At 38.6% G+C, this 194,829-nt stretch carries 182 protein-coding genes, 1 rRNA gene, 1 other RNA gene, 1 riboswitch and 1 other annotated feature (1 of these 186 cut by a window edge); of the genes, 38 read left to right on the top strand and 146 right to left on the bottom strand.

Going from position 1 to position 194,829, the window contains the following annotated elements:
• Positions 1-16 precede the first annotated feature (16 nt).
• The 3 genes from IGI79_RS03555 to IGI79_RS03545 form a co-directional block, all read right to left on the bottom strand.
• A 16S ribosomal RNA gene (locus tag IGI79_RS03555) occupies positions 17-1,577 on the bottom strand.
• 810 nt (positions 1,578-2,387) lie between these two features.
• Entirely contained in the window at positions 2,388-2,750 is a 363-nt protein-coding gene (locus IGI79_RS03550; RefSeq protein WP_019724011.1) for a hypothetical protein, read from the bottom strand.
• A gap of 71 nt (positions 2,751-2,821) precedes the next feature.
• Entirely contained in the window at positions 2,822-3,202 is a 381-nt protein-coding gene (locus IGI79_RS03545; RefSeq protein ID WP_019724010.1) for a CvfD/Ygs/GSP13 family RNA-binding post-transcriptional regulator, read from the bottom strand.
• A 90-nt stretch (positions 3,203-3,292) separates the two neighbouring features.
• Here IGI79_RS03545 and IGI79_RS03540 point away from each other — a divergent pair, with 90 nt between their 5' ends.
• The gene (locus IGI79_RS03540; RefSeq protein ID WP_065096163.1) at positions 3,293-4,459 is read left to right on the top strand and encodes a MalY/PatB family protein; all 1,167 of its coding nucleotides are present in this window, start codon (positions 3,293-3,295) and stop codon (positions 4,457-4,459) included.
• A 147-nt stretch (positions 4,460-4,606) separates the two neighbouring features.
• Here IGI79_RS03540 and IGI79_RS03535 read toward each other — a convergent pair whose 3' ends face one another.
• Positions 4,607-5,191, bottom strand: coding sequence for a peptidylprolyl isomerase (locus IGI79_RS03535; RefSeq protein ID WP_010736096.1), 585 nt, complete (start codon positions 5,189-5,191; stop codon positions 4,607-4,609).
• Between the two features lie 50 nt (positions 5,192-5,241).
• On the bottom strand, positions 5,242-6,354 hold the full coding sequence (locus IGI79_RS03530) for an SLC13 family permease (RefSeq protein ID WP_065096162.1): 1,113 nt from the start codon (positions 6,352-6,354) through the stop codon (positions 5,242-5,244).
• A gap of 189 nt (positions 6,355-6,543) precedes the next feature.
• Between IGI79_RS03530 and IGI79_RS03525 the strand changes: the two genes are divergently transcribed.
• Both IGI79_RS03525 and IGI79_RS03520 read left to right on the top strand, forming a co-directional pair.
• Positions 6,544-7,542 carry an NAD(P)/FAD-dependent oxidoreductase gene (locus IGI79_RS03525; protein WP_335884855.1) on the top strand — a complete coding sequence of 333 codons (999 nt, stop codon included), beginning with the start codon at positions 6,544-6,546 and terminating at the stop codon, positions 7,540-7,542.
• A 92-nt stretch (positions 7,543-7,634) separates the two neighbouring features.
• Positions 7,635-8,144 (top strand): phosphatidylglycerophosphatase A family protein, encoded by a 510-nt coding sequence (locus tag IGI79_RS03520; RefSeq protein ID WP_010736099.1) that lies wholly within the window; start codon positions 7,635-7,637, stop codon positions 8,142-8,144.
• Positions 8,145-8,250: 106 nt separating this feature from the next.
• On the opposite strand, the gene IGI79_RS03515 is transcribed toward IGI79_RS03520, so the two are convergent.
• The 6 genes from IGI79_RS03515 to tadA form a co-directional block, all read right to left on the bottom strand.
• On the bottom strand, positions 8,251-8,898 hold the full coding sequence (locus tag IGI79_RS03515) for a TIGR01906 family membrane protein (protein WP_019723197.1): 648 nt from the start codon (positions 8,896-8,898) through the stop codon (positions 8,251-8,253).
• A 4-nt stretch (positions 8,899-8,902) separates the two neighbouring features.
• Positions 8,903-9,667: a TIGR01457 family HAD-type hydrolase gene (locus tag IGI79_RS03510; protein WP_335884544.1), complete on the bottom strand. Its 765-nt coding sequence runs from the start codon at positions 9,665-9,667 to the stop codon at positions 8,903-8,905.
• A 4-nt stretch (positions 9,668-9,671) separates the two neighbouring features.
• Positions 9,672-10,355 (bottom strand): YutD family protein, encoded by a 684-nt coding sequence (locus tag IGI79_RS03505; protein ID WP_335884543.1) that lies wholly within the window; start codon positions 10,353-10,355, stop codon positions 9,672-9,674.
• A gap of 11 nt (positions 10,356-10,366) precedes the next feature.
• The gene (locus IGI79_RS03500) at positions 10,367-11,773 is read right to left on the bottom strand and encodes a bifunctional metallophosphatase/5'-nucleotidase (RefSeq protein WP_335884545.1); all 1,407 of its coding nucleotides are present in this window, start codon (positions 11,771-11,773) and stop codon (positions 10,367-10,369) included.
• A gap of 157 nt (positions 11,774-11,930) precedes the next feature.
• Positions 11,931-12,015: signal recognition particle sRNA small type (ffs, locus tag IGI79_RS03495), an RNA gene on the bottom strand.
• Positions 12,016-12,055: 40 nt separating this feature from the next.
• Positions 12,056-12,550, bottom strand: coding sequence for a tRNA adenosine(34) deaminase TadA (gene tadA / locus IGI79_RS03490; protein ID WP_010736104.1), 495 nt, complete (start codon positions 12,548-12,550; stop codon positions 12,056-12,058).
• A gap of 131 nt (positions 12,551-12,681) precedes the next feature.
• Between tadA and IGI79_RS03485 the strand changes: the two genes are divergently transcribed.
• Positions 12,682-13,533 carry a helix-turn-helix domain-containing protein gene (locus tag IGI79_RS03485; protein ID WP_207463673.1) on the top strand — a complete coding sequence of 284 codons (852 nt, stop codon included), beginning with the start codon at positions 12,682-12,684 and terminating at the stop codon, positions 13,531-13,533.
• 70 nt (positions 13,534-13,603) lie between these two features.
• On the opposite strand, the gene IGI79_RS03480 is transcribed toward IGI79_RS03485, so the two are convergent.
• Complete coding sequence (locus IGI79_RS03480) at positions 13,604-13,939, bottom strand: hypothetical protein (protein WP_019723191.1); 336 nt, start codon at positions 13,937-13,939, stop codon at positions 13,604-13,606.
• A 266-nt stretch (positions 13,940-14,205) separates the two neighbouring features.
• Positions 14,206-14,751, bottom strand: coding sequence for a hypothetical protein (locus tag IGI79_RS03475; protein WP_019723190.1), 546 nt, complete (start codon positions 14,749-14,751; stop codon positions 14,206-14,208).
• Between the two features lie 468 nt (positions 14,752-15,219).
• On the opposite strand from IGI79_RS03475, the gene IGI79_RS03470 reads away from it, so the two are divergent.
• Positions 15,220-16,695 (top strand): helix-turn-helix domain-containing protein, encoded by a 1,476-nt coding sequence (locus IGI79_RS03470; RefSeq protein ID WP_207463675.1) that lies wholly within the window; start codon positions 15,220-15,222, stop codon positions 16,693-16,695.
• Positions 16,696-16,824: 129 nt separating this feature from the next.
• Here IGI79_RS03470 and IGI79_RS03465 read toward each other — a convergent pair whose 3' ends face one another.
• The 7 genes from IGI79_RS03465 to IGI79_RS03435 all read right to left on the bottom strand — a co-directional run bounded on the left by IGI79_RS03465 (position 16,825) and on the right by IGI79_RS03435 (position 24,129).
• The gene (locus IGI79_RS03465; RefSeq protein WP_010736109.1) at positions 16,825-17,529 is read right to left on the bottom strand and encodes a zinc metallopeptidase; all 705 of its coding nucleotides are present in this window, start codon (positions 17,527-17,529) and stop codon (positions 16,825-16,827) included.
• 77 nt (positions 17,530-17,606) lie between these two features.
• On the bottom strand, positions 17,607-17,945 hold the full coding sequence (locus tag IGI79_RS03460) for a zinc ribbon domain-containing protein YjdM (protein WP_086334394.1): 339 nt from the start codon (positions 17,943-17,945) through the stop codon (positions 17,607-17,609).
• A gap of 300 nt (positions 17,946-18,245) precedes the next feature.
• Positions 18,246-19,196 carry a DHH family phosphoesterase gene (locus tag IGI79_RS03455; RefSeq protein ID WP_207463676.1) on the bottom strand — a complete coding sequence of 317 codons (951 nt, stop codon included), beginning with the start codon at positions 19,194-19,196 and terminating at the stop codon, positions 18,246-18,248.
• A 15-nt stretch (positions 19,197-19,211) separates the two neighbouring features.
• Positions 19,212-20,543, bottom strand: a complete 1,332-nt coding sequence (locus tag IGI79_RS03450; protein ID WP_019723185.1) for a DRTGG domain-containing protein — start codon at positions 20,541-20,543, stop codon at positions 19,212-19,214.
• Positions 20,544-20,552: 9 nt separating this feature from the next.
• Complete coding sequence (locus IGI79_RS03445; protein ID WP_207463677.1) at positions 20,553-21,233, bottom strand: metal-dependent hydrolase; 681 nt, start codon at positions 21,231-21,233, stop codon at positions 20,553-20,555.
• 753 nt (positions 21,234-21,986) lie between these two features.
• Positions 21,987-22,337, bottom strand: coding sequence for a PTS sugar transporter subunit IIB (locus IGI79_RS03440; protein WP_335884542.1), 351 nt, complete (start codon positions 22,335-22,337; stop codon positions 21,987-21,989).
• Between the two features lie 112 nt (positions 22,338-22,449).
• Positions 22,450-24,129: a ribonuclease J gene (locus IGI79_RS03435; protein ID WP_335884541.1), complete on the bottom strand. Its 1,680-nt coding sequence runs from the start codon at positions 24,127-24,129 to the stop codon at positions 22,450-22,452.
• A gap of 473 nt (positions 24,130-24,602) precedes the next feature.
• Here IGI79_RS03435 and IGI79_RS03430 point away from each other — a divergent pair, with 473 nt between their 5' ends.
• Together IGI79_RS03430 and IGI79_RS03425 are read left to right on the top strand one after the other, a co-directional pair.
• Entirely contained in the window at positions 24,603-26,111 is a 1,509-nt protein-coding gene (locus tag IGI79_RS03430) for an ABC transporter permease (protein WP_335884540.1), read from the top strand.
• Between the two features lie 12 nt (positions 26,112-26,123).
• The gene (locus IGI79_RS03425; protein WP_010736117.1) at positions 26,124-26,789 is read left to right on the top strand and encodes an ABC transporter ATP-binding protein; all 666 of its coding nucleotides are present in this window, start codon (positions 26,124-26,126) and stop codon (positions 26,787-26,789) included.
• Positions 26,790-26,850: 61 nt separating this feature from the next.
• Here IGI79_RS03425 and IGI79_RS03420 read toward each other — a convergent pair whose 3' ends face one another.
• From IGI79_RS03420 to IGI79_RS03365, 12 genes are all read right to left on the bottom strand, one after another.
• On the bottom strand, positions 26,851-27,072 hold the full coding sequence (locus tag IGI79_RS03420) for a CsbD family protein (protein ID WP_010736118.1): 222 nt from the start codon (positions 27,070-27,072) through the stop codon (positions 26,851-26,853).
• A 90-nt stretch (positions 27,073-27,162) separates the two neighbouring features.
• Positions 27,163-28,353, bottom strand: a complete 1,191-nt coding sequence (gene iadA / locus IGI79_RS03415) for a beta-aspartyl-peptidase (RefSeq protein WP_335884539.1) — start codon at positions 28,351-28,353, stop codon at positions 27,163-27,165.
• Positions 28,354-28,555: 202 nt separating this feature from the next.
• Positions 28,556-30,295 (bottom strand): putative basic amino acid antiporter YfcC, encoded by a 1,740-nt coding sequence (yfcC, locus tag IGI79_RS03410; RefSeq protein ID WP_019722929.1) that lies wholly within the window; start codon positions 30,293-30,295, stop codon positions 28,556-28,558.
• 521 nt (positions 30,296-30,816) lie between these two features.
• Positions 30,817-31,422 carry an SIS domain-containing protein gene (locus IGI79_RS03405; RefSeq protein ID WP_010736121.1) on the bottom strand — a complete coding sequence of 202 codons (606 nt, stop codon included), beginning with the start codon at positions 31,420-31,422 and terminating at the stop codon, positions 30,817-30,819.
• A 511-nt stretch (positions 31,423-31,933) separates the two neighbouring features.
• Positions 31,934-32,308 carry a hypothetical protein gene (locus IGI79_RS03400; protein ID WP_335884538.1) on the bottom strand — a complete coding sequence of 125 codons (375 nt, stop codon included), beginning with the start codon at positions 32,306-32,308 and terminating at the stop codon, positions 31,934-31,936.
• Between the two features lie 63 nt (positions 32,309-32,371).
• On the bottom strand, positions 32,372-33,253 hold the full coding sequence (gene galU, locus IGI79_RS03395; RefSeq protein WP_335884537.1) for a UTP--glucose-1-phosphate uridylyltransferase GalU: 882 nt from the start codon (positions 33,251-33,253) through the stop codon (positions 32,372-32,374).
• A 30-nt stretch (positions 33,254-33,283) separates the two neighbouring features.
• The gene (locus tag IGI79_RS03390; protein ID WP_104776612.1) at positions 33,284-34,297 is read right to left on the bottom strand and encodes an NAD(P)H-dependent glycerol-3-phosphate dehydrogenase; all 1,014 of its coding nucleotides are present in this window, start codon (positions 34,295-34,297) and stop codon (positions 33,284-33,286) included.
• Positions 34,298-34,748: 451 nt separating this feature from the next.
• Positions 34,749-36,227 carry a helix-turn-helix domain-containing protein gene (locus IGI79_RS03385; RefSeq protein ID WP_181055226.1) on the bottom strand — a complete coding sequence of 493 codons (1,479 nt, stop codon included), beginning with the start codon at positions 36,225-36,227 and terminating at the stop codon, positions 34,749-34,751.
• Between the two features lie 163 nt (positions 36,228-36,390).
• Positions 36,391-37,440, bottom strand: a complete 1,050-nt coding sequence (locus IGI79_RS03380) for a DUF916 and DUF3324 domain-containing protein (protein ID WP_019722925.1) — start codon at positions 37,438-37,440, stop codon at positions 36,391-36,393.
• A 30-nt stretch (positions 37,441-37,470) separates the two neighbouring features.
• On the bottom strand, positions 37,471-38,100 hold the full coding sequence (locus tag IGI79_RS03375) for a WxL domain-containing protein (RefSeq protein WP_104776614.1): 630 nt from the start codon (positions 38,098-38,100) through the stop codon (positions 37,471-37,473).
• Between the two features lie 262 nt (positions 38,101-38,362).
• The gene (locus IGI79_RS03370) at positions 38,363-40,402 is read right to left on the bottom strand and encodes a pectate lyase-like adhesive domain-containing protein (RefSeq protein WP_438845716.1); all 2,040 of its coding nucleotides are present in this window, start codon (positions 40,400-40,402) and stop codon (positions 38,363-38,365) included.
• Positions 40,403-40,973: 571 nt separating this feature from the next.
• Positions 40,974-42,710 (bottom strand): fibronectin type III domain-containing protein, encoded by a 1,737-nt coding sequence (locus IGI79_RS03365; protein ID WP_019722922.1) that lies wholly within the window; start codon positions 42,708-42,710, stop codon positions 40,974-40,976.
• 211 nt (positions 42,711-42,921) lie between these two features.
• On the opposite strand from IGI79_RS03365, the gene IGI79_RS03360 reads away from it, so the two are divergent.
• The 4 genes from IGI79_RS03360 to IGI79_RS03345 all read left to right on the top strand — a co-directional run bounded on the left by IGI79_RS03360 (position 42,922) and on the right by IGI79_RS03345 (position 49,007).
• The gene (locus IGI79_RS03360; protein ID WP_019722921.1) at positions 42,922-43,863 is read left to right on the top strand and encodes a helix-turn-helix domain-containing protein; all 942 of its coding nucleotides are present in this window, start codon (positions 42,922-42,924) and stop codon (positions 43,861-43,863) included.
• Between the two features lie 602 nt (positions 43,864-44,465).
• Positions 44,466-45,107 carry a lytic polysaccharide monooxygenase auxiliary activity family 9 protein gene (locus tag IGI79_RS03355; RefSeq protein WP_010736127.1) on the top strand — a complete coding sequence of 214 codons (642 nt, stop codon included), beginning with the start codon at positions 44,466-44,468 and terminating at the stop codon, positions 45,105-45,107.
• A gap of 407 nt (positions 45,108-45,514) precedes the next feature.
• Positions 45,515-47,230, top strand: coding sequence for an ABC transporter ATP-binding protein (locus IGI79_RS03350; RefSeq protein ID WP_023519227.1), 1,716 nt, complete (start codon positions 45,515-45,517; stop codon positions 47,228-47,230).
• Between the two features lies 1 nt (position 47,231).
• Positions 47,232-49,007 (top strand): ABC transporter ATP-binding protein, encoded by a 1,776-nt coding sequence (locus IGI79_RS03345; RefSeq protein WP_066026201.1) that lies wholly within the window; start codon positions 47,232-47,234, stop codon positions 49,005-49,007.
• A gap of 77 nt (positions 49,008-49,084) precedes the next feature.
• Here IGI79_RS03345 and IGI79_RS03340 read toward each other — a convergent pair whose 3' ends face one another.
• From IGI79_RS03340 to IGI79_RS03325, 4 genes are all read right to left on the bottom strand, one after another.
• Positions 49,085-49,618 (bottom strand): folate family ECF transporter S component, encoded by a 534-nt coding sequence (locus tag IGI79_RS03340; RefSeq protein ID WP_010736130.1) that lies wholly within the window; start codon positions 49,616-49,618, stop codon positions 49,085-49,087.
• A gap of 36 nt (positions 49,619-49,654) precedes the next feature.
• A riboswitch (THF riboswitch) is annotated at positions 49,655-49,752 on the bottom strand.
• A 154-nt stretch (positions 49,753-49,906) separates the two neighbouring features.
• Positions 49,907-50,338: a methylglyoxal synthase gene (gene mgsA, locus IGI79_RS03335; RefSeq protein WP_019722486.1), complete on the bottom strand. Its 432-nt coding sequence runs from the start codon at positions 50,336-50,338 to the stop codon at positions 49,907-49,909.
• A 63-nt stretch (positions 50,339-50,401) separates the two neighbouring features.
• The gene (locus IGI79_RS03330) at positions 50,402-50,728 is read right to left on the bottom strand and encodes a type II toxin-antitoxin system PemK/MazF family toxin (protein WP_104776820.1); all 327 of its coding nucleotides are present in this window, start codon (positions 50,726-50,728) and stop codon (positions 50,402-50,404) included.
• Entirely contained in the window at positions 50,729-50,962 is a 234-nt protein-coding gene (locus IGI79_RS03325; RefSeq protein WP_066026200.1) for an AbrB/MazE/SpoVT family DNA-binding domain-containing protein, read from the bottom strand. It lies immediately after the preceding gene.
• A gap of 564 nt (positions 50,963-51,526) precedes the next feature.
• Here IGI79_RS03325 and IGI79_RS03320 point away from each other — a divergent pair.
• Positions 51,527-52,636 (top strand): ABC transporter ATP-binding protein, encoded by a 1,110-nt coding sequence (locus IGI79_RS03320; RefSeq protein WP_104870565.1) that lies wholly within the window; start codon positions 51,527-51,529, stop codon positions 52,634-52,636.
• An 82-nt stretch (positions 52,637-52,718) separates the two neighbouring features.
• Here IGI79_RS03320 and IGI79_RS03315 read toward each other — a convergent pair whose 3' ends face one another.
• The 5 genes from IGI79_RS03315 to IGI79_RS03295 form a co-directional block, all read right to left on the bottom strand.
• A complete protein-coding gene (locus IGI79_RS03315; RefSeq protein ID WP_438845715.1) occupies positions 52,719-53,345 on the bottom strand; it encodes a hypothetical protein in 627 nt (208 codons plus the stop codon).
• A gap of 251 nt (positions 53,346-53,596) precedes the next feature.
• Positions 53,597-54,481 carry a 16S rRNA (adenine(1518)-N(6)/adenine(1519)-N(6))-dimethyltransferase RsmA gene (gene rsmA, locus IGI79_RS03310; RefSeq protein ID WP_195274183.1) on the bottom strand — a complete coding sequence of 295 codons (885 nt, stop codon included), beginning with the start codon at positions 54,479-54,481 and terminating at the stop codon, positions 53,597-53,599.
• The gene (gene rnmV / locus IGI79_RS03305; protein ID WP_019722492.1) at positions 54,474-55,043 is read right to left on the bottom strand and encodes a ribonuclease M5; all 570 of its coding nucleotides are present in this window, start codon (positions 55,041-55,043) and stop codon (positions 54,474-54,476) included. Before rnmV ends, rsmA begins: the two co-directional genes overlap by 8 nt.
• Complete coding sequence (locus tag IGI79_RS03300; RefSeq protein WP_065096136.1) at positions 55,036-55,812, bottom strand: TatD family hydrolase; 777 nt, start codon at positions 55,810-55,812, stop codon at positions 55,036-55,038. The genes rnmV and IGI79_RS03300 overlap by 8 nt, the downstream gene beginning before the upstream one ends.
• A gap of 136 nt (positions 55,813-55,948) precedes the next feature.
• On the bottom strand, positions 55,949-57,271 hold the full coding sequence (locus IGI79_RS03295) for an APC family permease (protein ID WP_010736139.1): 1,323 nt from the start codon (positions 57,269-57,271) through the stop codon (positions 55,949-55,951).
• A gap of 168 nt (positions 57,272-57,439) precedes the next feature.
• Here IGI79_RS03295 and IGI79_RS03290 point away from each other — a divergent pair, with 168 nt between their 5' ends.
• Positions 57,440-58,033: a hypothetical protein gene (locus IGI79_RS03290; protein WP_195274186.1), complete on the top strand. Its 594-nt coding sequence runs from the start codon at positions 57,440-57,442 to the stop codon at positions 58,031-58,033.
• Positions 58,034-58,100: 67 nt separating this feature from the next.
• Here IGI79_RS03290 and IGI79_RS03285 read toward each other — a convergent pair whose 3' ends face one another.
• Both IGI79_RS03285 and metG read right to left on the bottom strand, forming a co-directional pair.
• Positions 58,101-58,265: a hypothetical protein gene (locus IGI79_RS03285; RefSeq protein ID WP_438845714.1), complete on the bottom strand. Its 165-nt coding sequence runs from the start codon at positions 58,263-58,265 to the stop codon at positions 58,101-58,103.
• A 192-nt stretch (positions 58,266-58,457) separates the two neighbouring features.
• On the bottom strand, positions 58,458-60,467 hold the full coding sequence (metG, locus tag IGI79_RS03280) for a methionine--tRNA ligase (RefSeq protein ID WP_010736142.1): 2,010 nt from the start codon (positions 60,465-60,467) through the stop codon (positions 58,458-58,460).
• Between the two features lie 277 nt (positions 60,468-60,744).
• On the opposite strand from metG, the gene IGI79_RS03275 reads away from it, so the two are divergent.
• Entirely contained in the window at positions 60,745-61,023 is a 279-nt protein-coding gene (locus IGI79_RS03275; protein ID WP_010736143.1) for a hypothetical protein, read from the top strand.
• Between the two features lie 91 nt (positions 61,024-61,114).
• Positions 61,115-61,936: an NUDIX domain-containing protein gene (locus IGI79_RS03270; RefSeq protein ID WP_010736144.1), complete on the top strand. Its 822-nt coding sequence runs from the start codon at positions 61,115-61,117 to the stop codon at positions 61,934-61,936.
• A 142-nt stretch (positions 61,937-62,078) separates the two neighbouring features.
• Here the strand turns inward: IGI79_RS03270 and IGI79_RS03265 are convergent, their stop codons facing one another.
• From IGI79_RS03265 to opp3b, 5 genes are read right to left on the bottom strand one after another with little or no spacing between them, the layout of a single operon-like run.
• On the bottom strand, positions 62,079-63,086 hold the full coding sequence (locus IGI79_RS03265) for an RNA-guided endonuclease TnpB family protein (RefSeq protein WP_062805593.1): 1,008 nt from the start codon (positions 63,084-63,086) through the stop codon (positions 62,079-62,081).
• 12 nt (positions 63,087-63,098) lie between these two features.
• Positions 63,099-64,052 (bottom strand): ABC transporter ATP-binding protein, encoded by a 954-nt coding sequence (locus tag IGI79_RS03260; RefSeq protein WP_438845713.1) that lies wholly within the window; start codon positions 64,050-64,052, stop codon positions 63,099-63,101.
• Entirely contained in the window at positions 64,027-65,109 is a 1,083-nt protein-coding gene (locus tag IGI79_RS03255) for an ABC transporter ATP-binding protein (protein ID WP_019722498.1), read from the bottom strand. The genes IGI79_RS03260 and IGI79_RS03255 overlap by 26 nt, the downstream gene beginning before the upstream one ends.
• Before the next feature lie 5 nt (positions 65,110-65,114).
• On the bottom strand, positions 65,115-66,158 hold the full coding sequence (locus tag IGI79_RS03250; RefSeq protein ID WP_019722499.1) for an ABC transporter permease: 1,044 nt from the start codon (positions 66,156-66,158) through the stop codon (positions 65,115-65,117).
• Positions 66,159-67,100 (bottom strand): oligopeptide ABC transporter permease, encoded by a 942-nt coding sequence (gene opp3b / locus IGI79_RS03245; RefSeq protein WP_019722500.1) that lies wholly within the window; start codon positions 67,098-67,100, stop codon positions 66,159-66,161.
• 80 nt (positions 67,101-67,180) lie between these two features.
• Here opp3b and IGI79_RS03240 point away from each other — a divergent pair, with 80 nt between their 5' ends.
• Entirely contained in the window at positions 67,181-67,525 is a 345-nt protein-coding gene (locus tag IGI79_RS03240) for a DUF3899 domain-containing protein (RefSeq protein ID WP_010736155.1), read from the top strand.
• A 92-nt stretch (positions 67,526-67,617) separates the two neighbouring features.
• On the opposite strand, the gene IGI79_RS03235 is transcribed toward IGI79_RS03240, so the two are convergent.
• The 6 genes from IGI79_RS03235 to IGI79_RS03210 form a co-directional block, all read right to left on the bottom strand.
• Positions 67,618-69,285, bottom strand: coding sequence for a peptide ABC transporter substrate-binding protein (locus tag IGI79_RS03235; RefSeq protein ID WP_010736156.1), 1,668 nt, complete (start codon positions 69,283-69,285; stop codon positions 67,618-67,620).
• Positions 69,286-69,617: 332 nt separating this feature from the next.
• On the bottom strand, positions 69,618-70,160 hold the full coding sequence (gene aac(6') / locus IGI79_RS03230) for an aminoglycoside N-acetyltransferase AAC(6')-Ii (RefSeq protein ID WP_195339055.1): 543 nt from the start codon (positions 70,158-70,160) through the stop codon (positions 69,618-69,620).
• An 85-nt stretch (positions 70,161-70,245) separates the two neighbouring features.
• Complete coding sequence (rlmN, locus tag IGI79_RS03225) at positions 70,246-71,319, bottom strand: 23S rRNA (adenine(2503)-C(2))-methyltransferase RlmN (protein ID WP_010736158.1); 1,074 nt, start codon at positions 71,317-71,319, stop codon at positions 70,246-70,248.
• A gap of 120 nt (positions 71,320-71,439) precedes the next feature.
• Complete coding sequence (locus IGI79_RS03220; RefSeq protein ID WP_066025116.1) at positions 71,440-71,853, bottom strand: hypothetical protein; 414 nt, start codon at positions 71,851-71,853, stop codon at positions 71,440-71,442.
• A 15-nt stretch (positions 71,854-71,868) separates the two neighbouring features.
• Positions 71,869-72,279, bottom strand: a complete 411-nt coding sequence (locus IGI79_RS03215) for a ribonuclease G (protein ID WP_195274208.1) — start codon at positions 72,277-72,279, stop codon at positions 71,869-71,871.
• Positions 72,280-72,741: 462 nt separating this feature from the next.
• Positions 72,742-75,180 (bottom strand): DNA translocase FtsK, encoded by a 2,439-nt coding sequence (locus IGI79_RS03210; protein ID WP_438845712.1) that lies wholly within the window; start codon positions 75,178-75,180, stop codon positions 72,742-72,744.
• A 425-nt stretch (positions 75,181-75,605) separates the two neighbouring features.
• Between IGI79_RS03210 and IGI79_RS03205 the strand changes: the two genes are divergently transcribed.
• Positions 75,606-77,147, top strand: a complete 1,542-nt coding sequence (locus IGI79_RS03205) for a metallophosphoesterase (RefSeq protein WP_430608264.1) — start codon at positions 75,606-75,608, stop codon at positions 77,145-77,147.
• A gap of 136 nt (positions 77,148-77,283) precedes the next feature.
• Here the strand turns inward: IGI79_RS03205 and IGI79_RS03200 are convergent, their stop codons facing one another.
• From IGI79_RS03200 to IGI79_RS03185, 4 genes are all read right to left on the bottom strand, one after another.
• Complete coding sequence (locus IGI79_RS03200; protein ID WP_066025120.1) at positions 77,284-78,729, bottom strand: glycoside hydrolase family 1 protein; 1,446 nt, start codon at positions 78,727-78,729, stop codon at positions 77,284-77,286.
• A 205-nt stretch (positions 78,730-78,934) separates the two neighbouring features.
• On the bottom strand, positions 78,935-79,747 hold the full coding sequence (locus IGI79_RS03195; RefSeq protein WP_010736164.1) for an amino acid ABC transporter substrate-binding protein: 813 nt from the start codon (positions 79,745-79,747) through the stop codon (positions 78,935-78,937).
• Positions 79,748-79,765: 18 nt separating this feature from the next.
• Positions 79,766-80,401, bottom strand: a complete 636-nt coding sequence (locus IGI79_RS03190) for an amino acid ABC transporter ATP-binding protein (protein WP_010736165.1) — start codon at positions 80,399-80,401, stop codon at positions 79,766-79,768.
• A 20-nt stretch (positions 80,402-80,421) separates the two neighbouring features.
• Entirely contained in the window at positions 80,422-81,063 is a 642-nt protein-coding gene (locus IGI79_RS03185; protein WP_010736166.1) for an amino acid ABC transporter permease, read from the bottom strand.
• Between the two features lie 91 nt (positions 81,064-81,154).
• Positions 81,155-81,385, bottom strand: a binding site (T-box leader).
• Between the two features lie 92 nt (positions 81,386-81,477).
• On the opposite strand from IGI79_RS03185, the gene IGI79_RS03180 reads away from it, so the two are divergent.
• Positions 81,478-81,963 carry a YbaK/EbsC family protein gene (locus tag IGI79_RS03180; RefSeq protein ID WP_010736167.1) on the top strand — a complete coding sequence of 162 codons (486 nt, stop codon included), beginning with the start codon at positions 81,478-81,480 and terminating at the stop codon, positions 81,961-81,963.
• A gap of 1 nt (position 81,964) precedes the next feature.
• Here the strand turns inward: IGI79_RS03180 and IGI79_RS03175 are convergent, their stop codons facing one another.
• From IGI79_RS03175 to IGI79_RS03165, 3 genes are all read right to left on the bottom strand, one after another.
• Positions 81,965-84,040 (bottom strand): DNA topoisomerase III, encoded by a 2,076-nt coding sequence (locus tag IGI79_RS03175; protein ID WP_438845711.1) that lies wholly within the window; start codon positions 84,038-84,040, stop codon positions 81,965-81,967.
• Complete coding sequence (locus IGI79_RS03170) at positions 83,973-84,350, bottom strand: DUF1033 family protein (RefSeq protein WP_066025124.1); 378 nt, start codon at positions 84,348-84,350, stop codon at positions 83,973-83,975. Before IGI79_RS03170 ends, IGI79_RS03175 begins: the two co-directional genes overlap by 68 nt.
• A gap of 124 nt (positions 84,351-84,474) precedes the next feature.
• Complete coding sequence (locus IGI79_RS03165) at positions 84,475-85,041, bottom strand: TetR/AcrR family transcriptional regulator (protein ID WP_010736170.1); 567 nt, start codon at positions 85,039-85,041, stop codon at positions 84,475-84,477.
• Between the two features lie 147 nt (positions 85,042-85,188).
• Between IGI79_RS03165 and IGI79_RS03160 the strand changes: the two genes are divergently transcribed.
• A complete protein-coding gene (locus IGI79_RS03160; RefSeq protein WP_438845710.1) occupies positions 85,189-86,451 on the top strand; it encodes a multidrug efflux MFS transporter in 1,263 nt (420 codons plus the stop codon).
• 51 nt (positions 86,452-86,502) lie between these two features.
• On the opposite strand, the gene mnmA is transcribed toward IGI79_RS03160, so the two are convergent.
• The 5 genes from mnmA to IGI79_RS03135 all read right to left on the bottom strand — a co-directional run bounded on the left by mnmA (position 86,503) and on the right by IGI79_RS03135 (position 90,263).
• On the bottom strand, positions 86,503-87,624 hold the full coding sequence (mnmA, locus tag IGI79_RS03155) for a tRNA 2-thiouridine(34) synthase MnmA (protein WP_335884527.1): 1,122 nt from the start codon (positions 87,622-87,624) through the stop codon (positions 86,503-86,505).
• A gap of 199 nt (positions 87,625-87,823) precedes the next feature.
• Positions 87,824-88,447 (bottom strand): hypothetical protein, encoded by a 624-nt coding sequence (locus IGI79_RS03150; RefSeq protein WP_195274206.1) that lies wholly within the window; start codon positions 88,445-88,447, stop codon positions 87,824-87,826.
• Between the two features lie 666 nt (positions 88,448-89,113).
• A complete protein-coding gene (locus IGI79_RS03145) occupies positions 89,114-89,362 on the bottom strand; it encodes a hypothetical protein (protein WP_335884526.1) in 249 nt (82 codons plus the stop codon).
• Between the two features lie 30 nt (positions 89,363-89,392).
• Positions 89,393-89,659, bottom strand: coding sequence for a hypothetical protein (locus IGI79_RS03140; RefSeq protein ID WP_108143881.1), 267 nt, complete (start codon positions 89,657-89,659; stop codon positions 89,393-89,395).
• 337 nt (positions 89,660-89,996) lie between these two features.
• The gene (locus IGI79_RS03135) at positions 89,997-90,263 is read right to left on the bottom strand and encodes a hypothetical protein (protein ID WP_019724199.1); all 267 of its coding nucleotides are present in this window, start codon (positions 90,261-90,263) and stop codon (positions 89,997-89,999) included.
• 648 nt (positions 90,264-90,911) lie between these two features.
• Here IGI79_RS03135 and IGI79_RS03130 point away from each other — a divergent pair.
• The gene (locus IGI79_RS03130) at positions 90,912-92,834 is read left to right on the top strand and encodes a hypothetical protein (protein ID WP_104776631.1); all 1,923 of its coding nucleotides are present in this window, start codon (positions 90,912-90,914) and stop codon (positions 92,832-92,834) included.
• A gap of 302 nt (positions 92,835-93,136) precedes the next feature.
• Here the strand turns inward: IGI79_RS03130 and IGI79_RS03125 are convergent, their stop codons facing one another.
• From IGI79_RS03125 to IGI79_RS03115, 3 genes are all read right to left on the bottom strand, one after another.
• The gene (locus tag IGI79_RS03125; protein ID WP_023519195.1) at positions 93,137-93,823 is read right to left on the bottom strand and encodes a hypothetical protein; all 687 of its coding nucleotides are present in this window, start codon (positions 93,821-93,823) and stop codon (positions 93,137-93,139) included.
• A gap of 156 nt (positions 93,824-93,979) precedes the next feature.
• Positions 93,980-94,588, bottom strand: a complete 609-nt coding sequence (locus IGI79_RS03120; protein ID WP_065096115.1) for a metallophosphoesterase — start codon at positions 94,586-94,588, stop codon at positions 93,980-93,982.
• 92 nt (positions 94,589-94,680) lie between these two features.
• Entirely contained in the window at positions 94,681-95,952 is a 1,272-nt protein-coding gene (locus IGI79_RS03115) for an MFS transporter (protein WP_081277425.1), read from the bottom strand.
• A gap of 91 nt (positions 95,953-96,043) precedes the next feature.
• Between IGI79_RS03115 and IGI79_RS03110 the strand changes: the two genes are divergently transcribed.
• On the top strand, positions 96,044-96,823 hold the full coding sequence (locus tag IGI79_RS03110; protein WP_065096113.1) for a hypothetical protein: 780 nt from the start codon (positions 96,044-96,046) through the stop codon (positions 96,821-96,823).
• A gap of 142 nt (positions 96,824-96,965) precedes the next feature.
• Here the strand turns inward: IGI79_RS03110 and IGI79_RS03105 are convergent, their stop codons facing one another.
• The 4 genes from IGI79_RS03105 to IGI79_RS03090 all read right to left on the bottom strand — a co-directional run bounded on the left by IGI79_RS03105 (position 96,966) and on the right by IGI79_RS03090 (position 100,597).
• Entirely contained in the window at positions 96,966-97,313 is a 348-nt protein-coding gene (locus tag IGI79_RS03105) for a DUF1831 domain-containing protein (protein ID WP_010736189.1), read from the bottom strand.
• 75 nt (positions 97,314-97,388) lie between these two features.
• Positions 97,389-98,519 carry a cysteine desulfurase family protein gene (locus tag IGI79_RS03100; protein WP_104776630.1) on the bottom strand — a complete coding sequence of 377 codons (1,131 nt, stop codon included), beginning with the start codon at positions 98,517-98,519 and terminating at the stop codon, positions 97,389-97,391.
• 165 nt (positions 98,520-98,684) lie between these two features.
• Positions 98,685-99,665: a ribose-phosphate diphosphokinase gene (locus tag IGI79_RS03095; RefSeq protein ID WP_019723536.1), complete on the bottom strand. Its 981-nt coding sequence runs from the start codon at positions 99,663-99,665 to the stop codon at positions 98,685-98,687.
• 77 nt (positions 99,666-99,742) lie between these two features.
• Positions 99,743-100,597 carry a dihydrolipoamide dehydrogenase gene (locus tag IGI79_RS03090; protein WP_065096112.1) on the bottom strand — a complete coding sequence of 285 codons (855 nt, stop codon included), beginning with the start codon at positions 100,595-100,597 and terminating at the stop codon, positions 99,743-99,745.
• A 236-nt stretch (positions 100,598-100,833) separates the two neighbouring features.
• On the opposite strand from IGI79_RS03090, the gene IGI79_RS03085 reads away from it, so the two are divergent.
• Positions 100,834-102,741 (top strand): M13 family metallopeptidase, encoded by a 1,908-nt coding sequence (locus IGI79_RS03085; RefSeq protein WP_195273810.1) that lies wholly within the window; start codon positions 100,834-100,836, stop codon positions 102,739-102,741.
• Between the two features lie 188 nt (positions 102,742-102,929).
• Here IGI79_RS03085 and IGI79_RS03080 read toward each other — a convergent pair whose 3' ends face one another.
• The 7 genes from IGI79_RS03080 to IGI79_RS03050 form a co-directional block, all read right to left on the bottom strand.
• Positions 102,930-103,016 carry a putative holin-like toxin gene (locus tag IGI79_RS03080; protein ID WP_396349504.1) on the bottom strand — a complete coding sequence of 29 codons (87 nt, stop codon included), beginning with the start codon at positions 103,014-103,016 and terminating at the stop codon, positions 102,930-102,932.
• Positions 103,017-103,317: 301 nt separating this feature from the next.
• On the bottom strand, positions 103,318-103,680 hold the full coding sequence (locus tag IGI79_RS03075) for a hypothetical protein (protein WP_195273811.1): 363 nt from the start codon (positions 103,678-103,680) through the stop codon (positions 103,318-103,320).
• Between the two features lie 13 nt (positions 103,681-103,693).
• Positions 103,694-104,431 (bottom strand): hypothetical protein, encoded by a 738-nt coding sequence (locus IGI79_RS03070; protein WP_195273812.1) that lies wholly within the window; start codon positions 104,429-104,431, stop codon positions 103,694-103,696.
• A gap of 718 nt (positions 104,432-105,149) precedes the next feature.
• Positions 105,150-105,701 (bottom strand): cysteine hydrolase family protein, encoded by a 552-nt coding sequence (locus IGI79_RS03065; RefSeq protein WP_023519187.1) that lies wholly within the window; start codon positions 105,699-105,701, stop codon positions 105,150-105,152.
• A gap of 12 nt (positions 105,702-105,713) precedes the next feature.
• Complete coding sequence (locus tag IGI79_RS03060) at positions 105,714-106,406, bottom strand: 5'-methylthioadenosine/adenosylhomocysteine nucleosidase (protein WP_195273814.1); 693 nt, start codon at positions 106,404-106,406, stop codon at positions 105,714-105,716.
• 17 nt (positions 106,407-106,423) lie between these two features.
• Positions 106,424-106,708: a cell wall synthase accessory phosphoprotein MacP gene (gene macP / locus IGI79_RS03055; protein WP_010736198.1), complete on the bottom strand. Its 285-nt coding sequence runs from the start codon at positions 106,706-106,708 to the stop codon at positions 106,424-106,426.
• A 12-nt stretch (positions 106,709-106,720) separates the two neighbouring features.
• The gene (locus IGI79_RS03050; protein ID WP_034688952.1) at positions 106,721-107,284 is read right to left on the bottom strand and encodes an NUDIX hydrolase; all 564 of its coding nucleotides are present in this window, start codon (positions 107,282-107,284) and stop codon (positions 106,721-106,723) included.
• Positions 107,285-107,501: 217 nt separating this feature from the next.
• On the opposite strand from IGI79_RS03050, the gene IGI79_RS03045 reads away from it, so the two are divergent.
• Together IGI79_RS03045 and IGI79_RS03040 are read left to right on the top strand one after the other, a co-directional pair.
• Positions 107,502-108,158 (top strand): 5-bromo-4-chloroindolyl phosphate hydrolysis family protein, encoded by a 657-nt coding sequence (locus IGI79_RS03045; protein ID WP_023519185.1) that lies wholly within the window; start codon positions 107,502-107,504, stop codon positions 108,156-108,158.
• 89 nt (positions 108,159-108,247) lie between these two features.
• A complete protein-coding gene (locus IGI79_RS03040; protein WP_010736201.1) occupies positions 108,248-109,447 on the top strand; it encodes a toxic anion resistance protein in 1,200 nt (399 codons plus the stop codon).
• A 63-nt stretch (positions 109,448-109,510) separates the two neighbouring features.
• Here the strand turns inward: IGI79_RS03040 and IGI79_RS03035 are convergent, their stop codons facing one another.
• The 4 genes from IGI79_RS03035 to sapR form a co-directional block, all read right to left on the bottom strand.
• Entirely contained in the window at positions 109,511-110,890 is a 1,380-nt protein-coding gene (locus tag IGI79_RS03035) for an APC family permease (RefSeq protein ID WP_019724164.1), read from the bottom strand.
• 43 nt (positions 110,891-110,933) lie between these two features.
• Entirely contained in the window at positions 110,934-111,800 is an 867-nt protein-coding gene (locus IGI79_RS03030) for a GRP family sugar transporter (RefSeq protein ID WP_438845709.1), read from the bottom strand.
• Between the two features lie 332 nt (positions 111,801-112,132).
• Positions 112,133-113,158 (bottom strand): two-component system sensor histidine kinase SapS, encoded by a 1,026-nt coding sequence (gene sapS, locus IGI79_RS03025; RefSeq protein ID WP_010736205.1) that lies wholly within the window; start codon positions 113,156-113,158, stop codon positions 112,133-112,135.
• Between the two features lie 17 nt (positions 113,159-113,175).
• Positions 113,176-113,850, bottom strand: a complete 675-nt coding sequence (gene sapR, locus IGI79_RS03020) for a two-component system response regulator SapR (RefSeq protein WP_010736206.1) — start codon at positions 113,848-113,850, stop codon at positions 113,176-113,178.
• A gap of 875 nt (positions 113,851-114,725) precedes the next feature.
• Between sapR and IGI79_RS03015 the strand changes: the two genes are divergently transcribed.
• Entirely contained in the window at positions 114,726-115,556 is an 831-nt protein-coding gene (locus tag IGI79_RS03015) for a manganese catalase family protein (protein ID WP_010736207.1), read from the top strand.
• Between the two features lie 49 nt (positions 115,557-115,605).
• On the opposite strand, the gene IGI79_RS03010 is transcribed toward IGI79_RS03015, so the two are convergent.
• The 3 genes from IGI79_RS03010 to IGI79_RS03000 all read right to left on the bottom strand — a co-directional run bounded on the left by IGI79_RS03010 (position 115,606) and on the right by IGI79_RS03000 (position 117,167).
• Complete coding sequence (locus tag IGI79_RS03010) at positions 115,606-115,812, bottom strand: hypothetical protein (RefSeq protein ID WP_023519183.1); 207 nt, start codon at positions 115,810-115,812, stop codon at positions 115,606-115,608.
• Between the two features lie 191 nt (positions 115,813-116,003).
• Positions 116,004-116,459: an arginine repressor gene (locus IGI79_RS03005; protein WP_010736209.1), complete on the bottom strand. Its 456-nt coding sequence runs from the start codon at positions 116,457-116,459 to the stop codon at positions 116,004-116,006.
• A gap of 57 nt (positions 116,460-116,516) precedes the next feature.
• Positions 116,517-117,167, bottom strand: coding sequence for a GyrI-like domain-containing protein (locus IGI79_RS03000; protein ID WP_438845708.1), 651 nt, complete (start codon positions 117,165-117,167; stop codon positions 116,517-116,519).
• A 209-nt stretch (positions 117,168-117,376) separates the two neighbouring features.
• On the opposite strand from IGI79_RS03000, the gene IGI79_RS02995 reads away from it, so the two are divergent.
• Positions 117,377-118,759 carry an MFS transporter gene (locus tag IGI79_RS02995; protein ID WP_169058963.1) on the top strand — a complete coding sequence of 461 codons (1,383 nt, stop codon included), beginning with the start codon at positions 117,377-117,379 and terminating at the stop codon, positions 118,757-118,759.
• Between the two features lie 174 nt (positions 118,760-118,933).
• Positions 118,934-120,040, top strand: coding sequence for an NAD(P)/FAD-dependent oxidoreductase (locus IGI79_RS02990; RefSeq protein ID WP_438845707.1), 1,107 nt, complete (start codon positions 118,934-118,936; stop codon positions 120,038-120,040).
• Between the two features lie 65 nt (positions 120,041-120,105).
• On the opposite strand, the gene IGI79_RS02985 is transcribed toward IGI79_RS02990, so the two are convergent.
• The 6 genes from IGI79_RS02985 to IGI79_RS02960 form a co-directional block, all read right to left on the bottom strand.
• Positions 120,106-120,714 carry a LysM peptidoglycan-binding domain-containing protein gene (locus IGI79_RS02985; RefSeq protein WP_023519180.1) on the bottom strand — a complete coding sequence of 203 codons (609 nt, stop codon included), beginning with the start codon at positions 120,712-120,714 and terminating at the stop codon, positions 120,106-120,108.
• A 377-nt stretch (positions 120,715-121,091) separates the two neighbouring features.
• Complete coding sequence (queG, locus tag IGI79_RS02980; RefSeq protein ID WP_438845706.1) at positions 121,092-122,258, bottom strand: tRNA epoxyqueuosine(34) reductase QueG; 1,167 nt, start codon at positions 122,256-122,258, stop codon at positions 121,092-121,094.
• A gap of 15 nt (positions 122,259-122,273) precedes the next feature.
• On the bottom strand, positions 122,274-123,020 hold the full coding sequence (locus IGI79_RS02975; protein ID WP_010736215.1) for a hypothetical protein: 747 nt from the start codon (positions 123,018-123,020) through the stop codon (positions 122,274-122,276).
• A 273-nt stretch (positions 123,021-123,293) separates the two neighbouring features.
• The gene (locus IGI79_RS02970) at positions 123,294-124,229 is read right to left on the bottom strand and encodes a metal ABC transporter substrate-binding protein (RefSeq protein WP_065095716.1); all 936 of its coding nucleotides are present in this window, start codon (positions 124,227-124,229) and stop codon (positions 123,294-123,296) included.
• 31 nt (positions 124,230-124,260) lie between these two features.
• On the bottom strand, positions 124,261-125,118 hold the full coding sequence (locus tag IGI79_RS02965; protein WP_019723140.1) for a metal ABC transporter permease: 858 nt from the start codon (positions 125,116-125,118) through the stop codon (positions 124,261-124,263).
• Positions 125,115-125,861, bottom strand: coding sequence for a metal ABC transporter ATP-binding protein (locus IGI79_RS02960; RefSeq protein ID WP_019723141.1), 747 nt, complete (start codon positions 125,859-125,861; stop codon positions 125,115-125,117). The genes IGI79_RS02965 and IGI79_RS02960 overlap by 4 nt, the downstream gene beginning before the upstream one ends.
• A 241-nt stretch (positions 125,862-126,102) precedes the next feature.
• Here IGI79_RS02960 and IGI79_RS02955 point away from each other — a divergent pair, with 241 nt between their 5' ends.
• On the top strand, positions 126,103-127,473 hold the full coding sequence (locus tag IGI79_RS02955; protein ID WP_065095714.1) for an amino acid permease: 1,371 nt from the start codon (positions 126,103-126,105) through the stop codon (positions 127,471-127,473).
• A 337-nt stretch (positions 127,474-127,810) separates the two neighbouring features.
• Here IGI79_RS02955 and IGI79_RS02950 read toward each other — a convergent pair whose 3' ends face one another.
• The 8 genes from IGI79_RS02950 to IGI79_RS02915 form a co-directional block, all read right to left on the bottom strand.
• On the bottom strand, positions 127,811-129,169 hold the full coding sequence (locus tag IGI79_RS02950) for a sensor histidine kinase (protein WP_438845705.1): 1,359 nt from the start codon (positions 129,167-129,169) through the stop codon (positions 127,811-127,813).
• The gene (locus IGI79_RS02945) at positions 129,166-129,822 is read right to left on the bottom strand and encodes a response regulator transcription factor (RefSeq protein ID WP_065095712.1); all 657 of its coding nucleotides are present in this window, start codon (positions 129,820-129,822) and stop codon (positions 129,166-129,168) included. The genes IGI79_RS02950 and IGI79_RS02945 overlap by 4 nt, the downstream gene beginning before the upstream one ends.
• Positions 129,823-129,834: 12 nt before the next feature.
• On the bottom strand, positions 129,835-131,067 hold the full coding sequence (locus tag IGI79_RS02940; protein WP_019723144.1) for an ABC transporter permease: 1,233 nt from the start codon (positions 131,065-131,067) through the stop codon (positions 129,835-129,837).
• A gap of 6 nt (positions 131,068-131,073) precedes the next feature.
• The gene (locus IGI79_RS02935) at positions 131,074-131,757 is read right to left on the bottom strand and encodes an ABC transporter ATP-binding protein (protein ID WP_019723145.1); all 684 of its coding nucleotides are present in this window, start codon (positions 131,755-131,757) and stop codon (positions 131,074-131,076) included.
• Positions 131,744-132,997: an efflux RND transporter periplasmic adaptor subunit gene (locus IGI79_RS02930; RefSeq protein ID WP_019723146.1), complete on the bottom strand. Its 1,254-nt coding sequence runs from the start codon at positions 132,995-132,997 to the stop codon at positions 131,744-131,746. Before IGI79_RS02930 ends, IGI79_RS02935 begins: the two co-directional genes overlap by 14 nt.
• Before the next feature lie 60 nt (positions 132,998-133,057).
• The gene (locus tag IGI79_RS02925) at positions 133,058-133,288 is read right to left on the bottom strand and encodes a hypothetical protein (protein ID WP_019723147.1); all 231 of its coding nucleotides are present in this window, start codon (positions 133,286-133,288) and stop codon (positions 133,058-133,060) included.
• Between the two features lie 220 nt (positions 133,289-133,508).
• A complete protein-coding gene (locus tag IGI79_RS02920; RefSeq protein ID WP_019723148.1) occupies positions 133,509-133,871 on the bottom strand; it encodes an MmcQ/YjbR family DNA-binding protein in 363 nt (120 codons plus the stop codon).
• 130 nt (positions 133,872-134,001) lie between these two features.
• The gene (locus IGI79_RS02915) at positions 134,002-134,628 is read right to left on the bottom strand and encodes a pentapeptide repeat-containing protein (protein ID WP_438845704.1); all 627 of its coding nucleotides are present in this window, start codon (positions 134,626-134,628) and stop codon (positions 134,002-134,004) included.
• Between the two features lie 231 nt (positions 134,629-134,859).
• Between IGI79_RS02915 and IGI79_RS02910 the strand changes: the two genes are divergently transcribed.
• Entirely contained in the window at positions 134,860-135,036 is a 177-nt protein-coding gene (locus tag IGI79_RS02910; protein WP_019724362.1) for a hypothetical protein, read from the top strand.
• Positions 135,037-135,161: 125 nt separating this feature from the next.
• On the opposite strand, the gene IGI79_RS02905 is transcribed toward IGI79_RS02910, so the two are convergent.
• Positions 135,162-135,545, bottom strand: a complete 384-nt coding sequence (locus IGI79_RS02905) for a DUF7006 family protein (protein WP_019724361.1) — start codon at positions 135,543-135,545, stop codon at positions 135,162-135,164.
• A 1,035-nt stretch (positions 135,546-136,580) separates the two neighbouring features.
• Here IGI79_RS02905 and IGI79_RS02900 point away from each other — a divergent pair.
• Positions 136,581-138,068 carry a helix-turn-helix domain-containing protein gene (locus tag IGI79_RS02900; protein WP_104776562.1) on the top strand — a complete coding sequence of 496 codons (1,488 nt, stop codon included), beginning with the start codon at positions 136,581-136,583 and terminating at the stop codon, positions 138,066-138,068.
• A 241-nt stretch (positions 138,069-138,309) separates the two neighbouring features.
• On the opposite strand, the gene IGI79_RS02895 is transcribed toward IGI79_RS02900, so the two are convergent.
• The 4 genes from IGI79_RS02895 to IGI79_RS02880 form a co-directional block, all read right to left on the bottom strand.
• On the bottom strand, positions 138,310-143,187 hold the full coding sequence (locus IGI79_RS02895; RefSeq protein ID WP_438845703.1) for a WxL domain-containing protein: 4,878 nt from the start codon (positions 143,185-143,187) through the stop codon (positions 138,310-138,312).
• Positions 143,188-143,200: 13 nt separating this feature from the next.
• Positions 143,201-144,286 (bottom strand): DUF916 and DUF3324 domain-containing protein, encoded by a 1,086-nt coding sequence (locus tag IGI79_RS02890; RefSeq protein WP_019722364.1) that lies wholly within the window; start codon positions 144,284-144,286, stop codon positions 143,201-143,203.
• A gap of 75 nt (positions 144,287-144,361) precedes the next feature.
• Positions 144,362-145,165 (bottom strand): WxL domain-containing protein, encoded by an 804-nt coding sequence (locus IGI79_RS02885; RefSeq protein ID WP_019722365.1) that lies wholly within the window; start codon positions 145,163-145,165, stop codon positions 144,362-144,364.
• A gap of 42 nt (positions 145,166-145,207) precedes the next feature.
• Complete coding sequence (locus IGI79_RS02880) at positions 145,208-145,555, bottom strand: hypothetical protein (protein ID WP_019722366.1); 348 nt, start codon at positions 145,553-145,555, stop codon at positions 145,208-145,210.
• A 265-nt stretch (positions 145,556-145,820) separates the two neighbouring features.
• On the opposite strand from IGI79_RS02880, the gene IGI79_RS02875 reads away from it, so the two are divergent.
• Positions 145,821-147,338: a helix-turn-helix domain-containing protein gene (locus IGI79_RS02875; RefSeq protein WP_065096217.1), complete on the top strand. Its 1,518-nt coding sequence runs from the start codon at positions 145,821-145,823 to the stop codon at positions 147,336-147,338.
• Positions 147,339-147,554: 216 nt separating this feature from the next.
• Here IGI79_RS02875 and IGI79_RS02870 read toward each other — a convergent pair whose 3' ends face one another.
• The 10 genes from IGI79_RS02870 to IGI79_RS02825 form a co-directional block, all read right to left on the bottom strand.
• Positions 147,555-148,718 carry a hypothetical protein gene (locus IGI79_RS02870; RefSeq protein WP_438845702.1) on the bottom strand — a complete coding sequence of 388 codons (1,164 nt, stop codon included), beginning with the start codon at positions 148,716-148,718 and terminating at the stop codon, positions 147,555-147,557.
• A 144-nt stretch (positions 148,719-148,862) separates the two neighbouring features.
• Positions 148,863-150,008: a pectate lyase-like adhesive domain-containing protein gene (locus tag IGI79_RS02865; RefSeq protein WP_438845701.1), complete on the bottom strand. Its 1,146-nt coding sequence runs from the start codon at positions 150,006-150,008 to the stop codon at positions 148,863-148,865.
• A 210-nt stretch (positions 150,009-150,218) separates the two neighbouring features.
• The gene (locus IGI79_RS02860) at positions 150,219-150,584 is read right to left on the bottom strand and encodes a hypothetical protein (RefSeq protein WP_195273826.1); all 366 of its coding nucleotides are present in this window, start codon (positions 150,582-150,584) and stop codon (positions 150,219-150,221) included.
• 40 nt (positions 150,585-150,624) lie between these two features.
• The gene (locus tag IGI79_RS02855) at positions 150,625-151,182 is read right to left on the bottom strand and encodes a hypothetical protein (RefSeq protein ID WP_438845700.1); all 558 of its coding nucleotides are present in this window, start codon (positions 151,180-151,182) and stop codon (positions 150,625-150,627) included.
• Between the two features lie 26 nt (positions 151,183-151,208).
• Positions 151,209-151,727 (bottom strand): hypothetical protein, encoded by a 519-nt coding sequence (locus tag IGI79_RS02850; RefSeq protein ID WP_438845699.1) that lies wholly within the window; start codon positions 151,725-151,727, stop codon positions 151,209-151,211.
• A gap of 32 nt (positions 151,728-151,759) precedes the next feature.
• The gene (locus IGI79_RS02845; RefSeq protein WP_438845698.1) at positions 151,760-154,231 is read right to left on the bottom strand and encodes a BspA family leucine-rich repeat surface protein; all 2,472 of its coding nucleotides are present in this window, start codon (positions 154,229-154,231) and stop codon (positions 151,760-151,762) included.
• 267 nt (positions 154,232-154,498) lie between these two features.
• Positions 154,499-155,974 (bottom strand): helix-turn-helix domain-containing protein, encoded by a 1,476-nt coding sequence (locus tag IGI79_RS02840; RefSeq protein WP_065096221.1) that lies wholly within the window; start codon positions 155,972-155,974, stop codon positions 154,499-154,501.
• 429 nt (positions 155,975-156,403) lie between these two features.
• Positions 156,404-157,006 (bottom strand): YitT family protein, encoded by a 603-nt coding sequence (locus IGI79_RS02835; protein ID WP_065096222.1) that lies wholly within the window; start codon positions 157,004-157,006, stop codon positions 156,404-156,406.
• A gap of 382 nt (positions 157,007-157,388) precedes the next feature.
• Positions 157,389-158,231 carry an S-formylglutathione hydrolase gene (gene fghA / locus IGI79_RS02830; protein WP_065096223.1) on the bottom strand — a complete coding sequence of 281 codons (843 nt, stop codon included), beginning with the start codon at positions 158,229-158,231 and terminating at the stop codon, positions 157,389-157,391.
• Positions 158,212-159,351, bottom strand: a complete 1,140-nt coding sequence (locus IGI79_RS02825) for an S-(hydroxymethyl)glutathione dehydrogenase/class III alcohol dehydrogenase (protein ID WP_065096224.1) — start codon at positions 159,349-159,351, stop codon at positions 158,212-158,214. Before IGI79_RS02825 ends, fghA begins: the two co-directional genes overlap by 20 nt.
• Before the next feature lie 204 nt (positions 159,352-159,555).
• On the opposite strand from IGI79_RS02825, the gene IGI79_RS02820 reads away from it, so the two are divergent.
• Positions 159,556-159,912: a winged helix-turn-helix transcriptional regulator gene (locus tag IGI79_RS02820; RefSeq protein WP_104776565.1), complete on the top strand. Its 357-nt coding sequence runs from the start codon at positions 159,556-159,558 to the stop codon at positions 159,910-159,912.
• Positions 159,913-160,060: 148 nt separating this feature from the next.
• Here IGI79_RS02820 and IGI79_RS02815 read toward each other — a convergent pair whose 3' ends face one another.
• Both IGI79_RS02815 and IGI79_RS02810 read right to left on the bottom strand, forming a co-directional pair.
• Positions 160,061-160,342, bottom strand: a complete 282-nt coding sequence (locus IGI79_RS02815; RefSeq protein ID WP_195273830.1) for a hypothetical protein — start codon at positions 160,340-160,342, stop codon at positions 160,061-160,063.
• Positions 160,343-160,756: 414 nt separating this feature from the next.
• Positions 160,757-162,586 carry a glucose PTS transporter subunit IIA gene (locus tag IGI79_RS02810; protein WP_195273832.1) on the bottom strand — a complete coding sequence of 610 codons (1,830 nt, stop codon included), beginning with the start codon at positions 162,584-162,586 and terminating at the stop codon, positions 160,757-160,759.
• A gap of 273 nt (positions 162,587-162,859) precedes the next feature.
• On the opposite strand from IGI79_RS02810, the gene IGI79_RS02805 reads away from it, so the two are divergent.
• Entirely contained in the window at positions 162,860-164,059 is a 1,200-nt protein-coding gene (locus IGI79_RS02805; protein WP_108173789.1) for an enolase C-terminal domain-like protein, read from the top strand.
• Between the two features lie 125 nt (positions 164,060-164,184).
• Here IGI79_RS02805 and IGI79_RS02800 read toward each other — a convergent pair whose 3' ends face one another.
• The 7 genes from IGI79_RS02800 to IGI79_RS02770 form a co-directional block, all read right to left on the bottom strand.
• Positions 164,185-164,481, bottom strand: a complete 297-nt coding sequence (locus IGI79_RS02800; protein ID WP_390888722.1) for a type II toxin-antitoxin system PemK/MazF family toxin — start codon at positions 164,479-164,481, stop codon at positions 164,185-164,187.
• 19 nt (positions 164,482-164,500) lie between these two features.
• Positions 164,501-164,743 carry a type II toxin-antitoxin system PemI/MazE family antitoxin gene (gene mazE / locus IGI79_RS02795; RefSeq protein ID WP_229054009.1) on the bottom strand — a complete coding sequence of 81 codons (243 nt, stop codon included), beginning with the start codon at positions 164,741-164,743 and terminating at the stop codon, positions 164,501-164,503.
• 648 nt (positions 164,744-165,391) lie between these two features.
• The gene (locus tag IGI79_RS02790) at positions 165,392-166,099 is read right to left on the bottom strand and encodes a GntR family transcriptional regulator (RefSeq protein WP_104776569.1); all 708 of its coding nucleotides are present in this window, start codon (positions 166,097-166,099) and stop codon (positions 165,392-165,394) included.
• Positions 166,100-166,288: 189 nt separating this feature from the next.
• The gene (locus tag IGI79_RS02785; RefSeq protein WP_066025175.1) at positions 166,289-167,188 is read right to left on the bottom strand and encodes a LysM peptidoglycan-binding domain-containing protein; all 900 of its coding nucleotides are present in this window, start codon (positions 167,186-167,188) and stop codon (positions 166,289-166,291) included.
• A gap of 118 nt (positions 167,189-167,306) precedes the next feature.
• Entirely contained in the window at positions 167,307-167,474 is a 168-nt protein-coding gene (locus tag IGI79_RS02780) for a hypothetical protein (RefSeq protein WP_171844979.1), read from the bottom strand.
• Positions 167,474-168,151 (bottom strand): NAD(P)H-dependent oxidoreductase, encoded by a 678-nt coding sequence (locus tag IGI79_RS02775; protein ID WP_066025176.1) that lies wholly within the window; start codon positions 168,149-168,151, stop codon positions 167,474-167,476. Before IGI79_RS02775 ends, IGI79_RS02780 begins: the two co-directional genes overlap by 1 nt.
• A gap of 68 nt (positions 168,152-168,219) precedes the next feature.
• A complete protein-coding gene (locus IGI79_RS02770) occupies positions 168,220-169,125 on the bottom strand; it encodes an AraC family transcriptional regulator (protein WP_010736261.1) in 906 nt (301 codons plus the stop codon).
• 227 nt (positions 169,126-169,352) lie between these two features.
• On the opposite strand from IGI79_RS02770, the gene IGI79_RS02765 reads away from it, so the two are divergent.
• Complete coding sequence (locus IGI79_RS02765) at positions 169,353-170,393, top strand: aldose epimerase family protein (RefSeq protein WP_438845697.1); 1,041 nt, start codon at positions 169,353-169,355, stop codon at positions 170,391-170,393.
• On the top strand, positions 170,390-171,577 hold the full coding sequence (locus IGI79_RS02760) for a galactokinase (protein ID WP_438845696.1): 1,188 nt from the start codon (positions 170,390-170,392) through the stop codon (positions 171,575-171,577). The genes IGI79_RS02765 and IGI79_RS02760 overlap by 4 nt, the downstream gene beginning before the upstream one ends.
• A 175-nt stretch (positions 171,578-171,752) precedes the next feature.
• On the opposite strand, the gene IGI79_RS02755 is transcribed toward IGI79_RS02760, so the two are convergent.
• From IGI79_RS02755 to aroF, 12 genes are all read right to left on the bottom strand, one after another.
• Positions 171,753-172,094, bottom strand: coding sequence for a type II toxin-antitoxin system PemK/MazF family toxin (locus tag IGI79_RS02755; protein ID WP_019722389.1), 342 nt, complete (start codon positions 172,092-172,094; stop codon positions 171,753-171,755).
• A complete protein-coding gene (locus tag IGI79_RS02750; protein WP_019722390.1) occupies positions 172,081-172,356 on the bottom strand; it encodes a type II toxin-antitoxin system RelB/DinJ family antitoxin in 276 nt (91 codons plus the stop codon). Before IGI79_RS02750 ends, IGI79_RS02755 begins: the two co-directional genes overlap by 14 nt.
• A gap of 226 nt (positions 172,357-172,582) precedes the next feature.
• Positions 172,583-173,092: a type 1 glutamine amidotransferase domain-containing protein gene (locus IGI79_RS02745; protein WP_010736264.1), complete on the bottom strand. Its 510-nt coding sequence runs from the start codon at positions 173,090-173,092 to the stop codon at positions 172,583-172,585.
• Positions 173,093-173,216: 124 nt separating this feature from the next.
• Positions 173,217-173,672: a type II toxin-antitoxin system HicB family antitoxin gene (locus tag IGI79_RS02740; RefSeq protein ID WP_438845695.1), complete on the bottom strand. Its 456-nt coding sequence runs from the start codon at positions 173,670-173,672 to the stop codon at positions 173,217-173,219.
• Positions 173,673-173,706: 34 nt separating this feature from the next.
• Positions 173,707-173,802, bottom strand: a complete 96-nt coding sequence (locus IGI79_RS02735; protein WP_374952886.1) for a hypothetical protein — start codon at positions 173,800-173,802, stop codon at positions 173,707-173,709.
• A 207-nt stretch (positions 173,803-174,009) separates the two neighbouring features.
• Positions 174,010-174,876 (bottom strand): prephenate dehydratase, encoded by an 867-nt coding sequence (gene pheA, locus IGI79_RS02730; RefSeq protein WP_438845694.1) that lies wholly within the window; start codon positions 174,874-174,876, stop codon positions 174,010-174,012.
• Positions 174,873-175,379, bottom strand: coding sequence for a shikimate kinase (locus IGI79_RS02725; RefSeq protein WP_019722393.1), 507 nt, complete (start codon positions 175,377-175,379; stop codon positions 174,873-174,875). Before IGI79_RS02725 ends, pheA begins: the two co-directional genes overlap by 4 nt.
• Complete coding sequence (gene aroA, locus IGI79_RS02720) at positions 175,379-176,662, bottom strand: 3-phosphoshikimate 1-carboxyvinyltransferase (protein ID WP_438845693.1); 1,284 nt, start codon at positions 176,660-176,662, stop codon at positions 175,379-175,381. The genes IGI79_RS02725 and aroA overlap by 1 nt, the downstream gene beginning before the upstream one ends.
• A gap of 4 nt (positions 176,663-176,666) precedes the next feature.
• The gene (locus tag IGI79_RS02715; RefSeq protein WP_438845692.1) at positions 176,667-177,746 is read right to left on the bottom strand and encodes a prephenate dehydrogenase; all 1,080 of its coding nucleotides are present in this window, start codon (positions 177,744-177,746) and stop codon (positions 176,667-176,669) included.
• Between the two features lie 13 nt (positions 177,747-177,759).
• The gene (aroC, locus tag IGI79_RS02710; protein WP_438845691.1) at positions 177,760-178,926 is read right to left on the bottom strand and encodes a chorismate synthase; all 1,167 of its coding nucleotides are present in this window, start codon (positions 178,924-178,926) and stop codon (positions 177,760-177,762) included.
• Entirely contained in the window at positions 178,927-179,991 is a 1,065-nt protein-coding gene (gene aroB / locus IGI79_RS02705) for a 3-dehydroquinate synthase (protein WP_438845690.1), read from the bottom strand.
• Positions 179,992-180,005: 14 nt separating this feature from the next.
• The gene (gene aroF, locus IGI79_RS02700; protein WP_019722398.1) at positions 180,006-181,025 is read right to left on the bottom strand and encodes a 3-deoxy-7-phosphoheptulonate synthase; all 1,020 of its coding nucleotides are present in this window, start codon (positions 181,023-181,025) and stop codon (positions 180,006-180,008) included.
• A gap of 552 nt (positions 181,026-181,577) precedes the next feature.
• On the opposite strand from aroF, the gene IGI79_RS02695 reads away from it, so the two are divergent.
• From IGI79_RS02695 to IGI79_RS02685, 3 genes are read left to right on the top strand one after another with little or no spacing between them, the layout of a single operon-like run.
• Positions 181,578-182,969, top strand: coding sequence for a Y-family DNA polymerase (locus IGI79_RS02695; RefSeq protein ID WP_062805667.1), 1,392 nt, complete (start codon positions 181,578-181,580; stop codon positions 182,967-182,969).
• A complete protein-coding gene (locus IGI79_RS02690; protein ID WP_195273854.1) occupies positions 182,932-183,432 on the top strand; it encodes a hypothetical protein in 501 nt (166 codons plus the stop codon). Before IGI79_RS02695 ends, IGI79_RS02690 begins: the two co-directional genes overlap by 38 nt.
• A gap of 29 nt (positions 183,433-183,461) precedes the next feature.
• Positions 183,462-183,701, top strand: coding sequence for a hypothetical protein (locus tag IGI79_RS02685; protein ID WP_019722401.1), 240 nt, complete (start codon positions 183,462-183,464; stop codon positions 183,699-183,701).
• A 183-nt stretch (positions 183,702-183,884) separates the two neighbouring features.
• Here the strand turns inward: IGI79_RS02685 and IGI79_RS02680 are convergent, their stop codons facing one another.
• From IGI79_RS02680 to IGI79_RS02640, 9 genes are all read right to left on the bottom strand, one after another.
• Positions 183,885-184,157, bottom strand: a complete 273-nt coding sequence (locus IGI79_RS02680) for a type II toxin-antitoxin system YafQ family toxin (protein ID WP_019722402.1) — start codon at positions 184,155-184,157, stop codon at positions 183,885-183,887.
• Entirely contained in the window at positions 184,150-184,416 is a 267-nt protein-coding gene (locus tag IGI79_RS02675) for a type II toxin-antitoxin system RelB/DinJ family antitoxin (RefSeq protein WP_019722403.1), read from the bottom strand. Before IGI79_RS02675 ends, IGI79_RS02680 begins: the two co-directional genes overlap by 8 nt.
• Before the next feature lie 88 nt (positions 184,417-184,504).
• Positions 184,505-184,996: a glycosyl-4,4'-diaponeurosporenoate acyltransferase gene (locus tag IGI79_RS02670; protein ID WP_066025186.1), complete on the bottom strand. Its 492-nt coding sequence runs from the start codon at positions 184,994-184,996 to the stop codon at positions 184,505-184,507.
• 9 nt (positions 184,997-185,005) lie between these two features.
• Positions 185,006-186,085: a glycosyltransferase gene (locus IGI79_RS02665; RefSeq protein WP_195273856.1), complete on the bottom strand. Its 1,080-nt coding sequence runs from the start codon at positions 186,083-186,085 to the stop codon at positions 185,006-185,008.
• A 15-nt stretch (positions 186,086-186,100) separates the two neighbouring features.
• Positions 186,101-187,597 carry a phytoene desaturase family protein gene (locus tag IGI79_RS02660; RefSeq protein WP_195273858.1) on the bottom strand — a complete coding sequence of 499 codons (1,497 nt, stop codon included), beginning with the start codon at positions 187,595-187,597 and terminating at the stop codon, positions 186,101-186,103.
• Positions 187,598-187,855: 258 nt separating this feature from the next.
• Positions 187,856-189,385, bottom strand: a complete 1,530-nt coding sequence (gene cls / locus IGI79_RS02655; protein WP_195273860.1) for a cardiolipin synthase — start codon at positions 189,383-189,385, stop codon at positions 187,856-187,858.
• Positions 189,386-189,734: 349 nt separating this feature from the next.
• The gene (locus tag IGI79_RS02650) at positions 189,735-193,181 is read right to left on the bottom strand and encodes a WxL domain-containing protein (protein WP_258080033.1); all 3,447 of its coding nucleotides are present in this window, start codon (positions 193,179-193,181) and stop codon (positions 189,735-189,737) included.
• 5 nt (positions 193,182-193,186) lie between these two features.
• Entirely contained in the window at positions 193,187-194,254 is a 1,068-nt protein-coding gene (locus IGI79_RS02645) for a DUF916 and DUF3324 domain-containing protein (protein WP_065096241.1), read from the bottom strand.
• A gap of 129 nt (positions 194,255-194,383) precedes the next feature.
• Positions 194,384-194,829, bottom strand: the 3' portion of a protein-coding gene (locus IGI79_RS02640) for a WxL domain-containing protein (RefSeq protein WP_438845689.1). It continues 370 nt past the right edge of the window; 446 of the gene's 816 nt are visible here — the last part of the coding sequence; its start codon lies beyond the right edge, outside the window — the gene reads right to left on this strand; its stop codon occupies positions 194,384-194,386.

Here is a 194,829-nt window from a genome sequence, read left to right as displayed (position 1 = left end):
CCGTAATATTCCTTAGAAAGGAGGTGATCCAGCCGCACCTTCCGATACGGCTACCTTGTTACGACTTCACCCCAATCATCTATCCCACCTTAGGCGGCTGGCTCCAAAAAGGTTACCTCACCGACTTCGGGTGTTACAAACTCTCGTGGTGTGACGGGCGGTGTGTACAAGGCCCGGGAACGTATTCACCGCGGCGTGCTGATCCGCGATTACTAGCGATTCCGGCTTCATGTAGGCGAGTTGCAGCCTACAATCCGAACTGAGAGAAGCTTTAAGAGATTAGCTTAGCCTCGCGACTTCGCGACTCGTTGTACTTCCCATTGTAGCACGTGTGTAGCCCAGGTCATAAGGGGCATGATGATTTGACGTCATCCCCACCTTCCTCCGGTTTGTCACCGGCAGTCTTGCTAGAGTGCCCAACTAAATGATGGCAACTAACAATAAGGGTTGCGCTCGTTGCGGGACTTAACCCAACATCTCACGACACGAGCTGACGACAACCATGCACCACCTGTCACTTTGCCCCCGAAGGGGAAGCTCTATCTCTAGAGTGGTCAAAGGATGTCAAGACCTGGTAAGGTTCTTCGCGTTGCTTCGAATTAAACCACATGCTCCACCGCTTGTGCGGGCCCCCGTCAATTCCTTTGAGTTTCAACCTTGCGGTCGTACTCCCCAGGCGGAGTGCTTAATGCGTTAGCTGCAGCACTGAAGGGCGGAAACCCTCCAACACTTAGCACTCATCGTTTACGGCGTGGACTACCAGGGTATCTAATCCTGTTTGCTCCCCACGCTTTCGAGCCTCAGCGTCAGTTACAGACCAGAGAGCCGCCTTCGCCACTGGTGTTCCTCCATATATCTACGCATTTCACCGCTACACATGGAATTCCACTCTCCTCTTCTGCACTCAAGTCTCCCAGTTTCCAATGACCCTCCCCGGTTGAGCCGGGGGCTTTCACATCAGACTTAAGAAACCGCCTGCGCTCGCTTTACGCCCAATAAATCCGGACAACGCTTGCCACCTACGTATTACCGCGGCTGCTGGCACGTAGTTAGCCGTGGCTTTCTGGTTAGATACCGTCAAGGGGTGAACAGTTACTCTCACCCTTGTTCTTCTCTAACAACAGAGTTTTACGATCCGAAAACCTTCTTCACTCACGCGGCGTTGCTCGGTCAGACTTTCGTCCATTGCCGAAGATTCCCTACTGCTGCCTCCCGTAGGAGTTTGGGCCGTGTCTCAGTCCCAATGTGGCCGATCACCCTCTCAGGTCGGCTATGCATCGTGGCCTTGGTGAGCCGTTACCTCACCAACTAGCTAATGCACCGCGGGTCCATCCATCAGCGGCACCGTAAAGCGCCTTTCAAAACGAAACCATGCGGTTTCGATTGTTATACGGTATTAGCACCTGTTTCCAAGTGTTATCCCCTTCTGATGGGCAGGTTACCCACGTGTTACTCACCCGTTCGCCACTCCTCTTTTCCCGGTGGAGCAAGCTCCGGTGGGAAAAGAAGCGTTCGACTTGCATGTATTAGGCACGCCGCCAGCGTTCGTCCTGAGCCAGGATCAAACTCTCATAAATAAAAGTTAGAACAATCTTGCGATTGTTAAGCTCAATTTGTTTGCTAGCATATTGCTTGCTTGTTAAAAATGTTTGTTGTCTTGAATTGAATCAAGACGCCCTACACATTTGGTTTGTCTTACTTTGTTCAGTTTTCAAAGGTCTACGTGATAATCGAAACACAACTGTCTCAACTTATCATTTGTGATTGCCGTAGCAACTTTTATATCTTAGCAAACTCTCGAATGATTGTCAACTATTTTTTAAAAGTTTTTTGAACTCGTTTTTCACGAGGTCGTTTTAGCAACTCACTTATCATAACTCGTCGCATGTTATTTGTCAACACTTTATTTCGCTTTGAATTCTTACATACAAACGTCTCACAAAGCGCTGAAATAATTCAACTTCGTTATATTAACATGGTTTCATCCAGCGGTCAATAGTTTTTTCGATGTTTTTCTGAATATTTTCAAAAGAACTTTTTTTCGAATCAACGTTTTCTAATTTACCATGCTACACACCTAGCGTCAATACTTATTTTTAAGTAAAAAAAGACAAGGCTTCCAATCATTTTATGATCATTCGGATTATACATGTATTTAAGTGCTTTTTTTATAAAATAGGTAAAAAATCAATTGAATCCTGAACATTCTCTTCTACTTTTCTTTTAAGATAGACAAAAAAAAGAAGTTTGAAAGATATTCAAACTTCTCTGAAAGTCCTGCTTGGTTCCAAAAAATGATCTCCTATTTTATTCGTTGATTCTCAAGTAGTCAACGATACACCTGCGAACGGTATTCATTTCTCTTTGGTAGAGGTACTTGAATCAATTTAAAAAATCGGTACACCATCTACTTCATAAATCCCTAGTACCGTACGCATTTGTCCTGGATCTTCCCAATGATAACCTTCGCCTAACTGTTCTTGTTGATTTTTTTGTTCCGTTTCAAAAACAAAAAGTGGAACATTTTCTTGATTGATATGGGTATTCGTCAACTCCATCAAGTTGATTTTACTCACATCAATATGAACGATTTCTTTTAAGAAACTAAGTATGTTTGCTAAACCAGTCTTATCATTTGAGTGGTCTGCGCATGCGAACTCTAATTTATTCTCTCTTGAATGAACTAAAAATTTTTTAGATCCATCCTCCAAATGCAACATAATTGTACCAGCGACTCTTTTGTTTGCCAAAATTTCCACCTCGATCAACTTGTTTATGGCTTACAAGAGAATTTTAGCATATTTTCAGAAAAAATACACTTTTATTTCCTTGATTCTTTTTTATCTAATTGGATCAACGCTTCCTTGATCCATATAGGTAACTGTTTTTCAATCGTTGCAAACCCGATTTTTTTATTTTTATTAGTGAAGTATCGTTTTCTTCGGTATGGGATCGATGGTACTTTCTTTTCTAAGGTACGTAACGACAGACTGATTTTATTCGAATACTCATCAATATCAATGATTTGTACAGTCACCGGTTGCCCCACCTTCAATAATGTATGAATACTTTTCGTATAACCAGATTGCACTTCTGATACGTGGATCAACCCTTGTGTCTCTTCATCTAATGAAACGAACGCTCCATATGGTTGTATTCCAGTAATTTTCCCTTTGATTATTTCGCCTATTCTATAAGTCATATACTTCCCTCTCTTCGCATTTATCATTATACTGTAAATATTAAAAAAAAAGAAGTTCTGTTCTTGCATCTAGATATGGAGGTCTTATAGATGGAACAATTTGATGAAATAGTTTCAAGACTAAACACAGATAGCGTAAAATGGGATGCCATCTCACAAACTTATCATAGGAATGATCTTTTACCTTTATGGGTAGCGGATATGGATTTTCTTGCCCCTCAAGGAGTAACAACCGCTTTTCAAAACTATCTGCAAAAAGGCATTTTTGGTTATTCGATCGTACCGGACGGTCTCTACCGATCAGTGATTGATTGGGAAGAAAGGCGCCATCATGTGACTCTAACTAAAGACCACATTCTTTTCACTAGTGGAGTCTTAGCTAGTCTCTCCTTGGCGATTCAAGCATTTACAGCTCCAGGTGATGCAGTGTTGATTCATGATCCAGTTTATCCGCCATTTGGTGCAATTGTTGAAAATAATGAGCGTCAATTGATTCGCAGTCCTTTAAATAAAACAGCCGATCATTTTGAAATGGACTTTCAAGATATGGAAGAAAAAATCGTCTCAAACAAGATAAAAGCAATGATTCTATGTAACCCGCATAATCCAGGTGGTCGTGTTTGGACTAAAAAAGAGCTCAAACAGTTAAGTGAACTCTGCTTAACATACGACGTCTTCTTATTTAGTGATGAGATCCATCAAGATATCGTCTTTTCCGGACATGGATTCACCTCGATGCAAACAATTGATCCTGCCCTTTCTCGATTATTGATCACATTCACTTCAGCAACTAAGACATTTAATCTAGCTGCAATAAAAAATTCAATGGTTTTCATCAAAGATCATGATTTAAAAAGTCGCTTTACGAAACAATTAGAAAAAAATCAACATCAAGGAATCAATACTTTCGGACTCTTAGGCACTCAAGCTGCTTACGAAACTGGTGAGGAATGGTTAAATGAGTTATTAGTTTATCTGGAAGAAAATGTCCAAGAAGTCATTACCTTCTTTACTAAGCATCTCCCTGATGTCAAAGTGATGAAGCCAGAAGGAACGTACCTTATATGGCTTGATTTTTCTGCCTATACGGACGATGACCGACTACTTGAAAAGAAGTTGATTGAAAAAGGCAGAGTCGTCTTGAATCCTGGGATCAGTTTTGGACCAAGTGGTCATTGCCATATGCGTTTGAATGTCGCTTGTCCAAGATCAGTATTAAAAGAAGGGCTTTTACGTATCCAACGTGCTTTAAGTTAGAAAACGAAAGAAGTCATTGGACAAAAAATGTTAGTCTTCCCTACTTTGTTACCACCCCAACCAAAAAAGCACCGAACAGCAAAAGTATTTTCTGCTTTTGCTGTTCGGTGTTTTTTTTTTTGAGCTTGGTATGTTTAAAATTTTACTTTATTCAGAAATCTCAATCGTTTCGATCACTACATCATGTACTGGACGATCTTGTGGTCCACGTTGCGCATTTGCGATATCATCGACTGTATCCATTCCTTCAAGTACATGGCCAAACACTGTATGACGGAAATCAAGCCATGGTGTTCCACCATTTTTATACGCTTCAATGATTTCTTTAGGGAAACCTGCTCCTTCTAATTGACTAAGCATGTTTTCTGGCACATTTGTGTTGTTGACGATAAAGAATTGGCTGCCATTTGTATTTGGACCAGAGTTAGCCATTGATAGTGCGCCACGTAGATTGAACAATTCGCGGCTGAACTCATCTTCAAAACTTTCGCCGTAAATGCTTTCGCCTCCCATACCTGTACCGGTTGGGTCGCCTCCTTGAATCATGAAATCAGGGATCACACGATGAAAAATCACGCCATCATAGTACCCTTTTTTTGCTAATTCAACAAAGTTTTGGACTGTTTTAGGTGCTAACTCAGGAAATAGTTTTACTGTAATATCTCCGCGGTTCGTTTTTATAAGAGCTTTAGGCCCCTTTTCATTCATAAGATCAAGTTGTGGAAATGCCATTTTTTCTTCCTCCTAAAAAATTCTGTCTTCCTGTGTAATCATAACATATTCTATTGATATACGGTAAAGATGAGCCACAAGAAAATCAAAAAAACGATGTTGTAGAATGCAAAGACGAATAAATACTTTTTTCTCCATTCCGGATATTGCTTGATGACTAATTTGTAAGAGATCAAACTTGCCATTGAAGCAATCAATGTCCCTAATCCTCCCAAGTTCGTCCCAATGATCAAACCCTTGATATTTTCTGTATAACTTGATAACAGGAGCGCCGCAGGAACATTACTAATCAATTGACTGGCAAAAATGCTTGCACTGACTTCATGATGCGCCACACTTTTTTCAAAAAAGGCTCGGACAACATCTACTTGTTTGATATTCCCGATGAATATAAAAAGAAAAACAAACGTAAATAATAAGGAGTAATCGATATGTTTAAAGAGTCGGCGATCATTGCCTAGGATACTGACACTCACTAAGACTAATACGACATAATGAGGGATGATGCCACTTACAGCTAGAAGACATATTAAAAATAGACCAAAATAAAAAATGAGTTGTTTTCGCTTTAACATTATCTCTTCTGTATTCGCCAAATCGATGGTATTATTCTTGATTCTCCCATAGATCAACACCACCAATAATATGGCAGCAGCCAGTGTATAGGGAAGCATCAACCGTAAAAATTCGAACAGTTGTAAGTGTGATTGTGCGAATAAATAAAGATTTTGTGGATTACCGATCGGAGTGAACATACTTCCTAGATTACCCGCAATCGTCATCAAAGTTATGACGAGAGGAATCAATGTTCGCATGCCGATCCTTTCTACTATCAATAGACCAAATGGTACAAAAATGATTAATGCCACATCATTCGTAATCAGCATACTACTGATAAACGTGAGAAACACTAAAATCAAAATAATCCCTCTCGTATTTTTTGTCTGGGTGATCAAATAATTGCCTAGATAATCGAAAAACTGTTGTTGCCGTATCCCTTCTACAATCAACATCAAACAAAAAAGAAGAATCAATGTGTGAAAATCGATATAAGAAAAATAATTGAAGTTTGGCGGGATGATGAACATGGTACCTATTGCTAAAAGAAAAGACAGCGTCAATACTCCGTCTTCTTTTGCATTGCTTGTTATTCTTTTAATCATAAAATTCTACCTCTTAGATTCAAACACTTCGTACTAGTAAAATAACTCTTTTTAGCTAATATTGAAAGTAAATAAACTATCTGTTAGATCACTCCTTATATTTTAGTGACTGCTCGTTCCATAATTAAACTATTTGAGAAGAATTCTCAATTAAATTCTGTTATAGTGTCACCAAGGGAGGAATTTCAAATGGAAATTTACGATATTACAATTATTGGTGCAGGGCCGGTTGGCATGTTTGCAGCTTTTTATGCTGGTATGCGCCAAGCGAAAACCAATATTATTGATAGTTTGCCTCAACTTGGTGGACAGTTAACTACCTTATACCCTGAAAAATATATTTATGACATTCCTGGTTATCCAGCAATCAAAGCGGTTGATCTTGTTAATAATTTAAAGAAACAATTAACCACTTTTAATCATACATTTCATTTAAATGAAGAAGTTCTCTCACTTTCCCGAGAAGATGAGATCATCGAGATCACTACTACGAAAGGTATCCATTATTCAAAAGCTGTGATCCTGACGCTAGGAAGTGGTTCTTTCCAACCAAGAAAGCTGAATTTAGAACATGCTGACCGATACGAAAACCATGGGTTAGATTATTTCGTGAACGACTTGATGAAATATGCAGGAAAGAAAGTTGCCATTGCTGGTGGTGGGGATTCAGCAATCGACTGGGCACTGATGCTTGAACCTATTGCGAGTGAAGTTTATTTGATTCATCGTCGAGAGGCATTTAGGGCTCATGAACATAGCGTCAATCAGTTGAATCAATCCTCTGTAAATGTATTAACACCTTATTTGATTGAGCGTTTAGCTGGTTCAAATGGAGAGTTGTCAGACATTCGTCTAAAAAAAGCTAAGACGGATGAAACGATTGATCTCATGGTTGATTCATTGATCGTCAATTATGGGTTCACTTCTAACTTAGAGCATCTGTCTTCATGGGGACTTGAAAGTTCCAGAAATGCAATCACCGTCCACTCTGATATGTCAACTTCAATTCCTGGTGTGTATGCTGCTGGCGACATTTGTAGCTATGAAGGAAAAGTGAAATTGATTGCCACAGGATTTGGAGAGGCTCCGACTGCTGTCAATAATGCGTTGCATTTCATCAATCCGAAGGAACGTACGCAACCTGGTCACAGTACAAGTCTTTATGATAAAACGTTTGGACCAAAATAACTTAGCTGCTTTTTTATAAAAGAAATGATTCTTGCTTTTTGTACGTACTACGTTACCATTATAGATAGAAAGAAGAGACGGAGGAATCAAAAATGGTCATAAAAACAGAAACCTTAGAAGAAAAAGCGCGAGATCTCCTAAAAGAACGTGGCGTAACGATCGAGGATATCGCTGAATTAGTCATGTTTTTACAAAAAGACTATATCTCAGATTTAAGCTTGGAGGATTGTGCGGAAAGTATTAACGCAGTCTTGACAAAGCGTGAAGTCCATAACGCGATCATTACTGGCATCCAATTAGATATCCTGGCAGAACAAAAACAATTGATGAGCCCTCTTCAGCATATCATTGAAGATGATGAAGGATTATACGGAATAGATGAAATTTTAGCCTTGTCGATCGTCAATGTTTATGGAACGATTGGTTTTACCAATTATGGCTATATCGATAAAGTAAAACCTGGGATCTTGAAAAAGTTAAATAGTCACGATGGCAAAAATGTCCATACATTTTTAGATGATATCGTGGGAGCAATTGCCGCTTCTGCCGCAAGCCGTTTAGCCCACCAAGAACCGGAAAAACGGAGCCGTTTGACACAATAATCAAATAAAAATAAAAAATCATCCATAAAAATCGCAAAAGGATTTTTATGGATGATTTTTTGCTATATCCGAAAAAGCAATCAACGTGCTACACAAAAGTGATTGTTTAATTGTTCCCCTTTTTCAATTCTCTTTTGCCAACAAGAACCATCAAAGCGAAAAATAATTCGATAAGCACAAAAAACAGAATGAAACAATGCATGAAGTATTGCTCAGGTAACACATTGATGATTGGATCAGTCTGAGGATCAAACAACCAGTCATCATTATTGAAAAATGTTTCGTGAAAAAGAATAAAAAAACGATCAAAACCAATCAACATGAAAAAGCCAAAAACAAATGGTAGGATCATGCCGATTTGGAATGGGCGGATTAGTCGCCACAAACGCTGATTTTTTTTCAACTGGCGAAGGAACAAGCCACTTGGGATCAATGTAAGTAACAACACCGCATAATTGAGCATGAATAATAACTTGACTTCATAAAAATGATGTAAGCCACTCGCTGACATTGGAAAGTCGGGAAGTGCCAACACTTGCTCAAAAGGATTATTCAGATACCTCATCAGTTGATCATAATTTTGGAGTAATGTTGGCTGATCCACGGTAGTGTAATCCAAGATGCCTAGATGTCCGATATCAAATACATAAAGTGGACGAAAATTGATCGTTATTGCAATTGCTAAAGTGAGCAACGTCAGGAACAAACTAACCATCCCCGCATATTCCACCCATTGCCATCGTTTATTTTTCATTGTTTTAGAAACTCCATTCATCTAACGATTGCAAAACGAAGGTAGCTGGTGTTGGTAGATCTGGAATGTCTTCTTCTTTGGTAAAACCTGATAACACAAGCAGTGTGTCGATCCCATTACGAATCCCTGCTTGGATGTCAGTTTCATAATTGTCCCCTACCATGATGACTTCTTCTTTCTCCAATCCTAAAAGTTCCACTGCTTTATCCATAATGATTGCTTCTGGCTTACCAATATAGACCGGTGTGGTTTGTGTCGCTGTCTCTACAAAAGAAACAACCGAGCCAGCTCCAGGTAATAATCCTCTTTCTGTAGGGATATTTTTATCAGGATTTGTACCGATGAACGTTGCTCCTTTTTGGATTGCTAAGGTTGCGGTCACCACTTTTTCGTAAGTTAAGTGATTGTCTAAACCTACTACGACATAGTCCGGGTGTTTTTCTTCCCATACAAATCCTGCTTCCAAGATCAAATCTGTCAAGCCAGCTTCACCGATCACATACACTTTATTTCCTTTAGCGTCTGATTTCATGAAATCAATGGTCGCTAGAGATGCTGTATAGATCGTTTCTGGTGAGACATGGATATCAAACTCAGTGGCTAAACGTTGTGCCACTGTTCCCGGTGTTTTTGTCGTATTGTTGGTTACAAATAAAAAGGGCGTCCCATTTTCCTGTAACTGTTCGACGAATCGTTTTCCTGCCGGTATCGGCTCCGTTCCACGATAGATCGTTCCGTCTAAATCGATCAAATAGCCTTTATAATTCATAGGATCATTCTTCCCTTTGTCTAATAGTAAAATTCTTTTTAGAAGTTGATTTTGTTGGGCGTTCTGATGTTTTTTCAGTTCCCTTTGGTGTTGCCTTAGTAGTTGCCGGTTTACGATTTTTGATCACAGGTTGTTTGCGTACCGATTCAACGGGCGCTTTTTTTTCATCGATATGCGCTTGATTGTTGCGATTCGAATTTTTTTTCTTTTTACGTCGTTGGGTATTTTTTTCTTTTTTTCCACCAATACGTTCAATGACAAAATATGCACAGCCAAAATTACAATATTCGTATAAATAGTCTTCTAATGCATCAATTCGCTGATCTGGGTGAGCACGTCGATTCGTGGCATCAAAAAAGCCTTTCAAACGTAGCTGTTCGTAACCCCAGTCACCTACGATGTAATCGTATCTGGAAAGCACTTCGCTATATCTCTCACCAAGCTTCTCAGCATTGAAACCTTCCCGGTAATCCGTTACGATACGATAAGGTCTATCACCAATCAAAAGATTCGTTTCATCTGTCAATGTGACGATTTCTCCTTTGACTTTCTCTGGCTTCGTTTCCTCGATTATTTCTTCTAAAACTGCCGTCACTTCTTCGGTCACTGTTTGTTCTTGTGAGCGATCGACCGTTTCTTGACTCTCTTTTTTGTCACTGTTGTGTTGTTTATTTTGTTTCGTCGACATGCTTTCACCACCTATTTCTCTATTATACCTTCTTTTTCATTGGTTGGGTAGTGAGCATTTAAGTAGTCTCCCACTACTGTGCGAATAAATTCGGGAAATAAAAAATCGACCTGTCCGACAATTTCGATGGTTGGGAAAAACGGAACAAACATCAGATGGTCGACCGTAGTAACGGTATAATTCTTTTCCTCTTCGATTGGTTGTTTTTGCCACAGAACTTCTCGATTGACCGCATCATACGTGATCCCACTATAGAAAATCTCACCGAATATCTGACCACGAAACCCCATTCCCCTGATAGGAAAATTCCGTAAAAAGAGGCGACTTTTTTCGATTTCCAACACTAAGCGAATCATATCTGACCCTTTCAGCGTGACGTTGATCAAATGCATCGGATGTGGCAGTGCACTATGGAGTTGATCTTGATCCACCAGCCCTTTAGGTACGCTATTCAAAAAAAGACCACTATTCAGAAATGATGCTTCTGTGTTCCCTCTTTCTTTTACCGCTTCTAAAGCAATTTGGATAAAGGAATGTTCATCAAATAAATCAAGTGATAAGTCAAATGGCAGATCAGCCACTTTCTTTTGCGCTAAAAGATGATGTCCTTGTTCAAGGTAACCAGTGATTTCTTTCTCATCCTCAACAAAGGCAGTCATTGTCTCTGTCGGAATCGCTTTGGCGTAGTGTCCGACGATTTTTTTATTTTCCAATGAAAGATGTACTTCCCCTACATATTGCCCAAATTTTCCGGCAGCGGCTAATTGTACCTCATTCACGACTTTCCCATCAATAAAAAGATGATGGGTATGTGATCCTAAAATCACATCGATTGCAGGGATTTCTTTTGCAATCTGTAAATCATCTTGAATGCCTAAATGACTCATTAAAACAAGGACGTCTACCTGTGGACGTAATTGCTCAACTAACTCTGGCAACAGATCATAAGGTTGACGGATATCCCAGCCATTTGGATTATACGTCAAAGGGAATGGTGCAGTAAAAGCAATTAACCCAACTTTTGTTCGTTGCTTTGTTTCGATGATTTTATATGGCTTTGTCCATACTGGTGGTTGCAAAGTATTTTTATCGAATAAGTTGCTCAGTAGCACATCAAAATTCGCGTGATCATATAAATGATTCAACTCATTCTTGGAATTACCTACACCTTCATTATTCCCTATAGTTGCTGCATCATAGCCGATTTGATTCATTAGTTCAACATTGGCATGGCCATTCGTTGCTTCTGACAAAGGATGCCAACGATCAACAAAATCCCCAAGATCGACCGTGAGAGTTGTCGTATTATTTTTTTTCTCATTTTCACGCTTTTTTTGCTCAAGGAATCTTCTGATCCGTGGCCAGTTTTCAAGATGAGAATGTAAGTCATTCGTGTGTAAAAGAACGATTTCTTCCACTGTTAGTTCCACCTCACTTTTTTTCATCATACCATAGGGTTCCCCTTTGTTCACATGGAAAGTTTTTGCACAAAAAAAGGTACTTAGACTTTTTTACAAAATCTAAGTACCTTAAACTTGCCTCTAATAAAAAAAGCCCTTTAGGCTTAATAAATCCAATCAATCAGACACATGGCGGCACCTGCTTAGTGCTGCTTCCTTCCGGATCTGACACGCTTCACAAGCCCACCATTGTCCTAGCCTTTCGGCAAGGAATAGTATACCGCATTTTATTATCCTTGGCTAGTCCTTTTTTAATTTCTTTTTCTTTGCTCGCAAATTTCTAAAAAACACAGATAAAAGTTCACCACATTCTTCTTCTAATATCCCGCCCTCCACCTCGGCCTGATGGTTAAAACGTTCATCCTCAAGTAAATTCATCAATGTCCCTGCGGTTCCTCCTTTTGGATCATAGGCACCAAAGTAAACTTCTTTTACGCGAGAAAGAATCATGGCACCGCTACACATTGGACACGGTTCTAACGTGACATATAATTGTGTTTCTTCTAAACGCCAACTTCCGATGGCCTTGCATGCTTCTTGGATCGCAATCATCTCAGCATGTGTTGTTGCATTTTGTGTTGTTTCCCTCAAATTGTGTCCACGCCCAATAATCTGTCCTTGGTGAACCACGATGGCGCCGATTGGTACTTCTGCTAACGCTTCTGCTTTTTTGGCTTCTTCAATAGCCACACGCATCCATTCTTCTTTTATTCGCTGTTGTTCTGTTTCTTCCACTTGTATTCCTACCTTTTTTAGATTTACTTATCTTCTCTATCAAACATAGTATAACTGGCTTTTTAGTGAAGTACAAAGAGTTTTTCCTTATCACCATGTCCTATGGTAAACTAGGGGATGAGGTGAAGTAAATGAACACAGAAAAGTTACTTGGATTATACCCAAATGCACAAAAAAAGAATGCTCCTTCTTCTGATGATCGAATTCTTTCACTGGTTGTAGAAGATTACTTCTTGTGGATCGATAAAAGTTCCTTGTCCGTTCAAGAAGAAAAACTTTTGAAAGCGTTATTCCAGAAAACAAACACCTTAGACAGCCATCCTTGGTATAAATATTTATTTGAGGAAAAGGTATATGTATGTGAAGAAAGCTGCCGAATCATTCAGTTACATTTTGAAAAGAGATCAGATTTCTTACAAAAAGAATGGCGAGAAACAATTTCCGGATTATTTCCCGAAGCTCTTGATTTTTTTCTTTACACAGAGACAGATGCGTTGATCATCGAAAGAAAGCATGCCAATTATTTGAATACGGCAGATCTTAAAGGCATCTTTTTATCTCTTGATGTCGATTTTGATATGACGACACAAGCCTTTGTCGGTTCATTTCATTCAGCTGGACAAAATCTAACCGCTATGTTCAATGAAGAACGAAAAATTTTCCTGAATAAACGAACACACATACAAGTAGCCGACCAAACGACTTCCATACAAGAAATTGCCCTATATTATTATACAAAAGAATTAGTTACATCCAGTCAGCTAACAAATGAATATCAAGAAATAATCCGTAGTTTTAAAATGGAAGACATCATTATCGAACTGTGGAAAAATTTCGGGAATATCAGTTCAGCGGCTAAACAACTTTTCATGCATCGAAACACTCTCCAATATCGGATCGAAAAGTTTGACGAACAAACAGGCTTCAATTTAAAAAAAGCAGATGACTTACTCTTTTGTTATCTCCTTTTGTTACACATATAAAAAAGGAACAAGCAGCAATAAACATCGCCTCGCTTGTTCCTTTTTTCGATCAATTCAAAGAGAATCGTTTTTAGATCATTTTCTCAACAAGTGACATCAGACGACCTTTTGCATCTTCTGTTGAGTCTTTGATAGAGTCACCGTAGACAGAAATTTTCTTTTTGCCAGATTTAATCTTTGCTAGCATGCCCATCAATGAATCTAAATCGCTATCTGATAAATGGTCGACGACATCTAATAACTTTTCATTCCCATCAAATTTGTCATACACGAATTTTTTTACTTTTGTTCGGTTACTTAGATGATGGATTTTTTCGATCACTTTGCCAGAAACAACTACAGCTGTTGCCACACTTGCTGCTGCTGCGACACTTAATCCAATCGTTACTTTTGTTGATGTTTTCATAATTATCAGCTCCTTTTTATCTACTACAATCATATCACAGTCAAATAGATAAGCGAACTAATTGCTATGAGCCCTGCCCGATGAATAGCAAAAAAATTTACAAAAAGCACATACTGTCTTGTTTTATTATTTGCTTTTGTACGACGCCTCATTTGGCATTTTCGGTTTCAAGCAACCTTAGTTTGATGCGTAAAAAAAGCACCTCCTTTTTGGAGATGCTTCACACGAACAACTAATGTAAATCATCCATACTAAGAAATGTAAGGTCAATTAACCGGAACGTATTGGATATTTGTTAGCATTTCAGGCAAATCATCTTCTAATTCTGCTAACTTATTCCAAATCAATGTCATTGTCTCAAAAAATTCCTTTGATGATTTATCTGAATTTAAACTTCCTAGTGCGTTCAGCCAAAGAAGTTCTAATAAATATGCTTCTTTGATTCCCGTATGTTCTCTGACAAATTCTGAGAACGTTCGTTTGAACAACGAGGCCATGTCTAATTCGGATTTGATAACTACTCCTCTAATACTCTCATGAATCGAGAAAAACTCCTTCAATAAATGAACGACACTGAAAAAATCGTCAATAACGTATTCAGCTAAATATCGATCAAAACATATCGTGATCTCTTCGATAATTTTTTCTTTTAGTATACGGATTGATTTAAAATGTGCATAAATCGGGTAAGTAGAACATCCACAAAAAGATGCTAAACTTCTCGCTGTGATTGTCGATAACCCATTTTCTTCAGCATATACCATACTCTTAAATAGTAAATATTCTTTACTAAAGTTCGTCACTCTTCCCACGAAACCATCCATCCTTTCCGATTATCTTATTCATATCCGGCAATGATTCTTTCTTTAATTTCCCCTTACTATCCAGCTCATCATCTAGTAGGAAAAACTTATGTAAACCATGAAGAAACAAGTTTTGATAAAAAAAAACGATAATAACATATTTCGGGGGTTAAAATATGTCTCTTTGTAATAGAAGCTTGATTTATCTGATGCCTCGTCATAAATAAGTTTTTAAAAATAACAATATACTCAATTAAATAACAATACATTCCCTCAACCGAGTTTATTTAATTGATTCCAACTTGACAAAATAAGCAAAGAAATAAACAATAGAATAGATAACTAATTATTATTTCTTAAAATAACAAGTTATATAATCAAATTCTATTACTATGTGAGAATATCATACATTGAAAACACTTTCCACTCACATTTTATGTCACTACTAGTACACTAATTGTCAGAAAGGAGTTCAACATGTTAATCGATGCAAAAAAGAAAGAGTTATTAGTCCTCTATACGATCACTCAAAAAAGTCAATGTACGTTGAAAGAGCTTGCGGATGAACTGATCATCCCTAAACGGACAATCAAAGAATTGATTCGAAAGTTGAATACTACGATTGAACAGCAATTGAGCATTCCTGCTTTTATTTTCTCTACACACAAAGGAGAAATAACTATATCCGATGAGTACCAAGAAATAAAAATGATGATTTATCACAAACTCAAACTTTTTTATTTAAGAGAATCCAATCGTTTCAACTACTTATTACTTATGGTCAATTATCCCAAAGCGAATGTTCCAAAAAAATATTTATTGGAGCAATTGTACATATCCCACTCTTACTTAGAAAAATTAACACACCAATTGAATGAAACACTTCAAGATTTCGAAATCGAGATCGTTTCATCGCAAGGCTGTTATTTGTTCAAAGGAAACGAATTATTTATCCGACTCTATCTGTTTTTTATTCTATCTGATGCTTTTCAAGGGTTGGAATGGCCTTTTGATAAATTCAAATTGAGTCAACTAAAAAGAGAGCGGCGATTATCCAAAAAATTGCTCGTTTCAAAGCATTCACTGAAGTATCAAGAAAATCTGTATTTGTTGATTGCTATTTTTACGCTTCGTACGCAACAATCGTCGTTGATCACATCTGAATCTAATGAGGTTTATGCTATTTTAGAATTGCTACAACAAATACAAGATGTTTCTGGGAGTTATAAACATCATTTATTTAAACTTTTACCACATGAAGCAGCTATTGATGAACTCTTGCATTTTAATTTCCTGATCTATTGTTTTTTTCCTAATCTCATTTCAAGTCAGCAAAAAAGTTTGATTGGTTACACTTTGACGAATAAACGTAATCGCCTTTGTATCCAAATCACCTTACTGACAAAAGAGCTAGCTCAAGCCTTTCCAGTGATTTCTTCATCTGAAAAAAGGTTTTTCTATAATTACTATCTGATGCTTTCATTGGTTTCTATTTTAATGTTAGGAAATACGACACCCTTTTTCTACTCGTTGCATTTTCCTAAATCAGCACTTGAAGTGGATGAATCGAATGAACAAATACAACTAATCAAGCACATCATCTCTGAAGTTTTTCATGACCACCCCAAAAAAAGCTTGATTATTTATTATTTGAGTAGCTTGATCTACAACCTTTTACAGTCTGAAACAAATGAAAAATTATTGATCTATGTACAGATGAATAAAACACTGACAGGAAATTATCATATACAAAATCGATTACGACAAGTATTTGACGAGAAAATGATTCGCTTGACAGAAAATCCAGAACAAGCCGATTTGATCGTCACTGATTGGTTCGATAAATTTCATCAAACGAGTAAAATTTTTTACCTTGATCCTAGTAAAGAAAAAGATTTGTGGGTAGATCTAGTCACAAAGATCCAACAACTTTATGTCAATAAAATGATTTGATTCAAAGAAAAAATAGGAGAAGCCAGCGTTACTCTACTGACTGGTCTGTAAAGTAATACCGATTTTCCTAAAATAAAAAAAGTGAGTGGATCAGTCTAAATGACTGTCCCTCACTTTTATTGGCTTGTCCTAGTCTCGACGATTACCACCAAAGATCAAAATCAAACGTAGTAATTGTAAGAATGTAGATAGCGCCGCAGCAACATAGGTCAAGGCAGCCGCAAATAGCACATGTTTCGCCATCGGCACCTCTTCTTCTGTCAGTAAGCCACCTTCACTTAAAATTTGGATCGCTCGTCTTGACGCATTGAATTCTACTGGTAGCGTAACAAGTTGAAACAATAGTGCCAATGAAAAAGCGAAGATACCAATATTGATCAACGTCGTATTCCAACTAAATAATACACCTACCATGATCAATGGGAACGAAATCATTGAGCCAAAATTTGCGACAGGCACTAATGAAGCTCTGATTTTCAACGGAGCATAGCCAACGGCATCTTGCACTGCATGACCGCATTCATGGGCAGCGACTCCAATTGCAGCAACTGATGTAGATTGTGCTGTAGCTTGCGATAAGCTTAACATCTTGTTCCCTGAATTATAATTGTCCGTCAAATCACCGGCGATTTGTTGGACGCCAACGTTATTGATTTTCTGACTTTGTAAAATGAACTGGGCGGCTTGTGTACCAGTCACATTATTTTTGCTTCTGATTTTGTCGTATTTACGAAAAGTACTATTGACGTAAGCAGAAGCGATTCCGGAAATAGCTAATCCAGCAATAACTAAAAGAAACGTTGGATCTAAGCCATAAAAACCATATCCATACATAATCGTTTCACCCTTTCCTCATTGCTTTTATTTTACCATTGTTCGAGTAGAATAATTGTGAAAAGAGATTGAATATTTTAATTCTTTTTGACAAATTCTGATTTCAGCTTCATCGGACCAAACCCTTCGATTTTACAATCGATATTGTGGTCTCCTTCAACTAAACGGATATTCTTCACCTTTGTTCCTTGTTTGATAGGTGAGGAAGCTCCTTTAACTTTTAAATCCTTGATAACGGTCACACTGTCGCCATCTGTTAAACGATTGCCGTTTGCATCAATTACTACTAGGCCTTCTGCTTCTGTTTCTGTTTCTTCAGATGGTGTCCATTCGTTTCCACATTCAGGACAAATCAATAATCCCCGATCTTCATAAGCATATTCTGAACCACATACTGGGCAATTTGGTACTGTCATGTTGTTTCTCCTTTTTGTTCGTTATTGAGCAATATTATAACGGAAAAATAACAGTTTGAAAAGAGCAACTTCTTATCGGAGATCCTAAACTGCCTACGCTGATTCAATCTCACTGACCTTGATTGCACATATCCCTGATAAAAAGACAATCAACTTCGATGAGTAAAAGGTCAAGGCAGAAGTAACCTGATTGCCGAAGAGGTCACTTCTGCCCCCACCATTTATTCGTGCCAAAGGGAATAGATAAAAGAGCATGTAACGTTTGCTTAAAATTCTCGATTGACTACTTGGAGTACACTTTTAACGTGCATAATTGGTGCAAGCTTCTTGTATTTCTTTGTAGATCTCTGCTACTTCTTGCAGGTCTTTTGCATTTGCGCCACTTGCCAAGGGATGGCCGCCACCATGATGTCGTTTGGCGATCTCGTTGATGACTGGTCCTTTTGAACGTAAACGTACACGATAATAGCCCTCTGGTTGTTCGACAAAAATCGCCCAAGCTAACACTTCGTCAATCACACCCGGTAAAGAGACAACAGCTGCGGTCTCTGAATCGACGATGCCATACTTGCCTAACAATTCTTGTGACAAAATTACTTTTCCGGCACCATTTTCGTCAACTTCGATCGTTTGATAGACACAACCGGATAGTTTCGCTACTTTCATGGTGATTTGTTCGATTTCACGATTCAATTGGCTTGCATCGAAAGAATACTTTCTTAACGCTGCTGCTATTTCTAACGTGCGACCTGTTGTTGAAGGATATAAGAACCTTCCAGTATCACCAACGATTCCTGCATACAATAAACGAGCAGAATCGCTGTTCATTTTCAGCTCATTGGGGAACATCAAAGCAAACTCAGCGATCATTTCACTACAACTGCTGGCTTTCGTATCTACCCAAAGTAAATCGCCATAGGGTTCATCATTCGGATGATGATCGATTTTGATCACTTGATCTCCTAAGGAATAGCGCTTGTCATCAATACGTGGCGCATTCGCTGTGTCTGTCACGATAACTAATGCCTCTTGATAAAAGGCATCATCGACTTCTTGCATTTCTGTTAAATAACGCAAGCCTTCTACGTCTTTTCCCACTTGACGAACGTCTTTATCTGGAAAACTATTACGTAATAACTCGGCTAATCCCACTTGTGAACCTAAAGCATCTGGATCAGGTCTTTGATGTCGGTGGATCACGATTTTTTGATATTTCTTGATTTCATTCAAAATCTCTTCTTGTATGGTCATTTTCTTTCCTACTCTCTACGAACGTTCCATCACTTGGCAAACAACAATGGCTTTAGCCACGATCGTGTTTTCTATAAATACTTCTACATCGAGTTTAGCGGACCTTCTGCCGATTTCCAAAACTCTTGGACGAATGTCTAACTCACTTTCGATCTGGATCAGACGAAGGTAATGCAGATTCATTTGCTCCAACAAGATATTTCTTCGTTGGTTCATGATCATTGTTTTTTGCGCAACATCTGAAATGATTTCACTTAACACCCCAAAAGAAATCGTTCCAACACCTGTCACCATTTGTGGCGACACCTCAAATTTGAACTTAGGTGTCGTCAATCGATTGCCTTCACGGTCTGTATCGATTGTTTGGATCGCACCGGAAATCTGATCAGAGATCGTATCAGCGATTTGCGGTTGACGTTGCACCAATTGCATCGCCTTCATGACATCTTGCCGTGTGATCAATCCTTCTAACGTCAAATCATCGGAAACGACTGGCATGACTTCTAAACCATCCCAAATCATTTGATGCCCGACAGAAGCGACACTCATCGTTTTCTTGACACTGATTGGATCTTTTGTCATGACCCGATCAATGACTTGTGTCGGTGCTTTGCCTACGACATCTTTTGCCGTAATGATCCCCATTAAACGCATGTGATGATTCACTACTGGGAAACGAGAATGTTGGGTTTCTTCTGAAATCCGTTGATAATCAGCCACCGTATCCGACTGTAACAAATAATGTGTTTTCTGGGCAGTCAGATAAATATCACCGACGAGCATGATGTCTTTTTTGATGAGTTGATCACTAAGCGCTCGGTTGATCATCGTCGCTACGGTAAAGGTATCATAGGTCGTGCGTAAAATCGGCATGGCTAATTCATCCGCTAATTGGGCAATCTCAGGTGTCGTATCAAAACCACCCGTAATCAACACTGCCGCTCCATCTTCGAGCGCTAACTTTTGTACTTCTGTACGGTTACCAACGATCATCAATGAACCTGGAGTGATATAGCGTTCCATCGCGTGTTCGGTCATCGCACCAATGACAAATTTATTCAAGACTTTATCTAGACCGACTGCCCCGCCTAAGACATCGCCTTCAATGATCCGCACGACTTCTCCAAATGTCAATCGTTCGATATTTTTCTTCAATTTGCGCTCGATCCGAATGGTTCCTACTCGTTGGATCGTGGACACTAAGCCTACATTTTCAGCATCTTTAATTGCTCGATAGGCCGTTCCCTCACTGACATTCAATTCTTTGGCTATACTACGGACAGATATTCGATTCCCCACTGGTAGGCTTTCGATATATTCTAAAATCAAATCATGTTTTGTCGCCATCTCTTTCCCCTACACTTCCAGCGTTTCCGAAACGCTCATTATTTTTCCTTTGGTATCTGCTAATAAATCGATGAATATTTGCGGATCTTGTTCAATGACAGGAAAGGTATTGTAATGGATCGGCACGACTTTCTTCGCTTTGATTCGCTTCGCCGCACGAGCCGCATCCTCAGGCCCCATTGTATAATTGTCGCCAATCGGTAAAAAGGCTACATCGATCATAAACTGTTCACCTAAGAGCGCTAAATCGCTAAAATCTGCGGTATCACCCGCATGATAAATCGTCTTCCCATCTGCTTGGATCAGAATACCACTAGGCTCTCCCATATAACGCGAAACACCATCGATTTCAATACTTGAACTATGCTGTGCATGGACAAATTTGACTGTGCCAAAAGGAAACTTCCTTTTGCCACCGATATTCATCCCAAAAGAGTTTGCTCCTTGCTGTTGTGCATAATCAGCGATTTCGACAATACTGATGATGGTCGCCTCATTGTTCTTCGCAATCGGCAACATGTCTCCAATATGATCAGCATGTCCATGGGTGATCAATATCCAGTCCGTCTGGACTTCATCCACTTTTAAATCAGTCATAGGATTCCCAGTAATAAATGGATCTATCAGCACTTGCTGGCCATTTTGCATTTCAAGAGAAATACAAGAATGTCCATGATAAGTAATCTTCATCTTCTCACTCCTCAACATTTTGGTCACTGACTCTTTCGTTTTCGTTTCGAACATTTACACAATTAGTAGTACAGTATATCCTATTCAATTGTAACAGATAACACAGGTTGTACCAAGTCTCAAGTGAGCGTGTACTTAACACGGAATGCCTAGATAAGAGAATGTTTCGTCTAGGGTTGACAGTTCCTGTTTATTGTTATCCACTGTGAATAAATCTAAAATGACTACGGGTCTGTTACCATGCTCAAATCAAAAGAATAAGACAAAAGCGCGCATCCGCTATTCATCATAATCTTTCATTTGACAATAAAATAAAAGAGAAATACCATTAACCATATGATCAATGGTTAAGTAACTAATGCAATATAAGCACTTGAAAAATCAAGGAGGCCCTATTTGGAAAAATATAATTCAAAATCATTCACGATCGTTCGGTTGAGCATATATATTATTTGTATTCTCAATCCCTATCTTCACTTAGTAAACAATAATATTTTAAAAACTACTTTTACGTTATTGTCAATTGTATTCATTATCTACGACTTTTTGGATGTAGTAAAAACTGGAAAAAATAAAAATACCGATAGTAGAAATTAAGACTCTAGTTTCTACTATTGGTATTTTATTTAAGTTTAAATACCCTTGTGGATCCTACAAGATCAAACAAAATAGCTACACTTTCTTAGCTAGAGGAGTCATGAGAATAAAAAAATGAAGTTTGCTAACTATATTGAAAATTTTCTCTTTTTTGGGTTAGTGATTAATAAATTTTTTTAAGATATTCTCAGCATTTAGCAGACCATAATCTTTCATGTCTATCACTTCAATAACCTTTGTAGGATAATCTTTTACGATACTTTCTCTCATAGAAGAAAGCTCTGGAGATAATAGAATAACATCGGCAGCCTTTGCATACTGATCCAACTTAGAAATGCTATGCATGTCAACATGCACAAGTAAATGTTGTTTTTTTGCTAAGTTGTTCATCTTTGTTACTAACAAATTGGTATAAAGGGTACTATCTGTACTCATTGAAGTTACGCCAAAAACGATGATCTGTTTCTCTTTCATTTGATTATTTTCCAAAACAAGTTCCTTTTCCATTACAGACACTTCCACCTTTCCATAATATATCCAATGCTCTTACTGCTATAAAATAAAAGCTATACCAAACATATCCATCATCTGAACATCCTTTGGTACAGCTTTTCATTTTTTATCTTTTGCCGCGACGTTGTGTCGCTTCCATGATGACTGGTAAAATCACTGGGCGGCGTTTGGTTTGTTCAAACAAATAGCGACCTAATTGATCACGTATTTCTTGTTTCAGCTTGCTCCACTCGAAATCATCGCTTTCTAAATGTTTGCCTACAATGGTTTCGATCATGTTGCTACTTTCATTGATCAAATCACGACTTGCTTTGACATAAACAAATCCTCGTGAAGTGATTTGCGGTTTTGAGATAATTTTCTTTTCGCGACGACTAATTGTCACTACTGCAACAAAAATACCGTCTTCCGATAAGATTTTACGATCGCGTAAGACGATGTTTCCAATATCGCCAACACCTAATCCGTCGATCATCACATTTTCAGCACTTGTCGTACCTGCCACACTCATCCGCTTGTTTTTATATTCTAAAATATCCCCACGTCCTGTGATATAGATATTTTTATAGGGGATACCTACTGCATGGGCTAAGTCTGCATGGGCAGCTAGTTCACGGTATTCTCCTTGAACTGGGATGAAATATTTAGGTTTCATGAAGTTCAACATCAATTGTAAGTCATTTGGATTTGCATGACCGGAAACCCGCAGGTTGTCAGAGATTTGTTTGACTATTCCACCTGCTCGGTAAATGATGTCTTCTGTCTTAGCAACCATTGTTTCCATCGCAATACTTGGTGTCGTTGTGATATAAACAAGATCGCCTTCTTTGATCTTGATATGGCGATGCGCGCCATTCGCCATTTTTTGTAAAGACTTGATTGGTTCACCCATCCGGCCTGTTTCCAAAATGATCAGTTCTTCAGGCTCATAGTTTTTCATATCTTTTAATGTGACCAATAGGTCTTCACTTGGTAATTGAAGTTTTTCTAAGCGCATAGCTGTTCGGATGATCCGTTCAAAGTCTTGCCCAGTCAACACAACCTTACGTCCTGCTTTAGCAGCGGCGTCTAAGATTTGTTGGACGCGTTGAAGATTACTTGCAACACAAGCAACGATGATCCGTCCTTCCCAATATTTGATCGTATCAAATACTTCATCAGCAATTTGGAACTCAGAAGCAACAGGGGTCGCGTTTTCTGCATTTGCTGACTCACTTAGTAAAGCTAACACGCCTTCTTTCCCAATCTCTGCTAAACGAGCGTAATCCGTTTGGTACATTGGGATCGCCATTTGGTCAAATTTGAAATCACCCGTATAAACGATATTTCCTTCTTGGGTTTTTAAATTGATCCCAACTGAATCTGGAATCGTATGGGTGGTGCGGAAGAAGCTAACGATCGTTTCACCGAAATCGATTTCTGTATGCTCATCTACCACATGAAAATCTTTGAATCCTTTTGCAGCATCATTGCGATTGACATTCAATTTTGCTAATTCGATCGTCAATTCGGTTCCGAACACAGGAACAGAAATCTTTGACAATAAATAAGGCAACGCCCCAATCGCATCTGCGTGACCATGTGTCAGAAAGACACCTGCTACACGATCGACATTATCTTCTAAATACGTAAAATCAGGAATCACAACGTCAATCCCTAATAATTCGTTTTCAGGATATTTCAGACCACAGTCTAAAACAAAAATAGCTTCCCCTACTTCTGCAATGTACAAATTTTTTCCGTTTTCGCGTACACCGCCTAAAGGGATAATCTTAATGGTACTCACAAATTTCACCTCTTCTTATGACATCTTCATTTTGACGATGTCGATTCTCTATTTTATTTAAAACGATCCAATTTCTGAGTGCCTCGTTTTCGGATGATTTCATTAGATAATCAAATCCATCTTAATCTTACAGGCGTTTAGGATCTTTTTTTGACACAAAAAAATCGGGATTGCTTCAGTTGCTCGATCAACTGCTCCACATCATTATACAACAAATCAAACAAATCGCTAGCATGTACGATTGTTTCTGTCTTCATGTTTTTCCCAGACCATTTTTTCTTCTTTTGTTTTAGAAGATACTTCGTCTATTTTAACATAAATTACTCAATAACTATAGAATGTTTTTCATTTCCTGCTCCATTTGATCTGTTTTTAGCTTTCAACTGTTTGTATTCGTGACCGCTTTTTAAGGTAGGCTTAAGCTACTCCCTTTATTCTACTTTTTGTACTCATTTCGAAAGGAGATCGAACCAATGAATTTTTTCAAACGAGCATTAAAAAGTACAAAAGTAAAATGGGGGCGTTCTTTACTATTATTAGCTGTTTTTACAGCAATCCTTGTCTTCGTTCTTGCTGGACTAACCATACGTAGTGCGGCACAAGAAGCAGCAGAGCAAGCTCAAAAAGATGTCGGTGCGACGGTCACTTTAAGTGCAAATCGTGAAGCGGCTTTTCAAAAACAAACAGAGGCAACTGATACTGAATCCGGTGGACGACCAGATCCTGGAAGTTTCTCCCTCACACCTGTTTCAGTCAGCGATGCAGAAAAGATCGCAGCACTAGATAATGTAGCAAGTTTTTCCTTCGAAAGCTCTGCATCAGCTTTAGCAAATAGCGGGATCACTGCCATTTCAAGCTCTGATACCTCAGAAACATCCGAAGAAACTGATACTGCAACTGATGCTGCACCGAACGGTGAAAACATGGGTGGAGCTATGGGAGGTGGCAAACCGCAAATGATCCAAGCAGATTTTCAAATCAGCGGGGTATCCAATACAGCCCAAACCAGTGGCTTTACAGATGGCACAGCTAAAATCATCGAAGGAGAAGGAATCACTGATAGCGACAAAGATACGAACAATGTTGTGATCGACTCTACTTTAGCTAGTGCGAATGACTTATCCGTAGGGGATACTTTCATAATTACTAGCACGGAAGACGAAGAAACAACTTATGAAATGACGATCAAAGGAATCTATGAGTCAAGTGAAACAAGTAGTAGCATGGGAATGAATTTCAATTTCATGAATCCAGCGAACACTTTGTATACTTATTATACGTTTGCTAATACATTGAATGGCTCGACAGAAGATGACACAATCGATTCTGCGGTTTATACGCTGACCGATCCTAATAAAATGACAGACTTTATCAATGAAGCAGAAAACCTGATCGATACTTCAACGTTCAGTCTTCAATCAAACGATACCATGTTCCAAGCAATGCTTGAACCACTTAACAACGTGGCCAGTTTTTCACAAAATGTCGTTTTACTCGTTGCGGTTGCTGGAATCATTATTTTGACTTTGATCATCATGATCACGATTCGTGAGCGTCGCCATGAACTAGGGGTATTGCTTTCATTAGGTGAATCCAGAAGCAAAATCGTCCTTCAATTGTTTGCAGAAGTGGCCATATGTATGATCGTCGCGTTAGGTGTGGCTTCATTCAGTGGAAATGTCGTTGCAAATGCTGTCGGTCAACAGTTGCTTGATCAACAAACTGAAACGTCAACCGACTCACCTGCCGAGAAACAAGGAGAGCAGATGCCTGGTGGTGGCAATCGTGGACCTGGCGGACAACCAGGTGGAACTAGTAATCCATTTACCGTTTCGGAGCAAGTAAGCGACCTTGAAATCACTGTTCAACCAGCTCAACTTGGCCTACTAGCAGCTGTTGCATTTGGGATCAGCTTACTCTCAGTTTTTCTAGCCTCCATCGGCATACTACGATTAAATCCACGAAAAATTTTATTAAACTAAAGGAGGAATTGGATGTTACGTACAGAAAACTTGGGCTTCTGGTATCAGAATCCAACAGAAGCACTTTATAAAGATGTGAATCTATCCTTTGAAAAAGGAAAAATGTACGCCATATTAGGGGCAAGTGGTTCAGGAAAGACGACCTTTCTTTCGTTGATTTCAGGACTTGATACACCAAAAGAAGGGACTGTTTATTATGAAGAGCGAGCTTTAGCTAAAATAGGCCTACGGAATTATCGCAAAAATGATGTATCCATTATTTTTCAAGCGTACAACTTATTGCCTTACCTTTCCGCTCTTGATAACGTCATTACCGCCATGGAAATTTCAAATACTCCTCAAAAAGAGTATCGCCAAGTAGCACTTGATCGCTTGGCACGCGTTGGGATAAATGAAACACTTGCAAAACAACAAGTCACTAAATTATCTGGGGGACAACAACAACGCGTAGCGATCGTCCGAGCGATTTGTTGCGAACATCAGTTGATCATTGCGGATGAACCAACAGGAAACCTTGATGAAACGACTTCACAAGAAATCGTTCAACTCTTCCAAGAAATCGCCCATGAGCAAGATCGCTGTATTATCATTGTGACACACGAACTAGAAGTGGCTAAAAAATGTGATGAAGTTTTTGAATTAAAAAATAAAACATTCGCGTCCATTGCCATTGGATAACCGCTAAAAAAGCGTCCACCTTATTGGTAGGACGCTTTTTTTTTAAGAATTTACAAGTCGACTATTTATGGTCTTTTTTTGAAAATTTTTCTTTTACATCTTCAAAGCCTTCTTTGATTTCATCGCCGATATTACGAGCTTTACTCTTGATATCCGCACCTACAGATTGGGCTTTACCTTCTGTTTCTTTACTTCTATCGCCTGTTGCTTTTCCATAGGCTTCTTTGCCTTCGCCTGCAACTTTGTCTTTCAAATCTTTAGAGCGTCCTTCTAAATCTGCCATGATAATTCCTCCTCTAAAATTTGTCTTTGTAACTACTTTTAGAGTAACACCAATTATAAAAACAAACAAACAGAATGCTTATTGTGTTATTTAGTTGTTAAGAATTTGCTCAAATGTTCCCCAAACTTTCACTTGTTTTTCTTGGACCATGATGGTGCCATTAGCGATCACCGTATCGATTTCTAAGGTTTCTTTATCAAGTAGACAAAGATCTGCATCTTTACCAACAGCGATTCTTCCCTTTTGGTCCAGTTTAAGGACTCTTGCAGGATTGGACGTCACAGCTCGTAAGGCAATGTCTAAGGGAATGTCTTCTTTTTGAACGGCTTCTTTGATACCAACTAATAAGGATCTCGCACTACCAACGCCCATACCGATAAAACGGTTCTCTTGGTCAAAATATGGGAGACTGCCTTGTCCATCGGAAGTCAAAGTGAAGTTATCAAGAGATACTTGTGCTTCTAATAACTGCTTCAATGCTTTACTAAACCGGACTTCGCCATCGGTCTTTTCCCAAAAGTCAGGATCTTCACTTGCAGTGAAGTCGATGGTTCCACCTTTCTTTGCAAATTCGATACATGCAGCTAATAATTCAGTCGTCCGATTCGCATGGGTCGGATAAAACTGAGTGATAGGAATTTCTGTCTCTTCCACCACACGATCTAGCAATTCTAGTTTTCTTCGTCCACCACCTAAATGGACATTCACGATTCCTGCTTTACCTGATAACATGCCACCAACACGAGCATCCGCCACTGCTCGAGCAAACTCGTCGAATGTTGGTTGGGAAGAGCGATGATCAGAAACAGCGATTTCTCCGATTCCGATAATCTTATCAATGGTAAGAAAATCTTTGATCAATGAATCAGTGACCGTTTTGACCGGCAACCGATAAGAACCAACATAAACATACGTAGTCAATCCTTCTGCCTCTAGCCCTCTTGCTTTACTGATCAAAGCAGTCATATCTCGACCCTCGCCATCTGTCCCGATACAACCTACGACTGTTGTCACTCCTGCTGTCGTTAATTGACTAAGTGTGACTTCTGGCGTGCGATTGTGATAGCCTCCTTCGCCGCCGCCACCTAAAATATGGAAATGGGCATCAATAAAACCTGGGGTCAAGAGTTTTCCTTCTCCTGAAATTTCTTCCACGATCAATTCTTCGTAACCGCCGGATAGTTGATCTTCCAAAGCAACGATCTTATTTCCTGCCACTAATACGTCCTTCTTACCAAGATATTCTGGTGCATAGACATCGATTTGTCGAATGAGTTTCATATCTGATCTTCTCCTTTATAAAATAGTCTGTACCTTTTAGAACACTCAAAAGGTTGTTTAATAAGCAATCCATCGCTCTTTCGGAAATAAGCGAGAAAATCCAAAAATATGAGATACTTTCGGGTTTTCTCGCTTATTGTCTCAGAGTTACGTATCGGTTAGCATAACTTCTTTGATTGCTATAAATCAGTTCTTATTTGTTTTATTGAAGTCCGATCGCGATTGCAATCATAATGAAGATCGTTCCTAAAACAAAGAAGAATCCTTGCATTTTGATTTGGAATCGTGCCCATTTTGCCCATTCGATCCGTGCCACACCTAAGACACCAATCAAGCTAGCAGAAACCGGCGTGAACGCATCCATGAATCCTGAACCTAATTGATAAGCTAATACAGCCACTTGACGAGAGACACCTACTAAATCAGCCAACGGTGCCATGATTGGCATCGTCAATGCCGCTTGTCCAGAATTTGAAGTGACGACTAAGTTGAACAAACTTTGGAACACGTACATCGCCCATGCGCCGATCACTGCCGGCACACCAGTCAGTGCTGTTCCAATACCATGTAAGATCGTATTAAGCGCAGAAGGTACAGAAGCATCTGATCCACCTAATACAAGTAAGATTCCTTTTGCCATCCCAACAACGATCGCTGTTCCAGCTAGATCTGCTGCTCCAGATTGGAAAGAAGAGGCAATATCATTGACCGTCATACCGTCCAATTTGAATAAAACAGCAATGATCCCTGCAACGAGTCCCATAACAAAAAATTGAGAGGCGATTTCTGGGATATAATAGCCTTTTTGTGTGACTCCCCAAACGATCCATACTAAAACGATCAACATTTCGCCTAAAATCAATTTATGGCCTAATGTAAATGGTTTTTGTTCATCGGATGTTTTCTTCAAGTGGTTACGGAAGTATTCGTCAGATTTATACGTTAATGAACTTTCCGGATTCTTCCGAACTTTTTCGCCATAGATCATTAAGTAACCAGCCGATAATGCAGTCACGACGACCCACATGATCAATCGGAAGGTGGCGCCTGATAAGACTGGAATACCTGCGATCCCTTGTGCAACGGCGACACTGAACGGACTCATCCATGACGTGGCATTCCCGACTTGTGACGCCACATAGGTGACTGTGACGGCGACGATTGAATCATAGCCTAAGGCAATCACAAAAGGTACCATGACCATTGAGAATGGAATGACTTCTTCAGCCATACCGAACGTTGCGCCTCCAAATGAAAAAGCAAAGAACAAGAGCGGTAAAGCTAAACGTTCTAGACCACGTGTCTTATTGATAAAAGCATAAATACCTGCATCGATGGCACCTGTTCGCATGATGATCCCGAATGCACCACCCACGACTAAAATAAGTGCAGCAATCCCGACTGCTGAACCATATTTATCACCTGATACTAGACCTTCAAAAACGAAGTTTAAAAAGCCAAAACCACCGAAATCATCGGTCCCCCATAGTTTTGCTGTTTTATGCAATTTCTTTGAGGTGTCATAGATGTCTTCACCATATTCATCGTATAAAACATCATCTGTCAGTGAGATCTCATCTAGTTTCTCCTGGGTCAAGTTTTTCTCACCAGCTGCCAAGACTTCTTCTAATCCTTCTTCAGGAACAGCCAGCTTTTCTCTTTCCTTTGGATCATTTTGTAATTCTTCCAGTTGATCAAATACAAAAGCCTTATCTAATTCATAAGCATAACGAAACGAATCTTGGCGCAATACTGTTCTGGTACTGGTTTCTCCATTTGCATCTTTGTATTCTATATCTTGCGTACTGAATCTCCCAGCTGGTACGATAAATGTTAATAACCAGGCAAGTACAACTACACCAAAAATAATGACATACGTATGCGGGGTCGTCATTTTGGTAAAGTCTCGTTTTTTCTTTACTGAAGAATTTTTTCTCTTCAAAACTCGTTCTTCCTTTCTTGCTACGTTTTTGTCAATAATGAATAAGCAAATAGATTATACAGTAAAATGTTCTATACCACATGAATAAACAATTAAAAAAATCTATTGATTTTAGTTATCCTCAAGACACATTTTAATAAAAACGCTGGTTTCAAAGCCATAGCACCTATAAAAATGGATTAAAATTCTTTTTTTATTTTTACAATGTCGCTATTTCCGACTATTTATTTTCATTTCTAATTACGTATAAACAAAGATTTTTTAGCTATTAACAAATATTTATACATTTTCTTCCTCGATCCTTTCCTATTTGAACCGATGTTTTTGATTGAATTTCTGCCTCTCTCTTCCTCTCTTTTTATTTTCATTAGGTATCTTCATTGCAATATTCATAACAAATGTACTATAATTGGAGTGTAAAGAGTTTTGGGGAAGACTCTTTCATCAACGTGTATAAAGAGACAAGAAAGAATCTTCATGATTCTTTCTTGTCTCTTTTTCGGACTCTTAACCTTCTCGCTTTAGTGACTCTCCAACAAATAATACACTGAAAAATAAACGATCTGTTGTAATAGGATTAAGGTGGCTAAGGAAGCCGCACCACATATAGCTGGCTCAAACTTAGGAACCGTAAGGACGGCATCATCTATCGTTGCATAGTTATCTAATACTAGATCTGCATATTCATATAAGCGCAAACCACTACTATGTCTTGACTTGATACTTCGGGATAAGTCAAATCCGGTGATCACGATCAATAGATACCCTTGTTCTTTGACCCATTCCGCCAGTTCAATGATTGCAGGATTTCTACCTTCATTTGATAAGAAAAGAAAAATATCTTCGGGTTGCGCATTGATTTGTTCAATGATTGCTTGGCCAGTTCCTTCCAGCGACTCATAAATCCCCGCTGCGGGATGTTCAATCAACTGAGTTGGCAAGATTTTTGGACATTGTTGCCAAAATTCATAGGCAGTACCTTGTAAGGTACGGCTAGCAAAAATATGTAAACATCCTCCTCGATGAATCTGTGTAGCAATCCAACGACCTGCTTGTTCCATCAAGGGTTCCTCGATCCTTAATTTTTGTTCAAGTTTTTGACAATAATCAAAATAGGGTAAGCTCATTCTTTTCTCCTCTTCTTCTGCTATTTCAGAATAGAGACAACTATCAAAAAGAAAAATACAAAAAGATGAGACGAAGCAATTGCTCAGTCTCATCTTTACCTTAACCACTTATTCATTACAATCAAGCAAAAGATCTGATGTAGCAGCATCTTGATGTTCTTCGGCTTCAGTGTAAAAGATAGGAACGATGTATCGCTAAAAGCAAGTCTTTAGAAAGGATTAAACAAACTTCTCGCTTGAATATACATCTGTTTTGACATAGTAAATAAACTGCCCCGCTTCCTCCGCTTTTTAGATTCATAAGGTAGAAAATCTTCCTTAAATCAGGTACAATAAATGCGGTCGGTGCGTTGCATCGACTATGGCAAAATGATCGGTCAGGGTGTATACGTGTGACTGGTCATTCCTTGATAGTTAGTTGCCGCTAACTATCAAGGAGCCTTTTTTTTTTAGTTATTTCTATCTGCATCTATTGTAAGGAAAGTGCGAAACAAGTGCAAGTATCAAAATATCAGCGGTCAGATCTTGTCCGTCTTTCTGACACATCCTTTGAGCGGTTCGGAGAAGCCGCATGTTTGCCTTTTTTGACGACATGAAATCTTTTGAGTAGATACGGGATATAGGCACAAAGGTACAGCAAAAGAAAAGCTGCCGCAAAAAGAAATGCCTGTTGATCTCCCCACAAAAGAACGATGATCAAACTACCGATCGCCACTGTTGCTAAGTACCAAATAAAAATCAAAAAGGTTTCTTTTATTCTGACCATATAAAACATCGTAAACAAACTAATAAATAATACTGGCAGTAAAAACAGCCAATTATTTCCCTCCATCAACCATTTCAATCCATCAAGAAACGTTTGTGCAATGTTGATTAGAATCCCCATGTAAGCAATACACCTCATTTACTATTCTTTTCTCAAGATTTTATTTCTCTAATTGTTAAGTTTTTAGTCCAGAGAATGACTTAGATCAATGAGGTATTGTTTCAGCTGCTCGCTGATTTCAGGATGACCTAAACCGTATTCGATACTTGTTTTTAGATAACCAAATTTATCACCGACATCATATCTAGAGCCTTTGAATTCTCTCGCATATACGTGTTGCTTTTTATTTAATTCATCAATGGCATCCGTCAATTGAACCTCATTTCCAGCTCCAGGTTTTTGTGTTTCTAATAATTCAAAAATTTCTGGTGTCAATAAGTAGCGTCCAATAATCGCTAAATCACTCGGAGCTTGTTCAGGTGTTGGTTTTTCGACGAATCGTTTCACTTCATACAAGCCTTCAGATTCTTTTGTTTCTGGATCGATGATCCCATATTTTGACGTGTCTTCATGAGGAACTTTCATGACTGCTACAGTCGAACCTTTTGTTTTCTCGTAATCTAAGATCAATTGTTTTGTCAGTGGAATCTCATCTTCCATCAAATCGTCCCCAAGCATAACGATGAATGGTTCATCTCCAACAAAAGTTTTCGCTTGTAATACCGCATGACCTAGTCCTAAAGGATGGGACTGACGGATAAAGTGGAGATTGACATTCGTTGTTTCTTCGACTAATTTTAGCAAGTCGATTTTATTTTTTTCTTTTAGATTCAATTCTAATTCGATATTCGAATCAAAATGGTCTTCAATCGGTCGTTTTTCTTTTCCGGTAACGATCAAAATATCTTCGATCCCCGAAGCTAAAGCTTCCTCTACGATAAATTGGATCGTTGGTTTATCAACGATCGGCAACATTTCTTTTGCCATTGCCTTTGTAGCAGGTAAAAAACGTGTACCTAGACCTGCTGCAGGAATGACTGCTTTTCTTACGATTTTATTCTCCATATGCGTATTTATATACTCCATTCTGTTGATTTACTGAAATTCGTTTTCCATCTTGCCATCACGCAACATGATTTCCTTTGCTGCTTGTTTGATATCCTCACCTTGATAAAGAACTCGATAGATCGTTTGGGTGATGGGCATCTCTACACCTAGTTGCTCAGCAAGTTCAACCGCCGCTTTTGTTGTCGATACACCCTCCACGATCATCCCCATATTTTCTAGGATTTGGTCTAATTTCTGTCCTTCACCTAACATATGACCCGCGCGCCAATTTCGTGAATGGACACTGGTACAAGTGACGATCAGATCACCAACACCGCTCAATCCAATAAAGGTCAAAGGGTTCGCGCCCATTGCTACACCGAGACGACTGATTTCAGCTAATCCTCTTGTCATGATCGCCGCTTTCGCATTGTCACCAAAACCAAGACCGTGGATCGCGCCGGCACCGATTGCAATGATATTCTTCAATGCTGCACCTGTTTCCACACCGATCACATCATTATTTGTATAGATTCGGAAATAATCATTCATAAATAATTCTTGCACATAAGTAGCTGCTTTTTGATCAACACTTGCAGCAGTGATCGTTGTGATATCGTGGACTGCCACTTCCTCTGCATGACTAGGTCCCGACAAAACAACGATGGATTGACGTTTTTCTTCTGGGATTTCTTCAGCAATCACTTCTGAGATCCGCTTATGCGTGTCTTGTTCTAATCCTTTACTTGCATGGATGATCACTGGTTTTGTCGTTAAATGTTGTAGCAATTCTTGTGCTACAGCACGGATTGCTTTCGTCGGTACGACAAATAATACTGCATCTACCTCTTTGACAGCTTCAGCCAATTCTGTGTAACCGATGATCGATTCTGGTAAATGTAATTCAGGTAAATAGTGTTTATTCGTATGATACGTATTGATTTCTGTGATTTGTTCTGGAACATTCCCCCAGATACGGACGTCATGTCCATTTTCTGCTAAGGTTTGAGCTAAAGCAGTTCCCCAAGAGCCAGGGCCTAATACTGCAATTTTTTGTTTCATGGAAATTCCTCCAAAATTCATAGTTAGTTTCTATTATAGTATAGATTAACAAAATACTGGACTTATTTTCATTGTTTTTAGCTTTTGTTTAAGAAGAGGTCGGAATAGAAGTGTTTCGAAGTGGCTACTTTTTAGACGTGTGAGAGGTCAAATGCCCCAGAAACATTTTATTCAGCCATTTATTCCTTGATTTAACTTAAATAGAAATTATAATGTTGCAATACCATACAAGATGTTTTTTTGGTCTATTCCAATGATATAGTCTATTTATCAACAGTCGAACTAAAGGAGGTGCATCTTATGTGGTCAGTTACTCCACCAATGTAAGTGCAAGTTTCAAGAATAGACAAAATCCTCAAGAATAAAAAAACGAAAATCGTCGTTCAACAAGCGATTTTCGTTTTTGTATTTATTTTTCTAAAAATCAGCTGCCTCTGCCCATCTCTTCTATTTATCGTAATTCTTTCTCGATGATTTTTTTATACATAGCAATATCATAACCAAATAATTCTTTCCTTATGTTAAACAATTCACAAAAATCAAAATTAAAGGATACCCTCATTTTGAAGCAATCAATTTGTGGTAGTTTCTCATGGCTGATATTATATAAAATCACGTCACGTTTATTATAGTTGCTGGGAATGGTTTCCGGATTGAATTGTTGAATGTCTAGGGTGTTTCCAAATTCTTGTTCTAACATTTCCTGTGCCCATAAGAAGTCCGTACAAACACCTGTCAGTAAAAAGACTCTTTTTTCATTTTTACTCCGATAGGTCAAAAAATAAATTTTTGTTGCTAAATACCGAAAATGATCATCTGAAAATGCTAGGTTCAATCCTGAAAAATCATTCCAGTCCATAAAGATCCGCTTGATTTTCTCAAAGAAAGCTTGAGGAATCTCTGCCATATCTGTCCCTTCCACAACATGTTCTTCAGGAATCAGCTGTTGAAAATTAAAATGACATTTCCGCAAAAACATCAAAGTTAGTACTTCGATGGTTCGTTGATTATTAGAAAAGTTAGGAATATTACGTTCCATCTTGTCGATCAGATACTCATACTTGATCACTGGGAATTTTTTAGTAAAAGCGATATAGTATTGATAGTTCTTTTCATGTGCATTTATTTCATAAAAATTTTGGTTTAAAAAATTGAATACGATCGTACAATAGTTTAAATTTCGTTCATCTGGGCTTAAAAACATTTGTTTCAAAAAATCGACAAGACGATCTTCTATCTGATGATAAATAGGTGTGCATTTATACATCTCTAACTTTTTTATATCTAGATTGTCTTTTAACTTCATTTTTCGATCAAACATCAGTTGAAGTAAAATCTGTGCGTATTCTTTTGAGAAATCTGAAAATAAACATTTTTGTTCTTTTTCGATTTGTTGAAACAAATGATTTATTTTGTACTGACTTGTTTTTGACACCTTAACTACTTGAATACCGCTCTTCATTTGAAAAAGTGCAATTAAAAACCGTAAGCGATACTCATCTTCTACCTTCTTATCATTGAGGTCGATGCCATAAGAGGCGACATAGGACATCACCTCTTTTTTTAGTTGATATGCTTTGGAGGAAGAGATAAATTCTTGCTTGGCAAAACCTAGGGGATTCGAAAAATCGGTTTTAAAGAAATACATACACGCTTTGATAAATGGTGAATATTGATAGACTTTCTTCATATACGTTCGTTTATTTCGTTTATACTTATGTCTGATCAAATACCCTGTTGGATTTGATTCAATCAACGGATCAGTCTCATCGAATTGTAGATTGATTGCTTTTATGTCTCCTTTTATCGTTGAAACAGAAACATCCAATTGTTGAGACATCTCCAGCGAAGTCAAACTTGATTTTTCCCATAATAGATTAATAATAGTTACTTTTCGAAAAATTTCTTTCTCTAAATATTTTCTAAACACTATTACTCCCCCACCCACCTGTTAAATTAAATGGATAATATCATTAAAAAATCAAGTTGAAGTAAAAGTTTCATAAAATTTAAAAAAATTTATTTTTTTGTAAAAAAAGAGGAAGAACGCGGCATCACTTCTGTTCTCCCCCTTTTACTTATTATAAACTAGCTTAGCTCTTCTCTTGTTCAACTAACTTCCTTTTGATTTTACCTATATAAATACACAGACCTAGAATAATCACTAATAAGACACACCCAGTTATCATCATCCATTTGTACTTTGCAAAAAAACTAGGCTGACTTTTTATCAATATATCTGTTTGGTTTAATTTTTTGCTTATATTGTTTTTTACTGTGAATTTTCTTGTTAACTTCCAGTGATGTTCCCCCTCATCCGCTTCAAATGTCGCAACATACACTCCCGGTAATAATGCTTTACCGTCTAATGGTATCCTATAGTTCAATATCGTATTTGGAGCAATCGAGCCTTCCAGCTGGCTTGCTTGATATATAACTTCTTGATCATCTTCTTTCGTAATGATTGCTTTGAGGTTGGTTAGCCGGATTAATTTGGGTTTTGGATTTTGGATTTTCTCTGTAAAAACATTTCGCGTATTCACTTGTCCTGCTTGCGCATCTAAAAGTTTTAATGTTGAAGGAATTTGCTCCGGATCACTTGATTGTAAAACTAACCCGATTTCTCTTGCAAAATTATTTTGAATATTGCCTTCTTTGTTTGCTTCATTATTCTGGACTACCCGGATCGCTCCAATGGTAATCCCAGATAATTCTTTTTCAGGCATCTTGATTTTCACTTGTAATTCATGCGTTTGCTTTGGAGAAATCTTGATTTTATTTTCTGAGATTTTCACTAGATCTTCTATATTGACTTGCGCGTTATTGGCTAACCCCTTGACCGATTTATCATACTCAATGACCCCGATACTGTTCGTATTTCCTTGATATAAAGTTGTGTCTAGCATGATCGTCTGATCCGAGATATTTTCGATTTTAAGATGCAACGTCTGTTCTTGTTTTGGTACCATTTGTAAATCAAAATAGGAGACCTGTTTATTTATTTGATTGTCCGGCAATTGCGTAGACACCAAAAATGGAATATTCTGAGAAGCTGAGTTTTCATCACTAAACACAGGTACGTCACATAAATGAGACAAAACAAGTAAAAATAAAAACATGGCTATATTTTTTTTGATTTTCACAGGACACTTCCTTTCTGTCAAGGGCAGTTCTTACAATGTATCAGAAAACGTCCAAGTCAATTGTGCATGATAGGTATCCGCTTCTTTTTTTGCTGCAGCAGGAATACTTAATTTGTATTGATTGATTGGCAATGTTGAAATTCCTAATCCCTCTCCTGGACTCGCTTTGAATACTTCCACATCCACATCTGGAGTAATCACATAGTCTTGAGTATTGATTACACCGCCTGTAGGTAGATCGCCACCAATATTTGTCACATTTCCTGTATTGATCGATAATTCTGCCCCTGCTAACTCAGATTGATTGACTGAGGACTTAAACTGGGCAATTTGTTTTACTTTTAGTTTCCAACCTTTTGTTAGATCACCACGATTATCTGTGACTTGGATATCCGTAGTTGTTGGGTTAGATGCCTGATTACCATCTACTGTAGCGATTTGTTCGATGGATTGATCATATTTGATATTAGCAGTACCAAAATTCAGATTGGTTGGTAACTTGTTGGTTGCTAGGTTCAAATCTTCTCCATTTCCACCAGTTGGTGCTTGTAAAGTCACTGTGCCATCGGTTGTTGTATCGGCATTCACCGATGTTATACCTAAACTTGCTCCTACTAAGATACTCATACCTGCCATGACAAATTTTTTTGTGATTACCATTATCTTATGCTCCTTTTCATTGTATAAAATATTTTATAGCTAGCCGACTTTGTTGCCACTTCAATTGTGATCAGTCTGCACGTCGTTCCTTTACGCTTTCAGAAATGATCCATTGTGAGCTGTCTCTATCAACGATTGGCACAACGTTCTATGAATGCGCGCATAACTTAATACTGATTCTTTTTTCGATCTCTCGTTTTCTGACTCCTCAGATTGAACACTCTTATGCTATCATTATCCATCGTCCGTTAGAGACTTATGGCTAGGGCGTTTCTGAAAGTGTCCAAGTGATTTTTGCCTGATAAGAATCAGCTATTTTCGGACTGTCACTTGGCAACTCCAACTTAAACTCAGTGAGTGGCAAAACGATCTGTCCCCGACTATTCCCTTTATCCACTCGAAATACTTCTTTTTCTTGCCCAACAGGAATATCAATTGTTTGATTACTTCCAGTACTTATCACTGCTCCCCCACTACTATTAGTTGCTGTCCCTGTTTCAAATTGGATGATTGCCCCTGTTAATTGAAAGCCACTACTTATTCCAGTCAACACATGGTCTTGAGTGACTTTTACTTTATAGCCGTCTCCATTGTTACTTCGTTTGTCAGTGATATCGATTTTCCCTGTGGCATTTGTAGCAATCAATTGATTGGTTGTATATTGGATTGCGACATGGCCAAAATCAAGTATGGATGGATAGATTGATTGATCATTGAAAAGGTTCTCCTCAACTGTCACATTCATACTTTTCGATTTATGCTTATAGGTATAGGTGAGAACATACTGTCCTTCTTCTTCTGTCAATTTGTGTGGATCAATATCAATCATATTCGCGCCTTCGATTTTTTGCGCAGTGACACTGACGTTTGTCTCGAAAAATGAAAGAGATGAATTGCTGCTACTATCTGATTCGATGATACAATCTAATCCATCATATTCATTCCATGTATCTTTGGCATAGATCGTAGGCAAGGAATGAAGCTGAATATCAAATACATTGACTGTCGCCACAGACTCCGCATCATCACAAATAAAAGTAATTTGATAGGTCCCTATTTCCTCTCCATCCGCTTCGCCTTGAATCGTGACATCATTGATGGTTTGTGGCTGCCCTAGCGCATTTGTTGCACTCACAAAGTTATATGGTGGTATCCAAACTTCACCCAATAATAGATCGATATCCTTGGTAATTACTTGTGCTTTACTCGTGAATGGACCACTAGCTATTTTTCTTACATTTTTAGACTGGAAATATTTTGGAAACATGGGATTATTGGACGTCACATTCAAGGTATTTTGTGCAATATCAATCGAAGTTAAATTAAAACTTGTCGTAATTGGTCCGGTATAGCCGATATCGGGAAGTGGATCTGTGCCATTTAGCTTCCAAGTACCTATCCCACTATTTGAAGCGATCGTGAATGGTGCACTGCTATAATATAAACCTAAAGCACAGCCTCTGGAATTAGCAATCGAAAAATTACTAGTCGCTGCGATTGATAGCGATTGACCGATCGCAATAGTTGCTGTTGGATTATTTGATTGTGCGGTAAAAGTTGTATGATCTTCTATGTTCAATACAGTGCTGCTGTTATTACCTACTACTGGATAGCTGTTACTCGTATTATTGAATGCTACATTTGCTCCATTTCGTATATTTAATTCTTTTACTTCACACACTTCTTGCGTATCTGATGAGGCTGTAATATTCTCATACAAATTCGCTGTTCCATAAGGCAGATAAATGAATTGTTGTCCAGAAGATGTAACATTTGTATAGTTGATCGTGACTCCTGGGAATTCGGACCAGAAAAAAGAATATGGATGTTGATTGATTAGTGTGACATCATAAATAGAGCAAGTCGTATACGCTAATGCAACGCCAATCAGTTGAAGATTAATATCAATCGTATGGTCATTGCCATAAATATTTTTTGGCGAATTGATATTAAAAGATGCCGTTAACTTGATATCTCCAGTTAAATAAATGTCTGTAATAGTGCTGTCCAATAAAGCGGTTCGAAAATCATTGAAGTTATCCACACTAGCTATGCCTGAAGCTACTGTAGGAACAGCTAAAACGGACTGGAAATCACTTTGCGCAGTACTATTGGATGGTTCACTTATTTCTTCTGAAGAACCTATTTCCTTTGTCGTGGTACTTTCACTCGGCGCATTTTCACTACTGTCAGTTGTCGAATCAGCAGACGCATGATACGGTAGACTGATGGCTACTTTATAAAAAGAAAAAACGATACTTACTATACACATAACTACCTTTATTTTTTTTACCAGCTTCATCTTCATCATCCTAAAAAACATCCCTTTTTTGTACAACTAGATAATTTGATCCCACCAATAGTATCAGGTTGATCATTCTTCCTTTCATGGTTCCCTGCTCAGGTGGATCATGGTTTTTCCATCAAAAACTCAGCTTGAAAACAACCATTTACCTTATATTTATTTCTCATATATCAACCTCCTTTACCAAGTGGTCACCAATCTATGTCTGTATTATGCTTGATAAATTATGGAAAAAAACCCATAGATCTACCCTTCTCAGTGTAAAAATTTAATAAGCATTTTACCTGTACGTTATGATTTCAATTCATTCATGTTACTTGATAAAATAAAAAAAGCCCTCTAAAAAGAGGACTTGGAATTTTTATAATAGTTGTTATAATATATGTTTTTTTCATGTTCTGTTATACAAACATAAATAAATAATTGAATTTTTATCATGCGTTTGCCCAATTGCTAAGATTCTCGTTATACATGCACGAAAATCTTAACAATACTGAGCAAATCACTTATTCGTTGATTGATTCAGCATCAACGATTGCTTCATTAATAAAAAACGGGTATGGATCGATTAGCCAATCAATTCCCAAGGTCCCCATTGTTCAGTTCCAGGCTCATTGCCTCGTGTCCACCATTTTGCACGATATGTGTTTCCTTTGTGTGTCACGATATCACCTAAATCATAAATTGTATCTGCATCCCATGCTTCTGCTGATGGTGCATCCGCCGTTGTCACAACTAATGCTTTGCTTTCTTCTGAAATGTTGCCCGCTTCGTCAAATGCTTTTACTGTATAAGAATACTCTGTATTAGCTGTTAATCCTGCGTCACTAAATGTATTTGTTTCTGTTTCTCCTACTTGCTCACCATCACGGTAAACATAGTAGCCTACTACACCCACGTTATCTGTTGATTGTGTCCATGATAAAGAAACACTCTTGTCACTAATTGATGAAGCCGTAATGTTCAATGGTACTGATGGAGCTTCTAAGTCTGCTGGTGGCTCTTCTAATGTAGAAATCACTAATGCTTTACTTTCTTCTGAAACGTTACCAGCGGCATCAAATGCTTTCACTGTATAAGTGTATTCTGTGCTGGCAGTCAATTTTGTGTCTGTATAAGCATTGTTTGTTGCTCTACCAATTTGTTCGCCATCACGATAAATGTAATAACCTGCTACGCCACGATCATCTGTTGATTTTGTCCATGATAAAGCAACAGTTGAATGTGTTGCTGTGCCTGCTAGATTTGTTGGTTGTGATGGTTTTTCTGTATCAGGTGTTTTTTCTTGGAATAGATCCTGATAAGACTTCGCAAATGATTCATTGTACTCGACACCAGCTGAGTTTCTTCCTTCATCCCAGTTGATACTCCAAGTCATCAAACCTTTTAATGGTGTTTGATCTTTTTCCATTTGTTCGAATACATCGTAAACTTTTGATGGTTCTTTTACAAAACCATTTGCTGCTGCATCCACGTTTGCTGGAATACCTAAAGCTAAGCGATTCGCTGGGATTTGGATAAACCCACCGCTTCCTTCGTTGAAAGCTTTTGAAATTCCATATAAGAATTCAAATTTTTTGCTGTCATTATTTTGAGCGATCCATTCAGTTCCAACACTGATACCGTCACCTGCTTGGTTGTATAACTGTGGTGCAATAAAATCATATTCTTGTTCTAAAGCAGTAATGTATGGTACATATTTACCTTGTGTTCTTAAGTACGGAAACTCTGGCGCCATAGAGATAATAAAATGTTTTTGTTCTTTCTCAAAATGCGCACGGACAATCTTCAAAGCATCTGGAATCACTGTTTTATTGTCGCCTGCATCTACTGCGGTTTGTTCTAAATCGATATCTAAGCCATCAAATCCATAAACTTCAACCAAACGGATGATTTCATCGGCAAAGGCTTGTTCTTCCCCTTTATGTAATTCAATATGTGAATCTGCACCACCAAGTGAAATAATGACCACACGATTTTCAGCATTCAAAGTGGCTACTTTTTGTCTAAATTCAGCATCTGACATATTGTAAGGTTTGAATGTTGGGATACCTTCTCCTTTCATGAATGACACAGCAATCACATTATAAAAAGGATTTACTTTTGCCAAATCAGTATCTGCCGGACGACCACCTTGGTAACCAGCACCTTGTTCAGGCACCCAATTATGATAATAACCTACTGAAACTTGGCGATTTGAGATATCTGGCATCGTATCTGCTGCGTCTGCTGCAAACACATCTGTTCCGCCTCCAATCAAACAACCTAAAAGACCAACTGAGAATAATAAACTTTTCTTATTCATTTTTTCCCTCCTAAATTTGTATTACAGAACAGATTAAAACATATCTTATCCTTCAAAATTTTTTTTGTTTGGTATTGCAACAAAATAACTTTCCAAACAAAAAAATCGCACTTTTTTAACAAAAGGGCGCATATATGAAAACATAACATCCACATAACTACATTATGCTATTATAGCCATGTACAAAAAACAGCTTCTGGAGGAAATGAACATGACAGAACATGCTGCTCTAATTCGAAAATTAAGAAAAGATCGTGGATTGACACAAGAACAACTAACTTCAGGTATCTCACAAAGAGGAACCTTAGCAGCTTTCGAATCACGTGGAACAAAAATCGGCTTTGAACTAATAGTAAACTACCTTGATCGGATGAATATCACACTTGAAGAATATCAGTTTTTATTGAATAGTAATTCGTTGTCTAATAAACAAAAATTAACGAATTATTTAATCACTTCAAAAACCATTACATCTGCTCAAGAACAAGAATTGCTCAACGAATTTGAAAAAACAGGAAACATTTATTATCGTTTGATCTATGCCCAAAGAAAATTGATTTCAAATTATCTGTATAGTAGTTCTTTTACCGCATCAATGAAAGAAGAAATCAGTGTTATAAAGAAGTATCTTGAAAAGATTGATACATGGGGGCACTTTGAATTGACTATTTTTTCGAATTGTTTATTTATTTTTGATGATGAATATATTGCCTATTCGTTCCAAAATAGTGTCACAAAGATGAAAGCCTACATAGATAATACCTATTATTCTGAGCTTCTTTCTAACTTTATTTTGAACGGCGTACGTCTTTCTTTTAACCGTGAATCAACCACATTACGCAAATTATTTCTAGCCCAATTAAAAAAAATCGCGACAACACACAAACAAACACTCGATCTTGCACATTATAAAGTGTTTACTGCTTTAGATAAACTAGCTGATGGACAAAAAACAGCTTTAAAAGAAGTAGAAACGGGTATTGCGTTTTTTGAATGGTTGGATCTTTCTACGAGTAAAGACTACATGATCAATCTAAAAGAAAAATTTTGCGCTGAAGTATGTGATTTTTCGCACAATGATCACCACACAAAAGTCGTTGTCAAAAGTACGTGCGATCGCCTCTCTCCACAACGCCAAGTGAATACTGCCTAAAATAACCGTGTATCTCCTCACTCCCAATGAGAAGATACACGGTTTTTAAGTCTCTCTATTTATTCTCGGTTGATTCGATAGGTTCCACTGGAATGGCGTACTTGATACGAGAGTTTCTAAACAGTTCATTGCACATTTCGTAGTCAGACGATGATCGATCAACGAACTATCAGAAATGCAACGCATTAAAGAAATGCGTCTTCGTGTATTCCTTTCAGGGACACCGATTACTAAAAAACCCTGACCAGTCTATGGACCACCTACAAGGGCGCACCATACTGCCTGTGTAGGTGCCTAACGTTGCTTCCTTGATTTTCTGATTCGTTCTCTACATTTCCTCTCAATAAATTCTTTTGTTACTTGTTTTATCCCCATGTCTTCCCTTTCTATACTGTGCAAACGCAACTCCTTCAGTGGCAGTTCTTTCTCCAGCGAACATTTGCGTTTCACCTAAAAAATGACTAAATAGTATAATTTCTAATAACACTCGCGATGAACGAAATTTTTTTGTTGCAATAACATACATAATTTTCAGATTAAAAATATATCAGTTATGATAACAATCGTACATTACATAAAGTAAAAATATCGGAGGAATTATTATGAAAAAGAGTACGTTAATTGGTTTAGGATTCATTTTAGCAGGTATCGGAGCAAGCACGCTTACTTCTGTTGATGTTGCTGCTCATGGTTACGTTTCTGAACCAGCAAGTCGTGGCTACCAAGGAAGCCTTGACAAAAATACAAACTGGAATGCTGCATTCAAAAAATACGGAGCTGTTATCAATGAGCCACAATCTCTTGAAGCACCAAAAGGATTCCCAGCTGCTGGACCTGAAGATGGTCAAATCGCTTCTGCAAATGGTGCGGTAGGTGATTTCTTATTGGATCAACAAACAGCCTCATTGTGGACAAAACAACAATTGACAGCTGGTGCAAATGATTTTACTTGGACATTCACTGCCAACCATGCAACAACGAAATGGCATTACTACATGACAAAAGCCGGTTGGGATCAAAATGATGCGTTGACAAGAGACGACTTGGAATTCATTGGTGAAGTAGGCAATGATGGACAACTAGCTTCTACTAATCCGACACATTCGATCAACATTCCCAATGACCGTTTAGGTTATCATGTGATCTTAGCTGTTTGGGATGTCGCTGATACTAAAAATGGGTTCTATAATGTCATTGATGTCGATGTTAAAGGTGAAACAGTTTTAGCTGACTTACAAAAATAAAAAATTATTAATGACCGAAAGAGACCGAGGCAGGAATCTTTAACCACGGAAAATAAGTCACCATCTACGAGAGTTGTTCATCAATTTTTTGTAGATGGTGCTTTTTTGTAGTGATTTTTTTCTATGGTTTATTCAATTATAGGCGTTGCAAGAGCGACAACGCGTTAAGCGTTATGGTGTGATTTCTTAAGTTTTACTAAAATGTGTGGATTATGAAAAGGCTTGTTCTCTTTTCATTCTAAATTTCATAAGCTACAATATGAGAGTACCTAGTTATATCATCGTTAGATTTCTCGCTGCAAGATATTTTTGTTGCTTTAAGGATATCTATTTATCATAAATCGGTTGTTTTTTGCCGATAGACGTTCGAACAATATTGGGTAACTTGTTTTTAGGAGGAAATTTTTATGATTCAGTTATTGCGCTATGCGAAAGACTATCGAAAACAAATCATCCTAGGTCCTGTATTTAAATTTTTAGAAGCAGTCTTTGAATTGATTTTACCTTTACTGATGGCTTCGCTGATCGATAATGGGCTAAAAATGAACAATCGTGAAGTGATCATCAATATGGGTATCTGGATGATCGCGATGTCGGTGATCGGATTGATCTGTGCCATTATTTGTCAATATTATTCATCCATTGCCTCTCAAGGGTTTGGAACAGAACTTAGAAATCAACTCATCAAAAAAATCAACTCTTTCTCCCATAGTGAATTAAATCATTTTGGGACGGATACATTGATCACACGCATGACCAATGATATCAATCAGTTGCAACTTGCACTCGCAATGGTTATCCGTTTATTGATCCGAGCACCTTTTTTAAGTATTGGATCAGTAGTGATGGCGTTTGTGATCGACTGGCAAGTCGGGCTATTCTTCTTAGCTTTATTACCAATTTTTTCAATCATTTTATACTTTATTATCCGTAAGACGATCCCCCTCTATCAAAAAGTCCAAGAAAAGTTGGATGGTCTAAATGAGACTGTTAGCCAAAACTTAAGCGGGGTTCGTGTGATCCGAGCATTTTCACGTACCAATAAAGAAATCGAAACATTTGACGAAAACACAGATGTCTTAGCAAAAAATTATTTACGTGTTTCCAATATCTCCGCTTTGCTCTCTCCGGCAACGACATTGATCATGAATGTCGGGATCATTTGTCTATTGACTGTCGGCGGGGTCAAGGTAAATATCGGTTCCTTACAACAAGGACAAGTTTTAGCTTTGATCAATTACATGAACCAAATGTTATTAGCCTTGATCGTCGTTTCCAATCTTGTCGTGATTTTTACTCGTGCAGAAGCTTCTGCTCAGCGGGTCAAAGAAGTCTTAGATACCGAAAATACCATTACAGATGCTGAGACTCCTAGTGAACCAGTCATGGATTCTGAAACAATTCTACAATTTAAAAACGTAGATTTTCGTTATACGCCAGAATCTGGTCTGTCATTACAAGGAATCAATTTCACTTTGAAACGCCAAACTGTCTTAGGGATCATTGGTCCGACCGGAAGTGGGAAGACGACATTGACACAATTGATCCCACGTTTTTATGATGTTAGTGAAGGCTCTGTGCTATTTGATGAACAAGACGTTCGTGACTGGCCCTTAGATACATTACGAAGTCAAATTTCGCAAGTACCACAAACGGCTGTCTTATTCACCGGTACCATTCGGGAAAATCTTCAGTGGGGAAAACCTGACGCGACAGACGCAGAGTGTTGGGAAGCTTTGGCAATTGCCCAAGCGGAGGATTTTGTTCGCCAATTACCCAAAGGTTTAGACACAAGAGTCATGGAGAATGGGAAAAATTTTTCCGGAGGACAAAAACAACGGTTGACGATTGCTCGTGCATTGATCGCCAAACCTGCCTTATTGATCTTAGATGACTCCTTGAGTGCCCTTGATTATCAAACGGATCTAAACTTGCGCCAAGCACTACAAACTTCCCTCAACACAACGGTCATCATTATTTCTCAACGCATCCGTTCGATTCAACAAGCAGAACATATCCTCGTCATGGATCAAGGAAAAATCGTGGCCCAGGGTACGCACGATACATTGCTTAGTCAATCTTCTGAGTATCGTGAAATCGTGGCATCACAGGAGGAGGAATAAAATGAAAACAAAAAAACTATCTTGGCAAACGCTCAAACGTTTTGTTCCTTATCTGACGGCCCATCCACGTGAAATTTGGTTAGCTGTCTTGTTGGGAATCGTCAATGGTGTTGCTACCGTCGTAATGACCTTACAAATCGGTCAAAGTATCGATCAAATGGTTGGTGTGGGACAAGTCAACTTTACTCGATTAGTCCAACTTCTGTTGATGTTTGGCGGGATCGTTTTACTTAATGTCATCAGTCAATGGCTGATCCAAGTATTAAGTAACCGATTGGCTTACCTCTCCGTTGCGAATCTACGAAAAGATGCCTTTGCTCGTTTGAATCTTTTACCTTTAAGATACTATGATCAAAATTCACATGGGAATATCGTCAGCCGTTTCACAAATGATATGGACAATATCTCCATCGCGATATCAGCGGCGTTCAATCAATTATTTTCTGGGGTAGCGATCATTATCCTCTCACTGATCTTCATGCTCAACTTGAGTCCGTTATTGACACTTGTCGTCATTTGTTCGACACCAATCATTTTCTTAGTCAGCTGGTTAGTCGCACGGGCTTCTCAAAATGATTTTGATAACCAACAAAAAATCATTGGGAACATTTCAGGATTCGTTACGGAACGTATCGGTAATCAAAAAATCATCAAAGCGTTCCAACAAGAAGAAGTCAATCAACAGCAATTCAGTGCATTGAATGCTGACTTATATGAGAAAGGGCAGCGCGCGCAATTCTCTTCTTCATTAACGAACCCATCTTCTCGTTTTGTCGATCACTTAGCCTATCTCTCCATTGGTTTGATTGGTGGTTTACTTGCCTTACGAAGTGATTCAACGATTACTGTCGGGATCATTTCAAGTTTTACGATCTATTCTAGTCAGTTTTCGAAACCTTTTATTGAATTATCAGGGATCACGACACAGATCCAAACAGCATTTTCTGGTTTAGAACGAGCATTTGAATTGATCGACCAACCGGAAGAAACGCCAGATGAACCTTTTGCGTATCAACTTGATCCTCAAACGATCAAAGGCGAGGTCGCTTTTAAACATGTTTCTTTCTCTTATGAACCACAACAACGGTTGATCGAGAATTTCAGCTTTGTTGCCAAACCAGGTCAAACAGTGGCAATCGTTGGTAAAACAGGAGCTGGTAAATCCACATTAGTGAATTTATTGATGCGGTTTTACGATGTCAATTCTGGGACGATCACGATCGACGATTATGATATTACCCAAATCGCCCGTGATTCCCTACGCAAGAGCTTTGGGATGGTTTTACAAGATACTTGGTTATTCGACAGTACGTTACGAGAAAACTTACGTTACGGGAAGCCAGATGCCAGTGATGAAGAAATCAATGAGGCCCTAAAATCAGCCTATATGTATGAATTTGTCCAACGCTTGCCACAAAAACTAGATACACGCATTGGTGGACAGGGATTAAAAATCTCCGATGGGCAGCGTCAATTACTGACGATCGCTCGTACGATGATCAGTAATCCCCCTATGTTGATACTTGATGAAGCAACAAGTTCAGTGGATACATTGACAGAGAAGAAAATCCAAAATGCCTTCCTAAAAATGATGGAAGGAAAAACTAGTTTTGTGATTGCCCATCGCTTGTCCACGATCAAAAATGCCGATCAGATCCTCGTGATGGATCAAGGGGCAATCGTTGAGATGGGTACACATGATGAATTATTGAAAATCGAAGATGGTAGCTATCGTCAACTTTATCAAGCGCAATTTACTGGATCGGTTGAAAAATAGTGAACATCGAATCAGATGATTTTTCTGATCTATGCAAAAAACAAGCAGTCTTCTGGGATGGGAAGACTGCTTGTTTTTTATTTTGTATGCGTCGTTAAACTCCGCAAAATTCTTTTATATGGCATGGCGCGCCCAATCACGTAGATCATCGTCGATTGGATCGGCAACCAGATAATGGCTTTTAATAAACGTGGTCCCCAGAATACCCAGTTCATCGGTACTTGATACATGATGACCAACCATAATGGTGTCAGGATCAAGCTAACGAACACTGTCACACTGAGCGTGGCTAAGATTGCATTTTTCCAAGTGATCTCTTTGCGATAGAAAAAGAACCCATAAATCGCTCCTTCAATAAAAGCATTCAACGTGAAGCCGATGAAAAAGACAGATTTAGGAAATAATGCCATACCCACCACATCAGCTAACACAGAACCGACCCCTGTCCAAAATGGGCCAAATAAAATACCCATGATTACTTGGGGAATGAACGTTACACTGATTTTGAGTAATGGTGTTTCAAATGAAACTAAGCGAGACAACGTGACCATCAATGCGATCAGCAGTCCCATGATCGTAATCATACGAGCATCTAAACGATTTTTCTTCATTTCTAGCATCTCCTTTAAGAGCTGCTACATGTTTCATGCAGCGAATGCGAAAATAAAACCGCGAACTTACGTCCTTCGTCCTAGAGGCAACATCCCATCCTCTAAGCACTTAACGCTTTATTTTCTACTCTGTTAATAGTGGGAACTTATCCCAGACAAACTATAGCATAGAAAAGGAAGAACTGTAAATAAAAAAACCTAATGTTCTAAACGAAAACGATTCCTAAGTTCGTAACATGGCAGACATTCGCCTTGATCAACTGTCTCTATCCTCATAAAATCCGAATTTTAAATCTTATTAGGAAAAGGGATCTTACTTCCTTCTTCATGGATCACTTGTCGGAACTCCAAAAATCCGGCTTCAAGCCCTCGTAATAAAACTTCTGCGGTACCGATATTCGTTGCTAAAGGAATATCATATACATCAGCCAAGCGGATCAACGCAGTGACATCAGGTTCATGAGGTTGAGCTGCTAAAGGATCACGCAGGAAAATCACCAGATCCAATTCATCTTCTGAGATCATCGCGCCAATTTGTTGGTCACCGCCTAAAGGTCCTGAATTGAACCGATGGACCGATAATCCTGTGGCTTCTGCAATCTTTTGTCCGGTCGTCCCTGTCGCGAATAGTTCATGTTGTTCAAGTATGATTTTATAGGCTGTTGTAAATTTGATCATCAATTCTTTTTTACGATCATGTGCAATCAATGCTATTTTCATCCGTCCTCACTCCTTTTTTACCAGTGTAACAAATTTCTTTGTGGTTTGATATTTTTCAAATTTCTATAAAAACATATCAAGAACTTCTAGTACATCCACCCATGTCAGAATATCACATTGTTCAATTTTTATTATGTTTCTAGCGGTGTAGTCAATTGAACGCAACTGATGTGTAACAACTTGTCCAGAAATGATTTGTGGTTCTTTGATCTTAATATATGTATCAAATTTTCTTTCAATTGATGTGATTGGGCAAATCAAACAAAAACCAGTGTATTGGTTGAAGTTATTCTTACTTACTACCAAACCTGGTCTTCGCTTCTGTATTTCCTTTCCTCTAGCTGGATCAAAATCCAGCCATACAATATCTTTTTGCTTTGGATAATCCATTTATAGTTCCTCCCCCTCAAGGTTCATCTCATCCCACTCTTTATCTTCTTGGGTGATTGAATCTCTAAAGCCTGCCCATGCCTCTGGAGTCTTAAAAATATCTTCTTTTTTGGGCTTTAATACATATGTTTCACCTATTTTAATAATCGTATATATTTTTCCAACTTCTGGAGAAATATCTTTGGGAAAAATCGCTCCTACAGAATTTCCAATCTTTCTAATAGTCGTTTCCATTATTATCATCTCCCAGCTTATATTAAATTGAGTTTAACTTAATTTAATATGAAAAACAAATTTTGTTTTCTTGGTTGCCTGCTTTTTTATATCTCTTAATATCTACAAAGTATTGCTCTAAGATAGTGAATACACGGTAAATCTTTGATAACTCGCGCAGTAAAAACCAAAAAATAAATTGCCATATTGCTGGAGTTTGCTCTCATTATTGAAGGATCTGCTTCATGAACATCATTTATTCTATTTTATAGGTGATGAGGTTGTGACAGAAGTGTTCAGCTCCGAGAAATAAGCCAAGAAAACCGAAAATTGTTTTTCAAATTTTTGGGTTTCTCGGCTTATTTCCGAAGGAGTTACTTCTGGAACACCGTTTATTCGCTTTTAAGGATAGAAACAAAAATGAATTTTATTTTTGTCTCACTTTCCACGCACTTTCCAATTATTTTGTACACATTGACGAAAGTTCCTACGAATTCTTGTTCATTGTGACATTGATTATAGATAGCGCTTTCAACTATACTAAACACATCAAATAAAAGAAAAAAAGAAAGCGTGGTTTGTACGATGGTAGAAATGGCTCTGAAAAATGTATACAAGAAATATGACAATGCAGAAAACTATTCTGTTACTGACTTTAACTTGGCAATCAAAGATCGCGAATTTATCGTATTCGTTGGTCCTTCCGGTTGTGGGAAATCAACAACTCTACGAATGATCGCTGGTCTTGAAGATATTTCTGAAGGGGAATTGAATATCGGCGGCAAAGTAATGAATGATGTTGCTCCTAAAGACCGTGATATCGCGATGGTATTCCAAAACTATGCCTTATACCCTCACATGACGGTATTTGACAACATGGCGTTTGGTTTGAAATTGCGTAAATACGACAAAGCCGATATCAAACAACGTGTAGAGAATGCTGCGGAGATCCTTGGGTTGACTGAATACTTAAAACGTAAACCTGCTGCTCTTTCAGGAGGACAACGCCAGCGTGTCGCTTTAGGTCGTGCCATCGTACGTGATGCAAAAGTCTTCTTGATGGATGAGCCGTTGTCAAACTTAGATGCCAAACTACGTGTAGCCATGCGTGCCGAAATCGCGAAGTTGCATCAACGCTTAGAAACAACAACCATTTACGTTACCCATGACCAAACAGAAGCCATGACGATGGCAGACCGTATCGTCATCATGAAAGATGGATTCATCCAACAAATCGGTTCACCAAAAGAAGTTTATGACACACCAGTCAATATGTTCGTTGCTGGCTTCATTGGTTCACCTGCCATGAACTTTTTCAACGTAAAATTAAGCCAAGGGGTTATCTCAGATGGTCATGGACTAAAATTGAGAATCCCTGAAGGTAAAAATAAAGTATTAGTTGAAAAAGGTTATGAAGGCAAAGAACTTGTCTTTGGTATCCGCCCTGAAGATATCCACAGTGAACAAGTTGTCTTGGATGCTTCACCAGAAACTGTTGTCAATTCAGAAGTCGTTGTATCAGAATTACTTGGTGCCGAAACCATGCTTTATACTCGCACTGGAACAACTGAATTTATTTCGAAAGTTGATGCTCGTGACTTCCATAAGCCAGGAGAAATGATTGATCTTGCCTTCAATATCAACAAAGGCCATTTCTTTGATAAAGACACAGAAGATGTCATCACGATCCCTTAATTGACGATAAGCAAAAGACCCAAGGATCTTTCGATCTTGGGTCTTTTTTCTGGTGATTTTTCAGTCTTTGTTTGTGTGATAGCTAAACGACTTTTTTGATTGTTCCTTGCATGATCTCTTTCTTTTGCTGTTTCTTGGCAGCAGTGAAAACTGGGACATCAAAGAATTTACTCAATGTTCCGGCAATGAAGTAAGCGATATTGTAATCCACCAAACTATGGATCAAGCCACCGATCCCCATCAAGATGAATACGGTATAGAAGTAGCCTTCTGCATAGTATGTTTCCGGCATATTCCCAATGAAGAAGAACACACTCACCACTAGCATTTCGATGATCGAGTGGATCACGCCGATCAATAAGTTAAACCCTTGAAAACGCCAGTTCATTAATGTGAATTGCCCGTCTTTTAAGACGATCCCTGGTTTTTTTTGTAAATACCATGCACCGATTAGAGCGAATACCAAATGAGACAATGCACGAAGCGCAATAATCACAGGTGTCGTCAAGAAGAAGCCAAATGTTGTACCTAGCGCCACTGCCACAGCTACACCGGGTGAAAAAAACATTGCGATAAATAATGGCACATGTGAAGCTAGTGTAAATGAAGCAGGCGGAATTACGATCTTAGGCATGATCATCGGAATAAGAACGCCCATCCCGATCAATAAAGCGGAAATTGTCAATTTTCTTACAGAATTTGTTTTCATTTTTTTACTCCCTTGATGTGTCTTGACACATTTGTTTTGACCTATTGTACCGCTAACTTTCTAATGTGTCAAGACACATCAAGAGAAACAAGGCGCCTGAAATACCACCCTCTCTAAAATCGAATAATTTGATCTTGGAACTTGTTTCCTAAAATAGTCAGGCATCACTTGAAGAATACCCAAAATGGTTTTCTCAAGTGATGCCTTCAGACTTAGAGCGAAAAGACTTTTTCAGCCTTCTATTCCTCATTTTATTTTTTTAGATGTTCCATAGCATTGCTCAAAGCAGCAAATTCTTCTAAAGAAAGTGTTTCTCCTCGTCTTTTCGGATCGATTCCTGCCTCCGTTAGACTTTCAGTTAACCAACTTTTAGTTGCTTCGTCTTTCCCATAGGCATGTTGCAAATTATTCCATAAAGTTTTTCTACGCTGTTGAAACGCAGCCTTTGTCAGACGGAAAAAGGCTTTTTCATCCGTTACGGAAACTGCTGGTGTTGCGCGTCTTGTCAATTTCAAGATCGCTGAATCCACGTTTGGTTGTGGCACAAATACTGTTTTTGGCACAATAAACGCCAAACTTGCTTCCATATAGTATTGCACAGCGATCGATAAAGAACCATATGCTTTTGTTCCCGGTTTTGCTGAGATGCGATCAGCGACTTCTTTTTGCATCATCACGATCATTTCGTCAACCACTACGTCTGATTCAAGAAAGTGCATCATGATCGGTGTCGTAATATAATAAGGCAAATTAGCTACCACTTTCAATGGTAACTGCTCGTTGAATTGAGTATTGACTGCCTCTGCTAAATCAGTTTTCAAAATATCTTGGTGGATGACTGTGACATTCGGATAAGGTGAAAGGGTATCTGCCAAGACAGGAATCAATCGATCGTCGATTTCAAATGCGACTACTTGTTTGGCATGACGCGCGATTTGCTCTGTTAATGCACCAATTCCTGGCCCTACTTCGATCACATTAGTCTGCTGATCGATTTGACCAGTTTCAATGATTTTCCGAAGGATATTCGGCTCTGTCAAAAAATTTTGTCCTAAGCTCTTCTTAAAAGAGAAGCCGTGCTTCAATAAAATTTCTTTTGTTCTAGTGGGTGTTGCAATATCCCGATATTCACTCATAATGATCCTCCACTTTTTTCATTGCCTGCTTAAACTCAGTTAACGTAATTCGGAACATGTTCAATCGTTTTTCCAATTGTTTTCCGTTCGTATAGCCGATGCGTAATTCATCACCGAGCATCTCACGTTTTTCTTTTGCATGTGCTCCGGCAATCAATCCATATGCAACCAGCATTTGTCTAGTGATCTCCGGCGCTTGGGTCTCATCATCGACTGGCGTAACGACTTTTTTCAACGCTTCTAATATCGCTTCATCACTCGCATGTTCGACCCCCAAGCTTCCTTTTTTTTTCGGTACGGCTTGGTTCCTTGGCAAAAACGCATGTTTTGCTTGTGGTACCACTTCCATGATCGTTTTACGGATCTTCTCACCTGAAAAATCCGGGTCCGTAAAAATAATGATTCCACGAGTTTCTTGGGCATGTTCGATCTGCATCAAGATTTCTTCATTAATCGCTGAACCAATCGTTTCTATCGTGTCGGCTTCAACCACTTCTTGTAGCCTTCTCGTATCGTCTTTTCCTTCGACAACAATGATTTCTTGGATCTTTAATTTAGTCATGCTCTGACAATCCAAATAAATGATGCGCGTTTTTCCATGTTTGGGCCGCTACTTCTTCCATTGGTAGTTGACGAAGTTCAGCGATCTTTTCGACTGTGTAACGAGTATACCCTGGTTCATTTCTTTTTCCTCGATAGGGCACTGGCGCTAAATAAGGAGCATCCGTTTCCACTAATAGACGATCCATTGGGACGTTTGTCGCTGCTTCTTGCACATCTAACGCCTTTTTGAATGTCACGACACCACTAAAAGAAATGTGCATCCCTAAATCAAGGAAGCGTTGTGCCCATTCATAATCACCACTAAAGCTATGCATGATTCCGCCAATATCACGAATGTCTTCTTCTTTTAACACCTTATAAGTGTCTTCCAAGGCCTCTCTCGTATGGATACTGATCGGTAGACGCATTTCTTTTGCGATGGCGATCTGTCTTCTAAAGATTTTATCTTGGACTTCTTTGGGATCTTCCATCCAATAATAATCCAGTCCGATTTCACCTAAAGCAACCACTTTTGGTAAAGTCAGTTGTTCTTGTAGTTTGTTTTCGATTTCTTTCGTATAGCTACCAGCTTCTGTAGGATGCCAGCCGATGATGCTATAAATGTTTGGGTAATCTTGACTAAGCATCAAGGATTTTTCGATCGTTGGTGTATCAAAGCCTACAACGGCCATTTTAGTCACACCTAGTTCTTCTGCACGCTGGATCGTTTCAGGAATATCATCATTGAATTGTTCCGCGTTCAAATGAGTATGAGAATCAAATATCATCTTTATCTCTCCTTTTCATTCATTACTTTAGCATATAAGCAGGCGTTAAAGAAGTCTCAAAGACTAAAAAACATGAGATATCGTACAAAGAAAGACAAGAAATGACTTGATTCACTTCTTGTCTTTTCATTATCAGTTAGTTACTTTCAGTTTGTCTTTTTTTGTAGTAAAACACAGGTACACCTAACAATGTGACTAAGATTCCGATTAATGCCAAATTCGTTTGTGTGATCAGTGTCATCCCTAAAATAAAGATGGCTCCTAAAATCGCAATGATCGGTATCACTGGATAAAGGGGTACTTTGTATGGACGAGGCATCTCTGGGGCTTTCTTTCTTAAAATAAATACGCCAATAAAAATCAATAAGCTAAATAGCCACATGACAAAAATCAACATATCTGTCAGAAAATCAAATGAACCCAAGCTCATCATGATACATGCAATCGCTAGTTGGAACAATGCAGGTACATAAGGAACGGTGAATTTTTTTGAGAGCTTTGTCAACTGGTTACTGAACGGCAACTCATTTTCTAATGCCATTGCATATGGGACACGAATCCCAGTCAACGTATAACCATTCAGTGCGCCGTAGACAGAGATCAAAATACCGATCGTAACGATTTTCCCTCCTAGTTCACCGAAGATGACCGCTGACGCATCAGATGAAGCATTCAAGTTCCCAGCAATTTGATCAATCGGTAATGTTTTTAAAAAGACGAAGTTGATCAATAGATAAACGAATGTCACAAAACTCAATCCTAGAATAATCGCTTTTGGTAGATCCTTTTCTGGACGTTTCATTTCTCCAGCCATGGCTCCGACACCTAACCAGCCATCGTAAGCGAAAAGTGTCGCCAACAAAGCACCACTAAGTCCTTCTGCCCATGAAACACCTTGTCCGGCTTCTACTGGAAATAATTGAACAGTACCCTGTCCAGGTGTCAGAAGCCCCCAAATAATGATCACTGCAATTGGGATCAACTTGACTACCAATGTAATCGATTGAACGTACGCACCAACTTTGGTCCCTAACAGATTCAATCCAGTGATAGAAAGTGCTGTAATAATAGCAATCACTAATAAATAATCAGGAGATAGCTGTAAGAGATTGATCAGCTGTGTTGCAAAGATGATCGATAATGCCGCAATGTTCGCTGGAAAGTAAATCAAACTTTGTGCCCAGCCCAATAAAAAGCTGGGTAACTTGCCATAAGCTGCTTCAATGTACTTGACCGCTCCGCCAGTTTCAGGAATGGCAGTGGCTAATTCAGCGACTGTTAGCCCCGCACAGATCGTTAAGAATCCCCCTAACAACCACGCGAGTAACGTCAAACTTGTTGATTGTGTACTTGCCACTACCGCTGCTGTTTTAAAAAAGACGCCGGCGCCGATCACAGTTCCCATTACTGTGGATAATGCACCAAACAAATTGATCTCGCGTTTTAATTTTCCCTTCATCCTCTTCCTCATTTCGTATTTCTTTTTTATTTTTTTCAGTATAACCGAGAACTTTTCATTTTACCATTCTTTTCAGAAATTTGTAGTGAAAATATCCCTCTAAAGACGGATGTATTCTTGTCTTACTTCTTATAGAATGAAGCTACTTGAAATGTAAGGAGGTACCCTATGGATTTTCAATCGATCGATCCAAAACTAGCATCTTATCTAAAAGATAAAGGTACTACTTTCTTTCCACAAAAAGAACAAAAACAATCCAAGCTACATTGGTTATTGTTGATTTTATTTGGCTGGCTAACAATTGCGACATTGACACAGCAATTGCTATTGATGGCTGGTTTTCTTCTCATTGCCGCCTTGATCAAAGGGCCTGGGATGTTGTTGTGGGGAATCGTCTATTCCTTTCTCGTCGGCTTGTTTCCGCCCATTGCTTTTTTACTATCGGTCATCTTTTTACTATTAAATGTTCAAACGATCGTCAAAAATTGGCGCGTCACGATGGTCGGGATTTTTTTCTACGGCTATCCTTTAGCCATGAACGCCTTGCGCCACTTGACTGATTGGGATACAAGATGGTTCTTTGCGATCAGCTTGCTCCTAGGGCTAGTGATCCTTCACTCGCTATTGACCAAGATTTATGCACGTTACGGCAATAGCCGCCTGATTGCTTGGTATATTCTATGTATTCCATTTTCAATCGTCGCAGCATTATTGCCAACGAAAGTCAAACAACGGCTAAAACTAAAAAGAGTCGGACGATGATTATCATCGCTCGACTTTTTTCAATTATCTATAAAGCTATTTTATTGATGAACCGATCCTGTGAATTTCATTTTTTTAAAAACTGTTCATACATATCTTGACTCATACCTAAAGTATCCAGTAAATAATTATTCTCGGTTCCCCGATTACCTAAACCTCTGTAATAGAATTCACGATCGACATCTTTGATCACGAAAGGCATGATATTGTGCTTCAAGCATTCTTTGAACATGAGCAAACGTCCTATACGTCCGTTGCCATCTGCAAACGGGTGGATTCGTTCATATTGTCCACCCTAAAACTGAATAAACGGTGTTGGCACAACCTCGTTACATTTACTTTTACAGATTCACATAAAAGTGATCCTATAAAAAAAAGAACTATTCTAAGCTTATTTGCTTAGAATAGTTCTTACAGTCATTGATTAGCCAACTTCAGAACCGTTTGGCATACCTTTTGGTGCTTCGATCACTTGTAATGAACCATCAGCTGCTTCTGCTGAAAGGATCATTCCTTGACTGATCAGCCCGCGCATTTTGCGTGGTTTCAAGTTAGCAACGATCACTAATTTTTTGCCGATCAATTCACTTGGATCAGGATAAAATTCGGCAATACCGGATAAGATTTGACGGTCTTGGTCATCTCCTGCATCTAGACGGAATTGCAATAATTTATCTGCCCCTTCGACTTTTTGGCAGTTGATGACTTCTGCTACTTTTAATTCGACTTTTTCAAATACATCGAACTTGATTTGTTTTTCTTTAGTCGAAACAAGCTCTGTTTCTTCTGGGTCCCATTTGACAGAGTCCTCATTTGTTTGAGTGCCTTCTGACATTTTTGCTTGGATATACGCAATTTCTTCTTCCAGCTCTAAGCGTGGGAAAATCGGTGTACCTTTTGCAACGACTTTTGTCCCAGATGGGAATTCACCGAAGTGTAATCCTTCAAGGTTCATCGTCTCGGCATCCAACCCTAATTGATTAAAGATTTTAGTTGGTGTTTCTGTCATGATCGGTTGTAAGAGGATCGCAGTGATACGTAGCGATTCAGCTAAGTGGATCATCACGCTCTCTAACTCTTTTTTCTTCTCTTCGTCTTTTGCTAAGACCCAAGGTTCTGTTTCATCGATATATTTGTTGGCACGAGAAATCAATACCCAGATTTCGGCTAAAGCAGTGTTGAATTCCATTTTTTCCATTGCGTCATGATAACGACCAACCACATTCGCAGCAGTTGTTGATAACTCACTGTCAAACGGTGTCACTAATGACGCATAGTCAGGAACCATGCCATCACAATATTTATTGATCATTGCAATCGTTCGATTCAAAAGATTCCCTAAGTCATTCGCCAAATCGTAGTTCACACGTGACACAAAGTCTTCTGGTGTAAATACGCCATCTGAACCAAATGGTACTGCACGCAATAAGTAATAACGCAAAGCATCTAAGCCATAGCGTTCAACAAGCATCTCTGGATAAACGACATTGCCTTTCGATTTAGACATCTTGCCGTCTTTCATCAACAACCAGCCATGTCCAAAGACTTTCTTTGGCAATGGGATATCTAATGCCATCAACATGATCGGCCAATAGATCGTATGGAACCGAACGATTTCTTTTCCAACCATATGGACATCTGCAGGCCAATATTTCTGGAATAATTGATCGTCTTCTGAACCGTAGCCCAGTGCGGTGATGTAGTTCGACAACGCATCGATCCAGACATACACTACATGTTTCGGATCATTTTTGACATTGATTCCCCAGCTGAATGTCGTACGTGAAACTGCTAGATCTTCTAAACCTGGTTTGATGAAGTTATTGATCATCTCATTTTTACGTGATTCAGGTTGGATAAACTCTGGGTGTTCTTCGTAGTACTCTAACAAGCGATCTGCATACTTACTCATACGGAAGAAATAAGACTCTTCCTTGACTAGCTCAACTTCATGACCACTTGGCGCTTTCCCGCCGATCACTTTGCCGTCTTCATCTTTGTATACTTCTGCAAGTTGAGTTTCTGTAAAGAATTCCTCATCTGAGACAGAATACCAACCTTCATATTCACCTAAGTAAATATCGCCTTGTTCAAGCAAACGATCAAAGATTTTTTGAACTGCTGCTTTATGATAATCATCAGTTGTGCGAATGAATTTATCGTAGCTGATATCTAATGTTTTCCACAGTTTTTTGACATCTGCAGCCATTTTGTCTACATATTCCTGTGGCTCTACGCCTAATTCTTCTGCTTTTTTCTCGATTTTCTGTCCGTGTTCATCTACCCCAGTTAGATAAAACACATCAAAGCCCATCAAACGTTTATAACGTGCAACAGCATCACATGCAATCGTTGTATAAGAATTGCCAATGTGCAGTTTGCCACTTGGATAATAGATGGGCGTAGTGATATAAAAAGTTTCCTTTTCTGCCATGGGGTACTTCCTCCTTTATCGCATGGTGCGAATTCGTTTCCTTGCTAGTATACCATAAAATGAATACGCTGTTAGCTTTTTTTGATAACTCCCGAAATGTAAAGATGTCCTTTCCCTTCAAGAAAACATTTATAAAGAACCTACGTTATCGTGATGAACCACTTCCTTCTCTACCCACACTCTCGCTCCTTTTTCTTCAGGATCGTCTACTCTCTCATTTTTACTTTACAAACATGCTATAATAAGCAATATCATATAAGAAAAGGTTTTGAGACTAATGACAAAAAAACACAAACGAATGATTATCAGCATTGCTTTACTTTCTCTCATCCATCTATTATTTAGTTTTTACTATTTACATCTGTATGGTTATTTCAATCTACATGGGCAATTAAATACTTTTCTTTTGCTCACCTTGATCCTTCGAGTGATCCTAGCAGGGTATATCGTCCTCTGTGGCTTTTTCGCCATTCGAGAAGAAAAACAGAAGCTTCTCCCTTTTTATTTGCTTTTCTTCCTATTTAATCTACTCTTACCGTTTCTTTTTCAACTCTGAGTTGGATTTATTTGTCTAGAAATCTTTGGTTTTCAGGGAGATTCTGCTACAATAAAGTAAAAAGTACCTTAACATAATAGGAGGTGAGAAAGTGGAACATTTTCATTCAAAAGAAGAAGAAAAAACATATTATGAACAAGAGGCCTCTGAAACTGATTTCTTATCTTGGTACCAAGACCAAGAACGTCCTGAATATGAAAAACCTTCATTGACCGTCGATATCGTTTTACTCTGCTACAACAAAGAAGAAGATCAATTAAAAGTTTTACTTATCCAACGTAAAAGCCATCCTTACCGAAATTCTTGGGCACTTCCCGGAGGATTCGTCCAAAAAAATGAATCGACTGGTGCCAGCGTCTTGCGAGAAACAAAAGAAGAAACAGGCGTCATCATATCCGAAGAAAATATTGAACAACTGCATACCTTCAGTACACCGAATCGTGATCCTCGTGGCTGGGTCGTGACAGTCAGCTATCTCGCCTTTATCGGTGAAGAACCTTTGATCGCTGGAGACGATGCCAAAGAAGTGCAGTGGTTTTCACTTGAACGCAATGCAAACAAACTGCATTTATCGAGTGGGGATGTAGCAATCACTCTAGACTTGACGACGAGCGAGTCTTCTGGCAAAGACACATTAGCCTTTGACCATAGCGAGATCATTGTCAAAGCCTTCAACCGTGTCGTCAACAAAATGGAACATGAACCACAAGTACTTCAAGTGCTAGGAAAAGACTTCACGATCACTGAAGCACGCAAAGTATTCGCTAAATTCTTAGGGATCGATTTTAAAATGATCGATCATTCCAATTTCAAAAAAGCTATGTTACAATACTTCGATGAAATCGGTGAACGTCCTGTCGGTATCGGACGTCCCTCAAAGATCTATCAATTAAAACCTGGACATACAGAATAAAAAAAGGAGAAGGGCACGAATGCTCTTCTCCTCTTTTTTGGTTTGTCATAATTAGTGAGCTTCTCTGAAAGAAATTCCTAGAAACAAAAACAATAGATGTTTTTTATTAGCAAGGCGAACCCTGGCGCCCCTACCAGTTTTTTTATTCAAACAGGACTTGTTTCCCGATTTCAACTAATTCCAGACTCTTTTTATTTGTGGAAGGATCTGTTTGTTCTTTCATATCGATCAATACTAACTTTTTGCTATACCATTGCGATTTATATTGGAGCTTTGCTAATAGCTTATGCCAGTCTTGGATAGAAAAATCACCTTCCGGACAATCTGCTGAAATCGATTCGACAAACAAATAATCATAATGACGGATCACTGTTCCTGAAATTTGTTCTAAATAGTCTTCTCGTTGAAATTTTTGTTTTAAATAAAGGTCTTTGATTTTCCTTTTTTGCTTTTGATAATTTTTTACTCTTTCAACGTGTGTGCGTCGATGCTGTGCTGATCGTCCTTTGATCACAAGCTTTCTCTTTGCCCGCAGGAGTTGTTGATCAACTTGTTTGAATTTAGGAATCGTAATGTCAAGTGGTGTGGACATCTCCACTAGACGATCTGGATCATAGGCTATCCCGATCCATTTATTTGACGCTTTCATCGTCTTTTGGGGAACTTCACAGAGCAAGGAAACATAAAAGATCTCGTTGTATCGAGATGAGATCGTTGCTGAACGAATCGTTCCTTCAATCGGACGATGTGCATGGATGCGAATTTTCTCTTTTAGCTTTGGCAATTTGAGGTATGTTTCTTCTAAATAGATGGTTCCTTTTTGATTATTCGTCGTATACGACTGCCAAATACTTTTTTTATTTTTTAGTTTGGGGAAGCTTGCGCGTCCTTTAAAATAATTACGAAATGCACGATCCAAGTTTAATTGGGCATTCGCTAAGGCTAAACTATCGACTTCCTTTAAAAACGGATATTGCTTTTTTAAAGAAGCTGGTGTCAGCGTATAATCAATCTCTTGTGTTTCTAAATAATACGCCTGTCTGGCTTTTAATAAATGATTGTAAGTGAAACGCACACAACCAAATGTTTGGATCAACCACTGTTTTTGTGAATCAGTGGGATAGATTCGAAATTTAAAGGCTTTTAGCATCGGCTTCTCCCCCTAGTTTGCGACTAGCAAGGCTTCTTTCTGCCGTTTTAATTTTTTCGCATAATAAGCAACTTCTTGTTCTGTTGCATATACAAAATGTTCAGGAGCAATTTCTCTTAACGTGCGGATTTGTCCATCATCTGGTTCAGGTTGATACTTGATCCGGCGACGTTGGCGTTCATGATCAGGGTCAGGCAATGGAATCGCTGATAGTAAACTTTCCGTATATGGATGCACTCCATGATTATAGATTTCTTCACTGGTTCCCATCTCAAGCAACAAGCCATTGTGCATCACACCAATACGGTCACTGATATGTTTCACCATGGATAGATCGTGCGCGATAAACAAGTAAGTCAATCCTTGCCCTTTTTGTAAATCTTGTAAAAGATTGACCACTTGGGCTTGGATCGATACGTCTAAAGCAGAGATTGGTTCATCACAAATGATAAACTTCGGATTGACTGCTAATGCTCGTGCAATCCCGATCCGTTGGCGTTGTCCCCCTGAAAATTCATGAGGATAGCGTGTGCCATGGCTGGGATTTAAGCCAACTGTTTTTAGTAACTCGTTGACTTTTTCTGCACGTTCTTCGGGTGATTTAGCTAGTCCGTTGACATCGATTCCTTCTGCAATGATATCTCGTACTTTCATTCTTGGATTTAATGAAGCATATGGATCTTGGAAAATCATTTGGACTTCATGACGAAACTTTGTCATGGCTTGTTTGCCTTTTAATTTCGTCACATCTTGCCCATCAAATAAAATCTCGCCACCCGTTGGTTCATTCAAACGGATGATCGTTCGACCTGTGGTTGACTTTCCACTACCAGATTCGCCAACTAAGCCGAATGTTTCTCCTTCATAGATGTGAAAACTGATATCATTCACCGCATGGACTTCATTTTTCTTTCCTACATTAAAATACTGTTTTAAGCCTTTAACCTCGAGCAGTTTTTTGTTCATTGTTCAATCCCCCTTGGCCATGTGCTTTTTGCTTTTCTTGAAAAATCGCCCAGCGCCGTTGAATCTCTTCTGGCGGTGTCACTTTTGGAGCTTGTGGGGCTAATAGCCAAGTCGCTGCTTGGTGTGTTGGTGATAGTTCGAAAAACGGTGGTGCTTGTTCCGCATCGATTTTCAATGCAAATTCATTTCGTGGATAGAAGGCATCTCCTTTTGGCGGATTCAATAAATCCGGTGGCGAACCTGGGATTGCATATAAGCGGTCATTGCCACTTTCCAATGTAGGCATAGAGCCAAGTAAGCCCCATGTATACGGATGCTGTGGATTGTAAAAAATCTCTTCAGATGTCCCCACTTCAATGATTTTTCCACCGTACATCACTGCTACTCGATCAGCGACATTCGCTACGACACCAAGATCATGGGTGATAAAAATGATCGACGTGTCGATTTTTGATTGGATTTTTTTCAACAACTCTAAAATCTGTGCTTGGATCGTCACATCTAAGGCTGTCGTTGGTTCATCTGCAATCAAGATTTCTGGGTAACAAATCAACGCGATCGCGATCACGATCCGTTGCCGTTGTCCCCCTGAAAATTGATGAGGATAGCTATGGATGCGTTTCTCAGCCTCCGGGATTCCTACAAGATTCAATAATTCTAAAGCGGCTTTTTGCCCCTCTTTTTTCGATACTTTATTATGCTTACGTAAAGATTCTGCTACTTGTTTACCAATCGTCATCGTTGGATCTAATGAAGTCATCGGATCTTGGAAGATCATCGCAATTTCTTTCCCACGAATCTTTTGCATTTCTTTTTCTGTTTTATCAACAATGTTTTGTCCTTTGAATAAAATCTCACCAGAATCGATCGATGCGTTACTTGACAGTAAACGCATGATACTTCTAGTCGTTACAGATTTCCCACTACCGGATTCGCCAACGATTGCCAATGTTTCACCTTTGTTCAAATGAAAATCGACGCCTCGGATTGCTTGGACTTTTCCAGCATAGGTATCAAAGGAGATTTGTAAGTTCTTTACTTCAAGAATTTTCGTCATCGTACTCACTCTTTCATTTTAGGATCAAAGGCATCACGTAAGCCATCTGCTAATAAGTTGAAACCAATCATGATCACCGATAAAGTTGCTGCCGGTATCCATAATAGGTACGGCAAGTATAAGAATGTTTTGTATCCATCACTCAACATCGTTCCCAATGAAGCAGAAGGTGGTGTCAAGCCTAGGCCGATGAAACTTAAGAAAGCTTCGAAGAAAATCGCTGATGGGATACTGAACATCATTTGGATGATGATCACACTCGAAATGTTTGGCAAGATATGCTTGAAGGCGATCTTCCATTTGGATTCACCTAATGTCATTCCTGCTAACACATACTCTTGGTCTTTTAATTTCAAGGTTTGCGCCCTGACGATCCGAGCCATCGGAATCCAGTTCGTGATCGCCATCGCTGCCACGATCGAGAAGATCCCTGGTTCAAAGACGACCAACATCAAAATCATCACGACTAAGTTAGGAATACCAGATAAGACCTCTAAGAAACGTTGCATCGCATTGTCCACACGACCACCTAACAAACCAGAGATCAAACCATAGGCAACACCGATCGTTACATCTAGTAACGCAGCGATGAAGGCAATCAGTAGAGAGATACGTGTTCCCATGAACAAACGACTTAACACATCACGACCTAGACCATCTGTTCCTAAAAAGTAGTTCACGTCTGCGGGAACATTTGCTTGCGCATATTTATCGACTAGCTCACCAGCAACCATTGCTTTTCCGTTTAGTCCGTCGATATTGATACCAGGAATACGTGGTGGTAAGTTGATGTAATCGACATTTTGAGCGGTTGGATCATGGGGTGAAACGAAAATCGTGATGATCGAGATAAAGATGATCACAATCAGTAATCCCATGGAAATAACTGCCGCTTTGTTTTTCTTCAAGCGACGCCAAGAATCCTGGATAAAATTCAGTGAAGGAGCTTCGATTTTTTCACGTTCTTCTTCTGTGTTTTTTTGTAACGGTAAAAATTCATCTGCAGGAATTTCTGCAATTGTTTCGTAGCGTTTAGGTATCAGTTCCATCTAGCTTCGACTCCCTTCAGAAACTCGGATTCTCGGATCAACTAGTCCGTACAATAAATCCACGACTAAAATAACTAAGATCAACATAAATGAATACAAGATCGTAACAGCCATGATCGTTGGATAGTCATTTGTTGTGATCGACTTAACGAATTGCTCACCGATCCCCGGAATAGCAAAGATATTTTCAACAACTAATGAACCAGTCATCAAAGCGACTGCTAATGGGCCTAACAAGGTCATCAACGGGATCAAACTATTACGTAGACCATGTTTGAAGGCAATTTCCCAACGACTCAAGCCTTTTGCTCGAGCCAATTCGACATAATCACTATGCAAGACTTCGACCATTTCTGTTCGGATGAATCTGGCAGAGTCGGCTAATGGCGACATGGCTAGTGCAATCGTTGGTAAGATCGTATACATGAACCCATCCCATTTTGCGATCGGCAATACACGAAATTGGATGGCAAAAATGTATTGTAACAATACAGCAAAAACAAAGTTAGGGATAGAACGTCCTAAGATCGCGACTAATGTAGAAGACGTATCGACCCATGTATTTTGTTTCATTGCTGAGATTGTTCCTAGGATCGTTCCAAAGAAAGTTCCGAAAATGATTGCTTGTAGACCAAGCTGTAATGAAGGTCCTACTCGTCCTGCTAATAAGTTAGCAACTGGTTGGTTTTTGAATTGGAAAGAGATACCAAAATCTCCTTGGATCAAATTAGAAAGATAGATCCCATATTGAACGATGACTGGTTTATCCAAACCAACTTGTTTGTTCAACATCTCAATTGTTTCAGGACTTAAACGTTCCTGGTTTGTGTAAGGTGTACCAGGCAATAATTGCATCAAAAAGAATGTGATGGTTGCAATCAACCAAAGTGTGATGACCATAAAGAAGACACGTTTTAATACATATTTTATATAACTATTCACGAATGTTTCCCCCTAGCTTTTGACTTCTGATCAATGTTTCGCTACATTATTTAATGAACCAATGATAAAGGAGCAAAATAATGAAAAAAAAATATCGTCCTTATTTGTTTGCCGGTTTAGTGATCGTCCTCGTGTTACTTAAAAATGCTTTGACTGATCAGTTGACCCTTCTTCAATTATCCAATGATTTATTTTTATGTGCGTTGCCGTTTTTGATTATCGGCGGATTTTTATGGGTGTTCTCCTCAGGTTTCTTTGATCACTTTCAACGTTCGTTTCACTTAGCACGAACGAGAAACCGGAAGGAAAAACCAGAATTTACTTCCCTATCTTCGGTCAGCTACGGTATGTATACCTTTTGGCTGATCATCGCTGGAATTTTGCTTGTGTTTTCGATTGTCTTTGCGCTCATCTCACTTGTCTAAATGAACGGCCAAAAGAATAACTAGGATCAGAAAATTGAGAGGTCTGGGATTTGTAATACATCCCAGACACTCTTTTTTCTTTTTAGGACAGATTATTCTTCAATATATGTCCATTTGTAATCCCATGATGCGCCAGCAGCATGATGAACGATACCTTTGACTTTTGGATTAACTAAATGACCTTCAGCTTTTTGATAAACTGGTGCGACACCCATATCTTCAGCGATGATTTTATTCGCTTCTTGTAAGTCAGCCCAACGCGCTTGTTCGTCACCAGCATCTTTAGAAGCAGATGCTTCAACGGCTTTGTCATAGTCTGCATTTGACCATTGACCACGGTTGTAAGAATTGCCTGTTACAAATAAGTCAGTAAAGCTACTTGGGTCAGCATAGTCTGCGCCCCAGCCACCTAATACTGTATCGAAATCACCAGATGATGAACGATCCAAACGAACAGAGAATGGTACTGGTGTAGGTTTTACTTTCACACCGTCAAGGTTTTCTTGGATAGAGTTTTGGATATATTCGATCACTTTTTTCGTTGAGTCATCATCTGATGCCATCAATTCAAATTCTAATGAGTCGATTCCTAATTCACTCTTCGCTTTTTCCCAATATTCTTTTGCTTTGTCTTGATCATATGATACTAATTCGCCGGCTTCTGCTGCGAAATCTTCATTTGTTTCAGGATTCTTAGTCATGTCTGCAGGAATCAAGCCTGTTGAAACAACTGAACCATCACCCATGACTTGTTTCACTAATGCTTCACGGTTGATTGAATAAGAAATGGCTTTTCTTAAGTTCACATTTTTGAATGGTGAATCATCTTCTCTTTGATTGAACTCGATATAACTTGTACGTGCTTCTTTAACTGACGTATAAGCTGGATCATTCGCATTTTGTTGTGCTAATTCACCTGATAAGATGACATCATCTGCTTGTCCATCTTTGAATAGATTCAATGCAGTAGAAGATTCTTTTACAACACTGACTTTGATTTCTGATAATTTAACTGCATCTTTATCCCAGTACTCTTCGTTTTTCTTGTACGTCCATTCTGTATCAGTACCTGGTCCATCAAAATCAGCTAAAGTAAATGGTCCGTTGTATACTGCGTTGTCACTTGATGATGCGTACGCATCTCCATGTTCTTCAACCACTGCTTGACTTTGTGGGAAGAATGAAGGGAAAGCAAGTAAGTATTGGAAGTATGGTGTTTGTTTGGCTAATTTGATTTCCAATTCATAATCGCCAACTGCTTTGATGCCTAATTCTGATTTGTCTTTGTCGCCTGCTGTGATTGCTTCAGCATTTTCAACTGGTGCAAAAAGATACGCATATTCTGATGCCGTCGCTGGATCTACCGTACGTTGCCAACCGTAAACATAATCAGCTGCTGTGACAGGCTCCCCATTTGACCATTTTGCGTCTTCACGCAATTTGACTTTATAAGTCAATCCATCTTCACTAACTTCAGCCAATTCACTTGCACCGGCTGGTTGAGGTTTACTATCTTCATCTAAACGATAGATTCCTTCATACACATTATTTAGTGCAGTAAAACTGATTGTATCTGTTGCAACCGATAGGTCGGCTGACGGCATTTCTTGAGGTACTACTAAGTTGAAGACGCCTCCTCCATCTGCTGATCCACTGCTTGAAGAACCACTACCACTTGTATCTGCACTGCTGCCACCATAACAACCAGCAAGTACAAGCCCACATAAGGCCACAACACCAAAAGTTAAATTCTTTTTCATCTTCCGTACCCCTTTATCGAAATTTTCAGAATAATTAGTATTTTCTGAGTTGTTTATGAGTTTAATGAATAATTATTAAAATTGCAACAGTTTTTTTCGCTTTTTCTAAAAAATAATGACTTTTCCATGAACGTTTTATTATTTTTTTCTGAAAAAATGAGATAAATCAAGGATTTTTATCTAATCCTCTTTCGAATAAAATAATCATAAAAAAATGGTCGTTATAAGAACGTTTGATATGAATGTTCGGTTTTTGCCAAAAAAAAGAGCCTCCACACTAGGGGAGGCTCGCATGTTTTATTCGATTTTAAAAAATCATTTTGGTGCTTCATTCATTGATTTATTTCTCCAAGTCGTTTTGCCAGAATGATATCTGGTTGATTGATTCCATTTGCATCAGGAAGCGCTCCAACGACTTGATAGCCCATTTTTTCATAAAATGTATAAGGATGCTTGTTGAAAGTTTCGATTGATTTCAGTTTATCCAACGGATGATCAAAAAGATCCGTATGACTAAGACTCGTGTCCCCATCCTTATCATCTGTTCCTAAATAAACCATCACACCACCTTTAGAGGCGATTTCTTTCTCCACATAAGCAACTAAGCGGCTACCGATATACTGCTTTCGATAAGAAGTTTCTACTACTAGAGGGTGAATTTCCCAACCAGTCATTCCATACTGCGGAATCGCACCGATAAAACCAACCAAACGATCTTGTTCCACCGCTGAGACAGCGATTCGATCCGTCGCCAGCAGTTGCTCGACTTCTTTCATTGGTTGTTCACCGTAATCCTTCGGCCAAGTCAATCGCAAAAGGTCAGCTAGCTGATCCTTCAAACCGATATTTCTACGATCAAATTCACTGATGATCATCCTATTCCCCTCCATTCCAATTTCAGCCTATTCTATCAGCCAAACGGGAAAAAGAGAAGGAAAGAAAACTTAACTTTAAGAATATTTATTTTGCTACAGTTTTTTCTTTTTTCATTTGTTTGCTACGCAATTGCCCACAAGCTGCATCAATATCTGTCCCATGCTCTTTGCGAATCACACAATTGATGCCGTTCTTTTTCAACACATCATAAAATTTCAATACATCCGCTTTTGGACTTCTTGAATATTGATCATGTTCACTTACTGGGTTGTAAGGAATCAAATTGACATAAGTTAATTTTTTCTTGTCTTTCAACAGATCAGCAAGTTGTTGCGCATGTTCTGGCCGATCATTTACTTGATTCAGCATGATGTATTCAAATGTGATCCGACGGTTTGTTTTCTCTAAATACTCATCCACTGCTTCCATCAATTTTTCAATTGGGAAACGGCGATTGATACGCATCATGGACGTACGGACTTCATTATTTGGTGCATGTAATGAAATCGCTAAGTTGACTTGTAATCCATTTTCAGCAAACTCTTTAATTTTGTTTGCCAACCCGCTAGTTGACACCGTGATGTGACGAGCGCCGATCGCTAAACCTTTCGCATCATTGATGATATGCAAGAAATCCATCACATTGTCGTAATTATCGAATGGTTCACCGATCCCCATCACTACGACATGGGATACCCGTTCCCCCAGTTGACGTTCATCAAAGTAATGTTGGACCATCATGATCTGAGCCACGATCTCACCCGCAGTTAAGTCTCGGTTTTTCGTTAATAAACCACTGGCACAAAAAGTACAGCCAATATTACATCCGACTTGTGTAGTTACACACACAGATAAGCCATATTCTTGTCTCATCAACACCGTTTCGATCATATTTTTATCTGGCAACTCAAACAAGTATTTGACTGTCCCATCACTTGCCTCTTGCACGATCACTTGTTTCAATGGATTGATCTCAAAATTTTCTGATAGTTTTTCAATCAAACTTTTTGAAAGATTCGTCATTTCTTCAAAGCTTGTGACACGCTTTTGATAGAGCCATTCCCATACTTGTGAGGCACGGAATTTCTTTTCACCATGTTCTAAAAACCAAGCAGTCAATTCTTTATTTGTTAAGCCATAAATGGATTGTTTTTCCACGATTATTCCCTCTTTTTTTCAAAGTATCGCTACATACTATAACTGATTCCCTTTATTAATGCAATAGTTCACAAAAGAAACTAAATAATCGTTAAAAACTTGTACTAAATCTTATTTAGGTCATGCATGGGTATCATGCCACTCATCGTATTCTTCTACTGATTTTTCTGGATCTAAAATCATCCATTTAATAAAGATAAGCCCTAAAATCAACAAGGTTGCTGGAATGATCAAGAAAAAACTGAATAGCAGTGGGGAACCATAACCAATAGCAGAAATGATCAACCCGACTGTTTTTTTAGAATCTACTGCTTTTGAAAGCAATAAATATAAGGTTAAAGTGAAGCCGATCACGCAAATCATACTTAGGATCGACCAAAAAATAATTCCATAAAAATTCCCCCATAGACGTGTCACATAGACGAGAGGAACCAGACCTGACTGCTCTGCTACTCGGTTAAAGAAACCAAAAAGATAAATCACTGTTTGAACGATATTCAATATAAAAATAGTTTTGATCATTTTTTGATGCATCTTATTTTCTCCTTTCTAGTAGTAATAACCATCATAAATGTAAGGATCATAGTTATACGAATCCCGGATAAAAGAATCACGAATATACCATAAGCTAGAAAGAATGAATACGACGAAAACAAGATATAAAAGGATGATCGCAATTTGAATAATAAACATCGCTATGCCAGCTCGACTCCAAGTTTTTTGGACTTGTTTGAATGTTTCAATATCCGTATAGTTTCCATCTCTCCATGCCCATTCATTGCCTTTGAATCCGCAAATAAACACCCAAACAAGATTGAATAGTGGAATCAGACACAGTAATGGAAGATACGTTTTGTTCCCAATTCCCCAGATGATGTTAAGAGAGAAGGCGCCCCAATTCCATTTTTTGATTTCTTCCGGTACTTCCTGATTGCCCCTTTGAAACTCAGAATTTGCCAAGCCGACTTGGGGTTCATCACGCGTTGCTTTTTTTGGGTGACTCGTTGGTTGTATCGGTTCTTCGATCGGTTTTTCGATTGGTTCTTCGGTTGCATCTACATCGGCATCCAGTTCTTTGACTGGTTCTTCGATTGGTTCTTTGGCTCGTACTTTAGGTTGTTCGTTGACTGGTTTTCCAGTCGCTTCATCCCTTGTTTCTGTTAATTGTTCATTCGTGATTTTTTCGGAAACTTCATTCGTTACTTGATCAATCTTTTTCGTTGTCTCATCGTTCATTCAGTGAATCTCCTTTCATCTAAAAAAACTATTGTGACTTTAAGCTTATCATTTTTTTAACATGAATGATTTTATAATAGTCGTTTTGTTACTACCTGTTTTTTTTCACAAAAAATATTTTTATGGACTAAACGCAAAATGAAAGCAAAAAATCAATTCGATAAGAAAAGATTTCTTGCTTTCATTTTATATATCCTGATTTTCAGATAATGGTTGCTCCATTGACTCTTCCATTTGTTCAATAAAAACTTTTCGAGGCTTACTGCCTTCTGAAGGGCCTACGACGCCGTGAGCCTCTAATTCATCGACTAAACGAGCTGCCCGATTGTAGCCGATTCTAAAACGACGTTGCAACAGAGAAATACTAGCGGTTTGCATTTCGATAACTAATGCTTTTGCCTCTTCAAATAGTTCATCTTGAGGTTGTTCAGCTGAACCAGCTGATTCAACTTCATCCGTTGGCATCATTTTTTCTTCGTAATTGGCTTCTTGTTGATCGGTGACAAAGTTAACCACACGTTCCACTTCATGGTCTGAAATGAAGGCGCCTTGAACACGGATCGGTTTGTTCTCACCCATTGGTAAGAAGAGCATGTCCCCTCGTCCTAAGAGCTTTTCCGCCCCATTAGAATCAATGATCGTTCGTGAGTCTGTTCCGCTGGAAACAGCAAACGCCATTCGTGAAGGCACATTGGCTTTGATGATCCCGGTGATAACATCCACACTTGGGCGTTGTGTCGCTAAGATCATATGGATACCTGCGGCACGAGCCATTTGCGCTAAACGGATGATCGCATCTTCGACTTCGTTGCTTGCAACCATCATCAGATCCGCTAATTCATCAACAATGACAACGATAAATGGTAAGGTCGGATGTTTGGTTCCATTTTCTAGATTTTTTTGTTGGACAAATTCATTGTACCCAGAGATATTTCTCACACCAGTTGCAGCAAACTTCTCATAACGTTCTTCCATTTCCTGAACGACTTTTTGCAATGCTTGTGCTGCTTTTCTAGGATTGGTCACAACTGGCGTCAACAAATGCGGGATACCATTATACATATTCAACTCAACCATTTTCGGGTCGATCATCATCAGTTTGACTTCATGAGGTTTTGCTCGCATCAAGATACTTGTGATGATGCCGTTGATTGCTACTGACTTCCCACTACCAGTCGATCCGGCAACGAGCAAGTGAGGCATTTTCGATAAATCGGCCGTTTGGACACGCCCCGAAACATCTCGTCCTAGAGGTACTTCCAATAGCTTGTCTGGATGATCCGGTTGGGCTTCGATGATCTCTCTAAACGAAACCATACTGATCTTGCTATTCGGCACTTCGATCCCAATCAGTGATTTCCCAGGGATCGGTGCTTCCATACGAACATCTTTTGCGGCTAAAGCTAAGGCAATATCATCAGTCAAACTAACGATTTTACTTACTTTTACTCCGACAGCTGGTTGGATCTCAAACTTCGTCACAGATGGGCCTAAACTTGCTTTGACGACTTTCGCATCGACACCAAAACTTTGGAAAGTTTGTTCTAACACGCCAATGTTCTTTTCAATTTTCTTGTACTCATCACTTTGATCCACGGTTTGCGCTGAGTCTAATAAATCGATTGAAGGTAGCTCGTATGCTTGATTTTCTTCTTCTGCTTCGATCTCAAATTCTAATGCAGTGCCATCATCTTCAAATAACTCATCTTCGGAAGACTCTTGTACTGGGCTCATCTCATCCTGTTTAGGACGTTCCATAACAGGAGGTTGGACATTTCCTTGAAAACTGTCAATCGGCACAAAACTTAATTGTTCAGGTTCACTTTCTTCATAAATAGGAGAAGTTTCCTTTTGGACCTGATTCTTTTGACGAGTGGCTCGCTTTTGTTCCATTTCCACAGCTTCAGCTTCGGCTGCTTCTTTCGCAGCAAGACGTTTTGCTTCCTTCGCTTCTGCTCGTTGCTTTTGCCGCTCTTCTTTCGCAGCTTGTTTACGTGCCTGCTTTTCTGGATCGCCTTCTAACAGTTCTTGGAATCTATCTCCCATGACTTGTAAGGCATTCAATAATTGATGACCCTCAACATTGCTGAATAATACTGCTCCGCCAAGAATCAATAAAACAGCTACGAAATAACTTCCCGGTTGAGCGATCAAAAAGAATGTCAGATTATAAATAAATGCACCTAACATACCGCCACCGACATTCGTGGTGATTTGGCTTTGACGTATATCTGCGGATAGTAGATCCCAAGTCGTTCCAATGATATTTGGTTCTCCACTGTTCAGTTTTCCAAAAAGATTGGCATGTAAAAAGAGTAAGATACCTAAATAAAACAGGCCGACTCCCAGCCAACGACGACTCTTACCCATCGTGAACTCTCTATTTTTGACCATGATCCAAAATCCTAAAACTGCTAATAATACACAGAGGATCTGATACGTATTTCCAGCGACTATGCGAAAGCCATTCGCCACTAAAATGCCTAAAAAGCCTAATTTCAAAAAGCCAAAGACAGCAAATAGTATAAAAGCAAAGCCAACACCGATCGCAATCATTTGCTCCTGCTGCTGTTTTTGTTTTTTAGTTTTTCTCTTCTTCTTAGCAGGACGTTTTTTCTTTGCCATGATATATCCCTCTTTTCATCAAGTTCCATTATACAAAAAAAAGCAAGCGAACAAAAGTTTTGTTTTCCCGATTACTGATTTTCTTTTTATCTGATTCTTCAAAGCTCTTCCTACGATCCTCGCCACCCCTTTTGCCTCCATCGTCTTCGCTCTTTCGTTGAGATTATGATAGAAATTCTTTTATGTCTTTGTAAGAAGAATTATTTGTTGCAACACCACACACTATGAACAGTACCTATTATAGGAAGATATACTTTTTTATAAACAATCAACTTTAAAGGAGGTTACGACAATATAGGAAATCACACCACTTTTTGTTTTGTCATAGCACTCACAAGAATCAAAAAAGCCTTCGAGTGTAGAATTTCAAAATAAAAGTGAAACAAACTTTAAAAAATAAATTAATTTAAGAGAATGGAGTAGAAATGAAATTTGAAAAGCGTACTAAAATATTAATAAATAAAATGATCAAAAGCATTACTTTGAGTGCGAGTATTCTAGTAGGTACAATTATGGTTGGCACTACGGCATTCGCAGACATCGACTATGCGTTTGTAGTTACCTCTGATCCTCAATTTCCATGGACAGCAAAAACAGACGATGGTATTTATCAATCAGATAGCGATCTCAGAGCGGAGTCCGCTGCGTTAATTTTAAATCAGTATGACAGTATCAATGATTATTCAACAAGCATCGGCAATAAAGTAATACATACCTATGTCAATGGGGATGTCACTGCCTACGGTCAAGGCTCTCAGTGGAGTCGCATGGATCAATTATTCAGTAGACTAAAAATGCCTTATTCTTATGGCCTAGGAAACCATGATATTGAAAATAATTTCGAGGATACTTTCCTCAACCAAGCTTGGCGGATAACCTTTAACAGGATGCATACCTATAGACCTCATAATTGGATTTCAAAAGATACTTGGAAAGAAGATTACTTTTTCGAATCTAAGCATGTTGGTAGCCTAAACTATTCACAAAAAATCGGGGATTTTAGAATGATCACAGCCAACAATTATCCCACGATGCATCTTTCTTGCTCTGATGGGACTGGCCCTACTTATTGGTTAACACCTGGAATGGACTATATCGAGAGACAGTTAGAAGAAGCAAGAAGTGCAAACCAACCGGCTATTCTTTATATACATAAACCAAATGATTGGAAATTGGGAAGTGATCCCCAAGGAAGATTCAAGGCAATGGTAGAAAAATATTATGATAATGGAACGTTGCGAGCCGTTTTTGCAGGGCATTATCACAAAACAATCGGTAAGGTTTCTTACCCACAGTATTTTGGCAAAGTCCCAGTTTATTCTTCTGGCAGTGCTTCTCAAAAAACTTACTTAACTGCAGAAGTCGATCATTCAAAAAATGAGATGAAAATCTATCGAGTGATTGGCAATGTTTGGGAAAAGAAACAACTCATTGATACAATTGCTATAAATTCGAAAGGACTCACTGCTGTGAATGATGACAGAGACTACCAACAGCAAAAAGAATTGGCTAATAGAGTAGGTAATTCTTATCACATCATTAATTCTCTTAATAATAGTAGAGCGCTAGATGATTCAGCAAGTAGTGATGATGTCATCTATTTTAATGAACATCGGAATACGAACCAACAATGGAGATTTGTATTCTATGAGGCTAACAATTCCTTTGTCATCCATAATCGAGCAAATAATTTTTCAATGTATGAATCAGATAGTAAATGGGATGGCTTCTCTATTGTACGCACTGGGGTTTTAAATGCTTCAGATAAACGAGCACAATGGCGAGTAGTAAGCGCAGGAAATGCCTATGGAACCATTCCTTTGTACAAGTTCAGAAACGTTCGAAGCGGAAAACTACTTACACTAAATTCATATAGTGGGAAATTGACGGATGCCGCAATCGGCGCAACATTATTGACTGCACCTGATTTTGGTGTAACGGTGCTTCAACAATTTATGTTAGACTAGTGATCAACAGAAATTCTAGGTGATGTAAAAGCTAAAAGGCAAACAAAAAAAGGAACAAAAGATGAGCAAAACTTCCTCTTTTGTTCCTTTTTTTAAACTGTGCCATCCACTTTAGTACGTATTATTCGTGCAATATTTATTGGTTCCCAATATTCGCGCCATTCTCACGAATTACTTGTTGGTACCAGTAATAGCTATCTTTTTTGTAGCGATCAAGTGATCCTTCTTGTGTTTCATCCTGATCTACATAAACGAAGCCATAGCGTTTTTGGTAGCCATTTAACCAGCTCAGCAAGTCTGTGTAAGACCATGTGCAATAGCCCAAGACTTCTGCACCATCTGAAATAGCTTCTTTGATGGCTTTGACATGACTTTCCAAGTAGTTGATACGGTAGTCATCATGGATTTTTTTATCTTCTGTCAATTTGTCATATTCACCTAAACCGTTTTCCGTGATCAACACAGGGATACGGTAGCGACTCGTGATTCGTCGCAAAGCAATACGTAAACCTTCTGGATCGATTTCCCAATCCCAATTTGTACGTTCGACAAATGGATTTTCTACTTTTTTGTACATGCCAGGCACGCCTGTTTCTTCTGATGAACCTTTTTTACCTGTAGTATTCATCTTACCAGCACCGACACCATCTAATGGATTAAAGGCATTCGTTGCTGTTTGGTAGTAGTTGATGCCTAAAAAGTCAGGTTTCGCAGATGCTAATAGCTCCTCATCGCCTTCTTCAATCGTTGGCGCCCACCCTTGTTCTTCCAAGAATTTCATCGCAGCGATTGGATATTTGCCCCACATATAAACATCCATCCAATAATGTGCCATCAAATCTTCCGCATTTTCAGCAGCCAAAATGTTCTTTGGATCACTGTCGATCGGATAGTTTGGCGTATACGCAAAACTAGGTCCGATTTTCCCAGGCATATCCATTTCATGGAACGCATTGATCACTGCTGCATTAGCTAAGTTGGCAATGTGGTTCACTTGGTACATTCGTTTTGGATCAGTCACTCCTGGAGGATGTACCGCTAATAAATAACCGAGTGAAGTAAAAATATTTTGTTCGTTCAAACTAACCCAATAGTGGACTTTGCCACGAAATGCTTCGAATAATGTTTTTGCATAGTTCGTAAAATCTTCGATGATCTGACGAGATTCCCATCCTTGGTATTCATCTTGCAATGCTTGTGGCAGATCCCAATGATACAAAGTCAACATTGGTTCAATGTCGTGTTTGATCAATTCATCAATCAAATCCATATAGAAAGCTAAGCCTTCTTGATTGATCTCGCCGCGGCCATTTGGAAAAATACGTGTCCAAGCTACAGAGAAGCGATACGTTTTCAAACCTTGTTCTTTCATCAAGGCAATGTCTTCTTTATAACGATGGTAGTGATCTACTGCTAGGTCACCATTTGTTCCTTTAAATGTCTTACCTGGAATACGAACAAAGCGATCCCAAACAGACTCACCTTTTCCGCCCTCTTGCCATGCGCCTTCTACTTGATAGGCAGCTGAAGCAGATCCCCAAAGAAAATCATCAGGAAATGCCGTTAATTTTTGGTGTTCCATGAACATCTTCCTTTCCTAGTTCAATCTTTACCTCTTTAGAATAACACGAAACCCTTTTCATTACCAAGTAGATTTTTGACATTTCTAAATAAAAGTCTAGTCATTTAAAAAATAAGTCCAAAACAAACAAAAAAAGCGGAGCAGCAGATGCTGTTCCACTATTTTGACTTCCCCTATGATTCGATCCTTCATGTCATCCTGTTACCTATTCTGGTGTGACATCTTCACCAAACCACTTCTCTGAGATCTTTTTAAATTTTCCGTTTTCAACCAATTCGGCTATGCCATCATTGACTTTTTCCACAAGTATTTCGTCATTTTTTCGCGCACCGACAGCAAAATCTTCTCCATCAAAGTCCCCTTTGATCACATTGAAATTGTCTAATTCGTCTCGTATGTTCAAAAAATACTCGGCATAGACTTTGTCGATCAACACACCATCTGTACGGCCACTTTTCAAATCGATCAATGCTTCATTGAAGCTTGCGTACAAAACTGCCTCTTGATTTTTCACATAGTCTTTGAGTATTTCTGGATGTCTGACAAACATATCATAACCAGAAGAACCGTTTTGTGCCCCTAAGATTTTGTCTTGCATTTGTTCAAAGCTTGTAATACCAGAAGTTTTTGGTGTGATCAACACTTGATCATTTTTCATATATGGTTTTGTAAACAAGACTTTTTCTTCACGTTCTGGCGTTTTTGAATACCCGTTCCAGATCAAATCAATTGTTCCGTTGTTTAATTCGAACTCCTTCATTGACCAGTCAATTGGTTGGAACTCAACAGTAATGCCATATTCATCAAAGACAGCTTTCGCTAACTCAATATCAAATCCTGTCAGTTTACCATCTTTATCACGAAAACCCATTGGTACAAAGCTGTCGTCTAGTCCTACGATAATCTTTTTTTCTTCATTGATTCTTGACCAGCTTTCTGTCGCTGTCCGCTCATTCGTGCAGCCAGTTAAAAAGAAAAAACCAATCAAAGATAAAATCAAAAAGCTGAATTTTTTCATTTTCTCCCCACCGCTTTCCTACTTACTTGGCATAACTTTGATCAATTGATCCCCAACGTTTTCAGCAAAGACTAAATCGTGGGTCACGATGATTTGTGTCACGCCTTCTTCTTTTAATGAAAGAATCAACTTCTCTACTTGTTGACGTAACTCTGGATCTAATGCACTTGTCGGTTCATCATAAGCTAACACTCGTGGGTTCATCGCTAACGCACGAGCAATGGCCACACGTTGTTTTTGTCCTCCAGATAATTGATAAGGATAATTTCCTAATAAATCACGAATCCCTAATGAGTCCGCTAATTCCTCCGCCTTTTTCGTGTATTCTTCTTTACTTTGTTTCAACACCATTTTAGGTGCCAAAGTAATATTGTCAAAAATACTCAAGTGTGGGAAAAGCTGGAAATCTTGAAACACGACGCCTACCACTTGTTCTTCTGTTTTCAATTCAAAAGGGTCAAATTTCGTGCCATCCAGGTAAAACTCACCACTGTCAGCTTTTTCTAAACCGGCTAAAATCCGTAACATCGTTGTTTTACCGCCTCCTGACGGTCCGCCGATCGCTAATGTTTGTCCTTCCGGTATTACTAAATCAAAATCTTTGATCACTTGTTTGTCACCAAATGATTTACTAATCTTTTTTAATTCAATCATCGCTGTTCCCTCCTCGTTTCTTAGCGGTAATAATTTAATTTTTCTTCAATTTGCTTCAACACGATCGTCAGCACTCCTGTTAGTGCGAGATAGATCAGGGCCACGCCAAGCAATGGAAGTAAACTTGCATCTCTCTCCATCGCGATCTTACCCGCTCGCATCACATCACCTAAACCTAAGATGTAGATCAACGAAGAATCTTTTACTAGATTGATGACTTCATTGCCGACAGAAGGTAACACGATTTTTGTTACTTGCGGAATAATGATTCTTGTCACTGTTTGGAAAGGACTCAACTGTAAGACTTGAGCTGCTTCATACTGCCCTTTAGGGATCGACTGGATACCACCACGGAAAATCTCAGCAAAATAGGCAGCATAATTTAAAACGAATGCGATCAAAGCAGCTTCGAAACGATCAAACACGATCCCGATCGTTGGCAAACCGTAAAACACGAAGATCAATTGTAATAATAGCGGTGTTCCTCGCATGATCCAGACATACGTTTGTAGGAAATAACGGATCGGTTTAAAATGTAACGACAACCCTAAGGCTAAAATAATTCCTAATGGCAAAGAACCAATCAAGGTAAAGGCAAATAATTTCAAGGTTGTCAGCGCCCCTACTAACAACTGTGGCATCACTTCTAATAAATCATTCATTTTCTTTTCCTCCTCTTTTCTTTAAAGGGGTACATTGTTAGCTGTCCCTTCCAACCACATGAAAAACAAAAAAAGTCCTTTGATCCGAAGATCAAAGGACGCAAAATACGTGGTTCCACCTTTTTTTATTAGTTTCTCGCAAAACTAACCTTATCTGGTCGTCTAACAACGACCGCAGCTATAACGGGCTTCCCGGATTTTCTTACTGGCTGTTCAGAAAATCGACTCCAAGATGTGTTTCACAATCAGTTATTGCCTCTTCTCACCAACCAGAGACTCTCTTCAAACACTTAATTGCTACTCTTCTTTTCGATGTCTTTTATTTAACTTAATGAGTAATTTACCTGATTCATTTTTATTTGTCAATCTTTTTTGTGCTAAAATAAATAAAAAATGAATGGAGGATTGTTTTTTATGTGTCATGCCACGAAACAAGAGGCCTATGAATTGCTTGATCTATTGGCAATCAATTACCAAGAAGTGAATCATCCAGCCATTACTTCTGTCAAAAATCTAACTTTTACTTTACCCGGTCCACAAGTTAAAAATCTTTTGGTCAAATCAAAGAAAGGCAAACAAATTTATTTTGTCGTCTTACCTGATGAAAAACAAGCCGACTTGAAGTTATTGGCAGAACAGTTGAATGAAAAACGATTATCGTTTGTGTCAGAAGACCAAGTCAAACAGTTGTTACATGTTCCGCCAGGTACCGTCAATCCATTTGCCTTAGTCAACGATTTAGAAAACGAGATCCAAGTCGTCATTGACTCCTCGATCGATCGCAAAGATACCGTGGGCTTTCATCCAAACAGCAACACCAGTACCATCATTTTTCCCTTTGCAGATTTTGAGCGACTACTCGCTCATGTGGATCATCTGCCAAGGTATGAAGTCTTGTAACTTAACTATCCTTCATCGCAGCTTTTAAGGCTGCTGCTAATGGGCTTTCTTCCGGTTCTTCTGCTTGAGAATATTTCTTCATCAAGCGACGTTCTTCATGTTTTGTCATTTTTTTCTTCTGCTCTTTTTTCCCTAGCATCTTCTCTGTCGTCCCGTCAAATTTACAACGGAAGTAAGCGCCATTTTTGCCTTCAATGATCTCCATTTTGCGGTGACATTGTGGACAACGATGGTTAGAGACTTTCGGATCTTTCCGACGACGATAGCTACAATCTTGATTCGTACACACATAGATTTTGCCATCTTTTGTGTTCTTCTCACGAAGATTCGAGCCACAATCCGGACATTTCTTTTGGGTAATCGAAAAATCTTGGTATTCTTGCTTACTTGTTTTGATTTCTTGGACAAGTCGCTTCGTTTCTTTTTCGATGGATTGTAAAAAGACGCTGGCTTGTTTTTTTCCAAGCGCGATCGCTTCTAGATCTCTTTCCCAACTTTCAGTCAAATCTGGTGTCACAAGTGATGGATTGACCAGTTCTAACAACTGCTTGCCCTTCGGTGAGACTTGTAAGCCTTGCGGTGTGCGTTCCATCAATTCGGATTTGATCAACTTTTCAATGATCTCCGCACGAGTCGCGGGCGTGCCTAAACTGTGTTTTTCCATTAAGCCTAACAGACTTGCTTCCGTCAAAGGTTTCGGCGGTGCTGACAATTCTTTTTTGATCGTAAAATCAGGTTGGATACGCATGTCTTTTTTCCAGTCAAACGAATCCACATGACTTTCAGCAGAGGTTTTCCAACCAGCTTCCAACACCCGGTTTTGGCGGAAAACAAATTGTTCGTTCCCAAATACGACAGTGATTTTCGTTTGACTGATTTTATGTGGTTCTGCAAATAAGCCTAAGAATCGTGTCACGATCATTTGGTAGATTTTTTGTTCTTCGTTACTTAATTTTTCATAGCGTGGACGATTTTCCGTCGGTAACAAAGCATGGTGATCTGTTACTTTACTATCTTGGAAGACACTCGTTTGACGAACCACTGCCCCATTCTTCAAATAAGTTTTCACTTCTGGTGCAAAATCGCTGATGGCTTGAAGTCTTTCTTTCATGGTACTTTTCATATCATTCGTCAAATATTTACTATCTGTTCGTGGATAGGTGACGATCTTGTGCGTTTCGTATAAACTTTGAACAAGTCCTAACGTTTTCTTTGCAGAATAGCCATAACGTTGGTTGGCTTCTCGTTGGATCTCCGTGAGATCATAAGGCAGAGGAGCTTTTTCTGTCTTTGTTTTTTCTTCGATGTTGACTACTGTTCCCTTACTCTGACTAAGGGTTTTAACAAACGCTTGGGCTTCTTCATGGGATTTCAAAGCAAACTGATTTTTTTGGACCATTTTTGCTTGTTCATTGCCGACTGTCAATGAAATCGTAAAATACGTTTGTGGTCGGAACGATTCGATTTTCTTTTCCTGATTACGCACTAAAGCTAAGGTTGGGGTTTGTACCCGACCCGCTGATAAATTGTCTTGATATTTTACTGTCAGTGCACGTGTCACATTCAATCCGACCAACCAATCTGCTTTTGCCCTAGCCAAAGCAGACTCATACAGCGCATCATAGCTTTTAGCTGGTTTCAATTGGCTGAAACCTGTCTTGATTGCTTTGTCCGTTTGAGAGGAGATCCACAAACGTTTCACCGGCTTATTGAAGTGAACGTATTCCAAGATCCAACGTGCAACGAGTTCTCCTTCACGTCCGGCATCTGTGGCGATCACTGCTTCTGAGACATCTTTACGACTAGCCAATTGCTTGATGGCTTTCAATTGATGACCAGTTTTTGGTAAGGGTTTGATCCCTAGTTTTTTAGGGATCATCGGCAAGGTTTCCATCTGCCAGCTTTGCCATTCCTTATTTAAGTCTTCTGGCATCTTTAGACCTAATAAATGACCAAGGGCCCAAGTCACGATCACCTTGGGTCCTTCGTAATAGTTTTTGTGTTTTTGATTAGCACCAAGCACCTTGCTTAGGTCTTTCGCAACGCTTGGCTTTTCCGCTAGAATTAGTTGTTTCATAAAAATCCTTTCTGCTTTCCAAAGTGATCGGTTGATAATCTTTCAGCAAAGCAAGTCCTTTGTATTGCTGCAAATCATCATCGCATTCTTCACACCAGCGCTCATCGCCATCATTCCAAAAAGCGCTAAGAAAATTATTTTTGGCATGGATATACTCATAGTTGTCTTTAATGGCCAGCCATTTTTCTTCATAGTTTTGTTGTGCTTCTTCAAAAGAGGTGAAAGTTTCCTCCATTTGAATATCTTCTTGCCAATCTTCAAAGAACCACCAAGGCTCATTATCACCGAACATTGTAATTACTTGATACATACATGCGCTCCTTTTCTCAGGTCATCTTAAAAACATATTAGTCACTTTCCAAGAAAGTTGCAAGAAATTTTGCTTAAAAGGGGCTTTTTATGAATGTTCAGAAAATTAATTTAAATGATGCCTTTTATTTTATTGGTAAAGTTGCAATAAAGTCGTCGATCATCCAGACATAACTTTCTTCTGGAGAAACATTCGGTTCATTGGTAAAGTACCCTAAAAAACGTAACGAAAGGTACCCATGGATCATACTTCGCAGTTCTCGACTTCGATGGACCTTTTCTTCTTTCGACAAAGAAAAAGCGTCAAATATTTGTAAAATGATTTGGTTCGTTTCGTGTATTCCCTCTAATAGAATTTCTTCATTTGTATGCGGTACACTGATCAGCAGTTCATAGACTGCCTGATTTTGAAACGCAAATGACTGATAGGTTTGCGCGTACGCTTGGATCGCTTCTCCCTTACTTTTCCCAACTAACACTCGACGTAATTGATCATTCAACTCCGTTAAAAGTTTCGCAGTCAACGCCGTTTTCACTTCCCGAATATTCTTAAAGTGGTTATAAAGCGACGGTGATTTGATATTCAATGCCTTAGCTAAATGTTGGAAAGTGATTTGCTGTACAGCCATCTCTTCTGCTAATTCTCGAAAGCAGTCGATGATTTTCTCTTGTGACAGCGTTCGTTTTTTCATTTGATTTCCCCTCTTATGGAATAAACTCAATCCCTTTAAGTTTACCATGAAAGACGAAGAGAAAAAAGACTTGTTGTTGATAAACTACACATTGTAGTTTATAATAAATGATTGTAGATGAAAATTTTCAGAAAGAAGGCTTTAATTGTGGTGTCAAGAGTAAAAGAGGCAGTATTCAGAAGAAGAGAAACATGGGAGAAAAACCTAGTTGTTTTGTGGTTTGGTACATTTATGGCAGGGATTGGGTTTAGCCTAGTGATGCCTTTTATGTCGCTTTACATAGATACGTTAGGAAATTACAGTACGTCACAATTGAACTTTTGGAGTGGCTTGACCTTCTCCTCTACATTCCTTGTTACTACCTTGATTTCTCCATGGTGGGGACGACTTGCCGATCAAAAAGGCCGAAAGTTGATGTTGTTGCGCGCTTCTCTAGGGATGGCGGTAGTGATTTCCTTGATGGGTCTAGTAACCAGCGTGTATCAATTAGTCGCATTACGTCTGTTACAGGGAATTTTTTCCGGCTATATCAGTAACGCTACAGCTTTAGTCGCCACTGGTACCCCAAGAGAAAAAAGTGGACAAGTACTTGGCACTTTGGCGACCGGCTCTGTGACCGGAACATTGCTTGGTCCTTTACTCGGCGGACTTTCTGCTTCTGCTTTTGGGTATCGCCCTACCTTCTTTATTACTGGGACGATTTTGTTCTTCGTTTTCTTACTTAGCTTATTTTTTGTCCATGAACAATTTGTTCCAGTAGAAAAAAGCGAGTTGGTTTCTGCTAAACAAATTTTCCGTGACCTGAAATACCCGCATGTCGTCATCGGCATGTTTATAACGACAATGATCATTCAAGCATCAAATAATTCGATCAGTCCGATCATTAGTTTATATATCCGGCAATTATTACATGGACACGGCAACGTCACGTTGATCAGCGGGATCATTGCTTCTATTCCTGGGATTGCCACCCTGATAGCCGCTCCTCGTTTTGGACGCTTAGGCGATAAGATCGGGAGTGAACGAATCTTAGCCATCGGATTAGGCTTTGCCTTGATCGTCTATATCCCAATGGCTTTCGTAACGAATGTATGGCAACTTGCAGGATTACGGTTTTTGATCGGGATCTCAGACGCTTGCCTCCTACCAGCGGTGCAAGCATTGATCACTAAATACTCACCTGCACAAGCTGCCGGAAGAATCTTTAGTTACAATCAATCCTTCCAAGCCACTGGAAATGTCGTTGGCCCCTTGATCGGTTCAAGCGTTTCAAGTATCTTCGGTTATCGTGGTGTCTTTTTATCCACCTCCTTACTTGTACTTGCAAACTTTGTGCTGGTTCGCCATAATACGAAGGAGATCCATAAGCAGGAAGAAACAAGTAATGGTCATGCTTTTGTCAATAAATAGCAAAAAAGCCACAGGATTCGTAAAAAAATCCTGTGGCTTTTTTAGATTATCTTAGACGTATTGCAAAACTTTCGTTTCTTGATACGCATGATCGATCAATCCGCCACCTAGACATTCCATTCCGTCATAAAAAACAACGGCTTGTCCTGGTGTGATTGCGCGCACGGGTTCGTCGAAGATCACTTCTGCCCGATTATTTTCTAATAAGCGCACGGTTACCGGCACATCTTGTTGACGGTAACGGAATTTCGCTGTACATTTGAATTCTTTTGGCATTGGTTCATTCGTTGTAAAATGGATTTCGCTTGCATCCAAACTTGTTGCATACAATGCAGGATGATGGAAGCCTTGTCCAACATATAACGTATTCGTCGCAAGATCTTTACCCACCACGAACCAAGGTTCTTGTGAATCACCACCGCCGCCAATGCCTAAGCCTTGGCGTTGTCCGATCGTGTAGTACATCAAACCAGCATGTCCACCTTTAACTTCACCGTCAAGGGTCACCATGTTGCCTTTTTTAGCTGGTAAATAGTTACTTAAAAATTGTTTGAAATTCTTTTCGCCGATAAAACAGATACCTGTTGAATCTTTTTTCTTCGCAGTTGCTAAACCGGCACGTTCCGCGATCGCACGTACTTCTGATTTTTCCATACCGCCTAACGGAAACATCGTTTTTGCTAACTGTTCTTGTGACAATTGGCTAAGGAAATACGTTTGGTCTTTGTTATTATCGACCCCACGCAACATATGTGACACGCCATTTTCATCACGTGTGACTTGCGCATAATGGCCAGTAGCAACATATTCCGCTCCTAAGTCCATTGCATAGTCTAAGAATGCTTTAAATTTGATTTCCTTATTGCACATTACATCTGGGTTCGGGGTACGTCCTGCACGATATTCTGCTAAGAAATATTCAAACACACGGTCCCAATATTCTTTTTCAAAATTGACTGAGTAATAAGGAATCCCGATTTGGGCAGCGACTTTCGCTACATCCTTATAATCTTCCGTCGCCGTACAGACGCCATTTTCATCGGTATCATCCCAGTTTTTCATAAAGATCCCGATTACATCATAGCCTTGTTCCTTTAACAAAAGTGCTGTTACAGATGAGTCAACACCGCCACTCATCCCAACGACAACGCGTGTTTTGCTGTTGTCTGTCATGGTATCACCATCATTTCAATTAGATTCTGAAACATCTACGAGTTGAAGGTCGCAACTTTTCAGTATTTTACATTATACGTCATCTTTCTGAAAATTTCACCCCTAAATAATCAATTTAAAAAAGCGACGTTTTTTAGTTGGACCATTCTGTACTTTTCAGATACCAAAACTTTGCTATGAGAGGCGTTTTATTCGTGATTTAGTTTCTTACTACATTCACCAAAAACAAAAGTAACAGCACAACATTGAAATATGTAGAAAACAAATAGTTGATAAACAATAAGTAAAATTTTCGCCGACTAGTTTCAAGCTTTGTTGCGGCGTATAAACCGATCAAGCCAGTGATCACCATCAACATCAGTAAAGGAATCAAATAATAACTTTCGAATGAATGACTTTGAAAAATAATCAAATAATGAGCATAAATAAATGCGAGTGTAGAAATAGACATCGGGATGATCAATCCCATGATAAAGAATGCTTTCTTTTTCTCTAACTCATGAAGCGCGCCCACAATCAATACGTACGCCACAGGGAACAATAAATACTCCACCTTACCAAAGCTGACAAAACCTAATAAAGTTCCTAGTACAATACCGTACATCAAAACAAGATGAATGCCAATGAGCACTCTTTTTAAGAATGCTGAGGGGATTCTAGTTGAGTAAAACAAACTGATTCCACTGATGATCCACCAAGAATATTGGACTGTTGCAAATAACCAATAAAATTTGAAAACAAAAACTAAACTTCCTAATAGAAAACAAAGCGCCAATAGATAGAACGAAATATATTTATTCGGCATACTTTTTTTTACAAACATTCCACTCACTCCTTTTAAAAAATACTTATCTAGTAGAAAACCACCAGCCAAAGATACAGAACCAGTTAACCAAAATGATCAATACTTTTACCCAACCGAATTTTATTCCTGTTGAAAAAAATAAACTAATCCCACTCAAGAACCAGCAAATAGTGGAAATCATCAATTTAATCTCGCAAGTATATGGTGAATAAGGTAAAAAATAAAAACTCGCAAAAAAACTGACAAGCACATAAATAGTAGGCAAAAAAACTTAAATCTTTTAGGTTCAGTCGAAATCATTCATCTCACTTCTTTTTTCAACGATTAACGATCATAGCTTACTAGAAATAAACTCAATCACACGCATCAAACTCATAGCGGTCGCAAATCCATAATTTACGACTAAGAGAAATCCTTTCTGATAGTTAATCATCGTAAGACAGTTCGTAAAATAAATCCCCATAAGTCCGGGAATTACCATGTACAGGATAAATGCAAAACTTGAAAGTGGCTCTTCTCGATATAGAAAGCTCCCTATCATAAATAAGATAGACAACAGCATCGACAGACCCAATCCTATTTTATGGAATTTCATGGTGATCTCCTATTCATCTTTTATTCATTGTGGCGTTATGGTGCTTTTTTCTATGTAAAGTTACTGTTCATTTCATCAGTAATAGACACTTAGCCAAAAGAAAACAACCAACCGTAGATACAACTAAAGTTAAAAAAAATGACTAAGTTTTTTAAGACTTTACTTTCAATGAACGTTGAAAAAAATAAACTTATACTGCTAAGTAGCCAACAAATCGATGTCAATATTACTCGCCATTCAATACGATAGCGACCTCCTTGAACCATACTGAACGTAATCACACTGATCGATAAGAGTAAAATAATCAATGAACAATATCTTTTGTATGTACTTTTCATTTCAATCTCCCTTTCAAGTAATATTTAACTCTATTTTTTGTTCAAAGTTAAAACAATTAATTGAATGAATTGTCCAATAATAATAAATGTAGCAAAAAAATAATTCAGAGAAACAATCATCCATTTGTATCGTCCAAGATTGGCTTTCATCGAATAATAAAACCCAGCTAATCCAGGAAATGTCATAATGAAAAATAATAAGACACTCTGAGGACTATCTCCATAAACGATTCCTCCAACAAAACAACAAATCGAAAAAAACATCGCAATTAATAATCTGAATTGATTATTCGTCATCTTATTCTCCTTTTAATTTTATGAATATCTGTAGTTTCAAAAATCATATATAAACCACCAACCATAAATACAGAAAATGTTGATGCTAATGACAATACGCTTCAGAAATTTATTACTGATCGCCCGACAAAAAAATAAACTAAATCCGCTTAGTATCCAACAACCGTAGACAATAATCCTTTGATATACAAGTGGATATAGTCTATAGGATAAAAAATAATGTCTAGCAAGTAGACATGAAAGTATCAATAATACAAACGACAAAATCCAATATTTTTTATTTTGAATCATTTTTTTCTCCTTCTTTCAATATCTTTCTTGATACGCCTGTTCCTTTTTATTTATAAAAAAATTGTAAGAAAACATAGACCAAATCCCATATGGTGAGCGTAGTCGCAAATAAATAATTCACGACTAACAGAGACCATTTCAAGTACCTTCTCATAGTGATTTTTGTGGTAAAATGGATTCCCGCAAGTCCTGGGATAATGATCACAAACACCAAGATGAAGCCGATATATCCTCCGTAATCTATGATTGCTCCCAATAAACATAAAATCGATAAAATCATAGAAACAATTAACCTGATTTTATAACCGTTCATCTAATCTTCCTTTCTTTTCACACCTTTTAGATAGTACCATTCATTGATTCAGCTGATTTTTATTCGTTGCGCTCTTACACCCTATAGAACCCTTGTTAAAAACTGGATTAACTACCTGATATGAAGATGCGTGGCGAATAAATAATTTACGATAAACAAAAAGATTTCAGATACCTAGCCATAGTGATTTTAGTTGTAAAATAGATTTCAAAAAATCCTGGAATAATTGTTAAAAAACTAACAACAATCCAATTAGTCCACGTCCATCAATCAGCGAACCAATAATACACAGAATAGATAAGGACATTGACATACACAAGCCGATTGTGTCCCATTCATAAGCTACTCCTTTCTTCGCTTCATTTAAAATAATCGAAGCTATTTTTGGATTAATAAAAAATTATACACCTAACAATCAAAAACCAATAAATAGTTATTTAAAATAAAAGTTAAAATAACTTTAAAATAAATCGATTAACTTGCAGATAAATAATAAAAAATCCTTCACACAAACTTTTAATGATAAACATAATTAGATAAAAGTTTTTCCATAAATCCATATAAAAAAACATATAAAATTAAAAAAATAGGTGTTTTTATAAATGTTTGTATGTTATTATTTTATCATAAAATTAAGGAGGAAATATCATGAAGCTCAAACTTTTTTTCACAACTTTTTTATTAATCGTTTCACTTCAATTCTCAAATATGCAGGTACATGCCGAAGCGGACTCTTATCAGTCTTTAGAGGATTATTATGAATTTTTCAAAAATGAATACGCTTCCTTCGAGCAGACATTTGAGGAATTTTCAGCTGGTTACTACAACCAGACACCTTATTTAGATGAGGATCACTTAAAAGAATATGCACATTCCGTCAATGACACGTATTTAACCGAGGAAGCAGAACGGTTAGCGAAAATCCCGCCACTATGGTCCTTCAATATTGGAAATTCTCTAGATAATATTACTTTTGAAAAGAAGCCGGAATATGGTACTTATGACTTATTGAATACGGTCCAGCCTGGAGATCTCATTTTTGAGGTAAATCGAGCGGATATTTTAGATCTCGGAGTGATTGTGCTTCATCATATAATGATTGTCGATGATATTGTTGAAGAAACTCATATAATCAATGGAAAAGAAGAAACCTTTACCTATATTCGAACAATTGAAGCAACAAAAGGAAACTTTGGTGCCAAAAGTGATGGCGTTGTCTACGGTGTATTAGATGACGAGCGTTTTGATTATACCAATGCCTCCATCCTAAGAGTTCCTGAGGCAACAGTGTTACAAAAACAAGCTGCTATTTTATTTATGAAAAGTCAATTAGGAAAAAGTTATTCTTTATCATTGTCGCTCGGACATCGGGATCGTACTTTTAGCAGACAAAGTTGGTACTGTTCCATGCTCGTATGGGCTGCTTACATGAACGCTACACCTGATGGCAACATTGATGACCTGACGCCTGGAGATGACCCAAATTTCCAAGGGATTGATCTTGAGTCTAAAGATGATCCGATCGAGGCGCCATCGATTACACCTAACGATATCTGGCGCTCCGATAAACTGGAAAAAATTAGTCCTTCGTTTCCTGAATACAATGATTATACAAAGAATATCACTTGGGCGGGGGGAGGTTCCCCCATGGAAGGTGAAGACTTTATTTTCAGTAGAAACTCTAACCTCTATTACCTTGAAAACGACTATCATTTCTTAGCCATCGATCAAAACAACCAACGTCCCTACACCAACAAATCCCTTACTCTCGGTCGTAACGCCAGTGGAAATGTTGTTGCACAATTAGATTTATTCACCAATTTCGCTTTGACTGATGAAGCGAAGCAAAAATACGCAGATAAAAATATCCCTGTTGTACCTAATGGTATTGAACTTGCGGATATCCCAAATTACGTGATGAATTGGATCAATCGCTATACTCAGTGTAGCTTTGATATTGTTTACTCAAAAGATATCACGACGGATAGTAATCACCTACGCTATAATCCAACTTATTCAAAAATCGATCAAAAAGCACATCCTTCATATGGCTATTTAGTTAGTCAAGTAGTACATACTCCTCCAGCATTTACTCAAAGAAAATTTGATTACACGGAGAATTTAAGTGTCTATGAAAATTATGATCTAGCCTATCCGAATCCATTGAATTATGATGTATCCTACACGAAGAACCGTCCGACTTGGTATTATTTCTTTAATAATTTCCATGCATTGATCAAGCTAGAAAATGGCACCTATCGCTCCGCTACTTATCTACGATTCCATGGCTCTTTCACTACGCCTGCTTCTCAGAGAAATGGGTATGGACTGAATCATGACTTTACAATGACCGATGAAGCCAAAACGATTTACCAAAACTATTACTATCATATCGGTGTCAACCAATCTGTGGATTACGCGATCGACTGGTTGAATCAATATACAAAAGAAGAGGTCCTTATCGTCTACTCAACAAATATCACGAATGATCTTAAACGTTTGAATGATGGAACAGCCACTGTTGGTAAAGGATTGAATAATCAAGGAAAACTCGTCAATTGTATTATTTAAACTTTCAATAGCTCCTTGGATTTTATGTCTGATGAATCTATAAAGTTGTTAACAAGGATGGAACAAATGGACTCTACACTTTTTCCACCTAGTATCTAGATGAATGGCGAAAATAAAACAGGTGTGAGACAAAAGTAACATTTCCTTTTGTCTCACACCTTAACACCGCATATGCGTTGGGAACATAGGTACCCTCATCAAAAAGGCGACAGCTACAAAATTTGAAAACAATTTTTGTAGCTGTCGCCTTATTTCTTGAGGTAATCCATCCCCACCTTCTTCTCACCTACTTTTCCTAATGGTTATTCTTTTGATCCAGCAACTTCTGTCTCTTCGATGAGGGAGAGTTCATCGACTTCACCGGATTCTTTATCAGTCAGTCGACTCATTCCTGTTACAGGATTAATCTCTTCTTTGATCTCTTCATCTTCATAAACTAGATAAAAGCGATTTTCTGTACCATATTCTTCTTGCAATGTTTGAAGCAGTTTGTCATTTGTGACTGTTTCAAGTGCTTTGAACGCATCGTACTCTTCAATCGTCCCCTTTTCCTTATCTGTTATTCGAGCCATTCCAGTAATCGGATTGATTTCTTCTTTCGTTTGATCATCTTCATACTCTAAAAAGAATTTGTCCTCTGTCCCGTATTCTTCTTGTAGTGATTTTAGAAATTCTTCTTTTGTAAATAATTCAAATTCCCCGAATGCTTCATATTCTTCGGTTTCCCCTGTTTTTTTATTAGTGGTTCTAGCCATTCCAGTTACTGGATTGATTTCTTCTTTGTATTCATCATCCTCAAATTCAAGATAAAATCTGTCTTCTGTGCCGTATTCTTCTTGCAACATTTTCAATAGTTCTTCTTTTGTTTCTACTTCTTCACCGACTTGTTCTGTTCCTTGCGATGTGTCAGCAAAGGTAGGTACAGCACCAAAAGCAAATGCACTGAATAGGCCAACTGAAGCTAAACTTACACTCAATTTTTTGATCATATGTCATCACCTCTCTATTTGATATGGATTTATAATAACTTTAATTTTAGAATAAAAATGGATTTAAATGTAAACAAAAACCGCTTATTATCTAAACTATTCTTTAATTAAGAATAATTTAAAAATAACTAACGGTTTAAAATTATCGAGGGATGTTTAACGTTGAATTTTTTGTAGCTCTTGAAACTTTGCTTCATAGATTTCTTCAATCTCCGCTTCCGAAAGTGGCGTGCCAAACGGGCGTTTTGCTTTTAATAATTCTCGCTCTGGCGCATCTACTCCTACATTGACGTCGTTGCCGATGGGTACGCTGTAGTGATGGATATGTCCATGAAGATTGCGTATTTTATCATTGCCTCCGAGCAACAATGGATAATGGGTCAGATAGTATTGTTGGTGATTGAATTTTATGATGACACCTACATCATAAAAGTGAAACTTTTGCTTTCCTTCCTTTTTCCACGGATCATGTCGTTCCAAGTAGTTGAAAAAGGCCCGACTGTCATGATTCCCTTTGATAAAGTGGATCGTGCCATTCAGTTCTTTGACTAAGGAAAGAATTTCTGCGCTACCTTTTTCATACTTAGGGTGCATCGCGAGGTCCCCTAGATGATAAACATGGTCGGATTCCTTTACGACTGCATTCCAACTAGTGATTAATTGATGGTGCATGTGGGCAATATTTTTAAATGGTCTCGGCGAAAAATCACTATTACCGAGCAACCGTTCATGGAAAAAATGCATATCGCTGATAAAATAATTCATCTAAGCTCACTCTCCTTTATAAATATCGTATGTGAAAACAAAAAAATAGGCAATCAATGCCTATCTTTAAAAAAGAAATTTATTGCTTTGTCTTAGCTATGTTTACTTTGTAATTCTAAATCGTAGTTTCTGGCTGAAGGAACCAGGTAAAGTGCAATTGCGCAAAGTAATGTACCGACACCAGCAATCACAAACAATTTCTCCACGCCAAGAGCATCTGCTAGTGGTCCAGCAAAGATCAAACCGATTGGACCAGGCAGAGACATCAGTGAATTGAACACACCCAACACTCTTCCTAAAATGCTTGGCTCAAAACTTTGTTGGATCATCGCCATGACTAATGTATTGTAGTAAGGCGTAGCCAAACCGGCAAGGGCATTCAACAGAACAAAATAAATAAATCCTTGTGAGGTTGCTGGCAATAAACCACTTGCTGTGACAGATACCCCTAAAACGATATAGGAGATGATCACTAGCTGCATTCGATTCTTAAAATGACCAGAAAAACCAATGACTGCGCCTCCGACTAACATCCCAACGGCGTAAATGACTTCGATCAATCCCGCTTGTCCGACTGTGCCATTAAAATAACCCATGGTCATCAGTGGATATAAGCTTGCGGCAGGCATGAACAACAGCATGAAAACTGCCCCATTGAGCATGATATGCCATAACCCTCGCTTCTCATATAGTTTCTTTACTCCAAATTTAGTATCAGCTAACAAATGAACCGCTTCTCCTTGGATGTCCATCTTGGGAATTACCACAAGAATCAACAATCCTACACCAAGAATGGCACCTAATACATCCAAAAGAATCAAAGCATTCATCGGTACCGCAGCAAATAAAAAAGCACCTAATCCAGGAGCAACGATATAATTCGCTGATTGCACCATACCCAATCGCCCATTGATCCTTGTTAATTCTTCTTCTGGAACCATTGTTGGTAAAATTGATTGGATCGTCGGCATTTGGAATGTCTGTGCGACCGAACGAATAAATAAAGAGACAAACACTAACCAGAGCGGAAAGGTCGACATCACTGTTCCTACAATGGATAAAATAAGTGCAAAGATCGCAACAATGATATCCGTATAAATCAATAATTTTTTCTTATCCCAGCGATCGATCAGTGGCCCAACAAATGGACTTAATAGAACCATCGGCAGCATTCCTAATAATGTGGCAAAACTTAAAATAGTCGCAGAACCTGTTTCTTGCGTCAAATACCAAATAATAGCATATTGAACGACCATACTTGTGATTCCTGATAAAAATTGTCCCATCAAAAATAAATTAATATTCTTTTTCCAGTATTTCTGCATAACGCCTCCTAGTTTTGTATTCTTTCTGTATTTTACCATTCATTTGTCTTATATTTTTTTATAATTATGATTATTTTATTATTGCTTGAAAAACATGGTACACTGTAGAAAAAAACGGGAGGATACACCTATGACCAAGGTTAGTTTTCACACAACGATCACTGCTTCTGAAACACAGATCCAATTAGAGGAAGAACAAATCCAACTCTCTATTTGTTCAAAGCCAGTAAAAGAAATAGAAAATTCTTTTTATCTTTATTACTTAGACAAAAAGTGTCTGGCAATTGGTACAAAGATCCGCCCAAAATCCTTTGACCAAGTCATCACTATCCATTTACCATGGGATCTTGAAGCAGATTATTTTATGTATCTAATGAATAATCAAGCCGCCGAAGCTGGTCTAACATTAGAAAAAGACAAAGATTTCAAAGAAAAAATCCCAGTTGAAGCAACCAAAAAATTAGCCCCAACTGTCGAAAAGGTAACGACTGTGTTGACGACTTTCGGCTATGGCTTCGCTCCGCTTCCTGAGACGAAAAAGAGACCTGCCAAAGCGCGTCATCGGTGGACGAAACAAATCAGCGAGATTCCTTTTACTGTGGAATTTCGTGGTAGCAAGGCAACACTTTACTGGATCAGTCGCAATGAGATGTTGATCAAAGCTGGCGCTACGTTATTACTTGATGCCCCTTTGAATAAAGATGGTTCGGTTAGTTATGCCGCGAAATATGGAGATAAGATGCGGGCTGACTACCAAGAGCAGATCAAAGATGGGAAAGTTGTGGAGGATATCATCGTCAAAAGTGTGAATGAAGCTAGCCTATTACTGTATTATGGCGGAACAAATAGTTGGCTAGAACTAAAAGATGCCCAAGGAAAAACATTAGATGAATGGTCAAAAGTTGAATGATCATTGACCGATAAATAAAAAAGTACCCAAGCGCTAGGAAGGACAGTTACGCATGCTCGCCGTCACATGAAGACGATACATGCACTTGTTTTTCTAGTGTTTGGGTACTTTTTTGTTTTTCTTTATTGTGTCACATGAGTGCTTAGCCTTCTACTTTTTCAAATAGTCCACGACTGATCATGCTATCCATCAAGAAATAAAACTTATCTTGACTCATTTTTTGCTTTGGATCTTTAAAAATATCGACTGCACGCAAGCCATTGGCTGTCGTGATCGACATCTTCATTGTCTTGATGTCTTTCGCAACCGTGATTTTTAATTTAAAACCTTCTTTGCTTTGTGGTGTTGCATCAAGCGGACGAATCAATTGATAGTTCCCGCCGTTTGTTTCTGTAAAGCCATTGTCGCGTAATGTGTATCTTTTTGCATCTGGATGTAAACGGTAGCTAACTGGAGAACCGAGTACGGACGCTGTTTGTTCAAATGCCATCTTTTTCACCTCAGTAAGTTTAGTTTCCTCTTTATTATAAAAGTTTCTAACTCGTTTTACTAGGTTTTTTAGCGCTTAGATTGCTTTGACTAAACCATCAGCAAATCGTTGGACTTCTTCTTCTGTATTCCCATAGCCAAAACTGATGCGGATGGATTCTTTCAAGAATGGTGTTCCTTTTCCATACATGGCTTCTAGTACATGAGAAGGTTCGATATTTCCAGCAGTACATGCCGAACCGATCGAGATCGCAAAGCCTTGTAGATCCAATTTCATCAACAATAGATCGTTGACGATCCCTGGAATACGTAAATTCAGTACATGAGGTAATTTATTCGTCAAATCTCCATTGATTGCATATTCAATCTCATTTTCTGTCAATTTATCTAAAATCAGTTGTTGGAAGCCCAAGTATTTTTTATTACGTGCTTCTCTTTCTTCCAGCGTTAATATTTCTACCGCTTTCGCTAATCCACAGATCCCCGCTAAGTTTTCTGTACCGGCACGGCGTTTTTCTTCTTGTTCTCCCCCTAAAAGCAAAGGTGGGATATTTACGCCATCTCTTTTATATAAAAAACCGATTCCTTTCGGTCCATTGATTTTATGACCAGATATGCTCAAAAGATCGATTCCTAACTCTTGAGGATGAATCGTTTGATTACCATAAGCTTGAACAGCATCCGTATGGAAATAGGCTGGATGTTCTCGTAAAATTTCACCGATTTCTTTGATTGGTAATAAATTACCGATTTCATTATTTCCGTACATGATCGATACTAGAATCGTGTCTTCTCTTAAAGCCGAACGGAAATCAGCGATCGAGATATTTCCTTTTTGGTCAACTGGTAGATATGTAACCTCAAAACCCTTTTTTTCAAGATACTTCATCGTATTTAAGACTGCTGGATGTTCAATAACTGTAGTGATTAGATGTTTCCCTTCATTTTGACGTGAGAATGCTGTTTCAAGAATCGCAGTATTATCACCTTCCGTTCCGCCACTGTTAAAAATAATCTCATGCGGGCGGGCGTGCAAACTATCTGCCACGATTTGTCTAGCATTTTCTAATTTTTCATGAGCCATCCGACCAAATCCATGAATGCTCGAAGGATTGCCAAATGTCCCTTCCATGATATCCATCATTTCTTTGATTACCAACGGATGCATCGGCGTCGTCGCTGCATGATCTAAATAAATATTGCCCAATGTATTCATCCCTTTCAAATAGAACTAGGCACATTCTAGCATAGAAATAGCCAGTTACCAAAAATAAACTTAGACAAAAGGAGGATTTTTTAGTAGATATGTCCAAGTTCTTAGCAAAAAACACCATAAAATGACCTAAATTCCGTCATTTATGGTGTTTCATTTTTATCTAAAGCTCTTCTCTTCCAAACGGAACAGTGGGCTCATTGGCGTGTTTTCATGGATACGTTTGACGGCTTCACCCATCAAGTTTGAACAAGTGACGATCGTCAAGTTTTCAGGGTGACGGTCTTCTGGTGTATACACAGAATCAGTGATACAGATATCTTTGATTGGTGCTTCGTCCAAGATCTCTTTTGCAGGCTCTGACAACAAGCCATGGGAAGCACAAACATAGATATCTTTGGCGCCATTTTCTTTCAAGACTTTGGCTGCTCGAGCGAATGTCAATCCAGTATTTAAAATATCATCAACCAGTATACACGTTTTTCCTTGAACATTCCCGATCACGTAACTTGCTGCTGTCCCTTCGACTTCTTCGTCCGCATGATCAACGATCGCTAACGTACTATTCAAATACTCTGATAAGCTACGCGCGCGTTGGACACCACTGTTCTTTGGTGAAACAACGACAATGTCATCGCCGACCAGACCAAGTTCACGGTAATAATGCGCAAATAATGGCATTGTAAATAAGTTATCTACTGGAATATCAAAGAATCCTTGTACTTGCACCGTATGCAGATCTAAGGTCAATACACGAGTTGCTCCTGCTTCTTCAAGCATGTTCGCAATCAATTTTGCTGTAATTGGTTCATGGGGCTTCGCTGTACGGTCTTGTCTCGCATAACCATAATAAGGCAACACCACATTGATCGTTTTGGCACTTGCACGTTTCATCGCATCGATCATGATCAATAATTCCATGTAGTAATCATTGACTGGTGCATTCGTCGATTGAACGATGTAGACATGGTCGCCACGGATACTTTCTTCAATGTTGATTGAAATTTCTCCATCACTAAATTGTTTGACTACACTTTTCCCTAACTCTGTTCCAAATACTTTGGCGATTTTTTCTGCTAACGGTCGATTCCCATTCAAACTAAAGATTTTCAACGTGTCGTCCTGATACTTTTTACTCATGACATCCTCCCAAACTTCTCTATTCTTCGATAGTTTAACATATTTCGTTCCGTATTTCTGGTATTTTCTGAAAATAATCAAGGAAGTGAGACTGTTCCATTTCCCCAACTTGCAGGAATCACTTTATTTGTGTTTCCCCAATTATCATGGACTTTATAATAACGCTCACCAGAAGCTGATTCATAGTAAGCATAAGCAGTGACCCAATGATTGCCGTAGGTACTGCCTAGCAATCTTAAAATACCGATCATCACAGGTTTTCCTTCGCGAATCCGCTTTGTTGCTCGTTGCCAAGAACCGACTACTGTACTTCTGGCATAAATCGGTTGTTGTTGTGTTCTAAAAAAGGCTGAGATCCCTGTACTTACTTGGATAGGTACGGTAGGCAAGCCTAAAGGTTGGATCGTTTTACGCAGTTTTTGGATCAATTCTTTCGCATCGCGGGAATCTTTTTGACGAATAGCTGAAGGAATCAGATTCGGCATACGATAATCTTGATAGTAGGCAAGTAACACTGCTGCCGCATAAGTGCCACAAAGATAACCAGACGTTGTTCGCCACTTTTTATAATTCAAGAAACGTTGCTCTGGCAAGCCTACCCAACAATCAACTAAATAAGTCGTTGGCGCTTGTTGCGCCCACTTTGCCAGAAGTTTATCGATCAGCTCATCGTCAATTCCTTCTGCATTTATACTGGCTTCTTGCCACATAGTGGATGTTGCAATGCTTGTTGAATAGGCGTTTACCGCTGTCATAAATTCGACTGGTTTTCCATGAGGATCAACGATCAAATAACTCTCATTTTCAAAAATCACTGCTAAATAGTATTCGTTTTCCTGTTTCCTTTTGAGCAGACGAAACTCACTGATTCGCTCTGTTTTGCCATCGAGCGTGATTTCTTGCCATTTCCCACTTACTTTACTCAGAATCAATCACCTCCACCTACATTATAAGGGATAGTCCTAAAAAAATAAATCAGAGTGACTAATGGTCGATTGCGCGTTTTGAACATTTTTCCTGATTCGTATGTAAAATGATTTTAGATCTTGTTTGCAAAAGAAACCGATTACAAAACTTGTCGCTTTGAAATAGATTTTACATTCCATTTGTTTATTCTGCTTTTTTGTTAGATAATGGGCACACGGAACTAAAAAGGAGCGATGATTCAATGAACCAAGAACGTTTGAAACAAGATTTTTTTGAAGCAGTAAATGAAGAATGGTTAAAAACAGCAACAATTCCTGCCGATAAGCCAGCAACTGGTGGGTTTCAGGATTTAGTTGATGGCATTGATCAACTAATGATGCGAGATACAGATGAGATGTTAGCTGATCCAACAAAAGTTACATCTGATAAAATGCGTCACTTCCTTGCTTATTATCAACTAGCAAATGATTATGAATATAGAGATCAATTAGGTGCGACACCTTTAAAACCTATCCTCGAAAGGATCGAGCAACTCACTTCCTTTGACGAATTAAATCAGCAATTTCCCGAATGGACATTGGACAGTTTACCGTTACCTGTTGTCTTAGATGTGGATGCAGATATGAAAAATGCGCAGGTCAATGCCTTTTTCGCTTCACCACCCTCTTTATTTTTACCAGATAAAACTTATTATGAAGCAGAACATCCAAATGGTGCTCAATTATTGTCCGTCTTTTTTGATATGATGGTCCAACTTTTAGAAATGACAGGAAAAGAAAGAAGTCAGGCAGAAGCAATCGTCGAACAAGCGATCCAATTCGATAAATTGATTGCGCCTCATGTTAAAAGCGCGGAAGAAAATGCAGATTATAGCCAAATGTACAATCCACGTACCTTTACTGAATTTACGGCATATACCGATGCTCTTGACTTAACTACCTTGACCACTGGCTTGATCGGCACACGTCCAGACCAAGTGATTGTTACTGACCCTGTCTACTTTGAACATTTAGCTGAACTTTTGACGACACCACATTTCCGATTACTTAAAAGCTGGATGATCGTAAAAACGGTGCGTTCACTAAGCAGTTATCTATCTGAAGATTTCCGTCAAGTCAGCGGGATCTTCTCTCGGACTTTATCAGGAACCGATGAAGCAATGCCACAAAAGAAAGCAGCTTACTACCTTGCTTCAGGACAGTTTGATCATGTGTTGGGCGATTACTACGGGAACAAGTATTTTGGCGAAGCAGCGAAAAAAGATGTCGAAAAAATGGTCAAGAAAATGATCAATGTTTACCAAAAACGACTCGAAACGAATGAATGGTTAAGTGATGCGACACGAGAAAAAGCAATTGTGAAATTGAACAAATTAGGCATCCAAGTCGGTTACCCTGATAAAATCCCTGCCTTGTTCGATGCGTTCCAAACAGTTCCCGCAAATGAAGGTGGAACCTTGCTTTCAAATGCGTTGAACTTTAGTCATCTAACCCTAAAAGACCGTTTCAGTAAATGGAACAAGCCTGTTGATCGTGATGAATGGGAAATGAGCGCGGATACAGTCAATGCGTACTATCATCCATTCCGAAATGTGATCGTTTTCCCAGCTGCGATTTTACAAGCACCATTTTATAGTTTGGAACAATCTAGCTCGGCAAACTTCGGCGGAATCGGTGCAGTCATTGCCCATGAGATTTCCCATGCGTTTGACAACAACGGCGCGAAATTTGATGAATTCGGTAACTTGAATAACTGGTGGACAGAAGAAGACTTCGCTCATTTCCAAGAAAAAGCGCAAGCCATGATCGAACAGTTTGACGGTGTACCTTTTGCTGATGGCACAGTCAATGGAAAACTAACCGTTTCTGAAAATATTGCAGATGCTGGCGGATTAAGTTGCGCACTAGAAGCTGCAATGACAGAAGACGATTATTCAGCAGCCGATTTCTTCATGAATTGGGCGACAATCTGGCGTACAAAAGCGAAAAAAGAATACCAACAATTACTTTTACAAATCGATGTTCATGCACCTGCGAAACTTCGGGCGAATATCCAGCCACAAAACTTAGCAGAGTTTTATGAAACATTTGCGATCACTGAAGAAGATCCCATGTATCTAGCACCTGAAAAACGTGTGCATATTTGGTAAATAATTCCCTAACAAACTATGCGTATGGGGCAAAAAAATAAATTCATTTACAAATTCATTTTTGTTTCTGATTTAAATTCAAATAAACGGTGTTCCAAAAGCTAACCTTAGTTAAATAACAAGTCAAAAGAGTATAGAGCAGACACACCAAAATGTTTGCTTTATACTCTTATTTTTAAAGTTATATTTCATTGTATTAACGTCTTAAAGTTAATAATCAGCAAAACTAACGTCGCGAAAGTAATCATCAGTTGAATTGCTTCAAAACTTGACACTTGCCTACCCCCTTCTAGGGATAAAGCTATGAATCATAGGCATCACCCCTTTTTCAAGAGATTAGCCACCATCTTTTCACTTCTCCTATCAACCACAAACAGAAGTCTGAATCTGAAAATAATGGAAAATTACCGATTCTTCTTATTTGTTATATTCTTCCATTCATTATTAATAAATAAACACCAAAAAAAGGAGTGATACGTTAGTTCCCTTCCACCACCTAACGGCGGAAACAGAATTAACCTCTTCGGAAATAAGGCTGAACTCTTCTGTCACGACCCCTTTTTATCTAATCTTCTTTTAGTGTAGGGAAATCCCTTTTTTTGTTTTTATAATCAATCTAGCAAAAAAAATAATTAAAAGAACTCCTAAAATAATAAGATAAGGTATTAGTGTAAAGGTTATTTTTTCTAATCCTAAATAATCAAACAACTTTTTCAGTAAATAATCACTCAAAAAAATGGTAAAAAGAGATTTAAGCGTACCCCAGCCTTTATTAATTGGTATCAACCCAATCACAACACCAACAACAATCGCAACTCTAAAATAAATTTCATCGAGAGTAAATGAATGATTGCCTTTCCAAATAAATTCTAAGATTCCTTTTAAAATAAACAGTAAAAGAAATACACCTACGAAATATATGGAATCCAGCTTTTTCATCATTTCACCTTACTTACATTGTTTTATGTTGTGTTCCATAGTAAACAGTCTGTGAATCATTCCATAGTTCACGAACATATAATCCAATCCAACCATTTCCACTTGTATCCAATGCTCTAGCAATAGCATCTCCAGTACTTAACCCTTTTGCACCCATGTATCCAAGTGCCCATTCAGCAGCTTTTGCGGTAATTCCAAAAATACCTGCAAAAAAAGAAACTACTGCTCCAAACGAGACATCAGTAAGTAATGAAAATACAGCTGTCCCTACTGCAAGATTAGTATATCTCCAAGCTGTATAGTGATTTCTTGGACTGATACTGGATATATCATTAATATCACCGTTCTCATTCAGTGCAGCTAATGAAAAATGATGGGTCTGTGTATCGTATTCACCATTGTACCCTTTAATTGTTTTTTCAACAATAACTTCTGTAGCTGTTCTCGTAACAGCTACAATTTCTGAAGTTACAGGATTTGAAATTTCAGTAGCTAGTACATTTTGATTTTCATCAATTAACATAGTGATTTTAGTATTACCATCATAAGAAACATCAATACTAGAATTAAGGTCTTTGTTGGCAACCGTTTTATTAAATAATTTAGATTCTGGTAAACTAGCATTTGTATCAATTTTTGTTCCAATCTCATCAGCAAAAATATCATTACTTAATCCTAACATAGGTGAAGCAGAAGTCGCTGCTAACATAAGAGTCACAGTAGATAACACAACAAACTTTTTAGTATTCATTTAATTAGCCTCCAAATGTATATGTTTTTTATTTTGATACACAACCCAGAAAGCGCTTACTAAGTTAATTTAATTAAAACACAAAAATATTTACTTTTAATAATAATTTGTGTTTTTTAATCAAATATATATAACTTTATAATATAATTCATATTGTCATTTATCATCTGGAAATTTTCGATAATTATAATTATTTAATTTGCAATAATCACAGGAATATTTATAATTTCAACCTATTACCAAACTTGCAAGTACAGCTATGGGGCTAAATCACTTTTTTCATTTCTACTACTCTTTTAATAGTTGAAATGGCAATACTAACACTGAAAAGAAATGGAAAAGCACCAATAACTATACATTAATAATATTGAAACATCCAATAGTTCAGAGTTTACACTTTGAAATTTTCTCCAGATTTCCAAATCTTCTTTCAGTTGCTACATCACACTACTTCCTCTCCACTAAAATACAAAATATTGTTATTTTTAAAAATTTATCCTACCAACTTATTTGTCATCTTAAATTTTTATAAACGTCCCAAATGAATTGAAAATTTATCTTGGATTATACCTGTGTTTTATACATGATATGAAAAAATATACATCAATTGCTTATTCTAGTAACTAATCCTATAAAAACAACTTCATTATTGTGTTTTGCCGATAGAAATAGTGGATAAAATATTCGATCGAATATTTTATCCACTATTTCACTCTTTCTATCCCTTAATGATCTCCGCACCAAGGGCTGTTTGAAAATGTTTCAATGCCCAGTCATGTCCGATTGGATCAAAGCTGGCAACTGCATCTTCGTAAATAAATAATTGATAGCCTAGGTTATAGGCATCGACTGCTGTATGCAAGACACAGATATCTGTACAAACACCTGTCAAATAAATCTCTGTAATCCCACGTTCCCGTAAACGAATGTCAAGATCTGTTCCACTGAATGCAGAATAGTGACGTTTATCGATCCAATAAACATTGGCTTGTGTTTGATGTTCCGCATAAATCTCTTGCAATGAACCATACAGATCGCGGCCACTGGTTCCGACTACATTATGTGGTGGAAACAATTGGTTTTCCGGATGAAAAGCATCTTCGGGATCATGTGCATCGATCGCAAATACGACAAATTCTTTCTCATCAATAAACTTTTTTGTATACTTCGTTAAAGCTGGTTCAATTGCCTGACCGCTCTTTCCAGTCGTCAATTTCCCATCATCTGCCACAAAATCATAGGTGTAATCAATCGAAATCAATGCTTTCATTCGGTTCACTCCTTATACAAGATGTTTGACAAATTCAATGACCATTTCAGCTGAACGTTTCCCTGCTTCTTCGATGAATTCGTCAAAGCTTTGTGTCGCTGAATGGTCCGCAGTATCACTCATTGCTCGCACGATCAAGAAAGGAATATTGAATTGTTGCGCCGTTTGACCGACTGCAGCCCCTTCCATCTCACAAGCAAGTGCTTCAGGGAAATTGCCTAAGATCTCTTGGACTTTGACTGGCGAATCAATAAATGTATCTCCTGTGACGATCAAGCCTTCTTTTGCATTCAAGTTGGTTGCTTCTGCGGCTCTTTTCATTTCTGAACGTAAATACGTGCTTGCTTCATAATAAAGAGGCATACCTGGTAATTGTCCTGGCTTGTAACCGAACCCTGTAACATCTGCATCAAAATAGGCAACTTTGTCAGAGATCACTACATCCCCTACACGTAGACCTTCACCAATGCCGCCAGCTGATCCGGTATTGATGACCATGTTGACACCATATTGTTGGATCAATAGGCTTGTTGTGATCGATGCCAAGACTTTCCCGATACCTGAACGTACAACAATGACTTCATGATTGCCTAATGAGCCTGAGATAAACAGAGCACCTGCTCTTTCCCATGATAAGGGTTGTCCTAGTTGCTCTCTTAAAATTTTTACTTCTTCTTCCATTGCTCCGATGATTCCAATTTTCATTTAGTTGTTCCTTCTTTCTATATAAATGCAACTGCCAGAAAAACGATGGCTAACAATAAAATGACGATAACCAAGCCTTTCATCAAAACAGCATTCCATTTACGTGTTTTTTCTCGTTCGCCCGCTCTTGTTTTCGTGATTGGCTTATTTTTCTTTTGTTCTTTACGATAAAAACTCGCGATCTTTTTTTCTTCTTGTTTGTACGTAGCTTCCGCTTTTCTTTGTTTTTTTAATGATTCTTGTGCTTGTTCTTGCTGTCGTTTACGGATTTCGCTACGTGTGACTAGCGGTCCTTTGACCATCAATCGATCCCTCTACTTTCCTTTGTTCATTGATTCCCAGTATTGAATCGCATAAATCGTTTTTGCATCGCAAATGACTTGATCTGACATCGCTTGTTTTGCTTCTGCTAAAGTCAACGCATAAAGTTCCAATACTTCGTCCTCATCTTGTGCGAGAGGCTGTTCCACTTTTTCGATATTTACTGCATGATAGATATGCAGGAGTTCATTCGCAAATCCTGGTGACAAATACATAGAAGTCAAATGCTCCAAACGCTCTGCGCGGTATCCAGTTTCTTCTTCTAATTCTCTAGCAGCAGTGATCTCAGGCGCTTGTTTTTCTCCTGGATCAATTTTACCAGCTGGTATTTCGAGGATCACTTTTTCTAAAGGTTTGCGGAATTGTTTGACTAATAGTAGACGATCCTTTTCATCAAAAGCAATGATTCCTACACCACCGGGGTGAAAGACTAATTCACGCTTCCCGATATTTCCATCTGGTAAGCGAACATCATCCACAGCGACATCAATGATCGCTCCATGATAAATTTCTTTTCGTTGAATCGTTTTCTCTTCAAACTGTTCATATTCAAGCATCTTTTCCCCTGCTTTCTTTTGTCCTATAATAACTACTTTTTTTGTTTTTTTCAATTTTCTTTTTGATTTCTTACTTAGTTTACCATATCCAAACCTTAGAAATTCTATAAACTCATAAAATCCACCTTTAGTCCGATACTATTTATTAAGAAGGTTGTGCTAAAATAAAGAAGTAGATGAGTAGAGTGGACAATGAATATACACGGAGGTTTTTAGGATGATTAAAAAGAATTGGAAATGGATCGTAGGTTTACTCTTAGTGATACTGTTCTTCAGTTATAATGATGTATCGATCATATCAATGATCTTGTTAATTGGCGCAGTTTTGCTGATTTGGGGGCTTTTTGGTTTTCGTAAAAAACCTAAGGATAAAACAGCTTTACCAAATCTATCTGACAAATTAGCGACCCATTATAGCGAAAACGGCATGACACCGAGTGAAATCTCTTTTTTCAGAGAAACGATGAATCAAACAAAAAATGAAATCGAACAACTAGAAAAAAATATGTACGAAACGGCAAAGCTTAAAGCGATCGATCTTCGTCACGAACCTGTAAAAGCAGCAAAAGGTTTGTTCAAAGAACTCGTAAAAGAACCCACTCGATTGCACGATGCGAGTCAGTTCCTTTACACCCACTTGCCAAACCTAGTGGATTTGACAAACAAATATATTGAGATCAATGAACACGAGATCAAAAACAAACAGACCTATCAAAAACTGGAAGAAAGTACCCAGATCATTGATCAACTTGCTTCATTAGTCGCGAAAGACTATCAAGATTTCGTTTCGGAAGATTTGGAAGATATCGATGTAGAGATATCTGTTGCGAAACAAAGCTTAAAGCGTGATAATAAAGATGTACCAGAAGAATAAGCACGTTTATTTCTTGGACTCGGAACACTTAGACACCGTCTGATTGTTTCGGGTACTTTTTCTAGCTTAATCGATAAGGAGGAATTTTAATGGAAAATAATCCACATGAACCAAAGCACGAAGTAACCCCTGTAAATGATACTTTAGAAGATTTATTGAATAATCCTTTTTCGACACCCGTCGATAAATTGACTCAAACACAACAAAATGAAATCAATGCACTTCAAGAACAGCAAACTGCTGCTCGGCTGATTGATAAATTACCTGCTGAAAGACAAGAACAAGCCAAACAATTGGCTGAAAAAATCGATGTCACTGATTCTCAGTCGGTCATCAGCTACGGTTCAGCTGCTCAAACAAAATTAGGTGAGTTCTCACAGTCGATGTTGAATCACGTACAAGCACAAGATATCGGCCCAGTCGGTGATTCATTGACTGAACTGATGTACCGCCTTCAAGAAGCAAATCCAGATGAATTACGTGCAGGAGAAGGAAATATTTTCCAACGCGTATTCGGTAAAGTCAAACAATCGATTTATGAAGTCACTGCCAAATACCAAAAAATCGGTGCGCAAATCGACAAGATCTCAGTCAAATTAGACAAAGAAAAAGATGGCCTATTAAAAGACAATCTGATGTTAGAACAACTTTATCAAAAAAATAAAGATTATTTTGATGCGTTGAACATTTATATCGCTGCTGGCGAATTAAAAATGGAAGAATTACAGACAAAGATCATTCCAGAAGCCATGCGAAAAGCAGAAGAAACAGGGGATCAAATGGATGTACAGATCGCCAATGATTATACACAGTTTCTTGATCGCCTAGACAAGCGCACTCATGATCTACGCTTAGCCAGACAGATCACGATCCAACAAGCGCCACAGATCCGTTTGATCCAAAATACAAACCAAGCATTGGCAGAAAAGATCCAAGCATCAATTGCTACAGCCATCCCATTATGGAAAAACCAAGTGGTGATTGCGTTGACCTTGCTTCGACAAAAAGATGCAGTTACAGCACAACGACAAGTTTCTGAAACAACCAATGATTTATTGAAGAAAAACTCAGAAATGTTGAAAATCTCTGCCATCGAAACTGCTAAAGAAAATGAACGTGGCATCGTGGATATCGAAACATTGCAAACCACACAAAATGATTTGATCGAAACGATCCAAGAAACACTTCGTATCCAACAAGAAGGAAAAGAAAAACGTCGTCATGCAGAAGTTGAACTTGGCCATATGGAAGAAGACTTGAAACAAAAATTACTCGATTTAACGCAATAACAAATAGAATGAAAAAACCTTGTATCAGCAACGCTGCTTGATACAAGGTTTTTGTTCATATTTTTATTTTTCGGTATTCATCTTACTGTGTTTGTAACCATAGCCAAAGTAAATCACTAGGCCGATCACCATCGTAATCCCAAAGACTAACCAAGTCACCGCTTGTAAACGTGACATCAAGACTAGACAAGATAAGATCGAAATGATTGGTAAAATCGGTACCAATGGCACTTTGAACTCGCCTGCTTTTGGTTTGCCAAACATTTTACGTAATTTCAGTAAGCCTAGACTAACTAACATTAGATAAGCCAATGCCATGATGTTCGTCAACTCTGCCAAGATATTCAATGGGAAGAATCCTGCGAAGAATAATGCGGCGATACCTGCTGCATACGTCGCTTTCTTCGGTGTGCGATGTTTCTTGTCGATTTCTGTCATGAACTGTGGTAACAAGCCATCTTTACTTACTGCAAACAATAAGCGAGCCAATGAATACATCATGGAGATCGTCACAGTCAATAAGGTCAAGATCGCGCCAACGGCGATGATCGCTCCTACTGTACCATGTCCTACATAACGCATCGCGAATGCCACAGGATCATTTACACCTAATTCTGTATAAGGCACGATCCCTGTTAAAATCAATGTCACGATGATGTACAACACGGTTGCGATCAAGATCGAGCCAATGATTCCACGTGGTACATCTTTTTGAGGATTTTTTACTTCCTCCGCAGCCATCGCTACCGCATCGAATCCTAAGAATGCGAAGAAAACTAATGCTGCGCCATCTAAGACACCTTCAAAGCCGAATGGTGTGAATGGTTGCCAATTCTCTGGTTTAACAAAAAAGATTCCTACAATAATAAATAATGCAATGATTCCAAATTTCACATAAACCATCATGTTGTTCAATCGTAACGCTTTCTTCGCTTCCAAAGAAACAATGTATGTGACGAAAATCACAACAAGCACCGCAATTAAGTCGATGTATGTACCATTGGCTGGATTATATCCACCTGTTAGCGCCGTTGGTAAGCCAAAACCAAGACTTTCAATAAACCCTTGTACATAACCGGACCAACCTGACGCAACGGATGAAACGGCCAATAAGAACTCACCGATCAATAACCATCCAGTCAACCAAGCGGCAAACTCACCGAATACGACGTATAGATACGCATATGGTCCGCCAATCACTGGTACCCGCGAAGCAAATTCTGCAAAACTTAGACCAGATAAAATCACAACGATCGCTGCTAAAACAAACGATAATGATAGTGCCGGACCTGCATTTTGGTTTGCTGCCACTCCTGTTACAACAAATATACCTGTACCGATGATCGCGCCAATACCAAGCATGATCAAATCGGATGTTTTTAGTTCTTTCTTCATCTCACTCGTATGATTGAGACTGATTTCTTTCTTACGAAACAAATCCATTAAATTCCCTCCCCCTGATTTTTGAGTATATAAAAAAACAGCTTTACGCTGTTTTCATATACCCTAAAAGGATACCACCAAAAATAACTAAAAGGCAACCTACAATTACAAATATAAGCTCTTTTTTTGTCTTTTTCTCCCCTAAGATAAAAATACCACCTAGAGTTGAAATGATGATTCCCATTTGAGAAAGAGAGAAACCGACTGCTAGTCCTAATGACTTAACGGTCAATAGCATACATACGTTACCGATTCCCCATAGCAATCCACTCGCCATATTTTTCCAAACATATTGATCAACTTTTACTTTTCGGAAAGCAAAGAAACTTGCCCCTAAGATCATACCGATACTTTGCGGTAAAATAATCGACATCGCATCTAAATTCGCCCAGTTGATGATGATCGTATAGACACCATAACCTAAAGTAGAATAGATCAATGCCCTGAATCCTTTACCAAAATCAAGCATTTTATTATCTGTATCGACTTTTCCTTCATCATCTTGTCGAGCAGTCAAATACGCACCGCTTACAAGAAGAATCAGCGCTAAAATACCATAAACGTAATCTTTCGTTTGTGTCCATTCATGGAAAAAGACAGCGCCCGCAATCGTATTCAAAATTAATTGAAAACCAGTGGATAACGGCAATCCTACAGATACTCCCATGAATTTCATCCCATGAAACTGCCCATTTTGTCCGACACTCCACGCTAGACCAGATAAAAATCCAATCAATGTGATCCATGGCGTGATCGTTGGATTAACGATGAAAAAAGCAACGAGTGAAAAAAGAAATGCACCGATCGTCATCCCTAATGTTTGTTGATTGGCATCGCCACCGATCTTTCCACTGACTAAACCAATACTTCCCCACGCGACCATTGGGACTAATGCGATTAATAATTCCATAAACATTCTCCTTCTTTTCAATGTCACATGTTATAGAACATATCAACGAAAACGTTAACAACACAAGAGTTATTTTTTATTTCTCACTTTTTTCTAACTTAACTTCATTGACGTTTCTATGAAGTTCAATCAGTCACTAATAAATCCATAAACAAAATCAACTGTTACCTCGAAAATTCTTCTACTTTCGGGGCAACAGCCGATATATAACTATATTAAAACTTTTCCAATCATCATCTAAGGTCAACACGCTTCTCTCATAACCAAATCAGACAATGTTCAACCGGTAGTTCCTTCAGAAATAAGTGTGAATATGTCGCAATCCCATTTTTTCAGCGTTCTTCTTGGTAAAAACTCAAGATAGGGAAAAATAAAGACATGGTCGTCCCTTCTCCTTCAATCGAGTCGACAGTGAGAGAAATCCCTAATTTTTCCGCTAGATTTTTAGCGAGGTATAATCCTAGGCCAGTAGAGTGAGTTTTGCTCAGACGGCCATTCGCACCTGTGAAGCCTTTGTCAAAAATCCGTCCAACATCTTCTTTCGGTATACCGATGCCTGAATCTTTGACAGAAAATTTTACGCCTTTTGTCGTCTTCTCGATCAATAGTTTGATCTCGCCTTCATCCGGCGTATACTTAATGGCATTACTAAGAATCTGTTTAAAAATAAAGGCCACCCATTTCGAATCTGTCAAAATCGTTTGATCTTCACCTATCACTTCATACCGTATTTTCTTTTGGATAAAATAATTTGCTTGGCTACGAATCACTGGTTGGATGATACTCTTGATACTGTATTCTTGGATCAAGTAGTCTCTTGAAAAACTATCCAAGCGCGCATAATACAATACTTGTTCCACATACTCATCGATTTTAGACAACTCATTTTCTAACAATGTATATTTTTGATCATCGATATCAAATTCGATCGATCGTACTAACAATTCTGAAGCCGCTACGGGTACTTTGATTTCATGGACCCATGAATCGATATAATCTTTTTGATCTTGCTGGTTCGTGATGGCTTCTTGCATCACTTCCTGATGTTCACGTATCAGTTGATTGATATAATCTTCTATCAACTTCTCTTCCTCTGTATGTCCACCATCTAAATAATTTTGCAAGGGAGAATTTTTTTGTAGATTTGCCAATTTTGCCCACCACCGACGTTTACTCAAGTAACAGACAAGTAAAAAAAAGATTAAGAAAACACCTTCGATCAATGTTAAGTAAGCAATCGTGGCCCAATCGACCGTTATATTAGGGGCTAACCACATCACAAAAATCGTCAATAAAATAAAAAATATCCAGCCGACGATCAGCGACCATTGATCTTTCAAATACTTAAAAAAGTTCATAGTTGTATTTCATCCTTTCAGGGAACAATATACCCCTGGCCGACTTTTGTTTCGATATAATCGGTGATCCCTGCCTGTTCGATTTTACGACGTAAGCGATTGATGTTGACCGTCAGTGTATTGTCATCGACAAACCGTTCATCATCCCACAACGCACGCAACAATTTTTCACGAGTCAAAATTTTCCCGTGTTGCTTCATTAAAATAAACAACAAGCGATACTCATTCTTACTCAAATCGATCATTTCACCATTAATCTCCATACTGCCATTATCGACATTCAACGTGATTCCATTATGGGTCATCATTTCACTCGACAACTCACCATAATTATATGAACGACGCAACAAAGCATTGATTTTAGCAATCAAGACATCGATTTGAAACGGCTTCGTCACAAAATCGTCTGCCCCCATGTTCATCGCCATGATCATGTCCATATTCGTATTACGACTTGAAATAAAAATGATTGGGACTTTGGAAATTTCTCGTATTTTCTGGCACCAATAATAACCATCAAATACTGGTAAATTGATATCTAAAAGAACAAGTTGTGGTTCTTCTTTCTCAAAATCAGCAAAAACCTGATTGAAATCTGACGTTCCATAGGTTTCAAATTGCCATTTCTCCAACTCTTCCATAATCAGCTGACGAATGATCTCTTCATCTTCCACTACCATAATTTTAGCCATGATATACCTCCGATGTTTTTCTTGTATTAACCATATCAAAGAAGCAAACATTCTACAAGTAACAATAGGTTGTGAGAAAGTCGTTCAGCTCCAAGTATTAAGACGGAAATTGAGAAAATAGCTTCTCATATTTTTTCAATTTTTGACTTAATATCGTAGGAGTTGGCTTTCGAACACCGTTTATCAAGGTTGTGACAAAAACGTTTTGACCTGAGCAGTAAGATGGACAATCAGAAAATAGCTTTTCATATTTTTTGATTGTCCATCTTACTGTTGAAGGTCAGCTTTTGGAACACCGTTTATCGAGGTCGTGAAAGAAGCGATCAGCACTAAGGCATAAGCAAAAAAAAGCGAAAATGGCTCTTTCATTTTTGATTTTTTTGGCTTAGGACCGAAGTGTTGCTTCTTGAACACCGTGGATCATAGGTTGTGAGAAAGCCGTTCAGCTCCAAGTATTAAGACGGAAATTGAGAAAATAGCTTCTCATATTTTTTCAATTTTTGACTTAATATCGTAGGAGTTGGCTTTCGAACACCGTTTATCAAGGTCGTGACAAAAGCGTTTTGACCTGAGCAGTAAGATGGACTTAAAAACAATCGTTCTTTGATGTGACCATCTCTTCTTTCTCGTTACTTACTTTCCGTTAACAAAAATGAGAATACAATTGGAAATTATCAATAGTTATCATTTATAAACAAAAAAATTCCATTGAGCTATTCCTAATATTTTCTTTTAACGAAGTCATTCTCACAGAATCAAACATTGATAAATCAACGTTTATAAAATAACTCCAATATCTAGAGCGTTTCCTTTGAAATTTTTTCCATTACATATAACAATAGTGATGTATTAAAAATTGATTAGGAGGAGATTTGATGTTTAGACACCAAAAAGAATTACAGTTTGAGGCAAAACCAGATCGTCCGAATCCATTAATCGCAAAATATTTACAAGAATTGATTGGCGGACAGTATGGTGAAATGAGTGTAGCGATGCAATACCTTTTCCAAGGTTGGAGCTGTCGTGGGGAAGAAAAATATAAAGATATGCTGATGGACATTGCAACAGAAGAACTTGGACACGTTGAAATGTTAGCGACAATGGTTGCACGCTTACTTGAAGATGCACCTGTTGAAGATCAAGAAGAAGCAATGAAAAAAGACCCAACGATTGGTGCGATCATTTCCGGCATGAATCCTCAACACGCTATTGTAGCTGGCTTAGGACCTCGTCCTGCGGATAGCGTTGGTAATCCTTGGAGTGGTGGTTATATTGTTGCTAGTGGGAATCTACTTGCTGATTTTCGTGCAAACTTAAACGCAGAATCTCAAGGAAGACTACAAGTGGCACGTATTTACGAAATGATCGATGATCGTGGCGTAAAAGACCTACTATCAGTTTTATTGGCTAGAGACAGTTATCATCAAAACCTTTGGGCAGCAGCTGTCAAAGAATTAGAAGAAACAGAAGGCGGTATTCTTGTTCCTACGACTTTCCCAAGAGAAGAAGAACGTAAAGATATTGCTTATGATTTCTATAACTTTTCAGAAGGTGACGAAAGTAGCGAAGGTTCTTGGGCAAAAGGTAAAGCTCTAGATGGTGAAGGGGAATATCAATGGTTGGAAGAACCTAAGATCGAAGGCAAAGCACCTAAATTAAAACCGGTAACACCTAAAATGTACGGTACCCCTCCCAAAAAAAAATAAATGAGACTTAAAAACTGATGCCTTATATTAATGGGCATCAGTTTTTTTATTACTCTATCAACAATATTCCGTCTTCGACGATCTTACCAAAAAATAGGAAAATACTACTGGTGAATAACAAGGTCATGTTCACACCAAAATAAATCGCAATTTTTTCTAGGTAATTTTTGATCTCTTTTATTTTAATATACATAAATGCCAAAAAATTGACGCCGTAAACTAAAATCGTCAGAAAAATGATCATGTTTGTCATCACTGGACTGCTCGCCCCTCTTTCACCTGTATACTTGTTCAAATTGATTGGAGCTTTAGAATGATCCAGATTGTAAAGACACCCTTCCAATCATTACGTACCATTCTTGCAAGTCCAGTATCCATGGAATTTAGTACGATTTACACAACGTCAATATGTTTAGCGCTTCCATTGATCATTAGACTAAACGTGAGCTATTCTCTCATTTGCTCTAATTTTTCAGCGAAAGCCTGGGCTTCTTCTTCTGTGCGACAAATAATAATGAACGTATCAACGCCGGCAATCGTCGCAGCCACTTCTGGATAATCCACTTCATCTAACCAGTTTGTTACCACATCCGCACCATCTTTTTCGGTCAAGACAACGATCATGAATTGAATTCGTTGAATTCGTAATACTTCTCGTTTGACCGCACTTCGCAAGCGATCTTCCATCAAAGAATCCGCTTGTTGATTGAATAACGCATAGCGTATTTGTTTATTCTCATCTTGGATTTTCACAAGTTTCAACTCACGTATATCTCGTGAGATCGTTGCTTGCGTTGCATTGACCCCATTCATCTGCAAATGATTCAATAATTCCTCTTGCGTACCGATGGCATGCTCAGTAATCAATTGGCGAATCAATGATTGTCGTTGATTTTTTTTCATACAAAAAACACCTCTTCGTATCTATTATAGCAAAAAAACAGGGAATCTTTCTCTCTTTTAGTTGATGTCTGACACTTCGACTGATTTGTCTTGTTCAACGGTTACTCGCAAAATCGTCTTTAATTTTTCTGGTGCCGTCCTTCTGGGATCGCTCATATAGATTTCTTTATGCTCTTTTGAAGTTCGGCGATAGCCTTTTTCCTTGAGAAATAAAGCCAACTTTTCAAATGTTTCTGGTTCATCGTCGTAGGAACCAATGTGTAAGATCTGTGCCACAAGGCCTTCTTCAATCGACGTGAAGAAAAGTTGACTCACTAAATCTTCTGGGATTTTACTTGCGGCTCGCGTTAACGCCTCTGAAGCCACTTGAGATGTAACAAAATCCGGTTGCTGGATCATCAACTGATAAGAAAAATGTTCCTTTAACATCACTGGTTCATTCAAAAATTTTTCTTGTAGCCCCCACTGACCTTCTAAAGAATAAACGGTGTAAGGTGCATAATCAGGAATCAACCAGCCACTTTTTTGTGCCATTCGGATCGTATAACTTACAGCATATAAACAGCCTATACGACGCTTGAATTCTTCCCCGTTTGGATCACCTACTCCATTGATACAAAAAAAGTTTTTAGCACGGAGTTTCAGTAGCTGTGGTTTCTTTGACATACGATAACTAGGGTCGGTTTTTCTCCATTCGATTTTTTCCATAGGCCCTCCTTGTTTTCTTCTTCACTACTATCATAACTCTTTTACATTGGATTGGCTAATCTGGTTGACACTATTTTTAGACTTGTGCTAGAATAAGCCGAACGATAAATCGTACAGATAACACGCCTAGCGTGTCGAGAGAGAGGCGGTTTCTATTTTCGAATAGAAATCTCTCTCTTTTTTTACGAAATAATTTAGAGGTGAAAAACATGCAAAAACAAAAACAACTACAATTAATTCCTGCTGTACTTGCCACAGGGATCATGTCATTTGCAGGTGTTTTGATCGAAACCGCAATGAACGTGACCTTCCCAACGCTGATTCAGGAATTTCAAATCAGTACCTCCCAAGTACAATGGGTAACAACCATTTACTTATTAATGATTGCGATCATTGTGCCACTTTCAACTTATCTGACAAAAAACTTTAGCCTGCGAACTCTTTTCTTGAGTTCCAATTTACTATTTATTGCTGGTTTGTTGGTCGATTACTTTTCCCCTACCTTCTTGTTACTGCTTTTAGGACGGGTACTTCAAGGTGCTGCGACAGGGATAGCCTTGCCATTGATGTTTCACATCATCTTGACTTTTGCTCCTATGGGAAAAAGAGGAACGATGATGGGTCTTGGTACTTTAACAACCGCCATTGCACCAGCGATTGGTCCTACGTATGGTGGGATCTTAACTGCTAATTTCTCATGGAGTCATATTTTTCTCTTTCTATTACCAGTGTTACTCCTTTCACTTGGGATTGGCTTATACGCGATTCCTAAATTTAAGGTGGAAAAATCTGGCCGCTTAGATTTACTCAGCGTCCTTGGTATTAGTCTGATGTTCAGTGGAAGCTTAACTTTTCTAAGCATGTTCAGAGACTGGATTGGCTGGGCATCCTTAGTCATCGCCATTTTAGGATTCATCCTTTTCTATCAACGAACAAAAAAAGCCGATCATCCTTTGATCCGACTTGAAATTTTTAAAAACCATACGTTCCGCTTATTCTTATTTAGCTTTTTAGTTTATCAATTTTTATTACTTGGTGTTTCTTTTGTCCTACCGAACTTTGTCCAAATCGTCCAAGGGAACAATGCCTTTGTCGCAGGTTTAGCTATGCTTCCAGGTGCAACGATTGGTGCCCTGTTATCTCCTTTTTCAGGAAAGCTACTCGACCAACATGGACCTAAAAAACCAATTTTCATCGGTCTCTTGTTTTCACTTGTTGGCTGGACTACCCTTGTCCTGATCTTAGGTCATGCATCATTAGGTTTTTTGATTGCCTGTCATTTCTTCTACATGATCGGTATTGGTTTGTCTTATAGCAATATGATGACTACTGGAATGAATGCTTTATCGATGGAATTACAAGGTGATGGCAACGCCGTATTCAATACGTTGCAACAATTTTCTGGAGCTGTCGCTACTACGTTGGTGGCTGTGATCATCAACTTTTTCCAAGATCATCGTTCAGATAGTTATGAAGCAGCAACAACGTTAGGATCAAAAGTTGCTTTAAGTGTCCTACTTGGCTTGTTGATCATTAGTTTAATCCTATTTATCCGCTATATGGTGCAAAAACCTAAGCAAATACAAAATTAATAGATAAGGAGGTGTGAGAGAATGAAGCTCACTCCTCCTTTTTTTGTCTCTAACTTTATCAATAATCAGTTTTCACCATACAATCGTTCGGATGAAATAGAAAAAAATCCTTGGATAAAATATTGTATCTCTAATGATTCTATGAGATGGTAGATAAGTAAAGGAGGTTTTTCTATGGAAAAAATTGCTATTATCGGTGGTGGCATCATCGGTATGACATTAGCCAACTATTTAGACACCTCTAAATTTGAGGTGACCTTATTTGATGCAAAAGAAGGACAAGCCACTCGCGCTAGTGCAGGCATCATCTCGCCTTGGCTTTCAAAAAGACGAAATAAACAGTGGTATCAGTTAGCAAAAGATGGTGCGGCTTTTTTCCCAAAACTAATCCAGGATCTATCACTTGATGATTCCATCTATAAACAATCCGGCACACTGATTTTTCGCCAAAAAGAAGCTTTGGAAGATCTTGCTGCACTTGCCGAACAACGAAAGAAAGACGCACCAGAGATCGGTGAGATTTCGCTGCTGAGCGCTGAAGAAACGACAAGGACTCTCCCATTGCTAAAACCATCACCTGCTTTATTTGTGACTGGAGGGGGGCGTTTAGACGGTCATGCCTATCTATCTCACCTTGCCACACGCTTGGAGAAACAAATGGTCAAAGTAATCTCTGAACGTGTCCAGTTACGCAAAGAAACCGCACACTGGGTCATCTCTGGTACTTTTGGACAACTTGACTTTGACCGAGTCATTCTAGCGCCTGGCCCTTCATTAAAGCCGTTACTGGAGCAGATTGGCTTTCATGCTGATATTCGTCCACAAAAAGGACAGCTGATCGTTTTTCAAACACCTTATGCGAACAGCCAAGAATGGCCTGTTGCCATGTTAGAAGGGGAAGCCGATTTTATCCCATTCAACGATGGGACTATACTAGTTGGCGCCACCCATGAAAATGATGCGGGTTGGGATTTGGTTCCTACCGAATCTGCTTATCAGCAATTGATAAAAAGTACAGTGCCATTTTTAGCTGAACCCGATCAGCTTGCTACATGGAAACACACCATGCGAGTAGGCACACGGGCGTACACCTCCGATTTTGCGCCGTTCTTTGCACCTGTTCCAGATGAACCAAGCTTGATCGCCGCAAGTGGCTTAGGCTCCTCTGGTTTGACTACTGGCCCTTATATCGGCTATTTGATTGCAGAGTATCTCAACACAGGCATTTGGCAAGGCGACCATTATCAAAAACCGATTGATACGTACCTTTCAAGATTATAAAAGAAGTAAAAAAAAGAGGCCTACTTGCGTAGCCCTCTTTTTTGGATTTATGATTGATGGTTATCTTAGTACCAACCGTTTGCTAACCAGAATGCTTTTGCAGCATCCCATGAACCATAGCGTCCAGCAACGTATTCTTCTACAACACGTTCTTGGTTCGCTGGTGAGTAGTCACCGTTCAAATATGCTGAATCTAATTGGTAACGTCCGATGTAACGGCCGTTTGTTGCAGTGTAAGAACCACCTGATTCTTTTTGTGCAATCCATTCTTTCGCAGAGTTGCTGTTTGTTGTTACAGTAGTTGTAGCTGGTGCTACTTCAACTGTTTCAACAGGCGCAACGTATGTATATTCTTGCGCTGGTGTTTCTGTTACTACAGGAGTTTCTACTTTTTCAGTTGTTGGTGCTACTTCTGTTGTTTTTACTGATGAAGCGTCAGTTGGAATTGTTAATTCTTCACCAACGAAAATGCGGTTGATATCGTCAATCGAATTTTGCTCTGCAATAGCTTTGATCAGTGAATTGTCACCTGCAAATTTTTGTGAGATTTTAGATAATGAATCTCCAGCTTTTACTGTATAGACTTCATCTGCATGAGCAGTAGTCCCTACAAACATTGCAGTTGCTCCAGCGGCAACAGTTGTCCCCAAAACGATCTTTTTAATTGAATTCATAGTAAGCTCCTTTTTTTCTCTTTGATTTGTTTCAACGTCACTAACTTTATCATCTAGAAATATTTCATAGGTGAAAGAATTATGACATTTAATGACAAAATCGTCACATTTTTAATATTTGTAATATTTGATTTTCCGAAAAACTAGGACTAAAGTCGCAGAAGCTTTATAAATCAACGTTGGAATCGTTTTTCAATCCTTTCACAGAAACTTTAAAAAAACTTACATTCTGTAATATTTAGAATAAATTTTTTTCAATTTATTGTATTTTTCTGCGAAATTCTTCTCATTTTTCCAAAAATTGATGCAATAAACACAAAAAAACCAGTAATTGTTACAACAATTACTGGGAAAAATGACGTATTTGAGTAAAAAAGTCATTTTTTAGGACTTTTTTTCTTTTGTAACAATTGGATTGCTTGGTCCATTTCATGGATTGCTTCTTCGTCTGTTTCTTTTTCCAGTGCGCAACTTAATACTTCTTGCCATTTTTCAGGATCTTTGATTCCTAACTTACCGATTGCCCACGCTGCTGTCCCGCGAATCACTGGACGGACATCACTTAGACACTCTTCAATATGAGGTAAAGCGGCACGTTCTCCTAAATTGGCTAAAGCAATCAGCGCATTTCGTTGAAGAGGTTTCCTTCCACGCCATGAGCCAGCCAAATGACCGTATTGCTGTTTAAATTCTTTATTAGAGATCGTTAACATGGGCGTGAGTTTCGGATAGACTTCGTCTACTTTTGGTTCCATTTCTGGATGAAAGTGAAAATCTTTCCCTCTATTATAAGGACAAACCAACTGACAGATATCACAACCATAAATGACGTTGCTCATTTTCTTTCGATACTCCTCTGGCATCATGCCTTTTGTCTGCGTTTGATAAGACAAACAGCGTTTAGCATTTATTCGCCCATCACCTAAAAGTGCATCCGTTGGGCAAGCCGTCACACAACGCGTACATTCGCCACACCCAAAGACACCAGGAGTATCTGGTTCTAGGTCGATATTGGTCACGATCTCGCCTAAATAGACAAACGAGCCAAATTCCTCTGTGATCAATAATCCGTTTCGACCGATAAACCCTAATCCAGCACGTTGCGCCACAGCTACGTCGATCAACTCACCTGTATCTACTTGCGGCGCCAAGCGCCATTCTTCTTCCTTTTGCCAATGTGTCGCTCGTGACTCAATAAATGAAATCAATTGTTGCAGACGATCCCGTAAGACATCATGATAATCGATGCCCCAAGAAGCACGAGCAAACTGTCCACGCTTTTCATCTCTAGGCATCTTTTCATGGATTTTTGTCGGATACGCTAAAGCAATTGCAATAATTGATTTCGGTCGATCAAACGTCATTTCCGGATATAAACGTTCATCGATATTAGGGTGTTCAAATCCAGAAGTATGTCCAGCAGCTTTTTGTTCTACCAACGATTCTTTCAAATGATCAAATGGCTCTGCTGTAGTAAACCCGATTTTATCAATCCCGATTCGCTTACTTTCTTGAATGATTTCTTCCTTTAATGTTAGTGCCATCATTACCACCCTCGATCAGACACGACTATATAATCCGTAATATAATCGTTCTTTTTTCAATTGAACGAATTGGATCTGTTGATCTGGAATTTTTCTTTCTTCCATCCAACGATTTCTAGCAGCAAATACTTCCCAGAAATTCACAGATACCCATTTTCGACGTTGGTCTAATGCATTGAAAAAGTTCAACGAAACAGGTTTTGTGTGGAGTAGTTCATGTAAACGGAGTTGTTCTCTTGCTGAGAACTCAGATAGATCCCGTGAATAAACAACATCTTCGTATAGATTTTTTTGTTGCCCATAAGTGAACGTTTGTGGAATTTCTCCTGGACGAGCAATTTCTACTAAACGATTATAATACGTATTCATTAGTTTGCTATTTGCAATAAATGCACTCTTGAAAAATGCAGATTGGATTTTTGGAATCACACCCTCTGTCCCTATCAAAGAAAACAATGCGGGCCATGCTTGAACCTTTAGTTCGTTCTTTTGTTTGACTAATACGCCAGGAGTAAACCCGACGGATGAAAGAAAGACAAAGTAGCCAATACCTGTTTCTTCATCTAATGGCTGAAAATCATCAAATAACCATTTCCCAGGGTATTCCTCTGTTTCCAATTCTTCTGGGCTTGCTATGAACGCTTTCGCCATTTCTGCTTCAAGAAATAGGAGATCTTGATCTTTCTCCTTATTTTCTAGTTGGTTAATTTTTTTTGTTATTTCTTTTGCAATCAATTGTTTGTCTTTGCTAGTAAAATTCATAGCTTCACCTTCCTTTCCTCTCTTTTAACTATAACGGAATTTCACTAAAATTGGTATCTTTAAAACAATAAACGAACGAATTTTTATTTGTATAAATTGCGGAAGCATTAGCCCTCACGTCTCCAAAACTGAGCAAACGGAAGGAATAGAAGGACTCTCTTCAAAAACAAAGCGCCATCCACAAAAATTTAAAGAACAATTTCCGTGGATGACGCCTTTTTTATCGAGGCTACACACTTTTGCCTCTTTTTAAATTATTAGATCGATTAGTGATTATTTCTTTTCTTGAGATAGACCATCGTGGATCGTTTCGATGTTCCATTTCATCATTCCATAATAAGAATCACCAGTTTCTCCTTCTTTTGCAATGGAATCAGTGAATAGCTCATCATAGATTTCAAGGCCTGTTTCACTTGCGACACGTTCCATACTTCTCGGATCAACACTTGTTTCCACAAATAAGACTGGAACATCTGAAGCACGAACTTGGCTGATGATCGATTGCATTTGTTCAGGTGTACCTTGGCTTTCTGTGTTGATTTCCCAAATATACCCTGCTGGTAGATCGTATGCTTGTGAGAAGTATCTAAAAGCTCCTTCACTTGTTACTAATAGTTTTTTATTGTCTGGGATCGATCCAAAACTCTCTTTCGCTTGTTTATCTAATTCTTTCAATTTTTCGATATATGCATCTGCATTTTCTTCATATTGCGTAGCATGGTCTGGGTCTTTTTCAGCAAAGATGCGTGCGATTTCTTGTACATATTTGATTCCGTTTGAAAGATCCAACCACGCATGTGGATCTGCTTCTGTCTCTGATTCCCCACCGGTCAAATAAAGTGGTTCAACTTCTTTACTTACTGCAAAATAGTCTTCATCTTCTTTTTTATTTGCCGTATCCATCAAGTTTTCAAACCAAGCATCCCCTGTTTCCAAGTTTAACCCATTGTATAAGATGACATCAGCATCACTTGCTTTTTTGATATCTTCTGGTAATACCTCGTATTCATGTGGGTCAGTTCCAACAGGGACGATACTATGCACATCAACATGTTCTTTTCCAACTTCTTTCGCCATGTCGGCGATGATCGAATTTGTTGCTACGACGGTCAGGTTTTCTTCTTTCTCTTCTGCTGCGGAACTGCCACAACCTGCAAAAATAAATAAGACAGCTCCCATTAACCATAAGATATTCAGTTTATTTTTCATGTACATACTCCATTTCTATTCGTTAGATTTTTTACGACTCGGCATTTTTTTTCGTTTTGTTTCTTGAAAAAACAATCCCTTTAGTCGGTGAAAATAAAAAGGCCAACGTAAAGAATACTGCACTGGTCAACACGATGGTCGCCCCAGAAGGCCAATTATAACTATAACTATAAAACACACCGATGATCGCACTTAACACGCCGACTGTTGCCGAAATAAAAATCATTTTTGCCAATCGATCGGTCAAAAGATATGCAGTTGCTGCTGGTGTGATCAACATCGAGATGACCAAAATCGTTCCTACTGTCTGTAAACTCACAACGGCAACCAGTGTTAAGAAGAACATCAACAAATAGTGAACAAGTGTCGTATTCAACCCATAAGCTTTTGCCATCATTGGATCAAAAGAAGTGATTTTCAGTTCTTTATAAAAAATAAATACAAACAATAAGACGATCCCACTCACTATGGCAGTCATCAACATATCACTTTCTCTAACTGCTAAAACATTTCCAAATAAGATATGGTACAGATTAGTTGCACTTTGCGCAAAAGAAATCAAGATGACACCTAATGCAAAGAACGAACTAAAAACAATCCCAATAGCTGTATCATTTTTCAAACGGCTACGCTGTGTGACAAATCCGATGATGCCAGCTGTCAACATCCCAAATGCAGTGGCTCCTAGAATGTAACTAAAACCAAACATATACGAAATCGCGACTCCAGGCAGTACCGCGTGAGAAATCGCATCCCCCATCAAAGACATCCCTCTCAAAATAATAAAAGAGCCAATCACCCCTGAAGCCAATCCAACTAACATAGATGTAATCAATGCATATTGCAGAAATTGATAATCCATTAACCCCTCAATAAACGATTGAATCATTTTTCCATTACCCCTTTAACTAATTGCCCAATGATCTCCCCATAAGCCAACTGTAGATTTTCTGAAGTAAATACTTCGTCAACTGATCCAGCTGCAATCAATTCTTTATTCAATAAAATTACTTCATCAAAATAGGCTTCGACTTTGTGCAGATCATGATGGACGATCACAATAGTTTTCCCTTCATTTTTCAGTTCATCCAAAATAGCAAAGATTTTTCTTTCACTGACCGCATCGATCCCAACAAATGGTTCATCTAAAAAAATCCATTCTGCGCCTTGAGCCAAAGCTCTAGCAATAAATATCCGCTGTAATTGTCCTCCAGATAATTCACTGATTTGTCGATTTTCATATTCTGTCATATCCACTTTCGCTAAGGCTTGTTTTGCTCGTTCCTTTTCTTTTTTTCCAGGACGTTGCCCTAAGCGCAAGGATGGATAGGTTCCTAACAAAACTACCCCTAATACATCGATCGGAAAAGAAAGATCCAGCTCACTACGCTGTTCGACATAGGCAATTTTTTTGCGAATCGTTTTTATGGAGCGACCGTCGAAAGTGATTTCTCCGGAAATTTTAGGAACTAATTCTAATAAAGCTTTCATAAAAGTAGATTTCCCAGCGCCATTCGGTCCAATGATCCCTGTAAATTTTTGTGATTGGATAACTGTTGATACATGATTTAATACTGTCTTTCCTTGATAAGCAACCGTCAAATCTTTAACGGATATTTCATTTTTAGACACCTCTTACCACTCCTTTTCGGTGTACCTAACTTTTTATTCAAACTTAGTTTAACTAATATCAAAATCTTTTACAAGTGTTATAGCTAATTTTTTTGATTTTTTAGATTTTTCTCGCAATTTTTGAAAATTTTCTGTAAAATCACAAACAAGAGCTATAAAGTAATGGTCGTTATTTTGTTTGCTAGTTATAGAATAAACTTATTTTTTACTTTATCACTCAACTTAAAAAAGGAGTTTTTGTATGGAAGAAGAAAAATTAACTCGTAGTCTCAGTGCACGTCATATTCAAATGATTGCGCTAGGAGGAACGATCGGTGTCGGTCTGTTCATGGGTGCTTCATCCACCATCCGTTGGACAGGACCTTCTGTAATGGTGGCATATGCTGTAGCAGGCTTCTTTTTGTACCTGATCATGCGTGCCTTGGGCGAGATGTTGTATCTAGATCCCTCCACCGGTTCTTTCGCTAATTATGCAAGTGAATACATCCATCCCGTCGCAGGTTATTTGACGGCTTGGAGCAATATTTTTCAGTTTATCGTGGTCGGTATCAGTGAAGTCATTGCTGTAGGGGAATATATGAACTATTGGTGGCCAGACTTGCCCCAGATCATTCCAGGAATCGTTGTGATCCTTTTCTTGATGTTCGCCAACCTTGTTTCTGTCAAAGCATTTGGTGAATTAGAATTTTGGTTTTCTACTATTAAAGTAGTGACAATTATTTTGATGATCATCGCCGGTTTAGGCATCATTTTATTTGGATTCGGTAACCAAGGAGAAGCAATCGGGATTTCAAACTTATGGAAAAATGGTGGTTTCTTTACTGGTGGCGTGAAAGGATTCTTTTTTGCTCTATCGATCGTCGTTGCCTCTTACCAAGGAATCGAGTTGATCGGGATGACTGCTGGTGAAGCGAAAGATCCCCAAAAAACGATTGTAGACGCTGTCCAATCAACAATCGGACGGATCTTGATTTTTTATATTGGGGCGATCTTCATCATTGTCAGCATCTATCCTTGGAATCAATTGAGCGAACTAGGATCACCGTTTGTTCAAACTTTTTCTAAAATCGGGATCACGTTTGCTGCTGGTTTGATCAATTTTGTTGTCATCACAGCTGCGTTATCTGGTTGTAATTCCGGTATTTTCAGCGCCAGTCGCATGGTCTACACATTAGCCATTAACGGCAAAATGTCTAAAAAGTTTTTGAAACTTACACGTCATGGAGTACCATTTTACCCAGTAGTAGCCATCTCATTTGGTATTTTGATTGGGTTGATTTTGAATTATTTGTTGCCCTTCGTCTACTCCCAATCACAGGATTTATTTGTTTTTGTCTATAGTTCCAGTATCTTACCAGGGATGGTACCTTGGATCGTTATTTTGATCAGTCAAATCAAATTCAGAAAAAAACATCCGATAGAAATGCTTGAACATCCATTTAAAATGCCCTTATCCCCATATACCAATTACTTGTCATTGGCCTTTTTGGCAGTGGTATTAATCTTTATGTTCATCAATCCCGAAACAAGAATCTCATTGATGATTGGTTTGATTTTCTTGATCTATATGACGGGTTACTATTTTGTACGCGAAAGAAAAATCAAGGAATAGTAGAAGAAACTATACAAAAAGAAGTCAGGACTGCGCGAACGTAGTCCTGACTTCTTTCAATCTATCACAACCTGATTGCACAACTGCTATTTACCAGGGACTAAATTTTCTACAAGAGTTTCTAGTACGTTGTGAGTTTTTTGATCATTTTGTTCTTACTATTTAGTGGTATGGTATAGTGTGGTTTTGTACATTCCAGTTGAGTGTGTAAAAATAAAAAATAAAAGTCCCTGGCAAATAGCAGTTGTGCAATTTGGCTATTAGCTTCGCTACCATCACAAAAATATCCAATAAATCTTGTGGCGACAGACCGTTTATCCTTTAGCGATACCATCGATCAATTTAGGCTTCTTCCACTAAAAATGACAGAAAAGCACATTCTGGAATTAGCAGTTGACTTGAATGAATACTCCCAGCCATATTTTTCAAAAAGTTGTTGTACGATAAACAATCCTAAACCAGAACCTCCAGTATCTCGACTTCTGCTAAAATCCGGTCGATAAAAAGGTTGGAAAATCTTACTTAATTCCTCCTCCGTAAGTATCTGATTCACTTCATTTTCAATCACTAATTGTTTACCATCAAAAAACAGACTGACTTCTCCCTCATGCTTCGTATATTTGAAGGCATTACTTAGTAGATTATCTAAAATTTTATCAATATCATTTTTATTACCGATGATTTTCTCCCCTTTTAGATTAACGACTAGTTTTTTCTGTTCTGCTTCAGCAAGTATCCGGAAAGAAGTCAATTTATGTTCGATCATTTCTTTGATTGAGACTTCTTCATAGACCACATCATCTGAAGGCAAATTGTTTCTTGAGGCAAAGAGGATATTATTGATCATTTCTGTTTGTTCTTGCAAAATATTTTTACAAACTTCTAAATATCGCTCTCTGTCTTTAAATTTTCCGACATTATAGATCATGCCATCAATCAGCCCCATCAATGAAGCAACAGGTGTTTTCAATTCATGAGAAGCGATTTGCATAAACTCTGACTTTGCTTGTTCCAATTCTTTCGTTTTAGCTACTTCAAGCTCTAACACGTCAATTGTTTGGATCAAAGAAACATATAGATGGTTGATATCTTGCGCTAAAAGTGAGATTTCATCCGTACCTTTGACATCACAACGAATATCCGCATCTAATTCGATCATTTTTTCTGTTACTTTGGATATCTCTTTGATTTTTTTTGTCGAATAAATACTATAGTAGTAAGCGCCGATCCCCCCAATGATTAGTGAGACGATGATGATAAATGGATATAAATGAAGTAACACTTGACTTGCTTCTGCGACTGGTTGCATCGAGTATATGCCAAATAAATAATAAGTGTTACCTTGTTTGTCAGTAATCTCTTGAAAAATTCTCTTTTCATCAGATAAAAGACTGATGCCTGAATAGTCAAGATTCCCGTCAAAGAAAGGACCAAGAACTAGGCCATTATTATCCAACAGCATGATATCAAGATTTTGTTCTCTTTCAAGCCAGTATTGATCAACAGCGTTTTGCATTGTAGCTAAATCTTTGTGCTCTATACTCTTTGCCACTTGATTGAATTCCTTGTTTATTTCGTTCAGCTTCATTCGTTCATAGTAGACTGGCATCGTAAAATATAAGACAATCAACGAAAGAATCGAAACTAGAAAAATGATGATCCCAGAAAACAGAAAATTTTTCAGCATGATACTCATGGGGTGTCCTCAAGCTGGTAGCCTCTATTTTTGATCGTTTTTATTGATAAAAGTGGCATTTTCTTTCGGATATTTTTTATATGATTATCTAATATTCGATTTTCCAAATGATATTCATACGACCAAACTTGATACACTAATTGTTCTCGCGTGATGATTTTCCCTTTGTTTCTTATTAGAATCACTAAAATATCATACTCTTTTCTTGTTAAATGGATTTCTTCCTCTTGGTATTTTACAAGACCACCATCGAGATCAATGGCGTACTCCCCGATAGTGATGTGGGGATTTCCTTGATTCATCCGAAACACATTTTCGATCCGTTTGATCAAAATAAGTGGGGAAAAAGGTTTGACGACATAGTCACTGATCAAATGGGAAAAACTGAGCAACTGCGTATATTCATCATCCAAGGCAGTCAGCATGATGATCGGCACATCCGACGTTTCCCGAATTTTCTTTAAAACATCCGTCCCCCTTATCCCAGGCAACATAATGTCTAATAGGATCAAGTCAAATGTTTCTTCAGCAAAAGCTTCCAATGCCTGTTCGCCACTTCTTACCGAATAAACTTCATACTTGCGTTCTTTTAAAAATTCCGTCACGATCTGATTGATCATATATTCATCTTCGACAACTAAAATTCTTTCCATATCACTCTCTCCTTATTCAAAGCGTAATGCCTCGATAGGGTTTAATTTCGATGCTTTCATCGCCGGTAATAGACCAAATATCACACCCATCAGGGAACAAAATACTAAGCTAACGACAATGGAAATCACGGATACGATATAAGGATAATCCAGTGATAGCGTAATGGCATAGCCACTTAACAAACCAACAAGCACACCTAGTACCCCACCAATCAAAGTCAGGACGACCGCTTCTACTAAAAATTGTTTTAAAATTACTTTTCTTCTTGCGCCGAGTGCTTTCTTTATTCCGATTTCTTTCGTTCTTTCCGTGACAGAGACCAACATGATATTCATCACACCGATTCCACCCACTAATAACGAGATACTTGCTATACCAGACAAAAGAATAAAACTTGACTGGTTCATTCGTTCCAATTCTCTGGCAAATTCTTTCTGATTCATCACCCCATACTCATAATCAGATGGTGGAACCTGTTGATTGAGGATCTCTGCAGCTTTTTCTGCAGCGCCTTGTAATTGGTCGGTATTATTTGTTTGGATCGTGACAAGGGGAACAATATCCAACTCATCAGATAGTTTATGTGCTTGCTGTAAAGGAACATAAGCTCTTTTCTCAAAGCTAAATAGATTACTACTATTGGGATCTAACTGAAATACACCTTGAACTTTGAATGGCACCCCATTCACTTCAACAAACTGTCCGATCCCTTCTTCATTTGGAAATAATTCGTCATACAAGGAATCTTCCAGAAAAATTGCTTGTTGTTGCTCTTTGAATGCTTGGGCAGTAAATCCTTCCCCTTTGATGAAGTTTAACTGCTCCAAGTCCTCAACAGAAGAAGTGACAGCAGAAACTTTGGCGTCGGTCCCTTTGGCTTTCCTGTAGATTTTCCCATCCTTTTGATAAGACAAACCACTTGCTATGACCTCTGGTATCTCATTGACTTTTTTTAGGACATCCTCGTCTAAAAATGGAAAATATAACGGTTTTTTCTCTTCCTTTTCAGATAGGATTCCATCTGACATAGTGTTCTGTTGAAAAGCACTTTTTCTGTCATATTGGATATTCATCGTATTATTGTTACTACCAATCATTTCTCGTTTCATTTTTTCGGTGTTTCCTCCGATGATACTGAAAATCGAAATAATGGCAGCAATCCCAATGATGACACCTAGCATAGTCAATACCGAACGCATTTTATGAGCAAAAATCGATTGTAAGGCAAATCTGATTTCTTCCATTCTCGATCACCTCACTTCATTTTGTTCGTCGCTGATTATTTGACCATCTCGTAAAGTGATCGTTCGCTGACATAACGCTGCGATTTCTGGCTCATGGGTAATTAGAATAATTGTTTTTCCTGCTTGGTGGAATTCCTTAAAGAGGTCCATGATTTGGCTACTGGTTTTTGTATCAAGTGCCCCTGTCGGCTCATCCCCTAAAACAAAACTAGGGTTAGTCACTAAAGCTCTCGCAATTGCGACACGTTGCTTTTGTCCTCCTGATAATTCCATCGGTTTGAAGTCACTTCGATCTTCTAACCCTACTAATTGCAACATATCCAAAGCACGCTTACGCCGCTCTTTTTTATTGACTTTTTTATACGTTAATGGCATTTCCACATTTTGCGAAACGGTTAATTTTGGCATGAGATTGAAATTCTGGAAAACAAAGCCGATTTTTGCATTACGGAAATCAGCTAATGAATTGTCCGCTAACGTTTTGACATCCGTTCCTTCAACGATATAATCCCCTGATGTAGCTGTATCCAGACAACCAATGATATTCATCAATGTCGACTTTCCTGACCCCGATGGCCCCATGATTGCGACCAGTTCTCCTTCATTGATTTGCAAAGAGATATCTTTAAGGACTTTTAGTTCTTTCCCGCCTTGCCAATATGACTTCTGAATGTTGTTAAGCGTCAACACTTGCACCAACCTCCATTCCCTCGACCATTCCTGTTTGAGGCAAAGCAAGCTGATCTTCAACAGTCAACCCTTCGACTATTTCTGCGAGTTCATTATCCATCGGATTTACCTTTACTTCATGCTCTTTGATCCGACCATTTTCTACTTTCCATACATAATATTTTCCATCTTTTTCCATGAGGTATCTTTGGTTGATGATCACTTTTCCTGACACAAAATCTTTCGGTAAAACATTGACATACACATTGGAACCAATCAGTGGCATTTCTTCTTTTGGATCGATCTTAACTTTATAAGGAAACTTAGACAAATTAGGGTTTTCTTCTTTTTGGTCCTCTTGTTTTGCATCATTCGTTAAGTTCGCTACTTGTACAATGTTTCCTTGCCAAGTGTTCGCTTGATCTTTACGATCCATGATTTCTACTCGCTGATCGACAGCGACTTTTTCACGATCAAACTCGGTGACTTGGCCATCAACGTATAAGTTCGAATCATCAAGGATCTCCATAAAGTTTTCTTCTTTTTGACGCTCTTTTGATTGATTGATTAAGTCACGATTCAATGATTTGATTCTTCCTGGGTGATCAGCTGTCACTGTGTCTTCATTCAGTCGTTCTTTTTCACTTTCGTGAAGTAATTGGGCTTTTCGCAATTCTGTTTCGGCATTCTTCACTTCATTGTCGCCAGCAATAGCTTCTGCATGTAGACCAGTGATTTCTCCTTCTAATGCTTTGATCGTACTTTGTAACTCTTCGGATTTTTCCTTCGCATAATCTTGTCTTGCTTTTCCAAGCTCTGCTACTTTTTGGTTATGTGCTGTCCATTTTTGATTTGCAGTCACTCGTGCTTGTTCTACTGCTCTCACTTTGATTTCTACGTCCATTTCAGCTTCCACAACTTTTCTCTGTTGATCCGTTTGGTATGTAAACAAAGGTTGCCCTTTTTCTACGACATCTCCTTCATTTACCAGAATATCTTTCACTGTTCCTCGTTCTGGATCAATTTTGATTTTGTTGCTATTATTTGGCATGACTTTTCCTGCTAAAATCAAATTCGCCGCTTTCACCTCATCAATAAGGGATTTGACAGACCGGGCTTCAATATTTGTTTCTGAATTTTCTTCTTTTGTTTTCCCACTAGAAGCAACTATACTGATTGCACCAACCACTAGTAAAACGGTGACGACTGCTACTGGCAAATACCATTTTCGGTTGAATTTTTTTCTTTTTTTAGGCTTCATGTACCTACTCCTTCATTCAGATTAGTCATAAAAAAGCGCTTACGACATCCTGTCCACTACTTAATCCTCGTCTTTTTCCGACACTTGTTCATCAAACTCTTGAACAATCGTTCCATTATCCAAAACTTTTTCCGTCCCTTCCTTTCCATCAATGGTTACTTTTCGTTCACTTTTTACTTTTGGTATCTCTGACTCACTCGTATCTTTAGTCTCTGAACTGCATGCTGCTAAAAGACCGATAGAACATACTAATACCAGATAACCTTTATACTTTGTTCCTTTTTTCATCATAAAAAACCATCCTCTTCTATTTGTTTTAGTTATGTTTCTCTTGTTATATTTACTATCATACATAACAGACCTATTCTCTTTCTAAAGCTAATCTGTTTTTTGTGTAATTTTTTTGGTAATTTTTTTTGAACAAAAAGATAGCGCTTAAATTTCACAAAAAAAAACAATCCAAGTGATCGTTGGATTGTTTTGATGAAAGTGAAATCTTCCACTATTATTTTTAGCACTCATTCGTTAAATCATAACTCTCTTTCAATAGATAAAAGAGTTGCTTTTCTCCGACTGCGCCATTCAAAGCTACACTTATCCAATGGTTTTTATTCATATGATAAGCAGGATAATAGCCTTTACTCTTTTTCAGGATGGAGATGATTTCTGGATCTGCTTTGACATTGACGAGGGGAACTTGACCTTCGCCTTCTATACCTAATTTGTCTTTTTCAACAGATACGATCAAACCAAACCATTTACCTGTTGATTGATGGCGGAACACGATATAATCTGGAAATTTTCCAAACGGATGATCCATTTGGACGGCTTCCAAGGTAGCAGCAAAATCGACAAGTTTTTCTGTCAAATCCATCGGTAAGTTCTCCTTTCTGCCAATAAACTAAATTTAGTGGTCATGAAATAATTCAACTATGCTCTAGGTTGATTCTAGGATGTATTCGATCAAATTGACTAATTTCTTAACATTGTTCGTTCTGTTTTATCTACTCAATCACCAATCCCAACCCAGCCGCAATAATGATCGCTTGTTCCTGATTGACGATCAGTCCGCGAAGTAATTCCATAGATAGATTGATTTGAGAAAATGTATTCGTTGTAAAATCTAATCCTTTCAGTGGCGTATTGACCCAATTTGAGCCTGAAAGGTCATTGTTTTCTACTACTAGATCTTTCCAATTGCTATCGAAAAAATCAGTATTTTTCAATTGATTGTCGCTAAATCGAACGAACTTCATATTCGTATAGCTAAAAGAAGAGAGATTTGCTACACACTCTTCGAAAACACAATCACGCAAGAAGCTGTCTGAGAAATTGGTTCCGGTCAATTTGCATTGCTTGAAATGCACACGATGAAAGCTTGCACCAAACCATTCTAAATTTGAGAAATCACACTTTTCAAAAATGACATCGCTACATTCAAACCGCTCCAACCGAGATTTTTGCATCGCTAATTTTTTGATATGGCTATTTTTCAATACGATATTGCGAGAACTCAGATAGCTTTGGTCTTCCCCTTCAGAAAAAATACCTGAAAAGGTTGTTTCATCCTCTAAATAAAAGTTTCCCTCAACTAATTCGGGCAGCTCTGGTGAAGCAATTTTCTTTGCCATACATTCAGCTCCTTTCTATCTGTTTGTTTTACTATCCTTATCATAACAGAATAAAGAAAAAACAACGTGATTTATTTCATAGATAACTTGCTTTTACTCGTATCTTCTTGCGAGCGAATTGGCTTTGACCTCTGTAGGAATTTGACAATGAAATAGCTTTCACCGTAAACTATAAGTAACTAGTATTTTATTTGTTTAAATAGGATATGTATCTTTCAGGAGGCTTTTATTTTGACTAATTATCATTCCAAACCATTCACATTCCTACGCTTGGCATTATACACTCTTTGCAGTTTAAATCTATACTACCAATTCATCACAAATTCGATCTTTACTTGGGCGCTTTATTTGCTTGCAATGGGATTTGTAGCTTATGACGTTTTTGATATGATCAAGACACGGAAATAATCTATTAATTTTTATATGTATATGAGGTCGGGATAGAGATAACTTCTCTTGTCCCGACCTTTGTTTTTTTACCTGCGACTAGTTCGTTGAATTTTTTCTATCTTAATGAGAGCAATCAAGCTTCCTCAAGATTCACTAAGATAAATCAACTGCCATGGTACTGAGTGATTCATGTCAAGACCTGTTAGTTCTCTGTAAAAACATTTTTTATCTTTGGCGATCATTGAAATGATTTCTGATTCTGTCATCCCTAATTCTTCACATAAACTTTTGTTTGTACTTTTGATCAATTCTAATAGGATCTGTAGCTGTGCATCAATATCTAATAATATTGCTAATTTCAGAAAAAGAGTGGCATCTGTTTGCTGATAAGTCATTAGGAATTTTGTTCGTAAATCAAGATAAAATTCAAACATTTCTGGATGTTTACTGATAAAAGAATGATTGATTACTCTCTGATCATAATAGGCCAAGTATTCTTCAGGCGTTTCAATTCTTTTCGTTTCCATTCACTCCCTCCTTAAAACATTAAAAACCACATTAATGTTTCTTTTAAGATTTATTTGTCAGATTCACCAAATTTAATTACGCTTACATTTTGATACTTCACTCAAGAAAATAATTACAAAAAAATATATCTTTCTTCACAGATTATTTTTATATTTACTCATTAATGAAAGTAACAGATTCTATATTTGATGTGTTCCATAATAACATTTAATGCAGAGAACATCTTACTAGATCCAAATCAGTTTTTCCCATTACTTAAAATTGTTTATGTGAGACTACCTTAAGAACAAGCCTCTTTCGTCGCAATAATTAATAAACAAATTGAACTAATAACACGCCTAATTTCTAACTTCTTCATGCAATTTTACAGTATTCAAATAATACTTCAATTGAATAATTTCATAGTTTTCTGAAATTTATCGATTGTTGTCATTAAGTTATTTTAATATAGTTATTAGGTAATATTAATTATCAATCTGAAAGCGATTTGTTTTTTAACCTTACGCTAGTGCAAAAGTGGATTGCTAAAAAAAAATAGAAAGGACGAATATCCGTAATGAATGGTATTAGTAGCTCGTTTATCTACTGAACACTTTGAACCACTATCAAAAACTGATCATAGAAGTAAAACCAACTCATTTGATACTGATTAAAATAACCATGTAAAATTGAACGCTCCAATAAGCAAATAAAAAACGTTAACCTTTCACTCAAAAGATAACATAAGCTACTTTTAATTTATATGAATGTCCACTACTCAATTTGAACATTACTCTCATATTCAACATGTAAGAAACTTAGATTTAATGAGTTCCTAACTAAATGAATACTATGATAAAAGCAATTCTCCTTTACTCTTTTATTAAAAATATACATCTGAAAATATTCTAACTTTTTTTGAATTTCTATCTCACTTGTTAACAAATAAGAAATTGGAAAATTCCAAAAATATATCTTTAACTTTCGCAATGGATGCAAGCCTATGCTCTATTTTCTATTCCCTAGAAAGATTTAGATAGGAGGTAAAAGTTCTATTGAAAAATTTTCAATTAAATTTTATAACAGATAAAGTAAAATTACGTTGGTTCCAAATCTTGAAAGAGTTAGAGTCTACTGGAATCTGTACGACAGCCCAACTGATTGGCATGACAAACAGTACAGCCAGGACATTAGTCAACGACATCAATTATTTGAGAGAATATTTCGAGAACGTCGCGGATATCCAATCCTCGAAACAAGGTTATTCTTTAAACATCCATTCTTCAGAAACCTACCTAGAAAAAAAAAGAGCGATTCTCGAAGATGAACCACTCTTTATTATTCTTGAACAAATTTTTTTCAACGAACTTCAGTCTATTTATGATTGGGCAGATTATTTTCATATCTCTGAGAGCACGATGATCACGTACGTTAAAAAAATTGCAGATCAAGTAAAAGAATTCAATATCACCCTTGAGCTAAATCCCGTCAATTTGATCGGATCAGAAGCCGATATTCGAAATTTTTATTTTGCTTTCTATTACGAATCAGATATTACACCCCACACGGTTTTTCCATCAATTGCGACGCAAGAAGTAGTGATTAAAATTGTTAACCTATTGGAGCGTCCTAATCAAAAAGTTTCTTCATTTGGTTATTTTAGTTATTTATTATACCTCTCTATTGAACGGATATTATGTGGTTGTATGGTGGAACTCGACCCTGAATTAAAAGATATTGTCCTTAATGATCCAGAGTTTCACCGACTTTCACCTGCCTATTCGATTGTAAAAGATTATTTTAATATTGACCTAACACAAGAAGAAGCCATTTTTATTTTTATTTCTGTTTTATGCCGTAGAGGTATCGAAAATCCGAGACAGGAAAAATATTTTTGTGAAAGGTATAATCGATGGCCTCGAATAATAGCGCTTACAAGTGACTATTATCAAATGATCAAGAGAAATACGCACACACAAGCACACGAGTTAATCTTATTAGAATCTTTTTTCACGTCCATCAAGCTACGTAGTCTATTGTCTAAAAGCGGAAATAAAAATATCCAAGATACAAATGAGTATGCCAAAACCTTGTTTAGCAATGAATATAAAAAAAATCGAGCTTTTTTAGAAAAAAATTCCTCCTTCCATCATTTGTTCTCTGATGATCATTTGGATGATATCTGTGCTAGTTTAACGATATTCACTGAGTCAATCAAAGAAAAATATTGGAAAAACCCTACGAATATCGCATTTATTTTTGAAGGAAATGAGTATATCAGTCAACATCTCGAAGCCTTAGTTCGAAAATATTTAGGGGGCTTTCAAAATATCTACTTTCTTCGTCCAAATGAGCTATGCGCCTCTTATATTGAAAATCATGAGATTGATCTCTTAGTCACGAATTACAATGAATACTTGACATTTTCTTCGTTAGGTCTTGAATGTCTTTTATTAAAAACAGTACCTGATGCCTCAGATTGGAAAAAATTACTAAATAAAATTGATCCTCAATTATTACAAAAATTTAGAACGCAACATTAGTTAAACTTACAGTTATTCATTTTTTCTACTGCATAATGTAGTGATCCAAACAAGTAAATACAACTACACCGATTCGGAGTAGATGGTCTTCGGACGACTCTTTCAGTGCATTTATACTTATAATCATCACTTGCTACATCTTACATCTAAAAAAGGAATTCAATTGACCTTAATGTACCGATCAATTGAATTCCTTTTTATTTTTTTCATTTCCAGTCAATTTTAATCACCACTGACTGGTTCATTCTCTTCGATTTTTAGGAGTGGCTTGAAACGAGTAATTGATGTGCGTCGTATAGTTTGTTGCTTTTGCATTTGCTGTATTCGGCACATTTAGAAAGATACTGCTCTCTTTATTCGAATCATCCCCAAAATTATAAAACCATGTCTGCTTCTCTATGAATAGATTGGCATCGATCAATTGAATACTATTATTATTAGGAATCAAGATCCCACTCGTGCTGATGATACCTAAATTATCTTCATTGCCGATTTCTCCAGTGCTTGAAATGGCTTGTCCATTTTTCCAACTAAGTTGGGCACCTTTCAATTCACCTGTTTTTTGATTAGAAAATTGTTCTTCTTGTTTGATGAACAAACTCCAGCCACTTATTTCTGATACCGGTCGCTCATCTGTCACCTGAACAAAATTCGGTCTTGAAGTTTCCTGCTCCGTACCGCCTATCTGACTCGGTAATGCATGGTACGTTTGTGTTTTAGTCGTAAGCGGTTGGGTCCCAAAGTCCCAATTACTTGCTTGATCGATCGTTAGCTCTCCATCGACCATACCACCGACAATCAATGTGGTAGCAGGAACAAACGTTGCATCCCGAAATGCTAATGGCGTTTTCGGATTGATGTTTCCTACGTGATTATTCGTCTCTGGTGGATTCATGACACCAGCTTCACTAGCAGAACCTTGGTGATCTCTTAAGAAGACTTGGATGACATCATCTACTGCTAAATTTAACTTCTCAACAGCAATCCTGATATCCCCTTTATCATCTATGGTAATGAGTGTAGGATCGATTGTTTCTCCATTATGAGTCGCCGTAACCTCTACCTCAGGATCGTCGGAATGACCTGAAATAACCCGCGCATTTGCCGGAACTAAATGATTGGAGAAAGTCGCAGGTGAAGGTGGTGTGATAGGAAATACGGTGACATCTTCCACTTCATACACATTTTCAAAATCGCCTTCCATTTCACCTGCTAAAACCTCAACATCTGTTATACGTACAAGATCGCCTGCTTGTAAATATTCGTCAAGTTCGATTTCAAAAACGCCGCCTTGTGGCTCTTCATCATAGATACTAATACCTGGTTTTTCCGCTGTGTGACCATGTGTCAAGGTTTCGTATGTCTGAATCACTGCCCCATCTCTTTTGATTTCCACAGTTACCTTCACTTCATCTTGCCACGCGGGGCGGCTGTCATGGAGACCAACTGGCATACGGATCAACCCGTGGATTTTTTTATCCGCATTTGTCGGTACTCTCAATTCATTCACGATTGCCCAACGTGCATTGTTTGAGCTGAGTCGAGAATAAGAAGTCAAGCCCGCTGAGCCAAATGCTTCAAAATCGAAACGTTCTGCTGGTTCCATTGAAGTGAGCGTAGAAAAGTTAGTGCCAGAGAAAGTATAATCCATATTGTTCGAGTGAAGATACGGATCGGCATCTAAGTCTGTACCATCTTTCCAAACAGCAAAATCACTTGCAGTAGCAGTTAAAGTGGAGCTCGCAATATTACTAAAAATATTCCCGCCACCTACACGATTATTCCGATAGTCCATAAATAGCGGATTATCGAAATTCACAGTAGTTGAACGACCACGAAAAATACCTGCATTTGCGCTTGCCGTACGACCGGAAGCTTCAAAATAACCTAAATTACTCACTCTGATCTCACCATTTCCACCGGCTGTATTTCCACCGGCTACTGTCGCATCACTCATATCCAATGCGGGACCATCATTCGCATAGATTCTTACTTCTGAACCCGGATCATTGACAGAAAACCCATTATTTGATCCAGCAGTATAATGGATTCCTTGGTTTCCACCACCTGTATTCCCATTATGAGCAATACCAGTCCCCTCATTGACTACTAACAATCGCCCCGCATTACTAACAGTCACTTGATTATTACTGCCCCACATCCGGATTGCTGGCGCCATTTGCGCCGCACCCCCTGCGTTACCTTTTCTCTTAGTCACGGTCATATCCCCACCATTGATATTAAATTGATAGCCACCGTGCGTCGTTCCTGTATTATTTGGACCGGAACGTAAGAATCTTAAAGTAGCATTCGCATTATTTGCTTCAAGTTGTCCAGAAGGACCTGAATCTAACTTTAATGTCGCCTTGCTATTTACATTGAACTGTCCATTGATGCCTTGCAAGACTAATGCAGAGGATGAGTTCGCCCAAAGTGTGATATTTGCTGAATCGGATGCTCCTACAATTGGCTCACGTCCAATTTTTTCTGTTTCTTCTTCGCCTAACTTCACAGTGGATACACCATTTACAGTTGTTGCGATATAGTTACTTTTCGCATTGATACTTGTCTCTTTATTCTCTGCGAGGAGTTTGACATAATCACCATTCAATTGTATCGCTGTTGCTGCTTGCGTTTCCGCAGTTAACTTTCCGCCTTGATTAAGTGATAAAACAGCATTCGCACCGTCTAAGCGAATCCCTCTCTTCGTACCCGAGCGGACCAATACATCCACGCTAGCTCCTCGAGTAATTTCCATAGTAGGAGCATTTCCTTTTAAATAGATACTATTATTCGTTATGACGGTGTCAGCAGAATTAGTACTTGGAACTGCGACAGATAGTTGTGATTGGTTGTCAACAACCATTTTTGCTTGATTTCCTTGAAGAGAGACATTAGCAATTGCTCCGCCTTCATTTTCTACACTCATATTACTTTGGTTATCTAGGGTAAATAAACTAGTTTCACCCGTCAGAAGAATAGCTCCACCGGTACTTGTTGATTTCGTTGTCAAGTCACTTCTATCTAAATGGACAGATGGCTCAGCCCCAGATAGTTCCACTGCTCTTCCTGTCACGGTCTGTATGTCAGCCTTAGAATCTGCAAATGTAATACCCGCTTTCTTTCCTTGTAAATATATGCCATTGCCTGTTCCACTGTTGACTGTCAGATTCAGTTGAGCATTTTCTGAAAGAGTCGCTTTTGACTCTTCCCCGTAAAGTCCAATCAAACTATTCGCACCTGCGGTAGATACTAACGCACCTTGCACGTCTAGCGTTGCACCATTTTGCATACGTAACGTAGAATTTTTACCTAATGTGGTGGTGCCGAGTTGATTGATATCCTCGGTTCGGTTCCCTGTATTTGTAATAGCAACAGCACTATTATCAACAGTTAACGTCGCTTCTTGATTCAACAATCGAATACCTGCCCCGGTTGTCGCAGTCATCTTCAAATCACTGTCATTGATCGTCATTGTCGGCGTTATACCAGTCATTGTCAGCCGATTGCCTGTACTAGAGTTGATCGTTACATTACTTGCGTCACTTACTTCAAAAGTTGCATCGTTTCCAGACATGACTAGACTATTTCCTGTAGTCGATTGGATTACTGCCGTTGATTTAGCTATGTTGAATGCGCCATTTGCACCTGTAAGGTTGATGGAATGCGCTGTATTCGATTGACTTTGCCATTGACTACCTGATGCCACATCGATTGTTGGGTTTTCCCCTGTCATGATAATTGCCTGTCCACCTGTAGTTGTCGCATTTAACCTTCCATTTTCCAGCTCAATGCTCGATTGATTCCCTGTCATCGAGAGCGCATTCCTACTTGTAGCGTCTGTCGAAGTAGATGCTGCACCATCCGCTTGTATTTGTAAGTTACCGTTGTTTTTCACAGAAACTGTCGCATTGCTCTCCGTAAAATAGACGGAATTTTGCAAAGCCGTTGTTCCACTATTCGTAATAAACAGTTCTGCTCCGTCTGCGACGGTCAGTTTTGCATTCGCACGCGTAAATGCCAACGCAGAATTTTGAGTATTCCCTAGCTTCACGACTGCCTGATTTTCTACGATAAATTCTTTTGTCGTAAACAACGCGCCTGGTAGATTGATCCTATTATCTATGGTTAACTCACCGCCAGTTATTCGTACCACTGCGCTTGAGATATCAGCTACTCTAAAATAATTGATCGATGAGCGGTCTCTTGAAACATCTTCCATTTGAAGGGTCCAATTTTCACCAGTCGATTGCCCGATAACAAAGGGATTGGTATCTGTTTTATTAAGAAAAGTATTTTCAATTCTTAAAGTTTTGCTCTCAGTAGTCGTCAATAAACGCATTTGTCCGGTGCCAATATTCAAAGTATTCATTTGTCCATTGATTTTCAGCGAGCGAGCAATGTCTAAGTTTTCTGGACTGATAACTGAACCTATATCGATCGAACGTTCTAAATTAATGGTAGAAACCTCTGGATTGGCGAGTGCACTTAAAAATTCTGCACGAGTCGAAACTGGTACCGTTTCTCCTTGAAAGATATTTTCTTCATCCTGTTTCTCTTCCGAGCGATTTCTTTCTTCCTTTTGTTCGTTGTTTTCTGACTTTTCTTCTTCTGAAGAATGATTCGGCTCAGCCTTCGTGATTTCTACTTTAACAGTCGCCGTTTCTCCTACAGTTACTGAATAGGTTCCTGCTTCTGCAAACATCACAGGTACGGTAAATTCCTTTTTCGGAGTTTCTGATGATAAGAGCCACTGGTCGAACGTTTCATCATAACTGCTACTCATCCCTGATGACAATTCATCTTCAATGATCTCAGCAGTTGACGGAAGTTTGATTGCTACGTTGTCCACTTCTTCTGTACTTATAAAAGAAAGGCTAGTTACTGTTTTTTCAGTTCCTTTTATTACCGCTTGCTCAAAAGAAAAAGCGGGTGCCAGTGACTGGGTATCCTTCACTTCAGCTAATTCTGTTGATTGACTATTACTGTTCGGCGTGTTTATAGGTTGACTCCCTTGATCGATTGTCTCCGCAACAGCGAGGAAAGGTATACCCAAAGTATATAGTGCAAAGATTGAAATACTTATTTTAGTCATCATTTTACATACTTTTTGACGCATTGGTCCTCCTCCTCTAGTCATCTGTTTTATTTTCTGAAAGTGTATCCATGTATTTTTCTTGCATTAGTTTTGCTTTTTTCTTATTTTTGTATGTCGTATAGGCGAGTACACTAATAATGATCACGATTAGAACGATTGCTGAAATCAACCACCAGTTGGTATCTTTAACGGAAACATCTGATTGGTTCAAGCGTCTTGCTTCGTCTGCTGTCACATCAAAAGTTTCTTCCCAAGTCCATTCATGTTCGCCAGAGCGAGCCGTCATATTCAGCACATATGTCCCGCTTCTAAAACGTTCGCCATTGAGTGAGATTGGAAAATTAAAATTGGAGTTAGGTGCCATTTGCATCATCTCCTCTGATGCTCGATATAAAATCGTATCAGATCCTTCTCTACGTATCGCGGCTTCCACACTTAGTTCATTCACAAAAGTAGGTAAGAAATTCTGAATCGTCGCACTAAAGGCGTTTCTATAATTTATTTGATCCGCAAATACATCTAAAAGCGCCAATTCTGGAACAATCGTTTGTGTACGATCATTACTCGCTACGACACCAATTACATAAGAAAAAGAATTGATGATCTGCATTCCTTTATCCTCAGAATCCTCTTCCTCTTCTTCTTGTGCCACTTCGCTTAGTTGTAAGCCACCGGCTAATAATCCTTCTACCTCATCCTGAGGCATAGTGAGGGTTGTAACGATCCGTTTTTCCTCTCCTGCTTCTAAACGAATGGGTTCATCTTCGACATCCAGTAAGTCCTTCATTTCCACTTTTAATGTAGGATCGGGTTGGTCAGTTTCTCCGCCATATTCAACCACACCATTGATATTTGTGTAGGCAGTATGAGCTGTGATCGAGAGATCGATCGGGATATTTCTAACATTTTTCACCACTAACGTGAGTTCTTCTGTTTCTCCTGGTTGCAATTCCACATCAAAGTAGCCTTTATCATCCCCAAATTGACTTTCAGGCGTCATTGTGCGAACACTAAAATTTAGTTCACCATTGGCAAATACCTCTTGAGAAAAACCAACAAACCCGATCATTACATAAAGCATAACCAGAAAAGATGCAGTAAACTTGTTCAATAAAGGCATAGTTATCTCCTTTCTAAAAAACAACGATGCTGACTGCATCGTTGTTTTTTATCAACCTTTCAAATCTCTAGCTAGTTAATTGATATTTGCCGGTGTTGCAGACAATGTCCATAATAAATTAGTCGTATATTTGGAATTAGCATCTGTACGTGTTGTGCCAGGTACACTTAATTGTACAGAAGGATTAGCCAATCCTCCATCTACTTCACTGTCTTGCACTAAGTTGGCTTTATCTCCCCACATGGCAGTACTTAGTCCATAGCCTATGTTGCTTCCGGCAGTCATGATCACGCGGCTATTTTCCGGAATCAACGTGAAACCTGAATTTATCGTTGGTAATTCGTCACTTGTATTTTGAGCTGTCCCATTCGCAAACTTGACTTGAGCACCATTTAAGCTTCTTTCCCCATTCGTAAATTGTGCTTCTTGTTTCAATGCCAGGTTCCAACCTGTTAGGTCTTCACGTAAGTCACGTACTTGAGCAAATTGTGCACGTGCAGCTTGTTTTGTCGCTTCATTGACCCATGGGCTATTCATATCAGGATTAGGAAAATCAGTTGATTCTTCATCGATGTCAAACCACCAAGCGGCAGCTGGATAAGATTGATCTAATGCTGAATTTTGACGTGAACCAAAATCATAATCGCCAACGTATGCAATTGCGAAAGCACCATCTTGAGTAGGAGGTACGATGACTTCTTCTGGTCCTGGGTTTGGATCAATTGTTTCACCGTTGTCCTCATCCGCTTCACGATATTGAATCTGTCCATTCGTTTTTAGTGTTCCATCCTGAGCTGTATCGTCTGCATGAACAACCATACTTCCTGTTGCTAGACTTGCTAATAACACTGACATTGATACTAGTTTTAATGCTTTCATTTATTCGTTCTCCCTATTTGTTTTATTTTTTTTACATCTACTTTATAGTGCAACTTGCCTGTTTATTTTCTTATCTCTTCGTTTTAGCCAGGTTCGAATGACCAATAATAGGATCAATAAACCCAATAATCCAAATTGTTGTAACATTTGATTTAATTTTGGTAATTGTCCTTTTACCTTTAACTGCTCATCTTTATCAGAAGGTTGCGTCTGCTCTTCAGAAGGTGGTTGTGGTTTAGGGTCCCCTTCATAATCGATTTCTCCGTAAAACCCTACATTCTTATTCGTTTCTACAGAGGAGCCTTCTGCCGCAAAGAATTGAACTGGTTGATGAAGCATCCCAAGAAACAATAAAATGGTCCATAACAAATACCAAGGCTTCTTTTTCACATTTATTTCATTCCTCCTATTCTATGTAACTACATTTATTTTCTTCTAAATAACATTTTTATGACTCAAGTTTGTTTTTTAGAAGAGTACATTATATACTTTAAACAACACACGTATTCTTTCGCAATTAGCGTTTTTCACCATACTCTGAAATTATTACTATTTACTAATTATACTTAATAGATATAATTTACTTAAAATTAGCTACACCTAAAACAAAGAATCAACTACCCTAAACTAAACTGATCTACGAGAGGTGGGTACATTGAAAACATTCCAACTGAATTTCATTACCAATAAACCCCTGATACGATGGCTTCAAATCCTCAATGAATTTGAAAAGAATGCTTGTTGCAACGCGAATGACTTAGCAATACTTACTGAGAGCACTTCTAGAACAATTGGTAAAGATATCTGTCAGATCCGAGATTATTTTGAAGATTCGATCACAATTGAATCTACCCATCAGGGGTATGTATTCAAACAACTAAAATTAGTTACTTACGAAGAGAAAAAAACTGCTTTACTTGAGAACGAGCCACTTTTTTTAATTCTTGAGAAAATTTTTTTTGCTGAATTATATACCCTTGACGATTGGTCCGATCAGTTACATCTCTCTAAAACGACCCTCTTGAAATACCTCAAAAAAATCCAAGCACAGTTAGTTCATTTTGATTTGGATATCACGCATGATCCCGTAAATATCATTGGTCAAGAAGCAGATATACGACATTTTTTTTGCACGTTCTTTTATGAATCTGAAATCACTCCGCACACCATCTTCCCTTCTGTTTCCGCTCAGCAAGCGGTGAATGAAATCAGTTGTCTGTATAAGAATGACTTCTATCGAAACACCTCATTTTTCTTATACACTTACTTACTTTATATCTCGGTTGAGCGATTCATGCAGGGAAATACTGTGAACGTAAATAACCACTTACGCTGTGTCCTGACTGATCGGCTGCAACAAGTACATGCCGAAAAAATAAATGACGTAATTGAAAAATATTACGGCATCCGTTTGCCTGAAGATGAACTGATTTTCTTATTCTGTAGCATTATTACACAGAGAAAAATGAGTGATATCATTGTTGAAAAACAATTTTGTTCAACATACAATCAGTGGCCAGAAAGCAAACGACTTGCAAAAGAGTTTCTAGAGATATTAGACTGTAGCGATGAAAATAAGCTCGTCAATCTGATCTTTTTAGAATCTTTTTTTACAACCGCGAAACTGAAAGAATATTTGTGCATTTCTGCTAATCGAAATACGCAAGATATCAATCGATTTATTCAAAAAATCTTCCCGAATGAGTGTCGTAAGTACCAATATTTTCTAGAAAACAGCTCGGCTTATCATTCGCTATACTCTCATGACTTTTTAGTAGATTTCGCTTCTAGCCTAGTGATCTACGTTGAAACCATTCGAGAACGCTACTGGAAAAACAAAAAAAATATTGCCTTTCTTTTTGAAGGCAATAATCATGTCATACAGTTCATTGAAGCCATATCGAATAAATATTTTATGGAATATCAATATGTGTTCTATCCAAACGCTAGTGAAGTAAACAAGAACTATCTTCTTAAAAACAAGATTGATTTTTTGATCACTAATCATCCTGAACATGTAGAAGAATTCCAAGAAGTAACAGAATGTATTCTTTTTCGGTCTATTCCTTCTGCTTCTGATTGGAATCGCTTACTCGAAAAAATCAATCCGAAAATCATCAATCAATATTTTTTAGCTGATAAAACGAGCTTTCCCTCATCCATATACGAATGATAAATCCACCATACTCCAATGGCCTTTCGAATGGGTCTTTGCTAAGCAGATTTTAACTATGTCTACGATTACTCCTAACCCTGGCTTACGATTATTTTATCAGCACCTGTATCATGAAATGCTTGTTGTTTAGATTTGCAAATATGTATCGATTTTTAAGACAAAAAAACTCCCTCAAATTGAAATAATCTTTGAGGGAGTAAAAACGTGATAACGTTAGTCGTTCATTGATTCAGTTGAGGGAAATGTATCTGGGTACAGCTGACTAGCACTTCCAGCAGTATACTCTCGATAACCATTGAACCCTAAGAAATTCTGTGTAAAGCTATTGATGTTCGAAGAAACCACTTGACTCCCATTTGCACCACTTAACTGTGTTTGTAGATGAGCTGTCCAAGCATGAGTCGGTGTTGGTCCAAAATTATTATTCGCCCAGAAAGCATTTCGAACGGCATTGATCTGGATATTTGTTCCTAACGTATGGATCAATGGACTAGAATAAGCGGCAGAACCCGTTTGTCTTAAATGGATTTGGTAAGGATTATCAATTGTTAAATGTCCAGATCCAAGGACTTTTACTACCGGCTCGCCACCAGTATGATCTGCTTTAAATGTTGAGAATTCCCCCACATACATCCGACCATTTGTTGAAATTTGTACAGGTGATAAAATATTCGAATTGACAGTCAAACTACCGTTGTTGATCACATTCAATTGATTCGCCACGATGGCTTCATTCATGATCACTTGGGAGCCAGAGTCGATTTGCACTAGACCATCTGTTCGGATAAATGGTTGTTGTCTCTGTCTTGTTTGTTCATTCCCAACAACCAACGTATTCCCAGAAAAACTTACTGTTGAACCAGAAACACCTTGTACAAATGGTTGTCTGACTTGGTTTCCGTTTGTAACAATTGGTCGATTCGAGTTAGAGTGAAAATGAACATGTCCACCAAACCCTACATGTAGAGAATGATTATTATTCATATTGATAGTCGAATTATTGAGGAAATTGATCGTCACCGCTCGATTCACTGTGTTTAGACTAGTTAAAGCGCTATTGAAACTTGAGGTGACATTGATCACTGATACATTTGAATCATTGATAGCACTTCTAAATCCAGACCATGTTCTTACGGATGCAGATTTGCGATTTTGACTATCTACAAAAAATTCCACATCCTCATCATTTGTAAATGTTTCCCCATACATTGATAACGTTTCTCCATCTTTCAGAAGAACACCACCAGCAATTTCGCCTTCTGTCGATGATTGTGCTTCTGGTACGATTTCACTTGCAGCGACATTCGTTACTGAAATTGGGCCAGCAAGGAGCATACCACTTAATAATAAGGTACTCATCAGAGTCATTCGTTTCATTTTCTTTCCTCCATTCATTTGATAATTTAAGATTAACGAAGAACTCATATTGAATCAAAAGTGTTTTTTCGTGACTATACGAAATTTTTTAATTGATTCTTTCCAGGTTCTTCAAAAGCTGTTGTGATTTCTATTTCAATCATGTTACTCCGGGAATGTATCAGGAAATAATGGCATCTCCATTCCAGCAGTGTATTCTCGATAAGAACCAAATCCTAAAAAATGTTTTTCAAAACTAACTGAATTAGAACGAAGAACTTGTGAACCATGGGAGCCACCAAGTCGTGTCTGTAATTGACTATTCCAAACATGAGTGGGACAAAAACTCATATTATAATTTTCCCAAAAGGCATTTCTTACGGCATTGATTTGCATAAGTACGGCAGAAGAATCGATCAATGGAGCGACAAGCCCGCCGAAGCCAGTCTGTTTTAAATGTATACTGTACGGATTATCAAAAAAAATCTCCCCGCCAGTCATTTTGATCACTGAATGACTCCCCCCATGCGTCACTTTTAACGAAGAAAATTCACCGACTCTAATCGTCCCATTGATCCCCATTTTTATGGGGGTGATTTCATGTGCGCGTAATTCTAAACGACCATAGTTGATCACAAATAAATCATTCGCTTCGATTGCTTCATGTATCCTTACATTGGAGCCAGACGGAACCTCGATCAATCCTTCTGTTCGAATAAAGGGTTGCTCTCTCAGTTCAGTTGAACCATCTCCGATGATCACCTCACCTTCTAGACGAATCGTACTCCCATAAGAACTTTGGATAAATGGTTGCTTTAATTGATTTTGACTAACAAATATAGGCGACTTGGCGTTCGCTTTGATTTCTAAAGTAGAATGCTTTGCCAGCTTGAGTGCATGATTATTTTCCAAATCTATACGAGCAGCATTGATAAAATTGATCGTCAATGGGCGATCAATCGTATCCAACGAATGAAAGGTCGTATTGAAGCTAGCTGACACATTGATAGCGCTGACATTTTGATCGTTGATGGCATTTCGAAATTGGTACCACGTTCTTACCTCCACTGTTTTACGATTTTCCTTGTTTACGACATAGTACGCCCCATCTTCACTGATAAAATGATGGACGTTATCGGCTAATGATTCACCATCTTCCAGCAAAATCCCATTGACCGATTCTTTCACTCCGATTCCAAGATTTGTTTGGAAATCATGCATTGTCGCTTCACTTGTTGTTGAACGTACAAAGAGTAAGCCTATTATTCCTCCTAAAAAAAATACCAAATTGAGCTGCATAATTTTTTTCATATCTAACACGCCTTCCTTTTATAAAGCGATCATACCTGAAAGCAAAATGGAATATCAAAAATGTTTTTTCTGCAAAGCAAGAATTTTTCTGTTTTTACAACTAGAAGTTGTGCTCATTCGGCATATACATCCACCATGAAACGAACAAACCAACAAGCCCCTTTCAATGACGGAGGCCTATTGGTTTGTTTCTTCTTTATTATTTTGTTTTTAGTAACTATTCTTTTTCGGACGTTTGTTACCTGAGCAATGATTCTTTCTAGTCGAAATAACAAGCCAGGCGGTAACGATTAAATAGCCTAGCCACAAGAAACGCTGACCGCTCAAAGCGTTTGTTTTTGGTAGCTTCCCTTGTTTTAGTTCGGAAATATCAGCGACAAGGGTGTGCTTCTTGTCCTCGTTTCCATGTGATCCATTGATCGTTACACTTTTTTCTGTGCTAGTGTCTTCTCCAATTCGTCCAGTGACAGTGATTTGTCCCGTTGTCGTATCTGCACCAACTACCTCAGTAAGCAATCCATTAGCGATAATAAAGAATAGTCCCGTGATATAGAACAACTTCATTCTTCTTTGCATACGATTGATCCCTTCTTTTTGGGATTTAAGTGATTCTTTTTTACGCTACATTAGGAGAGAAACTCAAAACTAATTTAAATGTTGGGTTTAACTCTGCTGAGGCATTGACCGGCGTGACTTTACCAGTGAAAGTAAATTTTCCTTCATTCGTCCCTTGATTTCCTTGCAGTCTGAAAAGTTCAGCTACCGTTTCTGTTGGCTTGCCATCTTCAAACAAATCAATCGTATTCACTTTCAATGAGTCTACTTCAGCCATATTCGTTGGTGTATCTACGCCAGAAACGGAAGCAATCACGCCAACAGCAGAATTATTCGTAATCGTGTGTTCAGGTGACGTAATTGTGGTATGATTTGAGGCTTTTGTTGTGTAAAATAAGGCGGTTGTTGGAATCGTCACATTGATCCATTGATCCAAATCCTCAGGATTTGGTCCAGGTGTCGTATTATCGAATTCACCGATGATCCCCCGTACAAGAACGTCTCCTGACGTCTCTCCTTCACGCCCGTCAATCACTTGCTCCGCTCTAGCGATTGTCCCAGTTGCCATGATCCCTGCGATTGTTGTTGTACTTAGAAGTGCTGCTACTATTTTTTTCATCTAAATTCCCTCATTTTCTTTTTATTTTAGTTATTAACAATAATCATTACTTCCGCTTCAGTGACCCCTTGTTTTTCTTTCGTTTCAGGATCATAAATATTAACGGTGGCTCTAGCAGGATACTCTCCTTTAGCTAGTTGTTTTTCCAATTTTACATTTTCTACGAATTGGTTCGGATAGATGGCACCAGAAGAATAAATCAGCTCGTCACTAGATATTAAAGAAATATCTACTGCAATCGGATAAACATTCGTCCCAGGATTGACGATCTCGATCGATCCTTCACTCTGTCCGTTTTCAAAGACGGCTTCTGGATTGATTTGTAATGTAAAATAATTGGCATCAGCTACTTCTTGCGCTCGTTCCGCCAATTGTTGATCAGAGGCATCGCCGACTGCTGGTAAAAGATCTGCACTGACCAATGGAACGTGATCTTTTGGTTGATTGAAATAATAGACGAGACCACCGGTAATCAACGAAAATAGCAAAAACCACATGAGCCATTTACGCTTATTTTTATTTTGTGCTTGGTTCGTTTCCTCCAATGGATTCCCCTCCTTGTTAACTATTTTTTTCTTTAAATTCGTGGGACGAATCGTAACACGATTCGGTAACTAGGTACAAGTGTGTTCTCGTAATAGCCCCCTTGCTCAAGTTCATGATGATCAACCCACCGTGGATAATCCCCATAAAATTCTCCCGATAAGGAAAGGGGTGTACGATCTCCTTCTGATAAACGAATCAGATGTTGCTCTGGCATCGTTGCGTATAACTGTTTTTTGACCTCTGGAGTTTGAATATTCAAGCGCAACAATGGCTTCGTAATATCCTCGTAACTAGGATCCTCCACATTACTTTCTACATAATCAAGTGGATCTTCCCCTTCTTTCAAAAGAACGATTCCAGCAGAATCATCAATAGCAACTTGGTTGATATACGTATCGACAGCTACCGAAGATTGGTTGTGGATCTCATAGGTTTGGCTTTCAAACTGGCGGTTCGATTCTTCTTCGTCATACAATGATTCAAAGATCATTTTGACAGGGATCGTTACCCGCAAATGTTCAACTTTTGTGGTCAGATCGATACCGATCGTCATCTGATACGCTTTATTTCCAACTTCAAGAATAGCGTAATAACTTCCGTCTTCTTCACTATCTAACGAAAGATCGGTCTCAATGATGCGAAAATCATTGGTCATGTCTTCTTCAGATAAGATGTTTCTTGCTTGCGCACGACTTTCTTGGAGAATGAGCGCATGTAATCCTTCGACTGTCTCTAACTCATTGATCTTTGAACGATCTAACGTAAAGTTATTGCTCCGATAATCAATCCCTTTGATGACTATTTGCTCTTCTGTCACATCCCCAGTTGTATCCCCAGAAGGCTTTGACAGTTTGATTTCGACCTTTGACCCCGTTTCGAGCCGTTCATTTTCTGCTAAGTTGATTTGGAAGGAACGAACTTTCTGTTGGTTATCTTGATAGTCTCCCCAGACAATACGAGGAGAATCTTTTTCAAGAACAATCGTATTTCCTTCTGTGTTTTTATAGGTAATCGTCAAATGATCCACCAATTCTGTGGCATGACCGTGAATCGCTACAGATTGGTCACTCACAGGGTCCAGTTTGGCAATGAGTTGTTCAGGCGGAACTGGCTCCCAGATGTAAGTACCTGGATAAGTGCCATCATAGTTATTCATAAACTCGGTTGAGTTTTCAAACGCGATAACCCCCGTTTCGCTCGTTAAACTTTCTTCTAAAACCCACCGTCCTGTATATTGATCAGTTATTTCAATCTGTGGCAAATTTGTCGAACCAACTGATGACGCGGTTAGGAAAACCGTTTTTTCTCCCAGAACGATTGTCTTTAAAGGTGTATTATTAAACATAGCTACAACAAAAATGCTTCTTGCTATATCCCAATTACTGATATCTAATTTTGTTAAAGACGTTGCACCACTGAACATATACACAGTAGAAACTAAAGCGGAGGTATTCCAATTACCTAAATCTAGTTCTGTGATTGAGCTTGCCAATTGGAACATGCCACCCATATCTGTGACATTTGACGTATCCCAATTACGTAAATCTAATTCTCTTAGATTTGATGTACCGGAAAACATCATCTGCATGTTTTCGACATTTGAAACATCCATTCTATCAATATTCTCGATTATTTCCAGATTTCGCAAGTCTATAAACAGAGCCCGTGAATTTTTCGGTAATATCACTTGATCTTCCACGATGATTTGCTTAACTGAAGAATGGGTTTTCCAAGGTGCATCTGCTACTGCGCCAGCTTCTCCACTATATAATCTGATTGTTTCAGTTCCTTCCTCATACGACCAAGGAACCGTTCCCCATAGATTCTGTTCAGGCTCGTAGGTATAGACAACCGTTTGTTCTTCTACTCTAAAAGTTCCAGAGGCATTTTCGGGAGTCTTACTCAATTGCCAACCACTAATGCTTAACGCTTCGGTTGTGTAGGTTTGATCAACTAATCCAGTCAGCACGCTAGAATCAGCTAATTGATTCCCTTCCTCATCTTCATGCTTTACAGTAACATTTCCACCTTGAACTGGTTCAAAGACTGCACGAATCACAGAGTTTCCAGCTCCATTTTGGCTTACAGCAAGTTCCTGGCTAGTTGGATGAAATATAACTATTGGACCTGAAGCGACTTCCCAGCGTAAAAATCGGTAACCGGGATTGGGAAATGCATTCATATTCCCCAGGCTCTCTCCGACACGGAGCCATACCACATTCGATCCTGACGAATCAGTTCGTCTAGGATTACCACCAGCTGGTGGACTTGCAACTAATTCTAAACGATACTCAGTCGTACGATTACTTCCCTCTTTACTATTTTCTAATTCTTCTGATTCTTCTGTCTTTTCTGGATATTCCGAAATCGCTGTTACTTCATGATTATCAGAAGAGCTTGACTGATTATCCGCATAAGTAAGTTGAAACGGGAGATGGTGCAAAAGCAAAACCATAATCAATAATAACTTTCCAACGATTCGGCTAATTGTATTTATGTTCATACCACTCCTCCTAGTATTTGACCTACTGCATTATTCTTATTAGAAACTTATAGCGAGCAACGTTTAGACATTCTTTTTATCAACTGTCATTTCTTGTGGGCTCGAAGATAACTCTTTTCCCAAAAATTCTGTAAGTCAATTTGCATGTTTATTACTTCACTAAGATTACATTGATTTTTTAATGAAATAAAATCATCTATTTCATTAACGTCTGAAATAAATGAAAAAAAACAGTCGCTATTTTTATTAGCAACTGTAAGAAAAACATTAATTATAGGTTTTACGATAAGGATTTATTTTTCTTTCTAGTCGTTGCCAATCATGATCATCTGGAACAGCTTTCAACAAGAGAAAATCGCTCTCAATGATGTAATCTAAAAGATAGCGATTGTAGTTTGTCACGATCAAATCAATATGTGCGGCGTTCAATACTTCTTCTGCTAGATAATAAAGCGGTAAAAAAACTAATGTATGTTTACTCCCAAATTGTTGACGTACACGAGTTATAATTTGTTGACAAACAAAATGATCCCCTTCCAGAAGAAAGTAAATTGTTTTACTTGGTAAATAAAAATCGAAAATTAAATTACTATAAATCGTTAAACTCACACTTATATCTTCCATGTATTTTGAAGAAATAGAGTAGTTTTTCCTTTCTTTTTTTAAAAAACCTAAATTCCGCTGATAATTCTCATTATCTGAGCGTATAACTGCTTTTTTTATCTCTATCGCCTCTTTATTTAATACAGGTGATAACAAATCATTTATTTTTCTAGAGAGAAAAAACGAACGTAAGAATGTTGTGATTTTTTGATCAATATTTTGGGGGAAATCAAATTCCTTTAGATATCGATTCGTGAGTTGAGAAATTTCTGTGCCTTCATGAAAATCTTGATAAAACTTTTTCTCTGATTCTTCATGGTCTAGGGTACGTTTACAGATAGTGACTAAATAAATCCAAGCGAATTCTTCTTTTGATAATTCGACCTTATAAAGTTTCTTGATGTCCTCTTTCAAAGAATGAAGGAGAGAGAAATTCTTTGCTTTGTATGCTAATTTCGCCAATTTTCTAGGAATCTCTATAGAAAAACCCAGTCCTGCACGTTTGATTGCGATAAAAAAAGTATAATAAAAGGCTGCCGGCGTAGTTCCAGATCCAACCTCATCTTGGCCCAATTTATTGCTTAATTTTTTTAAAACCAATTCATGTAATTCAATATCAGGAACAAGCGTATAGGGCGTTTCTACTCCTTCATAATAAAAATCTTTGAAGAATTTTCGCAAATTAGCTTCTCTTCCTTCAATCGACACAGGATTAGATACCCACTCTAGTCCATAACTCTCTAAAACTGTGGTTGATCGATTCAATAATCGCCGAAAGGTACTCTCTGAAAAATGATAGAAATGTGCAAGTTCATCGATATTTGACAATTCCCCTAAAAAAATATTGCCGATAATTTCAAATAAACATTCATTTTCTAATAATTGTTGTTTTTTTTCTTGGTATATCGAAGGTTTTTTTTCTTCAAAAAGGATTCCACTATTGCCTGACTCTAAACTGATACAATCATCAAAATAGTCTTTGATGTACTTGATATCATTGGCAATCGTTCGTTGTGTCACTTGGATTTTTTCGGCCACTTCTCCAATCGTAAACAAACGTCTTCGTTCAATCATACTCAATATTCGAAACAAACGGCTCGTCGTCCGATTACTGATAAATGCCAATTGTAGATCTTTCAAGTTTTCCACCTCATTTTTAAATGAACGCTTTTCTTTATACTTAAATATAAATAACATAAGCAAGCGGAATGATAAACTATATTGTTTTGTTACTAAATGGAACTAGACATGAAAAAGTAGCAAGATTTGCTCTTTTTACTCTTATAGCACATGATTTTTTTTATCATCCGATTATTCTGATAGTTTAAATTTTTTGTTAGAATTTCAACTGTAAGCATCCATTGTAAATGAGTCCGGTGAATTATTCTCTATTTAAGAGTTAGAAACGACTGATGTTTGCCATCACAACTATTCACGGGAAAAAAATCAATCATAATTGTTATCTAGCTATTAGGGTAAAAGGATTGATTTTTTATTTAACGTAATTAGGCAGAAGTCGCCCATCCTCTCTAGCTGGATGATGACTGCCGTTCGGAATGAGGGGTGCCGTTAGCAACTCGAAAACCAACAGTTTTTCACAGTTTTGTTGGATAGCTTCGAGAATAGGTTCATCGTTAGAAAAACTAGAATATTTGAAGTCAAGGCAAGTAAAAATTGATCAAAACCAAAAATACTCCAATTTAGCAGTATGACTATACCATCTATGAAAAACAAGCCTGTAGAGAGTTTTATATTGAAATATTTTTTTAAAATTATCGGTGGAATTGACGTTCCTCCACTAGAAGAATTTTGTGAATAAACAATGGACATACCTACAGAAAAAATTAGACTCCCCAAAACGATCGATAAAATTTTATTTTCAGTAAACATTATTTTAGGTACATAAGTTAACAATAACGGTAGAACTAAGCTACCATATAAAACTTTCATAAATACTTGTTTACCTAAATAAATGATTGCTAATAGCAACATAACTGAATTTAATGCTAGCACGACGAGTGAACGATCTACTCGAACAAGGTATTCGAGTAATATTCCTAGACCACTCGTTCCTCCAGCAGCAATATAATGCGGACCAAAAAACATATTGATACTAATTGATAGTATCAACAGCCCCAAAGTAATCGTTAAATATTTGAATAGATTTTTCATATGCGCCTCCTAATATTTTTAATGCAAGAACACAAAAAGGGATTAGATAAGAATATTCTTATCTAATCCCTTTGGATCCTCCGAAACTTTAATTAAGTTAACACATCTATTCTAAAAAGTAAACCTGTTAATTTTATTTTTTAATTTTGACTCACAGAATTACACCGCTATAAACAATTGAAACTAGTATCCGGCAGAACTCCTTTCACTAATTGGCTTTCGTGGCTCTGTGCATGATCTAGACAAACTAAAGAGGTATCTCTCAAAAAAAATTTCAGGTTTCACTGCTTATTGTTTATAGTTGCATCTTTCTGTCTTCTTCTGATTTTTCAGTTAGTTGCTCGTTCGTCTGACTCACATTCCATCTCTTACAATGGTCTTTTCACTGTTTCAAATAGCTCGCATGAAAAGCAATATGTTGTTCTACAAATGTAGCAATGGTGAAGTAGCTATGATCATAGCCTTCTTCTTTTTGGTAGAAAACTTCGTGTTTCGCTGATTCTGCTGCTGTTAAAAAAGCTTCTTCATTGAGCTGGACTTCGTAGAATGGATCAGCCGTTCCTTGTGTGATCAGGATAGGCGGTTGACTGGTTGTTTCTTTTTTGATCAGCTCAGTGGCATCCCATTCACTCCATGTCGCTTGGTCAGCACCTAGATAAGCGGTGAATGCTTTTTGTCCCCATGGTACGTTTGAGGGGTTCGAAATTGGTGCAAAAGCAGAGATTGAAGCAAAACGTGCTGGATTTTTCAGACCGATCACTAACGAACCATGCCCACCCATGGAATGACCCATGATACTTTCTTTTCCAGAAAGATTTGGGATCAAGGAGTAGATGATCTCAGTCAGCTCTTTCGTAAGGTAGTCGTACATTTGGAAGTCTTTCTTCCAAGGTTCTTGTGTTGCATTCAAGTAAAAGCCAGCCCCTTGACCGAGATCCCAATCTTCACTGTCAGCAACATCCCCCCGAGGCGATGTGTCCGGCATGACGAAGGCGATTTGCTGTTCTGCTGCATAGCGTTGGAATCCACCTTTGATACTAAAATTATCATCTGTACTTGTTAAACCAGCTAACCACCAAATGAGTGGGATTTCTTGACTTTCAACAGTGGTTTCTGGTAGATACACGCTGAATGTCATCTCACAATGTAGCGTTTCTGACAGGTGACGGTATTTGATTTGTTGCCCGCCAAACGACCGATGTGTTTCAATTTTCTGTAGTTCCATCAGTATCACCTCCATAAGTGAGCATGGTACGAATGGATTCTCCACGATGCAACAGCTCAAAGGATTCATTGATTTGTGTAAAATCTAAACGATGGGTGATGAATGAATCTAAATCAATTCCACCGTTCAAGTAATCTTCCACCATACCTGGCAATTGGCTTCTCCCTTTGACACCGCCAAAAGCCGAACCGCGCCAGACACGACCAGTCACTAGTTGGAACGGACGCGTGTGGATTTCTTTTCCAGCTCCGGCTACACCGATAATGATGCTTTCGCCCCAGCCTTTATGACATGCTTCAAGCGCGGAACGCATCACTTCTACATTGCCAATACACTCAAAACTATAATCCACGCCACCTTGGGTCATTTCTACGATGACTTCTTGGATTGGACGATCGTGTGTTTTAGGATCAACAAAGTCCGTTGCGCCCATTTTTTTAGCTAACGGCCATTTTTCAGGGTTCATATCGATTGCAATGATTCGTTTGGCGTTGGCTTTTTTCAATCCTTGGATTACTGCTAAACCAATCGCTCCTAGTCCAAAGACAGCTGTGACCGCTCCTTCTTCAACTTTTGCCGTGTTTTCCACAGCGCCTAATCCTGTTGTTACACCACACCCTAATAGTGGAACGGTATCTAACGGAGCATCCTCTGTGATTTTCACCAAATTGATTTCATTGACGACGGTATACTCACTAAACGTACTCGTACCCATATAGTGATAAATCGGCTCGCCTTTGTAAGAAAAACGTGTCGTACCATCTGGCATTAGACCTTTTCCCTGCGTTTCACGGACAGCAGAACATAGATTGGTTTTTCCTGACAAGCAAAACTCACACTTCCCACATTCTGGGGTATACAACGGAATCACATGGTCTCCTACTTCAACAGACGACACATCATCACCCACTTTGACAACGATACCGGCGCCTTCATGACCTAAGACCGCAGGAAAAACTCCTTCTGGATCTTCCCCTGATAAGGTAAACGCATCTGTATGACAGACAGAAGTGTACAAAATTTTCACCATGACTTCCGTCGGTTTTGGATCAGCAACATCGATTTCAACGATTTCTAACGGTTTTCCTGGTTCAAATGCTACGGCTGCTCTACTTTTCATTTTTCGTCCTTCTTTCTTATTCCGCTCGTCTGGTTCTTAGTTAGCGAGCGAATCCGTAATCTTTCCACTTCATCGTATCATAGGCTGTGTTGAGAAACAAAACTGACAAACTTGTCAGTATCCTCAATTTCTTTACTTCCATTGGTGAGATTTGTATAATAGCAACTATTGCTGTCGAATAAATAAATCAAAGTGAGGTCCTTTATGTATCAATACCATGAAAAAGAGTTTACCAATACGAAAGACTTAGCCATGCATGTCCTGAGTGGAAAATACAAGATCGTCTTGATTTGGTGTTTTTTACAACAACCGATTTTACGATTAAGTGAGATTGAAAAAATGTTACCAGACATCAACCAACGCATGTTGATTCGCCAATTAAGAGAATTAGAAAGCAATCATTTACTCACACGTAAAGTCTATCCCGTAGTCCCGCCAAAAGTAGAGTATCAATTGACCGAGATCGGGCGCGAACTCTCAACGATCGTCCAACATATCTGCGATTGGGGCGATCATTATTATGAAGTCGTTGCTGATCTTTCAACGGATATAGCGGATTGATTCTGTAAATGATGGAAAGATGGTTTTTCTATCACAGTAAAGACAGTTCTTGAGACAATAAAAATCCCATATAGTGGATAGTAGAATGAACATCTTCTCTTATCGACTGTATGGGAAAGCGGGGAAGTATTTTAAAAAGTTGGGTCAATCAAAACTCGAATGTTTTCGCTTCCAAAAGCGTCACTTCATCTTGTGGATTTTTGTTGATTTTGTAAGTCACTAATTTTTTGCTCTGTGTGGGGCCAAACATGTTGACTTTGCACAAGATCCAATAGTTTGTCCCAGCAACTACTTGTGTTCCTAATAGCGCAAATGGTATAGCTTCACTACTGTCATCTAACGTTTTGCGTGCTTCTTCTACCAGCTTCTTGTGTTCATCAGTAATCGTTGGTGCGTCTGGAATAGTGATTCCTCCATCTAAATCAGTCATATCTATCGCCTCCTAAGCTTATTTTAAAAGCGCTTACCGCTTCTTAAAATAAGGATAATTTATTTTTAAAAAAACATCAAATAAAACAACCCGAAGAATTCCACACACTGAATGAATCTTTTTTATATTTTCCCTCTTTCGCCTATCCACCATACCATTCCCCACTGCATTAAAAACCACTAACACTCATAAAACAGTAAAAAACAGCTGATAAACCAGTATTACCAAAGCCCCTAACACCTAGCGAATCATGGAATCGCATAAAATCTATTCATGTTTTACTCAACTAATTAAATAACTTTAAAACAAAAAATAGATAACGATATACTCAAAAAACTTGAGGTTGTCAACAACAAAAAACATACGCCAATCTTTGAAGATGGCGTATGTTCTCTTGATCATGCTATTTTCATTTTACCCATTCAACAAGGCACGTTCCAAGAGCGCTCCAGCTTGGTGCTGCCCTTCTAGGTTTCGTTCCCCGGAGAATTTCGACACACGATCCATGTTCGTGATCACAACGATGACCATGCTCTTTTTCCCTTGACTATGGATATACGGCAAATCCATTTGAGCAATTTTAGTGTCAACGGTTACCTGATCACCGACCTTTACAAGTACATCGAATCCTGCCCCATTCAAGTTGACAGTATCAATTCCCATATGGACTAATACTTCGACGCCATTACTAGTTTTAATTCCTAACGCATGTTTGGAAGGGAAAATCGTAGTGACTTTTCCGCTGACCGGTGCAAAGATGGCACCATCGATTGACTCGATTGCAAAACCATCCCCCATCATTTTCGTTGAAAAAACTTCATCAGGCACATCTTCTAAAGGAATATATTCTCCTTTAGCTACAGCGTGTAGATTCACTTCGTTCGTGTACTCAGTATCTTCTGCTTGTTCATTTGGTACTAAGAAATAAGTAATCGCAAAAGAGGAAACCAAGGCAATCACTATCCCAAGTACCGCAAACACAAAATACTGACCAATATAGGCGGGTAAGCTAAAAATACTTGATAAAATATAGCCGTAGATCCGAACACCAAAGAAACTGATAAATGCCGAAGCAACCGAACTGCCGACTGTTGCGGCAATAAACGCTTTCTTGTATTTTGATAAGATCCCGAAAAGTGCAGGTTCAGTGATTCCTAATAGACCAGAAACAGCAGAAGATAGAACCAATGATTTTTCTTCTTTTGATTTCACTTTCAAGTAAATAGCCGCTGTCGCCCCAGTAATCGCCATGTTTGCCATAAACATCATCGGCATCAACATATCATAGCCTTGATTCGCAAAATTTTGTAACGCAATTGGGGTCATCGCATGATGCAACCCAGTAAAGATTGCAATTGGACGAATCGCACCGACCACGATACCAGCTAACACTGGCGAGATTGAGAATAACCATGCCACACCAGCTGCTAAGAGGTTACCTAAATGAATACTGATCGGGCCGATCACTGTGAGTGTCAATAATCCTGCAACAAACAGGGAAATGGTTGGTGTGAACACCGTTCGTAACACTTGTGGCAACAGCTTATCCACCCAACGATAAATGTAGCTGAGTGCCAATACCGCAAAAATGATCGGGATAACTGTTCCTGCATAATTAAAGACAGGAACTGGAATGAGACCAAACAGTTGGAAAGCAGAGATCGAACCTTCAGCAACCGCTGTCGTCATGGTGGGAAATTGTAAAGTTGCAGCGATCGCAATCGCTAAATATGGATTCGTTTTGAAGATCCGAGCGGCAGAAGCAGCAACGAAAAATGGCAAGAAAGTAAACACGCCACTCGCAATCATATCAATGATCAAATACGTATCCGTCTGATTCGAAATGACATTCAATGCCACTAAACCGGCCATCAAACCCTTAATCATTCCTGCCCCAGCAATTGCTGGTACGATCGGACCAAATACACCGGAAACAGTATCCATAAATAAGGATACGACTCCTTTTTTCTCTCCTTCACTTCGTTCACTTGTTTCATCTAACCCTAATTCTTTCGCAATTGGTGCAAAATAGTCAGCGACTTCTGTACCGATCACGACTTGCAGTTGTTCGCTTTGATATTTTGTCCCCACCACTTTCGGTGTTTTTTCCAACGCAGCATAATCCACTTTTTTCTCATCTTTTAAATCAAACCGTAATCGTGTCATACAATGCCAAGCGTTGTTGATATTACTTGCTCCACCCACATGTTGTATGATTTGTTTTGCTATTTCTTCATGCTTCACTTGTTCTCCCCCTTATTCTCATCAAACAATGATTCTTGTTTCCGCTTTCACCCAAATAGTAGCATGTGGAGCGCCACTTGTAAAACCAGTCCTTTTTAGTCAAAAAACATTAAAAAAGCTTTTATAGCAACATTTAAAAACAAGCAAACGTAGAATTGGACTGTTTTTTAGTTAGTTTAGATGTTTTTATTAGACCAAATTGACAGGATGTTCTTCCCCGTGTTTCAATGAGGATGCACATGATTCTTATTTATGTATATTGGAGTGAAAAAAATGACACCAACGATCATTACAAATATAAAAAGTTACGCAATCAAACCAGATCGTCACAACTTGTTAGTCGTAAAAGTTGAAACAGATAAAGGCGTGACCGGCTTCGGTTGCGGCACTTTCCAATTTCGTCCTTTGGCTGTCCAGACCGTAGTGGAAGAATACTTAAAACCTTTACTGATTGGACGCGATGCGAATCAAATCGAAGACCTTTGGCAAGTCATGAATGTCAATTCTTACTGGCGGAATGGGCCAATCACAAATAACGCCATTTCAGGTGTCGATATGGCGCTCTGGGATATCAAAGGGAAAATCGCTGATATGCCATTGTATCAGTTATTCGGCGGAAAAGCTCGAACAGCAATCCCTGCGTATACGCATGCTGTCGCAGATAATCTAGAGGACCTTGATCGTGAAATCGAAACATTTCTCGCACAAGGGTATCGTTATATTCGTTGTCAATTAGGTTTTTATGGGGGAAATCCAACGAATTTAGCAACACCTGAACAACCACTTGCTGGCTCTTATTTCGATCAAGAAGAGTACATGGGCACAACGCTATCCATGTTTGAACATATCCAAAACAAATATGGCGATCGTTTCCAAATGTTACATGATGTTCACGAACGCTTGCATCCTAACCAAGCGATCCGTTTTGCAAAAAAAGCAGAAAAGTACAATCTTTTCTTTTTAGAAGATATTCTACCGCCAAACCAAAATGAATGGTTGGCTCAATTGCGAAGTCAATCAACGACCCCGATTGCTACTGGGGAATTGTTCAATAACCCAATGGAATGGAAAGAATTAGTTCGCAATCGCCAAATCGACTATATGCGCGCGCATGTCTCGCAAATCGGCGGGATTACTCCTGCCTTGAAATTGGCACACTTTTGCGAAGCGATGGGGATACGAATCGCTTGGCATACGCCATCTGATATCACACCAATTGGCTTAGCAGTGAATACGCATTTGAACATCCATTTGCACAATGCGGCGATCCAAGAAAACATCGATGTTCCTGAAAATACGAAACAACTTTTCGGAAATATCCCCACACCAAAAAAAGGCTTTTTCTATCCGATCGAACAAAGTGGGATCGGTGTCACATTCAATGAAGAACAGGCAGCAGAATTTCCAGTTGTCTATCGCCCACATGAATGGACACAAAGCCGTACACCAGATGGCACGATCGTGACACCGTAATTCCCAAAAAAGCTATCCTTACACGAAACATGTAAGGATAGCTTTTTTGGTTCCGCTGTATTCCTCTTATTACAATAATGAATACACGTGTAAACCTTAGCAGCTTTTTATGTAAAACATAATTTTCAAAAATCAATTTCTAAAGAATAATCTAAAATCTGTTTGACTTGAAGAAAATCGTCTCCTCTTAGACGATCAATAAATTCTTTACTAATAATCCGGTCAGTATCAAAGCTATGAATTTGTCTAGCGTGCACTCTTCCACGTTTCTTGTAATCATTCAAAGAAACATACCCAGAAAAGTTATTCCCCCCAGTCGTTACCGGACAGACAATAATATAGTTCGTTTTTTTATTGTAAGCATTTGAGGAAACAACTAAAGTCGGGTGCTTCCCTCTTATTTCCCTGCCAAAAGAAGGCATAGAATTAAGCCAGATCAAATCACCTTGTTGAGGTTCCTAGATTTTTCCCAATCTCCTCTTTTGCTATTGTTTGCCATCCCTCATCTTCATCCTTTTGAAATGGTTCATCCGATAAAAATGGATTTTCTATTTTGGGTGTGAATATTAATCCTCCATTCTTAGATTTATATACGACATATTTTGATCCAGCTTCAACCTGATACTGTTTAGGAATTGAAATAGAGATAGAATTCCCTATTTTACGAGCTTTTACATTAATCATCATTTATCACTCCTCATAAAATAAATTTTACAACGTAAAAGATACTAATACAAAAATAAATCAATAGAGTTCTCAGACCTTCTTAATCTTTTATTTAATGCCACATTCTCATTAAACACTTATTGAATATTGACTTAAAAAAGGCATATAATCAACTTAAATCACAATAATAATTTTAAGGAGAATGAACATCTATGTCGAATAAAACCCAAGCTGGGAGTAAACTTATTCAAGTTATTTGGTTGTTACAACTTTTAACTTTGTATACTTTTTTCCTAACAACTAACGATCAATCCTACCAGCTATCGAATCTGATCATGAAGTTACTTATCATGCTCTCTCTAGGTTTACAGAGTATTTTTATACGCAGTAACAAGAACTATAAATTTGGTATTATCTTTACATACAATCAATCAACAATTGCTCAAATAGTTGAAAGACTTATTTGGTTCATACTTATTGTAAGTTATTTTTTTGTGTTTTATATTTTCTATTATAAATAATAGATATAACTTACTTCACTTATCAAGCACTTGTAATAAAAGCACTATCAACTAATTCGTTTTAATATTTTCTCCCTTAACTTTCAAAAAAGCTATATTTTTACAGAAGTTTTTTCCTTAAGCTATTTTGAGACTACTCAACCCCTCAATCAATCCTCGATCGATGGATCTCACGGTCAAAGGGGCGGATATACGTCACTGAGTAGTCAATAGCAATGATGCTGCTGTATTCATAGACTTGTCCATCTTCTAATATGGCTCGGTTCGTGATTTGCATGGCTGGTGTACCGCGTTTACATAGCAATATTTTTGATTGTTCTTTGGAAGTCGTGATCGGGTCATAACTCGTGATATAGTGAGAAATTCGATAGCCTTTTTGTTCTACATATTTTTGGATGGAATGCTCGATGACTTCTTGGGACAGGTCGGGAAACATTGCAACCGGCATTTTTGACATTTCTAACTGCTCGATTTTATAATCAACGATTCGAATACGTTCAAATGTCCAAACTTCGGCGCCTTCATCAAGTTGAAAGATTTTTTGCTCATCAGCCGTTGCTAGCGCTTTGTTTAAACTGATCATTTTTGAATGGATCCGATCATAAGGGGTACGTGTCAACGAGTTGAAGATCAAGGGATTTTTGACCCATTTTTCATGGATAAAGATACCTGATCCTTGAACGACACGGACAATACCGATTTCTTCTAGATTTTTGATCGCTTGTTGGATCGTAAAGCGAGAAACATGATAGATTTCCGCTAGTTTTCGTTGATTCGGTAATTTTCCATCTTTAAATTCTTCTTGATAGATTTTACTCAATAAATCTTGGACGATGAATTCTCGTTTTTTCATGATCTTCTCCTTTACGGGTTACATTCACTTCTTTATCTTAACAAAAAAACAACCAATCACAACCCACTCATGACGAGCCAGTGGCGAACGAAACGTATTTAGAACAAAAAAGCCACAAAAATTGGCAAAAAGAACCACTTTTGTGACTTCATCTAATCAATTGAAGTTGAATCTTTCTTCTTGATCTTCCTAATTCAAACGTAATTCTTGACCAGGATTAAAGAAGAAATCATCCATCGTCATGCCATTCAAGGACAAGATCGTCTCAACTGGTACACCAGTCCGTTGCGCAATTTGATTTGGACCTTCGCCTTCACGTACAACGGTTGTAGCTGCTTGATTGGCTTGATTGCTCATATCTTCTGTGGACTGTGCCGTGTACTGACTGGCTTGTGACTCCGACGTTTCTGTTGTTTCTGGTGTCGCTTCCGTCGAAGGTGTCGTCGCTTCCGAAGAGGATTCGCTACTAGGTGTCGCTGCTTGAAGTTCCGCACTTGTTCGCAGATAAATGTCGGAGATCCGAGCGACCTGCGCCGTGTAACTTGCAGATAGCTGATTGATCATGGTATCTAGGTCGATATCCTCCTTATTGGAAGCATCTTGGTACATCCCTCTTAATTTACTGATTCCTTCATCCGATAAAGCTTGAAGTTCTCTTGCTTTTCGGTTGGCAATGACCGAAAGACCATTGACACCGTCTTGATTGTTTTGGATCTCTGCTTGGTACTCTTCGATCAACACTGGGGTTTTATCTTCGATTTTCTTCGAATAATCTGCAACGACTGCCTGTAGTTGTTCAGAAATAGCTCCTGAAGGTTCTGTTGCTTCGCTGCTTTCTTGTGTTGCTTCAGTTTCAGATGAAGCAGTAGTTGAAGCTGTGGACGATTGCGTCGTTTCACTCGTCTTTGCTACCGAGTTTTCACTGGCATTGTTTCTACTATGGAGATATAATCCAGTACCTGCACCAACCAGTAGTAAGACTACTGCAACAGCGGCACCGATTTTCATCATACGCATGCGTGATGCTTGTTTCTGTTGTTGTCTTCGAGCTGATCGAACATTGCCACGCTGTTCATTTTCTTCATTCATTTCATTCACCACCTGTTATTTCTGTAAAAAAAATAGCGTTACCAACTTTCTTGTAGTTCCATTGTAGCAAATAATAAGCGTTATGAACATTTTTTATTATGTTATTACTGAAGAAAAATCACCATTTTTGATGATTCCAAGATTCTCCATCGATTTCTCCTTGCAACTGCTTGATCCGTTCATTGATTTCGACAAATAAGCGTGACATTTCATGAAGTAAGGCTTTGCCCTCATAATCCGCTTGCGTACTCAATTCGGCTAATTGTTCTGTCAACCATTGATCCATTATAAGATCCTTCCTTTCATCTCTTGTAGTATAAATGTCAGATCTTCAATGTTTTCTTTGGCTTCTTCTAACATCGTTTCGATCATCTGTTGCTTCATCGGTGCTTTTTCCTTGATGCGTTCATTTTGCGCAAATCGTTCGATAAACCAATCGATCCGATTGATCAATGAAGGTTTTTCGACTAATGTGAGATATTGCTGATAACTGATCAAGCGTTCAAATCGTTGTTCTTGAGTCAAGTACATGAACTGTGCTAAAACAAACGGAGGTAAAAAGGTCATCTGGAATTTATGGGCAATTCGTTGGTAAGGACGCAAATACTCCGAGATCGTATACTCTTCTTTCCCACCTGCTTGGTATTCTTTTTCACTCACGCCGGTTGTTAAGACGATCCCTAATTCTTTACCTGATAAGACTGCTGTTGCCGCTTCTAACACTTGGTCTTGCCACATTTTCAAATGGGCTGGCGCGCTATACCAATAGAAAGGAAATTGGAAGATGATCCGGTCATGCTCTTTCAATAAAGCAAGTTCTGCTTGAAGATCAATTTTCCCATCTGGATAACAAGCTTCTAGATGATGCCAAGTAGTCGATAGCTGGCTGGATGCTTCTTTAAAAAACTGTTGGTTCAACGATGTGTCAATTGTCGGATGGCTGACAATAATCAATGTTTTCATAGCTTTTTCCTCCCGTTTTCTAGTCTAGCATATCCCAAGAAAAACCCAGTCAACAATGCCTTTATGTCTTAGGTTGCCCAAGAAATGATGGCTTGTTCTTCTAATTGCTTTTTTAATTGTTCTGCGGAAACTCCTTTGATCTTTTCGTTATTCATTCGTCTACGATAGTTTGTCGCCGTCTCACCAGTGAATTTCTTGAACATGCGGCTAAATACGACCAAACTATTGAAGCCGACTTGATAAGCGATTGCTTCAACGGATTCTTCCGTCAGAGATAAGAGAAACGCTGCCCGATTGATGCGAACACCGATCATATATTCTTTGATACTGATCCCCATGTGATTTTTGAACACACGAGAGAGATGACTTCGGTTAACGGATAATTTTTTTGCGATCTCCTCAACAGTCAAACGCTCGCTGTAATGTTCTTCGATATACTGTACCGCATCAACAGCGAGGGCTGAATAACTTTTTTGTTCTCCTAAATGAACATAGCCACCATCTTCTAATAAGAGCGCGAGCAATTGATACGTCAAGGCATTTAATTGCAGCTCATCGACTAGATTTTTTGTCGAGTAATTCATACATGCCAAGATAATCTCCACATATCTAGCAATTTCTGAAGAAACCATCGTGTATTGATCATCTTTGAATAAAGAATGTTGAATGATTTTATCGGCTACTGCCCCACCGAAGGAAATCCAACAGTAGACCCAAGGATCTTCACCATCCGCCAAATAAAAAGTAGAATCACCCGGTCTAATCAAAAAAAGATCACCTTTTTTTAATTGATATTGCTGATCTTTTACGCGATAGACTCCTTTTCCTTCCATCACGATATGCAAAATATAATCTTGACGAATAGCTGGTCCAAATGAATGAAAGGGCAATGTTTTAGAAAAACCGCAAAAGTCAAAGTATAGTTCTTGTGAGATGGATTGATGTTCTTTTTTCAAAAAAATCGCTTTTTCCATTGACGTACCCTCTTTCGTATTTTCTTTATTCTACTATAGATGCAACAAAAAGTTAAATACTGCTCACAGAAATACATTCAAGCAAGTGCTCTTCTTTGATATGATTGAATGGTAAAAACAGTAAACACCCCATTGTAAACGCTTCATTTAATGATATAGTTAATTTGACTAGGTATAAATTACGCCTACACCAACTACTAATCCAGCACCAAGAAAGGACTACTTAAATGGACATTACTAAAAAAACATTTGGACAATCTGCACATTTGATTACTTTAACCAATCAACAGGGTACGACCCTCGCTGTTACCGATTTAGGCGCACGGATCGTCAATTTGACATTCATGGATAGAGAGTTGATTCTAGGTTTTGATTCAGCAGAAGAGTATCTCGAAAAAGATGCCTTTATCGGAGCAACGATCGGACGAACTGCTGGGCGGATCGATGCAGGCAAATTCACCCTCGACGGCCAGACGTATCAACTACCTGTCGATCCCGCAACTGGTCACTCCTTACATGGCAGTGCGCCAAGTTTTGAAGAAAAAATCTGGCAATACGAAATCATTGAGGGTGAACAAGAAGCCACTGTGATCTTTACCACGAATAGTCCCGACAAAGAGCGTGGTTTTCCAGGGAATTTATCCGTAGAAGTTCGCTATACCCTTACAGAAGATAATATTTGGCGTGTCACAACGAAAGCAGTCAGTGATCAATTGACACTATTCAACCCAACCAATCATGTTTATTTCAACTTGAGTGGTGATGTGACGCAACCAATCGATGACCATACTTTGTGGGTCAACAGTCACGCGTTTGCTGAATTACGACCGGACAGCATTCCGACAGGTGAACAAATAGAAGTGACTGGAACACCGTTTGATTTTCAAACACCAACAAAACTAACGACCGTTTTCACCAGTGACTTTCCACAAAAAGAATTATTTGATGGAATCGATCATCCGTTCTTCTTAAAGGACACAGGCTTAGATAAAACAGCCGCTTCTCTTTTAAGTCCAGATGAAACAATCAAAGTCAGTGTCAGGACGGATGCATCGAGTATCGTCATTTTCACTGCCAACTTTGGGGAAGATACACCTGAAATGCGCGGGCAACGTTTAGCGAACCATGGCGGCATCACTTTTGAAACACAAATCGCTCCAGGAGCAGAACGTTACCCTTCTTTCGGCGACATATCTTTGGTACCGGAAACACCATTTGAGACGATTACAGAATTCAAACTTGAAGCAAGAGAGGAACAAGACAGATGAATAAAACAGCACATTTAACAACGAAATTCAATGAATTATTTGGTGAAAAACCAACATCAAACTATTTTTCACCTGGGCGAATCAACTTGATCGGTGAACACACGGACTACAACGGTGGACACGTTTTTCCTGCATCGATCACTTATGGCACTTACGGCGTTGCTGCACGTCGAGAAGACAACAAAGTATTAGTTTACTCAACAAACTTTGAGGAAATCGGCGTGATCGAATTCACGCTTGATGACCTGACATTTGATAAAAAAGACAACTGGGCAAATTATGTCAAAGGAATGATCTTGAAACTAAAAGAAGCTGGCTATACCATCGAGAGCGGTTTTGAATTGGTGATTGAAGGAACGATCCCTAATGGTGCCGGACTTTCTAGCAGTGCTTCGTTAGAATTATTAGTGGGGGTTGTTCTGGAAGATTTGTTTGATTTAGCGATCGATCGTTTGACACTCGTTCAAACTGGAAAAAAAGTAGAAAATGAATTCATTGGTGTCAATTCAGGGATCATGGATCAATTTGCGATCGGCTTTGGTGAAATCGACCATGCCATCTTGCTAGATACGAATACATTACACTATGAAATGGTCCCAGTTAAATTAGATGGCTACGCTGTGGTTATCATGAACACGAATAAGCGACGTGAATTAGCAGAATCGAAGTATAATGAACGCCGCAGTGAATGTGAAGAAGCCTTGAAACGTCTACAAACGAAGCTGGACATCAAAGCTTTAGGCGAATTAGATGAAGCGACTTTCGAAGCGAATACGGACTTGATCGGTGATGATACACTGATCCGTCGTGCACGTCACGCCGTCACTGAAAATCAACGAACCTTAAAAGCAAAAGCTGAATTGGAGCAAGGAAACTTAGAAGCTTTCGGTCTATTATTGAATGATTCTCATTATTCACTCCGTCATGATTACGAAGTCACAGGCATCGAATTAGATACACTTGTAGATGTTGCACAAGCACAACCTGGTGTATTAGGTGCACGAATGACAGGCGCAGGATTTGGTGGCTGTGCCATCGCTCTAGTCAAAGAAGAGGAAATCCCCGCCTTTAAAGAAAATGTCCATGCACGTTATTTAGAGGTTGTAGGATATGAGCCAGAGTTCTATGTGGCACATATTGGAAGTGGTACGACGAAAATCACAACAGATACCTCTATTTCATAATCTTCTTTTTTCAAGAAACAGGTTTAGAAAAATAGCATGATAACATATATAGCAATAAGTAATAAGGTAGGAATTGAGAAAATCGTTTCTCAATTCCTACCTTATTATCGTAAAAGTATATGAATCTAAAAAACTATCTTGACCCAATAAAACAGCTAGAGTTAGTTGAATTTCTTTAGTTATCCTCACTGTTAGCTTCAAGAAATGCTTCGAGTCGAGTCATATCATGTTTAGATAATTCTCCTATATCTTTACACTTAAAAAAAGTTGATTTTTTTGAAAGAATAAATAAATTTCCAGTATCAATCCAAGACTCTTTTTTTAAGTTAGAGTCTATCCAATCTTCAATATGAAAATAGAATTTTTTTATCGAATCGGATTTATTTCTAAACTTACTAGTTATTGCATAAAAGAATACTTCATTCTTATTATTTTCCACAATCAAAACAGGTCTTCGTTTTCCACCTTCACTTCCAACATAGGCAACATACATTGATACGATTTTATTCATCATCATTTAACCAAGCTTCTAAAGTCTCATTGTCCTCTATTCTAGTTATATTAGATGACTTTTTTGCTAGTCTAGCAATTCTTCTTGCTTGCTTTGTTCGTTCAGACAACTTTACTTCAAAAGGCAATCCACCCTCCTCGATTACTTGTTTATAAAAAACAGTAATTGCAGTTGTTGGATTCATGCCTAAATCTTGCAAAATATCTTCAGCTTCCGTTTTTAAATCACTCTCAACAGCGACTTGAATTCTTTCTTTTTTTGTTTTCATCTTCTACACCTCCGAACATATTATACTCACTATAAACTCTTTTTTTTTATTTTATCAATATATATGTAAAAAAGATAGTATAAAACAAGTAAAGTCAATCAGCCTTCTTTTTCACAAAAAAAGATAGAAAGAAGCTAGATGCATTCTTTCTATCTCAATCATTCTAAAATTTTTTTATTACTCGTATCACTATTCTGACTTGCAACTTCACTAAATGTTCAGTCGTTTAACCTAAGATCTCAACAATTGCTTTGTTGAATTCAGGCAAGTCATCTGGTGTACGGCTAGTAACTAATTGATTATCGATCACCACTGCTTCATCTTTGACATTGGCGCCAGCGTAAGCCACATCTGGACGAACAGTATCGTAAGCAGTCATTGTTCTACCTTCTGTTAGACCTGTTTGGATAAACAATTGTGGGCCATGACAGATAGCAAATAACGGTTGGTCATTTTTCAAGAAGTAAGTAACGAAATCAACAAAACGTTGATCCTTACGTAATTGATCTGGTGAAAATCCTCCAGGGATCAAGAGCGCATCGAAATCTTCAGGAGAAACTTCATCAATGCTGCGATCGATCGTGAACTCGCCACCTTTTTTGCCTTTGATCGTTTGGTTTGCTTCAAAACCAATCGTTGTCACTTCATTCCCCGCATTTTCCAATGCTTCTTTTGGTGAAGTCAACTCAATATCTTCGACTAAATCAGTTACGATTGCTGCAATTTTTTTTGCCATTTTTCCCCTTCCTTTCTTATCGCTTAATTCTAGCCTAAAGGATTTCAGAAAAGTGTGCAAATCATCTGTTTATGATTTATAACTTATTTTATTTAAAAGAAAAATGATAGTTTCTCTTTTAAAGTTAAGCACCTAGTTTTTCACGAACAATGGCTTCGGTCAATGTTTTTGAAAAATTCAGATGCATTTCTTTACCTAACTTATCTGCCCATTTTGGGATCGTTAACGTCTTTTTTACAGGTTCCTCTGAGCCTAAATATTCTGTTAGATCGACAGAGACCATTGAAATAAATGATTTTTCAGCATCATATTCTAATATGAACTCGGAGTCACTTTTAAAAGGGTTATTTTCTATAAGTGACAATGAATTGATAAGAGATGGTTCAGGTAATGTTCGGTCTTCTTCTATCTCAGCCGCCAAAAGAATACCTAAGTAATCAGAGGCATTTTCGAGCGCTTCAGGAATGTCAGATCCGCTTGTACCAGCCATCTCCGGAAAATCTGGAAAGAAAACAGAAAATCCCGAGTCATAGCCTTCACTTGTTTCTAAATAGAATAATGCCGGATATGAAACAAGCATGATTCTCCTCCTCTCTCAAGAAGCAGGAACAGAGCTATTTTAACCCTGCCTGCCTCAGTATCGCATGTTCTGTCCCTTTAGGTAGCTTGGAAGGAACAATGATTGGTCGATTTACTCCTGGTAATTCCACTTTTACATGAGATCCTTTTCCACCTATTGAAATCAACCATTTCCTGTGGTGTCATTGGCATTGTTACAATACCTCCTGACATATCTATACTAACACGTGTAACACGTGAAGAAAAGAAAAAACACGTGTTACACGTGTAAAATCAAATATAGAAAAATTATTCAATAAAAAAAACCAAGGCAGCTATCTAGGTTCAGCTGCTTTGATTTATTTTCTGCATGTCGCTTTTTTATCCTCACGGCTACGGTACACTGGATATTCTCCAATCAATTGGACTGGAAATGCTCGCTGTTCCAGTAGTTTGATTGCTTCGTTCAATTTTGTATCTGCTTGTTCAATCTCTACTTCGATCACGAAAAAGTATTCACCTAACGAGGTTTTTTGCGGTCTAGACTCGATTTTGGTCAAATTAAGTTTTTGTTCTGCAAATACCGCAAGTACTTGATATAACGCACCTGGGCGATTTTCTGGCAAGTCTACAAATAGCGTTGCTTTGTAAGTACTAACTGGTAACTTAGATGACATCGGTGAAGAACCTAGTAGCCAAAAACGGGTTTCATTGTTGCGGATCGATTGGATATCTTGCTGAACGATGGTCAAACCAAACTGTTCCGCAGCTTCTTTAGGTCCGATTGCCGCGATTTTTTGTTCAGGATGCTCGGCAACTTGTTGGGCACCTTGGGCAGTCGAACCCATTTGCTCGATTTCCACGTCAGGGAACTGTTGCTTCAAAAATACTTGCGATTGTGCCAACGCTTGCGGATGACTACAGATTTTTGTTACCTCTTGCCACGTCTGTTGATGCTCAGGATGCACCATCAATTGTTGCTTGATGGGCAAAACGATTTCTCCTTGGATCGTTGGTAAGGTTTCATAGACATGGTCTAATGTGGGCAATACGGAACCTTCGATGGAATTTTCGATCGGTACCATCGCATAATCGATCGCATCGTTGATCTGGGCATCAATCAAATTTGTTAAAGCTTGATACGGAGACCACTCGCCTTCGTTGAAATAATTCTTTACTGCACTATATGTGAAGGAACCTTTTGGGCCTAGATAACCAATTTTCATCGATTCATCACCTGCTTTATGATTTCTGAGACAATTTCTGCTGGTGATTTACCAGTTGTTTCTATCGTAAGATCTGCTAATGTTTCATAGTGTTTTTTCCGCGAAAAAAATAATTCTTTTAACTCTGTATCATCTTTATCGAGTGCCAACGGACGGGCTTGTTTGTGATCTTGGCGGATGCGTTTGATCAAAAGATCGGGATCAGCTTTTAAGTAAACCACCAGATGATCTGTCAGCAGTCGTTGATTTTCTTCTTGTAGGATAACTCCCCCACCTGTCGCAATGATCGCTTCTTCTTGCAACGAGTTTTTCAACAGCTTCGTTTCTTCCTGTCGAAAGGCAGCTTCGCCATGTAATTCAAAATACTGACTGATCGAACAGCCAAACTCCTCGACTAATTTTGTATCCATATCGATCAATGGTTTCTTTAACTGCATAGAAAGCTTGCGACTGATCGTTGTTTTACCGGCGCCCATAAAACCAATCAGCACAATTGCAGCCATTAGTTTTTCTCCTTGATCAGACCAGCTAGATCAGTGAAGAAGTCAGGATAAGAAATATTTACCGCTTCTGGATGGTTCAATTCAACTGGTTCATCGGTCAATAATGCGGCAATCTGTAACATCATGCCAATGCGATGATCCCCATGACTGTCAACAATTGCCCCATGTAAAGGTGTCGGACCATGAATGATCAGCCCATCATCTGTTGTTTCGATGTTTGCGCCCATTTTTATCAATTCTTCCGCTGTCGCATCGATGCGATTTGTTTCTTTCACTTTTAATTCTTGTGCGTCCCGAATGATCGTCGTGCCTTGTGCTTGTGTTGCAGCTAATGCCAAAATCGGTAATTCATCGATCAAGCGAGGAATGATTTCTCCTTCGATCCTACACGCCTGCAAGTTGGCAGAACGTACCATTAAGTCAGCCGCTTGATTTTGTTGATCGATCTGCATTTCTTGGATCGAAGCACCCATTTCGATCAATACATCTAAAATCCCTGTTCGTGTTGGATTGATTCCTACTTGTTTCAATAAGACTTCACTATCTGGCAAAATACTTGCTGCGACTAGATAAAAGGCTGCTGACGAAATATCCCCAGGTACCGCCACGTTTTGTCCAACTAACCGTTGCCCGCCAGCAAGTGTGATCACTTTATCTTCTACTCTGATTTCTCCACCAAATTGTTTGATCATTTCTTCTGTATGATTCCGTGAGCGTTCTTTTTCGATGATCGTTGTCTCACCATCTGCTTGAAGTGCCGCGAATAAAATCGCTGATTTGACTTGCGCACTGGCAATCGGCATCTCATATTCGATTGGTTTCAAAGGCCCACCAGTCACTCGTAAAGGTGGTAGATCTGGATGTTCGATCCCTTTAAGATCCGCACCCATTTCACGTAAAGGATTCATCACTCTCCCCATCGGGCGACGATTCAACGAGTCATCTCCAGACACTTCTGCCGAAATCTTACTTCCAGCTAAAATCCCTAAAAGTAAACGGATCGTTGTACCAGAATTACCTGCATCTAAACGTTCTGTTGGTGTTCGTAATCCCTCTACGCCATGACCATAAACATGGATTTTCTCTTCTTCCTCTTCTATTCTCACACCTAATTGTCTAAATATGGACATCGTACTCAAGCAATCTTCTGCTTTTAAAAAGTTCGTTATCGTCGTTTTTCCATGACTGATTGCACCAAACATGATGCTGCGATGAGAAATCGATTTATCTGCTGGAACCGTTAGCTCACCTTTGATCCCATGTGTAGCATTAAGTAATTGCATTGTCTCAACTCCTGATCCAACAGTGAAAATTTTCCGCTTGAATCAATGCTTGTCCTTTTTCTAAATCGGTTTGATTTTTGAAGGACAATTCAAGGACTCCGAAAATATCTTCTCTAGTTTCTTGTATTTTTAGATTGATGATTGAAATATCTGCTTGGCTCAAAGCCGTTGTCACCTTAGCAACTGCACCGGAAATATCCGGAATATCAACGTATAGATCATAGAATGCTGGAATCGTTCCTTGTCGTTTCTTCGGCAACTGATCCCTTGTTTGCTTCGCTTGTGCAAAAAATCGATAAATGGCCTCTTCATCATTTCTCGCAAGTTGTGTTTTCAATGTTTCCATGGAGGATTGCCATTCTTCTAGTAAAGACAGCATGATTTCTTGATTCGTTAATAAGATATCTGTCCACATTTTAGGATCAGATGAAGCAATTCGAGTAATATCCCGAAATCCTCCGGCGGCAAGTTGGGAGGCTCTTGGATGTTTCTGATTGAGTTCATCACTGGTTTGCACTAATCCAGCAGCCACGATATGAGGCAAATGGCTTAAAACGCCGACGATCTCGTCATGATTTTTGGCTTCCATCAACACAAATTTTGCTCGAGTCGGTTCTAATAGTTCCATCAGTTCAGCTACACGATCACTCTCATGATCATTGGTCAATATATAATAAGCTTCCTCGAACAAATTGGGATTGCCGGCTTTGACTCCAGATTTATGCGAGCCTGCCATTGGGTGTCCACCAATAAAAGTAAAAGGGAATTCCTTAGCCGCTGTCATGATTGCTGCTTTCGTACTGCCAGTATCACTGACCAATACAGTTTCCTTTAGCGGAAGTGTCGCTAATTGTTGCAAATAGTCCAAACTAACTTGTACAGGAACCGCTAATAAAATAACATCCATTTGACTTGCTTCTTCGATCCCAGACACCAGATGATCCACTAATTGGACTTCTTCTGCAATTTTTCTTGTTTCTGCTGAATGATCCCATCCATAAAGAGTCACATTCGATCCTTTGATGGCTCGGCAAAGCGAAGCACCAATCAGACCTAAACCTAAGACAAATACCTTTTTCTTCATATCAGTCTCCTCACTAAAAGTCTTGGATCATCTGCCGATGACTGGCAACAGATTTTTTCAGCTCACTCATGTTATCCGCTGGGAAATGTTCAAGGATCTCCACGGCAAGTGCTGTTGCAATGACGTGTTCAGCCACCACAGAAGCTGCTGGTACAGCGGTACTGTCTGAACGTTCGACACTTGCTTTATAGGCTTCTTTCGTGTCGATATCCACACTCATCAACGGCTTGTAAAGTGTAGGGATCGGTTTCATCACACCACGAACAATGATTTGTTCCCCATTTGTCATCCCACCTTCAAATCCACCTAAATGATTGGTTGTCCGGCGGTAGCCTTGTTCTTGATCCCAGGTGATTTCATCCATAACTTTAGAACCGGGTAAAGTCGCTGCATCAAAACCGATCCCAAATTCTACCCCTTTGAAGGCATTGATACTCAGCATGGCTTGTGCTAATTTTCCATCTAATTTTTTATCCCATTGGACATAACTACCCAAACCAGCCGGTACATTTTCAACCCGGACTTCGACGACACCACCTAAGGTATCACCTGCTTTTTTCGTCTCATCGATCAATGTTTTGACTTGTTCTTCGATCTCAAGGTCTACCATATTGACTTCGGAGATCGTTGTTTTTTCCTTGATCACCGCCACAGGTAGCACTTCAGGAATCGTTGCTTTGATTCCTCCAAGAACTGCTACATGACTGGCAATTTCAATATCTAGTGCTGCTAGGATCTGTTTTGCTAAAGAGCCGATTGCTACACGCATGGTCGTTTCTCTAGCTGAAGACCGTTCTAACACATTCCTAAGATCTTGATGTTGGTATTTCATTCCACCAACTAGATCCGCATGTCCTGGACGAGGTTTTGCTACTCGACGACGTGTGACATGTTTTTCTTCGATTGGCTCGACTGACATCACCGTCTGCCAATTCTTCCAGTCTTTATTCTCCACGATCATTGTGATTGGCGAACCAAGCGTTTTACCATGTCGAATACCTGAGGTGATTTGGACACGATCTTTCTCGATCTTCATTCTGCCACCACGACCGTAACCCCCTTGTCGCCTCGCAAGGTCTTCATTGATTTTTTCAAGTGAAACTTCTAAACCTGCCGGGATACCTTCAATAATGGCAGTTAACTGTGGACCATGAGATTCTCCTGCTGTTAAAAAACGCATTTAGTTCCCCTCCTTTAAATAGTCTTTCACGGACTCAAGCGGAATTTCTTGGATTCTTGCTTGTCCGATTTTATCTAATAAAATGATTTTCAATGTCTTTCCACGTGCCTTTTTATCGTGGGTGATCGCATCATAAAGGGATTGCTCCTCCCAAGGTTGGTACTTGATCGGCAACTGATATTTTTCGATCATTTGGATCAATTGCGCAGTGATACCCACTGGTGATTGTCCCAGCTTTTCGGCTTGTTTGGTGATTTGCACCATACCGATCGCTACGGCTTCGCCATGACTGATCTGACTATAACCAGCAGTATTCTCGATGGCATGTCCGATCGTATGGCCAAAGTTCAGTAACAAACGATTCCCGTTATCGAATTGATCTTCTTCAACAACATGTTTCTTCACACGCAACGCCTTTTCAATGATTTTTTCACTATTAGCCAGTAAGTCAGCAACTCCTGTTAAGCTTGCCAAATCTTGCCATAGCGTTTCATCACTGATTGCGCCACACTTGATGATCTCAGCAATCCCTTCTTGGATTCTACGCTCTGATAACGTCATTAACGTCTCTGGATCGATCAATACCCCGTCTGGTTGTGCAAATGTCCCAATCATATTTTTCGCCATGGGTGCATTGATTGCTGTTTTTCCTCCAATGCTTGAATCGACCTGTGCCAGTAGGGAAGTCGGGATCTGGACAAATGAAATCCCTCGCATATAGGTGGAAGCAACGAAGCTGGCTAAATCGCCGATCACTCCCCCTCCAAGCGCAATCACCGCATCACTACGCGTAAATTGTTCTTCTGCTAAAAACGCATAGAGGTGAGCTGCCATGTCGAATGATTTGCTGCTCTCCCCAGCTGGAACAACATAATGGACGACTTCGTAGCTTGCCCGCAACTGTTGACAAATTTTTTCGCCGTATATCGGAAAAACATTCGTATCACTGATAATCGCGATTTTTTTATTTTTCCAGATTCCTTCGATCCACTCAGACACATGATCGAGTGCATTTCGTTCAATGATGATCTCATAGCTTTTTTCTGGTAAGACAACTTCTAACATGACGCTCCTCTTTTCTATAAGGCTTTGATTTTATTCATTGCTTCAACTAAAATCTCGACTTCTTCCATCATTCTTAGGTAGTTCTTTTCATTCAATGATTGCTGTCCATCTGACCATGCGTGGATTGGATCAGGGTGGATCTCTACGATCATCCCATCTGCGCCACTAGCAACACCGGCTCTTGCCATTGGTGATACGAGATCCCAAACCCCTGTACCATGACTTGGATCAACGATGATCGGGAAATGACTTAATTTTTTAATGATCGGTACAGCACTTAGATCGAAGGTATTACGTGTCGCTGTTTCGTAAGTACGAATACCACGTTCGATAAAGATGATGTTTGGATTGTTTTGTACCGCAATGTATTCCGCCGCATTCAACCATTCTTCGATCGTCCCTGAAATCCCGCGTTTCAAGCCAATTGGTTTTCCTGTTTTCCCAACAGCTTCTAATAGACGAAAGTTTTGCATATTTCTGGCACCGATCTGAATGATATCTGTGTATTCACAAACGACATCGATATGGGCTTCATCCATGACTTCAGTAATGACTTTTAAGCCGTAATGATCCGCTGCTTTACGCATCATTTTCAGTCCTTCTTCTCCTAATCCTTGGAAAGCGTAGGGTGACGTTCTAGGTTTGTAGGCTCCTCCACGTAGGACTGTTGCCCCACCAGCTTTTGCCATACGAGCAGTTTCCATGATTTGTTCTTCGCCTTCTACTGAACAAGGACCAGCCATCGTCACAAAACTACCATCACCGATTTTCAAACCATCCACATCAACGACTGTATCTTGCGGATGAAATTCTCGAGAAGTCAGTTTGTACGTATTAGAGATTTTTACTGCACGCTCCACCGTGTCGTATCTTTCAAATGGTACACCTTGGATAATTTTTGGATCACCGATCAATCCTAAAACAAGACGATCTTTGCCATGGTTGATCTGGACGTCCAAGCCCTCTTCCTTGATACGTGAAAGTACTGGTTCTAGTTGGTTTACTTCAATTCCTGGTTTAATAATTAAAATCATAAGATAACATCCTTTTTTATTTTTATTTTTTTATCACTGTTTAAATACTTGATCGACAATGGAAAATCGTTCGTTGTTTACTTAAAATAACTCGTTGGAAAATGAACTGATGTGGTTCTCCTTTCGTTAGGTATAAAAAAAGCCCGCCGTAGACAAATCTACAGTGGGCCTTCACCAATTCTAACAAAAAAGCCACTATAGATTTTCATCTATGTGGCGGACAAGTCATCTCAAACATCCTTAGCCATCATAGATACAAACGTTGTGTTTGCACCCATGAATGTCATGAATACAAACCTATCTAAAATAGCTAAAGTAATACGTATTCAGTTGTGAATTCAATGTGATTTTCATAAGAAATCGCTCCAAACTGATTTAAGATTGGTTTAAGTATAGATTTCTTTCTGAAATAAGTCAACTACTTTTTCAAATCTTTTTCTCTTTATGCCAATGATCCTTTAGAAGACCGATGTTTTTTTAAAGTTCCTATTGATTTTTTCGTTGACAAAAAATGCGAACATGTGTTCTAATCATGTAGAAGAGGTGACTGTTATGTTTAAAAATCAAAATCCTGTATTTGACTATCATAAAGAACCTTCTAGAGATATTTTATGTATTGATTGTAAGTCGTTCTATGCTTCTGTTGAATGTGTCTCACTTGGATTAGACCCTTTAACAACCAAACTAGTTGTTATGTCGTATCCCGGAAATTCATGGGAAGAACGTGGTAGCGGGTTGATCCTTGCCTCTAGCCCAGCTGCAAAAAAAGCCTACGGGATCACGAATATCAGTCGTGCGCGTGATTTGCCCTTTCCTTATCCCAGTGATTTATATATTGCCCCACCACGAATGGCCTATTATATGGAGAAGAACAAAGAAATCAATGCAATTTATAAAACCTATGCAGACGAGAGTAACCATCATGTCTATTCGGTCGACGAAAGTTTTTTAGATATCACAAATAGCTTGAATTTGTTCGATGCTCCTGATGCCCGGGCACTTGCAAAAAAAATTCGTCAAGACGTTTATGATCAGACAGGGATCTATACCACGATCGGTATCGGTGATAATCCACTATTGGCAAAATTAGCTCTGGATAATGAAGCGAAGGATACCCGAGACATGATCGCCGAATGGCGTTATGAAGACGTCCCTGAAAAACTTTGGCGGATTCCTCAGCTGACAGATTTTTGGGGGATCGGTCGAAAAACAGCGATTCGTTTAAATAAAATGAACATCCATAGCATCTATGAGCTTGCACATGCGGATTACTATCGTTTAAAAAGTGCAATGGGGGTAATTGGTACACAACTTTATGCCCATGCCTGGGGAATCGATCGAAGCTTTCTTGGCGAAGTCTACACCCCTAAATCAAAAAGCATCGGAAATAGTCAAATCCTCAATAAGGACTATACTCGCCGAGAAGAGATTGAAATCGTGATCAAGGAAATGGCGGATCAAGTAGGCACACGCTTACGTCGAGAAGAAGCAAAAGCACAAGTAGTTAGTCTGTGGGTCGGTTTTTCTTTAGGCTACACAGATGTTTCAGGAAAAACTGGGTTTCACCAACAGATGAAAATCGAGCCGACCAACGCCAGTCATGTCTTAGCAGAAGCACTATTGATGATTTTTGATCGACATTATCAACGTCAAGATATCCGAAGTATCGGCGTCAATTGTTCTCGCTTAGTTTATGCGACTGGCTTGCAATTGAATCTATTCGATGATCCTAAAGAGCAAGTCAATGCGGCAAAGATTGACTTTGTCGTGGATAAGATTCGACAAAAATATGGATTCAAAGCAATCGTCCATGCACATAGTTTACTGGAAGGTGGTCGAGCAATCGCCCGCAGTTCGCTTGTAGGCGGTCATGCTGGCGGAATGGCTGGTATTGAAGGTGAAGGACATGCGACGCACGAAAAAAGAATTTCTCGATTACAATGAATACCGCGATCGCCCCTTTGGCTTGAAATGGGGAACCGCTTTTGCCATGGATGAATTAGTTAAAGGGATCGATGAAAACGCTGAAGACGCCCTAAAAGACCTCCCTCCCCAATCACAAATGACGCGAGAGGAAATCGACCAAGTCCTGTTACAGTCCTTTCTCTACCGACAAAAAGTGACCATCCAATTAAACACAAAAGATGAATTTGGTCGATATAGAGAAAATATCGAGGGCGTTTTCTTAGGCGAATGTGATGAAGATGAGGTGACGATCGATGACACTCAAATCCCTTGGCAAGATATTCGCCATATCGAATTAAAGCAAGAAGAAAAATGGTCGCATCTCTCTACTTTTGCTACCATGGGAAAAATCAGCAATCGTATGCCTCAATCGCACAAACAAGAAGAGATTCAGTTGATCAAAGATGAATTTTACCAAGAATTCCCAACCGACAATGACTAAACGACTAAATAAAAAAGGAAGCGTTCGTTATGAAAACGATCTATACCCATTTTGAAACAGTGATCATCACCGCTTATATCGCCAAGCAAGAAATTGCTCTTCTGACAAAAAGCGGCAAACATTACCAAGGAAAAATCCAGTCCATGATGACAGAAGAAGGTTTTTATATAAACGACCAGTTTATTTATTGGACAGAACTTGCTACGATCGATTTAAAAGAAGAATACTTTCACTTTTGGCGACACGTCATGACAAAAACAAGCAGATAGGTCCTTTTTTGTCTTATTTGATTTTAGAGGTAACTCGAAACTAGATTTCGCATAATAAAAAGACTTGCCATTAGCTATCTAGTAACGCTTAAAACAAAATAAACGAGAAAATCCAAAACTTAAAAACAGTTTTTAGATTTTCTCGTTTATTTTTTGGAGTTGTCTATTTCCGTCACATTTCATTTAAAATAATTCACTGTGGGAACCTAGCCTAGCAAGTATTAGTAGTAATTGATCAGTATCAATCTTATATACTAATAGCCAATCTGGGCTGATATGACATTCTCTAAATCCCGCATAATTGCCGGTCAAATGATGATCACGATACACTTTGGGCAATTTATGTTGGCTTTGCAAAAGAGATAGCACCTTTTTTAATTTGGCTAAATCTTTCCCTTGCTTTTTCGCTTTTTTATAGTCTCGCTTGAATTGTGAGGTATAAAAAATATCAAGCATCCAAATCCTCCAGCAACTCATCAACAGAGCTGAATCCTCCATGAATATTCCCATCTTTTGCATCTTTTAGCGCTTGCAAAGTGGCCGGATTTCCTTTTTCAATTTTAAAAGGAATTGCCTGTTTATTGACAGACTGTTTCAAAAAAACTGTAATTGCGGTTGTCATATTCATACCTAACTCATCAAATAATTGCTCAGCATCCTTTTTCAGCTCCTCATCAATTGATATATGGATTGGTTTCTTTTTTGTCGTTTCCATGTTATCACCCCTATTATTTTTCAATTTTATTTTAACATAAAGACAACATAAAATCACCATAACAACAACATAAACACATATCGAACACCTAGTTCTTCCTTATTTTTCTGATCAACGCTCGTTCTAATCGTGGTCGATTATAGCGTTGAATCATAATAAACGGAACATTGACAAGAAGCGCATAAAAAACCATGACCCACCCCGCCCATCTTGGATTCCACAAAAAAAACAGGAACGCTGGCGGGATCAATAGCCAATGTGTCAGCTCTGCTCTTTGCGTTTCGATGATGAATTTCTTCAGTGCAGCAGAATCAGTCTTGCCAAGCCTTGATTTATCGAATCCTCTCTTAGCAATCACCGTACCATCTGGTAGCTTATCTTTCCATTTTTTGATTCGGAAATTTTTTTCCCAAAAACTCCCTCGCTTTTCAAAAGAAAAGGAACGAAACCAACGATGCTTTCTTTCAAAAAACGAGTCAGCGATTTGGCGGACACCGTAGGATATTCCTAAATGGAATATAAACCAGACAAGAATGTCGAGCATGACTAATACTCCAGTGGTCAAATGGATCAGCGGCATAAAACCCTCCTAAAGTTTGATTTTTCTTCCTCTCCAAGTCACTGATTTCAACAGATACGTTTGGATCAACGACCATAAAAACAAGAAAAGGAAAAAGAGAAAAAAGATTGGTAAAAACAACAAGAAAGCAAGGGTGAAATTCCCAACACGTTTGGCAAAGATGATGCATTGGCATACATACAGACAGTAGATGACTAGCGCAAACTGCCATTGATCCGTACGAAAAGCCAATACAGAGCCAACTCCACCAGCTATCCATAATATGGTCCCGAACAAAATAAAGGGATTGGTGGCTCTTGAAGCTGTGGCAAAATCCTTTGTCCACCCTTGGATCAATTGCTTGAACCCTTCTGGATACATGCGAAAAGCAATCAACTCTTTCCCACCATATAAATGGATGGGAAATCCTGCCTTTTGAAAACGTTTGGCTAAAGCCATGTCATCTAAGATCCCACTAGGCATATCATTATGCCCATCGACTTGGAAGTAATCGGTTTTCGAGCATAAGATACACGGCCCGAACGCCCCCGCTGCTTTTACTTTTTCCCCAAACACAGAAAAAGTATTCAATCCTACTAGAATGACCACATTGAAAACAAACGAAAGCTGTTCATAAAAGCGAACAGTTTGATGAAACGGTTGAAGCGACAGCAAGCCACTATTCCCTCTTTTTTCGTATTCATTCAATAGTCTTTCCAAACTATTGTCTGTCTGAAAAAATGTATCTGCATCCAAAAATAAGAAATGCTCACTTTGGGCCTTTGTTGCACCTAACCAACAGGCAGCCGCCTTGCCATGCTGCTCACGATCATTTGAGAAAACTGTTGCATCTAAGTTCTTGGCGATTTCTGCTGTACCGTCAGTGGAAGCATCATCCACGACGATGATTTCTCGTGGTTGGATCGTTTGCCTTTGGATCGATTGTAGCAATTTGGGGAGCGTATTTGCTTCGTTACGTACAGGAATAATGATTGAAACATTTGTGTCAAAACGTTTTGCAGAGGTTAGGTTTGTGATGAATGGCAGTCGATAAAAGATACACCAACCTGAAAGCCAAGCGACAAAAAGGACGATCATTATTAGTAACAAAATAAGCCTTCCTTCCTATACATCCGCTTCTCTTCGAGCAATCTTGTCACTCACTTGTTGTCCACTCAAAGTGACCATTGGCATACCGGCACCTGGATTGACTGTCCCACCTACAAAGTATAAGTTGTCATAGCGCTCACTATGTTTTGCATGTTTGAACCCATGATTTTTTTTACGATCTGAGACAGTACCGTAGATTGCTCCACGATGGGATAAATAATTTTTTTGGATATCTTCTGGGGTCCAACGATTTTCATAGACAATATGTTTTCTCAAATCCGTTAATCCCATCGTTTCTAATTTGATCAAGATACGCTCCCGAAAGGCATCGTATTCTGCCTCTGTAAATGGTTGATCTTGTAAATAAGGGATGTGCGGTAAAATCTTGATATTCTCATGTCCTTCAATCGTTTGGGAAGGATCAGTCTTATTCACATTGACCAAATAGATCGTTGGGTCTTCTGGCAACTGGTGCTGATGGAAGTTTTGATCAAAATTTTCTTTCTCCGCATTTGAAAAGAAAAAATTATGATGTGCTAATTGCGGATATTCTTTATTCACACCTAAATGCAAGACAAACCCTGAACTTGCTGGTTCAAATTTCTTTTCTAACTTCTCAGTAAACGCTGGTTTTTCATCTAATAACTGTTCATAAGCCGGGATGACTTCCATATTCGAAACAAAATAGTCTGCTTCGATCACCGTGCCATCTGCCAATCGCGCAGAACGGATCTGATCATTCTCTATATTTAATTTTTCAACATAAACGCCGGTATGGAACGTCACACCGATCTCTTTCCCAAGTTTCACGATCCCTTCCGCAATCTTGTGCATCCCACCTGGCACATACCAAATCCCTTGCGCATGTTGCATATAGATCATCATATTCAAAACCGCTGGTGCATCATAAGGAGACGAACCAACGTACTTACTGAAATAACCAAGCATCTCTTGCATTTTAGGATGACTCACTCGTTTTGCGATTCCATCATGCATCGAAGAAAAATAATCAAATCCTTTCAACGCTTTGATCACACCATGTTCTTTTAAAATCTCCATCGTTGAATCAAGCCCTTTGTCAAAATAACCGACTTCTGTATAATCGTAGATTTCTTTTGCGTAGTCTAAAAATGCTTGATACTCTGCCATATCGGTTGCAGACAACATTGGATTTTCTTGCGCCATTTTCGTTAGATCGCTGTATAAATCAATCGATGTATGGTCAGGAAAAAAAGAGCGCCACTGCAAATCCAACCGTTCAATCGGAATGTAATCTGCCATCTGTTTGCCACTTGCAATAAACAATTTTTCAAAGATTTGAGGCATCGTCAAAATAGATGGCCCTAGATCGAACCCAAATCCATTCGCTTCTAAACGGTTTAATTTACCGCCTAGATGATCATTTTTTTCATATAAAGTAACCTTGAATCCTGCTTGTGCCAAAGACACTGCTGCAGATAAGCCCCCAAGGCCTCCACCAAGAATAATGACTGATTTTTGTTTGTTTTTCACAAAATCACCTCTTACTTTCTAAGTCTTAAAGCACATTTTCACAGATGTAAATTCGTATGGTCCAACTGTAAAAAAAACACTTTATATCTATCTCTATAGTAGCATATCTCTAAAAAAACTTATTTTATTGCGCATTGTATTGTTATAAAACAATAAGAAAACATAAAATGAAAAACAGAGTAGACAAAACCAAAAAATCGTTTTGTCTACTCTGTCTCAGGCTAACTATTGCTTTTACAATCCGTTTATTCTCCACAATCAAAGAATCGGGACAAATAAACCACTGATTTTTTCTTTGACTTTCGTCCATCCACTTCGCCGTTGCCATTCTTCTTTTTTGACTCTTTTCGCATGGGCTAAATCTTCCGCAAAATGATCATTCAATTCATCGATTGTTCTTGATGGTCCATAAATGAACATCGATAACTCATGATTGAGATAAAAACTGCGAATATCAAAATTAGTTGATCCAATCGTTGCGACCACATCATCAACGATCATATATTTACAATGGATAAATGCAGTCGTATCGTAGATCGACACTTCAACTCCTGCCGATAACAAATCATCAATAAACGAGTTCGTCCCATGAAATGAAATCCCGCGATCGCCTTTTCCTGGTATGATCAATTGCACTTTGATCCCACAACGAGCTGCTCGTCTAAGTGCGCCCAATGTTTCTTCATCTGGAATAAAATAAGGCATAGCGATTTTGATCGAATCAACTGCTTTACCAATCAAGTCATTAAAAGAATCTTTGATGATTCGTTCTTGATCATAAGGACCGCCATAAATAACCTGTACGATTTCCGAGCCTTTGGGTGTATCCGTCTTTAATGGAAAATACACAGCTTGATGCTTGATGAAATCACTAATCGTTTCCGTTCCTTCATCGAGGAACAACCAATCATAAACGAAACACTCTTGTACCTCTAATACAGAAGGCCCTTCGATCCGAACATTCGTATCTCGCCAATAAGAGAACTTATTACCGCGACCACTATACTCATTTCCGATATTCATACCGCCAGTATGTGCGATTTTGCCATCGATCACAACGATTTTTCGATGGTTTCGCCAATTCGCTTTGTTACTCAACCACGGTGAATTCAAAAGATCATAAGTCCGGACTTCCACACCATTTTCTCGCAGCGCATCTAATAACCGATTCGGAAAAGCAATCGATCCAACACTGTCATACATAAAACGGACTTCGATTCCCTGTCGTGCTTTTTCAATCAAGGCAGCCGTCAGTTCTTCGCCGGTTTCATCTCCTTTTACAATATAGTAAAAAAGGTGAATATGATGCGTTGCCTGCTTGATATCTTGCAACAATGCTGTAAAGGCTTCGTCCCCTTCTTTTAACAAAGTTAGCTGATTGTCTTTCGTTGGATACTTTTCTGAAAGATGGAAAATCTCGTTAGACAGATCGTGCTTGGCATGGATGATCTCTGAATGTTCCTGAAGGATCTTTGAAACAGTTTGTTGTACGTTTCGCTCATTCGCTACTTGCTGTTTCGGCAACTTCCGTAAACGAGGCTCACGACCAATCAAATAGTATAAAATGATTCCAACGATTGGCAGAAATAATAAGGCTAAAATCCAAGCAATCTTAGATGTTGCCTCCCTTTGATCAAAAATCACTAAGTACCCACAAAGAAGAAACGCATAAATCTCCACGATCAACCACGCATAAATGATTTGATTCAAAAAAACAATCAGTGAAACCGCTACAAGAATCAATAAAATCAATAATATTTTGTATTGTTGCAATTTATTCTTTATCATCGTTTTCTCCATGTTTGCATGCTTTATTTTGTCGTTGATTCTTTTTTCTGAGACAGTCAACGATGTTAGTTACAGCACACCTTATTTAGATTATATACGTTATAGTCGCTCTAATGTAAAGGATTTTCTCCTTCCTTACATCTTTTATAGAAACTTTTCTTCTATAATAATAGTCATTGTTTTTCACTCCGTATTAAGAAGGGAAAAAAAGCGCTATGATATTAGTCATCTCACAGTCTCTAAAACTGAGTAAATAGTATTCCAAAAATAAGCCAGAAACCCAATAATTTTCGGGTTTTCTGGCTTATTTCTCAGAATTGTATACTACTGTTATAGCTCTATTTCTTTATCAATTTCCCGGAACACTACTTAATTCCCAAGTAAGTGTCGTTGAATATTCTTTGGCTTCTGGATTCGTTCCTTTAGGGACATACAAACCAACACTTTTATCTGCTGTCTCTGCATCCCCAAAACGATAGATCCATGTTCCTGTTCCAGATTCTTCATCTGCTTGTAATAAGATTTGTTTCGTATTTGGTAAAATCCTTTGCATGGATTCTTCCTGTAGCTCAGGCGAATTTCCGCCTTGTGCTGTCGCCAATTGTTGATTACTCAATTGGATTTCCGAACCAAGCAATTCATGACCATTTCGATTACTGAATTGTCCATTCTGGGTAACCGATAATTGCCAACCACTTCGCTCATTGTCCGGTCGACGATCACTGATTTGAACATAATTTGGCCGCTCTTCGTTCTCTTTCACTGTCCCATCTTCATTCAACAATCGTTGAGGTTGGGCATAATATGTTTGTTCATGAACAGAAATAGCTTGTGAGCCAAAATTGAAGGACGAAATAAAGTCAATACTTAGTTGCCCTTGATTTTCTGGCAATTCTGGTTTATTTTCAGGTTCCACTTCTAATTCTGGATCTAAAGGATCTACCGGTGAGAAAGGTCCTACATCCTCAACGATTAATGTCGTAGCCGGTTCAAAAGTTACATCGTGAAATGTTAATTCAGCGGCTGGGTTGATATTTCCACGCACGTTATTGGTTTCTGGTGGATTGATCACACCTGCGGCTTCTGCCGAGCCTTCTGCATCTCTTAGAAAGACCTGAATCTCATCGTCTTCTTTTAAAGTTAAGTCAGATAAATCTAGGATAAAGTTACCCTCGTTGTCTATCGTTACATCAGAAGTGTCAAAGATTTGTCCATTATGAGTTGCGGTTATTTCAACCTCTTTGTTTTCAACATATCCCTGAACATGTGTAGCTGTTTTTCCGATGGTATTCAAAGGAAACTCCGCTGGTTTTGGTGGGATAATCGGAAAGACGACAACACTATCTATTTTGATATCCTCCGGTAAACTTGGAACTCCAACTTCACCAACACCACGAAAAGCAGATAGAACGCTAATCCGATCTCCCTCATTTAAAAGATTCGGTAATTTTACTTCAAATATCCCCTCTCTATCTTCTTCACCATAGATACTATCTACTTTAGTAATTGCTCTATGTGTTTCTTTTTCTCCAGTAAGTCGTTCAATTTCTATCTCTAGTTCCACCTCGCCTCCAAACGCTGATCTATAGTCACTCCCTTCCGGAATACTTACATGACCAAAAATAGACTTATCTGCATTAGTAGGAACTCTTAATTCATCAACAACAGCACGTGCGTTATTTGCACTAATTCTACTATATGCAGTCATTCCAGCCGGTCCAAAAGTACTTGTATTAAATGATTCCGGATCGCTAGTCTTTCTAATAGTATTAAAATTGCTTCCCGTTAATTCAAAATCAACCATATTCCAATACTTTTCTGCTTCAAGATCAAAATTAGAACCATTAGCCCATGCTGCAAAATTAGAATTTTTCAAATCAAATATAGAGGATGACGATACATTATATATGTTGCCTCCATTTGGACGTGTATTTTTAAAATCAAAAAAAAGTGGATTATCAATAGTTATATTACTAGTTGAACCATTAAATATTGCACCTGATGCAGTGCTCGATCTTCCAATTGCTGTAAAACTAGTTCCTTCCCTAACATTGATTTCCATCGAACTGTTACCACCAATAGCAGGTCCAAAATCAGAGACAATATTTACTTCTGTTCCCACGCCACTCAAATCAAAAACTCCACCATCATTAGCAAATTCTATCCCTTGATTCGCCGAATTATTAGGTGATCCGTTTCCACCATTGTACATTTGTAATTTACTATTTCCTTTTACAAAGAATTGACCATCCGCACGAAATCTTACGGCCGGAGCAGCTCCTTCTTCAGCCTCAATAATAACAGTACTATTATTATCTATATCAAATCGAGAACCTCGGCTTGCAGCCCCATAAAATCTAACTGTTGCATCATTTCCATCAAGAAGAGAAGAGTAAAGTTCCATTTTAGAGCCATTGTCTACCAAAATTCTTGAATTCGTAGCAGTATCATAAAGAAGCGCACTAGTTTGAGGGGCTTCTATTTTCAAAGATGCTCCATTGTTAACCTCAATAAGCGATTCATTTGAATCTAGTCTGATAACCCCTCCGTATCTACCAGAGCTTGTTGAAGTTGTATTAATAGAAACTGTAGTGTCTTCATCCGTAATTTGAACTACCGGTAATACGCCTGAAATTTGTGCTAACTTTGCTTGCAGGTCCATACTTACTTTACTTCCATTTCGAGCAAAAAAATTATTGACTCGGAAGACAGCATCATCACGCGCATTCATAGTCGACCTATAAGTATTTTCGCCACCTATATATCCTGCCTTTGCATTCGGTGCATTAACTAAACCAGATACATTCCCATTTCCTGTATGAACATTTTCAAAATTTAATGTCCATCTTTGACTGTTGGCTGCTGTACCTGTAAAAATTGCTGTAGTTCCCGGTTTTGTTATTGTTATATTTCTTAAAGTAATTGTCGTCTCTACGCTCACTGCTCCAAGTGTGAATCCAGCAGTATTATTGGCAAAATTTATCGACCATCCTTGTCCGTCAATTTCTATATTTCTGTTGATCGTACCTGCCGCTCCAGCGTTTCTGACTATGTCGTTTTCCAAAATAATTTTTTGTACATCATCGTTACTTATGGCTTTTTGAAATTCTTCCCATGTTGAAACACTTACGAAAGGCTCTTTCTCCTTTGTTTGTTGATTCTGCGGAGCTTCTTCCTTAGGCTCATCTACTTCTTCGGATGTCTGATCATCCTCTTGATTTTCTTCTATTATATGTTCTCCCTCTTTTGATTCCTTTTGTCCGCCTAGCTCCTCATCAGGGGAGTCACTTTCTTCAGCTGGAAGTTCATCACTGATTGCTTCTGGCTCACTGATTTTTAGCTGAGTCGTCGTTTCTTCCACAGACAGTTCATAGTTTCCTGTCTTGTCAAATACCAAAGGAAGAACAAACGTATTTTGCGCATGTTTTGACTGAACGATCCATTCATGAGGCTGCTCTCCTTGTTCGATTGAAATCCCTGCCGACAATTGGTCTTGGATAAGCGTTGCTTCTTCTGGTAAGATCACTCGTGCCTCTGACACTTCTTGATCAGAAAAGAACGTCACTTGTAGCGGAACTTTTATCGTTCCTTGCAATTGAGATTGAGAAAAGAAAAAGTTAGGATTACTGGATAGTTCTTTTAAGGAGTTTTGGATAGCAGGACGTTCCATTGGCTCATGTTCCACATTGTCCATCGTGGTTTCTGCGTAGACCATGCCTATCGGTATAGTTACTGTTTGTATCACTAAAATTGTCGTCCCTAAAAAAAGCATCGTTCTTCTTAATCTTGAGGGCATTGTATTCACTCCTTCTCATTACTCTTATTCGGTTGCTCTTTTTTTCTTTTATGGATTAGGTAAAGAATTATTCCAAGCAATAAAACAAGTAACATGATTGAACCAATCATCCACCAATTAATACTCGTATCGACCATAACATCCGCTCGATTCAATGCTCGTGCTTCATCTGCTTCGATCGTAAAGGTTCTTTCCCATTGCCATTCGTCTTCCCCAGAACGTGCCGTCATTTTCAATACGTAGTCACCACTGCGAAAACGATCACCTTCTAAAGAAATCGGGAAATTAAAATTGGAATTGGGTGCCATTTGCATCTGTTCTTGACTGGCTTGGTATAAAATCTCTTCTTCGCCCACTTTTTGAACCGTAGCTTCGACTTCTAAGCGATTCACGAATGTCGGGGTGAAGTTTTGTAGATTCGCACTGATCACATTGCGATAGTTGAGTTGGTCAGCAAAAACATCTAACAACTCTAAGTCCGGTTGTACAGCATCTTGTTTGTTGCTCACAACCACACCGATGATATACGCAAAATCATTTTGGATGGCGACACCTTCTTCATTACTCGTTTCTTCTGTTGCTTCTTCTTTGACTTCTGACACTCGTAATCCGCCAGCTAACAATCCTTCAAATTCTTCTTTAGGCATGTTCAAATCAAGCGTAACGGTCTTTGTTTCATTTCCAGCAAGCTCAATGATTTCTGGTTGTTCAATCAACTCAGCCAACGAATGTTTGAGCGTTGGATCTGCTTCTTCCGCATCTTGTCCGTATTCTACGACCCCCATCACGTTGGTATAAGCAGTATGTGGGGTGATTTTGATTTTTTTGGCTTCTGCGTTTGCGTTTTGTAGTTTCAACGTTAGCTTTTCTGTCGTTTCTGGTGCAAGATTCAATTGAAAATAACGATCATTTCCTGATTTTTGATTTTCTGAGAACTCAGGCGTTACATAAAAATTCAACGTTCCTTCTTCCGCTCCAACCAACATGGGAGCCATCAGGCTGACAATCATGACGAGTAATACGATCCCCACTTGTTGGATTTTATTTTTTCGATATGTACTTGTCTTTTTCATAAACTTACCCCTTTCTTTAAAGGAGGTAGCGCTACAAAATTGTAACGCTACCACATTCACTTCTATAAACAAAAATCGGTTGCTTTTTAATGATTATGATTCGTTATGTTACTCATATTTTTTTTCTTGTTAATTTACACCACTAACATCAGGTGTATTGGATAATTCCCAAGTCAATGTTGATTTATATTGTGTCGCATCTTTTGCTGTAGAACCAGGAACAAACAATTGGATCGCATTATTTGTTACTACTTCAACTTCATCGTTCGCCTCTTGTGCATCTAGGTCTGCTTGGTTCCCCCAAACAACTGAAGATACCCCTGCACCTTTATCTTTTTCTGCTGTCATCACGGATACCGCAGAAGCATTTGGTATTAATTTCATTCCAGCTGGATGAGCTACTGGCGCATTACCAGGCGTACTTCCTTCATACTGGATTCTTGGATCCAACAATGAAATTTCTGCACCGAGCAATGTATCATTCACTGTTGTATTCGTTGCTTTAAAGTCGGTCATGCGTACTTGCAGATTCCAACCAGCATTCGTTCCACGGACATCTTGTACTTGCGCAAAAC

This window comes from Enterococcus sp. AZ084 (assembly GCF_051714905.1).
Classification (GTDB): Bacteria; Bacillota; Bacilli; order Lactobacillales; family Enterococcaceae; genus Enterococcus_B; species Enterococcus_B pernyi.
Note: the sequence above shows the minus strand (reverse complement) of the source record. Positions and strands in the feature narration are given on the sequence as shown.

What these genes read in the sequence shown, in the direction of transcription:
- IGI79_RS03545 (WP_019724010.1), bottom strand. Translation starts at nt 3,202, where the DNA reads ATGACTTATAGAATAGGCGAAATAATCAAAGGGAAAATTACTGGAATA.
- IGI79_RS03540 (WP_065096163.1), top strand. Translation starts at nt 3,293, where the DNA reads ATGGAACAATTTGATGAAATAGTTTCAAGACTAAACACAGATAGCGTA.
- IGI79_RS03535 (WP_010736096.1), bottom strand. Translation starts at nt 5,191, where the DNA reads ATGGCATTTCCACAACTTGATCTTATGAATGAAAAGGGGCCTAAAGCT.
- IGI79_RS03530 (WP_065096162.1), bottom strand. Translation starts at nt 6,354, where the DNA reads ATGATTAAAAGAATAACAAGCAATGCAAAAGAAGACGGAGTATTGACG.
- IGI79_RS03525 (WP_335884855.1), top strand. Translation starts at nt 6,544, where the DNA reads ATGGAAATTTACGATATTACAATTATTGGTGCAGGGCCGGTTGGCATG.
- IGI79_RS03520 (WP_010736099.1), top strand. Translation starts at nt 7,635, where the DNA reads ATGGTCATAAAAACAGAAACCTTAGAAGAAAAAGCGCGAGATCTCCTA.
- IGI79_RS03515 (WP_019723197.1), bottom strand. Translation starts at nt 8,898, where the DNA reads ATGAAAAATAAACGATGGCAATGGGTGGAATATGCGGGGATGGTTAGT.
- IGI79_RS03510 (WP_335884544.1), bottom strand. Translation starts at nt 9,667, where the DNA reads ATGAATTATAAAGGCTATTTGATCGATTTAGACGGAACGATCTATCGT.
- IGI79_RS03505 (WP_335884543.1), bottom strand. Translation starts at nt 10,355, where the DNA reads ATGTCGACGAAACAAAATAAACAACACAACAGTGACAAAAAAGAGAGT.
- IGI79_RS03485 (WP_207463673.1), top strand. Translation starts at nt 12,682, where the DNA reads ATGAACACAGAAAAGTTACTTGGATTATACCCAAATGCACAAAAAAAG.
- IGI79_RS03480 (WP_019723191.1), bottom strand. Translation starts at nt 13,939, where the DNA reads ATGAAAACATCAACAAAAGTAACGATTGGATTAAGTGTCGCAGCAGCA.
- IGI79_RS03470 (WP_207463675.1), top strand. Translation starts at nt 15,220, where the DNA reads ATGTTAATCGATGCAAAAAAGAAAGAGTTATTAGTCCTCTATACGATC.
- IGI79_RS03465 (WP_010736109.1), bottom strand. Translation starts at nt 17,529, where the DNA reads ATGTATGGATATGGTTTTTATGGCTTAGATCCAACGTTTCTTTTAGTT.
- IGI79_RS03460 (WP_086334394.1), bottom strand. Translation starts at nt 17,945, where the DNA reads ATGACAGTACCAAATTGCCCAGTATGTGGTTCAGAATATGCTTATGAA.
- IGI79_RS03455 (WP_207463676.1), bottom strand. Translation starts at nt 19,196, where the DNA reads ATGACCATACAAGAAGAGATTTTGAATGAAATCAAGAAATATCAAAAA.
- IGI79_RS03450 (WP_019723185.1), bottom strand. Translation starts at nt 20,543, where the DNA reads ATGGCGACAAAACATGATTTGATTTTAGAATATATCGAAAGCCTACCA.
- IGI79_RS03445 (WP_207463677.1), bottom strand. Translation starts at nt 21,233, where the DNA reads ATGAAGATTACTTATCATGGACATTCTTGTATTTCTCTTGAAATGCAA.
- IGI79_RS03440 (WP_335884542.1), bottom strand. Translation starts at nt 22,337, where the DNA reads ATGGAAAAGGAACTTGTTTTGGAAAATAATCAAATGAAAGAGAAACAG.
- IGI79_RS03430 (WP_335884540.1), top strand. Translation starts at nt 24,603, where the DNA reads ATGAATTTTTTCAAACGAGCATTAAAAAGTACAAAAGTAAAATGGGGG.
- IGI79_RS03425 (WP_010736117.1), top strand. Translation starts at nt 26,124, where the DNA reads ATGTTACGTACAGAAAACTTGGGCTTCTGGTATCAGAATCCAACAGAA.
- IGI79_RS03420 (WP_010736118.1), bottom strand. Translation starts at nt 27,072, where the DNA reads ATGGCAGATTTAGAAGGACGCTCTAAAGATTTGAAAGACAAAGTTGCA.
- iadA (WP_335884539.1), bottom strand. Translation starts at nt 28,353, where the DNA reads ATGAAACTCATTCGACAAATCGATGTCTATGCACCAGAATATCTTGGT.
- IGI79_RS03405 (WP_010736121.1), bottom strand. Translation starts at nt 31,422, where the DNA reads ATGAGCTTACCCTATTTTGATTATTGTCAAAAACTTGAACAAAAATTA.
- IGI79_RS03400 (WP_335884538.1), bottom strand. Translation starts at nt 32,308, where the DNA reads ATGGGGATTCTAATCAACATTGCACAAACGTTTCTTGATGGATTGAAA.
- galU (WP_335884537.1), bottom strand. Translation starts at nt 33,253, where the DNA reads ATGGAGAATAAAATCGTAAGAAAAGCAGTCATTCCTGCAGCAGGTCTA.
- IGI79_RS03390 (WP_104776612.1), bottom strand. Translation starts at nt 34,297, where the DNA reads ATGAAACAAAAAATTGCAGTATTAGGCCCTGGCTCTTGGGGAACTGCT.
- IGI79_RS03375 (WP_104776614.1), bottom strand. Translation starts at nt 38,100, where the DNA reads ATGGTAATCACAAAAAAATTTGTCATGGCAGGTATGAGTATCTTAGTA.
- IGI79_RS03370 (WP_438845716.1), bottom strand. Translation starts at nt 40,402, where the DNA reads ATGAAGCTGGTAAAAAAAATAAAGGTAGTTATGTGTATAGTAAGTATC.
- IGI79_RS03365 (WP_019722922.1), bottom strand. Translation starts at nt 42,710, where the DNA reads ATGAATAAGAAAAGTTTATTATTCTCAGTTGGTCTTTTAGGTTGTTTG.
- IGI79_RS03360 (WP_019722921.1), top strand. Translation starts at nt 42,922, where the DNA reads ATGACAGAACATGCTGCTCTAATTCGAAAATTAAGAAAAGATCGTGGA.
- IGI79_RS03355 (WP_010736127.1), top strand. Translation starts at nt 44,466, where the DNA reads ATGAAAAAGAGTACGTTAATTGGTTTAGGATTCATTTTAGCAGGTATC.
- IGI79_RS03350 (WP_023519227.1), top strand. Translation starts at nt 45,515, where the DNA reads ATGATTCAGTTATTGCGCTATGCGAAAGACTATCGAAAACAAATCATC.
- IGI79_RS03345 (WP_066026201.1), top strand. Translation starts at nt 47,232, where the DNA reads ATGAAAACAAAAAAACTATCTTGGCAAACGCTCAAACGTTTTGTTCCT.
- IGI79_RS03340 (WP_010736130.1), bottom strand. Translation starts at nt 49,618, where the DNA reads ATGAAGAAAAATCGTTTAGATGCTCGTATGATTACGATCATGGGACTG.
- mgsA (WP_019722486.1), bottom strand. Translation starts at nt 50,338, where the DNA reads ATGAAAATAGCATTGATTGCACATGATCGTAAAAAAGAATTGATGATC.
- IGI79_RS03330 (WP_104776820.1), bottom strand. Translation starts at nt 50,728, where the DNA reads ATGGATTATCCAAAGCAAAAAGATATTGTATGGCTGGATTTTGATCCA.
- IGI79_RS03325 (WP_066026200.1), bottom strand. Translation starts at nt 50,962, where the DNA reads ATGGAAACGACTATTAGAAAGATTGGAAATTCTGTAGGAGCGATTTTT.
- IGI79_RS03320 (WP_104870565.1), top strand. Translation starts at nt 51,527, where the DNA reads ATGGTAGAAATGGCTCTGAAAAATGTATACAAGAAATATGACAATGCA.
- IGI79_RS03315 (WP_438845715.1), bottom strand. Translation starts at nt 53,345, where the DNA reads ATGAAAACAAATTCTGTAAGAAAATTGACAATTTCCGCTTTATTGATC.
- rsmA (WP_195274183.1), bottom strand. Translation starts at nt 54,481, where the DNA reads ATGAGTGAATATCGGGATATTGCAACACCCACTAGAACAAAAGAAATT.
- rnmV (WP_019722492.1), bottom strand. Translation starts at nt 55,043, where the DNA reads ATGACTAAATTAAAGATCCAAGAAATCATTGTTGTCGAAGGAAAAGAC.
- IGI79_RS03300 (WP_065096136.1), bottom strand. Translation starts at nt 55,812, where the DNA reads ATGATATTTGATTCTCATACTCATTTGAACGCGGAACAATTCAATGAT.
- IGI79_RS03295 (WP_010736139.1), bottom strand. Translation starts at nt 57,271, where the DNA reads ATGAAGGGAAAATTAAAACGCGAGATCAATTTGTTTGGTGCATTATCC.
- IGI79_RS03290 (WP_195274186.1), top strand. Translation starts at nt 57,440, where the DNA reads ATGGATTTTCAATCGATCGATCCAAAACTAGCATCTTATCTAAAAGAT.
- IGI79_RS03285 (WP_438845714.1), bottom strand. Translation starts at nt 58,265, where the DNA reads ATGTTCAAAGAATGCTTGAAGCACAATATCATGCCTTTCGTGATCAAA.
- metG (WP_010736142.1), bottom strand. Translation starts at nt 60,467, where the DNA reads ATGGCAGAAAAGGAAACTTTTTATATCACTACGCCCATCTATTATCCA.
- IGI79_RS03275 (WP_010736143.1), top strand. Translation starts at nt 60,745, where the DNA reads ATGACAAAAAAACACAAACGAATGATTATCAGCATTGCTTTACTTTCT.
- IGI79_RS03265 (WP_062805593.1), bottom strand. Translation starts at nt 63,086, where the DNA reads ATGCTAAAAGCCTTTAAATTTCGAATCTATCCCACTGATTCACAAAAA.
- IGI79_RS03260 (WP_438845713.1), bottom strand. Translation starts at nt 64,052, where the DNA reads ATGAACAAAAAACTGCTCGAGGTTAAAGGCTTAAAACAGTATTTTAAT.
- IGI79_RS03255 (WP_019722498.1), bottom strand. Translation starts at nt 65,109, where the DNA reads ATGACGAAAATTCTTGAAGTAAAGAACTTACAAATCTCCTTTGATACC.
- IGI79_RS03250 (WP_019722499.1), bottom strand. Translation starts at nt 66,158, where the DNA reads ATGGAACTGATACCTAAACGCTACGAAACAATTGCAGAAATTCCTGCA.
- IGI79_RS03240 (WP_010736155.1), top strand. Translation starts at nt 67,181, where the DNA reads ATGAAAAAAAAATATCGTCCTTATTTGTTTGCCGGTTTAGTGATCGTC.
- IGI79_RS03235 (WP_010736156.1), bottom strand. Translation starts at nt 69,285, where the DNA reads ATGAAAAAGAATTTAACTTTTGGTGTTGTGGCCTTATGTGGGCTTGTA.
- IGI79_RS03220 (WP_066025116.1), bottom strand. Translation starts at nt 71,853, where the DNA reads ATGCATCAAAAAATGATCAAAACTATTTTTATATTGAATATCGTTCAA.
- IGI79_RS03210 (WP_438845712.1), bottom strand. Translation starts at nt 75,180, where the DNA reads ATGGCAAAGAAAAAACGTCCTGCTAAGAAGAAGAGAAAAACTAAAAAA.
- IGI79_RS03205 (WP_430608264.1), top strand. Translation starts at nt 75,606, where the DNA reads ATGAAATTTGAAAAGCGTACTAAAATATTAATAAATAAAATGATCAAA.
- IGI79_RS03200 (WP_066025120.1), bottom strand. Translation starts at nt 78,729, where the DNA reads ATGGAACACCAAAAATTAACGGCATTTCCTGATGATTTTCTTTGGGGA.
- IGI79_RS03195 (WP_010736164.1), bottom strand. Translation starts at nt 79,747, where the DNA reads ATGAAAAAATTCAGCTTTTTGATTTTATCTTTGATTGGTTTTTTCTTT.
- IGI79_RS03190 (WP_010736165.1), bottom strand. Translation starts at nt 80,401, where the DNA reads ATGATTGAATTAAAAAAGATTAGTAAATCATTTGGTGACAAACAAGTG.
- IGI79_RS03185 (WP_010736166.1), bottom strand. Translation starts at nt 81,063, where the DNA reads ATGAATGATTTATTAGAAGTGATGCCACAGTTGTTAGTAGGGGCGCTG.
- IGI79_RS03180 (WP_010736167.1), top strand. Translation starts at nt 81,478, where the DNA reads ATGTGTCATGCCACGAAACAAGAGGCCTATGAATTGCTTGATCTATTG.
- IGI79_RS03175 (WP_438845711.1), bottom strand. Translation starts at nt 84,040, where the DNA reads ATGAAACAACTAATTCTAGCGGAAAAGCCAAGCGTTGCGAAAGACCTA.
- IGI79_RS03170 (WP_066025124.1), bottom strand. Translation starts at nt 84,350, where the DNA reads ATGTATCAAGTAATTACAATGTTCGGTGATAATGAGCCTTGGTGGTTC.
- IGI79_RS03165 (WP_010736170.1), bottom strand. Translation starts at nt 85,041, where the DNA reads ATGAAAAAACGAACGCTGTCACAAGAGAAAATCATCGACTGCTTTCGA.
- mnmA (WP_335884527.1), bottom strand. Translation starts at nt 87,624, where the DNA reads ATGACAGACAACAGCAAAACACGCGTTGTCGTTGGGATGAGTGGCGGT.
- IGI79_RS03150 (WP_195274206.1), bottom strand. Translation starts at nt 88,447, where the DNA reads ATGTTTGTAAAAAAAAGTATGCCGAATAAATATATTTCGTTCTATCTA.
- IGI79_RS03145 (WP_335884526.1), bottom strand. Translation starts at nt 89,362, where the DNA reads ATGAAAAGTACATACAAAAGATATTGTTCATTGATTATTTTACTCTTA.
- IGI79_RS03140 (WP_108143881.1), bottom strand. Translation starts at nt 89,659, where the DNA reads ATGACGAATAATCAATTCAGATTATTAATTGCGATGTTTTTTTCGATT.
- IGI79_RS03135 (WP_019724199.1), bottom strand. Translation starts at nt 90,263, where the DNA reads ATGAACGGTTATAAAATCAGGTTAATTGTTTCTATGATTTTATCGATT.
- IGI79_RS03130 (WP_104776631.1), top strand. Translation starts at nt 90,912, where the DNA reads ATGAAGCTCAAACTTTTTTTCACAACTTTTTTATTAATCGTTTCACTT.
- IGI79_RS03125 (WP_023519195.1), bottom strand. Translation starts at nt 93,823, where the DNA reads ATGATCAAAAAATTGAGTGTAAGTTTAGCTTCAGTTGGCCTATTCAGT.
- IGI79_RS03120 (WP_065096115.1), bottom strand. Translation starts at nt 94,588, where the DNA reads ATGAATTATTTTATCAGCGATATGCATTTTTTCCATGAACGGTTGCTC.
- IGI79_RS03115 (WP_081277425.1), bottom strand. Translation starts at nt 95,952, where the DNA reads ATGGTAAAATACAGAAAGAATACAAAACTAGGAGGCGTTATGCAGAAA.
- IGI79_RS03110 (WP_065096113.1), top strand. Translation starts at nt 96,044, where the DNA reads ATGACCAAGGTTAGTTTTCACACAACGATCACTGCTTCTGAAACACAG.
- IGI79_RS03105 (WP_010736189.1), bottom strand. Translation starts at nt 97,313, where the DNA reads ATGGCATTTGAACAAACAGCGTCCGTACTCGGTTCTCCAGTTAGCTAC.
- IGI79_RS03095 (WP_019723536.1), bottom strand. Translation starts at nt 99,665, where the DNA reads ATGAGTAAAAAGTATCAGGACGACACGTTGAAAATCTTTAGTTTGAAT.
- IGI79_RS03085 (WP_195273810.1), top strand. Translation starts at nt 100,834, where the DNA reads ATGAACCAAGAACGTTTGAAACAAGATTTTTTTGAAGCAGTAAATGAA.
- IGI79_RS03075 (WP_195273811.1), bottom strand. Translation starts at nt 103,680, where the DNA reads ATGAAAAAGCTGGATTCCATATATTTCGTAGGTGTATTTCTTTTACTG.
- IGI79_RS03070 (WP_195273812.1), bottom strand. Translation starts at nt 104,431, where the DNA reads ATGAATACTAAAAAGTTTGTTGTGTTATCTACTGTGACTCTTATGTTA.
- IGI79_RS03065 (WP_023519187.1), bottom strand. Translation starts at nt 105,701, where the DNA reads ATGAAAGCATTGATTTCGATTGATTACACCTATGATTTTGTGGCAGAT.
- IGI79_RS03060 (WP_195273814.1), bottom strand. Translation starts at nt 106,406, where the DNA reads ATGAAAATTGGAATCATCGGAGCAATGGAAGAAGAAGTAAAAATTTTA.
- macP (WP_010736198.1), bottom strand. Translation starts at nt 106,708, where the DNA reads ATGGTCAAAGGACCGCTAGTCACACGTAGCGAAATCCGTAAACGACAG.
- IGI79_RS03050 (WP_034688952.1), bottom strand. Translation starts at nt 107,284, where the DNA reads ATGCTTGAATATGAACAGTTTGAAGAGAAAACGATTCAACGAAAAGAA.
- IGI79_RS03045 (WP_023519185.1), top strand. Translation starts at nt 107,502, where the DNA reads ATGATTAAAAAGAATTGGAAATGGATCGTAGGTTTACTCTTAGTGATA.
- IGI79_RS03040 (WP_010736201.1), top strand. Translation starts at nt 108,248, where the DNA reads ATGGAAAATAATCCACATGAACCAAAGCACGAAGTAACCCCTGTAAAT.
- IGI79_RS03035 (WP_019724164.1), bottom strand. Translation starts at nt 110,890, where the DNA reads ATGGATTTGTTTCGTAAGAAAGAAATCAGTCTCAATCATACGAGTGAG.
- IGI79_RS03030 (WP_438845709.1), bottom strand. Translation starts at nt 111,800, where the DNA reads ATGGAATTATTAATCGCATTAGTCCCAATGGTCGCGTGGGGAAGTATT.
- sapS (WP_010736205.1), bottom strand. Translation starts at nt 113,158, where the DNA reads ATGAACTTTTTTAAGTATTTGAAAGATCAATGGTCGCTGATCGTCGGC.
- sapR (WP_010736206.1), bottom strand. Translation starts at nt 113,850, where the DNA reads ATGGCTAAAATTATGGTAGTGGAAGATGAAGAGATCATTCGTCAGCTG.
- IGI79_RS03015 (WP_010736207.1), top strand. Translation starts at nt 114,726, where the DNA reads ATGTTTAGACACCAAAAAGAATTACAGTTTGAGGCAAAACCAGATCGT.
- IGI79_RS03005 (WP_010736209.1), bottom strand. Translation starts at nt 116,459, where the DNA reads ATGAAAAAAAATCAACGACAATCATTGATTCGCCAATTGATTACTGAG.
- IGI79_RS03000 (WP_438845708.1), bottom strand. Translation starts at nt 117,167, where the DNA reads ATGGAAAAAATCGAATGGAGAAAAACCGACCCTAGTTATCGTATGTCA.
- IGI79_RS02995 (WP_169058963.1), top strand. Translation starts at nt 117,377, where the DNA reads ATGCAAAAACAAAAACAACTACAATTAATTCCTGCTGTACTTGCCACA.
- IGI79_RS02990 (WP_438845707.1), top strand. Translation starts at nt 118,934, where the DNA reads ATGGAAAAAATTGCTATTATCGGTGGTGGCATCATCGGTATGACATTA.
- IGI79_RS02985 (WP_023519180.1), bottom strand. Translation starts at nt 120,714, where the DNA reads ATGAATTCAATTAAAAAGATCGTTTTGGGGACAACTGTTGCCGCTGGA.
- queG (WP_438845706.1), bottom strand. Translation starts at nt 122,258, where the DNA reads ATGGCACTAACATTAAAGGAAGAAATCATTCAAGAAAGTAAGCGAATC.
- IGI79_RS02975 (WP_010736215.1), bottom strand. Translation starts at nt 123,020, where the DNA reads ATGAATTTTACTAGCAAAGACAAACAATTGATTGCAAAAGAAATAACA.
- IGI79_RS02970 (WP_065095716.1), bottom strand. Translation starts at nt 124,229, where the DNA reads ATGAAAAATAAACTGAATATCTTATGGTTAATGGGAGCTGTCTTATTT.
- IGI79_RS02965 (WP_019723140.1), bottom strand. Translation starts at nt 125,118, where the DNA reads ATGATTCAATCGTTTATTGAGGGGTTAATGGATTATCAATTTCTGCAA.
- IGI79_RS02955 (WP_065095714.1), top strand. Translation starts at nt 126,103, where the DNA reads ATGGAAGAAGAAAAATTAACTCGTAGTCTCAGTGCACGTCATATTCAA.
- IGI79_RS02950 (WP_438845705.1), bottom strand. Translation starts at nt 129,169, where the DNA reads ATGAGTATCATGCTGAAAAATTTTCTGTTTTCTGGGATCATCATTTTT.
- IGI79_RS02945 (WP_065095712.1), bottom strand. Translation starts at nt 129,822, where the DNA reads ATGGAAAGAATTTTAGTTGTCGAAGATGAATATATGATCAATCAGATC.
- IGI79_RS02940 (WP_019723144.1), bottom strand. Translation starts at nt 131,067, where the DNA reads ATGGAAGAAATCAGATTTGCCTTACAATCGATTTTTGCTCATAAAATG.
- IGI79_RS02930 (WP_019723146.1), bottom strand. Translation starts at nt 132,997, where the DNA reads ATGAAGCCTAAAAAAAGAAAAAAATTCAACCGAAAATGGTATTTGCCA.
- IGI79_RS02925 (WP_019723147.1), bottom strand. Translation starts at nt 133,288, where the DNA reads ATGATGAAAAAAGGAACAAAGTATAAAGGTTATCTGGTATTAGTATGT.
- IGI79_RS02920 (WP_019723148.1), bottom strand. Translation starts at nt 133,871, where the DNA reads ATGGATTTGACAGAAAAACTTGTCGATTTTGCTGCTACCTTGGAAGCC.
- IGI79_RS02915 (WP_438845704.1), bottom strand. Translation starts at nt 134,628, where the DNA reads ATGGCAAAGAAAATTGCTTCACCAGAGCTGCCCGAATTAGTTGAGGGA.
- IGI79_RS02905 (WP_019724361.1), bottom strand. Translation starts at nt 135,545, where the DNA reads ATGGAAACGAAAAGAATTGAAACGCCTGAAGAATACTTGGCCTATTAT.
- IGI79_RS02895 (WP_438845703.1), bottom strand. Translation starts at nt 143,187, where the DNA reads ATGCGTCAAAAAGTATGTAAAATGATGACTAAAATAAGTATTTCAATC.
- IGI79_RS02890 (WP_019722364.1), bottom strand. Translation starts at nt 144,286, where the DNA reads ATGCCTTTATTGAACAAGTTTACTGCATCTTTTCTGGTTATGCTTTAT.
- IGI79_RS02885 (WP_019722365.1), bottom strand. Translation starts at nt 145,165, where the DNA reads ATGAAAGCATTAAAACTAGTATCAATGTCAGTGTTATTAGCAAGTCTA.
- IGI79_RS02870 (WP_438845702.1), bottom strand. Translation starts at nt 148,718, where the DNA reads ATGAAACGAATGACTCTGATGAGTACCTTATTATTAAGTGGTATGCTC.
- IGI79_RS02865 (WP_438845701.1), bottom strand. Translation starts at nt 150,008, where the DNA reads ATGAAAAAAATTATGCAGCTCAATTTGGTATTTTTTTTAGGAGGAATA.
- IGI79_RS02860 (WP_195273826.1), bottom strand. Translation starts at nt 150,584, where the DNA reads ATGCAAAGAAGAATGAAGTTGTTCTATATCACGGGACTATTCTTTATT.
- IGI79_RS02855 (WP_438845700.1), bottom strand. Translation starts at nt 151,182, where the DNA reads ATGAAAAAAATAGTAGCAGCACTTCTAAGTACAACAACAATCGCAGGG.
- IGI79_RS02845 (WP_438845698.1), bottom strand. Translation starts at nt 154,231, where the DNA reads ATGAACATAAATACAATTAGCCGAATCGTTGGAAAGTTATTATTGATT.
- IGI79_RS02835 (WP_065096222.1), bottom strand. Translation starts at nt 157,006, where the DNA reads ATGAAAAATCTATTCAAATATTTAACGATTACTTTGGGGCTGTTGATA.
- fghA (WP_065096223.1), bottom strand. Translation starts at nt 158,231, where the DNA reads ATGGAACTACAGAAAATTGAAACACATCGGTCGTTTGGCGGGCAACAA.
- IGI79_RS02825 (WP_065096224.1), bottom strand. Translation starts at nt 159,351, where the DNA reads ATGAAAAGTAGAGCAGCCGTAGCATTTGAACCAGGAAAACCGTTAGAA.
- IGI79_RS02820 (WP_104776565.1), top strand. Translation starts at nt 159,556, where the DNA reads ATGTATCAATACCATGAAAAAGAGTTTACCAATACGAAAGACTTAGCC.
- IGI79_RS02815 (WP_195273830.1), bottom strand. Translation starts at nt 160,342, where the DNA reads ATGACTGATTTAGATGGAGGAATCACTATTCCAGACGCACCAACGATT.
- IGI79_RS02805 (WP_108173789.1), top strand. Translation starts at nt 162,860, where the DNA reads ATGACACCAACGATCATTACAAATATAAAAAGTTACGCAATCAAACCA.
- IGI79_RS02800 (WP_390888722.1), bottom strand. Translation starts at nt 164,481, where the DNA reads ATGCCTTCTTTTGGCAGGGAAATAAGAGGGAAGCACCCGACTTTAGTT.
- mazE (WP_229054009.1), bottom strand. Translation starts at nt 164,743, where the DNA reads ATGATTAATGTAAAAGCTCGTAAAATAGGGAATTCTATCTCTATTTCA.
- IGI79_RS02790 (WP_104776569.1), bottom strand. Translation starts at nt 166,099, where the DNA reads ATGAAAAAACGAGAATTCATCGTCCAAGATTTATTGAGTAAAATCTAT.
- IGI79_RS02785 (WP_066025175.1), bottom strand. Translation starts at nt 167,188, where the DNA reads ATGAATGAAGAAAATGAACAGCGTGGCAATGTTCGATCAGCTCGAAGA.
- IGI79_RS02780 (WP_171844979.1), bottom strand. Translation starts at nt 167,474, where the DNA reads ATGGATCAATGGTTGACAGAACAATTAGCCGAATTGAGTACGCAAGCG.
- IGI79_RS02775 (WP_066025176.1), bottom strand. Translation starts at nt 168,151, where the DNA reads ATGAAAACATTGATTATTGTCAGCCATCCGACAATTGACACATCGTTG.
- IGI79_RS02770 (WP_010736261.1), bottom strand. Translation starts at nt 169,125, where the DNA reads ATGGAAAAAGCGATTTTTTTGAAAAAAGAACATCAATCCATCTCACAA.
- IGI79_RS02765 (WP_438845697.1), top strand. Translation starts at nt 169,353, where the DNA reads ATGGACATTACTAAAAAAACATTTGGACAATCTGCACATTTGATTACT.
- IGI79_RS02760 (WP_438845696.1), top strand. Translation starts at nt 170,390, where the DNA reads ATGAATAAAACAGCACATTTAACAACGAAATTCAATGAATTATTTGGT.
- IGI79_RS02755 (WP_019722389.1), bottom strand. Translation starts at nt 172,094, where the DNA reads ATGATGATGAATAAAATCGTATCAATGTATGTTGCCTATGTTGGAAGT.
- IGI79_RS02750 (WP_019722390.1), bottom strand. Translation starts at nt 172,356, where the DNA reads ATGAAAACAAAAAAAGAAAGAATTCAAGTCGCTGTTGAGAGTGATTTA.
- IGI79_RS02745 (WP_010736264.1), bottom strand. Translation starts at nt 173,092, where the DNA reads ATGGCAAAAAAAATTGCAGCAATCGTAACTGATTTAGTCGAAGATATT.
- IGI79_RS02740 (WP_438845695.1), bottom strand. Translation starts at nt 173,672, where the DNA reads ATGCTTGTTTCATATCCGGCATTATTCTATTTAGAAACAAGTGAAGGC.
- pheA (WP_438845694.1), bottom strand. Translation starts at nt 174,876, where the DNA reads ATGAAAATTGGTTATCTAGGCCCAAAAGGTTCCTTCACATATAGTGCA.
- IGI79_RS02725 (WP_019722393.1), bottom strand. Translation starts at nt 175,379, where the DNA reads ATGGCTGCAATTGTGCTGATTGGTTTTATGGGCGCCGGTAAAACAACG.
- aroA (WP_438845693.1), bottom strand. Translation starts at nt 176,662, where the DNA reads ATGCAATTACTTAATGCTACACATGGGATCAAAGGTGAGCTAACGGTT.
- IGI79_RS02715 (WP_438845692.1), bottom strand. Translation starts at nt 177,746, where the DNA reads ATGAAGAAAAAGGTATTTGTCTTAGGTTTAGGTCTGATTGGTGCTTCG.
- aroC (WP_438845691.1), bottom strand. Translation starts at nt 178,926, where the DNA reads ATGCGTTTTTTAACAGCAGGAGAATCTCATGGTCCACAGTTAACTGCC.
- aroB (WP_438845690.1), bottom strand. Translation starts at nt 179,991, where the DNA reads ATGTTAGAAGTTGTCTTACCAGAAAAAAGCTATGAGATCATCATTGAA.
- aroF (WP_019722398.1), bottom strand. Translation starts at nt 181,025, where the DNA reads ATGATTTTAATTATTAAACCAGGAATTGAAGTAAACCAACTAGAACCA.
- IGI79_RS02695 (WP_062805667.1), top strand. Translation starts at nt 181,578, where the DNA reads ATGTTTAAAAATCAAAATCCTGTATTTGACTATCATAAAGAACCTTCT.
- IGI79_RS02690 (WP_195273854.1), top strand. Translation starts at nt 182,932, where the DNA reads ATGCGACGCACGAAAAAAGAATTTCTCGATTACAATGAATACCGCGAT.
- IGI79_RS02685 (WP_019722401.1), top strand. Translation starts at nt 183,462, where the DNA reads ATGAAAACGATCTATACCCATTTTGAAACAGTGATCATCACCGCTTAT.
- IGI79_RS02680 (WP_019722402.1), bottom strand. Translation starts at nt 184,157, where the DNA reads ATGCTTGATATTTTTTATACCTCACAATTCAAGCGAGACTATAAAAAA.
- IGI79_RS02675 (WP_019722403.1), bottom strand. Translation starts at nt 184,416, where the DNA reads ATGGAAACGACAAAAAAGAAACCAATCCATATATCAATTGATGAGGAG.
- IGI79_RS02670 (WP_066025186.1), bottom strand. Translation starts at nt 184,996, where the DNA reads ATGCCGCTGATCCATTTGACCACTGGAGTATTAGTCATGCTCGACATT.
- cls (WP_195273860.1), bottom strand. Translation starts at nt 189,385, where the DNA reads ATGATAAAGAATAAATTGCAACAATACAAAATATTATTGATTTTATTG.
- IGI79_RS02650 (WP_258080033.1), bottom strand. Translation starts at nt 193,181, where the DNA reads ATGCCCTCAAGATTAAGAAGAACGATGCTTTTTTTAGGGACGACAATT.
- IGI79_RS02645 (WP_065096241.1), bottom strand. Translation starts at nt 194,254, where the DNA reads ATGAAAAAGACAAGTACATATCGAAAAAATAAAATCCAACAAGTGGGG.